The sequence below is a fragment of the Brevibacillus sp. IT-7CA2 genome (assembly GCF_949767855.1).
Lineage (GTDB): Bacteria > Bacillota > Bacilli > Brevibacillales > Brevibacillaceae > Brevibacillus.
The window spans coordinates 1-204,270 of record NZ_CATKQT010000001.1 but is presented as its reverse complement, the minus strand read 5'-3'; the positions used below and the strand labels follow the sequence as shown (position 1 = coordinate 204,270).

Below are 204,270 nucleotides of genomic sequence, written 5' to 3'. Positions count from 1 at the left end.
AAAAATGGCTGGGGTACTAGGATTTGAACCTAGGAATGACGGAGTCAAAGTCCGTTGCCTTACCGCTTGGCTATACCCCAATAGCCATGAAGTAAAGATGGTGGGGAGAGACGGATTCGAACCGCCGAACCCGGAGGGAGCAGATTTACAGTCTGCCGTGTTTAGCCACTTCACTATCTCCCCAAGCTTGTCCTTCAAAAGCAAGCGTTATTCAACTTTCAAAGAAAAAGTGGTGCCGGCAATAGGACTTGAACCCACAACCCCCTGATTACAAGTCAGGTGCTCTACCAATTGAGCTATACCGGCATGTTTTGTATAAATGGTGGCTCGGGACGGAATCGAACCGCCGACACGAGGATTTTCAGTCCTCTGCTCTACCGACTGAGCTACCGAGCCTCAAGCGTAATTGTTTCGCCATCGCTTGAGAAAAATGGCGGAGCTGACGGGACTCGAACCCGCGACCTCCGGTGTGACAGACCGGCGTGAACTCCAACTTCACCACAGCTCCATGTAAAACATTCAATTGTTAAAAATGGTGGAGGCTGACGGGATCGAACCGCCGACCCTCTGCTTGTAAGGCAGATGCTCTCCCAGCTGAGCTAAGCCTCCAGGACCCCCGCGCTTGCAGGGCGTTTTGCTAGGTGACCCGTAGGGGATTCGAACCCCTGTATGACAGCGTGAAAGGCTGCTGTGTTAAACCGCTTCACCAACGGGCCATTTCAATGGCTCCTCGGGACGGACTCGAACCGCCGACCGATCGGTTAACAGCCGATTGCTCTACCAACTGAGCTACCGAGGAATAATCGTATTTTAGAATGGTGGAGCTGAACGGGATCGAACCGATGACCTCCTGCTTGCAAGGCAGGCGCTCTCCCAACTGAGCTACAGCCCCATTCTAGCGCTTTCATGACACAGGTTGTCATATCAGCTATGTAAGTGGTGGGCCTAGGCTGACTCGAACAGCCGACCTCACGCTTATCAGGCGTGCGCTCTAACCAACTGAGCTATAGGCCCATAATTATTTCCGGAACTTAAATCTAGCATACTTTTTAATTCATTGCAATAGAATTTTTGTATTTTTTTATTGCGTGGGTGAACTTTTTCTGTGAAACGAACTTAACAAAAGCACAATCTATTATAAGTCATGTCCATACTATATTTCAAATGTGTTTTTATATTTTCATTAAGAAAAAAGCTTGCCCGGTAAAGGACAAGCTTTTCTTCGTTCCAACTTAAATATCAAGATCGCGTACGTTTGCCGCGTATTGCTCAATAAACTCCCTGCGAGGCTCTACTTCGTCTCCCATCAGTGTCTCAAACACCATATCGGCATCCATAGCATCCTCGAGATCTACCTGAAGCAGTGTTCGAACTTCTGGGTCCATCGTAGTCTCCCACAATTGATCTGCGTTCATCTCACCTAGTCCTTTATAGCGTTGGACGTTAGGCTTCGGTTGAGCCTTCAAGGTAGCGAGTACCTGATCACGCTGCTTGTCGGTATAAGCATAATGCAACGTCTTCCCTTGCTTGATGCTGAAAAGAGGCGGCTGCGCAATATAAATATACCCCGCTTCAATCAACTGTTTCATGTAGCGGAAGAAGAACGTCAGCAGAAGCGTACGAATATGCGATCCGTCAACGTCGGCGTCCGTCATAATGACGACTTTGTGGTAGCGTGCCTTTGAAATATCAAAGTCTTCGCCAACACCCGTTCCCAAAGCCGTAATAATGGCACGGATCTCGTTATTCCCGAGAATTTTGTCCAGACGTGCTTTTTCTACGTTCAATACCTTCCCGCGAAGAGGAAGAATGGCTTGGAAATGACGATCGCGTCCCATCTTCGCAGAACCGCCCGCAGAGTCACCCTCTACAATGAACAGTTCAGATTCGGATGCGTCCTTGGAAGAGCAGTCCGCCAGTTTACCCGGCAAAGCACTTACTTCCAGCGCACTCTTGCGACGAGTCATTTCACGTGCTTTACGAGCTGCCTCACGGGCACGAGATGCCATGAGCGCTTTTTCCACAACTTTTTTGGCTACACCCGGGTTTTCTTCCATGAAGGTGTTAAAACGATCACCGAAGACAGACTCGGTAATGCTACGCGCTTCCGAGTTGCCCAGCTTGGTTTTTGTTTGTCCTTCGAACTGAGGCTCTTGAATTTTTACGGAGATAATCGCAGTAATGCCTTCGCGCACATCGTCCCCGGAAAGATTCGGATCCTTTTCCTTCAGGAAGTTAAACTTGCGGCTATAGTCGTTGATAACACGTGTAAGAGCTGTTTTAAATCCGGTTTCGTGGGTACCACCCTCATGCGTGTTGATGTTATTGGCAAAAGAGTAGATGTTGCTCACATAGCTGTCGTTGTACTGAAGGGCAACCTCCACGACAAGACCTTCTTTTTCTCCTTCGCAATAAATCACATCGTCATGCAGGGCTTCCCGGTTTTTATTCAAGTATTCTACGAACTGGATGATACCGCCCTCGTAGTGGAAGGATTCTTCCTTCTCATGATCTGGACGCGCATCTTTCAGCGTGATGCGCAATCCTTTGTTCAGGAACGCCAGCTCGCGAATACGTTTTTGCAAAATCTCGTATTCAAATACCGTTGTTTCGGTAAAAATAGTCGGGTCGGGCTTGAAGGTAACTTTTGTTCCCGTCTCTTCGGTCTCGCCCACAACAGCAAGATCGGCATCCGGTGCGCCTACTTTAAAGCGCATGTAGTATACCTGATTATTTTGTTTAACCTCGACTTCCATCCATTCGGATAGCGCGTTCACTACCGAGCTACCTACCCCGTGAAGACCGCCGGACACTTTGTATCCGCCACCGCCGAATTTACCACCGGCGTGCAATACAGTCAAAACGGTTTCAACAGTAGATTTTCCGGTCTTTTCATGAATGCCAGTCGGGATTCCTCGACCGTTATCGGTTACAGATACGGAGTTGTCTGGATGAATGACCACCAAGATCTCGTCGCAATAACCAGCCAGCGCCTCGTCAATGGCATTGTCGACAATTTCCCATACCAGGTGATGCAAACCTCGGCTGCTGGTCGACCCGATGTACATGCCGGGACGTTTCCGAACTGCCTCTAACCCTTCCAGTACCTGAATCTGACTCGCATCGTAGTTTGTATCTTTCGTCGTCACTTGATCCACTACTCTGTCAACTCCTCCACTTCAGCTTGTACAAAGGGAAACTGATCCAAGCTGTCCACGAACTGAGCGCGTCGCTTCAGCGTCAGAGAAGAAATAGGTGAACAGTAAATGGCGTTCTGGGTGATTACATAAGACTTCGTTTCTTCCTCGCTATGGTCAACAACCGTCTTACTTTTTTCGAGTAAGAACGCTTTATTGATTTTTGAGGATTTCACAGTCTGATGGTCAAGAATGGAAATGACTTCCTTTGTGCTCACCACAGTATCTCCACCAATGTGAATAAACATCCCTGTACCCCCTACCTTTCTCCGGAGATTTTCCCTTCCCTCACGTAAAAACGAGAGGCTTGCTGGAGAACCTGATGCTTTAAGCCTTCCACACCTGTGGTACTTACAAACGTCTGTACTCGATCCTGAATGGTTTCGAGCAGCAATGTTTGCCGATGTTCATCCAACTCTGACAAGACATCATCCAACAACAGAACGGGATATTCTCCCACCTCTTCTTTAATCAGCTCAATTTCGGCTAATTTAATGGACAGCGCACTGGTACGTTGCTGTCCCTGGGAACCATACGTTTGCACGTCCATGTTGTTCACTTTAAGTGAAAAATCATCACGGTGTGGCCCAATAAGGGTGCTCCCCCGCATGATTTCCCGGTCGCGAACCTCTTCGTAGGCAGCAAGCATTTTATCTACAGCCTGATCTATCGTCATCTCTTCTGTAACGGGAGATGAGTTAACGTAATGCAAAGAAAGTCTTTCCCTGCCATCGGTAATGCCGGTGTGGATTTCCTGTGCCCACGTCTCCAGCTTCCGAATGAACTCAAAACGCTTCCGTAACAATTTTACCGCTAAATCGGCTAATTGGGTATTCCAAATTGCCAGCATTTCCAGCGAGTTACTTTTTTTCATGGCCAAATCCTTTAAAAGCTGATTTCGCTGGGCCAGCACTTTGTTGTAATTGCTCAAATAATAAAGATACGTAGGTGAAACCTGACCGATTTCCATATCGATGAAGCGTCTGCGCTGGGCAGGTGCGCCTTTGACAATGGAAAGATCCTCGGGTGCAAACATGACGACATTCAATGCCCCCACATAGGCGCTCAGCTTCTGCTGTTCCATTCCGTTGATTTTGGCCCGCTTTCCCTTGGTTGTCAACTGCAGCTCTAAACGAACAGAACCGTAGCGACGAAGAACATCGCTACGGATCGTGGCATAATCGGCATCCCAGGAAATAAGCTCCTTGTCGCGGGGCGTTCGGTGGGATTTGGCGAGTGCCAAAACATAGATCGATTCGAGAGCATTCGTTTTCCCTTGAGCGTTGTTGCCAATAAACAACTGGATGGGACCGTCAAACGACAGGGACATCGTATCGTAGTTGCGATAATTGGTTAGCGACAGGTTCTTGAGAAACAAGAATCACGCTCTCCTCTCAGGGGCGTACCACTTGATAGCGACCATAGCCTTCAATCGCCACTTCATCGCCAGGATATAGCTTGCGTCCACGTCTGTTGTCCAGCTCTCCATTGATCTGGATCGGAACCTCAGCCAAAAAAGCTTTGGCCATTCCCCCCGTGTCAATGATTTCAGCCAACTTCAAAAATTGGCCGAGAGCAATATAGTCTGTGCTAATGGAAACCTCACGCATGGCTTGGCTCCTTTCTTTTACGTAAAAACATTTTAGTACGTACGAACCGGCAAAATCAGATGGAGCATCCAGTCATGATCGGTCGGACGAATCACAAATGGACTCATCGGGCCGCTGAAGCTCGCTTTGATTTCCGCGCTATCGATTGCACGCAGCGCATCGATCATGTATTTGGCGTTGAAGGAAATTTTCAATTCTTCGCCATTCATTGCTTTTGGCATCAAAATGTCCGTTACTTTCCCGATCTCAGGTGCATTAGACGTAATTTCGACGGTTCCATCAGGCAATGTAACGAGCTTGACTACGTTCGATTTGCCTTCGCGGCTCAACAAGGAAGCACGCTCGATGGATTGCAAAAACTCCTTGGTGCTAACGGTGATCTCCGTTTTGCTTCCTTGTGGAATAATTCTGGTCGTGTCCGGATAGGTTCCTTCCAAGAGACGGGAATAGAACAGGATATGCTTGGACTTCACCAAAATTTGATTGTCCGCAACAACGATATCCGCGAGATTTTGGTCGTCATCTAATATTTTTACCAATTCATTGCAGCTTTTACCCGGAACAACCACGTTATGGAAAGAAAGATCCTCTGGGCATTCGACCATTGCGGTACGGCTAGCCAAGCGATGGCTGTCAGTTGCCACAAAACGCAATTTGCCTTGATCAAGCGACCACATCAAACCGGTCAAGATCGGACGCATTTCGGAAGTAGAGACACCAAAAACAGTCTGGCGAATCATTGCCTTCAGTAAATCACAGGGAACACTGAAGACTTTATCTTCTTCCAGATGCGGTAGCTGTGGATATTCATTGGCATCCATTCCGTTAATGGTGAACTCAGCTTGTCCGGAGCGAATTTGGGTTACGAGACGATCATCAACTTGAATATCGATTTCATTGCTTGGCAGCTTGCGCACGATTTCGCTGAAAATACGTGCAGTCAACACAATGCTACCAGGCTGATGTACGGTTACTCCCCATTCTCCGGCTTCTTCCAGCGGGATCTGAACTTCAATAGACACATCAGAATCGCTTGCTGTCAGTGTCAAACCTTCATCATCAGTTTTGATTTTAATCCCGGTCAAAATTGGAATCGTAGTTCTACTAGAAACAGCTTTGCTAACATGCGATACGGCGTTCGACAGCTTTTCACGCTGAACGGTAATATGCATCGACGTGAGCCTCCCTCTCCGGCGCCATTATTTTTGGTTGGAATGTGCATAATGGCTGCGCCTTTATCATAACTTATTAGGATAAATCTTTTTAACAGAAGTAGTAATAGGGCCTGTGGATTTGTGGATATGTGGACTCAACACGTAAAAGAGAGCCTATACACATGTGGGTAAGTTGTGTATAGGCTTTTTGCGTTATGCACAGGTTTAATGGTTTGCTTTTAACTTTTCAATGAGCGACTGAATGGTTGTTTGCATATGAGGGTCATTTGCCAGTGCACGAGAGATTTTCTCATGGGCATGGATGACTGTCGTATGGTCACGGCCGCCAAATTCATCACCGATTTTCGGCAAGGAGGCATCCGTCAGCTCTCTGGAGAGATACATCGCAATCTGACGTGGGAAAGCGACGGTTTTTGTCCGTTTTTTCGCCTTGAAATCTTCTAGTTTCAGGCTGAACGCTTCTCCGACCGTTCGTTGGATGTCGATAATGGTAATCACGCGCGGGCGGGAGGAAGGAATAATGTCTTTCAATGCTTCCGCTGCCAGCTGCGTGTCGATATCGCGATTAATCAAGGAGGAGTAGGCAACGACACGAATCAATGCGCCTTCCAGCTCGCGGATGTTGCTGTCGATCTGGTTGGCGATGTACGCCATTACCTCATTAGGGATATCGAGATTTTCTGCTTTCGCCTTTTTACGCAAAATCGCAATCCGCGTTTCGAGGTCTGGCGGCTGAATATCAGTAATCAGTCCCCATTCGAAGCGTGAGCGGAGGCGATCCTCCAGTGTCGGGATCTCCTTAGGAGGTCGATCGGAGGAGATGATGATTTGTTTGCTTTCTTCATGCAAGGCATTGAACGTATGGAAAAACTCTTCTTGTGTCGATTCTTTGCCTGCCAAAAACTGAATGTCATCAATTAAAAGAACGTCAACACTCCGGTATTTATTGCGGAATTCGACGGCTTTGTTGTCACGAATAGAGTTGATGAATTCATTGGTGAATTTCTCAGATGACAAATAGACCACTTTCGCCGATGGGTTGTGTTGAATGACATAATGGCCAATTGCATGCATTAAGTGAGTTTTGCCAAGTCCGACTCCTCCATAAATGAAGAGGGGATTGTAAGCTTTCGCAGGAGCTTCAGCAACCGCAAGCGATGCGGCGTGAGCGAATCGATTCCCTGAGCCGATGACAAACGTGTCAAAGGTGTATTTGGGATTTAAGATACTGGGTGGCTGGTCATCCGCGACTGTTGGCGGTTCGCTCATTTTCACCCGTGGGGCAGGTTGTTCGTCGGCAAAAGCCCCATCAGGATTTTGCATCGCGACGAACTTTACTTTCATATTGATACCCGTCACTTCATATAGTGTATCGGTAATCAGTTGTGCGTACCTGGTTTCTAGCCAATCACGAGCAAAGTCGTTTGGTGCGACGACGATCAGTGCATCCTCTTCTAATGTAGTTGCCTTTGTCGCCTTCAGCCAGGTATCAAAACTGGGTTTGCTTAGCGATTTTTCTATCTTGGCAAGTACTTTGCGCCATAGTTCGCTAATCGCTGCATCCAACCAGAATCCCTCCCTCTGGACCATCCGAAAAATTGATGAAGCACCGATCCATAATGATCGAGAAAAAGTGCAAAAACCTGCTATGTTGTGACCTAATTGTCAACACAGCCGTTTGAAGCGACTGTGGATAAAAAAAGTCGAAATATAGGGATTCCGCTCGTAGAAGTGAAAAAAAGCAGACGGTTATCCTCAATCCTGTGAGTAACGACATACACATAGGAAAGAATCTGTCCACAAACTTATCCACACCCTGTGGAAAAACCGATTTACGTATCGGAGTTATTCACGCTTCAAAACAAAAACATAATAACAGATATAAAGCGTGGTATCAATGGTTTTTTCATACTTATCCACAAACACAACTTCTGGTACTCGCCACATATTCACATCCCTATATTTTGTGTACAAGCTGTAGATAAACTTGTCGAAACTTGTTTTTGTGGATAAAATGATATCCACAGGTCTGGGAAATAGTTTTATGGGGATATTTGCCTTGGTAATGAAATTCCACTGTCACTTGACTTTTTAGGCATATGTTCTTATAATGCAAAAGAATGTCTTTGCAAGACGGAGGTGTATACGTAATGAAACCATCTTTCAATCCTAACAACCGCAAGCGCAAAAAGGATCATGGATTCCGTAAGCGCATGAGCACGAAAAATGGCCGTAAAATTTTGGCTGCTCGTCGTCAAAGAGGTAGAAAAGTTCTTTCCGCTTAGGCCACACTTTCAGTGGCCTTTTTGTTTGTCTATATGTGTCTGAAAATTCTTTGTTCTTATAAAAAGAGGAAGGCTTTCTCCGATGTGGAAACCTTTTGAGGAATAATCGTTACTTAGCTACCGAAAATCCTACTATTTATTGAAGAGACAGGAGGAGGCCGATGGAGCAAAGCAAGGAGGTAACCGACTTTTTTGTATCGTTGGCACGCGAGTTCCTTGATGAATGGCCTCTAGCCAGCTTGGTATGTGCCTATGCTGGTGGATCTGTCGGGAGGGGAGAAGCGGACGCATACAGCGACCTCGATTTACACATCTTTGTGGAGGGAGAAAGAGATCCTTCCTGCGAAAATCGTCTGTTTAAAGGGCATGTGATACAACTGCAGGTCCAATCTGCTCCTACAGATGAAGAAGTATACGAGAATCCGTGGGCTTGGCGTTACTTAAAGGAAGCAAAGGTTGTTCTGGACCCAGAGGATCGTTTCACTTCCTGGATGTATGACATGTGTGCCTATATGGATTCCCCGGCTGGAAAAGCGAAAATGTTCGCACAGGCAAAAGCGGAGGTAGATTCGTTCCACAAAGAGGCGCAGGCTGCCTTAATGGAAGGCTTTCCATACTCCGCTTATTTGGCTGCATGGGCAGGATGGATCGGGGCGCTGCAAATGAGTGCCGTTTTCCAGGGGCATTCATTGAGTGATGCACAGTTGTATCAGTTGGTTCAGAAAGCAAGACGTTTGGATGGTATGGATGGCTTTTTTCAGGAGACATACCGGAGTAATCAAGATGTACAGGATACACTCATGCTATTGGCGGACTATCGAGCTCATCTACGGTTAATAAATGAGGGGATCGAGTTTGCGCTGGCCGCTGAAAATGATTGGTTAGTTAAGAGGAAGGTTCAGAGATTGCAGGAGAGAAATCAGCTTGATATGGCCAGGTTTTTATTATTTTCAGAGGCAATCTGGTTATATCATAGCGTCGATTCTGATGAATGGCTGGAGAATCATTGGGCGGATCTGCCTGCCAAGATTTCCTTGTCCCTTCCAAAATTGGGATTTTTCCAAGCGGATGATCAATTGCTCTCTGACTTGCGCCATGCCAGTGCAGAAATCATCGCAGAAGTTGGCTGATAGCCTATATTTTTTCGCTGAATTTTTGATTTTGTTCTAAACCGAGTATACTTAGGGGAAAAAAGTGGACGAAACAAGGATATACTGGTAGATGCTGTGTACGTTTTCTACTATAATTGTGATGTTAGGGGTTGTTTACCTTTGCATCGTTCACACCGGCTCAAAAAAAATGAGCAATTCCAAGCTGTGTTTCAACGAGGAAGTTCTGCTGCTAATAAGCAGTTTGTCTTGTATTCAGCAAAGCAAGAGGGACAAGCGGCTTTTCGCGCTGGAATTTCCGTCAGTAAAAAAATTGGCAATGCTGTTGTCCGCAATAGAGTCAAGCGGCTTATACGCGAAGCAGTAGCTCGAATGGAGTCTGATATTCCAGTCGGTCTCGATCTCGTCATCATCGCCCGTCCGGGTGTGGAAGCGATGACGCTTGAAGCCATTGAGCAATCTCTGTTACATGTGATGAAGCGAGCCAAAGTGATCAAACAGGCACCCGTACATAATGGAAAAAGAGATGGAAAAAGAGGGTGAAACGATGATGGTGAAGATCATGGTTTGGTTGATTCGGGGATACCAACTGATGATTTCTCCGTATAAACCACCTTCATGCAGATTTGCGCCCACCTGTTCTCACTACGCCATCGAGTCGATTCGTCGATTTGGAGCGTGGAGGGGAGGCTGGTTGGCCCTTCGTCGCATCTTGAAATGCCATCCGTTCCACCCGGGCGGGTATGATCCAGTCCCGGATCAGCACAAATAAGATTACCTCAATTGAAGCGGGGAAAAGGAGGATCACCCTTGAGTAGACGTACACTCAGCATTCTTATGCTGACTATGCTGGTTCTAGTTTTGTCGGGCTGTAACCCCCAAGCTGCTGCACCAATTGGCCCTGACGCAACCGGCATTTGGGACAAGTATTTTGTCTATCCACTGTCCTGGCTAATTAAAGAGAGCGCATTGATACTCGGAAACAACTACGGTCTGGGTATCCTGGTTGCAACGATCATCATTCGAATCATTGTGCTTCCATTGATGGTCAAGCAAATCAAGAGCTCCAAGAAAATGCAAGAGATTCAACCGGAGATGCAAAAGATCCGTGACAAGTACAAAAATGATCCACAAAAGGCGCAAGCGGAAACAATGGCTATGTTCCAGAAGAGCGGTGTCAATCCGTTGGCTGGATGCTTGCCAATGTTGGTACAAATGCCGATTTTGATCGCTTTCTACCATGCGATCATCCGTACGACCGAAATTAACTCACAAACATTCTTGTGGTTGACGTTGGGAGAAAAAGACCCGTACTACATCTTGCCAATCATTGCTGCGATTACGACGTACCTGCAGTCCAAGATGATGGGTCAAGCAAATCAAGGAAATCCACAAATGCAAATGATGATCATCATGATGCCGCTGATGATTTTGGCGATTGCCGTCACATTGCCATCAGCGCTGTCTCTGTACTGGGTATACGGTAACCTGTTTACCATTGTACAAACTTACTTCCTGTATCGTGATAAAGGTAATATGCCTACTCCTAAGGGGGGAGCCTCCAAGTGAAAAAGGTGGTAGCTACGGCAAAAACGATCGACGATGCTGTGCAAAAAGCTTTGCTGGAATTGGGAGTGCCGCGTGAGCGGGCAACGATCCAAGTTCTAGAGGAACCAAGCAGAGGATTGTTTGGACTGATTGGGGCAAAGGACGCTAAAGTGCAAGTAGAATTTCACTTTGATCCGGTTGCACAGGGACGTGACTTTCTTCAAGACGTTTTGTCGAACATGAAGGTGAATGCCAAAGTGGAGACGCGTACAAATGAAGAGGGCATGCTGTTTGACATCCAGGGAACCAATCTGGGAATCATTATTGGCCGCAGGGGGCAAACTCTTGATTCATTACAGTATCTCGTAAACGTCGTAGCGAACCGTCATGCGGACAAACATGTACGTATCACTCTGGATGCCGAAAATTACAGGCTGCGTCGCAAGGAAACATTGGAGCAGCTCGCAGATCGTGTGGCGAAAAAAGCGTTATCGACCAAACGGGATGTACGTCTGGAACCAATGTCTGCTGCTGAACGGAAAGTAATCCACGCCTTCTTGCAAAAGAGAGCGGATGTGGTTACCTTCAGTGAAGGAGACGAGCCAAATCGTTATATCGTGATTGCACCGAAAGAAGCCTCTCGTTAGGCTTCTTTTTTTTGCCTGAATTTAAGTGAGCAAGCGACGACATTTTGAACAATCTCTTCAAAAAGTTGTCCACTGTGGATAATTGACCAAATGGTTGAGGATTTGCGAAAATGATTATACTGTGGATAACCAAAATGGACAGCAACCTTGGAGAAAGGGTTGCTATTTCCTATTGGGTGTTTAGCCAGATGGATTGGCTGCACTTTCTTTTGGAATTTTTCTAGACGATCTGTTATGCTAGTAAGTTAGTGGCTGACTTGTAAGAGTGGAAAGCTTGAGGTGAACAGCATGAAATTCGATACAATAGCGGCGGTCGCAACACCGATGGGTGAAGGCGGTATTGCCGTGATCCGAGTAAGCGGTACGGAAGCGATCGAAGTTGTGGATAAGATATATAAAGGAAAGCAGCGGTTGTCCACTGTGGACAGCCATACGATCCATTATGGGCATTTGTATGAGCCAAACACAGGTGAACGAGTGGAAGAGGTACTGGTTTCCGTAATGAAGGCTCCCCGTACATTTACGAGGGAGGATGTAGTTGAGGTAAACTGTCACGGAGGAATCGTTTCCGTTGAAAAGGTTCTGGAGTTAATCTTGGATAACGGAGCAAGATTGGCGGAGCCAGGGGAGTTCACAAAGCGTGCGTTCTTAAACGGACGTGTCGATTTGTCTCAGGCTGAGGCCGTCATTGATTTGATCCGGGCGAAAACAGACAGAGCGATGAAGGTCGCATTGAATCAAGTAGAAGGGAAGCTGTCCAGGCTCATTCGGCAGCTGCGCCAAAACTTGATTGAAGCGATGGCCCATATAGAAGTAACACTGGACTATCCAGAGCATGACGTTGAGGAGTTTACGCAAAATTTCTTGCGAGGAAAGTGCCTGGAGGTTAAAAGTGAAATACAACGCCTGTTGCAGACCGCACAGCAAGGGAAAATTTTGCGTGAAGGCTTGTCGACTGCGATCATTGGACGTCCGAATGTAGGGAAATCCTCTCTATTAAATAGTCTGGTCCAAGAGGAAAAGGCAATTGTGACTGACGTTGCGGGAACGACACGCGATGTCATCGAAGAGTATGTCAATGTGCGCGGGGTTCCTTTGCGCCTCATCGATACCGCAGGAATTCGCGATACAGAGGACATCGTGGAGAAAATCGGGGTAGAGAAGTCCAGACAGTTGCTGCAAAAGGCTGACCTCGTGTTGCTCGTGATCAACTACAACGAGCCTCTCTCCGCTGATGATTACGCGATTTTTGAAGCGGCAAAAGGGTTCCATGTTATTGTGATTATTAATAAATTCGACCTGCCGCAAAAAGTGGATTTGGAAGAGATCAAGCGTCATTTCCCTCAGCAGCCGTTGATTATGACGTCTGCGCGTGAGGAGACGGGGATCGATCTTCTGGAGCAGGCTATTGGGGAGATTTTCTTCAGTGGCCGTGTGCAGCAGGATGACCTGACCTACGTGAGTAACGCCAGACATATTCAACTGCTTCGTCAGGCAGAACGAGCCATAGATGAAGCGCTGGGTGGAATCGATGATTTGATGCCAGTAGACATGATTCAGATCGACATTAAAAAGTCGTGGGAGCTGCTTGGAGAAGTCATCGGAGAAAGCGTCGGCGAAGATTTGATTGATCAGATTTTCTCCCAGTTCTGTCTGGGTAAGTGATAGAGGAGGACAAAAAATGAACGTTGTACCTGCATATGAAGCGGGCTCGTTTGACGTAATTGTCATTGGTGCGGGTCATGCCGGTGCGGAAGCGGCTTTGGCGGCTGCACGCATGGGCTGCAGTACATTGCTGTTGACGATCAACCTGGATGCTGTGGCGTACATGCCATGTAATCCTTCCGTAGGTGGTCCGGCAAAAGGCCACGTCGTACGCGAATTGGACGCACTTGGTGGAGAAATGGGACGCAATACCGATAAAACCCATATCCAAATGCGGATGCTGAATACAGGTAAAGGACCTGCTGTGCATGCCTTGCGCGCGCAAGCAGACAAATTTGCGTATCAGCATGAAATGAAGAAAACGATTGAAAATACCCCGAATTTGATCCTGCGTCAAGCGATGGTGGAAGAGCTGATCGTGAACGATGGAGTCTGTGAAGGGGTTATCACGCAAACTGGGGCGCGATACATGGCCAAATCCGTTGTATTGACGACCGGAACCTATTTGCGCGGAAAGATCATCCTCGGAGATCTCCAATACGAAAGTGGACCGAACAACATGCGTCCGTCCATTCGTCTGGCACATCATTTGAAGGAACTCGGTTTTGAAATGACACGATTCAAGACGGGGACCCCTCCACGTGTTCATAGCAGCAGTGTGGATTTCTCCAAAATGGAGATTCAGCCTGGTGATCCGATACCGCGCGCTTTTTCTTATGAAACAACGGAATTTATTATGGACCAGCTTCCTTGCTGGCTGACATATACAAATGAAGAAACACATGGACTCATCAATAGCAATCTGCATCGTGCACCTATGTATTCGGGAATGATCGAAGGAACAGGCCCGCGTTATTGCCCTTCAATTGAAGATAAGGTAGTTCGTTTTAACGATAAACCGCGTCACCAAATTTTCTTGGAGCCAGAAGGACGCAATACCGAAGAAATGTATGTACAGGGCTTGTCGACCAGCTTGCCGGAGGATGTTCAGCTTTCCATGCTGCGCTCCATGGCTGGAATGGAAGAAGTCAAAATGATGCGCCCTGGCTATGCGATTGAGTATGATTCGATCGTGCCGACGCAGCTCTGGCCTTCTTTGGAAACCAAAACCTTGCCTGGCTTGTTCACAGCAGGACAAATTAATGGTACCTCTGGCTATGAAGAAGCAGCGGGTCAAGGTCTCATGGCAGGGATTAACGCAGCACGCCGCGTTCAAGAGAAACCACCAGTTATTTTGGGGCGAGAAGAGGCGTACATCGGTGTCTTGATTGACGACCTTGTTACTAAAGGAACGCATGAGCCTTATCGTTTGCTTACTTCTCGTGCAGAATATCGCTTATTGTTGCGTCATGACAATGCGGACTTGCGCCTGACGGATATCGGCCGCGAAATTGGTCTGATTAGCGAAGAGCGCTACAATCGATTTAATCAAAAACGCGAGCTGATCGAGCAAGAAAAAGAACGTGTGGCAAACACGCGCGTACGTCCTGAAATGGCACATGTCCAAGAGGTTTTGCGCAACGCAGGCTCTCCTGAGCTGACAGATGTCATCGAGCTGGCTCAATTGCTGCGTCGTCCGGAAATCAACTACAGCCACATTGCTCAAATGGTCCCTGCACCAGAAGCACTGCCAGAGGATGTGACCGAACAGGTTGAAATCCAGATTAAATACGATGGCTACATCAAAAAGTCATTGCAACAAGTAGAGCGGATGAAAAAAATGGAGGAGCGCCGCATCCCAACGAATATTGACTACCACCAAATCTCCGGTTTGTCCAAGGAATCCCGTGACAATATGACCAAAATTCGTCCGTTGAATATCGGGCAGGCGGCTCGTATCGCAGGAGTTACTCCAGCAGACATTTCCGTGTTGATGGTATATCTGGAGTACAAACGCGTGGGAGTAGCCGAGTAAGGAGAAGAGCTATGACGAAAGAACAGTTTGCCGAGGTACTTGCAGCCCAGGGGATTTCTTTGACGGATCGTCAGAAGGAGCAGTTTGATCATTTTTTCCGCCTGCTGGTGGAATGGAATGAGAAGATGAACCTGACCGGGATTACCGAAGAGGGGCAAGTGTACAACAAGCATTTTTATGATTCGATTACGCCGGCTTTTTACTTCCCATTTGACCAGGTGCAATCAGTGGTAGATATCGGTGGGGGAGCTGGCTTTCCGAGCATTCCTTTGAAAATTTGCTTCCCACATCTGAAAATGACGATCATTGATTCCTTGAACAAGCGTATGAGCTTTTTACAGCATGTAGCACAGGAACTGGGTCTGGAGAACGTGAATCCGGTACATGGGCGTGCTGAGGATCGTGGGCAAGAAGCGGTTTATCGGGAGAAATTTGATCTCGTAGTGGCACGTGCTGTTGCGAGACTCAATCTGTTATCGGAGTTCTGCCTTCCTTTTGCCAAAGTCGGAGGACACTTCGTCGCTCTCAAGGGAGCAGAGATTACTCCAGAGCTTGCTGAAGCGAAAAAGGCAATCAAGACGCTCGGTGGAAAGACGAGAAAGGTCGAGACATTTCAGCTTCTAGAGGAAGCGGGAGAGCGTAACATCGTCATCATGGAAAAAACAGAAGCGACACCGAAAAGCTATCCGCGCAAGGCAGGAGTTCCTGCGAAAAAGCCGTTAGTGTAGGAGTCAGTCATAAGAGAGGGTCGTAGCTATGTGCTGCGGCCTTTTTTTCGTATTGAAAGTTTAAGTGAAACTGTCCGTTCCTGATGAAATGGAAAGTATGCCTCAAATTAGTCTCTCAGGTTTGCTTCTTGGATCATGGAGTCTACAACTCGGCATATACATAGTACTAGCTCCTTCGAAAGAGTGACATCGTGTGAGAGGGTGATTAGACTATGCAAGCAGCAGTACTTTCCTCCTTTTTCCCGCCAGAACTCCCGACCATATTGCTTCGGCTTTTTCTTGCTTTTCTAGCAGGTGCCATCATGGGATGGGAGCGAGAGAGATTTATAAAGGATGTGAGTAGGCAAAGAGGCGCTGGTTTTCGAACGTATAGTCTCGTTTGCTTTGATTCATGTCTTTTTGGACTAGCTTCCATTTACGGTTTTTCTTCGAGCGGCATAAATCATGATCCGGGGAGGGTAGCTGCACAAGTCGTGACGGGCATGGGATTTTTGGGAGCCGGAGCCATTATTAAATTCAATGGTTCGGTGAAAGGCTTGACGACGGCAGCAGGGATGTGGGTTGCTTCAGCCATTGGTCTGATGTTCAGTGCAGGGATGTATGTCGCTGCGATTGTTGCCGCAATTTTTTCGTACCTGACGTTAGACTTTCATAGACTTTTTCCTCGATTGTTTTCTGTCACCAAGATTTCACATCCTACTGATGAGAGCATTGGAAGTGATGAGAGGCCAAAGCACCGTGACGATCACGATCTTTATGCCGAAGATCACGATTGATGTTTCACGTGAAACGTTTTTCGTTAGCAGGAATTGGACGAATCTTGCAGAATTACATATATATAAATGAACCTGAAGAAAGCGTGTAGGGAAAGAAGATTAGGTCAAAGGCAATTTTACAAACCGACCGGATGGGCAAGAAGAGTCTGTTAAGCAGTATGTACTATAGGGCTTGTGAAGCTTTTTTTTAGTAGATGCATGCTGATCTTTAACGATGTAAGAGGAGGACCTATGTAAAAAGAGTAGGACTGGACTCACTTACGACGCCTATATGCCATTTTTCCTTAGCAGCAACAATCAAAGAACATATTCATCTGTCATATCCGGACAATGGATGGGCGAGGGATACAAAATGTTTCGAGGGAGATTCTGTCGTTGATTGGACAGGACCTTTTTCAGTTTCTAGGACGTATTCAAAAAGTTGTCTTTTCAGCACCAAGAAGGCGGCGAGGAGCTGAAGAAGGAAGAGCTGAATGTAGGGGAGCTACATGAGCACCGGGATTTCGAAGGTGAACGCTTGTTTCGTTGTTGCGCAATCTTTCAGGATTACTTCGTGATCAAAAATGACTTTTTGAACACCTCTTCAAAGACTTTAAAATAGCACGGATGGAACGGGTAGAAGTGGGGGATTTTTCTATGGCAGTTAAAGATTCATTTTCTCGGATTTTTGGCTTGACGGACAAGACAGATAACGAAGAAATCAAACAAATACCAGTTGAGGACATTGTACCGAATCCATATCAACCTCGTACTGTATTTGATGACGAGAAAATTGATGAGTTGTGTCAAACGATACGAACTCATGGGCTCATTCAACCGATTGTCGTGCGGGTTCGCGATGGTCGTTATGAATTGATTGCTGGGGAACGACGTTTGCGTGCAACTAAAAAATTGGGCATGGAGAGGATTCCTGCGATTGTCAAAGAGTTTAATGACTCGCAAACAGCCTCTATCGCATTGATTGAGAATTTGCAACGAGAAGGTTTGACAGCCATTGAAGAGGCAGTCGCATATCAAAAGCTGATTGATTTGCACAATTTGACGCAAGAGAGTCTTGCTCAACGTTTGGGCAAAGGACAATCGACAATCGCAAACAAATTGCGCTTGCTCCATTTACCGCGAGAAATTCAAGATGCATTGTTGTCCAGACAAGTAACAGAGCGTCATGCAAGGGCTCTGATTCCGTTAAAAGATCCAGAATTACAAAATAAGGTCCTGCTGGAGATCTTGGAGCGGGAATGGAATGTGAAACAGACGGAAGTGCGCGTGAAGCAGCTTCTAGAATTGGCTGAGAACCCTAAATCGGAAAAAGATGCGAAGCCTCGCTGGAAAGCATTTTCAAGAGATACGCGGATTGCAATTAATACAGTTCGACAATCGATCGATATGGTGATCCAGACAGGCCTACCTGTAGAGACAGCGGAAGAAGATCATGATGAATTCTATCAATTCACCATTCGTATTCCGAAAAACAAGGAAACAGGGAAATAAATGTGATGGTAACAAAAATGGCGACAAGGTCGCCTTTCTTTTTGGGCAAATGCTGATTATTTATAGGAAAATGAGACTTTCGGCAGTATTTAATTTCCAGAAATATGCATTTTCCGTAAAAAAGCTAGGAAAATCGGCATTTTCGGGACAAAAATCAGGCTTTTGTGTCTCACTCTCTAAAAAAAACAGCGTACGACTAAGCTGCAAATCTGATAACATGGAGAGTACCAACCTGTGCATACTTGCAGGTTTACTCGATAATAAATGAGGATAACTTTGCAGAGATTTTTTCGTCTTATCATGTACAGGCCATGTAAAGGTTACTGAATGGCAGCGAACGAAGGAAATTGTATAAAAGATCATCGTTTTACAAGAATACGAGCAAATCGTAAATAGACTCGAATGACTAACTAGATGAGGATACAGAAGATGATTTTGAAAGACGTACTGGAGAGTGTACTGGTCAAGCCACAAGCTTTCCTACACGACAAAAAAGAGGTGGAGAAGTTGGGAAAAATCATTGCGGTTGCGAACCAGAAAGGCGGCGTCGGGAAAACGACTACGTCCGTCAATCTAAGTGCATGTTTGGCCGCATTGGGGAAAAAGGTGCTACTGGTTGATATTGATCCACAAGGAAATGCAACCAGTGGGATCGGGGTAAATAAGGCAGATGTTAAGTACTGCATTTATGATGTCCTGATCAATGATATCAACCCCGTCGATGCGACTTTGCCAACTGAAATTGAAGGATTAATGATCATTCCTGCCACCATTCAATTGGCAGGTGCGGAAATCGAGTTGGTTCCTACGATTTCTCGTGAGGTTCGTCTGAAAAAGGCGCTGGAAGTAGTCAAAGACAAGTACGATTACGTCATCATCGATTGCCCGCCATCCTTAGGAATTTTGACCGTTAATTCCTTAACAGCATCTGATTCCGTCTTAATTCCAATCCAGTGTGAATACTATGCGTTAGAGGGATTAAGCCAACTGTTGAACACCATTCGTTTGGTCCAAAAACATTTGAATTCACAGCTTGCTATCGAAGGTGTCGTGCTGACGATGCTCGATGCACGTACGAATCTCGGTTTACAAGTGATTGAAGAAGTGAAAAAGTATTTTCAGGACAAAGTATACAAGACAATTATTCCTCGAAATGTTCGCTTGAGTGAAGCACCGTCACACGGACAAGCCATCATTACGTACGATCCACGCTCACGAGGAGCGGAAGTCTATACTGATTTGGCGAAGGAAGTGGTAGGGGTATGAGTAGAGGATTGGGAAAAGGGCTGAATGCGCTTATTACTTCCAATCTCATCGAAGAAGGGGAACAGGTAAAAGAGGTTTCCATCAATGAGATTCGTCCTAACCCTTATCAGCCCCGGAAAGAATTCGAACAATCAGCTATCGAGGAACTAGCACAGTCGATCAAAGAGCATGGGATCATCCAACCGCTCATTGTTCGGAAAAGCATCAAAGGCTATGAGCTGGTAGCTGGGGAAAGACGATTGCGTGCTGCAAAAGTAGCGGGGTTAAAAGAGGTTCCGGTAGTAGTAAAGGCGTACACAGATCAGCAATTAATGGAGATTGCCCTGATTGAAAACTTGCAACGGGAAAATCTGAATCCACTCGAAGAGGCTGAGGCTTATGACAAGCTGATTTCTCACCATGATTATACGCAAGAACAGCTTGCACAAAAGATAGGGAAGAGTCGACCGCATGTAGCCAACATGCTGCGTTTGCTGCAACTGCCAGAGAAGATCCGAAAAATGGTCTCGGCAGCCGAACTATCCATGGGACATTCGCGTGCTTTGCTTGGGGTAACGGATAAGAAAGTACAACAACAGCTTGCAAATGACGTGGTGGAAAAAGGATTGAGTGTTCGTCAGCTGGAAGAGCTTGTGAAGCAGCTCAATGTTTCACGTGAAACAAAAAAGAAAAAGCTAGCGAAAAATGAGCCAGTTTTGATCGAGATGGAGGAACGGCTACGCAGTCGTTTTGGAACATCGGTCAAGATTAAAAAAGGATCGAAGCGCGGCAAGATCGAAATTGACTTCTATTCACAGGAAGACTTGGAACGAATCATCGAAATGTTGAATATAGAGAAGTAAGTCCAGGAGGTAGTCATGGCGATCATCTATTTGGATAACGCAGCTTCTACATGGCCGAAGCCACCAGCAGTCAAAGAAATGATGGCGGAGGTCATCGAGGATTTTGCTGCAAATCCTGGCCGAGGTGGACATGCACTGGCGATGAAAGCGAGTAAAGCTGTGTTTCGGACACGGGTGCAAGTGTCGCGGTTGTTTGGGATTCAAAACCCGAATAACCTCTTTTTTTATCTCAATGCTACTCAAGCGCTTAATCAGGCCATAAAAGGATTCTTACAAGCAGGCGATCATGTTATTTCTTCGTCTGTTGAGCATAATTCGGTAAGACGTCCCATTGAGTACATGCGCAAAAACAACCAAGTAGAAGCTACTTTTGTCGAGCCGAGAGAAGACCATCAATTCTATGTAGAGGATTTTGCCAAGGCAATTACGCCCGCGACGCGGTTAATCGTTGTGAGTCATGCCTCCAATCTGACAGGTGTCATCCTGCCTGTAGCCGAACTGGGGAAACTGACAAAAGAGCACGGAATTACGTTTTTGGTGGATGCTTCTCAGTCTGCTGGTGTTTTGCCTATCGATGTAGAGGCAATGAATATTGATATGCTTGCTTTTCCTGGGCACAAAGGGCTGTATGGTCCACAAGGTACAGGTGGTTTGTACGTGAGTAGTGATATTGATCTTGAGCCCTTGATTCATGGGGGGACAGGCAGTCAGTCTGAAGCGATCGATCAACCGACAACTCGTCCAGACAGATACGAAAGCGGGACACTCAATACGGTTGGTTTGGCAGGTCTGCAAGCAGGCGTTGATTTTGTCATGGAAAAAGGTGTGGATAACATTCGTCAGCACGAATGGGAACTGGTGAAGCAAACGATCCTTGGATTGCAGCAGATCGAGGGGGTACATGTCTACGGACCGGGGGTTGAGACCGAACGTGTAGGCGTGGTTGCTTTTAATATCGGAGAGGTAGATGCAGCGGAGGTGTCGTTTATCCTAGATCAACAATACGGGATTGCGACCAGATCGGGTTTTCATTGCACGCCACTGGGTCACCAGACTGCCGGTACCGAACAACGTGGAGCGGTTCGAGCCAGCTTTGGAATTTTCAACTCAGAGAAAGATGTAGAAGCGCTTCATAACGCTGTTCGGGAAATAGCAGCAGCGTTTGTGTAAGGGTAAGGCATCTGTAGGGGGACAGCGCAAGTGATCTTGCTGGGAACATTGGTCAACGCCGGAGCAATCATCTTAGGGGCATTGTTAGGCAGAATGTTGAAGCGAATTCCGGAGTCGATGCGACAAACCGTCATGCAAGGAATTGCTCTGGCCGTATTCGTATTGGGCATTAAAATGTGCCTGGGTTCGGATAACTTTTTACTCGTGATTATCAGTATTGTGCTAGGAACAGTACTAGGTGAATGGATTGGGATTGAAAAAGGCCTAAACAATCTGGGGCACTGGCTGGAGAGAAAAGTTGGGGGTAGCCAAGGCAGTATCGCCACTGGTTTTATCACGACGACGCTGGTGTACTGTATTGGAGCTATGGCTGTACTGGGTGCGTTGGACAGTGGTTTGCGTAACAACCATGAAGTACTATTTATGAAAGCATTGCTAGACGGATTCTCTGCGATCATTTTCACATCGACGCTAGGAATTGGTGTCATCTTTTCGGCAGTGCCCGTGTTTTTATATCAAGGCATGATTGCGTTATTATCTACGAGTATTTACAGTGTGGTGAGCGAAACGATGCTGGATGCGATCCTGGTAGAAGTAACAGCGGTAGGTGGCTTGATGATTATTGCTATTGGGTTAAACATTTTGGAGATCAAACAGATAAGGGTAGCCAACATGATGCCAGCATTAGTGATCGCAGCAGTCGGAGTTCCCTTTATAGATTGGATTTCAAAGCTGTTTTCATAGTTAGCACAGAGGCTCTTCCTTCGGGAGGAGTCTCTTTTTATGAAAAATCAACTATCATCGATAAAAATAGCATGCGATAATATGATACAAAAACTTGATTTGCGAGCAAGTATGGATAAGTGGGACGGGACAGTACAGAACGACAGCATGTTGGGGAGAGAATGATTATGTTGGGTGTAATCGTCAATCCTGTATCGGGCAATGGCACAGGGTTGAAAGTATGGAGGCAAATTGAGCCGACGCTACGACGTCTAGGAGCGCCTTTTCATGTCAGGTTGACATCAGGAGAGGGGGACGCCGAAAAATTATCAAAAGAGCTGATCCAAAAAGAGGGAGTAAATAAAATCATTGCTGTCGGAGGGGATGGAACTGTCCGAGGCGTGATAAACGGGATATACGAATCGAATCAAGATTGTCGATTTGGAATGGTACCGGCTGGTTCCGGGAATGATTTCGCTCGCGGACATGGAATTCCGATGAAACCGTTACAGGCATTAGAGCGAATTCTGTCGGAAAAAGGGGAAAAGCGAATCGATCTGATTTTATTGAATGGAAAAGTAGCTGTGAATTCAATCGGGGCCGGATTCGATGCACAGGTAGCAAAGATAACGGATCAAGCTGTGTACAAAGCTTGGCTGAATCGGTACCAGCTAGGAGCACTCGCCTACATTATATCGGTGATTCGCGTCGTATGTACGTATCAGCCACGTGACATCGTACTGAATGTTGATGGTCATGAGGTTCGTTTAGAGGCTGTCTGGCTAGTTGTCGCTGCCAATATTCCGAATTACGGAGGCGGAATGCTAATCTGTCCCGATGCTATACCGGACGATGGCATTGCGGACATTTGCGTAGTAAGTGGTATGAGTCGACTCGGATTGTTAGCTGCTTTTCCGAAAATATTCACAGGAGCTCACCGTCATCATCCGGGAGTCCGTTTTTATAGGGGCAAACAGGTAACGTTACAAGCAGCAGGACATCTGCCTGTCCATGCAGATGGAGAAAGCGTAGCGCCAACGCCGATCAGTGCTCAAGTGATCGAAAAGCGCCTGACGATTTTTGTATAAAAAAAATAGACCTGTCATCCGTTGAGGGAGAGAACAGATCGAAAAACAAGTTTTCCAAAGAGGGATGGAACCTTTTGCAGGGAAAAACGGTCAATCATATAAGACACTATCGAATCGACTAGGCGTAGAAGCCAGTGTTACGGCTTTTGCCAGTCCGGAAGCTATGATATCTGCCATGTTCATGACGATGGAGAGGCGGGTATTTTGAAGGACAAAATACTCCATGAATCCTCCTACGTTGACAATCCCGGTAATGTGGAAGGAACCAACAGGAGGCAGCTCTTTTTTTACACCAGCTCCTGGTTTTAGTGGACCATTAATTACATTGATGTTTCCGACGTGGCTAAATTGACCTAAACAGGCATCGACTGCAATGAGTGTAGCTGTCGGATGATTCGCATGGATGAGTTCTAATTTTTCCTTAAGATTCATGGCGTGTACAGGGTCCTCAAGCGTTCCGTACACTTGCAAAAAACGAGGTGACTGTGCGATGAGCTTGGTTCCTACTAATGGGCCTAGAGCATCACCAGTAGAACGGTCTGTCCCAATACATACAATGACAAGGTCGTCATCGAACCGATTTAAGCGAAAGCGCTGTGCAAGGTGACCGGCGAGATTCTCGTCTGCGTTTTCACTGCGGTATTCCACTTTAAAAGGTGGCAAAGAATAATCCTTGCGATTATCGGATGTACTCATGGAAACCCCCACTCTTGCCGACTTGGCTTAAACCAACCTGTAAAAGGTTATATAAAAGTATTCACAGTATCGTACCTATATGACATTTTTATACCTGCTAATGGGAAAGTTACGTAGGTTTTGAAAACTCAGCGAGGCTGGCATGCATGAAAACGAACAGGTAAAATAAGAGGAGCCTATGGTAGTTTGTGTGAAAAAGATGAGGGGGAGTGAAATGGGAGGAGAGACGGTGCTGATCGCGTTTGATTCCACGCAGCAAGCCTTGCGGGCAGAAATGCTGCTGGAGTACGAAGATATTGAGATCGATACAAGACCAACGCCGAAAGAAATAACGGCAGGCTGTGCACTTTCCATTGAGTTCCCACTGTCGGATTACTCACGAGCGAAAACAATCATGATGGAACAACAAGTGGTAATACGAGGATACTTCCGTCAGTTTTTTGGTCAGTATAGCGAGGTCGACGAAAACGGGGAGCAGAAGGAGCGGGAGGAATGAAGCAAGCTGGTTTTTTTGAGAGAATTTATGCCCAAGTATATGCGTATGTGGCAGATGCAGATATGTGGGTAAATATAGGGATGGCTGTACTGAAAATCGTAGCGATCATCCTGCTATCTCGAATTGTCGTTTCCGTTGTGCAATCAGGCGTAAATAAAGTGTTCCAGCACCGCCATGGAAGCAAGATTCAAATGGATCAACGCCGTGTGGACACGATGCGGGTGCTCGTCAACAATGTCGTTCAGTACAGCATTTACTTTTTGGCGATTCTCATGATCTTGCAGCTGTTGGGCATTGATTTGAGACCTGTTTTGGTAAGCGCAGGGGTACTGGGGCTGGCGGTTGGTTTTGGGGCGCAGAGTCTCGTTCGTGATATCATTACGGGATTCTTCATTATTTTTGAGGACCAATTTGCTGTCGGAGACGTCGTAACGATTAACAATTTGACGGGCACGGTACAGGAGATTGGTCTGCGCATTACAAAGGTGCGAAGCTGGACGGGTGAAGTACACATCTTTCCAAACGGCACGATTAATCAAGTGACCAACTTTTCTTTGCAAAATACGTTAGCGGTTGTCGACGTATCTGTAGCGTATGAAGAAGATCTGAACCAAGTTGAGTCTGTGCTAAAAGAAGTATTGGCATCGGCTCAAACAGAATTGACGGATATCGTAGCTGAGCCACAGATTTTGGGAGTACATGCACTGGGACCTTCCGAAGTCATCATCCGGGTTACGGCTGAGTGCAAGCCGAACACGCATCACGGGGTCAATCGAAATTTGCGTGCGAAGATCAGAACGGAATTAACCAACCGAGGCATTCAAATTCCGTATCCAAAAATCGTCGCGGTGTCTGGAAAGGGAACAGTGTAGAGAGGAGAAAGAGAAATGGAACGCAAGCAATTTGGGCTGGGGGATGTCGTACAGATGAAAAAGCCACATCCATGTGGCACGAATGCGTGGAAGGTCATACGCATGGGCATGGATGTGCGAATCAAATGTACGGGTTGCGATCATAGTGTGATGATTGGACGACTAGAATTTGAACGCAAGCTGAAAAAGATACTGATTCGCGCGGAGGAAGAACCGCAAGCATAGACCATATTTCTTTGATCAACCCATCTGTCTTTTTCTACAATGCCTGTAAACGATGAAACGACGCGCTTATATGCTTCAGGGAGCGGCTTTGTCGTTTTAGACGGGAGGGGTTCGATGATAAAGATGAGTGTTCGGTGGTTGCAATGGGTAGTAGTGCTTGCGATTTTCCTACTTCCATCACAGGGAGTGTGGGCAAAGTCGGCAAACGAATGGGGAGTGAGAATAACCCCGGCTGACAAATCGGCGGAAATAGACCCGGATCAAATCATTACACTGACATTTTCGGGGCCGGTTTCGTTAAAAAATGGGCAAGAGCTCTCCGACAAGTCTGGTCTCTCGATCATTTCGCTCACGGATGCGAAAAAAAAGAAAGTTCGTTTTACGGCAAAATGGAACAAAACAGATCGAAGCATGACGATTGATCCAGTAGGAAATCTGGAAGCAGGGGCGTCTTATCGAGTAAGCTTGCTGGCGAAAAAAGTGAAGGATCAGCGAGGCAATTTGAATCCAGAGCTGACCAGTTCATTTCAAACGAAAAAACCTGTGGATAATATCGCTCCACAAACAGTCATATTGCCAGGTCACGGAGCTAAAAATGTAAAGCTCCAGGATAAAGTGACACTCCAGTTTGCAGAAGAGATTGCTTTGGTTGGTGGTGGAGTCCTCTCCAGCAAAACGGCCGGGCCGTTAGTTCGTGTGACGGATGAAAAAGGGGCAATCGTTCCGCATACGATTACGTGGAATAAAAGCAAACGGATGTTGTCTGTGAAGCCAAAAGGAAAATGGCAGCCATATACGAGATATCAGGTAAGTCTCATTGCGGGTTTGGTTAAGGACACAGCAGGTAATGTAAATCAAGCGCAGTGGATAACTTTTCAGACCGGGTCGAAATAGTCCAAGTATGTGGGTAAAAAAAAGGATGCAGCCAATAGAGGCGCATCCTTTTTCCTTTTGTACGATCAAATGTATCTCCCGGTGATGGTACTTAGGTTATGACTGATCATTATCCCTAGGCTGCATTGCCTTGGCTATGATCTATGTGGAAATGGAGAAGGTAAGGCTGCTGAGGATGCAAGCTTACCTTCAGATAGGCTGGATGGCAGCGGAGTAGGTTAGTCGCAGTCGCAACCTACGATAACGAGAAGGATGAACAGAACCAAGATCAGCGCGAAATCGTCGAAGCCGTTAAAGATACCCACTTGCTAACACCTCCTACCGTAGTTTCAATACTCATGCTATGTAGGAACCCACAACGAGGTATAGGCGGATGCCCCAGTTCCAAGAAAATAAGTTATACACAGCATATCCACAGAAAATGTGGACAACTTTTTACGAAGAAAAGGAGTGTCTGCAAACGCTGAGGGGAATATAAAGTTGTTAGTAAATACTTATCCACAGACTTATCCACAAAAGGGGATTTTCTCTGGATAAATTGACGGTTGTTATTGAATATTCGAAAAATTTTTATTAGTAAGAAGGAATTTGACAGGTGAAAATATAATTACACACTTATAATTTTGGTAAAAATAGATAGAAGAAAAGGGGCGATTGAGATTTGAAGAAGCAAGTATTTGCATCAGTTACGGCTTTGGCCATTGCATTGTCGACAGTATCCGTACCATTCATTCCTTACAGCACGCAGGCGGTAGCTCTTGCTGCCGAAAAGCCTTCTTATCAAACTCGCACTGAGATCCCAGATGCGTACAAGTGGAAGCTGGATCATATTTATCCGACTGTTAAGGAATGGGAAAAGGATGTTGCTAAAGTTGAATCTTTGGCAAACGCTTTCACAAAGCACCAAGGCAAGCTGGGTACATCTTCTGCTGCGATGCAGGCGGCATTCGATGACTATGTTGAATTGATGCGCTTAAATGACAAAGCATACGTGTACGCAAACATGTCTCTCGATGTAAACTCCGCGAATCCTGATCTGCAAAAGCTGGGAGACCGCGCTGAGAAAATGTACACGCTTGTCACAGAAAAAACCTCGTGGGTACAGCCTGAAATCGTTGCGATTTCCGATGACAAAATAAAGAGCTTGCTGTCCGAAAAGGAGCTTGAGCCTTACAAGCTGTTTATCGAAGACATGCTGAGAACGAAGCCGTACGCACTCTCTGCGGAAATGGAGCAGCTCTTGGCGAAATCGTCTCCGTTGGGCGGTGCACCGACTAACATTTACAGCATGCTGTCCAAAGACGTGAGGTTCCCTAAAATCAAAGATCAGACAGGCAAGGAAGTTCAGTTGACGCGTGCTAATTTCATTTCCTATTTGGAAAGCAAGGATCAAAATGTGCGCAGAGAAGCGTTCAAGGCGTACTATAGTGCACTGATCAATTTCCAAGACTCGTTTGCATCGACGTTGGCTGCCAAAGTAAAGGGCGATAATTTCTACGCAGCTGTACGCAATTACGATTCTGCGCTGGAAGCAAGCCTGACACCGAACAACGTACCGACGAAGGTATATGATGAGCTGATTGATACGGTGAATGACAATCTGCCATTGCTGCATCGCTACATTTCTTTGAAAAAGAAAATGCTTGGCGTGAAGGAATTGCACATGTACGACATTTACGTGCCGATCGTTCCATCTGATGACAAATATATTTCCTTCGACGAAGGAAAGAAAATCGTCGTTGATGGGTTACAGGTAATGGGTGATGACTATGTGAAGGCAATGTCTGACGGCCTGGATGGTGGCTGGGTAGATGTCTATTCCACCGATGACAAGCGCACAGGTGCTTACCAATGGGGTGCTTATGATACACATCCTTACGTACTGTTGAATCACCAAGGTACGCTCGATGATGTGTATACCATCGCCCATGAGATGGGACATGCTATGCAGTCGTATTACACGAACAAAAACCAGCCGTACATTTCTTCCAACTATCCAATCTTCACGGCAGAAGTGGCTTCTACCATGAATGAAACCCTGCTGTTCAAGAGCATGTACGCGAAGGCGAAGACGAAGGAAGAGAAGATGTATCTCTTGAATCACTATCTGGAAAACTTCCGTTCCACGCTGTTCCGTCAGACGCAGTTCGCGGAGTTTGAGAGAGCGATTCACGAGAAGGAGCAAGCGGGGGAATCTCTGAATGCGGAAGCGATCAAGAAGATCTACCTCGACATCAATAAAAAGTACTACGGAAAAGACATGGTTTCCGATGAGGAAATCGGTATGGAATGGGCACGTGTGAGCCATTTCTACAACTATAAATACTATGTCTATCAATACTCGACGAGCTTTGCTGCTGCACAGGCATTAGCGAAGCAAATCATGGATGAAGGTCAGCCAGCAGTGGATCGAGTTCGCAAAAACTTCCTCGAAGCGGGTAACTCTGCTCCGCCTATCGAGGTGCTGAAAGCAGCGGGTGTGGACATGTCCACGTCCCAGCCAATCGAGCAAGCAATGGAAATCTTTGAAGAGACATTGAATGAGCTGGAAAAGCTGGTAAACGAGAAATAAAGACACAACAGAAGTAAAGCAGGCTCCCTTCCATTAAGGATAGGAGCCTGTTTTTGTCCTGTATGTATCAATAAGCAATGCCAACTCGTGCTCGTATGTATTCGGAAGTAGAAAGCTGCTGATACGTAAACTCCGCCGTATCCGGCACGGAGATTTGCATCCCCTCTACAGGCAGCTGGTGAGCCTCGACCCGGTAAGTGCCTGTATACTCACCATCAGGCAAATAAGTCGGACATACAATGGTCCAATCGAGCTCGGACTGTTCCAAGAGCGAGTATGCCTTGTGATGTTCCTCGGCAGCACGCGTCAATTTTTGTCTGGACTCACTGGATTGATAGCGGAGCAGGTCAGGAGAAACTCTGCTTTGCAAGATGCCAGCGGTGCCCACCGTAATAATGCGTGAAACGCCTTCTCGCTTCATTGCTTCAATAATATAGGGTGTTCCCTCGGATAACGTCGTTGCCTTGTCTGTCCCGAGTGCGCTAATGACCGCGTCAACTCCACGCATGGCGGATGCAACATGCTTTTGATCGAGAACATTTCCTGTCAGGACACGGACATTTTCATCAATCAGATGAGGGAGCTTGTCTGCTGAGCGAACGAGAATGGTTATTTCATGATCATCTTTTAATGCATAGTCGAGGATATGGCTTCCTACACGACCAGTGGCACCGAGAAGTAAGAGCTTCAATTTTGTAGTCACCTCATTACCTTTCCTTTTACCGTAGCAAATAGATTCTGTTTGTCTAGTCTAGCATTTCTTTTTTTGTCCCACCAGCTGAAGCTATGATGAGCACAGGAGGAGAAAGTAAAAAAAGCTTCCACAAGGAGACAATTGTAATCTGAAAACCAAATCTATATACTTAAAAGGATATCAGGATGATGATAAGGGAGTGTATATAGATGGGTGCATCATGCGGGATTGTAGGTCTTCCTAACGTAGGAAAATCGACATTGTTTAATGCTATTACACAAGCGGGCGCTGAATCGGCTAACTACCCGTTCTGTACGATTGACCCGAACGTAGGGATCGTGGAGGTGCCAGACGAGCGTCTGGAAAAGCTGACACAAATCGTTGTACCGAACAAGGTAGTTCCGACAGCGTTTGAGTTTGTGGACATTGCTGGCTTGGTAAAAGGCGCGAGCAGAGGCGAAGGACTTGGCAACCAGTTCCTCGGACACATCCGTGAAGTGGACGCGATTGCACATGTTGTACGTTGCTTTGAAGATGAGAACATCACGCACGTAGCAGGTCGTGTCGATCCTTTGAGCGATATCGAGACAATCAACCTGGAGCTGATTTTTGCTGACCTGGACTCTGTTGATCGTCGTATTGACCGCATTGCACGCAAAGTGAAATCCGGCGACAAGGAATCCAAGCAAGAGCTGGACGTGCTGGAGAAATTGAAAGCAGCATTTGAAGAGGGTCAATCTGCTCGCAGTGTTGAACTCGATGACGAAGAGCGCAAATGGATTCGTGATTTGCATCTGCTGACAATCAAGCCAATGCTGTACGTGTGCAACGTAGCAGAAGACGGCATTAACGATGCAGACAGCAACCCGCATGTGCAGACGGTTCGTCAGCATGCAGCGGATGAAGGCGCAGAAGTAGTTGTGATCAGCGCCAAGGTTGAAGCAGAAATCGCTGAGCTCGAGGGCGAGGACAAAGAAATGTTCTTGGAAGAGCTGGGACTTACTGAGTCTGGTCTCGATCGCTTGATTCGTGCTGCTTACAAACTGTTGGGATTAGTAACTTATTTCACTGCAGGTGTACAAGAAGTACGCGCTTGGACCATCCGTCAGGGTACAAAGGCTCCAGGAGCAGCAGGCGTGATTCATACTGATTTCGAGCGCGGATTCATTCGTGCCGAAGTGATTGCTTATGATCATCTGGTAGATGCTGGTTCTGTAGCAGTAGCCAGAGAACGTGGGAAGTACCGTCTTGAAGGGAAAGAGTACGTAGTGGCAGATGGAGATGTTATGCATTTCCGTTTTAACGTTTAGTACGAAATTCTTGATTCATTATAGGCGTTTTGCTATAATACGATAATGCGAGTATTTATGGAGTGCATGTTTTGTGCGTTTCGTTTTAGCACTCGCTCCTTGCCCGAACAGGGCCGCTAAAGTCCATAAGGAGGTGAAAAGGTATGCGCCAATACGAAGTAATGTATGTATTGCGTCCAGACCTTGAAGAAGAGAAAGTAAAATCCAATGTAGCTCGTTACAGCGATGTTGTAACTAACTATGGTGGCGAAATCTCTAAGCTTCAAGAAATGGGTAAACGTCGTCTTGCGTACGAGATCAACAAGTTCCGTGAAGGTTACTACGTTTTGATGAACTTCAAAGCGAACTCCGATGCTGTTGCGGAAGCTGAGCGTCTGATGAAAATCAATGACGACGTAATCCGCTTTATGTTTGTTCGTGATGAGAAGTAATCATTGTCGCGATCAGAGGGGGAACCAAGATGAATAAAGTCATTCTCATCGGCAACCTGACGAAAGATCCTGAACTTCGCTACACGCCAAATGGCGTTGCCGTTGCTACTTTTACTGTGGCCGTTAATCGTCCCCGCACCAATCAAGCGGGAGAGAAAGAAACGGACTTCATTAACATTGTCGCTTGGCAAAAACTTGCCGACTTGTGCGCAAGCTATTTGCGTAAAGGTAGACAAGCAGCCATCGAAGGACGTATGCAAACACGTTCCTATGATAATAAAGAAGGTAAAAAGGTATACGTGACGGAAGTCGTTGCGGAGAACGTTCAATTTTTGGGCGGTCGAGGCAATGAATCCGGCGGAGACAATTCAGGATACGATCCAGGACCAGGCATGGGTGGCGGTAACAAACCATCCGGTCAACGAAATAATGACTATGATCCGTTTGGTGATCCTTTCGCGAGTGCAGGCAAGCCGATCAACATTTCAGATGATGACTTGCCGTTCTAGTATCGTATAACTTTCACATTCCTAAGAGGGAGGGACTATCATGGCACGCAAAGGACGTCCTAATAAGCGTCGTAAAGTATGCTTCTTTAAAGTGAACAAAATCAAGCACATCGATTATAAAGATATTGATTTGCTGAAAAAGTTCATCAGCGAACGCGGCAAAATCTTGCCACGTCGTGTAACTGGTACTTCTGCGAAGTATCAACGTGCACTGACAATCGCGATCAAGCGATCCCGTCAAGTAGCACTGTTGCCTTACACTGCTGAATAAGTTGCAAAAGCTATAAAAAGGGGGGCACAATTGCGTGGCCCTCTTTTTTCCATAGTTTTCTATGGGAAGTGTACATGAGACATGAATAATGAGGTGCTGACATGCCGTCCAAAACGAAACACTTGGCTGAAAATGCCCTTATGCTGGGTATCGCACTGGTGCTGCTGTTTCTCAGTACATATACCATACTGGGAGGACTTGTCAGTTTCCTGATACCTCTGCCTTTTATCCTTTTGGCAGTAAATCGAACAGTTCCTAACATGGTTTGGATCACCCTTGCCTTTACGTTTCTGGGCTGGATCGTTACTGGTCCGTTTGCGGCAACACTTGCTTTTTCGAGTGCGGTTTGGGGTTCAGCTATGGGGATTTTTTATGCGAGAAAAGGAGCGGCTCTTCCGGCGATTGTGGCAGGGGCAGGCGTTGCCTTTTTAAGTGTCGTTTCCATGCTGGCATTCGCAGCATTCGGAATGAACGTTGATTTTAATGCCATCACGCAAGAAGTTGCTAAGCTACGTCCAGCAATGGTGCCAAAAGAGCAGTTTGATCAGCTCCTTGAACTGGGGAAAATCGTCTTGCCTACGAGTCTTGTCATGTTCAGCTTTTTATCGACCGCCATTATTCATGGATTGGCGAGTTTGATTGGACGACGTTTGCGCAGACCGATTCCAGCATTGAAGCCAATTCGGGAATGGAGCTTCCCGCGATCATTGCTTTATTACTACTTTATTGCGATGATCAGTCTTTTGTTGTTTGCCGAAAGCATGCAAGGTACATTCTGGGAAATCGCCCTGATGAACCTGAAAGTCATGCTGGATGCGATTTTTGTTTTGCAGGGCTTGAGTTTTTGTCTATTTGCTGCCTTTTTGTACGGCTGGAAGAGATTGACTCCTGTGCTCATTGTCTGTCTATTTATTTTTCCACCCCTAAGTACTATACTTAGTCTAGTAGGGATATTTGACCTAGGAATTCGTTTGCGTGAAAAACTGGAAACAAGAGTGAAGAGGGGCTGAGGAAATGCCCAAGTTCCTGTTAAAGCGTTGGTACGGGATGCACATGGTCCTGGCACTCAGCTTTAGCTTGCTGTTGTTGGGGATTTTGACCTTGTTCCATTGGATGTACGGGGCGATCGGCATGATTTGCTTGATTGGCTTGGTTCTTTACGCTCTTCAAGCAGAAAAGGGGTTCCAACGAGACTTGCGCCTGTATTTGGCGACGGTCACCCATCGCGTGAAGAAGGCGGGAGAAGGCGTTATCCAGGAACTGCCGATCGGAATTCTTTTATACAACGAGGAAAAGGCAATTGAGTGGGTAAACCCGTATATGACGCATATGTCCGGGGATGAATCCATGATCGGGAAAAGCCTCCAAGAGGTATTCCCCCAACTGGTTTGGAAGCCGGAGCAAAAACGGCTGGAGTTTACTTATAACGAGCGGGTATACGAGGTCATTGTGCGGTCCGATGAGCGCCTTTTGTATTTCAAGGACATTACGGACTTCAAAGAATTGACGACTCGTTACCATCGAGAAAAGGCTGCACTTGCCATCATTCACCTCGACAATTTGGACGAGGTCGGACAAGTCATGGATGATCAGAGCCGTACGCTGCTCTCTACAAGCGTGGCTGGTGTGATTACAGAGTGGGCCAACAAACATGGCATATATCTTCGCCGAATCACGGCCGACAAGTTTTTGGCTCTGATGGAACGGGAAGCACTTGATAAATTGGAAGAATCGCGATTTGACATTCTCGATGTAGTACGGGAGATGACGGCTGACAACAAAATTCCGATTACGCTTAGTATCGGGGTTGGAGCGGCCGCTACCACTTACATTGAGCTGGGACAAATGGCGCAATCAAGCTTGGATATCGCATTGGGGCGCGGTGGCGACCAGTGCGCTGTCAAGATTGGCAACAAGCTCACTTTCTACGGTGGGAAATCGAATGCGGTGGAAAAGCGGACACGTGTCCGGGCTCGTGTTATTGCACATGCTTTGCGTGATCTCATCCATGAGGCGGAGCACGTCATCGTCATGGGGCATAAACAGCCTGACATGGATTCCATCGGGGCATCACTTGGTGTATTGAAGGCTGTGCAGCTGCACAACAAAACGGCTTATATCGTCATGGACGAGGGCAATCATTCTGTCGAGCGTCTGATGAAAGAGATTTATGCCAATGAAGAGTTGGCTGAGACCTTTATCACGCCAGAACAGGCGATCCGACTCATCTCCGGCCGCACATTGCTGGTAGTCGTCGATACACATCGACCATCGCTGGTGATTGAGCCGAAGCTGTTGACGGAAACAAGCCGAATTGTGGTGATCGACCACCATCGACGTTCGGAGGAGTTCATTGAGCCAGTACTCTTGTATCTGGAACCGTATGCTTCTTCGACGGCGGAGCTTGTCACGGAGCTCTTGCAATACCAGAGCGAGCGATTGAATATCGACAATCTGATTGCAACGGCACTGTTAGCAGGGATTGTGGTGGATACCAAAAGCTTTGCCTTCCGCACAGGTTCACGTACCTTTGAAGCGGCGTCGTTCCTTCGTCGTAACGGGGCCGATACCGCGGCTGTCCAGCGCCTGTTGAAGGAAGATCTGGGGCAGTATGTGAAGCGGGCAAAAATCATCATGAATACGGAAACGTACCGTGACAACATGGCGATTGCCATAGGCGATCCGTCTGAGGATTACACGCAGGTACAGGTGGCGCAAGCTGCTGAGCAGCTACTCACTTTGTCAGGAATCCAGGCGTCGTTTGTTGTTGCAGAGCGATCCGACGATACGATCTTGATCAGTGGACGTTCTCTGGGCGACATCAATGTTCAGTCCATTATGGAACTGCTGGGTGGAGGCGGTCACCTCACTGGTGCTGCGACACAAATTCAAGGCATATCAATTAAAGAAGCTACACGTCGTTTGAAAGAAGCGATTGACTCGGTCGTATAGGCCAAAATATAAAGGGGGAAACGATGATGAAAGTCATTTTTCTTCAAGATGTAAAAGGCCAAGGGAAAAAAGGCGAAGTTAAGGATTTGTCAGAGGGCTATGTACGCAACTTCTTGTTGCCAAAGAAACTGGTAAAAGAAGCGACAGATAGCAACGTGAAAACGCTCGACGCTCAAAAGCGCAGCGAAGATAAGCGCAAGGAGCAAGAAAAGCTGGATGCTCAGGAGCTGGGCAAAAAGCTGGAAGAGCTGACAGTGAAAGTAGCAGGAAAAGCAGGCGAAGGTGGTCGCTTGTTTGGGGCAATTTCTAGCAAACAAGTAGCGCAAGCGCTGGAAGATCAGTTTAAAATCAAAGTAGACAAGCGTAAGCTCGAAATGGATGCAATCCGTGCTTTGGGCGTGACGCAAATCAAAGTAAAACTGCACAACGAAGTAACCGTGACTCTGAAAGTACACGTTGTGGAAGAATAATGTCTCAATTGTGGGGGGTGTGACGTGAGCGACCTGTTTTTGGATCGTGTGCCGCCACAGAACAAGGAAGCGGAACAATCGGTACTGGGTGCCGTGTTCTTGTCTAAGGAAGCTTTAATCACGGCCATTGAGATTCTCCGTCCGGAGGATTTTTACAAGACAGCGCATCAGCGCATCTTTCAAACGATGGTGGACTTGTATGAAAAAGGCGAACCTGTCGATCTGGTTACGGTTACAGCGGATCTACAGGATCACAAGCTGCTGGATGAAGTCGGCGGGGTTACGTATATCACGGAAATCGCCAGCTCAGTTCCAACGGCTGCCAACATCGAATACTACGCAAAAATTGTAGAAGAGAAATCGCTGCTACGGCGATTGATTCATACAGCGACCAAGATTGCCAATGACGGATACTCCCGTGAGGATGATGTCACGCAGATCATCGCGGATGCAGAGAAGTACATCATGGAGATCGGTCAAAATCGCAACAGTGGCGGTTTTACACCGATTCGTGATGCCCTTCTGGAAACATACGAGCGGATTGAGTTTTTGAGTCAGCGACGCGGTGATATTACGGGGATTTCTACGGGATATACAGATTTGGACAAGATGACAGCAGGATTGCAGCGCAGTGACCTGATTATCTTGGCAGCTCGTCCTTCCGTAGGGAAAACGGCTTTTGCCTTGAATCTCGCGCAAAACGTAGCGGCCCGTGCTGGTGAGACTGTAGCCATCTTCTCCTTGGAGATGGGTGCTCCTCAGCTGGTACAGCGTATGATTTGTGCGGAGGGCAATCTGGATGCGTCCCGGATGCGTTCAGGGTCACTGGAGGAAGATGATTGGCAAAAGCTGACGATGGCAATCGGTACGCTGGCGAAAGCGCCGATTTACATCGACGATTCACCTGGGGTTACTGTACAGGACATCCGGGCGAAATGCCGTCGCCTTCAAACAGAGAAGGGCTTGGGCTTGATCCTGATCGATTACCTTCAGCTGATTCATGGACGAGGCAAAGGAGATAACCGTCAGCAGGAAGTATCTGAGATCTCTCGTACGCTAAAAGGGATCGCGCGTGAGCTGAACGTGCCGGTTATCGCCCTGTCGCAGTTGAGCCGTGGTGTAGAGCAACGGCAGGACAAGCGACCGATGATGTCCGATATCCGTGAGTCGGGGTCGATTGAGCAGGACGCCGATATCGTTGCCTTCTTGTACCGTGATGACTACTATGACAAGGAATCAGAAAACAAGAATGTCATCGAAGTCATTATCGCCAAACAGCGTAACGGCCCGACCGGAACGGTGGAGTTGGCGTTCCTGAAAGAATTCAACAAATTCGTTAACTTGGATCATCGCTTTCGAAATCAAGCAGGTTAATAGTTGGAATGAACGAAAAGCCGGAGAAATTCCGGCTTTTTTTTCTATATTGAATTGCCGAACATATTAAGAACTAACTATATGAATGTTCGTATTTAGCGTTGACATGGGGAGTCTCGTTTAGTAAACTTAGATTGTTTCAGGCCCGAAAAGACATGATAATATCAGGAGGTGTTTTTCGATGTCAACAGTCGTTGTCGTCGGAACCCAGTGGGGCGATGAAGGTAAAGGTAAAATTACAGACTATCTAGCTGAAAGTGCAGAGGTAGTGGCTCGTTATCAAGGCGGTAACAACGCAGGCCATACCATTATTTTTGATGGTAACAAGTATAAGCTGCATTTGATTCCATCCGGAATTTTTTATAGTGACAAGACCTGCGTAATCGGAAACGGTATGGTAATCGATCCGAAAGCATTGGTAAAAGAGCTGGATTATATTCACAGCTTCGGTTTTTCTACAAGCAATTTGAAAATCAGTGATCGCGCGCATGTGATTCTGCCGTACCACATCAAGCTGGATGGCGTAGAGGAAGATAGCCGCGGTGCCAACAAAATTGGTACGACCCGTAAAGGTATCGGACCTGCTTACATGGATAAAGCTGCGCGTATCGGTATTCGTATTGCTGATTTGTTGGATCGCGATGAGTTTGCTCGCAAGCTCGAGCGCAACCTGGCAGAGAAGAACTTGCTGCTGGAGAAGCTGTACAACACAACTGGCTTTGAGCTTCAAGAAATTCTGGATGAATACTTGGCTCTGGCAGAAATCATTCGTCCTTACGTAACCGATACATCTGTTGTCCTCAATGATTCCATTGATGGCGGCAACCGCGTATTGTTTGAAGGCGCACAAGGCGTTTTGCTCGATATTGACCAAGGTACGTATCCTTACGTAACGTCCTCCAACCCAATTGCGGGTGGTGTGACTATCGGTTCTGGTGTTGGACCAACTAAGATCCACCAAGTAATCGGGGTTGCAAAAGCTTACACGACGCGTGTAGGTGACGGTCCGTTCCTGACTGAGTTGACTGATGCAACTGGCGACCATATTCGTGAGGTTGGTTTCGAATATGGTACAACAACAGGTCGTCCACGCCGCGTAGGCTGGTTCGACAGTGTAGTTGTTCGTCATGCTCGTCGTGTCAGCGGTATCACCGGTTTGGCGATCACCAAGCTGGATACATTGTCTGGCATTGAGACACTGCGTATTTGCACAGCGTACAAATACAATGGAGAAGTCATCGAGTCGTTCCCGGCGAACCTCAACCTGCTGGCGAAATGCGAACCAGTTTATGAGGAACTGCCAGGTTGGACAGAGGATATCACAGGCGTTCGCAATCTGAACGATTTGCCTGAAAACGCTCGTCACTACATTGAGCGCATCACGCAACTGACTGGTATTCCAATGTCAATCTTCTCCGTAGGACCAGATCGTGAACAAACGGTCATTGTTCGTGGCATTTACGGATAAGCTATCGTCTATATAATAGAAGAAAGCTGTCGAGCATTCGGCAGCTTTCTTTTTTTTGCAAGGGACAGACACGAAACGACACCCTCTGGGCATATGGATAGACATAGGGAGAAATGGAGAGGTGAAAAGTGATGATGGGTTTTGGATTTGACCAAAAGGCCATGAAGCTGCTGGGCAAAAATGTACAGGTAAAGATGATCAATGGCGTCGTCATCAAGGGAACCATGACTCATTTCAACAATGGCTACCTATGCTTTATCACCACATACAAACAACCAAATGACGCCGAGAAAACGAAAATACGCAGACTTGCGTTAAAAGACGTTACCTCGATGCAAGAGGTGTGAGTCACAGATGTCCATAACGAAATAAGCCATCTTTCCTAGTCAGTTAAGGGAAGATGGCTATATTTATTTTAGATCATGCCTCCATACGATCGGATGATCTCAGTCGCAAGATCACCTTGTTCCTCTGGTACCACTGCCGTTAACAAGACACTGCGATTCAAATTGTCATCGCCCCGATCGGCCATGCCGCTGGCGTCTGGATTTACTGCGGCCATGATGCTTGCATCCCTGCCGCTTGGGAAGTCAGCTGCCAGTGTAAGGTTGCCCAAGCTGGAAAAATCTCCGGATATGGGATTCAGAATATGTTCATTCCCATCACCAGGGAATTGTCCGATTCTGTCGATCTGAATGATGGAAAAACCAGCTTGTCGAAGTGCTTTTTCTGCCTTTTGCGCACCATCTTCGGTGTGAAATCCTGCAAGAATGTTACGTTCCTTCACGTATATCAGCCTCCAGATATGATAAATACTACCAATTGTTTGTACATATAGTGACTCTACGTCTATTTTTTTATTCGACAGCAATTTACACTTGATGTTGTCGTTAATCTTATGGTAAAGTCGACATAGTTGGTTTCTTTAGGCAATTTGGCAGATAAATGGAAACTAAATTATGGGATTTACGACCTAGTCAATAAATTAAAAATTTTCAGGAAATGGAACGAGCAAGTTGTATCTGTTTTCAGGAGGGACAAGTTATGCATTGGTCAGAATGGAAGGCCAAGCTGCAGGAACGGTCATCACGAATCGTTCGGGATTGCAGTGATCTGGCGAAACGTACTATGAAACGTACAAGCTCTTACATCCAGTCGCATAAAAAACAATCGCTTTCAATTGCGGCAGGTCTAGTATTGACGATTGCTGCTGGAGCATCGGCACAATACTATTACACAAGCAATGTCAATTCTGTCTACCATGTCAGTGTGAACGGCAAAGAGATTGGCGTGGTAAATGATCCAAATGTGATACATAACTGGACAGCATCCAAGCTGGAAGAGGAAAAGGCAAAAACAGGCCTCAACTTGCAATTGGCTGACTATATCACATTCGAAGAAGAGCGTGAATTCAAGGCACCGTTCAATAATGATGCCGCTGTACAAGCTCTGGCATCCGTAGCGGATATCAAGGTTCAGGGCGTTAAGCTGACGATTGACGGCAAAGTGGTAGGTTACCTGCCAGACCAGCAATCGGCTGATCAAGTACTGGCTGAAGTGAAACAAAAATATTCCGGAGTTCCTGCAACGACAGGGAAAAAGGCTCTTGTAGCAGCAGCGTCCACAGTCCCAGTCAAACCAAATCCGGTAAAAGAAGTCGCATTTAAAGAAAATGTAGAGATGCAAACCGAAACAATCGATGCATCTCAAATTTTGTCTGCCGATAAACTCGAGGAGTTGCTGGTAAAAGGCACCTTCAAGGATATGAAGCACACGGTCGTAGAAGGCGATTGCATCGGTTGCATCGCGAAGAAATACGGCATTACATCAAAAGATATTTACGCGAACAACCCAGGTGTTACGGAAAATACCGTCCTTAAATTGGGACAAGAAATCAATGTAACCGCAGTGCGTCCACTGGTTACTGTACAAGTCAAAGAAGAAGTAGATCAGCAAGAGGTTATTGCTTTTAATACCCAAATTAAAAATAATGACAAGGTTCCTAAAGGCGAAACGAAGGTCGTACAAGAAGGTAAAAACGGCAGTAAAACAGTTAAGTACGAAGTTGTGAAAGAAAATGGACAAGTAGTTAATCGCAAAGTCATCAAACAAGATGTAACTGTGCAGCCTGTAACCAAAATTATGGAGCGCGGTACAAAAGTAATTCCATCGCGCGGGACAGGCCGTTTGAGCTGGCCTGCTAGCGGGTATATCAGCAGCGGCTTCGGTAAACGCTGGGGCAGCATGCATAAAGGAATTGATATTGCCGGTTCTGGTTCTGTCATGGCGGCAGACAATGGACGTGTCACATTCGCTGGTTGGAATGGTGACTATGGAAAATCGGTTATCATCGACCACGGCAATGGAATGAAGACATTGTACGGTCACATGAGCAGCATTAATGTGAAAGTCGGCGATGTTGTTAGCCAAGGAAAGAAAATCGGCGTAAAGGGTTCTACTGGACAATCGACCGGCGTCCACCTGCATTTTGAGGTTCTACAAAATGGACGAAATCAAAACCCGATTCGTTACTTAAAATAGACAAGTAATTTCTGGATAAGAAAGGGCAACTCTTAGGAGGGGCCCTTTTTTTGTTGGCAGGGATTGAATGCCAAGCCCTTCTTTACACGGCGTACATGGTGTATTGTAGAGGAATAGTGACAGTCGAAGTGGAATCCTTGGAGAGGCAGTTTGCGAGGAAACAGGCGACTGTTGGAACACGTACTTATAGAAAAAGGAGGGCGCAGGATGGCAAAACTCCTCGTAGTTGACGATGAAAAACCGATTGCAGATATTTTGAAATTCACGTTTGAAAAAGAAGGATATCAGGTCGTGTGCGCCTACGATGGTGATGAGGCACTTGTCGTGGTCAAGGATGAACGACCAGATCTGATTTTACTGGATGTTATGCTTCCAGGCAGAGACGGTATGGACGTATGCCGAACCGTTCGCCAAACGTATGATGTTCCGATCATCATGCTGACTGCCAAAGACTCTGAACTGGATAAAGTACTCGGGCTGGAATTGGGCGCGGATGATTACGTGACGAAGCCATTTAGTACGCGTGAGCTGGTAGCCCGTGTAAAGGCCCATTTACGCCGTAACCGCTCGAAAGTGGAAGAGAAGGATAGCCAGCATGTACTGCGCGTGCATGAGCTGGAAATCGATTTGAACTCGTATACCGTCGAAAAGGTGGGAGAAGCGTTAGAGCTGACGCACCGTGAGTTTGAGCTGCTGGTGTACCTCGCTCGCCATCAAGGACAAGTATTGACGCGAGAGCATCTCCTGCAGTCGGTCTGGGGATTCGACTATTTTGGCGATGTGCGGACGGTAGATGTGACCATCCGACGTTTGCGGGAAAAAATCGAGGATGATCCGAGCCAGCCGAAGTACATTATCACGCGGCGTGGTTTGGGCTATACATTACGCAATCCCGGCATGGGAGGCCAGCCTGGATGAGGCGGCTGTTCAAAACCGTCCAGTGGAAAATGGTCATCATTTACATGCTGTTGATTTTGCTTGCGATGCAATTTATTAGCGCCTATTTTGCCCGGGAAGTCGAGAGCTACTACATCAACAACTTTTCCGAGGCCTTGAATGGACAAGCTAGTTTGTTAGCGAGTTTGCTGGAAAGCGATTTGCGCCCGCATGACGGGAAGGAATCCAACGCCGAACAAAACCGACAGTACATCGACAACCTGATCAACAACCTGGTAAAAATTAATGGAGCGAATGTGCAGGTCATTGATCAGACAAGAACGGTGGTTGCGACGACAGAGGACAAAAGTACAATTGGACAGCGGACCTCGCAGCCTGAAGTAACGGTTGCCTTGCTCGGGACGCGCAGTGAATCGATGCGGATCGATCCGAAGACAGGGGCGCGGGTGAAAGTATTGGCACTACCTGTTAAGGGCGATCAGATCGTATACGGAGCGGTCTACATGATCGCTTCGATGGAAGGCACTTATGCGACGATTGGTAAAATGAACGGCATCTTGGGGACAGGTACGATGATCGCCATGGTCATTACGGCGGTGCTCGGGGTCGTGTTGGCCCGCACCATCACCAAGCCTGTGAAGGAGATGACCCGTCAGGCACGATTGGTGGCAGACGGGGATTTTAACAGTAGTGTACGTGTCTATAGCGATGATGAAATTGGCCAGCTCGGTATGGCCTTTAATCATATGACCTTGCGATTGCAGGAAGCCATCTTGCAGCAAGAGGAAGAGCGTGAGAAGCTCGCAGGAATTTTGAGCAACATGACGGACGGTGTTATTGCCGCTAACCGGAATGGACAGATCATCCTGTTTAATCGAGCTGCAGAAGATATGTTACAGGTGACGATGGCTGACGTCCTTCTCAAGAGACGCACCTTGTATGATCTGTTGGGTCTGCCGCCAGAAGATGAGATGTCGCTCTATGCGCAGGAAGAGCCCCTTTTCATTGAGATGACGCTGCCGAATAAGGAAGAAGTGATCCTGCGTGTGACGTTTACGCCCTTGCAGCACGATAGCAAAAAAATGGGCGGGATCATCGCTGTCGTAGCCGATGTGACGGAGCAGCAGCGACTGGAGCAGCAGCGCCGCGAATTCGTGGCGAATGTGTCGCATGAGCTGCGGACACCACTGACGACCATTAAAAGCTATGTGGAAGCGCTGCTGGATGGCGCAGTGGAAGAGCCAGAGCTGTCCCAACGGTTCTTGAAGGTTACGTCGTCGGAGACAGAGCGCATGATTCGCTTGGTAAACGATTTGTTGCAGCTATCGCGCTTTGATTCGCAGGGGGTTCGCCTGCATTGCAAGGAAGCGGACATCAATCGATTGCTTCGCTATGCTGCTGATCGCTTTTCCATGTTCAGTGAGCAACAGGAGGTTCAGCTCAGTCTGGATATGCCGAGCAAGCTTCCGCCGGTTTATATTGATTTGGATGCGATTAATCAAGTATTGGATAATCTTTTGTCTAATGCGATCAAGTATACGCCTCAAGGAGGCACCGTGGTTCTCATGGCAAAAGAGAACCACAAGCAAAAGCGGGTACAAGTCTCCATCACCGACACAGGAATCGGTATTCCCAGCCGCGATTTGAAGCGAATCTTTGAGCGCTTCTACCGCGTAGACAAGGCGCGTTCGCGCGGTCAGGGTGGAACGGGTCTGGGATTGGCGATTGCCCGCGAATTAGTACAGGCACACGGTGCAGATATCGAGATTACGAGCGAATGGAACGTGGGAACGACAGTCACGTTCTGGGTGCCATTTGCCCAAGGGGGAAAAACGGGATGAAGCGGATGCTAGAGCCTGCCAAGACCGTCTTACTCAATCTGCTAGTGCTAGCCAGCTTTGTTTTGACAGCGATGTTGTGGTCGAATCAACCTAACCTTCAATTTATTGAGCCGGCAGAGTACACGCAGTCAAAGCCAGTTCAGGAAAAACAACTCGAACAGCTCGTTACGCCGGAATCCGTTGTTTTTCACTATGGGGAAGATCGCCATACGAAAGCATCCGCAACCGATGCTCCTTACAGTTTGATCGTGCGAGAAATGTCGAAATGGATCTTCCTCGATTTTTCTCCGCTCACCATCTCCAATGAGAAATGGGAAGATATTGCCCGGGAAAAGATGGGTTTGGAAGTTCGCTTTCGGAGCACGGTTCCCTTGTCAATTGTAGGTCGGCTGGTAACCTTTCGGGATGAGTTTGACAACCGAATGAAAGGGATTGACCGATTGTGGTTGTACTACGAGAAGGACGAGGATGTCGTCTACGCGTTATTTTTGTCGACTGAGGAAGGTCGAATGATGCGTTCTCGAACATCGATCAGCCCTAAGGATTTGCGAGAATCGTATTTGGCTTCTGGTGATTTAATGCCTGAGCAAATCATGAAAATCGTCAAACCAGAGCGAAGCTTCGTAGATTTGGAAGGAACTGCGCTGATGTGGAGCACTTACTATTTGCCCAAGAATCAGATGCGCATGCAGCAATTCCGCTACAGCTACGTACCTGTTACGAATGAAAGATTGATCGAGTCCTACTTTATCGATCAGTCGCTCGTCAGACAGATCATGGAGCGGGACAAAACGGTTATTTTTACAGATGGCAGCAGATCGATTCAATTGAGATCGGAGCAGCAGGCGTTCACGTTTACTGATCCGGCGTACCAACAGCGGGATCAGGAGCTGTCTGATGAAGAAAAAGTGCAGAGTGCGGTTACCTTCATGAATAAGCACTTAGGCTGGCTTGATGAGTATCATTTTGAACGAATCAAGAAGAGCTACAATGAAAAAGACTTGATCACGTTCCGCCAGTACTTGGGGGCGTATCCCTTGATCAGCGAAGGGGAGGCCAAGCAAATCGATACGATCCAAATTACTTCAGAAGCAGGCCAGGTTGTGACGATGAGCCGATCGCTGCTGGATTTGGACAAGTATATCGATAACAAAGAGTGGACGGTTATGTCTGGTCCGGAGCTGTATCAATATATCCGCGACAAAAAGCTGGCGGACACAGAAAAAATCACCAACGCTTATTTGGCTTACCATACCAAAGTAGGTGAAGGATACGTAGACCTGATGCCAATCTGGGTTGTGGAATTGGCGAATCAGGCTAACCTGTATATTTCTGCGTACACCAAGCAGGGAGGAGGGAAGGCGCATGGATTGGAGTAGGACGAAGACGATTCTGATCTGGGCCTTTCTTCTCCTCGATTTGTTTCTCCTGTACCAGGTGTATGTGACGCGCGTTAGCCTGTGGAATGACAAGGAAGTCGCGCAGAGCGAGAAATGGAATACAGAGCTGTACTTGAATCAGCAAAATATCACATTGGATACAGAAGTGCCGCAGGATACACCGGAAATGTCCAATTTGGATGCGGAGTATATCGGAATTAATCCGATCTCCTTGCATGAGATATCAGGACTTCAGGCGACGGTAGAAAAGATGGCGCTGGCTGCCAAGCTGGACCCCCCGATGCAGATTCGTGGTCAACTGAATCCTCAGGAGCTCTTGCGTCAAATTGGTCCAAGACTGATTTATTCCGATCAATACGTAGCCGATCCGTATCAATCGAATCAAGCGCGGCTCTTGTATTGGCAGGTCTATGATAAAATGCCAGTATTCGTCGCGCCGTTGGAAATGTATTTGGACAACGGAACGATACTCGGATACAGGCAGACCTTTTTCCACCTTCGCAAGCAGCAGGGGGAACGACAGGTGATCTCTGGTTATGCGGCACTACGCTCTCTGGTAGACAAGCAAATCATTTCACCAGGGGAACGGATTGAGAATGTGAGCCTGGGTTATTACGGTTCTTACGATGCGGATATTCAGACGCTGGTGCCTGTATGGCGCGTAGTTCACGATGGCAAATGGCATTTTGTCAACGCGATTACAGGGGCTCTGGAGCGTCCGATGGTCACGCAGCGCTGAATAGATAGACAACCTGGGAAAGATACGGGAAGAGGGATGTTCGGTGAGATTTAGTGTGTTGGCAAGCGGGAGTACGGGCAATGCCATTTACGTGGCAACAGACCGTATTTCCGTATTGATCGATGTAGGCATTACAGGAAAGCAGGCAGAAGCGGCACTGGAGACCATTGGTGTCAATCCAGCAGAGCTCAGCGCCATTCTCGTCACCCACGAGCACGTCGACCATATAAAAGGAGTCGGCGTCATGGCACGGCGATACGGATTGCCGATTTACGCCAATGATAAGACGTGGTCGGAGCTGGATGGGCAAATCGGGACGATCAAGGAAGATCAGCGACGCTTCTTTTCTGTGGGGGAAAAGAAAGAGTTAGAGGATTTGGGCATCGAGTCATTCGGAATCTCGCACGATGCCGCCGAGCCGATGGGCTTCTGTTTTTATCATGGCAAGAAAAAGCTCAGTGTCGCGACTGACCTGGGGTATGTCAGCGATCGGATCAAGGAGACGATTCGTGGAGCAGATGCGTATGTGTTTGAGTCCAATCATGACGTTGAGCTGCTGCGCATGTCCCAGTATCCTTGGAGCATCAAGCGACGTATCTTGAGTGATGTCGGGCACTTGTCCAATGAAGCGGCGGGCGATGCTTTGCTCGATTGTCTAACAGGTGGGGCAGAACGTGTATACCTCGCCCACTTGAGTAAGGAAAACAACATGATTGATTTGGCCCGACTGACGGTCAAAAACATCTTGGAGGAGCGGGGGCTGTCTGTTGGTAACGATGTGCATCTGCGCGATACGTACCCGGATCGACCTACCAAGCTGGAAGAGCTATAAGATCGGTTTGATCCCCGCTTGACGACTGGCGATGCGCTCTGTGAGGTTCGTGTACGTATCGATATGGAAAGTTAATTGTGTATCGAGCTCATTCACTTTGGCAGTCAGCTCGTCATGTGTCAGCAGTCCTTTGGCTACTAGCAGCTCGATAAGGGCATGCAGGACAAGCGTATTGTGGTAGTCTACTTCCTGAAGGTCAGCCAGCTTGGCGATGAGATGGACTTCTTTCAAGTCTATCAATCCTTTCTATTTGGTCTGGCAGGAAAAAGCTTTTAATCTATCATATCCGTGCTCTCGGAGAAATATTCCGGGAGCTTTTTTCTATTCCACAACCTTTCCATAATTCTCACGCCATTTTGCCGAAAGCGGGTCGTATACTAAGGGTGTCAAAAGGAAACAGACATCAACGAAATCAATCATGCAAACCAATTAAGGCGCATGTCATTGTGTATACGAGCATGAAAAATCTGCAAAGCTAGTAATGGTAGAAGATAGAAAGGAGAGTATGAATCATGGGTTTTTATGATGATTTAACTCACGTGGAGCGAAAGAAACAACGCGGTTCTGGCATTGGACGTATGGTCGTGACGTCGGTAACGTCCGCGGTGATTGGGGGGATGGTCGTCCTGCTCACGCTGCCGACTCTCTCCAATGCGGGATATATTAATATGGTTAAGCCTGGAACAGAAAATGCGATAAGCAGTAATTCCTCCGCTTCTAGCCTGTTTGCTAAGCCAGTATCTGTAAGTGTGGGATCGGGTACAGTAGATGCGGTGAAAAAAGTGGAAAATGCGATCGTTGGGGTAATCAACATCGGTCAGCGTAGAAACAGTTGGATGCAGAACTCGATGGATGTAGAGCAGGGCCAAGGCTCTGGTGTCATCTTTGAGAAAAAAGGCGGAAAAGCCTACATTGTTACCAACTACCACGTAATCGATAAGGCGCAAAAGCTGGAAATCGCCCTGCCAACAGGTGAAAAAGTATCGGCAAAAGTGGTCGGCGCCGATGGTTACACCGATCTGGCTGTATTGGAAATCGACGGATCCAAAGTTACCGACGTTGCTGAGTTTGGTGATTCTTCTACCTTACAGGTGGGTGAACCGGCCATTGCTATCGGGAACCCACTGGGCATGCAGTTCTCTCGGACCGTCACACAAGGCATCATCAGTTCCAAGGAACGCTCCATGCCAATGGACTTTAACGAAGATGGGCAGGATGACTGGGAGCTGGACGTCATTCAAACAGACGCAGCGATCAACCCTGGTAACAGCGGTGGTGCCCTCGTGAACATCGAGGGTCAGGTCATCGGGATTAACACCTTGAAAATTTCCAAGGCAGGTGTCGAAGGGTTAGGTTTTGCCCTCCCGATCAATGATGTCAAAGTGATCGTGGATCAGCTGATGGAAAAAGGTACGCTGGAACGTTCTTACCTCGGCGTGCAGCCACTCGACTTGGCTAATGTGCCGCGCTATGAATGGAAAGAAACCTTGAATCTGCCTGATAATGTGAATGCTGGCGTCGTGGTGCAAACTGAGGTAGGCAAATTCTCTCCTGCGGGTGAAGCAGGCTTGAGACAGTTCGATGTCATCGTCAAGCTGGACAATAAGGACATTTCCAACAGTGCTCAGCTGCGCAAGTATTTGACGATGAGCAAAAAGCCGGGCGATACGATGGACGTTACGTACTATCGTGACGGTATCCAGAAGACTGCCAAAGTGAAGCTGACCGCTCCGCCTCAGCAGTAAGAATCACTGACCAAGCGATTTTTCGGGCAGGCATATGATGGAAACAAATTTTAACGGGCAATTCCGGGATGCATTTTGTCCCGTTTGCATATATGCAGTTTCTGAAGTTCCCCCCTCTATCTATTTTTTAATAGATCCCTTCTTAAGAGCGCCGAGCTGATACGGCGCTCTCTTTTTTTCGTTTGACGGGCTTTCGGTGGAGGAGAGAAAAAAGAAGAAAACGCTCAAGTTCTTGGGCTACCTGCCGGGAGGCGGTTCTGCCCAGCTTCATGTAAAAAATGAAACCCGCGTCCAAAGTCGCGCAGCTACGCAGTGTCTCAGAGGTGGACGCTAAAGGCAGGTTTCATTTTTTCCATTACGCTTCGGTTGTTATCCCAAAGACTTTCGCTTTTTTCTTCTTTTTTCTCTCTACAGTTTTTAATGTCCGCCGGAAGTTAAAGATGACTTTTTGCCTGATTCATTTGTTTTGCTGCGGTTCTGGGGTAGAATAGGAAGCGACATTATTGAACGGAAAAGAGGCATTTGATATGGACATGAAAATGAAAAGCTTACAAATAGAAGGCAAAGAAGTTGAGTTGTTGGTGGAATATCCGGTGCGGTTTGCTTGCATGGAGCATTTGGAGCAGGAGTTGGATGATTACGTAAATGATTTTGAGGCGGCGCCGGATACGTATGCAGCACAGGCGATTGAGGGTGATGGGGTAGACAAGCGTTGTCGGGAATGTGGAGAGCCTGGGCAGATTGCGCTTTTGAAAGAGAAGGGAATGTAAGATCATGCAAATTTCGATTATTACGGTAGGGAAGCTGAAGGAGAAATATTTGCGTGAGGGCATTGATGAATACAGCAAACGTCTGTCTGCTTACTGCAAGCTGCAAGTGATCGAGGTCAATGATGAAAAGGCGCCGGAAGAGATGAGTGCGGCGGAGATGGAGCAGGTGAAGCGCAAGGAAGGCGAGCGCATCCTGGCGCAGATCAAGCAGGATCATTACGTGATTGCGCTGGCGATTGATGGGCAAATGTGGTCATCGGAGAAGCTGTCTGCAGAGATGGACAAGCTGGCTTTGCATGGGCGCAGTCAGGTGGCGTTTGTGATTGGCGGGTCGTTGGGGTTGGCCGACCAGGTGTTGAAGCGCGCGGATGCGTTGCTGTCGTTTTCGAAGATGACGTTTCCGCATCAGTTGGTGCGGTTAATACTACTTGAGCAGGTTTATCGGGCGTTTCGGATTAGTCGGGGGGAGCCTTATCATAAGTGAGGGATAATTTTTTCGCTGGGTAAGAGCATCGAAGCGGTAAGTAGTAGAGATTGTTCATCAGGTTCATGGGAGAACTAGGAAACTAGAAGTGCAACTATAAAGCACTACTTAGCTCGGCTAAGCAATATCAACGTCAATGTGATTCACTCTCGCCGTGGGGACATCATGATAACACCTTTATCAAATAGCTCTATTACGTTTATAGCAGAATCCATTTATTTGAGTAAAGGACATATCGGTTCGCTGAAAGATGCCCAAAACATTATTTTAAGCTACATGGGTTATATTTTCATCAGCGTTTTCAAGACATATTAAAGGTCTTTTTCGGTAGAATTAGAAACGAACATATTTCCTTTTATTTACTTTTCGCTTCGTGTGTCACACCAAAATAATAATATACGCAAATTGCCCGGATTCCATTTTACAAGAGTCTTGGGTCATTTTTTTATTATCTTTTACAGGAATTGGATCGTAAATTGTCGAATTAAATCACTATTCACTACAAAATGGTCCCATAAAAAGTTTGGGGGTAGTTCGTTTGTATTTTTCGATCAATTCTCGTGTTTTGGAGCATCTAGGAAAAGATTTGATTACCAGTGATGAGATAGCTATTTCTGAGCTAGTAAAAAATGCATACGATGCAGGAGCTAAACAAGTAAATTTACATTTAATTGATAATGTATATGGATGTAATTTTCAGAATCATATCGCACCTGTATCTCCAGAGATGTTATCGATTATTAAAGAATCTCTTTGCAATGATGGCCGTATCATTATCATGGAAGATAATGGTGAAGGAATGACATACGAGGAGCTTGAAAAAGGTTTTTTTACAATTGGAACCGATGTAAAGAAAAAACAAAAATCTGCTAGGGAAGCTGTTGGTGAACGTCTCCCACTAGGGGAAAAGGGAATAGGACGCCTTGCTGCCCAGCGATTAAGTAAGATTCTTTTTATTGAAACAACTAGCATTAATTCTCAAACAACAAATATTGTCAGAATTAATTGGGAAGACTTTATAGGTAAAAGCGCAAAGCTTGAGCACATTGAGCTGGTAGATTATGAATTACCAAAGATATCTGAGAAGTTCACAAGGCTATGGTTTATCGACCTGAATGTAGATTTCGATTCATTGGTAAATGATAAACGCTTGTCTCAAATCAGTATTTTTGAAGATGAGGAAGACATCCTAGAGCCCCTCACGGTTAAGGAAAACCTTCAGTCATCTTTGAGTTTTCTCCTGTCTCCTTTTGATAATGAATTGGAAGACTTTAATATCGAGATATATTTGAATGAAGAAAAGGTAAATTCTCAATTTAAGAACGAAGCAATCAAAGTTGCAGAAACAGAACATTCATTTTTTCTGCGGGATGTCGATGGAAAGCTACAGTTGGAATTGAGCATGTCTTTGAACCCTTGGTACTTGGAAAGAATTCACCGACTCTTAGTGGATAAAGATTTATTTAATGACTGGCGCAAAACACCAAATGAGTACAAACAGCTTCTTGAAAAGTATCATGACAAGTACAAAAAAAGCCTTTGCGCTAAGTTGAATCAGTCTGAGATAGCAAAAGAGTTCAAAGATGTTTTACTTAAACCCCTTCAAGACATTGCTCCTCTTGAAGGTAAGGTTTTTTCTTTCAAACGAGAATCTAGGTTGTCTAAGATGGCAATTGATGCTGCTAAGGAGATTGGTCATCTCAAGCGTGATTACAACGCAAAGAGTGTTCCTAAATTCCTCGAAGCAAACAATGGAATCAAGCTTTATCGTGGCAACTTCCGTATTGCGACATTAGGAGATAAGGACAGTGATTGGCTCCAATTACAACAAGCCCGAACAAAAGGCCAGCAGTTTTTTCGGTTTGAGCTTGGGAACGTAATCGGTTATATCAAGATTAACGATCCTTATCAAGATTTCATTAAGGAAACAAGTTCACGGTTAAATTTGGCAGATAATCAACACTCTAAGTCTTTGTTTTCGTTCCTTCAAAGTGTTTTTTACCACCAGTTCTACGAATTTAGCCGATCAGCCTATTATATTTCACGGGACATACTTAACGATGAGGGAATGGTCCCAACTAATTCTCTTGACAAGTTGAAGGAAAAAGTAGAGGACGCAGATAAAACGACTAGATCTACTAAGCAACACCTCGAAGAGTTTCAGTCTATGTTGGCAAGAGTCCAAACCATAATAGAAACTGATTCAAATTCTAAAATTCAGGAAGCTAAGCAAGTGCTCACCTCCTTGTCAGCTACTGGAGTAGTCTTCAAAGAAACTCTGGAAAGTACCCTCGCTCAACTTCAAGAATCGAAGGAGCTAGTAAAACACGTTGAGAACGAGAAAAAGCTCATTGCATTAGAGTCCTATAATAATTACAAACTCATGGCAAATGGATTAGTTACAGAGGTATTGACGCATGAACTACACTCAATTCTCACAAATATAAAAAGTAAAGAGCATGATGAAGCACATTTTAGAGCAATAGAAGAGTATATACTCGGTTTCAATAGATATGAGCTTATTTCAGAACATCTTGATCCCATTCGTGATCAAACTATCTTTCTTAATGAACGAGTTCGAGAATTGGGTCATTTTTATACATTTATGGAAAAAACATTTCTATACAACGGCAACTTAGACGATTTTGAAGAGGAAGACTTGAATGATTTTCTCAGAAGACTTGAGCAACGATTGGAAAATCGTTTGAAAAAAACGGCTGTTAGCATCGATTACTCAACCGTTGATATGAGATGGTTGGTTCCACGTGGAGTCTTAATCCACATTTTTTATAATTTGATTGATAACTCACTGTATTGGATCAAGGAACGTCGTCAGAAACAAAAGCATGATAAGAGCTACCAAAGAAGTGAAAAAGATAGTATTCGTTTGGAGAAAAAAGACGAGCAGGCCATTTACTATAGTGATACAGGTACAGGAGTTATCACTCGAATGGAAAATACACTTTTTCAACCGCTTCAATCAGGCAAGGAACGTAAGGGCCGAGGAATGGGGCTGTATATCGTAAGACAACTATTACAATCGTTTGGGGGAGACATTGAACTCTTACCAGATCGAAATGAATATGGCAATCGTTATATTTTCGCAATCTACTTAAATGCGGAGGAGAAGTATCATGGAGTTGATGGCGGAAATGGAGATTAGGTTTTCGCAACTTTTGGAGGGCCTGAATGTAGGCTTAATTGTTCTAATTGAAAACGATTTTTTTTTCACACATGAGATCCCAGAACGTGTTGTAAGTGACTTAGCCTGCTTGAATAACCAGGAGCTATGTTTGTTATTAGCAACACTTGAAAAATTAGGTTTTGAGTCCCTAGCACATCATATTAAAGAGACGATGGATGCATTCCATCGACTTCCGGTGAATAGAGATCATCTACCATCTCTTTACCAAATTAAGAGAATTGTTCATTACTTAGACAAGATTGAACATGACGAAACTAATAATGTGAAGCTGAAGGTACAGGGGTTGATTACCCTTGTGAAGGAAGAAGTTGATTCTCATCTAGAATTGCGGGATATATTTATGCGATACGGTGTCGGGATCGGTAATGTGAGTAGTTATAGCCAGCTATTTCGGCTTGCAAAAGATAGAGCCATTCGTGCTTATAAAAAGAAGCCTGATGTAGAAGAAATACTACAGGACATAAACGAGAGCTTAACGCCTTCACAGTTTTGTATTTGCATTGTAGACAAATTGTTAGAAGATGATGATGGAATTGATTTTATCAAGAAAGAATTGTTCCCGAATTGTGTTGATAAGAATCTAATCAGTATCATTTACACTAGTCAGCCAGAAACCAAAGAACCGTATATGCAAGTGGATTTAAGTGAGCTTAAAGATTACTACGTGGTTGAGGTTGAAAAGGGTAATGTGGATGCGTTAAAACAGTTAACAAATGGACTAGCTCTATGTGCATTTGTTGAACTGTTCAATCGATTAAGTATGATTCAATCGAAATCGATTGAGAAAACCTTAAATTTAGCCCTTTCTAGAAAAGACAACATGATATACTTGGCAAGTATGGCTCACGAAGAGGGAATTACGCCGTATGAGACGATTTCCAATTGGTTTCAGTTAGCTACTCAGTACCAAATAGTTAATGAAATGATGGGTCAAGATACCAAATCTTCCATATATCATTTTCTTCTTGGATTAACCCATTTTTTGCAAGAAGAGTTTTTGGGATCGGAAATAGGTGTTGAGCTCAACGAAGAAGCGCCAATTCAAAAGCTAAATACCTTCGAGATTTTCGACTATACAGTCAACATTCAGCATCAGCCTCCAGTGGCGGGGGATGTGTACGAAATGTCAGACGGGAAGTTTGCTGTTCTTGTTGGACAAGATTGCGACCTTATGGTTAGAGGAGCGCATATCAATAGGAATACGAGACATGCGGATCTGTTAAGAGCAGAGTTTGTTGCAACACGAAACTTCGAGAAAGTAACGAAAGAATCGAAAGCATTGGAGTTCAATTACTTTTGCAAAGAAGCGGAAGTGACTGATTATTATGGTGTTCTGAAAGTTAAATTCGAAAGTCCTTTCACTAGTGACTTTATTATTCTTGATCTGTGCACTTTCAATCAAAATGGTTTAAGTACCTTAGATTTGATTGCAGAACTCGATCCCATGGTGAAAAAGGTTCTTCCGTCCCCATGGCGCAACTATCATGGAAAATTAAAAAAATTGCTCAGCCAGTATAGGCAACACCGTGAGTTATGTGAAAGTGTTGACACAGAGATGGATATACTTCAAACTAATGACCTTGCTGCGATAGAATTCCATTTGACTGATCAAAAAATGAGTTACCCAGTTAGAAGAGTTTGCCGGATTAAACGAGAGTTTCGAGATATTCTATTAAATTCATATTGGGAATATCGGCGACGTGCCGCAACAAATACCATTGGACTTGTTGAAAGGGAAAAGATCCCTTATCTTGACATCCAGATTGGCTATCCAGGACAAAAGCATACTGCTCTGGATGCTATTGAAGTGGAAGCTTACATCCGTAAGAGCAACAATCGAAAAAACAACCGCGATTATAAAAAGATATCGTTATTTGTTGAGATTGACCCTATTAAAGAGGATTATTCTCAACTTGCAGAAATACAGGAGAAGGTAATTGAAATTGAAAAAAGTTCCTTTACACATAAAGAAACTGGAGTCGTTTTCAGGAAAGTGATCATAGATGACAAAATTGACTCTGTCATGATAACTATCCCCTACAAATTAGAACATAGTAATCAGTTCCTACCACAAGAGAAATTTGCAGTGACAGATCTTCTAGGACAAGAACAAAAAACAATTGCGAAACAGAAAGCTTCTTCACTATACTTTGTATTTGAAAATGCAATGAATCAACACTTTCCATTATATAATGTAGATAAAAAGAAATACGTACAATTGGAAGTAGAGCACCTGATAAAAGGAATTATTATCCCTGATTTGAATATTAAGATCGGGTTGAACAATGGGATCATTAAAGTCAATCAGATCGAGTCGGTGCTCGTAGGAAGCTAGAATAGGGGTTTTTGATTTGATATTTAATCATGTTAATCAGGATAAGGTCTTTTCTGTGCTTTCCTTGTTTTCAGGAGGAGGATTACTGGATTTAGGCTTTATGAACAAGGGCTTTCAAATTGAGAAAGCCCTTGAGATTAATGAACAATTCATCCAAGGATACAATTTTGCCCTGAGTAACTATGGAAATTTCACGAGCAATTCTTTTATAGCAAATGGTTTGGTTGTGCATAAAGAGATTAATGAACCTACAGACGTTTCTGACAAGAACTCTCAAACGAGAATCGGAAAAGAATTAAAAGGTATTACCGGTCTCATAGGTGGTCCACCTTGTCAAGACTATTCAGTAGGAGGGCAAAATAAAGGCTTGGAAGGCGAGCGTGGAAAGCTAATTTTTAGCTATTTACGATTGGTGCAGTTAACCCGACCGGGTTTTTTATTTTTTGAAAATGTAGAAGGACTCTATAAAACGAAGGCACATCGTAAGGGTTTTTTATACCTAATTGAACGACTGAAAGTACTTGGGTACGAGATATGGTATGATGTTGTAAATCCTCTCACTTATGGATTTCCACAGGATCGATCTAGGTTGATTGTGGTAGGATTTAGAAAAGAGATTGTACAAAAATTGAAAGATGAAGGTTACACGTTATCTCAGGACAATAATTTGCTTAAAACATCAGAAAAGGATGATTTTATTTTTAAATGGCCGAAAGTACTTTTTGAAAATCCCAAAAAAAGTATACCTTGGCCAACAAAATGGGATTTTCTTGGGCAAGAAAAAACGGAAGAGATAGATCGAATTCCATTAAGGTATAGAATGCTTCAAGTGAATACAGCATTTGAAGGCTTAACAAATGAGGTTCCAAACCAACTGGATCATTTTAATCCAAAATCAGACAAGTTTTTGTTCATTCCCGAAGGAGATACATTTCGAAAATCGTTCAAGCGTTTACATCGATTCAGATACAGTCCGACAGTGGCTTATGGAAATAATGAAGTACACCTTCATCCGACAGAAGCAAGAAGACTTTCTGTTCGGGAGGCGTTAAGACTGCAAACAGTCCCTGATGAGTATGTGCTGCCACCCACTCTGACATTGACAACAAAGTTTAAGATGGTCAGTAATGGTGTACCATCACTACAAGCAGAACTTATTGCTGGAGAAATTCGAAAAACTTTGCTTAGGTATTGTGTAGTAGTGGAAGATATGCTTTAAGGCAAGATCTCTATTACGCTACTTTTGGGTCTCTAGAAAAATCATTTATCATTGCTTTGAGCGAGTATTTTCGCACTTATAGAGTAATGATTTTTTAAACATACACAAGGCAGCCCTTTCTAGTGGCTGTTTTTTTGTGTATGTGAAGAAAATTGACCGTCCGGCCCATTATGGAGAACCTTATCACAAATAGTAGTAACACAGCGGATTGAGCTAGTAGTACAGTTGAATCAAATAATAAAGTAGTATTTACTTGAGAAAAGAACAAAATGACCGGAGGGGGCAGGGAAGACTTCTTTCGGTCTTGTAAAAAAGAATAAGAGAGGATACGTTGCATATCAACGTAATCTATATAAATGCGCGTAGATCGATTACTATCCATGTTACTCATTATCTCAAAAAAAGGTACGGTTACAGGCAAAGAGCTTGCGGAACATTTTGAGGTGTCCATACGAACAATTTACAGAGATATAGAAAAGTTAGGTGAAGCAGGTATCCCAATCGCATCCATTGGTGGTAAAGGTGGAGGCTATTACATTATGGAAGACTATAATGTGGACAATCTTTTTTTAAACAAAGATGAAGCCTCTACTTTCATGGCGATAATGAATAATCTAAGTTTTCTATTTGGGAAAAACACAACGTTTGATGATATTGTTTTAAAGATCGAGAATACGCTTAAACAAGAAAAGAATACAAGCAAGTTAGACATTAATCTGTCTCATTTCAGTATGGAAAATGAATTAAAGGAATACCTACTTCTATTAAATAATGCTATTGAAAAAAATAAGCGAGTGGTATTCGAATATATCAACAGAAGTATGGAATATTTCGAAAGAACAGTAGAACCGTTTCAAATTACATTTTCCGCCGGTCAATGGTATTTGGTGGGCTTTTGCAAAGAAAGAAATGACTACAGAAGGTTCAAGCTAGTACGGATCAAGAATTTGAAGATGGGTGAGGACTTCGAAAAAAAGGATATACCAAATGAAGAAATCCAGGAAATAATTAGGAATAGCTATCTTACGCGAGGCATAACCGTTACCTTAAAGTTTACTCATAAAATGGGAGAGCAATTAACGGAGTATTTTCAAAAAGAGAAAATAACTAATACACATAACAATCAATATATCGTTGTGGATCAATTTCCATATGAGGAGGGATTACTGAAATTTATTTTAAGCTTTGGTAAGGAATGCGAGATAGTGGAGCCCTGTTATTTGAGAAATGAATTACAAGAATATATAAAAACAATATTGCTACCATACAATGACTGACATACAGGTGTCAGTCATTTTGTTTTATAGTAGGGGTGTAAGTAGTCCGGAAATAGCGTATATTCAAGGGGATGAGACAGTGAGCAATACAAGGATGAAACTCATGATAGACCTGCAAAGAATTGAGAAGGAACATTACCAGCTTCGTGAAGGTGAGCGGACACAGGATTTTTTAATTCTAATGCTGCAATTTATCGGAGATCCTCAACCGGAATTACGGGATGAACTGATCTATCCGACACTGTATAAATGGATTTATGAAGACAATCGGTTTACGGAAACGGAATTGAGCACTCTTCTGGCAATTCTGACCGATGAGCATCATTTGTTCTATCATATTGGTAGCGAAGGTGATCAGTCTGTATTTACAAGGACGTTCTCTGTTCTACCAGTTGCTTTAATAGTACGGCTTCACAGCAAGAAGCCTTTTCTGGATTATGCTGAATTCCAGAATCTTAAGCATTCACTGCTCCGATATTATAAGGAGGAAAAGGATCTGCGCGGCTATTTGCCTGAAGGAGGCTGGGCTCATGGTGCGTCACACGGTGCGGATGCTTTGTTGGAGCTGGTCAAGTGTCCGGAGAGCGATACAACGGTACAGCTTGAAGTACTTGCTGCTATTAAGGGGATGCTCCATAACGGGAAACAAATTTTTAGCGATGAGGATGATGAGCGGATCGCCAGTATCGTGGATACCATGATTGAAGAGGGTTTGCTTCCACAGCAGGAGATTGCTGACTGGATAAGCGGTTTGACAAAATGCGTCGACTGGCCGAGAAGTTACGTTCAGACGATCGCCCGTGTGAATAGTAAAAATTTTCTGCGTAGTCTCTATTTCAGAAGAGGACAGGGCAGCCGCGGAAATGTTCTTACCGCTATCATACTTGCTGCAGAGACGAAATTGAACAAGTTTGCGACTGGAAGACATTGAATTCATCCTTTCCGAAAGCTGCTTTTTTGCAAAGTCTAACACAGCTTTTTCTGAGCGAATACAAGGCTTGGAAAATCGTAAAAGGGAGAACGGCCTCTATGGCGTTCTCCCTTTTGCTCTGCGGGGATGATAATGTGTTTTTTAAAAGCCCAATTCTTCTTATATAGCCCCACTTATCTTCCATTTGTGCATAAGCCTCACCCAAGCAAATTGATTCCACGGTCATATGAGCGGCATTGCGCTCTTACGTTTCTTCGCATATTCGTATAAATGAACGGACTAAGGCTTGAGCTTTGGTCGATCCCAGGCAGAGGCATATAATTCCAACAACCTTTCCCATTTCCATAGTATGATTATGTTAAGAAAAGATGGAAAACGTGAAAAGGCGGGAGACAATGAACGAATTACAGAAAGAAGCGCTGGAAGAGATGAAAACGGCGATTCATAAATGGTTTGACGAACAGGAGAGTCGAAAGGACGCAGAGGAAGTGGTCTTACGCACCACACTGCAAGTAGGCATCTTTAACTTTATCATGCTGGATTATCGGCCGGGCAGGACTAGGGTTGAAAGTTCGAAATCTGTGGGGAGTGCCGCAGGCAAAAAGTCGATGAAAGCTTCACCCTTTACGCAAGAGCAGATATTGTATGAGGTTCAGCCCCTGCTGGCGGAAATCGTAAGGGAGAGGCTGGACAAGCTGGAAACGTCGCCGTTGATCAACTACCGTTTTGCCTTCCAAGGAACCTTCGCAACGTTGGACGGGCTTGTGGAATTAACGGTGCTGGAAACTGTATATGAAGAGAAAAAGCAGCAGCTTCTGGAGCGAATTCAGTCCTATATGGAGGAAAAATTGGAGAAGGGCTCTAACCCAACCAACAGGCTGGAAACCTTCTTTTTGGCGCGTCATCTGCTTGATCCGCATTTGTTCCCCGAACCGGAAGCCGCAAAGACGATCGCTTTATTTGACCGGATTCAGGAGTTGAACAAAGAACGGGTTGAGGCTCTCGCGGAGCATCGGAGAGATATCATTAGAGCTTTGACCGACTGGGTCGAGAATGTATTTTTGCCACGTTACTATGACGTCACCCGTTCCGAATACAGGACCAATGAATATATGATCAAGCCGGATGCTGTTCTTGAGAATAAGGATGAGCCGAATCAGCCTATCGACCTTCTATTATACGGAGCGGTGATGATTATTCGTTACGAGCCGGACTTCAACAAAAACAAGGGCCAGATTTTTCTGGAGCTGGCGAAGCAGCTTGGCAACAGTAAAGCCGCGCGTATGCTGAAGGAGGGCAGCGACAGCTTCTCGCAAGAAGACGTCCATATGCGCCATGAATTGGTCGAATGCAAGGCCAACGATGTTTTTTCCCTCTTTACAATCGTTATTCGCAAGGAAGAAGCCGGGGCGTACGAGCGGGCGATTTCATTTATTCTCTCTCTGCTCCGAAAGGACTTCCCGAAAAGCTACAAAATCAAGTTAAAATCCAGCGTGAAGGAGTATTTGCCCATCAAGGGGTTAGCCAAATCGGACACGCACCGTTTTTTTGCGAATGCTCTGGCTTATTCTGAGCTGCATCCTTTATTGGAGGAATACGCTCGTGAGGCGATGGAAGAGTATGAATGGTACGAGGATACGGAAAGCGAAAGAAGCGTAATGCCGGGCAGTTATGCTGTGTTCGGGCTGGGGCTTTCGTCCGAGCGGTATTTTCCGCTTGTTGAAGCTTACATGGACCTAGTGGATGATGAGCATCAGCTGGTGCATGACAAGTTCACAGTCGTTTTTGCCGAAACCTATGGCATAACGGAACGCTCGACTCCGACCTTGATCGCCTGCCTGCTGCGCTCCCACGATTCGCTAAAGCTGAAGATTCAGCCGGAGCTGGAAAGCGAAGACAAGCTGTCGCTATTCGTACAGCAAATAGAGACTCTGTCGGATGACGAGGCCGAGCGGGTACTGTACCCGATCTGGGGCAAGGCGGAGAAGCTAGCTGCATTGGCTCGCAAGGCGCAGGGACCGCGCAAGGAGCTTATCATTCGTCTGCTAAAGGGGGCGGGTATAGCCTGACAGTGGCTCGGTGAAAGCGGCATTGATACGTATGCTTGATGGATCATTACAATGCTTAAAAGAAAGTGGGAAAAGAACATGTACATAAGCAAATGGTGGGGAGATTTAATTGGCGGTTCCGATGATTCGCTGGTATTAGTAGACTATTTGGAACAATTGGAGTCAACGGAAGTGACGCTCAATCAGATTTTAAAGGACTTGGGTCTGGATGTTCTGCTTTCCGAGGGAGACTTGAAAATCGGCGGAAGTATTGGATTTGATATAAAAAATGCTAACGGCACGTTTCGAGCAGAACTTGATATTGCCTGCTCAGTTCTAATCGATCTTTCAGCCATTGTGTTGGAATCTCATAAATCAGGCTATGTCGACTTGCATGATTTGGATGAGGATAGGCAGCCGTGCAAACTTTATATAGATGCCTCCGAAGAAAAAAGGAACCTGCTTCGGGATGAATTGTACAAGTTTTCCCGTGATCCGCTGGCTTACGAATTAGCCGAGCTTGTTCCGGTCGATGATATGAGAGAGCTTGCGGAAAAGGCAAAAATGATCGCAGATGAGCTGGCACCGTCAAGCTGAGCCGTATCACAAGTAAAAGCAAGTTTTTACAGAGTCTGGGGAGAATTTGTCTCGCCAGCACATACCGTTGTACTCAAAAAGGCCCCATAGTAGCAAGGGGCCTTAGAGTCGTCTATTCACATTATCACGTTTTGGAACCAACCATGCCTACTTCATCTTCATAGTATCAGAAGTTTTCTAAAACGATTTTTCCAATGGTCCGTCCAGATTCCAACTTCTCATGCGCAAAACGTAGGTTTGCTGCATTGATTGGCTCCAGTCGTTCAGTCAGCGTAGTTTTTATTTTTCCATCATCGATTAAGTTCGCCAGTTCATTCAACAATTCGTGTTGTTTGATCATGTCATTGGTTTGAAACAAGGACCGTGTAAACATGAACTCCCATACAAACGTTACACTTTTAGAAAACAGCAAGTCCATTTTCAAGCTCCCTGCCCAGGTAGTTTTATTTGCAGGAACGATAGAGCAAATTTTACCTTGGGGGACAATGACTTCCGCCATATTTTCTAGATGTTGAACCGTATCATTCAAGCAAAGGATATAATCTACGGCGTCAATACCAACTTCCTTGAGTTGAGGGAGAAAAGGGTTGTTGTGGTTTATGGTAAAATCCGCACCGAGACCTTTAACCCATTGAATTGACTCTGGACGTGAAGCAGTACCGATGACGGTCAAACCTGCTAATTTTGCAAGTTGAATGGCAATCGATCCTACTCCTCCAGCTGCACCGATAATCAGTATGCTTTTGTTTTCACCTGTATTTAAGCTAATTCCTAAACGATCAAAAAGGCCCTCCCATGCAGTTATCGAGGTAAGCGGTAATGCGGCCGCGGCAGCGAAATCCAAACTTCTCGGCATATTTCCCACAATTCGTTCATCAACTAAGTGAAATTCACTGTTACTGCCAGGTCGAGACACACTGCCCGCATAATAGATCTTGTCCCCAGGTTTAAACAATTGGCAGTCAGGACCAACTTGTTCTACGATTCCAGCGGCATCCCAACCAAGAATTTTCGGTGAATCGGCTTCGTAGTTATGACTTTCGCGGACGCCTACGTCTGCAGGGTTGACGGAGATTGCTTTTACACGTACAAGCAAATCGCGGCCTGTAGGTTCCGGTTTATCCAAGTGCAGATCAATAAGGCTTTCCGGATTGGATATAGGGAGGTATCGGTAAGCACCGACAGCTTTCATCTTTTTGTGCGTATTCATGGGTATCCATCCTCTCAAATAGGAAATGTTGTACAGTTGCATTGTAAATCGATTCAATTACTTTAAGTAAGTACGCATATTTTTATGGTATAGTATTAAAAATCAAACCATTGGGGGATAAGCTGATGGGAGACCGAAGAAAGAAATATGGAATGAGTCCAGATATGCAAGCATGTCCGGTTGAAACAACACTGGATGTAATTGGTGGAAAGTGGAAGGGGATCATTCTCTATCAGCTCCTGAACGGAACGAAAAGATTCAATGAATTCAGGCGCCTCAATCCGGGAATCACGCAGTTTATGCTCACATTGCAGTTAAGAGAGCTTGAACGGGATGGAATCATTCATCGCGAAATATATAAAGAGGTTCCTCCAAGAGTGGAATACTCCCTTACTGATTTCGGAAGGACTCTGGAACCGGTCATTATGTCAATGAAAGTATGGGGCGAGTCTTATAAAGTGCGGCTTAATGAAAATCCAACGATACAAGAGGAAGAGAGTTAAAGGCAAGTTGAGCAGTAACCTAAGTAGTGGAGCAGGAATGTTTGGGTAAATGATCAGGGAGGGAATAGTTTAGAGAATAGATAGAATATTAAAGTGGGGAACAGTATGAAAGCGATCTTAATCGACGATGAAGAGTTGGCATTAAATTATTTGGAGCATCAGTTATTACATATCGGCGATTTTGAAATTGTTGGAAAGTTTACGGATCCGATGATCGGCAAACGTGAGATTGAAAAAATGAGATTGATATTGTCTTTTTGGATATTCAAACACCAAAGCTAAACGGTATCGAGTTGGCCGAACAGCTTTTGGAAGTGAAACCTCAATTACAAATTGTCTTCGTCACCGCATATGAGAGATATGCAATTAAAGCATTTGAGCTAAACGCCCTAATTGCAAGAACAGCCTAATCCGGCTATGACAGAATGGTATCAACTTTGGAAGCAGAAAAATAAGGAATAAACCAAGTGGCCTATTCCTTATTTTGGGATTTTGAAAGTGACGATCGTACCTTGTTCAGGTGAGCTATCAATCGTTAATCCCTGGTTATATAGTTGTTTTAGTCGCCGTTCCATATTTCGCAGACCTACGCTTGCTCTTTTTTTGCCATGCCTTGTTTGGCTGAAAAGTTGATTCAGAACTTCCTCTGTTATCCCTTCCCCATCGTCTTGGATTGAAACTTCGAAATACTCCTCTTTGTCTTTGATGTGAATCCAGAGTGTTCCCCCACTTGTGCGTTGCATTAAGCCGTGTTTGATTGCATTTTCGACTAGCGGTTGTATGGATAAGGGCGGTAAGCAAAAATCGAGATCAGGGTCCAGATCCCATTCCACTTGCAATCGATCGCCAAATCGTTGCTTCTCGATATACAAATAAGATCGAACAAGATCAAGTTCATCGTGAAGCGAAATAACGGGTTCAGAATTATGAAAGTCGAAGCTCAAACGCAAATAGTTGCTAAACTCTTCAAGCAGTGCCTGCATTTTCGTGAAGTCCTGGAGTCCCAAGGCGGCAATTGAATTTAATGCGTTAAATAAAAAATGAGGTTCGATTTGTGATTGTAGCCATGCTCCTTCCATACGCAAACGTTCATCGAAGGATATTTTAAACTCTGTTAAAGCTTTTACTCTTGCCTTTAATTCCCAAGCATCGACGGGTTTCTTAACATAGTCGTTCGCCCCTGCTTGAAAGCCGGTTACAATATCCTGGGAACGACTGCGCCCGGTCAAGAGCAGGACAGGCAGTTCTAAAACAGAGAAACGTTCCCGGATGATGCGTGTTAGTTCATAGCCGGATACGTGAGGCATCATGACGTCTGAGATGACCAGATCCACTGATTTACGTTCCAGTATGGACAGGGCTTGCTGAGCGCTGGTTGCCGTGTTTACTTCATATTGATCTGATTCAAGCATTTTGCTAAGGATGTTCAGGTTAATACTGTCGTCATCCACAACGATAATTTTTGCTTTTCTATTACTAGAAGAAACCGGTTCTGTCGATGTAGTGATTCGATCAGTCGTTGCAGCGGCCATTTCTAGTGAAGTCTGCATCCATGTCTGAGCGCTGCTTTCTTCTATTGGAACGGAATCTGTAGCTAGTGGGAGTGTAAAAGTAAAGGCAGAGCCTTTTCCCAGGGTGGACTGAACCGATAGAGTACCGCCGTGCAGCTCAACCAACTGTTTGGAAATATGTAAGCCAAGCCCGAATCCGCCACTTGCTCTGATTGAATTCAGTTCCGCTTGTTCATAAGGTTGAAAAATGGTTTGCAGAGCCTTTTCCTCGATGCCAACCCCAGTATCCTCTACTTGGATATGCGCAAATCCGTTAGACGTTGTCGCGCGAATCGTGATGGTTCCTTCATCTGTAAATTTAATGGCGTTATGCACCAAATTAAAAAGAATTTGAATCAGCCGGTTTTCATCTCCCCGAACAGAAGGAAACGAATCGTCTATTTCCGCTTTTAAAGCAATCGGTTTTCCGTCCAGCATCAGTCTCGCCATATCGAAAACACCAGCGAAGATAGACTGCAGGTTTAATTTTTTCTCATGCAGGCGAATGGTGTTCTCCTTTAATCGGGTTACATCCAGCAAATCATCTAGCATGAGCGTCAGACGTCTGCTGACATGCAGGAGAATATCCAGACGCTTTTTGTGTTCTTCATGAAGGGGATTGTTTGTATCCTCGATAATCGCTTGTGTGATATTGATGATGCCATGTAATGGGTTTCTCAGTTCATGAGAAGTATTCACCAAAAATTCATCCTTGCGCTTATCCTCTTGCTGTAATTTCTCAGCAAGATGTTTCGTCTCAGTCGTTGCCCGGAAAAATCGTCTAAACCAATATGCCGCAAAAGCAAGTATGGCAAAGATCAGGTTGAAGGGGTAGTGAACAATTTCTAAGCCTAATATGGCATAAGCTATCGTCCATATCACATTAACCCCTACAAACAAGCAAGCTAGCAGGAGAAATATAATGTCTTCCTTGTCCCGAATGGCTTTCCAGAGTATGTAGGCAGAAATAATGACGGATAGGAGCATCACGATAGAGAGTATTCTGCTCATAGCTAAGATAGTTCCAGCAGGTACAAGGAGGATGAACATGGCGTATAAGCTGCACAAGCCACCGAAACCTTGTAAAATCCTTCTGTTTAGATAAGCAGGAAGTAGATGATGAAACAAGGGAGGTATGAAGGCGACCGCACCAACATAGACGAGATACGTCAACTTAACTGTCCAATCATAATCGAACTGTAACCAGACAAATAATAACTTGTCATCGGCTGTTACCACAGTCAATATTCCACAAATCATGACCAAAGAGAAATATACCAAACCTTTATTTCTGGCACCTAAGAAGTACAGGAGCAAGGCATATAAACTATGGATCAGAAACACGACGAGTAATAATAGTTGCAAACTGATGGAGAGGATCGTCCGCATCTGTACAGCTTCTATCGTACCGAAGCGAATAGGTTTTGTGATTCCACCTGCTCCGGCATCATTGGAAACATGGATAAGAAACTCTACTTGGCCTTGTTCTGGTGTCAGTTTGACGGTATAAGGAATATTGCGTGCTTGATGCTCTATGAAGCTTGTTGCCGGTTGCCCCACCTGGGAGACTAATTTCCCATTGGCATAGATGGCCGAGGCAGTTCGAAGCTCATTGATCCTGATCCCAAGTGTCTGTTCCTGTTCCGGATCAAGCAAGATGCGTAGTCGATACGTGCCGAAGTGGAAGGAGTCCGGTATACCCTGCTCATGAACAAATGCCTCATCCCACCGATTGGGTACTTGGAGGTATGTCTGTCCCTTAGGTTTCTTCAGGCCGTTTCCCTCTATGAACTGAGAGGGAAAGAACTCCCATTCCCCATCCAACCGTAATGTTTGGTATTCCGAGAATTGCCATCCACGCAAATCAAGCACGCCTTGTACAGCCACTGGTTTTTCAGCGTAGTCAAAGGTGGTGAGGAAACTCATCCAGAGTAAGCGAAAGGCTGTTACCACTAGTAGAGCAACAACGATCATTTTCGTCCATTTCCAGGCGACTGTTTTCATTTCATTTCGTACCCTCAATTCGTAATAGTAGCAACCTCTTAAGCCCCCAATTATGGATGTAAGTCAGTTATTAGCAAGTTGAAGAACAGGTTGGCAAAAAACAATACTTGTCTATGTTTGGGACAATTTCATTATTTTCATAAAGAATAGTTTTCGACAAGATATTCAGGACACCTCTTAAAAACAATTGATCGGGTATTTAGAGCGAATGAAGCAGGACTGATGAACGGTTATTCGAATGGCACGTTCAATCCGGGAGGCGGAATCACGCGCGCGGAAATGGCGACCATTGTATACAAATATCTGGGGTTAAATGGAGACGGCATGCCGAACAACTTCTACGATGTACCAGCAGATCACTGGGCAACTCAGATTATCGCGGCAGTAAGTAAAGAAGGCTACTTGGCTGGCTATCCAGATGGTACATTCCATCCCCAAAAGACATTGACTCGAGCAGAAACGGTCACCATCATCAATCGTTTGCTGAACCATTCGCAGTTAAGCACGGTAATAGGACAAAGCTGGCCGGATGTACCTCAAACCCATTGGGCGTACAAAGATATTGAAGCAGCAACCAAAAAGTAAAGGGAACTCTCTTTCCTAATCCAAGAAGACCGGAGTGCATATTTTATATGCTTCTCCGGTCTTTTTCGATTACTCTCATAATCGCTACTTATGAAGATTCATTCACATATACTGGAATTCGGGAATGTCCCTTGCAGGTAGGAATCCCACAGGTTATTGATAAATTCAATATTAATCTTGTTTTCAAACGCCTTGGAAATCAGACCAAAGTCGTCCGACGCATACCCTGCCAGCTCTGAATTCTGGGTTATCCGAAAAGTTTGTTTGAACACAAATTCCCTAATTTCTCTGATCACAGTATTTTCAGAGGGGGCAATTTCATCAACTTTTTTGTGACTAGAACTCCATGCCGTATCAAATTCATCAGCATCCCTAGCGTCTAATTCAGCGTCCCAATCAACATCTTTATTGAAGACATTCTCTAAAAAACTGTCATTACTGATTATCGAAAGTATCTCACTCGCTGTTTTCAACGGAACCCTACCCCCTTCCATCATATACTAATGGGAATCACTTTGAAGGACAATGGGATCTCGGTCTTCGTCATCAAATTGGCCAAGTGTCTGCGTTAAAACGATCCTGAATGAGGGAAAGGTTGTGCTTGACATCATGAAGAAAAGATAGAATAAACTATGGATATCTATTAAATCAATTCAGCGCGTGAAGCGGGAAATAGGTGATCACCAAATGAGAGCAAACCGGATGGAAGCGTTCAGCGATGGCGTGCTGGCAATTATCATTACGATTATGGTACTAGAATTCAAAGTACCAGAAGGCCACGACTGGCATTCGTTAATCGAACTAAGTCCAAAAGTTCTTAGCTACATCTTCAGTTTCGTTTATATCGGCATCTACTGGAACAACCATCATCATCTGCTGCACATGGTTCGCACAATGAACGGGCGACTCATGTGGCTGAATTTGATATTGCTCTTCTGGCTATCGCTTATTCCGTTCACGACCGCGTGGATGGGGGAAAGCCAGTTTGCGCCCACTCCGATGGCATTGTACGGGATCATTCTTCTGCTTGCAGCGATTTCTTACAGGCTGCTTCAGCTCGCAATCATTAGCCAGCATTCTGGCGATTCTGCATTCGTAAAGTCAATGGGCAGAGACTGGAAGGTGAAAATATCTCCTGTTCTCTATTTGCTCGCGATATTGACCGCGTATGTGGGTCCATGGGTATCCGGCTTCTTTTACGTACTCGTTGCCGCGATCTGGATCGTGCCGGAAAAGCGAATCGAGCACATTTTGAGAAGCGAATAATTGGACCTGAGAAAAGTATGGGAAACGAAAAGAAGTCTCCAAACCGGAGGCTTTTTTTCAAGAGCTTGTCGTTACAGACACGTTTCTCCAGCCCTGCAACAAATTCTCGACAGGATGGGGTTGAAACAAATGGAACAAGAGCTCGTTGCCTTAGCGTGCGGGGTATGCAAAGGCGTATCAGAGCGCATAAGGATGGAAAGTGAGCTGTTTGATATTGCTGGCTTCGAAAATGATATGATGGAATGGTCAGATTACGAAAACGAAGTTCCCCCGTTGGATGAGCGCCATTGGCTGCGTTCTAATCGCCCGCCTGAGCGAGGTCAGGTTAGAACGGTGAAGGTCTCCCATCCTTTCCATATGAGGATTGGAGAACCCTTTTGGATAATGCACACTCCGGTACTCTCCAGTTTTAATGGATGGGATTCGCATCCCGAAGAGATTGAACAATCTTCTTTTGTACAGTGTTCCATTGAACGTGTCATTGAGCGGAATGAGTTTAAAGCTTGGTTGTGCGTAAAGATTTTAGATGTATGGATGATTCAGGATTACAACAAGAGATTTCCGGAAAGAGATGGAAGACAAGGTTATTTAGAGGGTTTTGAGATGTTTGGAGATCCTTACATATTCAACTACCAGAACTGGCTATTTATCAGTGCTGGTTCACAGGGGAATATCGGCGTATGGGGACTCGTAAAGCGAATAGATAGTCAGTACCATATGTTCGTATATGGAGATTGGGATTTTCATACGAATAATGCTTATGGAGGAAACATCCTACTACCTAAGGAGCGGATCGATGGATGGCTCAAGCAGGCGATGGAGAATAATCGTTTTGAAACGATTAGTAGTATGGTGAGAGAGTGAAAGAGGCTTAGGGGGTAACGAAAATTCAGGCAAAAAGTAAGTAGACTCAGGAAAGACCAATACTAAAATGGAAATAACAACCATGCATGAGAAAGCGATTTGAGGAGGCCATCTCGTGGGAAGATCATTCGCAAATTTGCATATCAAGTCGAAAAACTTGGAGAAGACCATCGAAGCATTAAGAGAGCTAACCGAAAGGCACCCCGAAGTACTAGGCAAGCCAAAAGATAAGGATCAAGCGATCAAAGTTGTCATGTACGTAAGCAAAAGCAACGAGAACTGGATCAGTGTGCTCCACGATTATTTTGTATGGGGCACGGTGAAGAAGATCGGCAAAGCATTGTCCCAGCTTACCGAGGAACCAGTGATGACAGCCGGATACATGAATGAGGAAATATTCGAGTTGTCGTTTTTCGAGAATGGAGACATCCAAGCCGAAAGAATCTTTTGTGAACAGTGGACGAGGGATGAATATGGACTCAAAGAAGAGCGTCTTCATGATGACTACCTGCGAGAAGCGTTGGATATCCGTAATGAGGATTTTGACGACTTCAATAGCATGACGAGTCCCTATCAAGCCGTTGATAAGTTGTCGGAAATCGTAAGAATGTCTTTATGGAGTGATGCGGAGTGGATACCACACGAAGAATCTCTCAGAAAACGATTCGAGAAATATGAATTTTGAAACGACATGAGCGTCTCCTTGCTATAAATATATGAAAAGTGGTGGTGAACCAGGAATGGCGAAAGACATACATCTGGGACAGCATCTTAAAACATATCCAAACGATATCACACCCGATTTTTTCTACAGTTACCCCCCTGCCACAGCGGAAGAAATAAACCTCTTAGAAAGCACATTAAACGTACAACTACCCATTTATTTTCGCAACTATCTATCTACATGGAATGGACAACAAGAGCATGTGCCTTTTATCGGCTACAACTCCTTTTTATCTATTCCAGCTATCATCGAAACATGGTCCATGCTGAATGACTTGTTTGAGGACGAAGAACAGGTGGATTGGATTGAGGAAGATCGAATCAAGCCTTTGATTTGGAGTAAAAAATGGATTCCTTTTACTGATTTTGAAGCATCCTCTCATCTGATTCTGGATTTAGATCCGGGGAGAAACGGCATCTCAGGGCAAATTTTTAAATATCACTCCGGTATGAGTTATCAAGAGGTGATTGCAGACTCATTTGAGGAGTTCTCCATTGAAATTTTAAAGAGGTTTCAAGGCAACCAATTTTTATTTACAGACGGTGTTATTTCGTTTGAGGATCATTACTTTGTTTGATCAACGAAGGAGCTTGCCATAGGAGGATGTACGCGTGCGAAAAATATGGAAAAGAAGAATTCTGATCAATAATCCTGTTGGGCTGGACCGGGTTCAGATCGAGCAGGATTTGCGCGACGGCAACCAAGTGATTGTCCAGTTCTCTCACCCGGAGTTTTATGGCTCCATTTTGGAGGAAGTGGATGAGCTTTGCGCGCGTTTGGATGAAAACTTCGGAGTGCGTTTCTATGGGCACTATTCTCTCTCGTTCGATGGACATACTCTCTTGCGGATTCCCCATGTCAAAATGCTGTATCTCAATAGTCTTACTCAGGCGCATAACACCGAAGTATTGGCCACACTGAAACATTTGCACAGTTTACACCTGGGCATATACGAGTTGGAGAATTCAGAGGTTTTGGGAATAGAAACGCTGGGCTCTCTAAGAGAATTATCGATTATCTCTGAGAAAAAAACTCTTAACCTGCAATATTTGAAAGAGTTCTCTCATCTGGAACAATTACATGTCGGGGGAAAGGTAAAAAACCTAGATGCGGTAGGCGAATTTTATATGAATAGAACGAATCGATAGGAGAGAAAGCATCCATGCATGATAAGCAAATTACAGCGCCAGACCACACGGCGGTTCGGGTCGCGTTGTGGCGAGCATTGCACGCACAGATCGATTCACCACCGCATGTGCTAGAAGACGAGATCGGTCTGCGACTAGCGGCCCCGGAAGAAGGATGGCGCCAACGCCCCGACATGGAACCAGAGAGCACTAGCGGATTTCGAGCATCTATTGTGGCTCGTGCACGCTTTATTGAGGATTTGGTCACCGAACAGCTCAGCCAAGGCGTCACCCAGTACCTCACCAAGGATGCGATTGTGGCAACGTTGCGCCAAGCAGCGACGCTTGCTCCAGGCTCCACGCTGGCTATGACGTTTCTGCTCCCCTTTAACCTCACAGAAACCGAGGAGCGTCCTGAGGTTGAAGAGGCGGAAAAGGGAGCGCGAGCAAGCGGCACGCCTTTCATCAGCTTCTTCCAACCACCGGAGATGCTGGCACTGGCCCGCGAAGCTGGTTTTCGAGAAGTCCAGCATGTATCCTCGGCAGAACTAAACCAGCGCTACTTCACTGGCCGCACCGATGGACTTTCGCTGCCAAGCGGAGAAGAGTTCCTAATAGCCACTATATGACTTGGTAGGGGCGTATATGAGCCGGAATCGGTCGCTATTCATAGAAAAACTGCATTTGATAAGCTACGGTATTCCTAGATAACCGTAGCTTTTTCCATGGCAACTGTATTTCTCTGTCACACCCTATGTGGTAAATTGTGGATAGATTCTGTTTGAATGTCATAGAAGAAAATGACTAGGAGAGGAATACTTCTTGGCAAATCATACACCCAAATACCAAATGAAAAAGAGCCATATCCTACTATTACTCGGGCTATTAGTAATCATCTTATCCGGTGCGCGTATTTTGTGGATGGAATCGTTTCGTGATCAACAAGCGGACATTAAGAATGGGCAATTCGATTTGCGTGATTGGAATGCAGAAGATGGCGACACTCTCTTACTCGATGGAGAGTGGGAGTTTTATCCCTCCCAATGGTTGATGGATGGCAGACGGCAACAAGGAATAGACGAGAAGGAGCCAGCTCTTATTCAGGTTCCGGGAAGATGGAATGAAGCTTTGCATGCAGACAAGTCAACTCCCTATGGATTTGCTTCTTATCGCTTGCGTCTGTATGTAAATCCGGAAAAGGACCTGAATTATAGTATTCGTGTACCCAGCGTGCGCACGGCATCGGAATTATACGTAAACGGCCGTTTGCTTGCTAAATCGGGGCGGGTGGGCGAATCGGAGGATGAATATATTGCGAAGAATCTGCCTTATTCTTCAACCTTTACGGCAGACGAAAACGGTGTAATCGAAATCGTCATTCAGGCGGCAAATTATGTGGATGGTCGAAGCAGCGGCATTGTTCGATCCATTAAATTTGGTTCAGAAGAAGCCATTGCAAAGGAAATAAAAGTCTCCGTTTCTACGCAGCTTCTGGCAGCCATGATATTTTTAATACATTCTGTTTATGCGTTTATTTTATTTTTACTAGGAGATAAGAAAAAGAATCTGCTGTATTTTTCTTTGCTGACATTATGCATAGCGCTTACTAGCGTGTTAAGCAACGATGAGAAGTTGTTCCACCAATTATATTACATCGGCATTGATTGGGATTTCCGGTTAGCGAATATTGCCCTCGTCATTGGGGCCTACGCTTTGTTGGAGTGTATGAATCATCGCGAACTCCCTTATTGGAGCAGGATGTATCCTGTATACAAGGTGATGAATTTTGGGATTGCTGGCATTACGTTGTTTTTAGACCCTGATCAGGTGACGATGCTCTTTCCGGTTTATTTTCTAGTGGTCGGTATAGCCGCAGTGATCACGTTGATTTCCATCTTTAAAAAATTGATCAAAGACATCATGAGCAATCTTTTACTGCTTTTTTCTTTTCTTGCATTGCTTCACCATTTTATTTGGTCGTTAATTTGGCGGGAAAGCGGCTTGAGTCTTGTCTATTATCCATTTGATCTGATTATTTCGATGGGGTGCTTAGCCACTGTGTGGTTTAAGGGTTATTTCATCATGCATGCCAACACAAAAGAGATTGCTGCAACCTTGCAAAGAATGAATGATCATAAGGATCAATTTCTGGCCAACACTTCACATGAATTTAAAAATCCGCTACATAGCATTCTGAACATGTCCCAATCCGTTTTAAATAGGGAACGACATTTGTTGCAGGAAAGGAGTATCAAAGAGCTTGAAACAGTTTTATCTGTAGGACGACGGCTGACTTTGATATTAAATGATTTGATTGATGTGATGAGTTTACAGGAAGGCAACCCGCGCCTACAGAAAAAAGCCATATGGATTCAGCCCATCATGACCGGGGTACTTGATATGATGCAATTTAACGCAGAAGTAAAGTCTGTAGAAATCGTAAATCAAATCTCTGAAGATTTTCCTCCCGTACACGCGGATGAGAACCGGGTGATTCAAATCGTTTTCAATTTACTTCACAATGCTGTGAAATATACGAATGAAGGGATCATTTCCATTCAAGCTTTTACGAAGGACGGAAGAGCTTTTATTGTGATTCATGATACAGGGATTGGAATGGATGAGGACATGCAAAAGCGCCTGTTCCGTCCGTACGAGCAAGCCAGCTCGAGCGAGACCATGATTGAAGGTGGCTTTGGGTTAGGTCTGAGTATAAGCAAGCAGCTGGTTGAGCTCCATGGAGGTACGTTGGATGTGTCCTCAGCCTTAGGGAAAGGCTCAACATTTACATTTTCGTTAAAGCTGGCACATGGGGAAGCGGAGGAAGAGGTAGCTGTTTCTCGTTCATTCGAACCGGTAGTCGTACAATCTATCCCTTCGGCTACGAAACCAACAACTCTATTAGACGTGAATCGCGATCGTCCGCGCCTATTAATTGTGGATGATGACCCTGTTAACCTTCAGGTGCTGGAAGCTATACTACCTCCAGACGAATATGAAGTAACAATGGTGACGAGCGGAAAAGAAGCGTTGGCTATTCTGGATACAAAGGAATGGGATCTCGTTATTTCCGATATTATGATGCCGCAGATGTCCGGTTATGAGCTGACACGAATGATTCGCGAGCGGTTTACACTCACGGAGCTCCCTGTTTTGCTCCTTACTGCAAGAAGCCAACCAAAAGATATTCAAAGTGGTTTTTTAGCGGGAGCAAACGATTATGTGACCAAACCAGTGGAAGGAATGGAAATAAAACCGCGGATTGAGGCGCTAACTACGATTAAACAATCCGTTCGGGAACAACTGCGATTAGAAGCTGCGTGGCTGCAAGCGCAAATCCAGCCTCATTTTTTATTTAATGCGTTGAGTGCTGTAACGGCTTTAAGTGACATTAATTTGGATAAGATGCGTGATTTGCTTTACGAGTTTAGCAATTTTCTGAGGAATAAATTCAGATTTGAAGATATGGACGGGCTTGTTCCGATCGAAACGGAGCTAAGTCTGGTGCGCTCTTACCTATATATTGAAAAGGTCCGGTTTGAAGAAAGGCTACAGGTTGTTTGGGAGATAGATGACTGTGAGGATGTAAAAATTCCCTTTCTTACGATCCAGCCTCTCGTTGAAAATGCGATCAAACATGGTGTGATGAACCGCATTCGTGGGGGGGAAATTAAGATTCGAATTTCTGTCCAGGAAACTCATGCAGAAATAGCCGTTGAAGACGATGGGATCGGAATGGACGAAGATCAAGTCCAACAACTATTAGAAAGAAAAGCAGATAGCAGTTCAGGAGTCGGATTGATCAATACGGATCAGCGATTAAAACGACACTTCGGAACAGGATTGCTTATCGAAAGTACGGTAGGTACAGGGACAAAGGTAACTTTTCATGTACGTAACAAGTTGAATAGCAAGAATATGAGTCAAAAACACCCCGGTTCCTTATCTTAGGATCGGGGCTCTTTGTTGTTTTCCAATGATTAGTAAAACTTATGATGACAATAACGAATTCCAATTGCTCGGGTTCTACTCGCTGTGGTAGCTTAAAGTAAATAATCATATAAGATTACTCGGAATTAATTTTTTCTCGTGTGAGGTGTATATCGTTGGTACTTAAGGTGACAGACAGTCCTTTCAGTCAGGAACAAGTAGAGCTCCTAAATCGGTTGCTGCCCACGCTTTCGGAGGTGCAAAAGGTTTGGCTGAGCGGGTATCTTGCAGCTCTTCACAAAGTAGAAGCACCGATGGCCGCTGGGTTTCAAGCCATTTCAGCTGCGAATGGGGCAGTCATTTCCAAAGAGGTGACAGTGCTTTTCGGATCTCAGTCCGGGAATAGCCAAAAGTTGGCCAAGGAGCTGACCGGAAAGCTTCAGGAGCATGGCTTCCACGTAACTCTTTCCTCCATGAGCGACTTCAAGACGAATGCGTTGAAAAAGGTTGAAAACCTGCTTGTTGTGGTAAGCACACACGGGGATGGTGAACCACCGGACAACGCGATCTCCTTCCATGAATTCCTGCACAGCAAAAGAGCGCCGCAATTGGTTGGCCTGCGGTTTTCCGTACTGGCATTGGGCGACACCTCATATGAATTGTTCTGCCAAACCGGCAAAGAGTTCGACAAGCGGTTGGAAGAGCTCGGCGGCAAGCGCCTTACTCCCCGGGTGGATTGCGATGTGGATTACGACGAGCAAGCCTCTGAATGGATGGATCAGGTCTTGGCTTCTCTCAGTGAAACTTCGGCAACTCAGGTTGCTGCTGCAAGCGCAGTCGTGGGCGGTGCAGTGATCAGGACAGGGTCACAGACCGAATATTCACGGTCGAATCCGTTTCAGGCTGTGGTCTTGGAGAACTTGAATCTGAACGGACGGGGATCAGATAAGGAAACCCGCCACCTGGAAATCTCCCTTGAGGGTTCCAATCTCGAGTATGAACCGGGAGATTGTTTGGGGATCTATCCTAAAAATCATCCTGACCTTGTCCGTGAGTTGATTGACACGATGGGCTGGAAGACGGAAGAGCTCGTTCCTATTCATAAAAACGGGGAAGAGCGCACGTTGGAAGAGGCCTTGTCCAGTCATTTTGAAATCACTGTTCTCACCAAGCCTCTCTTGGAACAAGTAGTAAAGCTATCATCAGGAAACGGGTTGCAGGAATTGCTCGCGGAAGGGCAGGAGCAAAAGCTTCGCGATTATGTTCGAAATCGGGATTTGCTAGACCTGGTGGAGGACTACGATTTGAAGGGCGTGCCTGCCAAAGAATTTGTCTCCATCTTTAGAAAGCTGCCGCCGCGTCTCTATTCGATCTCAAGCAGCTTAAAGTCCTACCCAGACGAAGTTCATCTGACAATTCGCAATGTTCACTATCAGGCTCATGGGCGTGAGCGGTACGGCGTTTGTTCGAGCTATATCGCGGATCGTTTGGAGACGGGTGATACGCTGCCAGTATTTGTGCAGCATAACCCCAACTTTAAGCTTCCGGCTAACCCGGACACTCCGCTGATCATGATTGGTCCTGGCACGGGTGTCGCTCCATTCCGCGCTTTTTTGGGAGAGCGGGAGGAGCTTGGGGCGACGGGCAAGACATGGCTTTTCTTTGGCGATCAGCATTTCTCCACGGATTTTCTCTATCAGCTCGAATGGCAGCGTTGGCTCAAACAGGGCGTACTGACGCATATGGATGTCGCGTTCTCTCGAGATACAAGCGAAAAGGTGTATGTTCAGCACCGGATGCTTGAGAAGAGCAAGGAGCTTTACCAATGGCTACAGGCTGGGGCGCATGTATACGTATGCGGAGATGAGAAGAAGATGGCGCATGATGTTCAAGCAGCCTTGGTCACCATTCTCCAAAAAGAGGGCGGACTCGATTCAGAGGAAGCCGTTGCGTATATGAAACGGATGCAGCAGGAAAAACGCTATCAGCGAGATGTCTACTGATTTTCGAGAAAGAATGAGAGGGGAGATGAAACCATGTCAGAAAATCATTTACTTTCGCCAAACAGTGCTCCTCATAGCGATGTAGAGGACATTAAACGCAAAAGCGATTACTTGCGGGGAAGTCTGACGGAAACGCTGGAAGACAGGATTTCTGGGTCCATCCCTGAGGACGATAACCGCCTGATGAAATTTCATGGCAGCTACATGCAGGATGACCGGGATCTTCGCAACGAACGGAGCAAACAGAAGCTGGAGCCAGCCTATCAATTCATGGTGCGTGTGCGTGCCGCTGGTGGCGTTGTCACACCAGAGCAATGGCTCATGATGGACGATATCGCCCAGCAGTTTGCGAATGGAACGATTCGCCTGACGACTCGTCAGTCTTTTCAACTCCATGGTGTGATTAAGTGGAATATGAAGCAGGTGATTCAAGAAGTAAACGAAGCCTTGTTAAGTACACTGGCTGCCTGTGGGGACGTTAACCGCAACGTCATGTGCAATCCGAATCCGTACGAGTCGGAAGTTCATCAAGAGGTTTACGAATGGGCCAAAAAAATAAGCAATCATCTCGACCCCCGGACCCGCGCCTATCATGAAATCTGGCTGGATGAAGAAAAGGTTGTCGACAGTCGGGATGGGGTAGAACAAGAACCGATCTATGGGCCTGTCTATTTGCCTCGTAAGTTTAAGATCGGCATCGCCGTACCGCCAGCCAACGATGTTGACGTGTTTTCTCAGGATTTAGGCTTTATCGCTATTCATGAGGAAGGTCGACTGCTGGGCTTCAACGTTGCAGTCGGAGGCGGAATGGGAATGACCCACGGCGATCCCACAACGTATCCGCAGGTGGCGCGGGTGATCGGCTTCGTCACGCCGGAGCAAGTATTGGATGTCGCCGAGAAAACGGTCATGATCCAGAGAGACTATGGAGATCGCGCAGTGCGGAAGCACGCTCGGTTCAAATACACAATCGACGACCGCGGTATCGAATGGTTTATCCATGAACTGGAACAACGACTGGGCTGGGAGCTGGAGAAGGCACGTTTCTATCACTTCGAGCATAATGGCGATCGCTACGGCTGGGTGAAAGGGAGTGACGATAACTGGCATTTTACCCTTTTCATTCAGAATGGCCGTGTAAAAGACGAGGACAACTACCTCCTGAAGTCCGGCCTACGGGAGATTGCCAAGGTGCATACGGGGGATTTCCGCTTGACGCCGAATCAGAATCTCCTCATTGGGAATGTCACCAGCGAAAAGAAGCCGGAAATTGAGAAGATCATTCAAGCATACGGGCTCACCGATGGAACTTCCTATTCTGCGCTGCGGAAAAACTCCATGGCTTGTGTTTCGTTGCCGACTTGCGGACTCGCGATGGCTGAGGCAGAGCGTTATTTGCCTACACTGCTGGATAAGATCGAGCTGATCTTGGATGAGGCGGGTTTGCGCGATGAGGAGATCGTCATTCGCATGACAGGATGCCCAAATGGATGCGCAAGACCCGCACTCGCAGAAATCTCTTTTATTGGGAAGGCTGTCGGTAAATACAACATGTATTTGGGAGGCGGTTTTTCCGGCAATCGATTGAACAAGCTATATCGTGAAAACATCGGGGAAGCAGAAATACTGAATGAGCTGCGGCCGATCTTAAATCGGTATGCGAAGGAACGTGAGGAAGGCGAACATTTCGGAGATTTCGTCATTCGGGCAGGGTATGTGAAAGAAGTAAGGTCGGGCCTCGATTTTCATGAGTAGTACGACATAGCATTCAGGGATGCGCAAAGAGCCCGCGTCGACGTGGGCTCTTTGTTGCTTGCATGTATTTTAGGCTTCTCGTAGCTGGCGAATCACTTCCGCTGCGAACTGATCTGTAAACCGGATGTGTCCATTTTCCTGTACGATCTGACCTTCCTTCTTGCGACGGTCCAGCCATTCGCTAATCCATCCTGGGGCATAGCCACCTTGACCGAATTCTCCGCCAAAGGCAATCATTTTCTCATAGACAGCCAAATACTGTTCGCGACTGGTATCGGGATATGACTTTGTGTATAGCCAAAACTGCACATCGTACATCAGATACGAGAGTTCATCCGCATGAAAAGAAAAGAAGCCTTTTTCCTCTACAATCCGTGTACAAATGCTGCGTATTTTCTGATCGATTTGTTCCACTTCCGATACTGGCTTGCACAGCTCCTCCAGCAAGGAAGAAAACTTCCCGTGGGCTACTTTATAAAGAGCAGCTTCCTTGTCCTCCTCGGAGGTATCGTATTCTTCTTCGCTCACCAAGCCCCTGATAAATGCCTCGAAATTTTCAGCCAGGAAAGTAATTTCATAATCGCTTTCCTGATCGACGTGAATGACTTCGGGTTCACCATCTCTCCCGCATGCGCGGTAATCCAGCATGACTACGTCATGACCTGCTGAAGGACAATCGCAGATGACGACTCCAATGTCTGGATATCCCCAGTCTTCAATCATAAATGGACTGCCGAGATCTCCACAGAGCGAATAGCTTTTCTCTCGGCCAATGCCTAGAATGCCCGTAATGGCAATATGATCCTCCGCCCAAGAGGTCGGATCCTCTGTTGGAAAGCACGTGTTCTTCGGAATGCCACCATTCTGATGCTTCATTAGTGCAAGATAGGAGGCAGGGAGCTTGTATCCGAGCTCTTCCTCGATCGAGGCGATCAGTTCATCCGTGGGTGGCTCGGATAGATAGGACTTTCTCGCGTACTCGCTGTCGTCCCAAAAGTCATCAAGCGACATGTTCGAAAAAGGAATTTCCTCCGATGCTGAACCCTCAACAGCGGCTGCCTTTTTGGCTGCCATCCGAAGCTCTTGTCTTTGCTGCTTCTCCGTTTTTTGCAGGCTCCACTTTAACCATGATTCGGTATTCTGATTACCGGTTTCTAACTTGTCTGAGGTACGGAATGCCTGTGCTGCTTCTTCATATCTTTTCAAATGATAGAGGGCAAAACCTACCCGAAAGTGCCAGACTGGATCTTGTTGACCTGCTTCAGCAATTTTCTTCAATTGGTTAAGCGCTTCATCATAAAGCCCCAAGTTGTTATAAGCTCTGCCCAGTCGGCTGACCGCCTCATACTCTCGTTCCTCCTCCGGAACGGTTAGCAACAAGTCCACAATTCGCTGCTGTTCGTCTTCTTCATGCCAGCGATTCAATTGTTCGATAAGTACCTGATCCATTGCAACCTCCTAAATGATTCTTTTTCTTAGATGCCAGCCACGCGAAGCTACCGCCATCTACCAAACGATGATGTATTCATATAAGATTAATTTATTTCGTATCGTTTGTGCACATCTGATCTAGAAGTGGGTTAAACATTAAGGGGGCGTACAAGTTGAGTAAGATGGATATCCATGACGTATGGTTCGATTTTGCCGCAACCTTTGTGCAGAAAAAGAATGCTTCGGGCTGGAACACACTGACTTCACAGGAACAAGAGATTGCCGCCTTATGGCTGTTGGAAGCTGATGTATATAACGGTGGGTTTTTGCAGTTTTTTTGCAACTGGGGAGAAGAGGCATATATCTATGCGGTACGGGCCTTACAAGCCATCGGGGCAGTCCATGCACTCGAAATCGTCCAGTCCGGATATGCCTGCATCGAGCATTTATCGGAAGACAACCGCCTCACCCAACTCTGGGATATTCCACAGTTCCTTACCGAGGAAGAGGCAGAACGGCTGGATAAGCTTGATCAGAGCTTCTGGGAAGACCAGGATCGCATTGCAGTTGTTGCACATCGATATTACGTACAGCAGTTGGGAATACCCACCCCATCATAAGGTGACGGGGGTGGGTACTATCAAAGAGACTTCGATACCTATTCGACAGCACTTTCCCCTTCTGACTGGAGCATAAGCAGCAGCTCTTGAATAGCGGGAGCGAGCTTATCATTCTCTTCCATAATCGCAGTGAAAACGGGAATAGAATCTTTTAGCAGCAAATAACTGAAAGAAAAATAGCTGAAAAATGCTTCCTGCTCATAGCCCCGCGGCTCCTCTTCTTCCCACCATAATTCATCATCTTCCTCGTCCTCTGGCCACAAGTACTTTTCGTCCAATAGCTCGTTCATGGTCTCAACCGCATTTTGTGAATCCATTTCGTCCACGTTTATAGCAGAAGCTACAGCCAAGTACAACTGAATTTCCTGCAAAGAGACTTGCTCTGGTTTTTGTTTGGCAAGCTCCTGCAGGAGTATCAGCAGCACCCACGGCGTCGTTTGCCACAAGGTGCTTTGATGTTCGATTAGATTGGACAATTCCTCATATTGCCTGGTCTCTATAAGCTGCGGAATGTCCGTCCCTCTTCCATAGGCTGTCGTCAAGCGCTGCCACGGAATATTGTTTGTCATATGGGCCAAAGAGTTCATCTCCATCTCTCCTTAGATATGAGATTTTACCAAGTTTTACCATAAGTACAGCGAATTTTATATGGTAAGCGCCTCACTGGTAATAACAAACCAAATCCTTCACCTCTGCAAGAAACTGGGGTAAGACAATGGTTTTTACGTGTTCATCAGGCACTGTTTGCGGAATCCTCCCTTTTTTACCAACATTAAATAGTTATTAATCCTCTAATTATAATAGATAATTGAATCAATAAATAATTTCTATGATATAGTTATAGTTGTGAAAGGTAAGATGTTTTCGTAGCGTCTTGCAACGGGGCAAGGAGCTACTACTTCTTTTTTACAAAAACAGTAGATAAGGAAGGGTAATATGAGCTCCATACAGCAAAAAACAGACGTTATTTTGATTGGTGCAGGTGTCATGAGCGCAACTCTGGGAGCATTACTGAAAGAATTGGCACCGGAGTTGGAAATCAAGGTTTTTGAGAAACTCGCAAAAGCAGGCGAAGAAAGCTCTAACGAATGGAATAATGCGGGTACTGGCCACGCGGCACTCTGTGAGCTGAACTATACATCCGAGAAAGCTGACGGGTCTATAGATATTAGCAAAGCCATTAAAATCAATGAACATTTTCAGCTGTCCAGACAATTCTGGGCTTACCTTGTAAAAAACAATCTCATCCAAAATCCGCAAGACTTTATCATGCCAATACCTCATATGAGTATGGTGCAAGGCGAAAAGAATGTAAGCTTTTTGAAAAAACGTTTTGAAGCGCTGGCAAACAATCCTCTATTTCAAGGGATGGAATACTCCGATGACCATGAAAAACTGAAGGAATGGATTCCGCTCATCATGGAAGGCCGCGCATCGAATGAACCAATAGCTGCAACCAAAATCGACTCTGGTACGGATGTCAATTTTGGTGCTTTGACACGTATGTTGTTTGATTACCTGAAGACGAAAGACGTCGCGATTAACTACAATCATGCTGTTGAGGATATCAAACGTACGAGCGACGGCATGTGGAAATTGAAAGTGTACAATATGGCTACCGGTAACATCGAAGACCATATTGCCAAATTCGTCTTTATCGGCGGTGGGGGCGGAAGTCTGCATTTGCTCCAAAAAACCGGTATTCCAGAGTCCAAACATATCGGCGGTTTCCCGGTAAGCGGATTGTTCATGGTTTGTAAAAATCAGGAAGTGGTAGAGCAGCACCATGCAAAAGTGTACGGTAAAGCAAAGGTCGGCGCTCCTCCAATGTCGGTACCGCATCTGGATACCAGATATATCGACAACAAAAAATCCTTGCTGTTTGGACCTTTTGCGGGATTCTCGCCAAAGTTCTTAAAAACAGGTTCCAATATGGATTTGATCACTTCCGTAAAACCGAACAACGTCATCACGATGTTGGCGGCAGGCGTAAAAGAAATGGCATTGACCAAATACCTGATCGAGCAAGTTATGTTATCGCATGAAAAGCGCATGGAAGAACTACGGGAGTTCATTCCGAACGCGAAAAGCGAGGATTGGGGTATCGTGGTAGCCGGTCAACGCGTGCAAGTTATCAAGGATACACCAGCCGGAAAAGGTACCCTTCAATTTGGTACAGAAGTGGTTAGTGCCGCTGATGGCTCCGTAGCTGCACTGCTCGGCGCATCTCCAGGTGCTTCTACAGCTGTTCAGGTTATGCTTGAGGTATTAGAAAAATGCTTCCCACAACGTATGGCAGAGTGGGAACCGAAAATCAAAGAAATGATTCCTTCTTATGGCGTGTCACTCTTGCAAAACGAAGAGCTTCTCCAAGAGCTTCAACGTTCGACAGACGAGGTGCTTGGTCTCGTCGAAAAAGAACTGGCTTATAGTTAATTAGTTAATAGGAATCTTATAGTGAACCTTCGATCCGTTTTTGGATTGGAGGTTTTTTTCATAGGAGGCTAAAGGACAAAATTCAAAAGTTCGCAGCACTTTCTTTCATTCTGGCAAGCTGCTTGTTCCTTACCGGCTGCGGTGCTGGCCAGGAACAAACGTCTACTGCCAGTGACAATCAATCATCCGCACAGCGGGTCATTGAACACTATTCCGGCAAAACGACTATAAAAGGGGAGCCGAAGAAAATCGCAGTGCTTGATTATCGGCTGGCTGACTCTCTCTACGCTCTTGGCATCAAGCCCTATGCCATGACATCCTACCAGGGAGAAACGAACCTGGAGTACATGGAGGGAAATCCATTTGTAGGTGTGAAAAATCTGGGGGATGACCCGAATCTGAAAGCGATACAGGAGGCAGAACCTGACTTAATCATAGGCAGGGAAGTCCATGCTAAAATTTATGACGACGCATCGAAAATAGCTCCCACGATCATTTTACCAGACCAGGATGATTGGCGACTTGCTTTCCGTGAATTAGCAAGCATGCTTGGCAAGGAAAAAGAAGCTGACACATGGTTGGCGGGCTACGATCAAAAAGCCGAGGAAGCCAAGAAAAAGCTTGCGAAAAAGGTTGGCAAAGACGAAACCGTGTTCTACATGCGGGTCATGGCAAAAGAATATCGGGTTCACGGCCCGAATCAACTGTTTGGCTCGACAATTGCCCGCGATTTGGGATTGAAGCCGCTCCCGCAAGTTGCCTCTATCAAAAAAATTGAAGTTATTTCTATGGAAAAATTGCCGGAGTTGAATCCAGATCATATTTTCATTCAGGTCGGAAATCCAGCCAAGGGTCCAGACAAAGAATCCGAAAAGAGATTCGAAGAGTTGACTAACAGCGCTTTATGGCAGCAGTTAAAAGCGGTCAAAAACAATCAGGTATATGTCGTTCCTCACTGGATCATCAGTGATTTCCCCCACATCAAGGAGAAATCGATAGAGCTTGTCCTTGAAAAAATGAAAGCAGAGTAAGTCAGGGCCGCGTTCATTCGGCAAGCTAAGTTCATGCATAGATTCATATGGAAGCCACTCCGATGATTTGGGGTGGCTTTGTCTGTTGTCCGAAGGAGTGAACAATCCCTGATTGATTATGACTATTAATGATTGTTTTTGATTGGATTTGAATGTATAATCAAAATCAATCCTGGTGCAACTAGGAGAAGGGAGGATACGATGCTAACCCCTGAACGTCATCAACTAATAGTAGCTTTAGTGAAAGAAAAAGATATTGTGCGCATTCATGAGCTTGTGGAAGCGACTGGGGCATCGGAATCGACGATCCGGCGAGATTTAAGCGAATTGGAAGAACAGCGCTTGCTTAAACGCGTGCACGGCGGGGCGTCTGTACTACAGAGCAAAATCGAAGAGCCGACGATTCTGGAAAAATCGGTCAAACATGAGCGGGAGAAACTGGCGATCGCCAAATATGCCGCCAGTTTGATAAAGCCACACGACTCGATATTCATCGATGCGGGCACCACGACGTATCAGATGCTGCCCTATTTACCTTACGACAACATCATGGTCGTTACTAACGGGGTGGACATTGCCCTTCAGCTTATCAAGCGAAACATCAGAACGATTCTGCTGGGCGGAGAATTGAAAGCGGCTACACTGTCGATGGTAGGGCGTGATGCGATCACTGCCCTCAGTCAATACCGATTCGACAAATGCTTTCTCGGGATCAACGGCATTGACCAGCATCACGGTCTGACCACACCTGACCCGGATGAGGCGTACGTGAAGCAGCTGGCCTTGCAGTTTTCCGACGAGCGATTTGTCTTGACCGACTCTGACAAGTTTTCCAGGGTCACCTTTGCCAAAGTGGGAGATCTGGAAGGCATCACGGTAATCACAGATGACGGTTTGAGCCAAGAGGAACAACAAGTTTACGGCAGATTATCAACTCTTAAAGTGGTGAAAGTATGATTTACACAGTAACCCTGAACCCATCGATTGACTACCACCTGTGGATTACTGCTCTGTCGCAAGGAACCATTCACGAGGCGCAAAAAGAGTGGAAGGTCGCAGGCGGAAAAGGCATAAATGTATCAAAGGTTCTCCGCATACTCGGGGAAAACAGCACGTCGCTGGGGTTTGTCGGTGGGTTTACGGGAGCGTTTATTCAACAGCAGATCGAGCAAGCCGGCATCTCTCATGACTTGATCCAAATCGGACAGGATTCCAGAATCAATTTAAAAATAAAGGCGCAGATCGAAACGGATATCAGCGGAGTCTCACCGGACATCCCGGAAGAAGCGCTCCAAAGGCTGATGCAGCAGATCGACAGCTTGCAGAGCGGCGATTATCTGGTACTCGCGGGAAGCGTGCCGAAAAGCTTGCCGTCAGATATGTACCAGACGATCATGAAGCGGCTGTGTGGCAAGGGCGTCCGTATCTTCCTCGACGCAAAAGGGAAAGCGCTTGAAACCGGTTTGTCGGAAGAGCCGTTTCTCATCAAGCCCAATCATCATGAGCTGGGGGAACTGTTTGGGGTGACGATTGACACTCCAGCAGAGGCGATTGATTTGGCACGTAAGTCTTTGCAAATGGGCGCACAGAACGTCATCGTATCGATGGCGGGGCAGGGTGCAGTATTTGTCAATCAGCATTCCGCCTATGTCGCCCAGATTCCGCAGCGCAAACCAGTCAATTCGATCGGTGCCGGAGACTCAATGGTTGCCGGTTTCCTTTATGGCTATAGGCAGGGAATGGATACCGAAGCGGCGTTTCGCTTTGCCGTCGCCGCGGGGAGTACGACTGCCCTGTCGGAAGGCTTCTGCACACATGAAAAGATACAAGCATTTCTTCCGGAAATCACAATAACCGCCATTTGATAAAGGGGGTTCAACGATGAATAACGAGATTCGCATTGTCGATTTGTTAAAAGCTGACACAATTCTTTTCCCTCTGTCTGCTTCCTCCAAGGAAGCGGTATTAGATGAGTTGATTGAAAAATTGGACGAAGCTGGACGGCTCAACAGCAGGGAAGAGATGAAGCAGGCCATTCTCGCGCGGGAGGCACAAGGCTCCACCGGAATTGGAGAAGGAATCGCCATCCCGCATGCCAAGACAGCAGCGGTCAAAACGCCAAGCATTGCGTTCGGTTTTTCCAAAGAGGGCGTTGATTTCGACTCGTTGGACAACCAAAAAGCGCATCTGTTCTTCATGATTGCGGCTACTGAGGACGCCAACCAGGCCCATCTCGAAACACTGGCGTTGCTTTCTCAGATGCTCATGGATGAAGCATTTCGTCAGGAGCTGACGCGTGCAGAAACGAAGGAACAGGTGCTGGAGATTATCACGCGCAAAGAAAAAGAAATCCAGGGCGAAAATGAAATCGTTGTAGAGAGCAAGGAGCTAGAAAGATCGACAAAAGTAGTTGCGGTAACCGCTTGCCCGACCGGGATCGCCCATACGTACATGGCCGCCGATGCGCTGAAGAAAAAAGCAGCAGAGCTAGGGATTGCCATCAAGGTAGAGACAAACGGTTCCGGGGGTGTGAAAAACAAGCTTTCTTCGCAGGATATTGAGGAAGCGGCAGCGGTGATTGTAGCTGCTGACAAGCAAGTGGAGATGGATCGCTTTGCTGGCAAGATCGTCATTGAAGTGCCGGTAGCCGAAGGGATTCGCAATACCGAGGAACTGCTTCAGCGCGCAGTAGAGCAAAAGGGGAGCATCTACCGCGAAGGCGGGACCAGCTACCAGGACCATATCCAAGAAGCAAAGGCTGAGAAAAAAGCGAAGCAGCCGGCTTTTTACAAGCACCTGATGAACGGTGTGTCCAACATGCTTCCGTTTGTCGTTGGCGGCGGGATTATCATTGCGCTGAGCTTTATGTTTGGGATCAAGGCAGTTGATCCAAACGATCCGTCCTTCCATCCGCTGGCTAAAGTCCTGATGGATATCGGCGGAGGAACTGCGTTCCAGCTGATGATCCCGGTATTGGCCGGGTTTATCGCCAAGAGCATCGCTGACCGCCCTGGTTTTGCTCCCGGTATGGTGGGAGGCTTGCTGGCGGCTACTTCCGGCTCGGGTTTCCTCGGAGGAATCATCGCAGGGTTCCTGGCCGGATATATTGTGGTCGGATTGAAAAAAGTGTTGGCTGGACTGCCGGAATCGTTAGAAGGCATCAAGCCGATGCTGTTGTATCCGCTGCTTGGGATTTTGCTTACAGGTTTTGTCATGGTGTACGTAGTATCTGAACCGATCGCTGCCGCCAATACGGCGCTGGGTGACTGGCTGAAAAACATGGGCACTGGTAACGCCGTCATCCTTGGTGTGATTTTGGGTGCAATGATGGCCTTTGACATGGGTGGTCCTGTCAACAAAGCAGCATTTACGTTTGGGATTGCGATGATTGCTGACGGAAACTATACCCCTCACGCAGCCATTATGGCGGCAGGGATGACTCCGCCGCTCGGAATCGCTTTGGCGACTACGCTGTTCAAGAAGAAATTTACCACGGAAGAGCGGCAGGCGGGTAAAACCGCTTACCTCCTAGGGGCATCCTTCATTACGGAGGGGGCGATCCCGTTTGCGGCGGCTGATCCGACACGCGTCATTCCTTCGCTCGTAGTTGGCTCTGCCGTAGCTGGCGGGTTGTCGATGCTGTTTGGGTGCACATTGCCTGCCCCTCATGGCGGAATATTCGTTTTGCCGGTAATCGGCAACTGGCCGCTTTACCTTGTTTCCATTCTTGCCGGAACAATGGTTACGGCACTCATGCTAAAAGTTCTGAAAAAAGACGCGGTAGAGTAAAAAAGGAGCTGGAACCAGATGTTGACCAAGACTTTCATCATTCAAAATCCGACTGGACTGCACGCCCGTCCGGCAACATTATTCGTGCAAAAGGCTACTTCGTTTCCTTGTGAGGTAAATGTGATCAAGGGCACGAAAAAGATCAATGGCAAAAGCATCATGGGCTTGATGACACTGGGTGCGAAGATGGGGGAGCAAATCACCCTTGAAATCACTGGAGAACAGGCAGAGCAAGCAATGGAGGAGCTCGGCAAATTGCTCATGTCGGTTCACGGGTAACATGGCAGGAAGCCCCCTCTGGACACCAGGGGTGCGGCTTCGATAAGGAGCGATTGTAATGCTGCAAAAAGGGATCGCTGCAGCTCCCGGAATCGTGATCGGACGAGCTGTTGTACAAAAGGAAGAGATGGTTCGGTATGAACGACGCATCCTTGACCAAAATGAGGTGACCGCAGAGCTTGCGCGATTTCGGGAAAGTGTGAGAGCGGCAGATCTAGAGCTCGAGCAGGTCAAGAAGAAGGTCCGCCACGAGATGGGCGAAGAAGAAGCGAGAATCTTTGAAGCCCACCAGCTTTTTTTGCAGGATCCGGAGTTTATTGGTGCTATTAAGGAGAAGCTGGAATGCGAAAGAGTGAATGCGGAAGCAGCTCTGGAGGAGGTTCGTGACAGCTTTGTCGCCATTTTTGAAAGCATGGACGACGAGTACATGCGGGAGCGGGCGGCGGATTTGCGCGATGTCAGCCAGCGTCTGCTGAAGAATCTGCTGAAGAATCTGCTCGGCATACACGATCAGTTGCAAGCGGATTTCGCAGAGCCGGTGGTGCTGGTTGTACACGATCTGACGCCATCCGATACGGCACAGTTGGACAGGGAAAAGGTAAAAGGATTTGCAACGAATATAGGCGGCCGCACGTCTCACTCCGCCATCATGGCACGCACCATGGAAATCCCGGCGGTGGTAGGCATGTCGGACATTACAGAGCAGATGCAAACAGGGGATCTGGTCATTGTCGACGGCCTTGAGGGCGAGGTACACATTCGACCGGACGAAGCTGTCGTCGCAGCCTATGAAGCCAAACAGCAAGCCTACTGGAAACAAAAAGAGGACTGGGCTCGTCTGGTTCATGAAGAAAGTGTTACCGCAGATGGGCACCGCGTGGAATTGGCAGCCAACATCGGGAATCCGCAGGACGCCGTGCAGGCCGTTGAAAACGGCGCCGAGGGGATCGGACTGTTTCGTACCGAATTTCTCTATATGGGGCGGGAGCAGTTCCCCACGGAAGAAGAGCAGTTTGCGGCTTACAAAGCGGTTGCAGAGACCATGGGCAAGGATCGACCAGTTGTCATTCGAACATTGGACATCGGCGGGGACAAGGAGCTTTCCTACCTCGATCTGCCGAAAGAATTGAATCCGTTTCTAGGCTATCGAGCCATCCGGCTGTGCCTGGACCGCGTGGAACTGTTTAAGACGCAGTTACGCGCTTTGCTCCGGGCAAGTATATACGGCAATATCAAGATCATGTATCCAATGATCGCCACTATAGCCGAGCTGCGTCGAGCGAACCAGATCCTGGACGAAGTGAAGGCGGAGCTGCGCAACCAAAGCATTTTGTTTAACAATCATTTGGAAGTAGGAATCATGATCGAGGTGCCAGCTGCCGCGATGATCGCAGACCAGCTCGCTAAGGAAGCCGATTTCTTCAGCATCGGGACCAACGATTTGATTCAGTATGTGATGGCAGCGGACAGAATGAACGAGCAGGTCGCCTACTTGTACGATCCGTATCATCCCGCCATTTTACGGCTGGTGAATCAGGTAATCAAGGCGGCCCATCAGGAAGGCAAATGGGTCGGCATGTGCGGAGAAATGGCCGGGGAGGAATTGGCGATCCCAATTTTGCTCGGGTTGGGACTAGATGAATTCAGCATGAGTGCCACTTCCATTCTCCGGGCCCGCCATTTGCTGAAAAAGCTGGATTACAAGTCGCTACAGGAAACAGCACAACACGTCCTCACCCTGGAGAGCGGCGAAGAGATCAAAGCCTTTATCAAAGAAGAAATTTTGAACAAGCTGTAATGGCCGGTATAGTTGGCAAAATGATAAGGCTCCGCCATGATGTGTGGCGGAGCCTTCATACATCTAAAAACGTCAAACCAACACTACTCTACTACCGCTTCCAACGTCACTTTCACCTTCACAGTCTGCGTAACCGACTCATCTTCCTTAGAAGTAATCGTCACATACAGCGTAACGGTCTCTTCCCCTTCGGCAGGCAGCTCCTTCAAAATCCCCTCGTCATTGATAAACGCCTCATCAGAGCTCTTTGTCACCTGATAAGTCACATCATCGCTTTCTTCCGGCAGGGCAAGCACTGGCTGATCCAGCTCTGTGGTGTTCGCAATCTCAATCTCGAATTGCTCTATGGCTTCTTCAACTACCTTGGACAAGACCGCGTTTTTATTCGATGCCTTAATCATGAAGGATTTCCAAGCTTCGTACTCTTTTACAATCTGCTCACCCTTCGGTTTGCTTTGGTCAACGCTTCGACCGACGAGCTTCAGCTTGTATTTGCCTGGATCGAGCTTCTTCGCTACTTGGCCACCATCGTAGTAGGTACCATCGAGATTAGAGAAGGTGATAGGGCCAGGTGCAATCAGCGCGTAATTGTTGAACACGGATGCGAGCGTACCGACGTATTTATCGTCCATGTCCCATGCTTCAACAGAGATCTGGTTCACGTCTTTGGCTTGCAGCTCGGCTTCGAGTGTGAACGAATCCTCATTGCCATCGCCATCAGGCGTGATCGTCGTATCGGACAGCTTCAGGTTGTCGAAACCGAAGTTGGTATCCTCACGCTTGTCTCCCACGTGTACAGCAAACGGCAGGCGCAGGTCAGGGTTGCCTTTCTCGCCTTTCAGCAGGACTTCCCCTTCATACACGCCATCTTTTGCATCGGAGTCAACAGTGAGGTTGAGCTCAAATGTGGCCTCATCGCCTTTTTTAGCGGAGATGGAATCATCGGTGATTTCCACATCGATGTCATCGACATCTGGCGTTTTGGAGCCTGGTTTGTACGGGTCTGTCGTGACGGATGGATGCATGATCACTTTTGCATCGTAAGAAACATCCTTCTTGGACAGGTTTTTCAGCTGGAGCGTTTTCGTGACGGTATTGCTGCCAGCCTTCAGCAAGCCAAAGGAAACGTTATCCGCATAATACGGAATGGTCTTCGGCTCAAAATCTTCGCCCAAAATAGTGAGCTGCTCTACCGTTGTCAGAACAGCAGGTGTTTTCGATGCGGCGTAGCCGTTTACGCGGCCTGCACCTTGGGAGTACACATCGTACAATAAGCCGTCTGGGCTATACAGCGGTTTTGAGGTGTTCGCGAGCGCTGCTTTGATATCGGCAGGTGTCCAGTCCGGATGCGCCTGTTTCAACAGCAGGGCAAGACCGGAAACGTGCGGAGCCGCCATGCTTGTACCGTTTAGACGGGCGTATGCCTTGTCGTACTTGGCGTTAGGGATAAGCTTGCTCCAAGATGGATAGCTGGACAGAACGGCTACACCTGGTGCAGCCAGATTCGGCTTGATGCTGTAATCGTCGCCCATGATTGGACCACGTGAGCTAAATCCAGCGATGCGGTCGCCCGGATCATTTGTGCTTGGGTAGTTTCCTGAGAACGTAAACGTCAGTGTTTTTGCTTTTTCAGGGTCAGCCAGCAGCTCTTTTGCCAGTGTCCGGCCTTCCAGACCCTTCATGTCAAAGGTAGGAATCGCATCGATCTGGTCACCCAGGATCGTGTTGACGTAGCCCTCGCGATCACGGATATCCAGATCAGCTACGCCATCCCCATCGACGTCGTTACCGTTAAAGACCACGATAGCGACAGCACCAGCTTTTCGGGCGTTATCGATTTTTTCCGTGAAGCCGAGAGAACCACGGGAAACGAGAGCGACTTTGCCTTTTACATTTGCCTTTTCAAAATCGCTGCGAGAGCCAAGGTTGGCATAGACGACTGGCAGCGGTTTGGTTCCGATGATGGAGGCGAAGTTATCCTTTTTGACCTGCCATGCCATCACAGGGAATTCGTAATTGTCTCCGAAGGACGAGGTTGCTGAGCCGTCATATTGCACGGTAGGGGAGTCTACCGCTGCAACCGTGATCGGCAGCCTCGCTCCAGAAGGTGATCCCGCCGTGTAGAAATGTCTGCCGCGTTCATCGTCGGCTGAATTCCCACCTGATACAACAGTGATCACACCAGACAGTACCGCGTTATTCACAGCGATGGCATCTGGGGAGTCAGAGTTCTTCTCACTAGCGGCACCAAGCGACAGGTTAATGACGTCCATGCCGTCTTTCACCGCTTTTTCGATACCGTCGATGACCTGAGCGGAGCTACCGCCGCCTCGGCCCAATACGCGGTAGACGTAGAGGTCTGCACCGTAGGCAACCCCTTTTACCTGCACATCTGAGGTTCTGTTTTTGGCGCGTCCTACGATGGTGCCAGAGACGTGAGTTCCATGGCTGGAGCCTTCATATCCTTTTCCATCGCGGTCATCTTCCACAGGGATTGGTGCTTCTTCATAAGGGTCTTTGTCATTGTCGAAGGAGTCATATCCGCCTTTATAAGCATCCTTGAGATCAGGGTGCTTGTAATCGACACCTGTATCGATGACGCCGACCTTCAATCCTTTCCCTGTCAGACCTTCCTTCCACATATCGAGAACGCCGATTTGTTGGAGAGGGGCCTGATCCCATTTGGTGGACGATGCTTTCTCGCTGACGGCATCAATTTCGGGAAACTCATAATACGTATTTTGATAAATGCGTTTCACCTGTGGCAGTTCAGCCAGCTCTTCCAACTCGTCGGCTGACACTGTTACTTCCATCCCGTTGAATACATGCTCAAACTTGCGCTTTACCTTCAGTTTGACCTTGTTGTCTTTTGCCTCATCGAGGAAAGATTCTTGCTCCTCCTCTACTTTCGCTCGTAATGATCTAACGGAAGATTCTGAACCTTCACTGTGTTTAGCTGTGATCGAAGGCTCACTTTGCAGCTCAATAATGACACTGACGTTTTTGCTGGAACTGGTGTTCAGCAGGGGGGAGATTTTTGAGATTTCGGAGCCAATCTCTACTTCCGCGTTGGTATACTCGTTTACTTGCTCCCAATCCTGTTCGCTAAACTCCGCCGCTGCCAGTGCATTGTAAGGAAGGCCACTCAGCATGAGTGATGCTGCAAGCGTAAGGGAAGCGAGAGTACGCATCTTCTTCATCAGTCCACTCTCCTTAAAAATTATGTATAAGACGATGTGCATAAGTATTTCTCTTCTCGTAAGACTACTCCTTTTATTGGGAAAAAACTTTTTATCGAGCAAATTCGTCAAAAATAGACATAATTGACTGTATTTTCAATCAAATAAAAGAGAATAAGGTAGAAATTTGTTGTTTTTTGCCAATTTATTTTCTATATTTTTCATAAGACATAGGCTAGGAGAGGGTAATCGATGATCAAGTTGAAAGATATCGGGAGTTTCGAAGAGCTGCCAGAAATCGCGATGCATATTTATCAAGGAAATGTCCCGGCTTTGCAAGATGCTATTGCGGCAGGCTGGGATATAGAAGAAGGCATCGTGCTTAGTAAATATACGACGATAAGCCCGTTGGATCTGGCATTTGTATCGGAGAAGCTAGAAGTTGTTAAGCTGCTGGTAGAGCATGGCGTTAATCTGAATGTCAAAAATAAACCGGCTTTTTTGAAGGCCGTACGTTATGGCAAGGAAGAGATCGTTCGCTTTGTTGTAGCGCAAGGCGCCAAGCTGGACATGGTCAATCAGGTGCGCTCAGGCGCTTATTCGGAGGCTTACTATGGCAACAAAAAGAACATCCCGCTCATTCAAGAGCTGGGACTGGATATAAGACTGCATGGCGGCGATGTATTGCGTGAAGCCGTGTCGGATCATGACCTTACGACCACGGCCTATTTACTCGATCATGGGGTAGACATCAATTTTAACAAACCGAATATGGTGTATCCGTATCAAGCGACCCCATTAACAGTTGCTACGCGCTTGGGGAATGCCGCCATGGTCAAGTATTTGGTTGAACGCGGTGCGGACATTATGATAGCGGAAAAGGGTGGCGAGCGGCCTTATACCATCGCGGTCAGCAATAAAGATACGGAGTTGGCTGCGTATTTGAAATCGCTGGAACCTGCCGAGCTGCATGATGTGGAGAACAGAAAGTACGAGCTGCAAAAATATAAACTGACCGAAGAACTGATTGGCTTCCTTACCGGGGAAGAGCTGCGTCTTGGGCTGGCGGACAATGAGTATGGCATTGGGTACATCGACTTTTTCACATTGACCGATACAATTGAAATGAAATACGGTCGGCAAAAGCTGCTGCGTTTGTCTGCCGAGATCGACAATTACTCCCATTTGCACCTCGTGTGGAATCCGAAGAAAAAGGGTGTCATCGGCTGCTATGATGAGGAGCATCAGGAGTATGCGGATTTGTGCAGCTTTGCGGAGTTCCTTAAGCAGCCGGAAGTATATCTGATCAAGTTTATGGAAGGCTAGCCTTAGCTCGTCCGTCTATTCAATGCGCTTCCCCTGCCGTTCAAGCATTTCTTGCAGTTGCAAAGGGCACGTTCAGCACAGAAGAATATACTCGTTAAAATCCACGACAGCAGTATCATAACTGATGGTAAACATGATTAGACAGGAGAATATAGTGAATGAAAACGGGATAACTTGATAAACTTCCAAAGGCTTATTTCACTTGAACGTTGAGAGAAATGAGCTTTTTTTGCATGCCCATAATCAAAGGGAAAAAGGCCCTTTGATTTGACAGGGCCCAAATTTGGCGATCTCAAACTGTATGCTCCAGTGAGTATCTTTTCTTATTTTGATTTTGCTACAGATTCAAATAGAGCTTTTTTTCCACGTTCTTCAAATGAATGATGCTTTGTACTTTTGCAAGTTCTGGCTCTTCTGCTTCAATTGCAAGATAAATACTTTCGTGCTCTTTGTATAAAACCTGCCTTTTTCGCTTCAAGCCAATATTTTGTTTGAGTGTAATTGCTAGTGTTCTTCGATAAAGAGAAGCCAGGTTCTCCATCATATAAATCATGATCGGGTTTTGTGTTGCCTGGATAATCAAGCGATGAAATTCAAAATCTGCCTCTTGGCCGGTTCGATCATCTGAAACAAAGTCATCCTCCAACTGCTTGGTCACAACACGCATTTGTTCTAGATGCTCAGGTGTCCGCCTGAGCGCAGCCAGATAAGCAGCTTCCGGTTCCAGTATTTTCCGCATCTCAAACAAGTACTTCATGTTCTCTGCATCAGTTTGTTGAATATGAAATTGTTGCTTCAAGGAAGAAGGGACGAATTCTTCGACATAGCTGCCTCCTCCTTGCTGCGACGAGATAATTCCCATCGCGCGCAACACACTAAGCGCTTCGCGAATGGGTACCCGGCTAACACCGAAGTGTTGAACCAATTCCATTTCAGTCGGCAGTTTTGAGCTGGGGGGAAATTGCCCCGACTCAATCATTGCTAGTAATTCACGGGAAATTCGCTGTGAAATTTTCTCTTTTTCTGCCATGTAACCTCCTCGTTTTATCGAAGCAATCAAACAGGAAACTGTATTGAAGGTGTAGGTTCGGGAATCCGTTCAATGATAGCTTGTCCGATGGAAATCGAAGCCGTCGCTGCTGGGGACGGGGCATTAAGAATATGAATGGATCGATCATTGGAGACAATGAGAAAATCATCCACCAATTTACCATCTTTGGTAAGGGCTTGCGCACGAACTCCATTCTCAGACGAGACCAAATCCTTCTCACTGATTTCCGGGATAAGACGCTGCAAGCTGCGGACGAACAGTTTTTTGCTAAAGGAGCGAGCCATTTCTTTCCATCCCTCACCGATGTTTTGGACGGCAATTTTCCAGAAGGCAGGATATGTCATGACCTCGGAAAAGTCTCTTAGATCAAAATCTGTCTTGCGGTACCCTTCTCTCTTTAGACTGAGAACAGCATTTGGACCAGCGTGAACGTGCCCGTCGATCATGCGCGTAAAATGGACCCCCAAAAACGGAAAGTCAGGATTTGGTACTGGATAAATCAAATGATTAACCAAATGATGTTTCTCAGGGATTAATTCATAGTATTCGCCCCGAAACGGGATGATTTTCATATGGGTTTGCAAGCCTTGCATGGCAGCGATTCGATCACACTGTAGTCCTGCGCAGTTAATAAGATAGCGGGTACGGTATGTTCCATTGTTGCATTCTACTTCAATTCCTTCGTTTCCTTCTCGAATGTTTTCTACCTTGCTATTCAATATAACCTCGTTTCCCTGTTCACGAATGATTCTCGCAAACGTTTCGGCAACCTTCTTATAGTTGACAATCCCTGCTTCCTGTACATGAATGGCACGTAATCCAGCAGCATGGGGTTCAATTGCTTTCAATTCCTGATGATCAATTAGTGAAAGGGCAATCCCGTTCTCTAATCCCCGTGCATACAGGTTATCTAGTAATGGCAATTCTTCTGGTGAGGTTGCCACTATCACTTTTCCGCACATTTCATATGAGATATCGTATTGGTCACAGAACGTCTTAAGCTGCTCGCTACCCGCTCTTGAAAATTTTGCCTTAAGGCTATTAGGTTTATAGTAAATACCCGAATGAATAACCCCGCTATTATGGCCGGTCTGATGATAGGCAAGTCTGTTTTCTTTTTCAAGCAGAAGGATTTTCGCATGGGGATAACGTTGACACAATGCATAGCCAGTGGAGAGGCCAACGATCCCGCCCCCAATAATTATATAATCATACATGTTTATCACCTCAGAGAATAGTAAGTCGTCTTTACGATGTCTTCATTTTAATTTGTAATACAAATTTAATCAATAGGTTGGTTTTGAATTTTTGAAATTATCTATGTACAATCAAACAATCTTTTTGTATGCTAAATTCTAAGGTGATGATTCAAATGAATCTTGTTTCTTCCAATAAAACGGTATATTTGGAAGCGCTTTTATGTGAATTTGTAATACAATTCCATTGTGGATATTGTATTACAAATTAGTTTCTCGTACGATTTATAGCCTGCAATAAAAAGGGGGGGAAACTGGCTGAAACGTTCTGGTTTTGATAAGTGCTCATCATGATAGACGAGGGGGAACGTTAATGAGAAGATATGGTTTAGCTGTTCAGGTATTTACAGGACTGATATTGGGGATTATCGTCGGAGCTATCTTTTATAAAAATCCTGCAGTTGTGACTTATTTAAAGCCGTTAGGCGATATATTCATGCGTTTGATCAAAATGGTTGTGGTTCCAATCGTTATTTCCAGTATCGTTGTCGGTGTATCAGGTTTGGGCCATGCAAAAAAAGTTGGATCTCTCGGTTTTCGTACCATACTTTATTTTGAAATTGTAACCACGCTGGCAATCGTGATCGGGTTGCTGTTCGCAAACATCTTCCAACCTGGTACAGGTGTTGACCTGTCGGAACTGTCAAAAGGTGATATCTCCAAGTACGTGGAAACAACGCATCAGGTTGAGAGTAACGGTCACTTGGACATGATAATCAACATCGTTCCAACAAACATTTTTGATTCCATGGCTAAGGGTGACCTGCTTGCTATTATCTTTTTCTCGGTGCTGTTTGGATTGGGGTTAGCGTCGCTTGGTGAAAAAGGTGCACCGATGCAGGGATTTTTCAAGGGTGTTTCAGACACCATGTTCAAAGTGGTAGGATATGTGATGAAATTTGCTCCTATTGGGGTGTTTGGGCTAATCGGCGTAACCGTTTCCAAATTCGGTATCGGTTCTTTGGTTCCACTCGGCAAATTAATAATCGTAACTTACGGGGCAATGATATTCTTTGTTCTAGTATGTCTTGGATTGATATCCAAATTATTCAAAATTGACTTTTTTGGGATGCTGAAAATGCTGAAAGATGAGCTTATCCTCGTATTTTCTACAGCCAGCTCGGAAACCGTTCTGCCAAGATTGATGGAGAAGATGGAGAAATTTGGATGTCCAAAATCGATTACTTCATTCGTAATCCCTATCGGGTATACGTTTAATCTGGATGGATCTACCTTGTATCAGGCTCTTGCTGCGATTTTCGTAGCTCAACTATATGGAATTGACATGCCGTTGTCTGCTCAGATCTCGCTCCTGCTCATTTTAATGGTAACGTCAAAAGGGATCGCCGGTGTAGCAGGACTATCCTTCGTGGTACTGTTAGCCACTTTGGGGGCAGCTGGTCTTCCGATTGAAGGATTGGCATTTATTGCAGGAATCGATTTTCTCTTGAATATGGGACGAGCTACCGTTAACGTCATCGGAAACGCACTGGCAACCGTCGTGGTATCAAAGTGGGAAAAGGAATTTGATTATAAACAAAATGCAGATTGCTTATCCGGCTTAAAAAGAGCGGCTTAAAGGGCGCACGCAAGCGGGTGACTTTATATAGCAAAAAATCAACTAACAGATGAAGAAGTAGAGCGAAGTGCCACGAACTACGCAAAATAAATTTTGAATCCCAAAAATAGAAAGTTATAGAAACATAAACAAGGGCAGCCAAAAGGCTGTCCTTGTTTATGTTTCGTATCATTATGCATAGATTACATCTTTTAACAGGATTTGAGTATTCACGAAACAGATCCTAAGTCTATGGTAAGGCCGTAGAAAAGAATGGTTGGAAGGAATCTTGAGAGGAAATGCTCCCGTTTTGGACAAGGGAAGAAACGCAGGTATCGTCGTTGACCGAAGATTTTAATAATGGTTTTGTTCGATCTGAAGGTTATGACCAGCACGGTCCAGCATGATAAAACTTGTACGCGGGAAATCTTCTGCCCATTTTCATTGAAGGTTTTCGTCTGTTAAATCTAACATAAGGATTTTGCTAATAAGAATTGACAGTAAATTTTATCCAATGGTAAGATCGTGAGCAAGAAACGAAAGGAGGAGGATTCGAACATGTTCGCATACGTAGCCAAGCATGAAACAAAACAATGTAGCGATAAAATCCAACTCCATAGGTATGCCTTTTACGCAATTGCGTGTTTAAGGGTGAGCCAACTCCGTTTCCCATAGACTAGCGGATAACGCCCCTGTGTTAACCCAATAGCTCCAAGCGTAAAGGCTGCGATTCCATGCTGCATTTTTTCATCCAGGAATGAAGAAATGAGCATGAAAGCGGCTTTTTCTATCGATAAAAAAGAACGTATGTTCCTAAATGGTGATAAAGGTGGTTTTATATTGAGCAACACTCCGATTAAGTATTTCATCAATCCAGAAGTAAAAGTGGAAAACAATGCAGTAGAGGAGCTGCACCGGCTTTTAGAGGTGAATGAAACAATTGTAACGCTGCAAAAGCATTCACCCGATTATTTTGACGATCCCGATGCCGGAGTTTTGGAAGTAGCCATTACGCCCGATTTTCACAAAGGGAGCGGCATTCCTGTAGGCACGACGCTGTTTACGCGTGGGTTTGTGCTGCCGCAAGCGATTGGCAACGATATTAACTGCGGGATGCGTCTGTATGTCACGGATTTGTGCGAGGAACAGATTCGCACACATTTGGATGCCATTGAACGGAATGTACGCCATGTTTTTTTCGAAGGGGGCCGCAATATTCCCATGACGCGGCATATGCGAGAAAAAATGTTCAAGGAAGGCCTGATCGGAATACTTGACAGCCACAAGGAAGCGAAAGGCGAGGGAATTTGGCGTTATTACAACGAGAGGCAGCAGGAGCTCGATCTGAACCATGTTAATAAAATGGGGTCTTTTATCGCGGAAGCGACGATTGGACTCGATGATTTTCTCGGTCCTGCCGAGCTTTCCCGGGATGCACAAATCGGCTCGCTTGGCGGCGGGAATCATTTTTTTGAGATTCAGGTGGTCAAAAAAGTACATCAGGGCGCTATCGCCAGTCAGTGGGGGCTGAAAGAAGGGCAAGTCGTCCTCATGATTCATACCGGCTCTGTTTCCATTGGTTATAACAGCGGTGCATGGATCACAGAGATGCTGAAAAAGATGTACCCGACTTCCTTGAAGCATCCGGATAACGGCATGTATCCACTGCCTCTTTCAGAGCGTTTCGAACCGCAGTGGAAAATATTTTGGAGTCTCCTGCACAATGCGGCGAACTTTGCATTTGCCAATCGATTGATGCTGGGCCTGATGATGTACAAATCGATTTCCGATGTGTTGGGCGATTTTGAACACAGGCTGTTGTACGATGCGCCTCATAATTATTTGTGGGAAGAGCAGCTCGAGCATGTAGGTGGATTTTTGCATCGAAAAGGGTCGTGTACGGCGAAATCGGCCGAGCAAATGATGGGCACGCCGTTTCAGTATACGGGTGAACCTGTGTTTATTCCCGGTTCCATGGGCTCGCACAGCTTTATTTTGGCTGGGCTCGGCAATCGGGATAGCTTGTATAGCGCAAGCCATGGCGCAGGTCGTGCACTTTCTCGCGGAGATGCTGTGAAAGTGGACGATGACAGATTTCGCGAGTTTCTTGCCAACTTCCGCGTGATCAATCCGATTGACCCGAAGCGGGCGGACTTGCGTGGACGGAGCGATATTTTGAAGAAGTGGGAAGAAGAGCTGAAAAAAGAGGCGCCGTATGCCTATAAAGATATTACTCCGGTGATTCAGTCGCATGTGGATTATGGGATGGCTGAGATTGTGGCTGAGGTGGCTCCGATTGCTACGGTGAAAGGATAAGGAAATAGAAGTAGGGGCTCCCCCTTTTCCTATGCCTTGTTACTCACTTCTTAGGCAGTACTTTACATTCGTGACTGATAAAGAAAGCAAGTGCTGCTTGTTTCATGTAAGATCCTAAAATAGCGTTTGCTTTGTTATTGAAGTGTAATGGAATGAACAGTTGAAATTGTACAAAGAGAGTAAGTTTGTTTTATTATGGTTTTTATTGCCATTTATTTGAAACTTTTTCCGTTTTTTCGTCATAACAACTAGGTGGTTGCCTAATTGGTTACAAAAAAACTTACATTCTTACAACATGTCTTTATCAGGAGGGAAAATGATGAAAAGACTATTAATATTCTGTGTTAACGGCGTCATTGCTATCTGGTTCGGTATTCTTTGGCTCTATAAGATGCTACTTTCTAGTGATATGCCAATGTCTATTTCTTCAGATGAAATGCAATATATGATTCTAACATTATTCATCTCCACAATTGTAGCGCTGATTTATGTTAAATTTACTTCTAACACTAGACTGGTTTATTTTCTTGTTATCCCTTCTTTTCTTTGGGGCTTTTCCATGGTTCAATCTTTAATTAAAAGCTACCATGAATACAATACAATGATTACTCTTGCTGGATTTGTTGGCAGTATATTAATTGTTATAACTTCATCTTTAAATGCCAGACGATTATCAAAAACATCTTAAATGTTCCCTAAAATCAAAGAACGTTCACTCCAAACAGGAGTGAACGTTCTTGAGTTTGTTTACAATCCCGGAAATGGGACCGTCACCACAGAACTTAATGTATCAAAAAGTTTGGCAAGAAAATCCCAAAATGCTCGATTATCGTCTTCGCTTCCCTTATTATCCTCTCCGCAATCAATTACCTCTGTTCGACGAACCACTTTATCGATTTGCTTCGTAATCCAGTTAGGAAGATCGAATTCCTTCTTGATGAACTTGGCAAATTCACCTGGATATACGTGACCTAAAATTTCAATAGCAAGGGATTTCGTAGAAATATCAAGATTTTCACCATATACATCATAGTAAATATCTTTAATTTCTCTTGCGATTTCTTTCGCCGTCATAACCTCATTATTTAGCACAGTTCGAAGATAAGAGTCATTGTCAATATGAACGCTTCCTGGCTTCATTGTGAAGGTGATGTTTGTTCCTGGTACATAGTGAGTTACTCGTTTAGCCATTATACATTCTACTTTTAAAGTGTAATTTGATAAGCAACAGTATTTGACCGGTCATTGTCGCTTTCATCTATCTAGGAAAAAAACAGAGGTAAAACAGAACAGTTTACAAAAAATATTTTTTCACCCCCTGAGTTTCTCAATAAACTGCATCGTAATCTCTTGAATCCCCTCTTCTTTTGAAAGTTTAAGAAAGCTTACTAAGTTGTTAATTTCAGGTTCCATTTCTTCCAAGACCTTGAGTAACGCTTCGTTATCTCCACTTTTTGCTTGCTCGACCATTAAACTAAATGCGTGGTTAGATATTTGTGCAGCTTCTTTAGGCTCCGACTTTTGCATTGATTCACGCCTCTTTCTCCCATGTTTAATTCTTTTCCGACTTCTTTTGCTGTGAGACCGTCCAAGATAACCTTTCGGATGACATGCCTTTCCTTTGCACTAGGCAATTGTCCTAACAACTCTTCAACATAAAGATTGTCGCTGTGTTCGACCTTCCATTGTTGCTTGCCAAAATCGTCTAGGATTGGACATTCATTACATAACCTCTTTCTTTCTCTATAGTTTAGGTTCCAAGCAATACGTCGTAAAATTTTTCTACATTCCTCTTTTGTCAAATGCTCACCGACCTTCCAATAGACTTAATGTTAAAAAAACAAGATCATACGTTCTGTTTTATTAACAAAAAAATAAACGCACCAGATTCAAACTGGCACGTCTCAATTACTGAAATGATGACTCTTGCTGCACACTAAATTGTGAGAGGTTCTGTTATTACTTTTAATACTGAGAAATTTCGTATTTCATAGGGTTTCCTCCTTCTATAGATGTGTGTTTAACCAGCGAGAGACTCATGGAAATTACTGTAGTTAGCATGTTTTACTTCGAAGGACTGCAATACCCTTGCTGGCTGCTGGCGTACCCACTTCTGCTGTTGCCCGAGTGGATTAGTTCATGTTGTCTATTACTATTTTACCAAATCGTTGAATTTTACTAATGTAAATTCCTTTAATGTAAAGTTTTGTAATTAAATGTAATCAGGAGGTGATCCATAAACTAGAAAAAGGTCGCGGAATTTTTGGGAAAATAAAAAAGAGACCGTTCAAAATGATACGGTCTCCCCTTGTACTTCACTCACGAAGGCATGTGTATTCTCTTCTGTGTCTTTGAAGAAGGTCATCCATGTTTCTGTTTGCCCCATTTTGGCTACGAGATGTGGCTCGTCGATAAACATAACGTCCCTTTTTTTAAAATCTTCAAAAGCGGTTTGAATGTCATCCACTTGAAAGTAAAGGACGGAGCTGGCGTGTGCAAATTGCTCTTTTTCCGGTAGGCTCAGCATGAGGCGAAGTCCGTTACATTCAAAGAACGCCATATTGCCTGTCTGAAACAAAAGAGGGAGCGCGAGCTGCTCTTTGTAAAAATGGACGGCTTTTTCCAGGTTTTTGACAGGGATGCCGATTTGCCCTACTTTTTGAATCAGGTTCGTTTTCATGATAAATCCCCCTTTTGTTCGCGTTTCCTCATCAGCATAAACGAATCAATTGATTATTTCTTATCCAAAATCACTTTTTTTCTGAATCGCAGAGGAGAAATGCCGACATGCTGCTTAAACATTTTGCTAAAGGAAACGGGGTTACTGCAAAGCGTCCATTTCTTTTATTACATCGAAATGTCCGAGCAATATGGTCCGCATAATCTGGTGAAATTGTTCTTCATAACCGATGGAGTCCCGATCCAGGAAGGTGAGACTCTCTTTTAAAGTCGCTAACTGAAAAGCCAGTGTGTGGCTCGTATGATAGGTTTTTTCAAAAAAACCGATCGAAGCCATTTCCTTATAAGGATCACTGAGAAGGCGATCCGTTGAATCCACGAGCGCGCTCAAAATTTCCTCGCCAAAACCATGCCCGAAGAAAATACAAAACGATTCCACTTCCTCATCTTCCTCGATGGCAATGGTATACTCGCCTTCGTTTAGCAAGAGATACCTGCCCTCTTCCACAGCAAAAAAGCCTCTACTTGTCTTGTATTGTGCCCTTCCATTATGGAAGGTCTTAATGGAAAGCTGCCCATCCCCCTTCCCAGTAAAATTGCTTGCTTTTTGCGTGGAGAACAAAGTTCATGGAAGGTTTGGCGGTCATTTCAAAATATCCTGCAACGTCTTATCGATATGGGCAAAACGAAACTGGTACCCTTCACGCTCAAGCCTTTCTGGAATGACCCAGCGGCTTTTCAGCACCAGCTCTGTTTCCGTTCCGATCATCATGGCCCCCATTTCCAGCATCCATTTGGGAGAAGGCAGTCCGAAGCTCCGATTCATCACGCTGCGAAAATGCTGCATGAATTCACGGTTTGTGACGGGATGTGGAGAAGAACAATTGAATACGCCGCTTAAGTCAGTTCGCTCCTTTAAAAAGAGAATGATCTGGAAGATATCTTCGACATGAATCCAGCTAAAACGCTGATTGCCAGACCCTTGTACACCCCCAAGTCCAAAGCGAACGAGATTTTTGTATGGATCGATAACCCCGCCGTTTTCACCCAGCACGATTGCCATGCGTAAGGCTACTTGTCTCGTATGCGGCAAATCAAAGGAAAAGAAGGCAGATTCCCATTGCTTGGCGACATCAACGGAAAAGCCTGTTCCAATTTCCCCGCTTGCTTCTGTCATGGGACGATCCTCCGCATGCCTATAGATGGTGGCTGTGCTGGAATTGAGCCAGAGCAAAGGTGGGTTTTTGCAAGCCAAAACAGCATTGCCGAGTATGTGAGTGGTCTCTGTCCGGGATTTCAGGATTTTTTCCTTGTTCTTATCATGGTAACGACAGTTGACGGATTTGCCCGCCAGGTTGATGAGCAGCTCGGAATTTTCCAAAGCTTCCACGATTTTTGCATGATTGTCCCACGTTATATGAGGAGAAGTTCTTGCGATGATCCTTACTTCATAGCCAAGTTGATTGAATTTGTCTGCCAGATACTTGCCGATAAAGCCAGTGCCGCCGGCCAGGATCACTTTCTTTTTCATAAGATCAACTCGCTTTCTTTGCTTTGCGTATTTCTTACAATAATTGTAACATGGTTTTCTCTTTGTTACTGGAGATTGGAAAAGTCCTCATGGGAAAATAAAAAAGACGCAGACCTTCTTTCCTCGTGAGAAGAAGATCCGCGTCTTTTAATTATGATGGTTGTTGGACCGCAAGTTACTTAGCTGCCTGGCCTTCTTTAAACGCTCTTTGGAAGCTTTCGATGAGCAGGCCGTAGTTTGGCATTACTTCCGCATAGATTTCTGCGAACTCTAGGGCATCTGGGCGGTTCCATGTTTTTTGCAGTTCAGACATGACAGCGAGTGTATCAATAGGAACTGCTCCTGCTTGCACTACGCGAGCCAGTGTAATATCTGTCGCCATCTTGCTCCAGTTACCCGATGCGTCAATAACTGTGAAGACTTTGTAGCCTTCTGCCAGTGCAGACAAGGTAGGGAATGCCATGCAAACGCTGGTGAGTGTACCGGCAATAATCAGGGTCTTCTTGCCAGTGGCTTCAACCGCTTTTACGAAATTAGGGTTATCCCAAGCATTGATCTCACCGTTACGCGGTACATACACGTTATTTGGCAGGATTTCAGCGATTTCTGGGATCAATGGGCCATTCGGGCCAGTTGGTACAGAGTCAGTTGTGAGTGTCGGGATATTCAGCAGCTTTGCCACTTTTGCAAGGGCAATCACGTTTCGGCGGAGTGTTGGCACATCCATATCCCCTACTGTTTGGAACAAACCGCTTTGGTGGTCGATCAACAACAGAGCTGCATCGTTTACATCAATTACATTGTGGTTTTTCGTTGCCATGGATAATTACCTCCTAGAATTTTTGTTTTTGAATTAGATGGTGTCATGTATAGGCCTTCAGGTGTCTGCTACATGACAATCACCTCCTAACTCTTTTGGATGATGTCTTTGAATCAAGCTTCTTTAATTTGAGATAAATTTAATTCGATTAAAAATCGTACTCCTCATCTTTTTGCTCCCGAATCCTTGCATACGCATCGACGAGCAGTACGGTATCCTCGACGAGACGCTCCAGGCGGAAGTGAATATCGTCATTGATGATTTCTTTGCGGTTGAAGTCCTTCTCTTCGATAAAGACATAAGTGGGTACGATATGCGCCTTCATATAAGAGAGGATCGGCTTCAACTGTTGTTCTGCCATGAGATAGTGTTTGGAAGTTCCTGCTGTGACCAATACGCTGACCACTTTATCCCGGAATGCGTTGACGGGCAACAGGTCAAAAATGTTCTTCAATGTGGCTGGGATGGATGCTTGGAATGTGGGTGTTCCAATGATAAGCGCATCGGCTCCCATGATGGTTTCAGTCACGAACTTGGTGTCGCCTTCGTAATCCGTGTAATTTCGTCCGTCACTGAAGACGAGATTGTACTCGGCTAGGTCAAGCAGCGTAATTTCTGCCTCCGGGTATTTTTCCCGGGCCTTTTTGAGTGTCAAATCCATCGCTGTTCTTGTTTTCGAGCCTACATTAGAGCCTGCAATTCCGACGATTTTCATAGGTGCCACTCCTTTTATGGTTAGGATTTGGTTGTATGCTTTTTCACTTCTGGCAAGATTTTCGTTGCGATCAGTTCGATGTTTTTCGCGATTTTATCAAAAGGTACACCGCCAAAATCGATTTGCGCCATGAAGCGTTGTTGTCCGTACATTTCGTATTGGTAAAGCATTTTTTCGATGATGACGTCAGGGCTGCCTATCATTAACGCATCACGATAATCGACAGACTGTGCAAACTGTTGCTTCGGATAGCCACCGCCACGCAATGCGATAAACCCACCATTTAGATGCGGATAGAACTCACGAAGCGCATCCGAAGTCTTGTCGGCTGTATAAAACAAACTCGTTGTCGCTACTGGCAAGGTCGCTGGGTCAAAACCATTTTGCTTCGCTGCCTCCCGGTAAGCATCGACGGAGCCCTTGAAGTTGATGGCTGGACCTCCAAGTGTGGTCAGCATCATAGGTACGCCAGCTTGACCAGCTTTAATCGCGCTTGCAGGTGGTCCCCCTACTGCACGCCAGATGGGAAGACGTCCTTGTAAAGGCTGCGGCAGAATCGATGCGTTTTGTAGTGGTGCACGGAACTGCCCTTCCCACGTAACGCGATCCTCGTTATTTAGCTTGAGAAGAAGGTCCATTTTCTCTTCAAACAATTCCTCATAGTCGCGCACATCGTAGCCGAGGAGGCTATATGCTCCTACTCGGGAACCGCGTCCGGCAACAATTTCTGCCCGACCATTGGAGATCAGATCCAAGGTAGCGAAATCCTCATACACGCGGACCGGATCAGATGTGCTCAATACAGTGGCGGAGCTAGCGATTTTAATGTTTTTCGTAGCTTGTGCGATCGCACCCAGAATGACGGTATGTGCTTGCGTCGTAAAATGCGTCTGGTGGCTTTCGCCGACAGCGAATACATCAAGTCCTGCTTCATCTGCCAGCTTACTTGCTTCGATTAATTCCTTGATGCGTTGTTCAGAAGAAATCTTGGAGCCGATGTGTGGATTCGGGACATGGTCGCCAATCGAATATAAGCCGAATTCAAGTCCCTTTTTGGTGTCGATACGATATTGTTCCATGTTGATTCACTCCTTTTAGTCAATAGGTGTCAATGTCGCTTCAATTTCTGCTCGGCGTTCTTCGAGGAATGGAGGTAAGTCCAAAGCTTTTCCGAGCTCCTCGACGGTTGAATCTGCTGTGAAGCCAGGACCGTCTGTTGCAATTTCGAACAAAATGCCGTTTGACTCACGGAAATACAAGCTTTTGAAGTAGAATCGATCCACAATCCCTGTTGAACGGAAACCGCGTTTTCGAACGGCGTCATCCCAGTATTGCAGCTCTTCATCGTTTTTCACGCGAATTGCCAAGTGATGAACACTTCCTCGACCCGGTTTTTCAGGGGTTCCCTCTTCCTGCTTGATGACAATTTCACCGAAGGATTTACCAGCGACGGATTGATAAATGGCTTCTTGTTCTGAGCGTGATACCTCGGTATAACCGAATGTGTCTGTTAACAGACTAGCTAATTTGTCCAAGGAACGGACGGTAATCTCAACCGTGCCGATTCCCAAGATGCGATGCTTTTCTTCAACTACGGATTCGCCCCATGGAGCCCAATTCGATGGAACTCCTTCGCCGTTGTTATTGATCAGGATCATTCGCAGGCCTTCCGAGTCTTCGAAATGCAAGGCATCGCGGCCAGCGTACTTGGTAATCTCGCCATGGTGAACATTCAGTTGTTCAAAGCGCTTTTTCCAAAAGGTCAAGCTCTCCAGTGACGGAACGAGCAGTCCGATTCGAGTGATCGCGTTCGTGCCGCGTACGGTTTTTCCTACCATCGGCATTTCAAAAAACGACAACTCGGTTCCAGCGCTGCCTGTCAAATCTCCGTAAAACAGGTGATACATCGACGGATCGTCTTGGTTGACGGTTTTTTTCACTCTGCGCAGTCCCAATACGTTTTGATAAAAGTGATTATTTGATGGAGCATGTTTGGTTAACATAGATACATGGTGATGGCCTGGGATGGTGTACATGGTAGTCACTCCTTGTTTAACTTGACTAATCAAGTGATGGTGTAAAAAAAATTACACAGGCGGTAATTCTTTTTTTTGGCTATTTTTATGAATCCGTGTCATTAGGGTGTAAAGCGTTTTTTGTTCTTCTTCACTTAGAACCTCATCGAAGAATGACGACTGAAACGCTAGTTGTTCAGGAAAGGCTTGTTCCAGTACGGCTTCCCCTTTTTCGGTTAGGCTGATCGTTTTCGTTTTCCAATCCTGCTTGCGTACAATGTAGCCCTCTTTTTCAAGTCTGACGAGCATCCGAGAAATACCACCTTGTGTAACGGTTACTTTCTCAGCTAACTCCGACTGGGTGAGAGGCTGGTAGACGCTTATTTGCATCAGGACATCGAATTGAGCTGTTGTTAAATCGAAGCGTTTGAGAAACTCATTTGACAGCTGGTTGCTTTGGGTGGTAAACCGCATCAAGCGTAACCAGATTAATGAGCCTATGGTGTTATTACGCATGTTAGTTTGCCTCCCTTCGCTGAGCTTATTATCACTTTACTACTCAATTGATAAAAAGGCAATACCATAAATGATAGTCTAAAGGACCAAGTATTACATCAGTCGTATTAAAATATGGGAAACTATTTATAAAATAGGGGATCATTTATGGAGAAAAAATCAGGAGTATACTTTGGCAAAGAAATTGCCTTAAACAACTTGAGAGATATCCTATTTCACTATCATACTGAAGAAAATGCAGATTATGAAGTTACCGTTGATTGTAAAGAGTTCGATCCAAGAATTGAATTAGATGCTGAAATAATTGGGTCTTATGTAAGAAAAGAAGACATAGAAGAATTGAATTTGAAATTAAAAGGGCTACCAGGGAACTTCCGTTGGTGCACATACAAACACTGGCATACGACTGCAGAAATCAATGAAGTAAAATATGAAGCATATGGGAAGGAAACGCTAGATGGTGAACGGTTGCTTATATTAGAAGATTATACAGGAGAGTTGAATGATCTCAGATTAAAAATATGCAATCTCCCTCAGCATTTACAGTGGGTGACATTGAGGAAAAATATTGATGGAACATATCCAAATATGCAAGAAAATTTTAGATCCTGGATAAACGAGATGTTAAAACTTTAAACTGTTTGTAAGAATGTGCCGCTCCATTATTAGGAGCGGCATTATCTTTATCTATTGTTGTTTTCAACCGTCTTCTTCATCGTTTCAATTAATGCTTTCAAGAGGGGCAAATTCCGGTTCTTCATATGATACGCCAAGTACAAATCATTAAAAACAGTAAAGGACGGGTAAATAATCTTTACTTTGTTTCTGGACAAATGATCATTCAGCATGAACGTGGGCAACAGGCTGATTCCAGCGCCATGCTCGATAGCCTTCAGCACACTGTGCAAATCCGGTACGACGTGTGTCGGATGCGTTTGTGGACGCTTCTGAAAATGCTCGCGCCAAAAACGGCGGATGATCGGCAAATCCAAATCATAGCTGATCCATGGCTGTGAGCATAGCCAAGATTCAAAAGACTCCTTGTCGTCAAACGTTGGTTCACTGTAATCGGGAGGTGCCACCAAAGCAAATTCCTCTTGCATGTACGGAATATATTCGACGCCTGGCGCGGAAAGCTTCTGCGACATGACGATGAGGTCTACTTTTTCCTCCAGCAGGAATTCGAGTATCTTGGAAGCGACACCGAGATAGGCGATGACGCGCATTTGGTAGCTTCCGATGTGCGGAGCTAGCTTCTCACGGAAAAACTCATGCGCTGACCCGATTCGAATCACAGGTAAAGATGTGGCCGCTTTCGTCTTGAGGGTCTGCGTGGTTTCTTCCAAAGCTTCGATGAGCGGAACCACCTGAGTATAGAGCGCTTTGCCTCTCTCGGTAGGAATCATTTTTCGGGGAGCTCGTGTAAATAATGGCTCACCCACCTCTGCTTCCAGGGAGGCCAAATGTTGGCTCATGGCTGGTTGGGTCATCATCCTCGTTCTGGCAGCTTCCGATACGGAGCTATGCTTATAGATGCTGATAAAGCTTCGGTACCATTCAAAGTCCACCATGTTGGCTATCCTTTCTTAACTGAGACGTTTCTGGTGCTGTGCTCCCCATATCGTAAACAAAATTCCGATGACCGTCACGAGTGAAGCGACCCAAGGAACGGCAGAAAGACCGCCAGCAAAGTTAAGATCGATAACAACGCCCCCAATATAGGCACCAAGCGCATTTCCCAGGTTGAAGGCCGCGATGTTCAGTGTCGAAGCGAGCGTAGGTGCTTCCTTGGCCGTGTTCAGCATGTGGAGCTGCAAGCCAGGAACCGTACCAAATGCGGCAATCCCCAAAATGAATACCGTTATCAAAGTGAGTGGCTTATTTTGATCGGTTAAGCTGAACACAGCGAGAATGAGCGCCAGTACGACAAGTATCCCGAGCAAGGAAGGAAACAGCTTGCGGTCTGCCAATTTTCCTCCGTAAATATTCCCGATGGTAATCCCTACGCCGAACAAGACGAGGATGTACGAAACAGAGCTGGGGGAGAAGCCCGTGATGTCCACCAGGATTGGCGAAATGTACGTAAACGCGGTAAATACGCCTCCAAATCCGAATACAGTCATCATAAGCGCGATATGAACCGCTGGGCGCTTGAGCACGCGGAGCTCTTGCCGCAGACTGGATGTTGCGTTGGCGACCTTCGGAACGAGCATAACAATTCCGATCAAGGCAATGATCCCAATCATCGTGATCGCCCAGAAGGTAGAGCGCCAGCCGTACGCTTGCCCCAGAAACGTTCCAATCGGTACACCCAAAATATTGGCCAGTGTCAGTCCGGTAAACATGATCGCGATGGCACCCGCGCGTTTTTCCTTGGGAACCAGCTCAGCGGCAATGACCGAACCCACACCGAAGAACGATCCGTGGGTAAGAGCAGCCAGGATGCGAGCCAGCATCAAAACCGTATAGTTCGGTGCGAGAGCGGCTAGCGCATTTCCCGCGATAAATAGAATCATGAGAAACAGCAAAAGTGCTTTACGCGGCATTCTGTGCGTAGCCATCGTAATGATGGGAGCGCCGATAGCGACACCCAATGCATATCCGGTAATCAGGAATCCAGCCATCGGGATGGATACGTTCAAACTGGTGGCTACTTCAGAGAGCAGTCCCATAATGATGAACTCTGTCATCCCGATCGCAAATGCTCCGAGTGTCAGAGCGTACAAGGCGAGAGTCGATCCTTTGCGAGTGGCCTGATCTCGTTCATAGTGACGGGCCATATTTTCTGTTGCCATGGTAGTGAGTAGCCCTCCTTTTGTATAAAGAAAATGAAAAGATGAATAGGGGAGGAGGCTGATATTTTTCGTCTATCAGCCTCCCGTGTATTATTCGCCTAATTTGTTTACTACTGCTTCTGTGACAGCGAGTGTAGATTGAGGATTTTGTCCGGTAATCAGGTTGCCGTCGACTTCTACATGGGTGTTCCAGTTTGGTGCCGCTACAAAAATGGCACCGAGATCACGGATTTTGCTCTCCAGGAGGAAAGGCAGGTAGGACCCCAAGCCTGTCGCTGCTTCTTCTCTGTCTGTGAAAGCATTCACGCGCTTGCCTGCGACTAGCGGCTGACCATCGGACAAGGTCGCGCCAACCAGACCGGCAGGACCGTGGCAAACAGCCGCTACGATTTTTCCTGCTTCATAAAACTCTCGCAGTAATTGCTGAAGCTTTTGGTTATCTGGCAGGTCAAACATCGTACCATGACCACCTGGGAGGAAAATAGCCTCGAAGCCGTCTGCTGTTACGTCATCCAGCTTTTTGGTGTTTTCCAGATGCTTGGCGGCGTCCAAGATTTCTTGCGGTGTTTGCTCGTCCACGCTGCCAGGGTCAATCGGACCAGCTCCGCCCAGTGGGCTTGCTACTGTGATTTCATAGCCTTTGTTTTCGAAAGCCAGATAAGCCTCTGCGAACTCGGATAGCCAGATTCCTGTCTTTTTGCCTTCCTGCATATCTGTATGATTGGTGACTACCATCAAGATTTGTTTTGCCATCTATATTGCCTCCTATATTTTTTGATTGGGGGGTACAGTTGCTATTCTAAGGTCGGACTATCGATAAAACAAATTATGTTTTATGTAGTTATCTATAAAAAAATTTATGGATAAGGAATAAAAGATACAAAACCTTGGTCGTGAGTGGTTTTGTCGTTCTATTCTGGTGTATATTTTGTGGTAGTAATCTATCGGCAGTAAATACAGGAGTGACATGAATGGCAAGTGTGAAGGAAAAAATACTAAAAGCAACCTTTGATTGTATTGCGGAAAAAGGCAGCGCATCCGTATCCCTCCGAGATATTTCAAATAAAGCCCAAGTCTCTTTAAGTCAGATTCATTATTATTTTTCCGGCAAAGAGGGCTTACTGGTTGAAGCTACGGCTGAATTTATGAAAGAAGATATACAAGCCTTGCGAGCATACCTCGAGGACACCCGGGATCCCATAGAGAGAATCGAAAAAACAATCGATTACGTTTGGGAACAAAACAAGAATCAATTCCCGTTGTTCAAGGTGTATTTTGATTTGCTCTGCACAGCTATCTGGAACCCTATTTTGGCTGAACAAACCAAGCAATTGCAGGATCAGCTCGTTGAAGCGATCCTCGATGAAGAGATGAGCTTGGGTGTCGCGAACCCTACACTTGCCAGATTTATTTTGACGTTTACAGATGGATTTGGATTGCAATTATTACAAGGGGCTTCGCAAGACAAGCTGGAAGAAACCTTTCTCATGTTCAAAAAAATCGTAAAGCAGTATGTACAAGCCGCGGGAGATGAAGTCTCATAACATCGCCAAAAGTCCAAGTCAATTTGGGCTTTTTTATTTTAAGTGGCAGGCGTAAAAAGATGGGAGTTGCAAATTTGCAAGAGAGAACTATAATGAAATCGTAACGATTCGGACGGACGTCCGAACGAAAATCTCAACTAATCGGGAGGGTTTTATGATGAGATTAAAAGATAAAGTAGCCGTTATTACCGGTGGTGCAAGCGGAATTGGACGTACAACTTGCCTTAAATTTGTAGAAGAAGGAGCAAAGGTTGTTGTAGCGGATTTTAATGAAGAGTTAGGCAATGAAACAGTGGTGATGCTCAAGGATAAGGGCGGAGAGGCTGTATTTAAAAAGGTGGATGTAAGCGATTTCAATCAGGTGGAAGAATTGGTAAACTTCACAGTTGAAACGTATGGTCGGATTGATACGATTTTTAACAATGCTGGAATTGTGAAGGGAACACCTTTGCTTGAACTTGAGCCAGATATGTATGAAAAAATCATTAAAGTGAACCAGGACGGCGTTTATTACGGCATTTTGACGGCAGGGCGCAAAATGAAAGAGTTGGGGATTCAAGGAACCATTATCAATACATCCTCCATCTTTGGATTCTTAGCGAATGCAGGAACCTTTAGCTACAATGCGTCCAAGGCCGCGGTTAAATTGATGACACAAACGGCTGCATTGGAGCTTGCTCCTTATGGTATTCGTGTAGTCGGTGTGGCTCCTGGTGTAGTGGATACACCTATTTATAACCCGCTCAAGGAAGCAGGCAAGGCCCACATCATGACTGATAAACAGATGACAAAGCAATTCACTGCGCCAGAAGATATCGCAAACGTTGTGGCATTTTTGGCATCGGATGAAGCACGCGCGATTAACGGAAGCACCATTTTGGTCGAGGATGGGTATACTTCTTTCAAATAGTTCCGCATAAAAAGAGACCGGCATTCACCCTGAACAAGGAGAGTGATGCCGGTTTTTTTCTTAACGGCTAAATTCCTTTTCGAAGATGGCCATATTAACCTCGACAGGCTCTGGACCGACCGCATTAATGTTCGTCACCAAAATATGCTTCCCGTCAAGCGTACCACCCGCCAAATTCTCAAACCCATGGATGCCTCCGCCGTGCCCCCAATAGGTTTTCCCGTTCGGCAGTGTTACCTCATAAATGCCCAGTCCATATTTACCAAAAGGAGAATCCACACCGGTCGTCATCTGCTTCAGCATCTCGCCATTTAATAGTTTTCCACCGAGTAGTGCACTGAAAAAGATAGTCAGATCTTTCCCGGTAGAGATCATTTCTCCCGCCGCATTCGCCCATGAAGGATTATACTCTGTGAAATCATACAAATTACCTGACACATCCATGTTATAGCCTGTGGCATGCTGACCCGGAATTTTGGGATTACTGCCACTAAAGGATGTATCTGTCATCTGAAGCGGGTCGAGGATCCGTTTCTTAATCTGCACATCGTACGTTTCTCCTGTCACCTTCTGAATAATAAGACCAGCTAGCACGGTATTTGTATTGGAATAGTCCCAGCCTGATCCTGGTTGAAATACTGGCGGCTTAGCCAGTCCCATACGTACAAGGTCATCGACGGTATATTGGGGGAACGAGGTAGCGTGCCGCATTTCTACACTCGTGTAGCTCGCAATTCCGCTCGTTTGGTTCAATAACTGACGAATCGTGATTTTGTTGCCGTCATACCCATTGCCCTGTACCACACCGGGAAGCCATTTTTCTACCGAGTCATCCAGATTCAGTTTTTTCTCCTGGACCAACTGTAATACAACGGTAGCAACAAACGACTTTGTGACACTTCCAATACGGAATGTAAAGTTCGGTTCCATCGGACTCTTATCTTCTAGGTTAGCTACGCCCGCAGCATAAGACCAATATTCGCCGTCACTTAACCCTGCAGCGACTATGCCTGGGATTTTCTCGCTTTTTGTTTCCTGGTCAATGAACTGTTTCATTTCGTCCCGATGTTTTTGGGCCGCTTGATCCGGGGTGGAAGGTTGGGTGGCTTGTCCCGAGAATTCAGTCATTTGGATGTTCTCCATATGAGGAACAGCACCTTCTAATACGTTGATACTCATCGCGATCACATGCTCGCCGTCTTTTGTTCCACCTGCGAAGTTGGTGAATCCAGGAATGCCGCCTTGATGACCCCATATGGTAGTGCCATTCGGCAATGTTACTTCCTGAATACCGAGTCCGAATTTCCCGTGTGGAGTATCAACAGTGGTCACCATTTCTTTCTGCATTTCAGGTGGTAACAGTTTTCCACCCAATAAAGCACTGAAGAACGTAGTTAAATCTTGTGCAGTCGAGATCATACCTCCTGCCGCGTCTGCAAACGAAGGGTTAAGGTCAGTCATATCCATTAATGTACCGGCATTGTTAAAGTAGCCATTCGGACTCTTTTCAGGCAAGGAAGTAGAGCCCCCGGGCAATTGTGTGTCTTTTAATTGAAGCGGCTCAATAATTCGTTTCTGTATTTGCTCTGCATACGTTTCTCCAGTGACCTTTTGGATAATGAGTTTCATAAGCACAGTATTCGTATTCGAATAGCCGCCCGTGGTCGGTTTTTGTTTTAATGCACGAGAAATTAGCTGTTCGACTGTCAGCGTTTGAGTGGAGTTCGAAAGTAAACTTTGCTTGAGTTCACCATCTAAGTAGTCTGCAACTCCACTCGTATGATTTAATAACTGACGAATCGTAATTTTGTTACCATCATATCCATTGCCTTGCACGACACCTGGCAGCCATTTCTCCACCGAGTCATCGAGGCTTAGCTTCTTTTCCCCAGCTAGTTGCATGGCAACTACACCGACGAACGATTTCGTTATACTCCCGATTCGAAATGAATAGTCAGCCTCCATCGGTTTCTTACTTTCTACATTCGCTTCGCCGGAAGCATACGACCAGAAATCCGTCCCCTTCTTTACTGCAAAGATGACACCTGGAATGTTTTCGCTGGCAGCAGCTTTATCAATCGCTTCTTTTGTTTTGGTATGGTCCGTTTTCTGTTGTTGCGTGATTGTCTGGTTCACACCTGCTTCCGCACAACCGTAAGTAGGAAGTACCAGCGTCCCTATTAATAGTGCAGATAACGTAAGGGACGCTCCTTTGTGCATATGGAATGGTTTCATTTCTCATCGCTCCTCAAAAAGTTGAAATGTGTTGTCTCACACAGCCAGCTTATTCTCAAGGCTGTAAAATCACATAGTGACAATACCGTTCTATCTATGTATGACATCGTGCCAACCCATCATATTTGCGGCATGACAGAATGTCATAGGAGCTATATGACACGGCTATTCTGCTTGACGAATCTGGAAATGATGATGCATGATGAGTCAGAAACATTCGGGGATTTCCTTACTATTCAAATGAGCAGGAGTACATGACAAATGTTATCCATGATAAAAAAATGGTTCTGGTACAATTGGGTGGTTTTTGCCTTACGAACGATTTGGCTAGGCATTATCGTCATAGCAGATATTATGTATCCGGCAATGATAGCCGTTCCGTTCGGAGTCATCATCCTGATTGCCTTTTTGGTTTATGCCATTCCATTGATCGTTCAATATAGAAAAGAAAATTGGTATCTGGCTGTCGAAGTCGTAATGACAGGCTTTTTTTACCTATATGTGGCCTATGTAGCGCCGCAATTGATTTGGTCTTTCGTTTTACTGGTGATGATTATTGGTGTGGCCAGTAGTCGCAGAACGTATATGTGGACGGGAATCTCTAGTGGGATCATTTTCCCGGCTTTGAACGGGTTGATTGCGAATCATCCCCCGTACGAGTTCATGTTTAGTTGCAGCTTTGGTTTTGCTATGGGTATGGCGTTTAGTATATTAATTGAGTCTCATAAACAAGCCCGAATCATTCAGGAGCAGAAGCAACTGTTAGAGCAGCATATTAAGCAAATTGAAGAGCTTACCCTGATCGAAGAACGTAATCGGCTGTCACATGAGTTGCATGACACGATTGGTCATTCGTTAACCTCTTTGCTTGTCGGTGTTGAGTCACTCCGATCTTCGGTTCCTGATTCACAGATCGAACGGGTCGATACACTTGTCTCAATTGCACAAGGCAGCCTAAATGATATCAGGAAGCATTTCAATCAGCTTTCTGATGCTCGGTTGAACAAGTCGTTAAGTGAAGCGCTACTGGAATTAACAGAAGAATTTATGAAGTCAACAGGTGTAACGGTCAACTTCCGTGTGATCGGCAGTGAGACGCTCGTTATGCAAAAAATGAGCTTTTGTTTACATCGTTGCCTGCAAGAATCGCTCACAAATGCGGTTCGTCACGGCCAAGCAAGTGTGATATCTGTTGATCTGTATTTCGAAAGTCAGCAACTTCGTTTACAAATCGAAGATAATGGCAACGGAACAGAATCAATCCAGTTCGGCTTAGGTCTAAAGGGTATAAAGGAACGGCTTGAGCAACATCAAGGTATGCTGTCCGTTCATTCGCAACCAGGACAAGGTACTGTTGTCATTTGTAATGTTCCTTTACAGGTAGAACCTGGACTTGGCAGTATCCGCCTGCTTATTGTTGACGATCAGGTGATGATTGCCGACAGCTTACAGCAAATCTTAAGCCAGCAGGACAATTTTATCGTTGTTGGTACAGCTAGTGATGGGCAAGAAGCATTAGAACAGTGTGAGCGACACCAGCCGGATATCGTGTTAATGGACGTGCACATGCAAGGGATGAACGGACTGGAGGCCTTCCTTCAAATGAAACAACACTGGCCGAACATGAAGGTTGTGGTCATGACAACGTTTGAGGATTCGGTACAGGCAGCAACAGCATTGGAGCATGGGGCGGAAGGATATATGCTGAAGTCTACTCGTCCAAAAGAGATGATGGAAGCGATGAAGCTCATCTATAGCGGGGGAACGTGGCTTGATCAGTCGATCGCCACGCGCGTATTCGAAGAGATGAAGCGCCAACGTGAGCAGTTAGAGAAGTACAGCCCAAATGATCCGTACGGCTTGACGAAACGGGAGAGGGAGATTTTACAGCTGTTATCGGATGGGCTTCGCTACAAATCGATTGCCACCAAACTATATTTATCGGAGGGAACGATACGGAATTACTGTTCCACCCTTTACTCGAAGCTCGGTGTCAGCAACCGGGAAGAAGCAATTGAACTGGCGCGAACCGAGAGTATCCTATAGATGACAAAAAGACGGGAGAAATCCCGTCTTTACTCTTCCGGCGTTCGATCGAGGAACAGTCGCGTTACCTTTGTGTAATCCCCTTTTTCCACTTCTTCTTCCGTCGCCTTTTCTTCCAAAGGATCATGACCGTACATGCTTGGCGCAATTGTTGGATCGTGCTCAGAGGAACGCTTTTTATTATCCATGATTCACCACTCCTTTAGTAGGTAGGGTACGATGGATGGCCTATTCTTATCCCCGATCGCAGCATATGACATGGGAAATGCTATTCCAAAAGTACCGATCTTCAAGATCCGGTGCTTTTTTTGATGACAGATTGTCATATGGGGTAGGGAGAAACCGTTGGTAACAGGGCGTTTGAAATTTATGACATAACGTTACTTGTTGTACAGGAAGTGCTCGGGCCATACTTTGAGCAAACGAAGCTTTTAGGAGGAGAGAAATGAACTTTTACAGAAGTAGCATCGTCGCGGTATCGATTTGTGGTCTACTCTTAACAGGAGCCCATTCCACGTATGCAGCTCCATTAACCGAGATGGACAGCGAACAACAAGGGAAGAAGGCAAAGAATCTAAGTCCAAAAGAATGGCTAGAGCTGAAATCTTTTCACTTGAATAGCGCTGAGCCTGGGACTGATCTTGAAGATATTGAACCGCTGCGCAAAATGATCGGTTCTGCTTCAATCGTAGGTTTAGGTGAGGCAAATCATGGCAGTCATGAAGTTTTTACGATGAAATACCGGTTTGTTGAATTTCTCGTCATGGAAATGGGCTTTACCACCCTTGTATTAGAAGAAAACTGGGGCAACGCATTGCAACTCGATCATTACGTTCTCACAGGAGAAGGGAATCCGAGTGAATATCTAATGCCCCTATTTCAAACACAAGAAATCGTAGACATGCTGGAATGGATGCGTGAGTACAATGCCGATCCCGAGAACGAAGAGAAACTGCGGGTGGTCGGGATGGATGTACAAAATGTCAGCGAAAATGTATACGATGAGATCAGACAGTATGTAAAAAAATATAAGCCTGACCTGCTGCCCCGTCTGAATGAAAAAATGAAGGAACTTGCCGAAGCTACGAAGGACCTGGAAGCCTATACAGCTTTGCCAGAGGCCATTCAGGAAAAACATCATGAGCAAGCGAAAGAAATCACGAAAATATTGGAACAAAACAAAAAACGTCTGAACGGCCAATCCAAGGAGTTCGCAAGGATCAAGCAACACGCCAAGGTCATTGAGCAATTTACTGGCATATATATCAATTTCTCGGAGAATCCATCAGAAGTATTTTTGAGGCATGATATCGCGATGTTTGAGAATGCGAAGTGGGCTCATGAACAGCTGGGAAAAACAATCGTATGGGGACACAATGGGCACATCGCAAAGAACAATATGTTGCCGGATGTATACCCGAAGCTCGCCGGTCAGCATTTACTGGACCATTATGGTAAGAAATATGTAACGATTGGAACTTCATTCGGGAAAGGCGATTTCAACGCGTATAACCTTGAAAATAAAATTGTTCCAGTTACCATTGAATCGAATGATCCAAAAACATTCAATCACACCCTGGATCAAGTCTCAAAGGATCAATACTTTGTTGATTTACGGAATGCTACAGGTCGCACCAAAAAATGGTTAGAGGAAGAACGGCCGTTTTTGATCGGTTTCGGTTCTGCTAATCCAAGCAAACCAAACATGGTAACAACTTCGCTTGGGCAAGCATTCGATATTCTCATTCATATAGACACAGTGAGCGCTGGCAAGCTTGTTCGTTAAATAGCAGAAAGAAACCGGCATTTACCCAAGAGCAATGGGCAGAATGCCGGTTTTATTATACGAGAAACCCCATCAAGCGTTTCACATGGTCGGTATTTTCGCGGGATGTCAGCGACTCCAGAAGAGTAAACGCCACATCAAAAGCGGTCGAAGGATTGTACGAGGTGATGACATTGTTGTCGATCACGATGGATTGGTCAGGAATAACATTGGCACCCATCGCTGCCAGCTGTTTTTGTCTCAATTGGTTGTTCAGATTATAGGTCGTTGCGTTTCGTCCTTGCAAAATCCCGCTTTTCCCGAGGGGAAGTGCGCCGACACAGATGGAGGCAATCACTTTGCCTTGCTTTTCAAATTCACGTATGAAAGCGAGAACGTCCTCGCGATAAGCATCTTCATAAAAGCCTGCATGCTCAAAACCGCCAGGCAGTGCCAATGCATCGAAGTCATTTACATTCGCATCGTCGATCACCATTTCGGGAATCACAGTAAAATTCCACGTGCATTTCAACTCTTTGCGCGTTCCCACGGTCACCAGCTCCGTTGTTCCGTCGCCCTCTTCCTTGTTCCAGCCGATTACGTCTGTAAATACGCTAGCCTCTACTGCTTCAAAGCCGTTCGGTAATAACAAGCACACTTTTTTCATCGAAAATCAGCTCCTGTGTTCGAATCGTTCAAGCCGTACCGGTACTTACCAAGAATCATATGCTATCATTGGTTATTAGTAAAAATGAAAGTTCTGAAGATGATCTTTAGAAATTCTGATAACAAACGTGCGGGCAAGGGGGAGCGGGCATGGAGATTCGCCAATTTCAAACCTTCAAGGCAGTCGTCGATTTCAACAGCTTTACGAAGGCTGCGCAATCATTGCAATATTCACAGGCGACGATTACGTCCCATATTCAGCAGCTAGAAGAAGGAATGGGTGTCCCTCTGTTTGATCGACTGGGAAAGAAAATTCAGTTAACCGCCTATGGCCGCGAGCTGTACACGTATGTCGAGGAGCTGCTGGTTTCGTATGCGAAGATCAAGGATATATCAGCGAATGAGCAATCACTGCAAGGCGAGCTGCGTATCGGAGCCTCGGAGACGATTACGATCTATCGGTTGGGTGACATTTTGTCCAAGTACAGAGCGAGCTACCCAGGCGTAAATATTTCATTTGTGATGGACGACTGCATTCGTTTGCGGGAAAAGCTGCATGAGGGTCTATTGGATATCGTGATCACGCTGGAGCCAAAGCTCGATGATCCGAATCTGGTCGTGGAGCAGTTCTCTACCGAGCGGCTGGTTTTTATCGGGGGGCGCGATCATTCGTTTGAAAAAATAGAGGATGCTGGCGAGGAATGTATGATTTTCAGTGGAGAGCATTGTGCTCTGCGGCGGTTTTTTCAACGATTCTTGGAAAAAAGGGAGATCAAGCCGAAGCACCACCTGGAATTCTCCAGTATGGAAGCGATCAAGCAGAGTGTGGCGAACGGGCTAGGCGTGAGCTTGATGCCCTATATTAGCGTCGAAGCCTTGTTGAATGAGCAAAAAGTGAAAATGATAGCGTGCGAGGAAGAGCTGTTGTTCTATGCACAAATTGCCTACCATAAAAACAAGTGGCTTTCACGGGCGCATAAGAAGTTTATTGATTTCATGCTGGAAAGTCGGGATATTGGGTAAAGCGGCAACCAACCAGTCTGTTTTGGTCGAGAACCAGAGCAGGCTGGTTTTATTTTCGGAAAATTTCATAACTTGTTTGACATTCGTTTTTCTACAATGCTAAGATCTAAGTGAAAGAAAACGAAAGGAAAACAGAAACAAAACGAAACAATATATTTTATGATCGTAAGGAAGTGAAGTCGTATGCTGGCAGCCGAACGGCACAGCAAGATCCTCGAACAATTGAAGGCAGAACAGAGCGTAACCGTCAGCCAATTGAGTCTGGCGCTGGATGTGTCTGAAGTAACGATCCGAAAAGATTTGATCAAGCTCGAAAACGATGGCCTACTGACGCGCATTCACGGAGGCGCAACGATTACGAATTTCTTGCCATTGGAGCGGAGTTTCACGGAGAAGCTGGAAGAGAGAAGCGAAGAGAAGCAAGCGATTGCCCATCAAGCGCTGTCGCACATACAGCCGGGGGACACGGTTATTCTCGGGGCAGGGACAACGATGATGGAGCTCGCCAAGCTGCTGCGCGGATTGAACGATCTGACGGTCGTGACGAATGCGGTCAACATCGCGATGGAGCTGAACAGTCAAGGCAAGCATCACGTCATCTTGATCGGTGGAGAGATGCGCCACAAATCCTTTGCGCTCGTTGGTTCTGTCGCAGCGGACAATCTGCGAGGACTTTCTGTCTTCAAATGCTTTATCGGTGCAGATGGGGTTCATCCGGAAAATGGGCTGACAACACTCAATCTGGCCGAAGCGCAAATCAACCAAGTGATGATGGAACGCGCCAGAAAAGTTTACGTGCTGGCCGACCACAGCAAGTTCGGAGAGACGCATTTGGCGAAGTTCGCCGGGGTGTCCGATGTGGATCGGATTATTACGGATGCGGCGGCACAGCATCTTGTCAGTAAGTATGCGGAGCTGGGCATCAACCTGGAGCTGGCGAGCTTGCAGGTTGTGACCAGGTAAACTACCAGTTCAGAAAGGAAATGGGGGATCGATATGGCCTTGGTATCATCGACACAGATGCTGCGCACAGCAAGGGAGCAAGGATATTGTGTAGGAGCATTCAACGTACACACGATGGAAATGCTCCAAGCAGTAGTGGAGGCGGCTTGCGAAGCAAACGCACCGCTCATTTTACAGACCACTGTTGGAACGGTTCGGCATCTCGGACCTGAGTATGTAACAGCAATCGCCCGGGTAGCCTCAGAAGAGGCCCGGGTGCCGATTGCCCTGCATTTGGATCATTGTCATGAAGAGGAACTGATCGTGCGATGTATCGAAGCGGGTTATACATCGGTCATGATCGATGCGTCGATGCATCCCTTTGCGGAAAATGCGTCGATGACGCGGCGTATAGTGGAGCTGGCTAGGGAGCGCGGTGTCAATGTGGAGGCAGAGCTCGGCAAAGTCGGTGGCGTGGAGGACGATCTCGTTGTCGACGATGCAGATGCTGCTCTTGCTGACCCGAACGAGTGTGAAAGATTTATCGAGTTGACTGGCGTGGATACGTTGGCTCCGGCCATTGGTACGGCTCACGGGATTTATAAGGGGGAGCCGCGTATTGATTTTGCTCGCATCGAAGAGATTGCTCGTCGTGTTTCTGTACCGCTTGTGTTGCACGGCGGCTCTGGAATTCCCGAGGAGCAGGTGAAGCGGGCGGTTCAGCTCGGCATGGCAAAAATGAACGTAGCGACAGAGCTGCGTATCGCGTTTTCACAAGCGATCAAGGGCGTATTTGACAACAACCCGCAGGAAAACGACCCGCGAACCTATATGAAGCAGGCCAAGCAGGCGGTCAAAGAAGTGGCTCTCGCCAAGATGGAGATGTGCGGTTGTGTTGGAAAAGCAAGTGTACGTTAATCAAAAAGGACAGGAAGGGACGATTTTACATGCGTATAAATCTCGATGATGCAAAAGCGTTGCGCGAACTGGACACAATTTCTGCCCTACAAGATACGGAAAGCTACGATGAACAATTTAAAACAGGTCTACAATTATCTGATAGTTTAGATGTGTCTAATATTTCTGTTAAAATTGAAAGTATTGTGGTGCTTGGTACTGGTGGTGGTTCGGCTGCGAGCGTCAATTTGATCAAGTCGTATTTGTTTGATGAGTTGCAAGTGCCGCTTCAGTTAAATCAAGGCTATACCATTCCGGCTTTTGTGGATGCGAAGACGCTTGTCATCGTCGTTAGCCACTCCGGCAATACAGAAGAAGTCGTCAGCGGCTACGAAGCAGCTATCGCCAAAGGAGCACAGATCGCCGTCATTACGGCGGGCGGAAAAGTATTAGAGATGGCCCGTGAACACAATCATGCGTGTTTGCTCGTGCCGGGCGGAATGATGCCGCGGATCGTACTCGGCTACATTTTCTTGCCGATTCTCGCCATCCTGACGAAGCTCGGGCTGATTTCCGACAAGCGTGCGGAGGTCGAGGAGACGATTGCCCTGTTCGAGGAGTGGAAGCACATCTACGGAACAGACTCTCCGATCGAGAAAAATGAAGCCAAACAAATCGCTATCGAGATGGATGGACTGATACCTGTCGTGTACGGAACGCTACCGTTTTTCGATGCTCCTGCATGGCGTTGGAAAAACCAGCTCGGGGAAAACAGCAAGCTGATGGCATTTTGGAACGCCATTCCGAGCCTTCACCACGACGAAGCTGTGGGTTGGGATTCGCCGTCTGCACTGCTGAAGGGTGTTCATTTTACACTCATTCGCGATAAGGAGGACAGCGAGAAGACGACCCAACGTGTAGAGATCAGCGCTGATATTTTGCGTGAGCGCGCTGGTGGGGTAAGGGTGGTACATTCCCACGGAGTATCCCGAATGGCTCGGTTGTTTTCTATCGTGTACTTGGCTGACTTCGTGTCGCTGTACGCTGCTCTGATTCGCGGTGTCGATCCAACCCCTGTAGAAGTGATCAATTTGTTCAAACAAAAAATGGGGCAGCCGCTCGTTACTGTGCAGGTGAGATAGCATGCTCGTAACGGTAACACTGAACGCAGCCATCGATAAGACGTATCGCCTCTCGCATTTTCGTTCTGGAGAGCTGCATCGCACGGCAGATGTACTGAGCCTGCCTGGCGGAAAAGGGCTAAATGTGGCCCGTGTAGCAAAAGCATTGGGACAGGGTGTAGTCGCTAGCGGTTTTGTCGCCGGTCACAACGGGAGGTTCATCGTGGAAGGCTGCGAACGTGAGGGGATTACCTCCTCCTTTATTGAAACGAGCGGAGAATCTCGACTGTGTCTCGCTTTTCTCGACGAACAGGAAAAAACGGTGACAGAAGTGTTAGAGCAAGGACCTGCACCCAGTGAAGAAGAGATCAGTCAATTGCAAGAGCGTTTGATCGAGCTGGCGGCCAAGGCACAGTACATGGTTTTTTCCGGAAGCTTGCCAGGTGGCGTTCCAGCCGAAGCATACGCTGCGCTCATCCGAGGTGTCGCCGGGAAAGGAACCGCATGCGTACTCGATACGAGCGGCCAGGCCCTGCTGGAAGGAATAAAAGCAACACCCTCGCTCATCAAGCCCAATCGCCCGGAAGCAGAAGCGATTCTCGGATTTTCGCTGGATAGCGACGCGGCCCGATGCAGAGCGATACGCGAGCTGCGTGAGCGCGGTGCCCAGCGAGTCCTTCTCTCGTTAGGGGAGGAGGGCGCGTGGTTTGGCGATGGCCAGGAGACGTGGCGTATTTCGGCGATCCCGTTAGCGGATACCGAAGTGAAAAATACAGTGGGCTGCGGTGATTCCATGCTTGCGGGTGTCCTTGTCGGAAGGCTGCGAGACTTGGCTTGGCCAGATGCAATTTGGCTGGGGATGGCATGCGGCGCCGCGAATACACGGTCGTTTGGAGCGGGCATGATCGCGCCCGACGATGTGCAGAGGTTGAGAAGTCAGCCGATGCATGTGGAGCGAGTCGAGTAGAATAACTGGTTCAGAAGGGAGGAGTAGCATGCGCCATGTAATTGGCCTTGATGTCGGTGGTACGACAATGAAAGGGGCGGTCATGGACGAGAAGGGGCGAATTCTCCTCCGAGCTGTCAAGGAGACAAAAGTTCATAACAACTTGCCCATCTTGATCGAGCGAATGGCTGCCTTGATTAAAGAACTGCGGGATCAATTACCCGTTCAAATAGAGTCAGTAGGGATCGGATTTCCTGGTCCTTTTGATGCGGAAAATGGGATATCAGTTCACTCGCCCAACTTTCAATTGCATCAGGCAGACTTGCGGACACCACTCGCGAAGCTGGTGGAGCTGCCGCTTTTTTTTGAAAACGATTTACGGACAGCTGCGCTCGGAGAAGCCATATTCGGTGCGGGTCGCAAGGTAAGTCACCTCGTTTTCGTGCCGCTTGGTACGGGGGTGGGGGCAGGGATTGTAAACGAAGGAAAGCTCGTTCGCGGCAGCCATGGATTTGCGGGAGAGATTGGCCATGTGCGTTACCCAGGGCTGACTGCTCCATGCAATTGCGGCAAGCTCGGTTGTGTAGAGACAGTCGCATCTGCCACAGGTATTGCCAGATTGGCCCGTGAACGCTTGGACAAGGAGCTCGATGCAAATCCGCGGCAAGCAAAAGCCTCTCCTCTGTTTACTCTGTGCGATGGACAGATCGAGCAGATTACGGCTGAGCAGGTGGCTACGGCAGTGGAACAAGGTGATGCGGTGGCGACCTGCGCATGGAACGAAGCGTGTGAAGTAACTGGCTGGGCTTTGTCTGTGCTGGTGAACGTGTGCAACCCGCAACTCGTAGTGATTGGCGGTGGCGTTTGCCGAGCTGGGGAGCTATTGCTGGCCCCAGTACAAGCGAGTGTACAACGGCACGCCATGGATGTCGTTCATCAACAGACAAAGATCGTTTTGGCCGAGCTGGGTGCAGATGCAGGAATGCTCGGTGCTGGCGCCTTGGCCCTGCAAGCAATGAACAGGGAACAAGGAACCGTGAAATCGTAAAAAGAGGAGTGTACATCGATGCATCAACGGTATGACTGGGCGAATCATCAGCTGCTAGAACGAAATCGCTTGGCGGCGCGGGCTTACTTTTTGTCTTACCCGGAAGAATCGGGAGCACTGACATATGAAGGAGGCGCGACACCGTGGTTTCAATTGTTGAATGGGTATTGGCAGTTTGCATACGCAGAATCACCACTGCGTGTGCCGGAAAACTTTTTTGCCGCCGATTATGATGCGACGGAGTGGGCCCGAATTCAGGTACCGGGGCATTGGCAACTGCAAGGGTACGGAAAACCGCATTACACGGACTTGTACTATCCGTTTCCGGTCGATCCGCCGCATGTTCCGTCAGATAACCCGACAGGCTGCTATTTACGAGAGTTTACCGTAGCGTCTGCGTGGCAAAATCATCAGGTGATCCTGCGATTTGAAGGGGTCGACAGCGCTTTTCATGTGTGGCTGAACGGGAAGGAAGTCGGCTATAGCCAAGGAAGCCGCTTGCCATCTGAGTTTGATGTGACGGAGCTGTTGCAGGAAGGCAGTAATCGCTTGGCGGTTCAAGTGTACCAATGGTCGGACGGTACGTATGTCGAGGATCAGGATATGTGGTACTTGAGCGGGATTTTCCGGGATGTTTCCCTTATTGCCAGACCGAAGCTGCATGTGAGAGATCTGGCAGTCGTGACTGATCTGGATGATGATTTCCGCCATGGTGTGCTGCGTGTACGTGTCCATGTAGAAAACAGTTCCGCTGCTGCCTATGACGGAGTGCGCGTGACCGCACAGTTGTTAGATCAATCTTACACGCCTATCGCTTCGCTGACCGACACCGGAGCAGGTGATCTGGCAGCCGGACAGGAAAAGGTCGTGACCTTGGAGCTTCCGGTTCAGGAGCCGAAAAAATGGTCAGCGGAGGAGCCGAACCTGTATCACCTGCTGCTTGCGATTGAGCAGGAGTCGGGAATAAAGACAGAAGTCATCCCGATTCGCGTGGGCTTCCGACGGATCGAAGTAAAAGGAAACAACTTCTTCGTGAACGGTGTAGCGATTCGCCTTAACGGCGTGAACCGCCATGATCATCATCCTGATCTCGGGCGGGCAGTCCCGTATGAAACGATGCGTGAAGATGTGCTCATGATGAAGCGTCACAACATCAACGCCGTTCGTACCGCGCATTACCCGAACGATCCGCGCTTTTACGATTTGTGCGACCAATACGGATTGTATGTCATGGACGAAACCGATTTGGAGACACATGGCTTCCAGTTAACGGGCAACATTAGTCAGCTGAGCGATGATCCAGAGTGGGAGCAGACATACGTGGAGCGTATGGAGCGCATGGTGGAGCGGGACAAAAACCATCCGTCGATCATCATGTGGTCGCTTGGCAACGAATCCGGCTTCGGCTGCAATTTCCGGGCAATGGCCGCTTGGTGCCGACAAGCGGACCCGACTCGCCTCATCCACTACGAGGAGGATCGCGAAGCAGAAGTGTGCGACGTATTTTCCACCATGTACTCCTCGGTAGAAAAAATGATCCAGCACGGTGAAAATGAACATCTGCAAAAGCCGCATATCATGTGCGAGTATGCTCATGCCATGGGGAATGGACCCGGTGGCTTGCGCGACTACGCCAATGTGTTTGACAAATATCAACGCTTGCAGGGCGGTTTTGTGTGGGAATGGATTGATCACGGCTTGCGCCAATATACGCCGGATGAGCGAGAGTATTATGCCTACGGTGGAGACTTCGGGGACTACCCGACGAATGGCAACTTCGTCATCGACGGACTGATTCGTCCGGATCGCACCCCATCCCCTGGATTACTCGAATACAAAAAAGTGATAGAGCCGATCGTCGTAGAAGCGACTGATTTAGAAAGCGGGCTCGTCACCATTATGAACCGCTATGATTTCCGCACGCTTGCGCATGTAAGAATGGTTTGGAGTGTGACGGCAGACGGACAAGTGGTGCAGAGCGGAACGCTGTCGCTTCCACATACAGAAGCAGGAAGTCGCACCATTGTAGCTGTTCCGTATACCTTGCCTGTGCAGGTACAGGATCGAACCGACTACTGGCTGACACTCTCCTTTGTGCTAGACCAAGATGAGAGCTGGGTACAGGCTGGACATGAGCTGGCTTGGGCACAATTTGCCTTGCCAGTGACCGCTGCCCAACAGGTTGTCGCTCCCTATCAGCCTCTGTTCGGCAGAGTAGATACGAAAGAAACGAAAACGGACATCACCCTTACAGGAGCAGATTTTCAGTTCGTTTTTGACAAAGTGAGCGGTGTGCCGATGAGCTGGGTGTTTGCAGGCAAGGAACTGTTGGTGGCAGGACCTCGTCTCACGTTTTGGCGTGCTCCGATTGACAATGACATGTACGTAGTCGAAGAGTGGCGCAAGGTGTACCTCGATCGTTTGCAAAGCCGGGTGGAGCATGTAAGTATCCAGCAGGATCGAGAAGATCGTGTGGTTATTACCTGCGATGTACGGATTGCTCCGCCTGTATACGACTGGGGATTTGCGTGCCGTTACACGTATACCGTGTTCGGAAATGGCGAAGTGCAGGTAGATGCTCAAGGCACACCCAAAGGCACCCCGCCAGCGATGCTGCCACGAATCGGCTTGAAGCTATTGGTCGCCAAAGATATGGAGCGTGTCTCGTGGTATGGTCGTGGCCCGGGGGAGGCGTATATCGACAGCAAGGAAGCCAATCGCATCGGGGTGTATCACGCGAGCGTGGATGAGCTGTACACACCGTATGTGTTCCCACAGGAAAATGGCAATCGCACGGACGTCAAATGGATGTCGATCACGGATCAGCGAGGCATTGGACTTTTCGCGATGGGTCAACCGACCTTGGAATTTAGCGCACTTCGCTATGATACGGACGATCTGGAGCAAGCGAAGCACACGACAGATCTCGTAGAACGTGAGTATGTCACACTGCATCTCGATTATCGACAAAACGGGCTGGGTAGCAATAGCTGCGGACCTAAGCAATCGGAGCAGCATGCCTTGCGACCAAAGGAGTTTTTCTTCCAGATGAGGCTAACGCCTTTTTCGAAGGATACGATTTCTCCGGTTCAGTTGTATAAGCGGAATTTGAATTTGTGTAACTAACCGCTGATTGTTCTCGAAGGCATCGCCGAAACGTTGTACAATCTAGTTAAAGATTGAATAGTACAACTAATCAAAATACGGTGGTGGTTTGTCACATGAAGTCATGGTCGCTCTTCCCGCACAGAAGCATTCATGCCAAGCTGCTCGCTTTTATGCTGATTGCAGCCATTATTCCGCTGATAACTCTGGGGAGTATGGCGTATTGGAAATCGTCGATGGTCGTTCGCGAGCAATTTAGCAAGTCAGGTGAGTATATCGCGACACAGCTGCAAATCCAGATCGACAACTATCTGAGTCAAATGAGATACATGGCCTATGACATCAATACGTACGTGTCAGACCCGACGTTGGTCGTCATGCGGGAGGAACAGCCGAAGACGTACACAGGCTTCCTAGAACAAAAAAACTTCGAGCGATACCTGGGGGCTCACCGCAACCTTGATACAAAAGGCATTTTTATCGTGACCCCCTCCGGTTATTTTTTCGGGGAAAATGTGATCAATGGACAGGATTTGATGCGGGAATCGTGGTGGAAGGCACTGCCCGCCGAGCTGGATGAGGAGCGATGGATCGGCTTTTACACGCCCAGGCATTATGTCGGGTTTCAGGATGAGGCGGAGCTGCGAAATCAGGAGAAGGTGCTCGGTCTGGTCGTTCCCGTTCTCAGCGGGTATGGCGTGTTGAAGGACAGCCGGATTTTGATTGAGATGAAAGCAGGCAAGCTGTTTCAGTTGTTTTCGCAGCTGGAAGAGGATATGAGTGCGCATGTGACGATTACAGCCAAAAATGGCGGGCTGATTTACCAGACTGCGGGTACGTTTGTCCAGCAAGAGAGCGATATCGTCTGGAACAAGCCGCTGGAGTCCAACAACTGGATGATCCAGGTGCGCTTGCCGTACGAGCAAATGAACCGCTCTGCGGAAGTGATTCAATCCTTCTTTATCGCGGCGCTGATTCTTTCAGCAGTGCTGGCACTTCTTTTAGCGTATTTATTTTCCAGACGGATTACAGGCAAAATCAAACGACTTCAAGAAACGATGCGGCTGGTCGGAACAGGCGAGTTACAGACGCGCGCAGAGGTAGACACGGAAGACGAGCTGGGGCGATTAGGGGTGAGCTTCAACCAGATGGTGAGGCGGATTCAGACGCTAATCGCCGAGGTGAGTCGCACCGAGCAGTTGAAAAAGGAAGCAGAGCTGCGAGCCGTTCACTACCAGATCAATCCGCACCTGCTGTTTAATACACTCAATTCCATTCAGTGGAAAGCGAGATTATCAGGCGCCAATGAAATCGGCAATATGCTCTATCACCTCATTAAAGTGCTAGAGGGCAACCTCGACATCACGCAGGAGCTCGTCCCGTTGGAAAAGGAACTGCAAACCGTCGAGCATTTTCTGCAAATCCAAGAGCTGCGGTACGGGCCTGTTTTTCAATTTGAACAGACCGGAGTAGAGGCTTGCCGTCGCTATTTAATTCCACGAATGACTCTCCAGCCGCTTTTGGAAAATATTTTTTTCCACGCATTCGAAGACGGGCACGGAACGATCCGGATCAGTGTCAGTGAAAAAGAAGGGCTTGTGACGCTGTTGTTGCAAGATGACGGAGCAGGAATTGTGCCGGAGCGATTGGCCAAACTTCTCGATCCTGATCTGGAGCGTTCTAGCAAACGAGGACTCGGCGTGTACAACGTCGATCAGAAGTTCAAGCTTCATTTCCGTATGGAGCACGGCATGAAGATTTCATCTGTCAGAGGAGAAGGAACCACAATTCAAATCACATGGCCGAAAAGGGAGGAAATTCCTGATGAACATCAAGGTAATGATTGTGGATGACGAAGTGCTGGTGCGAAGAGGACTGAAGGCAATGGTGCCATGGAGTCGCTACGGAATGGAAGTGGTAGCGGATGCACCGAATGGTCGGAAAGGCTGGGAGGCTTTCCTGCAAATACAGCCCGAGTTGGTGATTACGGACATCGTTATGCCGGAAATGGATGGGTTGGAGCTGTGCAGGCGGGTGAAGGAGCAGGCTCCACAAACAAAGGTGCTTCTACTCAGTTGTCACCGCGATTTTTCTTTTGCCCAGCAGGGAATCTCTCTCGGGGTGTCCGGATATTTGCTGAAGACCGAGTTTCAGGATGAGGAATGGGGTACGTTGTTGGAAAAGCTGCGGACTGAGTTGGTAGGCGAGAGCGCGCGACCTGAAAACATCCGTGAACGCCCTGATGAATGGAAGCGGGAATTCGGTGCGTGGTTGACTGGTTTGAGTCGCGATTTCGAGCAAAGCTTGTCCTCCCTCCTGCAAACACACTGGTCGTGGATGAACGATTCCATGCGTGTGTGGCTCTTGGAAGGGATGGGTAGCAGCGTAAATGGCGAGGAGCAGGAGCGGGCATGGATTACACGGGAGCTGGACAGCCAATGGGAATGGATCGCATGTGGCGATATCCGTTTTTTGCTGACCCCCGCAAGTACCGGCAGGCAGGTAGAATCCTTGCTCGTGGAATGGAAGCTGGCTGGAAAGGTGACGAGCTGGGAGACAACAAGCCCGTTTGCTGGACTCGAACCATGGATTCAGACGGTACGGATGCTCTACCAGCGTACGGAGCGGGCGCGCAAGTACGGCGTCATTCAAGACCCGTGGCAGGAACCGATCAAGCAGGCTGTTCATTACGCGCTCGATCGTCTGGATACGCCATTGACGGTCAGTGAGGTAGCTTCACAGGTGGGACTGAGCCGCAGTCATTTTAGCGTGATGTTTAAAAAGGGAGTGGGCGAGAGCTTCGGAGAGTTTCTCGACAAACGCCGGGTAAAAATGGCCCGAGCAATGTTGGATGAAACAGCTCTGTCCATTCAGGATGTAGCTGAGCGAGTCGGTCTTCCTGACGCGAAATACTTCAGCAAATGGTTTAAAAAGTGGACAGGGATGACCCCGAGCCACTACCGTTTCAAACAAAAGGAGGAGTCCAGTCGAACAATCGTCCACTCCACCGCGCAAACCTGAACAAAGCGAAAAAAAGGAAACAAATTCACACACTATTGCGAACAGTTAGCGGTTTCACCATTTTTTCCCCTTCATTAAAATAAAGAAAAATGAGGGGTAAATCTAGGGGGGATCACAGATGAAAAAGGTTGCGTCAAAATGGATGGCAGCTGGCATGGCACTTCTTTTGGCCGTTGTAGCTGGTTGTTCACAAGCCCAGCCAGCAGGAACAGACGGCACGTCTAGTAACACAGGTACGACAACGCCAGCATCGTCTGATAAAAAGGAAACGGTTACATTGCGTTTCGCGACATGGGATACGGACCAAATGCTGAAGATCCAACAAGATATCGCGAAACAATTCGAACAGAAAAATCCGGGTGTGAAGGTACAAGTCGAGGCATATGCTGATGGTTTTGATCAGAAGCTGGTAGCGGCATTCGGAGCGAAAAACCCGCCGGATGTCATGTACATGTGGGATTTCCCCACGTATAACGCCTCGCTCGAGCCATTGGATGAGTACGTAAAGAAGGACACATCAGTGGCAATCGACGACTTTTACCAAGGCCTCTTAAACTATAATCGATTCGATGGAAAATTGTTCGGACTCCCAGCGGGCTTCTCGACGCGGGTCGTCTTCTATAACAAAAAGCTGTTTAACGAAGCAAATGTACCACTTCCGACAGATGACTGGACGTGGGAGGATTTCAAATCGGCAGCCAAACAGCTGACCGTTCGCGAAAAGAAGCAGTACGGCTTCGCTGTTCGTTCGGAGCCGGATACGTACGATTTGCAGCAGTTCGTGTGGAGCAACGGCAGCAGCTTCATCAGCCCCGATGGAAAAGCCATCGAAGGCTACATGAACAGTAAGGAAACAGCAGAGGCCCTGCAAATTTTCAGTGATTTGGCGAAGGACAAGAGCGCTTTGCTCGTCGGAGGCAAAAACCAGCAAAGCGGCAACGACTTGTTCAAAGCAAGCAAGCTCGCGATGTATGACAACGGCGTATGGTCGCTCGAGTCGTACAAGAAGGCGAATGTCGATTTTGGTACGGTCGTGATGCCGCAATTCCCTGGAAAGCCTGGCAAGGGAGTCATTGCAACCTCCTCAGTATCGATCGCCAAGGATTCCAAAAACAAAGAACTGGCTTGGGAGTTTTTGAAGTTCTTCGTTTCTAGCGATGCGATCAAGATGCGTACATCTGATTTGCCTGTACGTATTAGTGTCGTACAAGAGAAGAAGCTCGATCAGGACCCGCTCTACGCGCCGTTCTATAAGACATTGGAGCAATCGACTGACACGCCAGCCTTCCTGTTGAATCCGCATTGGAACGAAATCAACCGGAACCTTTCCGCAGCGGTCAATGCGATCATGATGGGACAAAACGCCGAGGAATTACTGAATAAGGCAGTCAAAGACTCCCAGAAATTCTTGAAATAACGGGAAGGGGTCAGGGAATTGAATACAGAGAGTGTTGTGACACATAAACAGCCTGCCATGACCGTTCAACCGAAAAAACTCAAGGGAAGGGCGTTTCTTACGCCCTATCTTTTTATCTTGCCTTGGATTCTCGGTTTTCTCGCTTTTACGCTGGGACCGATGCTGTTTTCGCTCGTCATGAGCTTTTTTGATTGGCCTGTCGTTGGTGAGGTTACGTTTGTCGGCTTGGACAACTACGTCAATATGTTTACGGACGATCCATTGTTTTGGCAATCGCTCTGGGTCACGATTAAATTTGCGCTGTTGTTTGTCCCGTTGAATTTGTTCATCGCGTTGTTCTTGGCGATGATGCTGAATCAGAAGGTAAAAGGCAGCGGCTTTTTCCGCACAGTGTTTTACTTGCCGAGCGTGATTTCCGGTGTGGCGCTGGCGATGATCTGGGCGTGGGTATATGACGGAGAATACGGTATTTTCAACTATTTGCTCAGTCTGGTTGGGATTACAGGTCCAGATTGGCTAAACGATACGTCGTGGGCACTCGTTGCCATGGTAATCGCCAGTTTGTGGGGGCAAGGCTCCATGGTATTGATTTTCCTGGCGGGGCTCAAAAGCATCCCGGAGAGCTTGTATGAAGCGGCTTCGATTGATGGGGCAGGGGCAGTGCAAAAGTTTTTCCGCATTACACTGCCGATGGTCAGCCCAACGATTTTGTTCAACCTGATTATGACGATCATTAGTGCGTTCCAGCAGCTGAGTCTAGCACTCTTGCTCACGGGAGGCGGACCGTTGCAATCAACGTATTTCTATGCCATGTACGCGTATGACAACGCCTTCAAATACTTCAAGATGGGATATGCTTCGGCGAACTCCTGGTTTATGTTTGCGATCATTTTGGTATTGACCTTTCTCGTATTTAAAACGTCCGGCAAATGGGTGTATTACGAGGGCGACAACCGCAGGGGAGGGGAAGAAGCTTGATACGCAAAACGATCGCTTATGCGAGCTTGATCTTTTTCTCTTTCCTGTTTCTCGCACCGTTTTACTGGATGATCTCTACTGCGCTCAAGTCGGATGCTGAGATTTTGCAGTATCCACCCAAATGGATTCCGGATGTGCTGCATTGGGAGAACTTCGGGAATGCGTGGATGTCGCAGCCGTTTAATTTGTATTTGGAAAACTCGTTGACGGTGACGATCCTGACTACGATTGGGCAGTTGATATCGTCTTCGCTGGTCGCGTACGGCTTTGCCCGGTTTACATTTAAAGGAAGAGACTTTCTGTTTATGGTTGTTCTGGCGACGATGATGATTCCGTGGGAAGTGACGATGATTCCACTGTACATGGAGTTCAACTATCTGGGCTGGATCAACACGCTCAAGCCGTTGATTGTGCCTTCGTTCTTTGGGTCAGCGTTTTATATTTTCCTCATGCGACAATTTATTTTGACCATTCCTCGTGAGCTGGATGAAGCGGCGCGTATTGATGGTGCCGGTTCGTTTCAGATTTATGCTCGGATTATTATGCCGTTGATGATGCCTGCTTTGATTTTGGTGAGTGTATTCAACATCTTGGGTACATGGAACGACTATTTGGGTCCACTCATTTTCTTGAATGACCAAAGCCAGTACACGCTGACGCTGGGACTGGCGCAATTTAAAGGGATGTATGAAGTAGAGGCTACCGGACTGATGGCGGTAACGCTCCTGATCTCGCTTCCGCCGTTACTCCTCTTTTTCCTCGCACAACGATATATCGTAGACAATTCAGCTGGCGTTGCTATCAAGTAAGGAGGGAGCTACAGTGGGGAATCGGGCGAAGTGGGAAGGCTGGGCATGGTCATTTCATCAATTTGGTGAGCGATTGTTACGGATGGCGGCAGCGCATCTCATGTGGGTGGCGTGCACGCTCATGGGAGGCATCGTCTTTGGAATCTTCCCAGCGACAGCCGCTCTACACGACGTACTTAGCGGCAAGTGGAATGACCGTGGGCTGCCGTCCGCCTTCTGGCATGCTTTTCGCTACTATTTCTGGAGAAGCCAATGGCTTGGCGCAGGGACGGTGCTAACGGGGGCAATCCTGTGGGTCGATGTGGTGTTTTTCCTTCGCATGGGCTCTCTGTGGGGGCTCTCGATCGCGGCTGTTTTTGCGGGGATTGGATTCTTGCATGCGGCTACCACTTGCCACGCTTTTTCCCTGCTTGTTCGGGAGGATGCAGACGTGAAGAGGACGCTCAAGCAATCGTTTTGGCTGGTCGCGGCCTTTCCATTGCATTCGCTCGTCACGATGGGAGGCTTGCTCCTTCTCTTGATTCTCTTGTTGGCGATTCCCGTTTTCCCGATCTTGTTGGGAGCGAGCCTGCCTGTCTGGTGGATGAACGCCAGAATGAGCCGTCTGCTGGAAAAGAGCGATCGTAAACGATCGACAAAGCAACCTCGAGGTGAGACATATGCAGTTTGATTTAGGAATCGTTCCTTTTAGCCGATACGGGTCATATCTCGTACTCTCGCGACTGGGTAACGCCAAGCGAGCAGAAGGGCTGTATTTGCGCAATATTCGTGGAGGAGACAACCACGATGGCGCGATTTTTCGAATAGAAATGGTAGCCGATGGTGTGGCGATTCCATTTGAGACCGAGGCTACGCCAACCTTGCTGCGTCTTTACGGGGATAAAGGCGAAGTGAAGCTGTGCATGAGCGAGCCACAGCTGGTGCAGATACGTGGTCAAGGCGTTGGTTTGCGACTGGTGCTGGAATCGACCGCAGCAGACTACGCGATTCAAGCAGGAGCTAGATGCTGGGAAATCAATCACTTTTCCACGGAAATTCGCTTGCTAGTGACTCCGCTTGCTGGAGCGATGGTGGTCAACCCTACGAAGGCATCGCGTGAACAGCAAGTGAGCGTAACCTTTCTTCCCGACGAGGAAACTGGTGTACTGGAAGGCGTATTGGAGGAATTCCACACGGTATGGAAGGAGCGTAGCTACCCTGCCTTTGCCGATGGATGGGCACAGGTAAAAAAAGAGTACGACGAGTGGCTGGAACGGACGCTCTCTGTATCTGAGGAGCATCGCGAAGGCTTGAATGAAGCACGAGAACTCGCGGCGTACATCACCTGGTCTTGTGTGGTGAGACCTGAAGGCTATCTGCCACGGTCCGCGATGTACATGTCCAAAAACTGGATGACGAATATCTGGAGCTGGGATCATTGCTTCAATGCGATGGCACTGACGCGAGCAAACTTGCCGCTGGCGTGGGATCAGCTCATGATTTTTATCGACAGGCAGGACGAAAGTGGTGTCTTCCCCGATTTTATCAATGATCGGTATGCGTTGTGGAACTGCTGCAAGCCTCCGATTCATGGCTGGACGCTGCGCTGGATGCTGGATCGGAACGACGCGATTACAAACGAGATGCTGGAAGAGGTGTACGAGCCGCTTTGTCGCTGGACCGATTGGTGGTTCCGTTACCGCGATGATGATCAGGACGGGATTCCGCAGTACAATCACGGCTATGATTGCGGATGGGACAACAGCACGATTTTCCTCGAGGGGGCGCCGATTGAAAGCCCGGATTTGCCTGCGTATTTGATTTTGCAAATGGATGTGCTGGCGGAATTGGCGAATAGGCTGGGTCGCCCCGAAGAGGCAGCGAGGTGGCAGGAAAAGGCCGAAATGACGCTGCAACGACTGCTGGAGAAGCACTGGAATGGCGATAACTTCTTCGCGACCCACTCCGGTAGCGACAAGCCTACACAAGGAGACAGCTTGATCCGTTATATGCCTCTCGTGCTAGGCGAAAAGCTGCCGCAGGACATCCGGGCCAAGTTGATTGCGGACTTGCAGGAGCGATTTTTGACAGAGAATGGACTGGCTACAGAGAGTCCAACCAGCTCCTTCTACCGCGCTGATGGCTACTGGTTAGGCCCGATCTGGGCGCCAGTGACGATGCTCTTGGTCGATGGATTGCGGCGAGCAGGTGAAGTCGCGTTTTCTCAGAAGATTGCCAGACGTTTTTGCCGAATGGCAGCGCGCAGTGGCATGGCGGAAAACTTCGATGCGCTGACAGGAGATGGACTAAGGGACCGGGCCTTTACGTGGACGTCCAGCGTGTTTTTGATGCTGGCGCATGAGTATGTGTAGGTGAACGAGTCTTTCATGTGGACGGTTGAAAAAGAATCTTATTTGCTCCTGAATTTTGTTCAGGAGCTATTTTTTGTACTTGTACAAGTCCTCTGCCTTGCATCGTACATGCAATTTACTGGCTAGGTTCACTAAAATGATTACATTCGGTTTTAACCGTATTCGTAAATATTGTTACTTTCTCATCTTTTAAGGATTGAAAGTTCAAGCTATTCTCATACCCATATTCAGTCCAGGAATACGGATGAAATAAAAATTGTATTTTTGAATCAGCTTGTATAGTCTTTTCATCAGGATAGCCATAATTCCATGTATGCCTTGAATCTGAAATATACTTAATTTGAAGGCTTTCAAACCCATCTTCTTCCTCACGAAATTCAAAAAAACGATCTTCGTAAGAGTTAATCAATCCTTCAAGCTTTACATTCATTTTTAATAATTCTTTTGGTGGACGGTGAAATGAAAATCGATCAATTGGTATTTGTAAAAAGCTTTCCATCACTTTACTATCATGAACGATATACTGATTTATTTCCGCTAAACTATCCAACATACCTAAATGAACATGAAGACCTATTTTATGCCCCATTCCATTTATTTCTCTAACCATTCTAATATTTTCATTTGAAAATAAATTATATGCGTTATTTCGAATTTGAAACATGTAACTTGTGTTGATTTGGAGCGTATTCTCTAATTTTGCCAGGTTATACGCTCTCTCAACAGAAAATTCGACATCATGACGAATGACTGCAAATCGTTTGGTATCCACATTAACTTCTGAATAATCAATTATATTATGTTGCTTTTTTATACAATGAATAATTTGTGAGTATTCGCTATACGAAAAAGGATTAGACATGTTTTTCACTACCAATATCTGTAGCGAAGGTGGCATGCACAGGATTCGCAGCTATATGGCTGTAATTCATCATGGTGATTCGGCTTGGTTTCATTAGGAACACCCCTTCAATCCGGAGATTTGAAAATTTCCGATAACGCTACTTATTTTATGTCAACTGGAAAAAGAGGTGCAAACCTGTATGGGGATATTCTTCTCAAGTTCGACAATTTGTGCTTCCGCTTGCATCTATTTTTAAAACAGTAGGGAACTCACCCAGTCCGTCAGAAAGCACCCTCCATAAACTATACTATTCGATATAACAGTAAGGGATGGGGAGGGAGGAGTTGCCTATGTTTGGGCACAACCATTTATTAGTATCGAGAAAAAAAGAGGTCTCATATGGAACATTATAAAGATACAATCATCGTACTTATCTATCATGATATCTCCCCTGATCCATTTATAAAGCCTCATTACACAGTCTCTCCTGAACAGTTTAAGAGTCATTTAGAAGCACTTGAAACATATGGATACAACATCATAAGTACAGAAGATTTGCTGAAATTCAGCCTTTATGACCATAAGGTTCCTTTCAACAGTGTTGTCATTACGTTTGACGATGGAAATGAGAGTTTTTATACGTATGCCTATCCTCTTTTGAAGCAATATGGATTCCCTGCTACGAATTTTATTAAAGTTGGTTTTGTTGGCAGACGGAATAAATTTACCTGGAATCAGATGAGAGAAATGAAGACATGCGGAATGAGCTTTTTTAGTCATACCTACGATCAACATCGTCTAAATGAAGATGGAACACCTATTTTAAAATGTCCTCTTTTTATGGAAGAACAAAACCGTTTTGAAACCCAGAGCGAATACCAGAATCGTATTAAAGCAGATCTTCAATTAGCCGAAAAGCGAATTCATGAAGAGCTAGGAGAGCAACCCAAACTACTTGCATTCCCTTTTAATGGGTATAACGATACGGTTTTGGAAATCGGAGAAGAAATCGGTATTGAGTTGTTTTTTACTTCTAAAAAGGGGACCAACAAAAGGAAACAAACAATCATTAATCGTCTCATAGTTGGAAGTGCTACTCATTCTGCTGAAAAATTAATGGAGCAACTCAAACAATATCATACAAAATAAACGTATTCGAATACAGGAGAGTACTGAAAGCCAGTTAAATGGTATTCGTGCTCTCTTTTTTCATTCTGTGTCTCAGCTAACAACTATTTTTTATGAGAGTAGGGAATGCATCCATTCCGCAAGAAAGCAAATTTCATAAATTATAAAATTCAACCTAAATAATAAGGGGGGAGAAAGGAATGAGTTTGGAAGAACAATCAAATACAGCAAGTAAAAAAGCAACTGTCGCCGTTATCGGATTAGGATATGTTGGTCTCCCTCTGGCTCTTAGTTTTGTCAATAAAGGTTTCGAAGTGATTGGAATTGATCTGGACCTACAAAAAATAAAACAACTCGAGCAAGGGATTAGCTATTTTCCTGATATACACGATTCTGTTATTCGATCGGCTGTTTCTTCCCAACGCTTTACCGTAACCGATAATTACAACGGGATAAAGTCTGCAGAAATCATCTTGCTTTGTATTCCTACTCCTTTAACCTCATATGGTACTCCCGATTTAAATTGTTTAACGCAAGCAGCCCAAGAGATAAGCCAGAGAATTAAGGTAGGGCAGTTGATCATATTGGAAAGCTCAACTTATCCCGGTACCACTAAGGAAGTATTGCAACCGATACTGGAGAAATCCGGTCTGAATGTAGAAAACGATTTTTTTCTCGGATATTCTCCCGAACGAATCGATCCCGGAAATAATCAATATTCCATTGAAGGAATAACTAAGGTCGTTAGCGGCGTATCAGAGACATGTTCCCGTAAAGTTTATGATTTTTATTCTCAAGTTTTTAGCCAAGTGATTGTCGTTTCCTCCACGGAAGTAGCAGAACTGACAAAGCTAGTTGAAAATTCATACCGATTTATCAATATTTCATTCGTGAATGAATTAGCAATAATCTGCGACTCTCTGAATATTAACGTGTGGGAAATTATCGATGCAGCCAGCACGAAACCTTTTGGATTTTCGGCATTTTATCCTGGTCCGGGAATTGGTGGACACTGCATACCGGTCGACCCGTTGTACTTAAATTGGAAAATAAAACAATACGGTCTGGATAGTCATTTTATTGACATATCCAACGAGATAAACCATAAAATCCCGAAATATATCGTAGAACAGATTAAATATCGTCTGGCTCCGTACCGACCAATTAAGCAGGCAGATATTTTACTATATGGGGTAGCTTACAAACAGAATGTCGGAGATGTGAGAGGATCAAGTGCGCTGGAAATTATAAAACTACTGCAATATGAAGGGGCGAATGTTTCTTATCACGATCCTTTCGTACCTTACGTCCAAATAGACGACTTGAAACTGAACAGTGTGGAACTGACCGATGAACTACTGCAAAAGTCCGATTGTACTGTAGTCATAACAGATCATGCGCATATCCCATTGCAACGTATTTTGGAGCATGCATCGCTTGTTTTCGATACTCGTAATGCTACGAAAGGAATGGAGGGCAAAGCAAGTGTCTATCGCTTTGGAGGAGGGCAATTAAAGTGAGCAAAGATATAAAAGTGATGGTAACCGGGGCAGGGTCCCCAGGAGCACCTGGAGTTATCAAATCCTTGAGAAAGGTATCCCATATGAACATTGAAATTATCGGGGTGGATACTTCTGCTTATGCGACAGGCTTCCCGCTATCAGATGACTTTTACACGATTCCGAAGGCTAATGATAGCAATTTTATCAGTGATGTGTTAACTATTTGCAAAAGCGAAAAAATAGACGTTATTCTTCCTATGGTAACAAAGGAACTGCTTGAATTTGCTATGAATAAGCAGCTCTTTTTAGATAGTGGAACAATCGTATCCGTATCGGACTATAACAATTTGGTGATTGCCAACGATAAAGGGAGGTTACTTCATAAGTTAGCTCTGATTGGGATCCCTACTCCGAAATCCGAAATTGTACAAACGGCTGAAACATTAAAAGAGGCGATTTATCGTCTCGGTTATCCCCAACATTCCGTATGTTTTAAACCAACCATCTCTAATGGAAGCAGAGGTTTCCGAATTTTAGATCCCAACATAAATAGGGCGTCTCTGCTTTTCAAAGAAAAGCCCAACTCAACTTACACGAGCATGAATGATTTATTTGATATTTTGGAGCAAACCGATGAAATACCGGAAATCATTGTTATGGAGTACTTGCCGGGTAAGGAGTACAGCGTTGATGTATTAGCTGACAACGGGAAAGTAGTAACAGCTATTCCAAGGCTTCGCGAAGCAATGGTTGGAGGAATAACAACAAGCGGTGTGGTGGTTAACGAAACTGACATCATTGAGTATGCTTCTAAAGTTGTTTCTGAACTTGGATTACATGGTAATATTGGTGTTCAAATCCGGCGGAATGCAGACAATGAGCCTCGAATTTTAGAAATCAACCCCAGGATGCAAGGGACCATCGTTCATTGTCTGGGGGCGGGAGTAAACTTGCCTTATTTGGCTATTAAGCTCGTGTTAGGCATTCCAATAGAACCGCATGAACTTTTGGTTAAATGGGGAACCAGAATGAACAGGTATTGGGAGGAGATATATTATGATTCTAATGGATCTCCATACTCACTCTAATTATTCAGACGGGAAAAATAGTATCGAACAGATGGTTGGCGTTGCTATCGAATTAGGGTATACCGCAATCGCAATCACCGATCATGTATGGAAGAGTAGTGATTGGATTGATGATTTTTCGGAACATATTTACAAAGTAAAAAAAATATTCGGGAATGATATTTATGTATTCAGCGGTTTGGAAGCAAAAGTAATAAATTTGGAAGGTGAAATAGACGCTGCTTCCAATGTTGAATCCAAGGTTGATTTTCTGTTGGGTTCCATTCATCGAATCCCCTTTTCAGGTGGGTATTACAGTATTTCAAAAGGCATATTGGATTCAGAACAGCGAATTTACGAAAATTGGATTACTTCCTTTGAAAATTTGTTAAAAAACCCAAGGGTGGATATCATAGCCCATCCATTAGCTGAACTTAAACGTTTTCATATCGAACTAAGCCAAAAACAAAAGGAAGAAATTGCCGAGTTATTGGATACGAGTGGAAAAATCGTGGAAATCAACGTCAAGCACAATGTACCAGATCAAGATATGATAGAACTTCTTAGAATACACAAGACAAAAGTAGTTGTTTCCTCAGACAGCCATTCAATTGAGGACTTAAAAAGGTTTTATCCTACATTGAAAAATTTATATACCCTGCCTTTGAATTTTGTTACGCTGTCTGAACTAACGAAGTAAACGGGCTTCAGACTCTGGATATATTACCGTTTCATCGTATCGGCTAACGGAATACGATGTAAAGAATAATCGATATCGAGGTGATCACCATGACATTTCAAATGCCGGACTTTAGCCATGCATTTGCGCAACGCAGTCGTGATCTCTACCATATTCGTTTTTTGGATGACGGATATCCAGGAAAAGCTATAGAGAACGAAATCGTACCACATCCGCTTTTTGGAACGTTTGTTATAAGAGATTACGTAACACAGTTTGAAGAAACAGGTGCCCCCCGATTGAAGGAAGCCATCATGCGAGTTGCCGATGCTGCGATTTCAAGAATGGAAGAATTCCATGATGCAATCGTATTTTGGTATCCGCTTGAAAGTTCGTACAATTATTCAAATCAACTCTACTACTCCGGTCTCACACAATCCCACTACATGCAGTTGCTATCAAAGGTATATGAATTGACAGGGGAAACGAAATATAAAATCGCGGCAGAAAAAATGTTCGCAAGCCTTAAAATTCCTGTGGATAGCGGCGGAGTGTACTATTTGAGCTCACATGGCTCGACGGTTCAGGAGACTCCCATGAGCCCGATCAGTCATATACTGAATGGGTGGCTCTCGGCGATTACCAATATTAAAAGATTTGCGGACACCTTTAAGCATAAAGAGGCGCACCAATTCTGGGAAGAGAACATGTCGACTCTAATGAAGATGCTCCCTCTCTACGATATACCCACGTTGGCTAACACTCGTTATCTCTTGAATGGTCCCGTAGCATTTAAGCTTGCTACGACGATCCAAAACGTAGAGATTCATAAAGTCAAGCTAAAAGTACCAAATGAAGGTGTTTATGACATCACGCTACCGCAAATAAAGAAATCCTGGTCTAATTTTATTGAACCTCGTTCCGTGAGAGTCGAAGGACAAAAGATCTTGTTTAACAATAAGAAAGCGAAAATAAATGCATTGGTGAGCAGGTATCCATATCCCACCGAAAATAAATTGATTTTAACACTCGCAAGTCCTGAATCCACTACATTATCTGTTGACATGCAGCATGGTGATTTTGTACCTACGAAGAATAGACAGCAAAATTGCCAGTTTACACAGATTGCTCAAGTACCTGTAGCCAAAGGTTTTAATCAGCTAGAGATTTCTATTCCTCGGGAATTATCTGAATGGGTAGGCTATCCCACTATATTTAAACAAATTGGAACTCGTTATTATAATAACTACCATTTTATTCATATTGTGAAAATGGAGGATTTTTATGAGGATACCGGGGAAAACATTTTTAAACATTATGCTGAAAAATGGAATGAATACGTAAAAATGTGGCCAACCATGGAGCTGTACAACGGAATGGAGGCAAGAACCTATGAATTTATCAGATTACGTTAACAGAGGTTTACTATGACGGATAAATTAAAGATTCTCATTTTAATCAGACCATTTGGGATCATGTATCCGAAACATAGAATTAAGTTCGATATGATTGAGGCCATAGGTGAATATGCTGAGGTAAAATATTGGTTTGAAGACGGCGATATTCGCGATATCTTGAAAAAAACGAAGTTCCAACCAGATTTTATCTTCCATTATGATTCTGCCTGGCGTTATAAAATGGCACCGCGAATAACTGGTCTTGATAAGATAGATATACCAAAAGGATGTTTTGTTTCTGATTTGCATTATCACCCCTCAGAAGAAAATAAGAAAAAGCATCATGAACAATCAAGAATCGATTATATAACAAAGAATCATATAGATCTGGTATTTTCAGTATCAAAGCATCCATTTTTACAAGTGTATCCTCAATTTAAGGATAAGCACAGATGGTTACCATGGTCGATGAATCCTAACGTAATCAAGGATTGGGAATGCAAGAAAGAAATAAAATTTCTACTAATGGGTCAATTATATGTTAATGATTCCCAAAACCCACCTAAAAGGATTCCACCCAAAGGAGATTACAAATTCAGAGAGGCCGTATTGGCAAATATGAACGGGGTTGAAGGCTTTGTGTTTCACCCCCATCCTGGACACTTAGTATCTGCGTCGGAAAATGCTTATGTAAATGAAAAATATGCGAAGGAAATAAATCGTTCCAACATATTTTTTACGTGCGGAGGACAATTTGATTTTGCAGTATTGAAGTTTTTTGAAGCTCCCGGATGCCGTACATTATTGTTGGCAGAGCCCAATAAAGATATGTTGGACTTAGGCTTTGAAGATGGGGTTAATTTTGTGGCTTGCACTGAGGATAATTTATATGAAAAAGCCATGTACTACGACCAGAACATGGAAGAGAGAAAGCGTATCACAGAAAATGGATATGCTTTTATTCATAAATATCATATAAACAGTGTTCGAGCACAACAATTTTTAACTTACGTAAAGAACTTTATTAATAATCGGCCTCTTTCGGAAGATCCGATCTTTGGAACCATATAAACGAGAAAGGCGACCCAAAGGCCGCCTGAAATTTCATTTCTCTACACTACAGCGGTTATGTTACAGCACTTTACTGAGAAATGCCTTGGTTCTCTCATGCTGGGGATTGTCAAAAATCTCGGCAGGCGTGCCTTCTTCGACGATGTATCCGCCATCCATGAAAATCACGCGATCAGCTACTTCACGGGCAAAGCCCATCTCATGTGTAACCACGACCATCGTCATTCCTTCTTTGGCCAAATCCTTCATCACCTGAAGAACTTCCCCTACCATTTCCGGGTCGAGTGCAGAGGTAGGTTCATCGAACAACATGATATGAGGGTCCATGGCGAGAGCACGGGTAATGGCAACGCGCTGCTGCTGACCACCAGACAACCGATCTGGATACACGTCTCGCTTGTCCGCCAAATCTACTTTTTTGAGGAGTTGCAGCGCCTTTTGTTCATTTTGCTGACGCTCTGAATTTTTGATGTGCTTGGGTGCGAGCATAATGTTTTCCAATACAGTGAGATGCGGGAATAGATTGAACCGCTGAAACACCATGCCGACACGCTCTCGCAGCTTGTTAATGTCCACTTTTGGGGAAGTAACCTCCACACCCTCAATGGTGATTTTGCCAGATGTCACCTCTTCCAACTGGTTCAGGCAGCGCAGAAACGTACTTTTTCCCGATCCGGAGGGACCGATGACACAGACAACTTCGCGCTCTTCAATGGTAGTCGAGATGTCTTTTAAGACTTCCAACGAGCCAAAGCTCTTTTTCAAATTCTCTACATGAATCATTTCGCGAACCTCCTCTCAAGGGAACGGGATAGCAGACTGAGGATGTATATCATCAGGAAATAGAAGACTGCTACTACAGCCCAAATTTCGAATGAGCGGAAGTTGCTAGAAATGATAATCTCACCACTGTTCATTAGTTCACGGATACCAATGACCGTTAAGAGCGAGGTGTCTTTTAGCGTCACGATGAATTGGTTGACGAAAGCAGGAATCATGCGGCGAACAGCCTGAGGCAAGATAACCAGGCGCATGGCTTTTCCGTGCGTGAGTCCGAGGGAGCGAGCAGCTTCCATCTGCCCTTTATCGATGGAGAGAATCCCTCCGCGGAAAATTTCAGCCAGGTACGCTCCGGCATTGAGACTGAGCGCAAGAATACCTGCGGTTGTCTCTGGAATTTTGATATCAAGGACAGGCGGCAATCCAAAATAAATAAAGAAGATTTGAACCAACAGCGGTGTCCCGCGGAGAAAGTCAACGTAAGCGGTTGCAATGCCGCGGAGTATTTTGGAGCGGCTGGTGCTCATTAAACCAAAAAGCAATCCGATTAAGAGAGCGAAAAACAGGGAAATGACCGTTATTTTTAACGTGACCACAGAGCCTTGGGCCAAGACAGGAAGTGCATCGACAATGACATCCCAACTACTGCTCATTTGGACAACTCCATTCTTTCTAAGGTGAAAAAAAAGGCGCGTCTTGCGCCTTTTATTTTTTGGTGCTCAAGTAGGTGTTGATGATTTCGTCGTATTTCCCGTTCTCTTTCAGCTTCTTCAGACCGGAGTTGAGTTTGTCCTGCAGCTCTTTGTTTCCTTTTAAAACCGCGATGCCGTAGTGGTCACCGTTGAGACGTTCGCCTACAATTTTTAGTTTGGAAGCAGGGTCTACCGCAATTTTATACGAGATAACCGGATAGTCCTCGATAGTCACATCAGCGTTGCCGTTCTGAACCTCTTGGAACATGGAAGGGCTATCGTCGAAGTATTTGACAGTGGCTCCGTATTTTTTCCCGAGCTCATCAGCAAAGGTTGCGCCAGTCGTGCCTTTTTTGATAGCAATCGTTTTGCCAGCCAAATCTGCCTCTCCATTGATCGTTGTGTTGTCCTCACGTACGACCAGGGAAAGACCTGCTTGATAGTAAGGTTCAGAGAAATCTAAAATTTCTTTGCGTTTATCCGTGATGCTGATCCCTGCAATGGCACCGTCCAATTGCTTCGCTTGAACAGCCGGTATGATTCCTTTGAAGTCCATCGGCTTAATTTCTACCTCAAAGCCTTCTTCTTTGGCGATCGCATTGATCAGGTCGATGTCAATTCCCACGTATTTTCCGTCTTTTTCAAACTCAAAGGGTGGGTATGTTGCATCTGTACCAATAACGTACTTTTTTGCACCGGATTGTCCAGATGTTGTGGAAGCTTGATCCGTGCCACTGCCACATGCACTTACCGTGAGTGCCAACAAACTAGAAACAACAGCAAACATTAGTTTTTTCATAAATTACCCCCAAGTATATTTATGATAGATATGATATGGACATGAATATATTAATATAGAAAAGTCTGCAAAGTCAAAACAAACTGAAAGTAATTATTATCCATAATTGTATGATCAAGCTCTACGTGCGATAACAGAAAAGTTTTTTATTACCTGCTATAATGGTAGCAAATGTATATAAGGGATGGGAAAAACGATGAAGCACGTCACCATATTGATCGCCGACGATGAAGCGGAGATTGCTGAGCTCGTTGCCTTGCATGTGAAAAAAGAAGGTTACCATACAATTATCGCAGAGGATGGAAAGGCAGCACTCCTAGCTGTACAGACCCATTCGATTGATTTGGCGATCCTTGATATTATGATGCCTGGGCTGGATGGCTATGAGGTCACCCGGCTGATTCGAGAACAGCACAATATGCCGATTATCTTTTTGAGTGCCAAGACGTCTGATCTGGATAAAATCTCGGGATTGGTGATGGGTGCAGATGATTATATGACCAAGCCATTCAATCCAATGGAATTGGTCGCTCGTGTGAATGCCCAGCTGCGGCGCTTTAAGCAGCTGAATCAGCCAGCAGTAGAAGTGCCGAGTAACAAGGTGGTAGAGTCAGGTGGACTTGTCATTTATCCAGAGCAGCGAACGGTGAGCCTGTACGGAGAAACAATTGAGTTAACACCGAAAGAATTTGATATTCTCTACCTGCTGGCCCGCTATCCAAAGAAGGTGTTTAGTGCGGACAATATTTTCCAGCAGATATGGGGCGAAGCGTACTATGAAGGGAGCAATACAGTCATGGTGCACATTCGCACCTTGCGAAAGAAGCTGGGAGAAGAAAAAACCAAGAACAAGTGGATTAAAACGGTCTGGGGCGTAGGGTATTCATTCCATGGATAACATGAAACGAAGCTTTCGGTTCCAAATGGTCAAGCTACTGGGCCTAAGTCTGCTTCTATCCGGTGCGGTTACCTATGTGATCTTTAAAGCGCTACAGTTTTACTATCGAACACAGGTAAAGTTTGAAAGCTTGTTAACGCCGATTCGCTATTTTATGCGAGAAATAGGGGACATTTACTTCTTTTTGATTTTTTTTGTTCCCCTAGCTATCTTGTTTTTCTTCTTGTTAACCAAACGGTATGCCGCCTACTTTCAGGAGATTTCCAGAGGAATTCATCATCTTGCAAACGGCGACTTTACCCATCATGTTCAAATACCGTCAAACGATGAGTTTGGAGATATTGCCAAGGACATCAATCTGGCGGGTGAAAAATTGCAAGAAGCCGTACAAAGAGGAGATTTTGCCGAAAGCAGCAAGGATCAGTTGGTTTTAAACCTGGCGCATGACCTGCGGACGCCACTGACTTCTGTTTTAGGGTATTTGGACATCATTTTGCGGGACGAGCAGTTAACGGTGGAACAAGCCCGACATTACACGAATATTGCTTTTACCAAGTCGCAGCGTTTGGAAAAGCTGATAGATGAGCTCTTCGAAATTACGAGAATGAACTACGGCATGCTCACCATCCAACAGAACCTGATTGACCTGAGTGAACTGCTCATGCAGTTAAACGAGGAGCTATATCCTTCCTTGGAGAAAAATCAGTTGAAAACGAGAATGAATGTGGCCTCACGATTGACGGTTTGCGGGGATGGCGAGCTCTTGGCACGCGTTTTCGAGAACATCATGACGAATGCCATTCGTTACGGGCACGATGGTCAGTTTGTTGATATCAACGGTTTTCTTGCGGGTGACGAGGTCGTTGTGCAGATTATCAATTACGGTCACGAGATTCCCCCGGAAGATCTGCCACATCTTTTCGAGGAGTTTTACACAGGTGACAAGGCCCGAAGCCTTCAAAACGGAAGCACAGGTCTCGGGCTATTTATCGCCAAAAATATCGTCGAGCGCCACGAAGGGACGATTTCTGCGCAAAGTAATTTGATCCGCACCGTTTTTGAAATACGCTTACCTTACGAACAGACTACCTCACTTTAAAAAAATTTAAGGATTACCCCACTTTTTCTTTTAAAAGTTTTTCTTATCCTGATCGGGTGACGAGCCAGGGTGGAAACTGCAAAGGAAGAAGTGGGGTTTTTGGATTGGCCAAAGATGACCGGAGCTTACAGTTTTTGGGGAGGTAAGGAAAGATGAAAAAGCGTTTGTGGATCTGGTTGGGGGTAGGCGTGCTTGTCGCTGGGCTTGGCGGCTATGCGGCTTCTTCGGGCGAAAAGAAGAGTGGTGTTCCTGTCACGTTATCAACGGTGGTAACGGCCGACTTGGAAAGCACGATTTTGACGTCGGGCATGGTCAGAGTAAGAAATGAACACACATTGTTCGCCAACTATGCAGGCGATCTGCGGAATTTCTCCATCAAGGAGGGAGACAAAGTGACGAAAGGGCAGGTGATCGGCAATATCGACATGTCCGATGTCAGCAATGAAATCATGGATATCGAGGCACAGATCACCATTCAGGAAGCGAATATCGCAAGGCTCTCCAAAGGTGTGGAGCCTGAAGAAGTCACGAAAATGCAGGAGCAGCTTGCCCAGCATGAACGTGAGTACCAAACAGCATTAAAAGATTACCAGCGAACGCAATCGCTGTTTACCGCAGGCGTGTCTACCCAACAGGCTGTAGAGGAGGCGAAGCAAAAGCTACAGACCACCGAATCAAGAGTAAGGGTCGCGAAGCAAGATTTACTTTTGAAGCAAAAAGGGCCAGACAAGGCAGAGGTTCGCTCCTACGAGGCGCAAATTCAAAAGTTGAATTTGGAAAAAGCAAAATATGAAAAGCAACGTGTGCAAAGCAGCATCGTGTCTCCGATTGACGGGACGGTGCTCTCCATGAAGGTGAAACAAGGGAAGTACCTAAGTAAAGGCGAGGAAATTCTCACGGTTGGAGATACCAATGATGTTATGGTCGAAGCAGGAGTCGGAGAAACTGACTTGCGTAAAATCAAAATCGGACAGGATGCGGTGGTCTCAGGCATTTCCTTAGGCGGAGAACAGTTGCAAGGTAAGGTGTCGCGCATATCTCCTATGGCTGTAACCAGCAAAGAGCGGGATGGAGAGAGTACGAGAGTGCCGGTCGCTGTCAATCTGAATGAGACGAGGGAGTATTTGAAGCCAGGTTTTCACGTGGATGTGAACATCGTCCTGCAAAAAGCAGCAAACGCCATGCAAGTCCCCATTGAGGCAGTCGTGACGGACCAAGATGGATCTTCTTTTGTCTGGGTAGCGGAAAATGGCAAGGCCAAGAAGAAAAAAGTGACGACTGGAATTGAAAGTGAATTGTTTATACAAATTGAAAGCGGATTGGATGGCAGTGAAGAATTGGTAGCGAATCCACCGGAAACCTTGCAAGAAAATGAAGTGATCTTCCAAGCATCTCCCGAAGAGTTTGCGGGGTAAAGGAGGATACATATGCTGAACATTGAGGGGTTAACCAAACAGTACAAGACGGATGAGCTGGAATTGTTTGCTTTGCAAAATATCAATATCCACGTGGCTCAAGGTGAATTCGTGGCGATCGTGGGACCTTCTGGTTCCGGAAAATCGACGTTTATGAACATGCTGGGTTGTCTGGATCGGCCAACCTCCGGATCGTATGTCTTGGATGGAATTGATGTTACGCAGTTGAAGGATAGTGGGCTGGCGCAGGTACGCAATCAAAAAATCGGCTTTGTCTTTCAATCGTTTCATCTGTTGCCACGTGCTACTTCGCTGCGAAACGTAGAGCTGCCGATGATGTATGCGGGCGTCGGCATGACAGAACGCAAAAAAAGAGCGAAAGTGGCGTTGCAGCGTGTCGGACTCGGCCAGCGGATGGAGCATAAACCAACGCAGCTGTCCGGCGGTCAAAGACAGCGGGTAGCCATTGCCAGAGCTTTGGTTAACCAACCAGCCATTTTACTTGCTGACGAGCCGACAGGGAATCTGGACAGTCGTTCCAGCATCGAGATCATGGCGATTTTTCAGGAGCTACATGCGCAAGGGGTAACGATTCTACTCGTCACGCACGAGGCTGATATCGCCCAGCATGCCGAGCGCGTCATTACGTTTCGAGATGGTCATATCATCCGAGATGAGCGAGTGGAGAAGCGCTTGTTTGCTACTGCGTCCGAGGAGGTGATCCTCACGTGAATTTACTCGAAAGCTTTCGTACGGCTCTGGAAGGGATTGGTACAAATAAGCTGCGTGCTACCTTGACGATGTCTGGGATCATCATCGGAATCATGTCTGTTATTGCTGTGATTACACTAGGAAACGGCAGTCAACAGGCCTATACCGATCAGTTGGAGAAGCTGGGTGCTACTAATTTCAACGTTTATTTTGGGTGGGACGCGAGGCAAGGAAGCAAGCTTACTGATTTAACAGTGGAGGATGCTTATGCACTTCCCCAACAATCGTCCTACATTGAAGCGGCCGTGCCGTTCGCCTCTTATTATGGAACGATTCGTGGCCCGAAAAAGGGGCAGGACGCAAATATACAAGGAACAAATGAGGATTTGTTAAAGGTTCAACCAAACTTGAAAATAGTTGCAGGCAGATATTTTACTGCGAGGGAAGTAAGAGAGGGGAAGCCCGTTATCGTTTTAACCGAAAAGTTAGCGGCAGGGCTTTTCGGACGTGAAGACCCGATTGGCAAGCGTTTGACTTACGAAGCAGCATCAGTCGTCGTTATTGGCGTGGTAAGGGAAGCCAAGCTGATGGTTGACAATGGTCGATCCGAGGGTGCCTATACGCCGATTACCTTTCTGCACAATAAAGACGGGTTGAAGATGGTTCATACGGTAACCGTAAAAGCCAAGTCAAAGGAAACGATGGAAGCAGCCAAGAGGCATACAGAGAAGTACTTAAACCGTAGGCACGATCGCGAAAACTACTACCAAATCGATAGTATCGAGAACGCACTGGGTGAGATGGATTCCTTTTCCGGCACGCTCACAACGATTTTTAGTGTCGCAGCCGGGATTGCGTTATTTGTTGGTGGGATTGGCGTCATGAACATCATGCTCGTATCCGTCACGGAGCGGACGCGGGAAATCGGCATTCGCAAAGCGTTAGGGGCGCGTTACGGAGATATTATGCTGCAGTTTTTGATCGAGTCGATGATCGTCTGCCTGATTGGTGGAACGATTGGGGTGTTGCTCGGCATCGGGACAGCCATGTTTGCCTCGCAATATGTCGATGTGCCGCCGCTATTATCGTGGGAAAGTATCGTAATCGCCTTCGGGTTCTCCAGTGCCATCGGTATTTTCTTTGGGCTCTACCCTGCTCACAAGGCGGCGAGGCTCAATCCGATTGATGCGTTGCGATATGAGTGAGGAACGAAAAAGAAATGACTAGCAGATGTCGCTGCTAGTCATTTTTCTAACGTATAGGAATTTATAAAATAAATTCCGGAGCGCATGGAAACTTTCCGCTAAAACGCGGTCGCTCCTCCTTGTAAAGGCCTCGATAGAGGTTTTCTTATTAGTCTCGAACTGATTTTAATGCCGTTGACCAACTTATCACCTGATTTAACATGTCGTTTACATGTGGGATGTGCAATTCGGATGGTTGAAAGACCGTGTAATTTTCAAAATCAGTAAATAGATTGAAGGCAGGTTGTGTACGAACGTCGGCAACCTGCAATTCACCCAGGATTCCACGTAAGTGCTCTGCTGCACGAGTTCCGCCTGATGAACCATAGCTGACGATACCCGCCGCTTTGTTGTACCATTCCTTGCGGGCGAGGTCGAGTGCGTTTTTTAATACCCCTGTGATGCTGTGGTTGTATTCGGCGGTAACGAATACGAATCCATCCAGGCTGGATAGCTTTGCCGCCCATGCGGCTACCTGTTGCTCACCACTCGGATCGCCAAAGAACGGTAAGTGAAAGTCCACAATATCAACGATTTCATACGCTGCATCTCCTCGTTGATCGGCTACTCCTTTGAGCCACGCACCTACTTGGGGACTGACTCGGCCTGGACGAGAGCTGCCCAGAATAATCCCGATTTTTAAACTTGAAGTACTCATTGTTCGTTCCTCCTTATGTGGCTTAGTTTAATGGTAGTTCCTTGGATCAAACATTATGCTTAAAAAAAGGCCGCAACTGTAAAGCTCAGCTGCGGCTCAGAGTCTTATGAGTAATGAATCGAAAGAAAGTTCCAGTAAAATAAATAGCCAGTATACAGGATGGAGAGTACCGCTGCTGCGCTATTCGCTACCTTCCAGCGATCGTGCTCCTTGGCTGTTCCAATCCGCAGGAGCAAATAAGCGGCGGCGGCAAACGAAACAATCGGTAGGGATGCGACAACGACTTGGTAGAAGGCCGGGTAGCCATAGACAAGCTCTGCGTTTGCATAGGTGAATTGGATGATAAAAAACAAGCTATGAAGCAGAGCCATAATCGGAACGATCTTCGAAATAGCGTGCGCTTGTTTGCGCCATTTGCGTAGCCCGAAACGAGCGATCCAGACGAGCGAAAGAAGGATGAACACGATTCCGGGAATCACATATAGAGCCAGGAGAACAGGCGGACTTTCTATGAAGGAGATACGAGGAAGCGAAAAGTTCATCGGTCCTGTCATATAAAATTTCCCTTGTTCCTCGTGAAAATATAGCTGTTCCTCGCCGTCGATCTCTTGAAAGAAATGATCGTCTACCTGCACAAACTTTTTCTCAAGGGATTGCTGTCCTTCATTCTGGAACATACCAGTCACGGATATCGTCTGCGCGTCCAATGCCTTCACTGTGTAAGGGTAGCTACTGAGTAGACGAAGCCCTTTGCCCCAGCCATTCTCGGGCGTCAGGGTAAGCAGATATTGACCTTCCAGTTTTTTCATTTCGTCTATGGTGCCATCAACAGGAGTTAGGGGCTTGCGGACTTGCTCTGTCAGTAGCTTGTCGGTAAAAGCGTTCACGACCTTGCCGTGCAGCTCCAAGCCCGGATGCGTGGCGTTCACCGTAACAAAGATGCCGATTGATTCTGAGGGAATCAGCACCATTTTCGAGATAAAGCCATCAATCCCACCGTTTGCCCATAGGGTAGGAATGCCGTTTTTCGTCTCTCCTTTAAAAAAGCCGTAGCCGATTCCGTACATGCGTTTATGGGCCGCGAATTGCTGGGCATGCATAAGCTGGGCAGTTTCTGGTTTGAGCAGAGATGTGCCGTTATAGTTGCCGCCTGAAAGATGGGCGATCATATAGGGAGCGAAGTCGACAGGTGTCATATTAGCGGCACCACTCCCTGGGAAAATAATCCCCGAGTAAGGAATAGTTTGATAGGCGTTTCCGTCGTAATAATAGCTTTTAGCCAGATTGCTCTTGTCCTCTGGGAGATACAATTCGGCGGAATCCATACCTAGCGGGCGGAAGATATTCTCCCGCATATAGTCATGCAAAGATTGACCGGAAGCTTGTTCGATTACACTCCCTAACAATCCGGTGCCCGCATTACTGTATTGAAATTTGCTGCCTGGCGTGAAAATCGTCTCCTGCATCTGAAGTGTTTCATTTACGGGCTCGGTCGAGAATTCCGGTATCACACTCTCGCGGTTGTCTCTTTTATAAATTTTTTCATCTATACCGGCTGTATGTGTGAGCAGGTGGTGGAGTGTGATCGGGCCGTAACGATTATTGGTAATTTTGTAGTCCTTTAGGACGGTATTCAAATCTTCGCGTAAGGAAAGCTTGTCTTTTTCCACGAGCTGCATCGCTGCAGTAGCAGTAAACGACTTGGTCACGGAACCGATTCGAAACACCGTACGCTCAGGATCAACGGGGATTTGTTTTTCGACGTCGGCAATACCATAGCCTTTTTTAAAAATGATGCGATCTCCCTGGGTAATGACAATGGCTGCGCCAGGGATATGCAAGTTGTTCATTTCATTTTTCATGACGGGATCAACTACTTGTTCGATGGAAAGAGCAGTAAGAGGTGAGCGAGCATTGACCACAGATAGGGGCTGTATCAGCATGAGGCAGGATACGAGCAGAACGGCAAACCATTTTCGTAGAGCAAATAATGTCATGTTTCATCACCTTTCGCGTTTTGCGTCAGTCAATTGTTGTAAGCCAGCGACAGGGATGAGTATAGGGCGATGAGTGTCACGATGAGAAGTAACAGAATGTCATTGTTTATCGTGATAGTAGCTTTTCGTCATCTGATAATATAATGGAGAGAAAGTTTGGGTGTAGATGAGGTGTGCCAAATTGCTTGCATTTGTTAAACGATGGTTATGGGTCGACTGGATGATCTTCACCATCCACTTTATGTGGGGATTGACGATTATTCTCGGCTTTGTTCGCCATCACGATCAATTGCCTTATCCGATAGTGATTACATTGATCGTTTTATTCTTCGTGCTTGTCGTCCCTATTTGTTTGCGTCGATACTCTCGTAACCTATATTTGTTCGCTGAGATTATTTTGAGTGGAGGCTTGTGTATTGCCTTGAACTTCTTTTTTGAAGGAGTAAGGTGGCAGTTTATCCCCATCGCTTTTCTCATCGGATATCACAGTGTGGAACGATCTTATCGCTGGACGGGACCATTGGCGATTTTGGCGATTCCGTTTCTTGTGGGGGAGGCAATCGGTGTGGATTTCGAGCCTATAGCCGTAAGCGATCTAATTGTGTACCATTTCGCGGCATATGCGCTTGGTTTTGCCTTTCAATTGCTTAGCCGTATGCACAAGCAAGGCCTGATTATTCAACATCAGAACCAAATATTGGAGCAATACACTTCCCAGGTGGAGGAAATCACGCTGCTGGAAGAACGGAACAAAATGTCCAGAGAGCTGCATGACACGATCGGACACACGATGACATCGCTTATTATGGGTATGGAGATGCTTCGGTCTAAAATACCAGATGCGGAGGCTAGTCGGCTGGACATGCTTTTGCAGATGGCCCGACAAGGTTTGGACGAGTCCAGAGGGATTTTCCACAAGTGGGCTCATAATGGCTATGAATCTGCTACGACCATGGAGTCCGCCTTTGTTGAATTGATCGAGCAATTTCAAGTGGCTACAGGGGTGTCCGTCAAGCTGCGTATGTACGGCGCTGAGTATGCGTTGAGCCGTTCCATGAAGCTGACTTTGTACCGCTGCTTGCAAGAAACACTGACCAATGCTGTACGACACGGAAAAGCATCACAAATTCAAGTGGGACTTTACTTTGAAGAAGCCCAGATCCGGTTGCAGGTCGAAGATAATGGGGAAGGAAATGGGACGATCGAATTTGGATTTGGTTTGCAATCGATGAAGGAAAGGCTGGAAGCACTTCAGGGACGATTATCGATCCATTGTATGGACGAAGGAGGTGTGACGGTCATTTGTAGTCTGCCAGCTATGCAGGCTGTACCAAGTGCAGGCATACGTATCCTGATCGTCGATGATCAGCCCGTTGTGAGGGAAAGTTTGCAGCTCGTTTTACAGAATCAGCAAGACTTGCAGGTGGTCGGGGTCGCAGAGAACGGCTTGATGGCACTGGACATTATTCCAAAAGAAAAGCCCGACGTCGTACTTTTGGACGTTCAAATGCCTGTCATGGACGGGGCGAAGACACTACAAGAGATACGTGAGCGGTGGCCGGATATGCGTGTCATTATGTTGACGACCTTCGAAGAAACAGCCCTTGCGGCAGAAACGCTAGGGAGAGGCGCGAATGGCTACTTGTTAAAATCGGTTAGTCCGATCGAGCTGGTAGAGGCGATACGAGTTGTTCATCAGGGTGAGGCGTTGATTAACCATAAGATTGCGGATGTTCTTTTCAAAGAAATGCGCTTGCAGCAAGAAGAGCTGAATGGACTTCGCCAAAAGCAAGGACGCGAGTGTCCCTATGGGTTGACGGAACGGGAAAGAGGCATATTGGCCTTGTTAGTAGAGGGGCTTCGCATGAAAACAATCGCGGAGAAAATCTTTCTTTCTGAAGGAACAGTACGCAATTGCACCACAGTGATTTATGCAAAACTGGGTGTAAAGAATCGCGAAGAGGCCGTTAAAAAAGCACGGGACGAAGGGCTTACTGGTTAGGTGGCCAGATTTTCTGACTAGTTATGATAGAATGGACAGTATCGAATGGAGGTTATATCAAAGATGAGTCAATTGCCAAATTGCCCAAAATGTCATTCAGAATACACGTACGAAGATGGAAGCACCTTGGTATGCCCGGAATGCAGCCATGAGTGGACGCTCCAAGCAGGCAACGATAATGGTGAAGATAACAAGGTCATCAAGGATGCGAATGGAAACGTCTTGAATGATGGCGACACGGTAACCGTCATTAAAGACCTCAAAGTAAAAGGGACTTCATTGGTCGTGAAAATCGGAACAAAAGTAAAAAACATTCGCTTGATTGATGGGGACCATGATATTGATTGTAAAATCGATGGTTTTGGCGCGATGAAGTTAAAATCGGAGTTTGTGAAAAAGGTGTAAGCTGGGGAATATGATGGACAAGAAAAAGCTGACTGCATGATAAAATGCAGTCAGCTTTTTTCGTAAGGAACGTGGTGTTAGGTGAGACGGTGAATGGACCAGACGATACCCTCGCCGCCGCCTCCTAAGTCGAGGTTAATAGTCAATCCATTGGCTACATAGAACAAACCGAGCGTATCTCCACCATTGAGTTGAACGTCACCAGCGAGTGTGACTGTTCCAGCCCCCAAAATAGCTCTTAATGTGAGTACGAGGTCAATGTTTACGTTGAGGACAGGGAAATCACCGATAATGAGACTTGTTACAACAGGGGTAAGTCTCCGTACTTCAAATGCAGGGGTGATTCCCGGGTCTAAATTAACGGTAATAGCTGCAGTCGTTTCATAGTTAATGGTTGCTTTTATGGCGTAAGTTCCAGTCGCTGGTACTGTATATACGCCAGTTAGCGGGTTGAAACTTGGACTGCCATAGTAGGGGCTGGCTGTTGACCAGTTAATTAATTGGGAAGATGCGTTAAGGGTCACAGTTGATAAGAAGCCAGAGAAGTTTTCAGCGATGAAAGCAGGTCCAGTCGCGCCTGTTGTCCCGGTAGCGCCAGTGGCTCCAGTAGCTCCAGTAGCTCCAGTAATACCAACGCCCGTGGCCCCTGTCGCGCCAGTATCCCCCGTAGTTCCTGTCACGCCAGTAGAACCTGTAGTACCAACGCCCGTCGGCCCTGTGGCCCCCGTAGCCCCCATAGCCCCTGTTATGCCACCTGTGCTGCTGGATGGAACAGACAGGATATTGTCCAGTTTCGATTGCAAGAGTATTTCTTTTTTCGCAACGTCTTGCAAGGTTTGGCGTACGCTTGCATTCACCAGAAGGAGATCGCTTACCGAAGCAGGAACAGTCAAGCCTGGTAGTGTACCAATGACATATTGCAATTTTTCTGCTTCTGCATTAATAATATGCCCGAGGCTGAGCTCTTCGATGGCGATGGAAGTAAGGAGGAGATTGATAGCATCGTCTCTCGTTACAGTAATGGTGGGAGTAATATTGGGAATATTGGCTTGAGACATTGGCATTCATCCTTCCTGTTACATTCAAAAACTTATCACTATCCTATGAGGCCTTATCTGTGCGCGTGCCTGGCTGTATAGAAACAGAAAAAAGCCAATTTGATTTCCAGATTGGCTTTTGTGTTAACCGGTAAGCACCGTGCTCATCAAAAAATAGACCACCATTGCTTATGGCATTTATACATTCACCCAACAGGGTGGGTAACTTTTTCATGATCACGAGGGGAGTCAGATCAGAGACTCAAAATACCTTTTGTTGTAGAGAATGCTAGGGTGAGTTGGGTTGTATGAGTAGGCAATATCATTGTGGTGACGGGATTTCTCGTTGTCCCCCATTTGAGAATAGCATAAGCAGAGTTGCAGATGAGGTAGCCAGGTCCAGGAAACGTGGTCGATGTGTGCGAGCTTTTCAGCAGGTCGCTCTACTTTTGTTGCGAGATCGTACCAAAAAATCGCCAGCAGCCAATTTTTATCTTCGACGTGAAAGGCTCCGATCTGGCAGCAAGCTTCTGCCCGTGGACGATCGTAGTTGAACGTACGATATAGCGACGACAGAACATTTTGTCTCTCATATAGGTGGGAATAGCAGCTAGCCAACTTCAAGCAAGCGTTAATGTTGTCTTCTACCCAGCCTTGTTGGGTGTTCAGGAACTTCGAGTAAAAAGTAATGGCTTCTTCATGATACTGATTGTCGCGTAATTCATTTGCATAATAGTACAAGTCGCGAGGAGAGAATTCTTCCCCTTTGGCATCCCTGCGTCGATAGATTTGCAGATTGCGGTCCGTGTATTCCTTCTGCTTGTTATGCGTGATGGATATGTCACTGTTGATGACGTTTCCGCTTACTTCCAAATACTCATGGACGGGTCCGATCCAGCGAAAACCGCGGTCGCGTTTTACGAGGCGATTACGGCGAATGCTGTATGCCACATTCCCGTTGCTGTCCACAGAAAGGTTGTAGTTCATCGTGACACTGTCGATGCTGTAATTCAACGTAAACTTCAACTCGCGGAAGAGCTGACGGTCTTTCTCCAGAAGGATATCGTCTGCATCCAGCCACAAAATATAGGGGCATGTTGCCTTGCTGAACGCATAGTTGCGTGCAGCTGAAAAATCATCAATCCACTCGAAATTATAAATGGTGCAGCCATAGTTGGACGCAATTTCTTTCGTGCGGTCTGTTGACCCCGTGTCGACGATAATGATTTCATCGACGAGATCCGCAACGGTGGAGAGGCAACGCTCCAGAGCGTCTTCCTCATTTTTGACGATCATGCATAAACTGATTGAAATCTGATTCGTTTTCCCCGCTGTCATGCCATTTTTTTTGCGATACTCGCTCACTCCTGCCAGATCCGACTGACGGTAGATGTGGTACCCAGGAAGATGCGTATCCACATGCAAAGAAAAGCCCATAGCTACAGCCCGAACGCAAAAATGCCGATCTTCTCCCCAGAACGACAAGTTAGCTATTCGTTTAAAGCTGACGCCTGCCTCCAAGACCTTTCGATGGATGAACGTGCATGCACCCAGGCCTCCTACCTCATACACACCAGGTTTACGCAGCATCTCTAAAAAGTTTTGGTTCTCCGCAGATTCGGACGCGCCTTCGCGTGTCAATGTGTATTGATCCATCAGCCAAACTTGAGGAAGCTCAATCGAATCAGGCTGCCAACGTGTCCAGTAAATGTTGGAGATAATATCTTTATTCGCTTGAAGCAATTGTTGCAGGGTATGAGGGTGTAAAACGAGATCGGAATCGATCAAAAACAAGTAATCGAAACCCTCTTTGAGCGCATAGGAGATAATCGTATCCTTCATTTGCGCTACTTTCCAAATATTTCGTTCCGTCCAATAATGAGTCATTTCATTTCGGACATACGTATCATCGTCTGTGTTTTTGAGGATGACGGTTCGTTTGTTCTCCTTTTCGAAATCAGCCAAGAGTGTACTGGATAGTGGGTCTTTGTTATCGTCAATGAACATGTAATGAACCAGTTCATTTTTGGTAGTCAGCTCCGAGAGGGATTGAAGGAATTCCTCCAAAATCATCGGGAATTGCTGAATGGGACTACCGATTAAAATACGTTTTTTACCCATAGTACACCCCCATATATAGCCTTTGTTCAAGTGGTTGCCGCAGGTTTGCTGAATAGCAGTAAACCATTGTCCACTTTTGCGACAATTCGGTTCTCTTGCTGTAGCTCTTTTAAATAAGAGCGGATAATCGAAGTGGTCAAACCGTAGCGGTGCAAGTCATCTTCAAACTCATACTTTTTCATGACTTTTTGGACGACTTGTTCGAGAGTGCTTGGCTGCTCATGAATCAATGCTTCAAGAAAAGAAGAGGTGTCTTTCATAAGGGTGAGATGCTTGTTAATTAAACCGGTGACTGTCTTATAGGGTCCGCCATGGTAGAGCACATACGCGTTCAATTTCATCATCGAGAGCTTCTTGAAGCTACTTCTGGCAGCCCTCAGATCGTTAAAAAAAAGGAGATTCTGCTTGTTCAATGTTTTGGGACCAAACAAGGCATCGCCGCAGTAAAGGACATGATCAGGGGTAATAATGCCGACCATTCCCGGCGAATGTCCAGGTAAGGAGACGATTTTGAATGGAATGGTGTGGACGTGAAAGATTCCATCGGTGGATGGCAGATAATCTGTTACGAGCGCACGTTCATTCCTTTTGTTTTGATCAGGCTTCGTATCAGACCCTCCACCTGCATCGAAAACCAAAGGCTCGAGATGCGGATTTTCAATGAGATAGGCTGCCAGATGTGTCGCATAGATACGAAAGTTGGGGAACCTCTGTTTCAAATAGAGATTGCCACCGTGATTAACAGCGTGACCATGTGTATGAACAACGGCAAGGATTTGATACCCTCGATCACTGATTTTCGTGCATACTTCCTCGATGACCATGGCATTCGGTCCGCTATCAATGCAAACGGCGGTTTTGCTGGACCTATCCAAATAGACACCGATCCCGTATTTACCGGAGACCACGTAACTGCTACCGGCCACTTCGATCAATTCCAAACGATCCATATACCTTACTCCTTCATTAAATTCAGGTTCATATGTGGATGACCTTGGTGACATTGCCGATACGTACCTTTACGGAGTTCGGTACAAAGGGAGGCTTTGTAGGTGCAGTAACTCGCTTAGCGAGCATTTTTTTCTGGCCACGCACTTTTGCCACGTTTGTTACAGGCTTGGGACGCTTGGACTTGCGTTTGTTTTTATCGGGAGTAGGGATGGAGGTAGCCTGTGCTAATAATGGGGGTTTTGGATGTACAGATTTCCGGTTGTTGGCTGTATCGATGCGTGCGTTGTTTGTGAGCAATGGAGGGGTTGGGGGAGGCATAGGTGGAACGTCAGTGGTTTTCGTTTGCTCACTCAGATCTAGCTGTACAGGTTCGTCATCTGGAAAATCTCCTTCCAGCTCCAATTGCATCGGCTCGTTGTTGGGGGAATCCTCTTCCCGTTCTATAGACTTTGTTTGATGATGGGAATGGTCTTCTATCGAGTAAAACGATTGTAATTGCCGCAGATGATTTTCAATCAAGGTTGCGAATTGTTTATGTGGAAACCTCCATGTCTTTACCAATTCCGATAACTGGGCAATCGCAGCAAGGACATGTGTGTACATTTCACTAGTGGGATGGAAAGGGTTACGCGATTCAAATAGAAAGCTGTGAGCAATCTGCTTGTTATGTATGTGGGTATGCAGTCTGACGAGCAGATTGAACATCGTTGATATTTGGTAGCCAAACAGCATAAGCTCGTAATCTTTGGCATGATGAAAGCGGGATTCCAATCCTTTGACCAACTGGACGATGGAATAGGTCAGCTTTAGAACGGTTTGGTCATCGATACCTTTGTTCTTCATGGCAATTGACCTCGAATTCCTGAAATGATCAATCGTTAATAGTCGATGGTGAAGTCGTCATCCAATTCATCCCCGAAATCGGCTTCTTTCATCTCAAAATTTGATTTAAGCGCCACAGGGTACATGTGAATGGCTGCATCCAGCTTTTTTAACAAAAGCCACTCAGCCATCAGCACCGAATCCAGAATCGAAATGACTGTACGATTAAAGGTAATGATCTCATCATTAGAGGGGGTGTTGGGGAAGTCCAGATTTTTGCCAACGAAAGCAAGGGCTTTGTCAGCTTCGGCGTTTAGCAATCTGGACAAGGCTTCTTCCTCTAGGGCAATCGATTGCAGCAAATGACTCAAAGCTTCTTCGCGCGTAGGCACATCATTTGATGGAACTTTATCCCGTAAGGTCATCATCATCCCTCTTCAATAAAATTATGATCCCATGAAAAGCAGTGTAAGTAGTGAGGGCTATTCTTCAAAGGCATGGAAGGTCGGGTAAGTCGGGTAAGTCAGGTAAGTCATCGTGCTGCTGATCATGATTATTATGCATCTGCTCCAGCTTGATAATATCCTCCAGCCTGAATTGTAGGAGCATCTCGGTCTTGATGACATTGCGCAGCATTCGTTCTACGCTGTTGTTTAAGGCAAGCGCATCATTGAGCGAGAGGCATTGCTCCTTCACGATCTTTTGGATCTTTTCCCCCTCTGTATTAATAATGTGAGAAAGTCCGATTTCCTCCAGCGCAATGGAGGTGAGAAGCAGATTTAATACTTCGTTTCGTTTCAATATGATTTCCGGTGTTATATTGGGGACCGTGGGCATTGACATCGTTATCTACATCCTTTATGTGTATGATTTTGTATACAAAATAAGACTTACCCAAAGAAGAAGGCGATCTGCTTCCCTTTATTTGACAGAACGCCTTCGGGCGAGTTTCTTGCAACAAAAACGATAGGATCGTCATAGGATCGCGTGATTGATAGTGAAGAAATGGAAACTTCCTCGCAGTACATGTTATGTAACCGCGATCTTAATATGACAACTTAATCGTATTGATTCGATAACGAAGTGGAGGTGCCCGGGAGAATGCTAACCACATTTTCCAACTTGAATTGCAAGAGCATTTCTTTTTTGATGACATCTTGCAGCGTTCTGCGAACACTGTTGTTAACGGCAAGAATGTCAGAAATGTTGGGGACGAACCCCGGCGTAATCCCCAATGTACCTACCACAAACTGGAGCTTTTCTGCCTCTGCATTCATAATATGCGCCAAAGCCAATTCTTCCAGAGCAATGGAAGCTAGCAGTAAAGATACGGATTGCCCAATCGTAACGGAAATCGTTGGGGTAATGTTAGGGATGGTAGGTTGAGACATGAGATCACCTCTTTGAAGTAATAGGTAACCAATTTAATCGCGCAAGCTATTCCCCCCTTCTTTTTAACTACGGTAAGTGTATGCATAGGTGTGTGTCCCACTGAACTGTTTATTTGTACACACGCGTAAGGAAGCGGGGAATGTGAAAAGCCCGGATCGATTGACCCGGACCAGTGATATGGTGATAGTTTCCATACGAATGAGGTCTATTAAGGCGAAGGAATCTAATGAAGGAAGCCAGTTAGCTTCGAGTGATCAGATTATCAACGATGTTCTCCAGCTTGAATTGCAGAAGCATTTCTTTTTTGATGACATCTTGTATCGTTTGACGAACGCTTGCATTGACGAGCAGGATGTCGGAGAGTGTTGCGGCTGGTTCGAGCCCTGGAGCAAGGGTACCTAAAACATATTGGATCTTTTCCGCCTCGGCGTTAAGGATGTGAGCCAAAGCCAGCTCTTCTAAAGCGATGGAGGTAAGCAATAGCGAAGTGGTTTGGCCAAGAGTAATCGAGATAACAGGCGTAATATTAGGGATCGATGCTTGAGACATGATTATCACCTCATAGATTTAGTAATCAAATGTTTCTTGGCCCTGGAGCCTTACCAATACCCAGCGACGATTTCCGGCAATCTCTCGAAAAAGTTCTTCATAGTGATAGATTTTTCCGAGATGAGCCAGAAAGGGATAGTGATCAAAATCATCTACGAGAATAAGCGCATCTGGTTTGAGCGTGGCAACAAATAGTGGATAGGCAAGAGAGCGGCCGTTGCCGTGCGGACCGTCCACAACCATGACATCTACTGAATGACCGGAAAGCGATAGTTGATCCAAATCGGCGTAAAAGGCATTTTGAATGGAAAAATGATCAAATTGATTCTCAGGAACACGCCGTCCGATGGCAGGCCACAAGCTCCTGCTCTCTGCTGGATTGTCGAAGATCTTGTTCCATTCCTCTTGGGATAGTTGCTTCAAAGAGCTGGTCACCAACGCGACATGCGGTACATCCCCTAGGCTCTCCTTGATTTCCTTTGCACGAATCGGATGATGCTCCACAATGGTTGCTTGGACCCGGAGCAGCTCAAGATCGCCAAGTGCTTTCCAAAACAGAGCGGAGTCACCTCCACCCAACTGAAGCACCTGGCACTCCTCATTTTCATGTTTGATATGACGACATGTATGTACGAGGGCCTGCTTGCTCAACGTGAGTGAGTTGTATCGCCAGTGATTACAATTGGACTGCTGCAAAGCCTTTTCGATATCGCGTATGATCATCTTCATTCCACCCATTCCAACAGATTGGGATGTTGATCCAAGATCGATTCATACTGTTCCTTCCAGCCATATCGGGCGTCGGGGTCGAGGAGCTGATAGCGGTTGTATTTGTTTTGTCTGTCTTCGAGTCGGGCCCAGCCAAAATGTTTCACGCGTGATGGATGGCACAGGTAAGGGAACTGGTTGATCGAGAGAGGGAATCTGCCGCAATGCTGTGGGGTTTCCCTCCATACATATGGGAAGTCAGGGCGGTATTTGACCATAAAAGGACGGTAGTGATGATGGGCTTTCCAATACACATCTTCGCGATAATGCGTCTCGCTCCACATATCGTACAAACGAAAGTAGATCGCCTCGTGTGTCTGTTGTTCCAAAATCTCGGAAACATTTGAGGGGAAGGAGTTATCCATGATTTCATCGGCGTCCAGATTCAAAATCCATCCCGGATTAGTCTGGATCGTTTCTTGCCATTGTTGTTTGCGCAGGGTGACCTCGTTGGAAAACTGAGAGGTAGCGTTTTGAACCAGATGAAGAGGAATGCCCTTGAGAACCTCTCTACAGAGATCCACGGTATGATCGATACTGCCATCATCGATGATGACGGCTGCGTCAATAAAGTCTTTATGTGCTTCCAACACTCGTCTCAAATACCGATTGCCTTCATTTTTCACAATCATGGAAAGAGTCAGTTTGGCTCTGGTCATCTACGTGCTGCACCTCCTGCCTATTCGAATTTTTATTACGGATGGCAGGTTAGGCTTGTCGTGTTGCAATGCAGAAGATTTCATGGCCTTGGAATGTCGACTGGAGGTTCGCGGCTAGCTTCATGATGTCCTGGATCGGTAGAGGTGTTTGCGTGGTCTTGCACAGATGGTTTTCCAAGCGGTTCGTTTCTTCTCGAGAAAAGATAGAGAGAACCTCCCAGCCACCTTGATGAAGCAGTGAGATCAGATTGTCACGGGAGTAATGGAAGAGGTGGTCATTCTCGGTATACAGCGGGGAATACACCCCAAACAATTTATTGGTGAACGAGTTTTTGTTCGGCACGCTAAAAAGGATCTTTCCTCCTGGTTTAAGAAACCCCTTCAATTCTTCAAGGTATTGCTTCGGATGCGAAATATGCTCAAAGACGTGACAAAAAACGATGGCATCAAACATACCAATGTGTTCGGGGGCGAGAACGGAGGAGTTCCATAACGAATGAACCAGTTGTAACCCATACCGGTCTTGGGCGTATGCGCATGATTGGTGCGACGGCTCTACCCCAATAACCTCCCACCCAGCCTCACGAGCAAGGAATAACAACTCTCCTGTTCCTGGACCAATTTCGAGAAGCTTCCCTTTTTCCGAAAACCACATATCGAGCAGCAATGTATGGAAGATCGCATGTTCCGTAAATGTATTTTTGGCGTATTGATCACGCATGGAAACCCAACTCGCATCATACATGTCTGCAACTAGCTGTGTCACGTTGACGTGATCGAGGTGAGGTTGAAAAACGAGATCACAATCTTTGCACGTAAGAAGCGAGAAGGTAGCGTACTGGTGGAAAAGCGCAACCTGAGCGCTGCTGCACAAAGGACATGAGTCATGCATGGATACGATCCCTGCTTTCTTTGTGATATCTGCCTACAACTACCTATGCGCTGTTCCAGCTAAAGGTTCGAAAACCAAGGAAATGGCGCCGTTCTGAAAGGAGCAGTCCGCTCATAGAGTAAAGGGGGGATAGACTACGATCTCATTGATGTGTGTAAAAGGAGATGAGTAGCATGTCTGAGGCGCCCAAAATTTCCTTATGTATGATTGTAAAAAACGAAGAAGAGTGCCTTCACAAGTGCTTGGAAAGCGTGAAAGATCTTGTGGATGAAATGATTATCGTAGACACGGGGAGTACCGACAAAACGGTAGAGATATGTAAGTCATTCGGAGCGGTCGTGTATTCGTATGAGTGGCAGGATAACTTCGCAGAAGCACGAAACTTTGGACTGGAAAAGGCAACGGGCGACTGGATTTTGTGGATGGATGCCGATGAGGAAATGAATAAAGAAGACAGCACGAAATTGAAAGAGCTGATTCGCGGTCAAGAAGATTCTCTATTTTATATCCATCTAATAAATTACATTGGAGATGAAATAAATGAAGACGATGCTTTTCATATCGCTCACTCACGTTTGTTTCGCAATGGCATCGGTTTTCGCTTCCATTTTCCCATCCATGAAACGCTCAACGTAGAAGAGGTCCTTCCCAATCTGACCGAAGATCTCCACATTCAAATCTTGCCTGTACGGATATACCATTACGGCTACATGAATGAATTTACTGGCAGAAAGAACAAATTCGAGCGCAATATTCAGCTACTCATGAAGGAATTGGAGAAAGAGGACCACTCTCCATGGATTGAGTATCATCTTGCCAGTGAATTCTCACGTATCCAGGAGCATGAGAAAACGTTCAAGTTCGTGAATCTGTCTATTATTGGGTTTCTCGAAAACCATATGATGCCTCCTTCGCTTCTTTATAAGCTCAAATACTCTACGTTGATCTCGATCGGCAGTGCTGAGGGAGCGTGGCCAGGAATTGAAAAGGCAATCGAGATTTATCCTGACTACGTTGATTTGCATTTGTACAAAGGGATCATTCAGTATTTGAAAAAGGACTACAAACGAGCATTGGTAACGTTCGATCACTGCTTGGAGCTAGGTGAGAGCAACATTCGTCATCTGACCTTGAAGGGATCGGGGAGTTTTCACGCCTGGTATTACAAAGGGCTTTGCTACGAAGGATTGGGTCAAGTGGAGGAGGCTGTGGCAGCTTATCAGACGGCGATGGCGATGGCGGAGAACCATGCGCCTGCAAAGGAAGCATTAGAGAAGCTGAGCTCGACGACTGAAGTAAGTCTTACGCCAAACAACAAATAGCATCGTGGCGAAAAGCCGTTACGTCGATGGTTCAGGCGTAACGGCTTTTTTTCGTAATTTCAGAGCGTGAACAAAATGACGTTAATCACCTTTATTACGGTAAAAGGTTTAATAAGCACAATGTTTCATTTGCGGCAGCAGATTGTTACAATAAAAAACGCATTTCATCGGTAATAATAATCATTATCAATTACATCAAGTGAGGGACAAAGATGAAGCGAACAAACAGAATGAAACGTCTCGGTCATATGCTTTGGACGCTTGCACTGGCAGGCACGGTATTACTGACCGGGTGCGGAAGCGCAGAGCAAAAACAGCCAGCAGCAGGTCAAGATAATGCGCAAACCGCACAAAAGCGCATCGTGAAACACGAGCTGGGCGAAACGGAAATTACCGGAGACCCGAAAAGAGTCGTCGCGTTGGAGTACTCCTTTGTAGATGGACTATGGGAGCTGGGAGTGACGCCTGTAGGAATCGCGCAGGAGAAGGATAAGGACGTAGAAGGACTGATCGGCAAAAAAATCGAGTATACCCCAGTTGGGACTCGCCAGCAGCCGAGCCTGGAAGTCATCAGCTCGTTGCAGCCGGATTTGATTATCGGTGATTTGAATCGCCACAAGGACATATACAAGGATTTGCAAAAAATCGCACCGACGATCATTTTGAAAAGCCGCAACTCGACGTATCAGGAAAACTTGAGCTCGTTTGCCACGATTGGGGAAGCGCTGAACAAACAAAAAGAAGCAGAACAACGCCTGATCAAGCACAAGGAGATCATCGCAGAGTTTAAGAAGAGGGTACCGGCTGGGGATTCCCGCAATGTCATGCTGGGTGTATTCCGCGCAGATTCGCTGTCTGCACATGGTGCGAAATCGTTTGATGGCGAATTGCTCGAAATGATTGGAATCAAAAATGCGATTCAGGATGCGGCAGAACCAACGGTAAAAATCAGTCTGGAGCAAATGGTGCAGTGGGACCCAGATGTGATTTTCCTGGCGGAAGCCGACGACGCGCTGTTGAACGAGTGGAAGCAAAATCCGCTTTGGAACAATATCACCGCAGTCAAAAATCAGGAAGTACACAAAGTAAATCGTGACCTCTGGACGCGCTATCGCGGACTGAAATCCGCAGAACGCATTGTGGAAGAGGCAGTGAATCTCTTATATAGCAAGGAAAAATAACATACGATGCAAATTCTGGAAAGACCGATCGCTGATCTGGTCTTTTCAGTGTTCCTGCACGTGGTAGTTGATCGAGGTGGCTTGTATTGCAGAAAACAACGACACGACAACACAAAAATACCTTTATCCTCATTGCGATCGGCTTGGCAATCCTCTTGTTCATTGGCTTTTTTCTGAGCTTGTTTACCGGAGTAGCTTCGCTGGAGATTCGATCATTAGTGACGCATTGGCTATCGGGTGAATACTCCAAGGAGCTCTTGATTTTCCAAACCATCCGCGTTCCGAGAGCCGTGCTGGGAGCCATCATTGGGGCGAATTTGGCTGTGGCAGGCGCCGTGATGCAGGCCGTTACCCGCAATCCGCTCGCATCCCCGCAAGTATTTGGCGTGAATGCGGGGGCTTGTCTGGTGGTCGTACTCGCGATTGTGATTTTACCGGATATCGGGAAAGCCAATCTCATCTATTTTGCATTCGCTGGAGCGATTCTCGGGGGACTTGTGGTCTTTGGATTTGCAGCTTCGCGCGGGATGACCAATTTCAAGATCGCTTTGGTAGGAATGGCCATCCACCTGCTGCTCACCTCCATTACGAAGGGAATTATCATCTTTAACGAACAAATCTCGAATGTATTGTATTGGTTGTCTGGCTCCATTAGCGGAGCGGCTTGGACGGATGTGCAATTGATTTTACCATGGTCGATGGCGGGACTCCTGCTGGCGATCTGGCTGTCCGCTTCTTTGTCTGTGTTTCGACTGGGGGAGGAAGTCGCGATGGGGTTGGGACAAAAAATCGCCCGCGTCCGACTGCTGTCTTATGTTGTGGTCGTTATTTTGGCAGGAGCTTCTGTTGCTGTCGCTGGAGCTGTCGGATTTGTCGGACTGATGGTTCCGCATATCGCAAGGAGGCTCGTGGGTACGGACTATCGGGTCGTTATTCCTGTGTCAGCGCTTGGTGGAGCTGTCTTGGTCACCTATTCCGATGTACTGGCTCGCTTGATTTCCTATCCGTTTGAGTCTCCTGTAGGGATTGTGACGGCTCTTCTGGGAACCCCGTTCTTTCTGTACTTGGCAAGAAAAAAGGGGAGGGAAATGATATGACTTCGCGAAAAAACACCCTGCTCCTGGTTGGCCTCGGCGCCTTAGTCTTAGCGGCAGCATTGCTTAGCATGGGGATCGGCCCGATCTTTATCGGCCCTGATCAAATCATTCGAGTGATTATGGGAGAATCTTCGTCGCTTACGTTTATGATTGAAAACTATCGATTGCCACGGGCGTTGCTCGCGATTCTTGCCGGAGCGGGCTTCGCGATCGCTGGTGTGATTTTGCAAGGAATGATCCGTAATCCGCTGGCATCTCCAGATGTTGTAGGGGTAACCAAAGGAGCGGGCTTGTTCGCGGTTGTTGTCATCATTCTGTTTCCGACCGCTTCACCGCTTCTTCTCCCGATTGTCGCGTTTTTGGGAGCACTGGCGGTAGCGATTGCCCTCATCTATTTCGCTCGGAAAAGCGGTGCACAGCCAACTACGTTTGCCTTGGTCGGCATGGGAGTAGGGGCGATCTGCCAAGCGTTGACGGAATTCATCATGGTGAAGTATCCGATGCAAGCCAATGACTCTCTTGTCTGGCTGGCAGGGAGCTTGTGGGGGAAAGGCTGGGATGAAATTTACGCTTTGCTGCCGTGGCTGCTCGTATTCATTCCCATTAGCTTTGCTCTGCATCGAAAGCTGGACATTATCAGTCTGGATGAAGGGAGCTCCACGGGGCTCGGACTGAATGTCGTCCGAACACGCTATGTACTCTTGCTGCTCGCCGTTGCATTGGCAGGCGCATGTGTAGCGGCGATTGGCTCGATCGGATTTGTGGGATTAATTGCACCACATATGGCGAGAAAGCTGTTCGGTCATCAGCATCGTTATCTATTGCCAGGTGCGGCGGTTTTGGGAGCGTTGATTCTCGTCATTGCGGATGCATTGGGGAGGGGACTGAATCCTCCGATCGAGATTCCCGCGGGTATTGTGACGGCGGTCATCGGTGTTCCATACTTCTTGTATTTGGTGCGTCAAGAGAAGAAAAAGTAAAAAGAAAAGCCATCTTTTCCTCTAGCTTTGGAGAGAAAGATGGCTTTTTTCTATTCGGGCTCTTCTTCGAAAAAATCACCTTGTTCCAAGGTATACACAAAATTTTGCAACCATTCGTAATACTTTTTTGCATGTCTGAGCTTGTGCAAATCTTGGAGGGCGAGCTTTCGTTCCTCATCAGAGGTACTTTCCAAAAGGATCAGCTCGGTTAATTCAGGCAGTGCCTGGTCGATGGCACCGGTCATCACATCGACTTCACGCTGCAGCTTGAATGTGAAGAAGTTTTGAAACGCTGTGAAGAAGTTGGTCTCCGCCGCATACAGCTCTTTTCGTTCCTGCTTTTCCTCGAGTTTTTTGACCATGCGGGATTCCATTAAGGATCTCACTGCATAGCTCATGTTGCTTTTGCTCATGTTCATCTGTGTTTTCATCTCGTCGAGCGTCATCGGACGATTCTCGAAGAACATGACACCGTAAAGCTGACCAGAGGAATGAGTAGCGCCATACAAGTCCATCGTTTCCGCTATGGCTTCGATCATTTGTTTACGAATATGGAGGCGTTTTTCTTCTCGTACATTTTCGTCGTTCAACGACATGCGAATATTCACTTCCCTCTCGTGCCACCGTCATCATCATTTCGTTCAATGCTTTTTGTATGATACTTCCATTATAGCAAAAAGTTATTCTACACAGTGATAAAGCTATTGTTATGAGCATTTACGTAATCTTAATGCTCAATTAACAGTGGTTTCATGGCCGAAACATAATGCGAGTGTACAATAATTTTTGAACGCAGATGGTTTTTATCCGATACTTTCTTTCAGAAAAGGAGAATCACCGTGAAAATCAAGTGGAATGTGATGGCAGCAACGTTGGTCGTTACGAGTTTGTTGGCAGGCTGTGGAGCACCGAAGACAGAGGGAACAGCATCGAACAGTGGTCAAACTGGCTCGGAGGCTGCAGTGTCTAACGCTTCTGGAGAAATCAATGTGTACACGGCAATTGAAGATGAACAGATCAAGACGTATCTGACTTCTTTCAAAGAGCAGTATCCGGATATCAAAGTAAACATCGTTCGTGACTCCACTGGCATCATGACAGCCAAGCTGATTGCCGAGAAGGACAACCCGCAGGCGGATGTGATCTGGGGACTGGCTGCCACGAGTCTCTTGGTGATGGACGATATGCAAATGCTTGCGCCATATGCTCCCAAAGGCGTAGATCGTGTACTGCCTGAATTCAAGGACAAGGCCAACCCGCCAAAATGGGTAGGCATGGATATTTGGGAGACAGCTATCATTGTCAACAAAGCAGAGATGGAAAAACGCAATCTGGCTATCCCACAGTCGTACGAAGATTTGGTCAAACCAGAATACAAAGGCTTGATCGCGATGCCTCACCCTGCTTCTTCTGGAACAGGCTACTTGACCGTCAACGCCCTGCATCAGTTGTACGGCAAGGACAAGGCTTGGGCTTACATGGACAAGCTGCATGAAAACATGATGATCTACACGCACTCTGGCTCCAAGCCGGCGAAGATGGCGTCCGCTGGTGAAGCGCCAATCGGTATCTCATATGGATACAGCGGCATTAACGAACAGAAAAAAGGAGCTCCAGTCGAAGTCGTGTTCCCGAAAGAGGGCTCGGGCTGGGATATGGAAGCGAGCGCGCTCGTAAAGAAAAAGGACATCAAGCCAGAAGCAAAATTGTTCCTCGACTGGGCGATCAGCGATGAGCCGATGAAGGAATACAACAAAAACTACGCGATTTTGAGCATCAAGCAAGAAGGAAGTCAAATTCCGGAAGGCTACAAACAAGACCCTGTATCGCAGTTGACCAAGCTGGACTTGTATCAAGCAGCAAGAGACCGCGAAGGCATTTTGAAAGAATGGGAGCAGAAGTACGGCTCCAAAGCTGAACCGAAAAAGTAAAAAATAAAGGGGCATTTGTAATGGAGCAAGGCTATTTGTCATTACACAATCTCGCCAAGCGATTCGGGAAGCACACAGCGCTTCAGGACATTCAACTGGACATTGCCAAGAATGAATTCATCTGTCTGCTCGGACCGAGCGGCTGCGGAAAAACAACGTTGTTGCGCATCCTCGCAGGACTGGAAAAAGCGGATCAAGGGAGCGTCGTCATTGCCGGGAAAGACATTACCTCGCTGCCAGCAGGGAAACGGAATTTTGGCATGATGTTTCAATCGTACGCTTTGTTTCCGAATTTGACGGTCAGTGAAAACATTGCTTACGGATTGCGTAATCGCTTCTCCAAGGCACAAATTGCTGATCGGGTAGAGGAAATGCTTCAACTGGTTGAGCTGGGAGAACACCGCAACAAAGTCCCGGCTCAATTATCAGGAGGGCAGCAGCAACGGGTAGCACTGGCGAGGGCCTTGGCGTTTTCTCCGGACTGCTTGCTCTTGGACGAGCCATTATCTGCGCTGGATGCCAAGGTTCGTGCCAAACTCAGGAACGAAATTCGTCGGCTCCATCATCAATTCGGGATGACGACGATTATGGTGACGCACGATCAGGAGGAAGCGTTGACGATGGCGGATCGCATTGTGGTTATGAACCAGTCGCACATCATTCAGGTCGGTACGCCAAAAGAGGTGTACGAGCGTCCCAAAACGCCATTTGTCGCTGATTTTATCGGAGCCATCAGCTTTATCCAGTCGGATAAGCACTCGGATCAGGCTATGCTCGCCATCCGTCCGGAGCATGTCCAGTTGCTGCGTGACGGTCATGAAAAAGGCAGACAAGGGATCGTGCGCGAGCTGGAATATCGCGGTACGCATTATCGGATTGTGGCAGAGTTGATCGGTCCACAAGGGACTTTGTTGCAACAGTTTGTCACGATTGATGTCCCGGCACATGCTATGGTGTCTCATCATGTTTGGCCGGATCAAAAAATTGCCTTCACCCTGCCGCCAGAGCATGTCATCCGTTTTGATGATACGGCAGACCTGGCTGTTGGCTAAGGAGCGCATACGATATGGACACCTGGTTAAAACGAATACGCCCTGATGCCAACCAATGGAGCCAAAACGCGATCATCGTTTGCATGACCATCGCGCTGTTGTTCGCCATCCTGCTGCCGCTTGGTGAGCTGGTGCTCAAGGCAGTTACAGATCAGGACGGAAACTTCATCGGGCTCATGCACTTTGCTAATTACTTCTCGACGCCGGCTCTCGTGATGTCATTGTGGAATTCCATTAAGGTGTCGACGGTCACGACGATCATTGCCGTTACGTTAGGCTTCGGATTTGCTTATGCACTGGAGAGAAGTGCGATTCGCGGCAAATGGTTTTATCGGTCTGTTGCACTCTTGCCGCTATTCGCACCCTCTATGCTGCACGGCTTGGCGCTGACCTACCTGTTTGGCAATCAAGGTCTGATTTCTACCGGATTTTTTGGTCTGTTGCCGGAATTCCGCATGGAGCTCTACGGGCCTATCGGGATTGTGATGGCGGAAGTACTCTATACGTTTCCGCAGGCGTTTCTGATGCTGTCGGTGGCACTCGCAAGTGCAGATTACCGGATGTATGAAGCGGCAGAGACGCTCGGGGCGTCCAAGTGGCGCAGATTTTGGACGGTCACGGTACCGGGTACGAGGTTTGCGCTGATCAGTGCCATTTTTGTCTGCTTCGTCTTGACCTTTACCGACTTCGGGGCTCCCAAAGTGGTCGGCGGGCAGTACAACGTGCTAGCGACAGATTTGTACAAGCAGGTTATCGGGCAACAAAACATGCAAATGGGTGCGGCCGTTGGGGTGCTGCTGTTGATACCAGCCGTCATTTCATTTGTGATCGATCGCATCTCCCAGCGCAAACAAAGCGGTTGGTTGAGCGCGAAGTCCATCCCTTACCGAATTGAACGCAACAAACTGCGGGACGGGTTGTTTTACGTGCTTTGCTCCGCCGTGTCCGCTGTGATTATTAGCATTATCCTGGTTGCTATTTACGGCTCCCTTGTAAAAGTGTGGCCGTACAATTTGTCCATTTCCTTTGCGCACTACGAAGACTTTTTGGATGGTGAAGGACCGTTTGTGACGAGCTTGCTTATCGCGTTTGCTACGGCATTGATTGGCACAGTCGCTACTTTTTTGTTCGCGTATCTCATCGAGAAGTCACGCGGGCATCGTCTGCTGCGTCAATCAGCGTATTTTCTGTCCATGCTGCCGCTTGCATTGCCAGGACTCGTGCTCGGTTTGATCTACGTATTCTTTTTCAACAATCCGAATCAACCGCTGCACGGCATTTATGGCACGATTTGGATCGTCATTTTGTGTAACATCGTTCACTTCTACTCGGTTTCTTTCCTGACGATGACGTCCGGTCTGAAGAAGCTGGATAGCGAGTTCGAGGCTGCATCAGAATCGATGAATGTGCCTTGGTATCGGACATTGCTGCGGGTTACGGTTCCGCTGTCATTGCCGACGATTTTGGAAGTGTTCCTCTACTATTTCATCAACAGCATGGTGACGGTCTCGGCCATTATTTTCTTGTATGCACCAGACCTGAAACCGGCTGCGGTTGCGATTGTGAATAAGGAGGACTCAGGCGATATCGCGCAAGCTGCTGCGATGTCTACGTTAATCATCGTGGCGAATCTGTTGGTACGTACCGCGATCATGTGGACTTCAGGCAAGATTCAGAAAAGAACGGATGCGCTTCTCGTCAGGACGAAAGAGTAAAGCCAAGTCCGATTCAAAATGGAATGCAGGTGAAAAAGATGCCCGACTTACTTGTTAACAACAAGAGATATACCGTCAAAGCGATTTTGTTCGATAAGGATGGTACTTTGCTGGAGTTTGTGAGGCTCTGGGGGTACTGGAGCGAATCCGTACATCGTCATTTTGCCAGTCAGCTTCCGCAGCCGACTGAGATCGCTCCTCTCGCAGAGCTGTGGGGGACTGTTCACGACGAAGAAGGGCACGTATGCGACTACAGCATCAATGGTCCGTTAGCGATGGGCTCAACTGGCGATTTGCTTGCGATTCTGGCATGGCAGGGATATCGTCAGGGACTATCGTGGGGAGAATCAATGCGACTCGCTAGAGAGTGCAAAGAGCGAGCTTATCAGGATATGGATCAGACTCGTCCTGCCTATCCCATCCCGGGGCTGATTCCGTTCCTCGAACAATGTCGCGACCACGGAATGTTTATGGGGATTGTAACCGCAGATGAAACAGAGGAAGCGATCAAGCACATGGAATGGATGGGCATTCGCTCTTATTTTCCAGTCATTATCGGGAATGATCAGGTAGAGCGTGGCAAGCCTTATCCGGACATGGTGGTAAAAGCTTGTACCCAATTGGGCTTGAAGCCGAGAGAAGTCGCTGTCATCGGTGATACGAGCGGCGACATACGCATGGGGAAAAGTGCAGGGGTCTCCGTGACCATTGGCATTGTGAGCAAGGAAGACTCTTCTGATCGAATACAAATCCTGGAGGAAGCAGAAGCGGTGATTTCCTCCTATGCGCAACTGAAGGTGGAGGCATCACGGCATGAATGAGGGGATCGGGTGGGGATGGATTCTCCTCACATTCGCTATTCTGTTGGAGCTAGCAGGTACGACTTCGATGAAACTATCTGCGGGCTTTACCAAGCTGTGGCCATCCATTCTGATGTTTCTGTTGTACGGTGCGAGCTTTACTCTGCTTAATTTCGCACTCAGCTATATACAGGTCGGAGTCGCTTATGCGATCTGGTCTGGTGTCGGGATAGTTTTAATTACATTCGTCGGTATTTTCTTATTCAAAGAAATGATCAATCTTCAGCAAATGCTTTGGATGTCACTCATTGTGATTGGTGTCATTGGTCTGAAAGTCAGCAGCAAGGTCGTGTGAAAATCATCAGTCGGACTCTATCAATCTGATCGAAATGAGGTGCGCGTTTATTATGAAAGTGATAAACAAAACGATGTCAATGGTACTGGGTGTTACGGTTGCCTTCATGGGAATGACTCAACCTTTTATGATCCAAGGCGTTCAGGCAGCAGGAGAGCAAACCGTCACGATGGACAAGCAAACCTATTTGTATGGTCAACCGATGTCCTTGTCGTATACAGGAGCTTCCCTAAAGGATTGGATCGGACTGTATAAAGCAGGTGCCATTCCACAGGGCAGCAACCCTTCTCTTGCTTGGCAATATACGAGTGCAAACGGTCAGCCAAATGGTGCGATGAGCTTTACGAAGTCGTTGCCAGCAGGTGAGTATGAGGCGCTGTACATGCAAAATGACGGCTACAACATTTTTCAGCGTGCTCCTTTTTCGATCATTACCTTGAATCCTCCTACGGGCATTACTTTTGTCGATACGGATGACGATGCAGACCAGATCGCAGGCGATGTGAAAATCAAAATCCCTGCCGATCCTGCGAATGTGACCCATTACAATCTGTACTGGGGAAATGATGTAGGAAAGCTGCCAGGAGAGCCGATCATCGCACAAGTGCAGCCCCCGACTACGCCAGGTGAAACGTATGCTACCTATACAATCCCAGCTAACACGGTCATTCCAAAGGGCGCGACGAAGCTCTTCGCTTACTCGGATTCAACTGCGGGTGAAACGACAGCGAGCGCAGAGTTTACGATCCCAGGGATGGTGAAAGAGCAGCCATTGGTCAGTTTCGAAGTCATCACTGACATGCATGTGCAAACCAGCAAGGATCACGTTCATAATAAAAACCTCGAGGATGCCTTCAAAGATATGATTGCGCTGAATCCGGACAGTGACGGACTCATGACCATCGGGGACAATACCGAGAACGGAACCGAAGCACAATACATGGAGCTGGCCCGGATTTTTAACATGTACAAGGACCAACTCCCGGAAACGTATTTTGTGCAAGGGAACCACGATGTTCGCTGGGGGGACTGGACGCAGTTTTCCGAGCTGTTCCACAAGTACACTAACATGAAGTCCAGCTACTACAATGTGTGGATTAACGGCTACCAGTTCATTTTCCTTGGTACGGAAAAAGGGTTAAAGGACTACTCGTACTTGTCAGAAGCACAGTTGAAATGGCTGGACGAAAAACTGTCCGAGTCTGGGGGCAAGCCGACCTTCATCTTCCACCATCAACCGTTGAAAAATACGGTAGCAGGTGCGAACGTGGGCTATCTCAAAAGCAATTACTGGTACGGTGTCAGACAGGATAAGGAATTGAAAACGATCTTGTCCAAGCATCAAGGGGCCTTCCTGTTCAGCGGACATACGCACTGGGAGCTGGGTGCAAAGGATACGATGTACAACGCCAAATACGCCACGATGTTTAATGCGGGCGCTACCTCTTATTTGTGGACAGACGCCAATACAGGCAAGGATGGAAGCCAAGGCTTTTTCGTGGAAGTTTACGATGATAAAGTCATGGTAAAAGGTAGAGATTTTAAAAACGACACATGGATCGCCAATGCGCAATTCGAAATCGATCTTTCCGACAAAATACCAGTGGTAGACCCGGCTACCGACCCTGATTTGACCATCAGCAATCCTACCGTTCACATGGTCAAAGAAAAATATCTGCCAACAGAAGCCGTTGAGGTTGCTTATACCAGCTCTGTACTAGAAGACTGGATCGGTATTTTCCCTGTAGGAACGAAGCTTGGAAAAAATGTAAAACCAATCGCGATGCAAAAAACGAAAAGCGTCAAGCAGCCGGATGGAACGATTACGTTCAAGGATTTGAATTTGGCTCCTGGCAAATACGATGCCGTTTATGTCGGGGAAGCAGAGTATCGCACAGATAACGACAATCTGGAGCTTGGCCGCGTCACCTTTACAATTATCGATGAGACGCAGGCACAAGCACCACAGGCGGTATCCTTTACCGATGCGGACACGAATAAGGGTGTGATTGGCGGGGATGTCACGATCACTCCTGCGGCAAATGAAACGAACATTGACGAGTATGTACTTTACTGGGGGAACGACGAAGGCAAACTGTCCGGGCAGTCTGCGATTGCATCTGTAGCCAAGACAGGCGATAAGGTCATCTACGCGATCCCGAATGGTACGGCGATCCCGAATGGCGCGACGAAAATTCTCGCTTTCTCCAAGCAAAAGGACACAGAGTCAGAGGACTTTGCCCAAACAGGTATGAAGGATGCGTTTACCGAAGTACCACCAGTCACACCACCAGTAGATCCGCCTGTACTCACGCCAGATGAGCAGTTGCGCCAAGCCAATCGCGCTGCTGCTGAGGTGATTAAGAACGCTACAGATGAGGATGTAATAGAAAAGCAAGCAGAGAATGCGATCAAGCAATTGTCCAAGCTGATCAAGGACGACAAGCTCAGTGATTCTACGCATCTTGCTTTGGTTTCCGATGCAACGGATACCGTTTTGGCAGCGATGGTTTCCAAATGGAAAGAGGATATCGTCGATGAGGATCAAGTGTTAGAACAGACCTACTCTCTGTTGAAGGACGCTTTCTTGCCAGTTGTTGATGAGATCGAGAAAAACGATCAAGAACAATGGGAGCAAGCAGTAAAAGTCATGGCTCATGTAGCAGAGACGACGATTGCCAAGCTGGATAAAGACGATCTCTCTGAAAAATGGGTGAAAAAGCTGAAAGAACCGATCGCGGAGCTTTTGACACAAGTCAGCACGATCGAAGCAGACGATAGCGAAAATACGGAGAAGGTAGTCGCTCAGATCGAACGCTTTGCCCAAGCAGTAGAGGCCATCGAGACAGCACTGGACAAGCAAGCATCGCTGTTTGACTTGGAGAAGACAATCGAGATTCGTATGGACGGCGCTCGTCATGAAGTGCGTGCAGCGAAAAAATCGAAGGAAGAAGAAAAATCTTCGATGACACTAAGTGGTGATATCGTAGATGCATTGGCACAAAAGCAAATCAATGTGGCCCTGGTGAACAAGGAAGACGCAGGTGTATGGCTGTCCAGCGAGCTTCTCGAAGAGCATGACGGTGCGGATATCCACGTCGAGCTCTCGAAGCCGGATGACATCAAAAAGCCTTCGAAATCGGGCAATGCCAGCGATATGTACGAAGTTCGCCTAGAAGCAGACAACAAGGAATTGAAACACTTTGACGGCGAGACTGTCCGCATGATTCTGCCTTACGAGAATAAGGATAAATATTTGACGGCTCATCATTATGATGAAGCGGAGAAAGAATGGAGTATCCTTAAGACTTCCAAAGAAAAAACAGTAGAGGTTATCAAAACGGGGGACCGCGCAAGCTTTGATATCGAAAAACCGGGCATCTACATGGTAGCAAGTGCAGGTCTGCAAAGCTTGAAAGTTACGCCAAGCAAAGCAACACTGTTGCCAGGAGAGAATCTCCAGCTTCAGGTAACAGGATCGTTCTCGAACCGCACCAAGCAGAATCTGACTGATGGCGAGAGCGGAACGGTTTATGAATCTGACAACAATAGCGTCACTGTTGATGAAAACGGCTTGATTGAGGTTTCTGAGGATGCAAAACCTGGCAAGAAATTTACAGTCAAGGTGACAAACGAAGCAAAATCGACCAAAGTGACCTTCTCGATTGCGGAAATCAAAAGTATCAATCTATCCACCAAAAAGAGTTCAGTGAAGCCAGGTGATACTGTTCAAATGATCGTGTGGGCTAACATGACAGACCGCAGTGGACGAGATATGACCAAGGAAAGCACAGGAACTACTTACCATGTTGTGGAGGAAGAATATGCGGTGATTAGCGAGGATGGTCTGGTAACAGTCCATGAGGATGCACCAGAAAAAACCACACTGACGATTGTAGCGGAAAACGACGGTCATACAAGCGAGTACAAGTTGAAAGTAAGAAAATAGTTTTACCGATTTACTAGGAAGAGCCTGACCAGTGATGGTTGGGCTTTTTTCATCATAATTTAGCGTGCAGCGGCTCATGCTACTAGTGGCAGACTCATTCCCGATCATTTCCTTCCATGGTAAACTGTCATGTGAGTGTAAAAGATTCATCCATTCTTTCTTACTAGGTGGTACATACATGCGGTCTATATGGAAGATTTACAAAACGGACTGGATTAACATTTTTAAGGTCCCGACTGGGATTTTTCTGATCATCGCCATCATTCTCCTTCCTTGTTTATACGATTGGATCAACATCAAATCAGTATGGGACCCTTACGCCAATACACAAGGGGTCAAGGTGGCGGTGACGAGCGAGGATCAGGGAGCCACGGTTGGCAATCAAAAGGTCAACATCGGAGACGAGCTCGTAAAGAGCTTGCATAACAACCAGAAACTAGGGTGGACCTTTGTGGACAAAGAAGAGGCCAGGCGAGGCGTGGAGCGGGGTGATTACTATGCCAGCATCCTGATCCCGGCTGACTTTTCCACAAAAATCACGGGAATTGTCCATGGCAACCTGAACAAGCCCGAAGTGATCTATACGGTCAATGAAAAAGTGAACGCCGTGGCACCCAAAATCACCTCGTCAGGTGTTTCAGCGATTGCCAAGCAGATCAACGAGAGTTTTACGGAAAGCGTCAGTGAAGCCTTGCTGACGAAGCTTACAGAGATCGGCATTAAAATTGAAGAGCAATTGCCGACCATCCGCAAAATCGAGAGTGGCGTTTTCCAACTGGAAAAAAGCCTCCCTGAGATTCGTGCCGCAGGGCAAAAAGTATTGGAGATTGAGAAGAAACTTCCCGAGATTCACGAGAAAGCGCAGATCATTCTGGAAGTGGAAAAAAGAATCCCCGAAATCAATCAAGCTGGGCAGGCCGTGCTCAAAATTCAGCAAAACTGGCCGAAAATCAATGAGGCGGCGTCTGTCATTATCGCAATGGAAGACAAGCTGCCGGTGATTGAGCAAGCCGTCGGACGAATTGAAGAGCTGGATCAAAATTTTGATAAAGTCGCAAACGCAGTGACTACGGCCACAGAAAAAGCGAGTCAGGCCATTGAGATCGTTTCGGCTGCTCAAGATGCGTTGCCGCGTATCGCTGATCTGACTGATAAGGGCGCGGCTGTTGCCGATCAGCTCAATGACTTTTTTACGAAGCATGACGGTGCCTTTGAAACGATTGCACCGCTGATCAAGCAAAATCTTATCTTAGCCCAGCAAGCATCGGATGCGCTCACACAACTCACAGATAGACTGTTGCAAATCAATCCGGATCGCCTGCCTACTGCGAGTGAGGTAAATGCCGTGAAAGACAGGTTATCCAGAGCCGTGAATGTTTTGGGGCATACCGCATCGCTTGTAGAGAAAGTAAACAGTTATATTCCTGGACAGCCATTGAGTCATTTCGCAGAGAGGCTGCGCACGATTGAGAACAGGATGAACCGGCAAATCGAGATTCTCGGTACGATTGCAAGCGCGCTGGAAAAAGGCAAGCAGCCTGCGAAAGATTTGGTGGAGAGCTTGAATCAGCTCTCGAAAAACACCAGCGCGGAATTGGGAGACATCCTGTCCCGCTACGATAGCGAAATCGTTCCGAAAATATCCGAGGGCATTGAAAGGCTGAAGGTGATCACAGGAGAATCTGCTGATCTACTGCATAAGGCCCAAGAAAAACTCCCGGATATCGAAGCGATTCTCCAAGAGACAAAGACGGGCTTGGAGCTGGGATTGGCCGAATTGAAGCGAATCCAGCAGGAGATGCCGCAAATACGGGCGCAAGTCCATGAGCTCGCGCAAACGCTCAGAAGCAAGTCGGATGCTTTTGCAAATGCCATTCGCGTAGCAGCTCCGTTCTTGAAAGGAAATCTTCCTACTATCGGGAAGAAGCTCGACGAGGCAGCGGCATTCGTCCAGAACGATCTGCCTAAAGCGGAGGCGAATTTGACCAAGCTGGCTGATTTTGTGCGCTACAAGCTCCCCGAGGTGGAGGCAGGAGTCCATAGAGTTGCTGCATTGGTTCGCGACGATCTGCCTAAGCTGGAGAGTGCCATTGGGCAGGCCGCCGACAAGCTGAGAGAAGTTGAAGCGAACAACAACTTCGCCGATCTTGCCAAGCTATTGCGCGGCGACATTAAAAAAGAGAGCGAATTCCTCGCAAGTCCCGTGCAGATCAAGGAAAACCGCCTCTACCCGATACCGAATTATGGTTCGGCCATGTCACCATTTTACGGTGTGTTGTCTCTGTGGGTAGGTGCTACCTTGTTGATTTCCCTGCTGAAGCCAAATGCGGAAAATCCGGGCGGAGTGTACAAGCCGTATCAGCTGTACCTGGGCCGCTTGGGGACGTTTGTGACAATTGGGCTGTTTCAGGCGTTGTTCGTCACGCTCGGTGATATTTACATCCTGGGGGCCTATGTAGCGGATAAAGCTCCGTTTGTGTTATTCGGTATGCTGGTCAGCCTGGTTTTTGTCACGATTACGTACACGCTGGTGTCCGTTTTTGGCAACGTGGGCAAAGGCATCGCGATCATCTTCATGGTGTTCCAATTCTCCAGCTCGGGCGGTACGTTCCCGATCAGTATGACTTCACCGTTTTTCCAAGCGCTGAACCCATACATGCCTTTTACGTATGCAATTAGCCTATTACGTGAAGGGGTGGGCGGCATCCTCTGGGAAACGGCGATCCGGGATATACTCGTATTATTCGGCTTTATTGGTATCAGCCTGTTTGTGGCGCTCGCGCTGAAGCGTCCGTTGAGCGGAATCATTGAAAAGTCGATGGAGAATGCGAAGAAGACCAAGATTATTGGGTAAAGGTTACACGGAAGTCGATTGGAATTAAAAAGGTGTCCTCACGTAGATATCACTACTGGAGGGCACCTTTTTTCAAGGACAAGTGCTTATATGGTTTGGTAAAATATGGTTGGTTTGTGAATTGTAAAGGGGAGTGAACCATGGGGAGATGGTTTGGATACATTCTACTGACGATTTTGATAGGCGGTGTGTGCTTTTTTATCATTACTCCAGAAATCACCTTGATATTGAGTATGTTCGTCATTATCGGAACTCTGTTTTATATTGTACACATTTTGAAAAATGAATTGCCCAGATTAGTCCAGGATCGGCTGGAAAGACGATTCCACAAGACAGACAAAAACCTCGAAGAATTACAAAACCTGTACAAGCAGGAGACTGAATAGGGATGTTTGGGGAGAGGACGCCTTCTTTCAAGGTGGGGTCCCCTCACGAAACGAAAATGAAAAAACTCGATTTCCTTAGCGTACAGGAAATCGAGTTTTTCATTACATCCAAGTCCTTTGACGTTACCCAAAAGAATACATGAGGGGTGTGGCCACGTTTGCACAAGAGGTACAATTGGTAACAAGCGATTTTGCTACTTCTGATTATCTTCAGGAAGTAGCGAATATTCTAAACCCATAAAACTAGCTACAGAGAGCTTTTCTTCGTTTATGACCTGAAATCGGTAATTAGCAGGAGACAATAGCGCCTGGTTATCAGCTTCTGTCAAAAATCCTTAGCGTACGATTTTTTCCATTTCGTGAGGTTATCCCAAGGTGTCGCTTTTTTCCTGAACAGGTACCGAACGTGTTGCCAGTCGGGCAGCAGATGCCAGCCCCAGTATGACGATGAACGTCTGAAGGAGCAGGGAAACGGTAATACCAACAGAAAGTGAAAACTCAAAGGTAGTCATCACAGACACGATGGCTCCTCCTACCCCAATGACAATCGCTGGTGTGAACGTATCGGCGATAGATATTTCAGCAGATACTTTTCCTTCTTCACCAGGTTTTGCAAGAGAAAACGCCATAGCGCCACTTGTCGGGTGAGCCAAACCGATTCCGAAGCCCATAATGATCTGGCTAAAAATCGCGACCACGATACCGAAAAGGTCTTGTTGAATCAATGTCAGGGGTACTGTGCCAGCTACTCCGATGAGCATAATAACGAGGCCTGTGATAATTCGTTTTTTTCGACCAGCCCCTTGGTCTTTCTTGTCCAGCTTTGCTTGTACATTGGCTGCCAGCGACCAACTGATTGCTGCGGAGGCAACAGCTAACCCAGCTTTGTCGGCGGTTAATCCTAAAATCGAAGTGAGTCCAAGGACGAGATACGTTTGTGTGCCGTAATAGGCAGCGACAAAAAGACCCCGAGACGCGATGACAGCAGGTAAGCCAGAGCGTGCGACGAGCGTTCCTTTAGGCATCAGCTTATATAATGGGACACTGAGGGTGAGCAAACCCCCGACGGATAGCAGGAAACCGTAGAGGGAGGGAATTTTGCCGAGTCCGAAAAGCAAGGCACCAGTCCCTAGGGCCAAGAAAAAAGGCAAAAGAAGACTACGATTGTTTGCCGCGCTTGCTTTTGTCGGCTGTAAGCCTCGGAAAGAGGGGGTGGTTAAGAGTGCAGACAGAAAGATAAAGGGAAGGATCAACCAGAAGACATATCTCCACGACAACTGTTCAGCAATAATCCCGGCGACATACGGTCCGAACAGGCCTGGAAGGATATAAGCGCTGGAGAAGACAGCAAGAATCTGAGGGCGAAGGGAATCGGGGTAACGCAAAGTAATCATGGTATACACGCAATTGATCAAAGCACCGGCTCCGAATCCTTGCATCACTCGCCCAAGCAGTAAAGTAAGCATATCTGGCGCAATTGCAGCCACTACAATGCCAACAGCAAAGAGTACGATAGTAACAATGAAAGGCTGGGCAGACCCTTTTCTATCGACAAATTGACCTGTGACCACGGTCCCAATCAGCTGAGCCAACAAATAAGCACTGAATACCCACCCATAAAGATCCTCACCCTGTAGCTCTCGGGAAAGACCGGGGGCGATTGTGGTGACAGCCAAGCCTTCAAATGCTGTAGCAGTCACCACAAGAATAATACCAATCGTCAACGCTCGGTAATGCGTGCTCCAAATCCCTTCTGTGCTCATCATTTTCACTCCTTTTTTGTATATATTCCGTCCTGAAAGTTGCTATAAAAACTGTTGCTACAACAACTAATTATATACAAAAAATGACATCCTGCAATATGTTTTGTTTTTACAAGTTTTTCACGTTCTCATAAATGATATTGAGTGTTCTTCGAAATTGGTTCACTTCTTCTTCGGTCAATCCTGCAATGGTTTTCTCGTACGCTTCAATGGAGGGTGGAAGGACCTCGTCTTTTAAAAGTCGCCCTTTTTCCGTCAGATAGACACGAAGGGAGCGGCGATCCTTTTTATCTGTCTCGCGATGAATAAACCCTCTTTCTTCCAGGAGAAAAAGCATCCGCGCGATATTCGTTTTGTCCTTGTAGGTACGATCTGCCAACTCGTTCTGGGTCAGACCTTCTTCTTCCCATAACACGACAAAAATCATCCACTGATCGATAGTGATGTTATACGGATTGCATACTTTTTGATAATAGTTGTTCAGTTTTAAATCCGTTCGTTTAACGATGACGCCGATATACTCATCCAATTTCATTGCGAAACCTCCTAGGTTAGGCAGTCAGGGCAACTGTTGATAAGACAACTATAAGGATGCTTCCGACAAGTGTCAATTTGCAGGGCTGATGTGTTGGACGCATGAAAAAGCCAAATTTGCTCAAAATAACAGCGGGATTCAATACTTATCAAAAAGGAGAAGGAATAGATGACTCCAATGCTCAGGAAAGTAACTGTGTTGATGATTTGCGCGGCATTACTTGGTGTGCCGGGTATGGCAGCAGCCAAGGAATCACAAGGAAATGTACAGCAGGCAGAATGTATAAAGCCGAAAGAAGTAAAGCTTCAGGGTGATATGCGCAGGCTCTGGATCGACCATTTGCTGTGGGACCACACCTATATGGTAAGCGCCTTGGCAGGGCTAGAAGACAAAGACGCGGTACAGGCACGACTCTTGAAAAACCAGGTGGATATCGGGAACGCAATCAAGCCGTATTACGGAGAGGAAGCAGGTAAAAAGCTTACCGAATTGCTGACGGCTCATATTACCATAGGCGGCAAAATCATTGACGCAGCCAAAAAAGGCGATCAGGCAACTGTGGCAAAGCTGGATAAGGACTGGCACCGGCATGCGGATGAGATCGCCAAGTTCTTGAGTAGTGCCAACCCCAATTGGAACGAGAAAGAACTAAAAGAGATGATGTACACGCATCTGAAGCTGCTCACTGATAATCTCCAGGCGAGATTGAAAAAAGACTGGGAAGCGGATATTGCTGCGTTTGATCAAGGTGAGGATCATATCATCTCATTCGCTGATGTGTTGACAGCAGGCATCATTAAGCAGTTCCCGAATCAGTTCTAACCAGAGGCGTGCAAGAAATGACCGGACACCAGCTAGAGGGGTGTCCTTACCAGATAAGGAGAAAACCAAAAATGACTCTAATACTCAGGAAAGCAACACTGTTGATGATGTGCCTTGCTTTGCTAAGCGTACCCGTGATGGCTGTAGCCAAGGAATCACAAGGAAACGGCCAGCAACAACAAGAATGCATAAAGCCAAAAGAAGTCAAATTGCAGGGCGATATGAGAAAGCTCTGGATCGACCCTATTTTATGGACGAGGAGTTATTTGGTCAGCGCTTTGGCGGGGCTGGAGGACAAAGATAAGGTGCTGGCACGGCTCTTGAAGAAACAGACGGATATCGGGAATGCGATTAAGCCTTACTATGGAGAGGAAGCAGGCAACAAGCTCGGCAAGCTTCTAACTGAGCATATCGTCCTTGCAGGCAAAATTATTGATGCTGCGAAAAATGGCGATCAGGCGAGTGTGGCAAAATTAAATAAAGATTGGTTCCGGAACGCGGATGATATCGCCAAGCTTTTAAGCAGCGCGAATCCTAACTGGACCGAAAAAGAACTAAAAGACTTGCTGTACAAGCATCTGGAGCTGCTCACCGGAAATCTCCAGGCGAGATTGAAAAAGGACTGGGAAGCAGACATTGTTACCTTTGACCGAGGTGAGGAACACATCATCTCATTGGCGGATGTACTGACAGCAGGCATCATTAAGCAGTTCCCGAATCAGTTCTAACAACAATCAAAAAAAGTACGCCAGCTCCTGTTGCATTCGGAGCTGGCGCTTTTATTATTTCAATAGCCGCTTGATAATCTCGTTCGTCACAGAGGGAACCACTTCTGTCGAATACGTAATCTCCATCCGTTCAAAACGGTTATGCGCATCGTACCCATACGGACCGATGTTGATGCAAGGTACATTGATGTCTCGAATGTCCTGATACTCGACGTAATGCTTGCTGCCCCAGCTCGGATTGTTCTCTTCGATAGCGAGAATGCCTTCCTCATCGTCTGATAGCGCTACGCAGCTCATATCGCAAACGTACGGGAAAAAGTTGCGCGTTACGATAGGGTGTGCATAATCAGGCTGGACAGCTGCAACGGCTTGTTCCAATGCTTCTATCAAGTTTTGCTCCCGTTCGTCCTTGCCAACGAGCTCGATGCGGGGAGAGTAGAGTGAGGAATAGAACAAGATGATGGCGGGACTTCTGTCCTTCATCCACTTGACCTCCTCCTCAACCACACGAGCCGAGAACATGCGTACATCCAAGGATTTGTCTTGCAAAAGCGCCTCTTTAAACTGCTTCATGTGCGAGAGGAAGGCGTCCCCATGCTCGGCGATGAGCTCTTTTTTCATATACTCGTAGATCAGCACTCGTGTCTTCCAAGGGAGTGGAGTCCAAGCTTGACCGCTCTTCTCACAGAAGCGGCGATGACGCTCACGCAACAGAGCCAGTGCGTTTTCAAAAGCGATCTCTGCTTGCTCCTTCAGTAGCGCCAAGACTTGCTTCGGAGACCAGGAATGGATGAAGAAATTGTAATAGACGTAGGACGACAGGGCGGTCTGGATCGTGTAAGTCGGCTTGAAGTCTGTCTGTTTCAATGATACAGGAGGTACAGGTGTCTCGCCGTATGCTTCGTCGCACAGGTCAGGATTGTAGCTGATCTGACGGGTCAGCTCTGCGGCGATAAAGTTGGGATCAAGTCCCTCGAAAGCAGAGCCCGCATGTGTCTCGTAGCCCGTGATAAAAAAGGAAGGCAGCAGCTTGCCGACAGTTCCCTTGTAGATATAGCGATTCGGGTCCCCATCGTAGCGCGGGGCGACGAAGTCGGAGTTGATCAGCGCGATATAGTCAAAACCGTGCTCCTCTCGCCATTTTTTCAAGTCCTTCAAGGAAGAGAGGACGCCATGCGAGCTGTCTTCTTCGTCACATTCGGCAAGCAGCATAAGATTGCCCGCCAGCTCTTCTGGGTGCTCGGAATAGTACTTCAGCAAGTAGACATGGCTCGCTACGCCGCTTTTCATATCGAGCACGCCACGCCCAAAATGCCAATCACCTGACTCCAGCTGCTCACTCACTAGTGCAGGCAGTGGCTCATTTTTCAAGGCTTCCATGAGTGCAGTCGGATGACAAGCTGTGTCCTTCAGATGGTTGTAATCCTCAATGCCGACTGTATCCGTGTGCCCCATCAAAATAACGGTTTTGGCGCTCGGCTCCTTGGTTCCCCTGACAAAAGCAAGGACGTTGTAGCGCTCCGCCTCATCATTGAACGTGCGGGAGAGAATCAACTGATCTGGATGCTTTTGAAAATAGGGGAAAGACTTCAGATGCTCGTATAGATGGGTAGCAACGGCGATTTCTCCTGTCGTGTTCACGATACTTTCAATGCTGACTAGTTCATCGGTCAATTGCAGGATCGAGTCACGGCTTTGTAGCATGGGTTCCACCTCGTCTTTAGCTTACAAAATTTGTTGTAAAAATCGCTTGGTACGTTCATGCTTTGGATTCGTGAAAAGCTCATGGGGATGAGCTTCTTCGACCATTTCTCCGTCCGCTAGCATAATGACTCGGTCAGCTACCTCGCGGGCAAAGCCCATTTCGTGCGTTACGACGACCATTGTCATGCCATCGCGAGCGAGGTCTTTCATCGTAGCGAGCACTTCGCCTACGAGCTCAGGGTCCAAGGCAGAAGTAGGCTCATCAAACAGCATGACATCCGGCTCCATCGCTAGGGCACGGGCAATCGCGACACGCTGCTTCTGCCCGCCAGAGAGCTGCTCGGGATAGGCGTTTGCTTTGTCTGTCAGTCCGACGCGGCTTAATAGCTCCATGGCTTTTGTGGTCGATTCCGTCTTGGTTTTCCTTTTGACGTAGATTGGTGCTTCGATCACGTTTTCCAGCACGGTCATATGCGGGAACAGATTGAAATGCTGAAAAACCATTCCGACATGCTCGCGTACTTTGTTCAAATCACTGTTTTTGACATCGATGACCTGATTGTTGATCTCGATATCGCCTTTGTCTTTTATTTCCAGAAAGTTCAGACATCTCAAGAGTGTGCTTTTTCCTGACCCGCTCGCTCCGATTAACACAACCACTTCTGATTTTTGAATCGACAACGTGATGTTTTTGAGCACATGCAGGTTCCCGAATGACTTGGCCAGATTGCGTACCTTGATCATGCTGCCACCTCTTTTGGTTTCGGAGTGCTGACGGGCGCTCTGCCAGTATCGAGACGTTTTTCCACACGGTTTAAAATAAAGGAGAAGATGGCGACGAGTGCGAGGTAATACAGTCCGACGACGAAATACGTTTCAAAAGGCATGAAGTTCTCTGCTTGTGCAGACAAGGCACGGTTAAACAGCTCTGTAACGGCAATGTAAGCGACGAGTGAAGAGTCTTTCAATCCGATGATGAACTGATTGCCAAGCGGCGGAATCGCACGTTTGAAGGCTTGTGGCAAAACAATTCGGCGCATTGCTAGGCTGTACGGCATCCCGAGCGAACGGGCAGCTTCCATCTGTCCGCGGTCAATCGATTGGATGGCTCCCCGAAAAATCTCGGCAATGTAGGCGCCAGAGTGGATTCCAAGCGCGAGTGCACCTGCCGTAAAGTCAGAGAGCACGATGACACTGGATATCCCGTAGTAGAGGAACATGAGCTGGACGATCAACGGCATGCCGCGCACGATGAAGATATAGGTGTCGGCCAGCTTTTGCAGGACGAAAATCCCGGATACTTTGAAAAAGGCGAAGACGAGTCCGATCACAGAGGCCATGGCCAAGGATACTGCTGTGAGCGAAACGGTAATCCAAGCGGCCTCCAAAAAAGCTTTTCCATGAATCGCAAAAATATCAAGGATACTGGTCACAAAACCCATGGCTGCTCAACCTCCCACGTTATTTCAACAGGTTCGACCCAAACCATTTCACGCTGATTTGCTCGTAGGTACCGTCTTCAACCATGGCTTTGATGGCTTCATTGATTTTTTTGGTCAGCTCCGGGTTGTCTTTGGTTACAGCGATCGCGATGTTTTCCTTGTTCAGAACCTCGCCTGTCGCTTTGATTTTCAGACCTTGATTCTTGATCGCAGAGGTACCGACGACACGGTCGGTGATCACAGCGTCTACCCGACCCGGAATGAGATCCTGCAAGGCGTAAATATCTGAGGGATAGCCTTTAACTTTTGTCTTGTCAGTCAAGGTTTCCGCGGCGTCTTTGTGCGTGCTTGCCTGAACGACACCTATGATTTTGCCTTTTAGATCATCCTTGGTTTTGATGCTTTCATTTGTTTCCGCAATAAAAATCTGCCCGCCAGAAATGTAGTAGGGGTTGGTGAAGTCTACTTGCTTGGCACGTTCTTCTGTGTGCGTCATGCTGCCAATAATGGCGTCGTATTTGCCGCCCTTCAGCCCTTGCAGAATGGTTTCCCACGGATTGGTCACTGGATTGGCTTCGAGTCCGATCCGTTTGGCGATCTCATTGCCGATTTCCACGTCGAATCCGGTCAGTACGCCGTTTGTGTCCTTGTAATTAAGTGGTTTGATCAGGCCACTCATGGCAAAAGTCAGTTTACCTTCATGGACGAGTTTGAGTTTCACTTCGGAAGCAGGCTGAGTAGGTGTGGTGGAGGGAGTAGAAGAATTTGTGGGAGCGCTTGCATTTGTTTGTGCAGGTGGTGGTGTTGCATTGGACCCGCATCCTCCCAAAATAGAGAACACGAGCGAGCTTACCAAAAGAACGACAGGAAACAAACTTTTCTTCCTCATACGAGAATCCCCCTAATGGATATGGTGTGCAATACGTCTTGCCGACCAAGCTGGGAAACGAAAAAGTGTGCTGCCTCTATATGAAAAGGGAGAGGGCGTACTGCCGCCCCGTCCCTACGTGAACTAATTTTGTGCTGTCTTTTTCAAATAAGCTCTCCAAGTGATGCACCATTGATCAGGATCATCGAGCACGGACTCCAGGACACGGTGACCTGTACTATTGTGCGGTGCTGTTTTGACGATCTCCGGATTCTCATAGGCTTCCTGCGAAATATGGGTCAGTGCTGCGACGTATTCGTCGAGCTCTGCCATGGAGTAGGACTCCGTCGGTTCCAGCGTAAACGGCTCCGGCACGACGTATGGGTGGTGACTGGTCCAGTAATGGTGGGCAAAGTCGACCATGCGGCGTTGAACATCGTACGTTGTGACGCCCGTGTCTTCTTTTAGCTGCTGCCAGCTATAGCGAACCTGCTCCAGGCGTCGGCCTTGTATATAGGGCGCGCTCGCACCGCGGATTTGCAGGATTTTGTGATAGAGATAGTTGTTGTTGAGGCAAGCGATTTCGGCAACTTCTTTCAGGCCGTCAGCACCAAGTGCACGGACCCAAGCGTAGGAGCGCAGGACAGCAGGGGGTACGCCGTAAAAGCTGCGGACTTTCCCGATGCTGTTTTTCAAATCACGTTTATAGAAGTAACGCTCTCCGTCGAAGTCTACGATCGGTCCTGGCAGGAATTGCGCAAGCTCAGCAGTGACACCAATGGCACCTGTTGCAGGTCCGCCGCAAGCGTGTGGGACGGAGAAGGTTTTGTGCAGGTTGAAGAAGCACATGTCAAAGCCAGCTTCCAGCGCGCGGGTAATGCCGAGCAAGCCGTTGGCGTTTGCCTGGTCGTAGCAGCACAGCCCCCCTGCGGCGTGGACGACATCTGTGAACTCCTTGATGCGGGAGTTGTAAATGCCTGTATCCTCTGGGTTCGCTACGGCAAAGGCAGCGGTTCGCTCCGAGACGAGGCCTTTTAGCGCTTCCAGATCAGGGTAGCCGTTTTCGTCGGCAGGTACATAAATGATTTTGAAGCCTTTGACTGCGGCCGTTGCGGCTTGGGACGGGTGGGAAAAATGGGTGGTAATAAACTCGTTACGCTGCTCTCCTTCGCCGCGAGACTCGTGATATTTGCGCACGATAGAGGCTTGGGTAAACAATGCCTGTGTGCCGCTGCCTGGTTGAAACGAGAATTTGTCCATTCCCGAAATCTCGCGCAGGTACAGATCGAGCTGATACGTCATCTCCAGCATCCCTTGGACAGTGGACTCGTCTTGCAGCGGATGCAGCTCCGCCATTTTCGGCGAGCGCACGAAGCGTTCATTGATTTTCGGGGAGTATTTCATCGTGCAGGTGCCTTGCCCGATCTCTACGTTGAAATCCGACCCCAGAACCTCCTGCGAAATGCGGGAGTAATGACGGATCACGCGGTACTGACTGATCTCGGGAAGATTCGGCCGTTTTTTCCGGCGAAGGCTGTCTGGCAGATGAGAGATGCCATCGCCAATGGTCTCCACGATTTGTGGCTCGACGGGTGGTACCTCGACGCCACGCTCGCCGGGCTGGCTCAGCTCGAAAATGACAGGCTCATCCCATTTTGCTTGGTGGAAGCGGCGTACCTTATGGTCTCTCGGAATCCGTTTCATTTTGTCGATTGTTCCTTCGGATGTTTTCATGGTCGGTTTCCTCCTTTTCCGTTTTTACAAAATGCTTGTGATGGCAGCGACGAGCGTATCGATATCCTCCTGGGTATGAACCTCCGTGACGCAGTAGAGCGCACATTGACCCAATTCCGGGTAGTGTTCAGTCAAATCAACTCCGCCGAAAATTCCTTTGCCGAGAAGCGCAGCGTTAATGTCTTTGACGGTTTTGCCCGTTTGCGAGAAGTCGATCACGAACTCCTTGAAGAAAGGTGCGGCGAATTTGGCCTCGACGCCGGGAATGGAAGAGAGCTGTTTGGCGGCGTATTGGGAGCGCTGCATGATGCCTTGCCCGACCTCTTCCATGCCCACGGGTCCCATCGTCGCCAAGTACACACCTGCGGTAATGCCCCATAGCGCTGTTTGTGTTCCGACGGACTCCTTGCCTTTTTCGCGTTTGGCAAAAGAGGTGCGGTCGTACGCGACGTCTCCGAAGCCGTATTCGCCTTCGACCTCTGTCGGTGCGATTCCGAACAAGCGGGACGGATATTCCATGACGAAGCTCGGATCGTCATGCGTAGCGATAAAGCCGGATTGCCCGCCGCCGTAATGCATGTGTACGCCAAGCGGCTGCAAATCTCCGCACACGATGTCCGCGCCGTAATTCGCCGGAGCTTCCATCACGCCGAGAGAGATGGGATCGACGCCGACTACGCAAATGGCACCGGCTGCATGAGCCAAGTCCGCAATCATCTGTCCGTTTACTTCCACGGAGCCGAGGAAGGTCGGGTTTTCGAAGTAAACCGCTGCTGTATCTACACTGAGCTTTGCTTTTAGATCATTGAGGTCAAGTCTGCCTGTTTCGTTCTCAAAATCGATCAAGGTGACAGTAAGATCAGGAGACGTATAGTTTTTGATGATCAAGAGCTTGTCGGGATGGATATTTTTCGAGACCAGGAGCTCTGTGCGTTTGGTGATACGTGCTGCCATGCGCAGAGCAGTAGAAGCAGCCTGTGCCCAGTCAAAGGTCGGAACGTTCACGACATCCATATCGACCAGCTCAGCTACGAGGCTTTGGTACTCGAACAACGCCTGAAAGCGCCCCTTGTCTTCGTAAGGATCACCAGCATACGCCGTCAAAAACTCCGCGCGGGAGTTGATTTCATCACAGACAGCCGGAACAAAATGCGGCCAGCAGCCTGCGCCGAGGAAGCTGATGTTTTCTTTCGTCGTTTTGTTTTTGTTCATCAGCTGGTTGACGTGGCGCTCCAGCTCGTATTCAGTCAAAGCTTTCGGGATGTTCATTTTTTCTTTTAGGCGCAGCTCTTGAGGAATGTCCACATAGATATCCTCGATGCTGGAAAAGCCGATTTCAGTAAGCATTTTCTCTTTGACTTCAGGTGCAGAATTCGGAATATACGGGTGGGCATAACGCTGTACGCTCATCTCATGGTTCCTCCATCTCTTCGTTGGAATATTCAGTCGGGGTAACGATCAATTAAGCCAAACCGCCGCCGTCGACGACCAGTACGGAACCCGTCACCCAGGATGACAGATCGCTGGCAAAGAACAGGACAGCATTGGCAATATCTTGCGGAGAACCGAGACGCTCCAGCGGACGCCCTTGGGCGGAGGAGACGAGGAATGCTCCTTCTTCCTTGTCCAGCTGGCGCGCTTCTTCACGCAACAGAGGTGTGTCGGTATCGCCGGGTGACACGCAATTTACACGGATGTTTTCCGGACCGTGGTCAATCGCCATTGCCCGCGTCAGGTTAACGACGCCTGCTTTTGCCGCGCAGTAGGCCGCCGCCTTGTCACCGCCCTTGATGCCCCAGCCAGAGCCAGTGTTAATGATGCTGCCTCCGCCTGTTTTCGCCATGACCGGAATGACGAACTTGGAGAGATTGTAAGCACCCTTCAAGGAGACGTCGACGACCAGATCCCAATCGTCCTCTTCCAGCTCGACTACCGTCTTTCTTCTGATCACGCCTGCATTGTTGAATAAAATATCGATGCGACCGTACGCTTCCTCGATCGCTTGCGTTACTTCACGACAATCCTGTTGGGAAACTACATTGCATGTAAAATAACGGGCTGACCCGCCCTCCGCTACGATTTCTTGTGCCGCCTTTTCCCCGAGCTCCTCGTTGATATCAAGCAGCATGACGTTTACTCCGAATTGGGCCAGTCGTTTCGCTGTTGCAAGTCCGATACCGGAAGCAGCACCTGTCACCAAGGCTACCTTTCCTTGCAAATTGAATACCTCGTTCGTGTTTACCATGGTTGATCACTCCCCCTAGTTGAAAAGTTTATATTGCAATCACTGTGCCAAGTGCGGAGTGAACCCCGCTGGGTAACATGTTCCTTGCTAGGTCGCAAAAAAAGCTGATTTTACGAGGTTCCGACTGTGTTTCGTACCGTCATGGCGGTGACAAAAGTGGCAATGAGTTGTCATTATTGGCAAACATCAGTGGTAAAATGTTTGTGAACTATCTAAATATTTCATAAAATAGAGAACAAGGACAATAAGCAGGGAGGATATCCATGGTTTCGTTGGATCTGTGCAAACCAGCCATCGAAAAGGTCATTACAAGCATTTCAGATATATTGAACGTGGATGCTGCGGTGATTAACGAGCACGGTCTATTGGTCGTGAGTACGGAGCGCTACTTGAAACAAAAAGGCGAAAATGTGCATGTGCCCTCGATTGAATTCGTGTTGGCAAAAGGACAGTATGTGGTAGACAAACCTGGCTCCATGGAAATGTGCAAAGGATGCCGTTTTCTCGACAGCTGCCCCGCCAAAGTCGAGCTTCTCTCTTCTATTAAGGTAGCCAATCATGCAATCGGGGTCGTTTCCCTCACATCCTTTACGAAGGAAGGTCAAAATCGCCTATCCAAGCATACAGAGAGATACCAGCAAATCCTGACAGAAGTCAGCGAGATGATTACGGCGATTGTACAGTCCCATGCGACGAGACAGATCGAATCGTCTGATGACTCTATGCGGCTGTTGGAGGGAGCGCTGGATACCGTTGCCGATGCGTACTTCACATTTGACCGAAGTGGCAATGTCATTCACACGAATGCCAGCGCGCGTAGACTGCTGTCCCAGCATGAGCTGCTGCCAGCGGAGGTTTCACGGATGCTGCTGCCGTCATTATCCGGGATGGCCGCGCATTCCTTGCCGATCGCCAATTGTCTCGTTGACAAGCTGGATGCTCCGACTGAGGCCACGCCGATCATCGTCAACAATCAGCTCATTGGCGGCGTGCTTCGCGTGCAGAGGGGATCGCTAACCGTTCCGCGTTTGATGGATCATCAAGGGAGCCGCTCGTCTGGCAAAGCGGATAGCCTTGCTCAAATCGTGGGAAACAGCCTAGCCATCAAACAGGTCAAAGAAATGGCGATGAAAATCGGTAACAGCAGCTCCACGGTACTGATTACTGGTGAAACAGGGACAGGCAAAGGACATCTGGCAAAAGCGATTCACGAGGCAAGCACGCGCGCTTACTACCCGTTTGTCGCGATCAATTGTGCCAGCATTCCGGAAAATCTGTTCGAAAGCGAATTGTTCGGTTACGAGGACGGCGCGTTTACTGGAGCCAAAAAGGGAGGAAAGCCAGGGCGGTTCGAAATGGCAGAGGGAGGTACGCTTTTTCTGGATGAAATCGGCGATATGCCAATCTCGTTGCAGGCAAAGCTACTTCGCGTCTTGCAGGAAAAGGTCGTGGAACGCATCGGCGGCACGCGGTCGTTTCCCATCAATGTACGAATCATCGCGGCGACGAACCAGAACCTGGAAGAGCTCGTGGAGAAAAAAGCGTTTCGTGCCGACTTGTACTATCGGTTGAACGTCATTCCAATGCACGTCCCGTCTCTCGCAGAGCGCAAGGAAGACATTGAGCTCTTGGCCGTTTCATTTATGGAGAAGTACGGAGAGCAAGCAGGACGCACCTACTTCGGAATAGCACGAGAGGCGATCAACCTGCTCACGCACTATCACTGGCCGGGCAATGTGCGGGAGCTGGAAAACGCCATCGAGTACGCCATGAACATGGAGCAAGACACGGTTCTGACTGCGGACAGCTTGCCTCCGCGCCTTCGTGCTCGTCCTCCAGTGGCTCCATCACATTCAGGTCCAGCTATCAAAGCGAGGGTCGCCGATGCACAAGCGGACGCGATTCGCGCTTCGCTGCAAAAGCACGGCAGTGATTTGAAAGGAAAGCAGCGGGTAGCAGAAGAACTCGGGATCGGGCTACGCACCTTGTATCGGAAGCTAAAGCTGCTCGGTATTTAAGGAATTCAGGCAGGAGCTTGGTGTAAACTTGTGGGAGAAACGATGTGGGGGGAAGAAGCATGAGTGAACTGAATGCCTTATTTCGGAAAAGAATCGGCATGCCAGAAAATGAAACGATTACCTTCGATACATTGGATCGTCTCCTTGATCTGACAGCATTGGCGATTCCTTTTGAAAACCTATGCATTGTGGAAGAGCGAACGAGCGTAATCTCCAGACAGTCCGTCATGGAGAAGATACTGGTCAGAAACGAAGGCGGTATTTGCTACGAACTCAATCCGATGCTGTATTTCTTCTTGCTGGAAAATGGCTTTAACGCCCATCTGATTCGCGGAGTTGTTTACAAGCATAACGTTGGCGATTATTACACGATTGGTCGAACACATGCCACGATTTTGCTTACATATGAGGGGCAAACGTATTTGCTCGATACGGGTTTTGGTTCGAATCTGCCGTTGAAGCCTGTTCCGTTAACCGGAGAGACCGTCTCTTCACGTAATGGTGAGTTTCGGATCAAGAAAGAGCAAACCGAGTATGGCGATTATGTACTCGAAATGAAGCTGCGGCACAAGGATACGGACTGGCGGATCGGCTATACGTTTGATTCACAGAAGCTGGTGACGGATGAAGCGGAATTAAACGAGATTCAGACGATTATCGCTGAGCATGAACAGTCTCCCTTCAACAAAAGCCCGTTGCTTACGCAGCTTACAGAGAGAGGCAATGTTACGTTGACGAATACGTCCTTTACGCAATGGGTGGATGGAGTCGTTACGAAAGAGGAAATAGACAATGCGAGATTCAAAGAGCTGGCGAAACAGCACTTTGGGTTGTAACAAACCATGAATAACGTATGGCTGCTTAGTTTCGTCAGTTTTTTCACAGACATGGGTACATACATGGTTACCCCGTTAATTCCGATCTTTCTTGCCTCCTCGGGTCCTATGATTATTGGCATCATCGATGGGGTTTCCGAGGCTTTGACCAGTCTGCTCAAGTTCGTTTCAGGTTATGTTTCCGATCGTTCCAAGAAACGAAAATCGTTAGCCATACTGGGGTATGGACTATCCGGGATCGGCAGGATATTCCTCGTAATAGCCAGTTCATGGGTAGGGGTTTTTGTCTGGAAGCTGATCGATCGTACCGGTAAGGGAATACGAACGGCTCCGCGCGATGCGATCATCTCGGAAGCAGGAGGAAAACGAAAGCAAGGACGCTCATTTGGCTTGCATCAAATGATGGATATGCTCGGGGCGGCGATTGGAATCGGCATCGCATATCTCCTATTAACGATGGATGGAAATAAAGATTTCCACAGTGTTTTCTTGTATTCATTGATTCCGGTCGGCATTGGCTTCTGCCTGCTCTTTGCCGTCAAGGAGAAGCGGGAAAATACGAAGGTGATTTCGCGTGAACCGAAAGCAAAACCGAGCTGGAAGAAGTTAAATCGTGACACCAAGCAATTGCTTCTGATCATTATGCTGTTTACAGTTGCCAATTCGTCCAATTCCTTTTTATTGCTGCGAGCAACTGATCTCGGGCTTTCTGCTACGAGTGTATTGTTGCTGTATTTAGTCCTTCATTTGGTTGCTTCGCTGTTTTCCTATACATCAGGTGCCATTTCCGATCGGTTCGGACACAAAGTCATTCTAACCGTTGGCTATATCTTATATGGATTCGTATATATTGGATTCGGAATGGTGAGTTCGATAACAGGCTTTTGGTTGCTATTCATTCTGTATGGTTTTTATATCGCGTTGACGAAGGGAATAGAAAAGTCATTGGTTGCGTCTTCCGCACCGAAAGATTTGAAAGCAACATCACTGGGCATGTACTCGATGGTTACAGGAATTGGTTTGTTGCCCGCATCCCTTCTTACTGGTTGGATATGGCAAGAGTTTGGCGCGGCGACCTCTTTTTATTTGAACGGTTGTATTGCTTTGGTGACTGCACTTATCCTGTACAAGGTGCTTTCAAGTAACAAACAAGATTTGTCTACGAATCAATAAGCGTAACAAGTTAGGCCACAGATATTTTTTCTGTGGCCTTTTGTCTTTATTCTTTAGCTTCTATGTCTACCAACAGCTTCATCGGATCAACGGGTATACCATTTTCGATAACCTGGAAAGCAAGATGCGGTCCCGTGCTGCGTCCCGTACTTCCCAACAGACCAATGAGCTGGCCTTGGGTCACAGTAGTGCCAGCGGTGACCTCCAGCTTTTCCAAATGAGAGTAAACGGTTTGATACCCGTCTTCATGCTCCAGAATGATCTGGTTGCCTTTCCCTGTTTTTGTATCGTACTCAGCCTTGACTACCTTTCCGGACGCGGCTGCCTGAACTGGCGTATTCAGGTCGTTTAAGATTCTCAAGCCTATTGTTTGATCAATAGGGCTTTTGATTGTTCCTTCTGCGGGGATGACGAAGCTCTGCTCGTTCCCTAGCACTTTTTTTGCATCGGTCAAAGTGAAGACGCCTAAAGCCAAGACGACCACGATACCAGATAGGGTCCACGTATACGCCCGTTTTTGAAAGTGACGAATCATTTCTATTCTCCTTTTCACCTGTTTTTTGGAGCTGGAGAACCCGGCTGTGAAGCGAATTTGTTTGGGACAGGCATACAGCTCGAGCATTTTGATCATGGTGTATCCATAGCGAGGTACCTCTGTCTCCTGTAAATAAGTCAAAGCCAAAGCATCACAAGCCATTTCCTGATCCTGACGCATACGGGAAGCAGCGTACCATAACAACGGGTTGAACCAGTTGAGGATCAGTAGCACGCTCATGATGCTGTTCACAGGAATATCTCGTCTTTTCCAATGCGCCAGCTCATGCAAAAAGATGTGGCGCAGCTCATGTTCGTTGAGCTTGTCCAAAAGATTTGCCGGCAGCCAGATTTGCGGTCGCCAGATTCCCATCAAGGTAGGGCTTGTCATCTGATGACTCATGAGCAGGGGAATGGATTTGGTGATGCCCATCTGTTTTTGGCATTGGGAAAAGACGCGCAAAATAGCTTCATCCTGTACGAACTCATCGTTTTTTAGCTGAGAGAGCAATCGGTATGTACTGCGAGTCATGGTGAGAGCGAAAATGGCGACACCGCCGATCCAGATGAGGGAAAGCAGGCTGATCCAGGAAAAGCTCGCTTCATTTGCTAGAGAGGCATCTGGGTGGAGGGCAGAATCATGCGGATGCAAAGCCTCTGTAGTGAGAACAATCGGTTCCATAGGCGGGTGCGCTTCCTGTATGGATGTCCAGGACGAAGTAGGCAGCCAGTTATACAAACTGATCGTGCTGTCTATCGACCAAGGAACCGCGAGCTTCCAGAGAAGCAGGAACCATACGGCGTGGTGCCAGCGGATGGGGAAATGCTTTTTGCCGAGCTGCTGGCAGAGCAAGATCAGGAGCACAAGAAGACTGGCCTCGATGGAGTTATACAGTGTCCACGTAAATGCTTGATTGAGGGTGAGTGTGAGCCATTGCCAATCCACCAGCTTATTTCTCCTTTTCGGAAAGGATTTTTTTCAGCTCATCAATCTCTTGAGAGGAGAGCTTTTCCTCTTTTAAAAAGTGAACCAGCATGGGCTTTAAGGCCCCGCCGTACACGCGCTGCAAAAAGGATTGGCGCTCTTGGCGCTTGCATTCTTCCTCAGTGAGCACAGGAGAGTAATAGTAGACTCGATTGACCTGCTCATAGGTGAGAATGCCCTTTTGCAAGAGGCGGCTGAGCAAGGTTTTGATTGTGTTGTCTTTCCACGTCTTGTTGTGTCGTAGGGCGTGGATGACATCGGCTGCTGTTGCGGGTGACTTTGCCCAGATGACCTTCATAATCTCCCACTCGGCATCCGAGATTCGCGGCTGCTCGTCCAAGTAAGACACCTCCCTTGACTACATTTGTAGTCGTTGATTCTGTTTTAAAGATTACGCTTGTAGTCTAAGGGTGTCAACTATCGTTTTTGTAAATCCGTTCCAGGCGAGCATCATTGGAAGATGACGAGCGAATTGGTACACTGAAGACAAATCGGATAAAGGCTGTGATAAAAATGAAGACGGTATGTGCTTTAAAAACCCAATCGAGGTCTTGGAACAAGTCAAGATTAATGAGAAATCTCTTGAAGAAATATTCGACACTAATGAATTTGAGCTAGAATTTCCAAATTCGGGTGTTTTTCGTCGTTTTCAGCGATTAGTGTTCGAGGGAGATGACGATTGAAACACTATTTCCAATTATTTCATTTGATAAGGTGAACAGCTCGTGTTATATTAGTGATCCGCCTTTGAAAAAGGGCGAAACAAAATTAAAACTATGATGCAATCCGATTATTACCACTTGACTCGAAACAATCATACATGGTATATTGTGAGTCCGGCACTTTTGAAGTGCTAGTGAAAATGT

The 204,270-nt window shown here is 46.6% G+C and carries 184 protein-coding genes, 10 tRNA genes and 1 pseudogene; 120 read left to right on the top strand and 75 right to left on the bottom strand.

Going from position 1 to position 204,270, the window contains the following annotated elements:
• Positions 1–5: 5 nt before the first annotated feature.
• The 16 genes from ACM6JA_RS00975 to dnaA form a co-directional block, all read right to left on the bottom strand.
• Positions 6–80: transfer RNA gene (locus ACM6JA_RS00975), tRNA-Gln, on the bottom strand.
• An 18-nt stretch (positions 81–98) separates the two neighbouring features.
• Positions 99–183: transfer RNA gene (locus ACM6JA_RS00970), tRNA-Tyr, on the bottom strand.
• A 47-nt stretch (positions 184–230) separates the two neighbouring features.
• Positions 231–306, bottom strand: a tRNA-Thr gene (locus ACM6JA_RS00965).
• Between the two features lie 14 nt (positions 307–320).
• Positions 321–396, bottom strand: a tRNA-Phe gene (locus ACM6JA_RS00960).
• Positions 397–431: 35 nt separating this feature from the next.
• Positions 432–508 (bottom strand) — tRNA-Asp (locus tag ACM6JA_RS00955).
• Between the two features lie 25 nt (positions 509–533).
• A tRNA-Val gene (locus ACM6JA_RS00950) sits at positions 534–609 on the bottom strand.
• A 33-nt stretch (positions 610–642) separates the two neighbouring features.
• A tRNA-Glu gene (locus tag ACM6JA_RS00945) sits at positions 643–716 on the bottom strand.
• Positions 717–723: 7 nt separating this feature from the next.
• Positions 724–799 (bottom strand) — tRNA-Asn (locus tag ACM6JA_RS00940).
• 17 nt (positions 800–816) lie between these two features.
• Positions 817–892: transfer RNA gene (locus tag ACM6JA_RS00935), tRNA-Ala, on the bottom strand.
• A 45-nt stretch (positions 893–937) separates the two neighbouring features.
• Positions 938–1,014, bottom strand: a tRNA-Ile gene (locus tag ACM6JA_RS00930).
• 218 nt (positions 1,015–1,232) lie between these two features.
• Positions 1,233–3,158, bottom strand: a complete 1,926-nt coding sequence (gene gyrB, locus ACM6JA_RS00925) for a DNA topoisomerase (ATP-hydrolyzing) subunit B (RefSeq protein WP_007720116.1) — start codon at positions 3,156–3,158, stop codon at positions 1,233–1,235.
• Positions 3,158–3,445, bottom strand: coding sequence for an extracellular matrix regulator RemB (gene remB, locus ACM6JA_RS00920; protein WP_007720118.1), 288 nt, complete (start codon positions 3,443–3,445; stop codon positions 3,158–3,160). The genes gyrB and remB overlap by 1 nt, the downstream gene beginning before the upstream one ends.
• 11 nt (positions 3,446–3,456) lie before the next feature.
• Positions 3,457–4,575 carry a DNA replication/repair protein RecF gene (gene recF / locus ACM6JA_RS00915; protein ID WP_414850776.1) on the bottom strand — a complete coding sequence of 373 codons (1,119 nt, stop codon included), beginning with the start codon at positions 4,573–4,575 and terminating at the stop codon, positions 3,457–3,459.
• Between the two features lie 16 nt (positions 4,576–4,591).
• Positions 4,592–4,807: a S4 domain-containing protein YaaA gene (yaaA, locus tag ACM6JA_RS00910; protein WP_012683786.1), complete on the bottom strand. Its 216-nt coding sequence runs from the start codon at positions 4,805–4,807 to the stop codon at positions 4,592–4,594.
• A 32-nt stretch (positions 4,808–4,839) separates the two neighbouring features.
• Positions 4,840–5,979, bottom strand: coding sequence for a DNA polymerase III subunit beta (dnaN, locus tag ACM6JA_RS00905; protein ID WP_414850775.1), 1,140 nt, complete (start codon positions 5,977–5,979; stop codon positions 4,840–4,842).
• Positions 5,980–6,186: 207 nt separating this feature from the next.
• On the bottom strand, positions 6,187–7,572 hold the full coding sequence (dnaA, locus tag ACM6JA_RS00900; protein ID WP_414850774.1) for a chromosomal replication initiator protein DnaA: 1,386 nt from the start codon (positions 7,570–7,572) through the stop codon (positions 6,187–6,189).
• A 560-nt stretch (positions 7,573–8,132) separates the two neighbouring features.
• Between dnaA and rpmH the strand changes: the two genes are divergently transcribed.
• The 16 genes from rpmH to ACM6JA_RS00820 all read left to right on the top strand — a co-directional run bounded on the left by rpmH (position 8,133) and on the right by ACM6JA_RS00820 (position 23,235).
• A complete protein-coding gene (rpmH, locus tag ACM6JA_RS00895) occupies positions 8,133–8,267 on the top strand; it encodes a 50S ribosomal protein L34 (protein WP_007720125.1) in 135 nt (44 codons plus the stop codon).
• Positions 8,268–8,428: 161 nt separating this feature from the next.
• On the top strand, positions 8,429–9,397 hold the full coding sequence (locus ACM6JA_RS00890; RefSeq protein ID WP_414850773.1) for a nucleotidyltransferase domain-containing protein: 969 nt from the start codon (positions 8,429–8,431) through the stop codon (positions 9,395–9,397).
• A 141-nt stretch (positions 9,398–9,538) separates the two neighbouring features.
• Positions 9,539–9,919 carry a ribonuclease P protein component gene (rnpA, locus tag ACM6JA_RS00885; RefSeq protein ID WP_015894104.1) on the top strand — a complete coding sequence of 127 codons (381 nt, stop codon included), beginning with the start codon at positions 9,539–9,541 and terminating at the stop codon, positions 9,917–9,919.
• Positions 9,891–10,148 carry a membrane protein insertion efficiency factor YidD gene (gene yidD, locus ACM6JA_RS00880; protein WP_235617586.1) on the top strand — a complete coding sequence of 86 codons (258 nt, stop codon included), beginning with the start codon at positions 9,891–9,893 and terminating at the stop codon, positions 10,146–10,148. Before rnpA ends, yidD begins: the two co-directional genes overlap by 29 nt.
• 38 nt (positions 10,149–10,186) lie before the next feature.
• Entirely contained in the window at positions 10,187–10,945 is a 759-nt protein-coding gene (gene yidC / locus ACM6JA_RS00875; RefSeq protein ID WP_007720130.1) for a membrane protein insertase YidC, read from the top strand.
• Complete coding sequence (gene jag, locus ACM6JA_RS00870; protein ID WP_007720132.1) at positions 10,942–11,571, top strand: RNA-binding cell elongation regulator Jag/EloR; 630 nt, start codon at positions 10,942–10,944, stop codon at positions 11,569–11,571. The genes yidC and jag overlap by 4 nt, the downstream gene beginning before the upstream one ends.
• Positions 11,572–11,859: 288 nt before the next feature.
• Positions 11,860–13,236 (top strand): tRNA uridine-5-carboxymethylaminomethyl(34) synthesis GTPase MnmE, encoded by a 1,377-nt coding sequence (gene mnmE / locus ACM6JA_RS00865; RefSeq protein ID WP_007720133.1) that lies wholly within the window; start codon positions 11,860–11,862, stop codon positions 13,234–13,236.
• Between the two features lie 16 nt (positions 13,237–13,252).
• Complete coding sequence (gene mnmG, locus ACM6JA_RS00860) at positions 13,253–15,151, top strand: tRNA uridine-5-carboxymethylaminomethyl(34) synthesis enzyme MnmG (RefSeq protein ID WP_414850772.1); 1,899 nt, start codon at positions 13,253–13,255, stop codon at positions 15,149–15,151.
• Between the two features lie 11 nt (positions 15,152–15,162).
• The gene (gene rsmG / locus ACM6JA_RS00855) at positions 15,163–15,879 is read left to right on the top strand and encodes a 16S rRNA (guanine(527)-N(7))-methyltransferase RsmG (protein ID WP_414850771.1); all 717 of its coding nucleotides are present in this window, start codon (positions 15,163–15,165) and stop codon (positions 15,877–15,879) included.
• 212 nt (positions 15,880–16,091) lie between these two features.
• On the top strand, positions 16,092–16,655 hold the full coding sequence (locus ACM6JA_RS00850; RefSeq protein WP_414850770.1) for an MgtC/SapB family protein: 564 nt from the start codon (positions 16,092–16,094) through the stop codon (positions 16,653–16,655).
• Between the two features lie 636 nt (positions 16,656–17,291).
• Complete coding sequence (gene noc, locus ACM6JA_RS00845; protein WP_414850769.1) at positions 17,292–18,146, top strand: nucleoid occlusion protein; 855 nt, start codon at positions 17,292–17,294, stop codon at positions 18,144–18,146.
• Between the two features lie 507 nt (positions 18,147–18,653).
• A complete protein-coding gene (locus ACM6JA_RS00840) occupies positions 18,654–19,412 on the top strand; it encodes a ParA family protein (RefSeq protein WP_015894094.1) in 759 nt (252 codons plus the stop codon).
• Positions 19,409–20,254, top strand: coding sequence for a ParB/RepB/Spo0J family partition protein (locus tag ACM6JA_RS00835; RefSeq protein ID WP_173620358.1), 846 nt, complete (start codon positions 19,409–19,411; stop codon positions 20,252–20,254). Before ACM6JA_RS00840 ends, ACM6JA_RS00835 begins: the two co-directional genes overlap by 4 nt.
• Positions 20,255–20,269: 15 nt before the next feature.
• The gene (locus ACM6JA_RS00830) at positions 20,270–21,424 is read left to right on the top strand and encodes an aminotransferase class V-fold PLP-dependent enzyme (protein WP_414850768.1); all 1,155 of its coding nucleotides are present in this window, start codon (positions 20,270–20,272) and stop codon (positions 21,422–21,424) included.
• Between the two features lie 30 nt (positions 21,425–21,454).
• Entirely contained in the window at positions 21,455–22,168 is a 714-nt protein-coding gene (locus tag ACM6JA_RS00825) for a DUF554 domain-containing protein (RefSeq protein WP_414850767.1), read from the top strand.
• Between the two features lie 167 nt (positions 22,169–22,335).
• Positions 22,336–23,235 (top strand): diacylglycerol/lipid kinase family protein, encoded by a 900-nt coding sequence (locus ACM6JA_RS00820; RefSeq protein WP_414850766.1) that lies wholly within the window; start codon positions 22,336–22,338, stop codon positions 23,233–23,235.
• A gap of 90 nt (positions 23,236–23,325) precedes the next feature.
• Here the strand turns inward: ACM6JA_RS00820 and yyaC are convergent, their stop codons facing one another.
• A complete protein-coding gene (gene yyaC, locus ACM6JA_RS00815; RefSeq protein WP_414850765.1) occupies positions 23,326–23,931 on the bottom strand; it encodes a spore protease YyaC in 606 nt (201 codons plus the stop codon).
• A gap of 214 nt (positions 23,932–24,145) precedes the next feature.
• On the opposite strand from yyaC, the gene ACM6JA_RS00810 reads away from it, so the two are divergent.
• The 4 genes from ACM6JA_RS00810 to ACM6JA_RS00795 all read left to right on the top strand — a co-directional run bounded on the left by ACM6JA_RS00810 (position 24,146) and on the right by ACM6JA_RS00795 (position 26,418).
• Positions 24,146–24,427 (top strand): DUF3343 domain-containing protein, encoded by a 282-nt coding sequence (locus tag ACM6JA_RS00810; RefSeq protein WP_007720168.1) that lies wholly within the window; start codon positions 24,146–24,148, stop codon positions 24,425–24,427.
• Positions 24,424–25,299, top strand: a complete 876-nt coding sequence (locus ACM6JA_RS00805) for a mechanosensitive ion channel family protein (RefSeq protein WP_007720170.1) — start codon at positions 24,424–24,426, stop codon at positions 25,297–25,299. Before ACM6JA_RS00810 ends, ACM6JA_RS00805 begins: the two co-directional genes overlap by 4 nt.
• Positions 25,300–25,314: 15 nt before the next feature.
• Positions 25,315–25,524: a DUF951 domain-containing protein gene (locus ACM6JA_RS00800; RefSeq protein WP_007720174.1), complete on the top strand. Its 210-nt coding sequence runs from the start codon at positions 25,315–25,317 to the stop codon at positions 25,522–25,524.
• Positions 25,525–25,638: 114 nt separating this feature from the next.
• On the top strand, positions 25,639–26,418 hold the full coding sequence (locus ACM6JA_RS00795; protein ID WP_414850764.1) for an Ig-like domain-containing protein: 780 nt from the start codon (positions 25,639–25,641) through the stop codon (positions 26,416–26,418).
• Positions 26,419–26,636: 218 nt separating this feature from the next.
• On the opposite strand, the gene ACM6JA_RS00790 is transcribed toward ACM6JA_RS00795, so the two are convergent.
• Complete coding sequence (locus ACM6JA_RS00790) at positions 26,637–26,723, bottom strand: YjcZ family sporulation protein (RefSeq protein ID WP_017246824.1); 87 nt, start codon at positions 26,721–26,723, stop codon at positions 26,637–26,639.
• Between the two features lie 356 nt (positions 26,724–27,079).
• On the opposite strand from ACM6JA_RS00790, the gene pepF reads away from it, so the two are divergent.
• Entirely contained in the window at positions 27,080–28,990 is a 1,911-nt protein-coding gene (pepF, locus tag ACM6JA_RS00785; RefSeq protein WP_414850763.1) for an oligoendopeptidase F, read from the top strand.
• Between the two features lie 67 nt (positions 28,991–29,057).
• On the opposite strand, the gene ACM6JA_RS00780 is transcribed toward pepF, so the two are convergent.
• The gene (locus ACM6JA_RS00780) at positions 29,058–29,681 is read right to left on the bottom strand and encodes an NAD(P)-dependent oxidoreductase (protein WP_414850781.1); all 624 of its coding nucleotides are present in this window, start codon (positions 29,679–29,681) and stop codon (positions 29,058–29,060) included.
• A gap of 212 nt (positions 29,682–29,893) precedes the next feature.
• Here ACM6JA_RS00780 and ychF point away from each other — a divergent pair, with 212 nt between their 5' ends.
• From ychF to ACM6JA_RS00730, 10 genes are all read left to right on the top strand, one after another.
• Complete coding sequence (gene ychF, locus ACM6JA_RS00775) at positions 29,894–30,994, top strand: redox-regulated ATPase YchF (RefSeq protein WP_414850762.1); 1,101 nt, start codon at positions 29,894–29,896, stop codon at positions 30,992–30,994.
• 143 nt (positions 30,995–31,137) lie between these two features.
• Complete coding sequence (gene rpsF / locus ACM6JA_RS00770; RefSeq protein ID WP_007720183.1) at positions 31,138–31,425, top strand: 30S ribosomal protein S6; 288 nt, start codon at positions 31,138–31,140, stop codon at positions 31,423–31,425.
• Positions 31,426–31,454: 29 nt separating this feature from the next.
• Positions 31,455–31,934 carry a single-stranded DNA-binding protein gene (locus ACM6JA_RS00765; RefSeq protein WP_007720185.1) on the top strand — a complete coding sequence of 160 codons (480 nt, stop codon included), beginning with the start codon at positions 31,455–31,457 and terminating at the stop codon, positions 31,932–31,934.
• Between the two features lie 40 nt (positions 31,935–31,974).
• Entirely contained in the window at positions 31,975–32,205 is a 231-nt protein-coding gene (rpsR, locus tag ACM6JA_RS00760; protein ID WP_007720187.1) for a 30S ribosomal protein S18, read from the top strand.
• 101 nt (positions 32,206–32,306) lie between these two features.
• Positions 32,307–33,215 (top strand): DUF2232 domain-containing protein, encoded by a 909-nt coding sequence (locus ACM6JA_RS00755; protein WP_414850761.1) that lies wholly within the window; start codon positions 32,307–32,309, stop codon positions 33,213–33,215.
• Between the two features lie 4 nt (positions 33,216–33,219).
• Positions 33,220–35,157, top strand: coding sequence for a DHH family phosphoesterase (locus ACM6JA_RS00750; protein ID WP_007720189.1), 1,938 nt, complete (start codon positions 33,220–33,222; stop codon positions 35,155–35,157).
• A gap of 26 nt (positions 35,158–35,183) precedes the next feature.
• Entirely contained in the window at positions 35,184–35,627 is a 444-nt protein-coding gene (gene rplI / locus ACM6JA_RS00745; protein ID WP_007720193.1) for a 50S ribosomal protein L9, read from the top strand.
• A 24-nt stretch (positions 35,628–35,651) separates the two neighbouring features.
• Positions 35,652–37,001, top strand: coding sequence for a replicative DNA helicase (dnaB, locus tag ACM6JA_RS00740; protein WP_106835577.1), 1,350 nt, complete (start codon positions 35,652–35,654; stop codon positions 36,999–37,001).
• A gap of 181 nt (positions 37,002–37,182) precedes the next feature.
• Entirely contained in the window at positions 37,183–38,469 is a 1,287-nt protein-coding gene (locus tag ACM6JA_RS00735; protein ID WP_414850760.1) for an adenylosuccinate synthase, read from the top strand.
• A gap of 131 nt (positions 38,470–38,600) precedes the next feature.
• Positions 38,601–38,816 (top strand): hypothetical protein, encoded by a 216-nt coding sequence (locus ACM6JA_RS00730; RefSeq protein ID WP_007720197.1) that lies wholly within the window; start codon positions 38,601–38,603, stop codon positions 38,814–38,816.
• A 68-nt stretch (positions 38,817–38,884) separates the two neighbouring features.
• Here ACM6JA_RS00730 and ACM6JA_RS00725 read toward each other — a convergent pair whose 3' ends face one another.
• Positions 38,885–39,340 carry a hypothetical protein gene (locus ACM6JA_RS00725; RefSeq protein ID WP_390240563.1) on the bottom strand — a complete coding sequence of 152 codons (456 nt, stop codon included), beginning with the start codon at positions 39,338–39,340 and terminating at the stop codon, positions 38,885–38,887.
• Between the two features lie 173 nt (positions 39,341–39,513).
• Between ACM6JA_RS00725 and ACM6JA_RS00720 the strand changes: the two genes are divergently transcribed.
• From ACM6JA_RS00720 to ACM6JA_RS00695, 6 genes are all read left to right on the top strand, one after another.
• Positions 39,514–41,010: a peptidoglycan DD-metalloendopeptidase family protein gene (locus ACM6JA_RS00720; protein WP_414850759.1), complete on the top strand. Its 1,497-nt coding sequence runs from the start codon at positions 39,514–39,516 to the stop codon at positions 41,008–41,010.
• Positions 41,011–41,217: 207 nt separating this feature from the next.
• Positions 41,218–41,928 (top strand): response regulator YycF, encoded by a 711-nt coding sequence (yycF, locus tag ACM6JA_RS00715; RefSeq protein ID WP_007720203.1) that lies wholly within the window; start codon positions 41,218–41,220, stop codon positions 41,926–41,928.
• Positions 41,925–43,748, top strand: coding sequence for a cell wall metabolism sensor histidine kinase WalK (gene walK, locus ACM6JA_RS00710; protein ID WP_007720204.1), 1,824 nt, complete (start codon positions 41,925–41,927; stop codon positions 43,746–43,748). The genes yycF and walK overlap by 4 nt, the downstream gene beginning before the upstream one ends.
• The gene (locus ACM6JA_RS00705; protein WP_414850758.1) at positions 43,745–45,127 is read left to right on the top strand and encodes a YycH family regulatory protein; all 1,383 of its coding nucleotides are present in this window, start codon (positions 43,745–43,747) and stop codon (positions 45,125–45,127) included. Before walK ends, ACM6JA_RS00705 begins: the two co-directional genes overlap by 4 nt.
• Positions 45,114–45,887, top strand: coding sequence for a two-component system regulatory protein YycI (locus ACM6JA_RS00700; protein ID WP_007720206.1), 774 nt, complete (start codon positions 45,114–45,116; stop codon positions 45,885–45,887). The genes ACM6JA_RS00705 and ACM6JA_RS00700 overlap by 14 nt, the downstream gene beginning before the upstream one ends.
• Positions 45,888–45,930: 43 nt before the next feature.
• The gene (locus ACM6JA_RS00695) at positions 45,931–46,719 is read left to right on the top strand and encodes an MBL fold metallo-hydrolase (RefSeq protein ID WP_414850757.1); all 789 of its coding nucleotides are present in this window, start codon (positions 45,931–45,933) and stop codon (positions 46,717–46,719) included.
• Here the strand turns inward: ACM6JA_RS00695 and ACM6JA_RS00690 are convergent.
• Positions 46,714–46,950, bottom strand: coding sequence for a hypothetical protein (locus ACM6JA_RS00690; RefSeq protein WP_414850756.1), 237 nt, complete (start codon positions 46,948–46,950; stop codon positions 46,714–46,716). The two genes, ACM6JA_RS00695 and ACM6JA_RS00690, sit on opposite strands and share 6 nt — an antisense overlap.
• 281 nt (positions 46,951–47,231) lie before the next feature.
• On the opposite strand from ACM6JA_RS00690, the gene ACM6JA_RS00685 reads away from it, so the two are divergent.
• From ACM6JA_RS00685 to ACM6JA_RS00640, 10 genes are all read left to right on the top strand, one after another.
• Positions 47,232–48,464 carry a S1C family serine protease gene (locus ACM6JA_RS00685; protein ID WP_414850755.1) on the top strand — a complete coding sequence of 411 codons (1,233 nt, stop codon included), beginning with the start codon at positions 47,232–47,234 and terminating at the stop codon, positions 48,462–48,464.
• A 503-nt stretch (positions 48,465–48,967) separates the two neighbouring features.
• The gene (locus ACM6JA_RS00680) at positions 48,968–49,234 is read left to right on the top strand and encodes a CxxH/CxxC protein (RefSeq protein WP_235617583.1); all 267 of its coding nucleotides are present in this window, start codon (positions 48,968–48,970) and stop codon (positions 49,232–49,234) included.
• Positions 49,235–49,238: 4 nt separating this feature from the next.
• A complete protein-coding gene (gene rlmH, locus ACM6JA_RS00675) occupies positions 49,239–49,718 on the top strand; it encodes a 23S rRNA (pseudouridine(1915)-N(3))-methyltransferase RlmH (protein WP_414850754.1) in 480 nt (159 codons plus the stop codon).
• A gap of 538 nt (positions 49,719–50,256) precedes the next feature.
• Complete coding sequence (locus ACM6JA_RS00670) at positions 50,257–52,881, top strand: ATP-binding protein (RefSeq protein WP_414850753.1); 2,625 nt, start codon at positions 50,257–50,259, stop codon at positions 52,879–52,881.
• Entirely contained in the window at positions 52,853–55,258 is a 2,406-nt protein-coding gene (locus ACM6JA_RS00665; RefSeq protein WP_414850752.1) for a hypothetical protein, read from the top strand. Before ACM6JA_RS00670 ends, ACM6JA_RS00665 begins: the two co-directional genes overlap by 29 nt.
• 16 nt (positions 55,259–55,274) lie before the next feature.
• The gene (locus ACM6JA_RS00660; RefSeq protein WP_414850751.1) at positions 55,275–56,477 is read left to right on the top strand and encodes a DNA cytosine methyltransferase; all 1,203 of its coding nucleotides are present in this window, start codon (positions 55,275–55,277) and stop codon (positions 56,475–56,477) included.
• A gap of 356 nt (positions 56,478–56,833) precedes the next feature.
• The gene (locus tag ACM6JA_RS00655; protein ID WP_414850750.1) at positions 56,834–57,754 is read left to right on the top strand and encodes a helix-turn-helix transcriptional regulator; all 921 of its coding nucleotides are present in this window, start codon (positions 56,834–56,836) and stop codon (positions 57,752–57,754) included.
• Positions 57,755–57,833: 79 nt separating this feature from the next.
• Positions 57,834–58,685, top strand: a complete 852-nt coding sequence (locus ACM6JA_RS00650; protein WP_414850749.1) for a DUF2785 domain-containing protein — start codon at positions 57,834–57,836, stop codon at positions 58,683–58,685.
• A 395-nt stretch (positions 58,686–59,080) separates the two neighbouring features.
• On the top strand, positions 59,081–60,754 hold the full coding sequence (locus ACM6JA_RS00645; RefSeq protein ID WP_414850748.1) for a DUF6138 family protein: 1,674 nt from the start codon (positions 59,081–59,083) through the stop codon (positions 60,752–60,754).
• 51 nt (positions 60,755–60,805) lie between these two features.
• A complete protein-coding gene (locus ACM6JA_RS00640) occupies positions 60,806–61,330 on the top strand; it encodes an imm68 putative immunity domain-containing protein (RefSeq protein ID WP_414850747.1) in 525 nt (174 codons plus the stop codon).
• Positions 61,331–61,496: 166 nt separating this feature from the next.
• Here the strand turns inward: ACM6JA_RS00640 and ACM6JA_RS00635 are convergent, their stop codons facing one another.
• Positions 61,497–62,540, bottom strand: a complete 1,044-nt coding sequence (locus tag ACM6JA_RS00635; protein ID WP_414850746.1) for a zinc-binding alcohol dehydrogenase family protein — start codon at positions 62,538–62,540, stop codon at positions 61,497–61,499.
• Positions 62,541–62,665: 125 nt separating this feature from the next.
• On the opposite strand from ACM6JA_RS00635, the gene ACM6JA_RS00630 reads away from it, so the two are divergent.
• Both ACM6JA_RS00630 and ACM6JA_RS00625 read left to right on the top strand, forming a co-directional pair.
• A complete protein-coding gene (locus tag ACM6JA_RS00630) occupies positions 62,666–63,043 on the top strand; it encodes a winged helix-turn-helix transcriptional regulator (RefSeq protein WP_414850745.1) in 378 nt (125 codons plus the stop codon).
• 257 nt (positions 63,044–63,300) lie between these two features.
• Complete coding sequence (locus ACM6JA_RS00625; protein WP_414850744.1) at positions 63,301–63,453, top strand: hypothetical protein; 153 nt, start codon at positions 63,301–63,303, stop codon at positions 63,451–63,453.
• A gap of 69 nt (positions 63,454–63,522) precedes the next feature.
• On the opposite strand, the gene ACM6JA_RS00620 is transcribed toward ACM6JA_RS00625, so the two are convergent.
• A complete protein-coding gene (locus tag ACM6JA_RS00620) occupies positions 63,523–66,597 on the bottom strand; it encodes an ATP-binding protein (protein ID WP_414850743.1) in 3,075 nt (1,024 codons plus the stop codon).
• Positions 66,598–66,783: 186 nt separating this feature from the next.
• Between ACM6JA_RS00620 and ACM6JA_RS00615 the strand changes: the two genes are divergently transcribed.
• The gene (locus tag ACM6JA_RS00615; RefSeq protein WP_414850780.1) at positions 66,784–67,182 is read left to right on the top strand and encodes an S-layer homology domain-containing protein; all 399 of its coding nucleotides are present in this window, start codon (positions 66,784–66,786) and stop codon (positions 67,180–67,182) included.
• A 98-nt stretch (positions 67,183–67,280) separates the two neighbouring features.
• Here ACM6JA_RS00615 and ACM6JA_RS00610 read toward each other — a convergent pair whose 3' ends face one another.
• Positions 67,281–67,655, bottom strand: coding sequence for a hypothetical protein (locus ACM6JA_RS00610; RefSeq protein ID WP_414850742.1), 375 nt, complete (start codon positions 67,653–67,655; stop codon positions 67,281–67,283).
• Positions 67,656–67,869: 214 nt separating this feature from the next.
• Here ACM6JA_RS00610 and ACM6JA_RS00605 point away from each other — a divergent pair, with 214 nt between their 5' ends.
• From ACM6JA_RS00605 to cysI, 9 genes are all read left to right on the top strand, one after another.
• Positions 67,870–68,448, top strand: a complete 579-nt coding sequence (locus ACM6JA_RS00605) for a TMEM175 family protein (RefSeq protein WP_414850741.1) — start codon at positions 67,870–67,872, stop codon at positions 68,446–68,448.
• Positions 68,449–68,577: 129 nt separating this feature from the next.
• Positions 68,578–69,312 (top strand): hypothetical protein, encoded by a 735-nt coding sequence (locus ACM6JA_RS00600; protein WP_414850740.1) that lies wholly within the window; start codon positions 68,578–68,580, stop codon positions 69,310–69,312.
• Positions 69,313–69,427: 115 nt separating this feature from the next.
• A complete protein-coding gene (locus ACM6JA_RS00595) occupies positions 69,428–69,997 on the top strand; it encodes a hypothetical protein (protein ID WP_414850739.1) in 570 nt (189 codons plus the stop codon).
• A gap of 55 nt (positions 69,998–70,052) precedes the next feature.
• Positions 70,053–70,613, top strand: a complete 561-nt coding sequence (locus ACM6JA_RS00590; protein WP_414850738.1) for an SMI1/KNR4 family protein — start codon at positions 70,053–70,055, stop codon at positions 70,611–70,613.
• 34 nt (positions 70,614–70,647) lie between these two features.
• Positions 70,648–71,184, top strand: a complete 537-nt coding sequence (locus ACM6JA_RS00585; RefSeq protein WP_414850737.1) for a hypothetical protein — start codon at positions 70,648–70,650, stop codon at positions 71,182–71,184.
• Between the two features lie 14 nt (positions 71,185–71,198).
• Positions 71,199–71,792 carry a class I SAM-dependent methyltransferase gene (locus tag ACM6JA_RS00580; protein ID WP_414850736.1) on the top strand — a complete coding sequence of 198 codons (594 nt, stop codon included), beginning with the start codon at positions 71,199–71,201 and terminating at the stop codon, positions 71,790–71,792.
• Positions 71,793–71,985: 193 nt separating this feature from the next.
• The gene (locus ACM6JA_RS00575) at positions 71,986–75,114 is read left to right on the top strand and encodes an ATP-binding protein (RefSeq protein ID WP_414850735.1); all 3,129 of its coding nucleotides are present in this window, start codon (positions 71,986–71,988) and stop codon (positions 75,112–75,114) included.
• A gap of 155 nt (positions 75,115–75,269) precedes the next feature.
• On the top strand, positions 75,270–77,096 hold the full coding sequence (locus ACM6JA_RS00570; RefSeq protein ID WP_414850734.1) for an assimilatory sulfite reductase (NADPH) flavoprotein subunit: 1,827 nt from the start codon (positions 75,270–75,272) through the stop codon (positions 77,094–77,096).
• A 33-nt stretch (positions 77,097–77,129) separates the two neighbouring features.
• Complete coding sequence (gene cysI / locus ACM6JA_RS00565) at positions 77,130–78,851, top strand: assimilatory sulfite reductase (NADPH) hemoprotein subunit (RefSeq protein ID WP_414850733.1); 1,722 nt, start codon at positions 77,130–77,132, stop codon at positions 78,849–78,851.
• Positions 78,852–78,920: 69 nt separating this feature from the next.
• On the opposite strand, the gene ACM6JA_RS00560 is transcribed toward cysI, so the two are convergent.
• On the bottom strand, positions 78,921–80,300 hold the full coding sequence (locus ACM6JA_RS00560) for an SMI1/KNR4 family protein (RefSeq protein WP_414850732.1): 1,380 nt from the start codon (positions 80,298–80,300) through the stop codon (positions 78,921–78,923).
• Positions 80,301–80,455: 155 nt separating this feature from the next.
• Between ACM6JA_RS00560 and ACM6JA_RS00555 the strand changes: the two genes are divergently transcribed.
• Positions 80,456–80,902, top strand: coding sequence for a DUF4375 domain-containing protein (locus ACM6JA_RS00555; RefSeq protein WP_414850731.1), 447 nt, complete (start codon positions 80,456–80,458; stop codon positions 80,900–80,902).
• A 38-nt stretch (positions 80,903–80,940) separates the two neighbouring features.
• Here ACM6JA_RS00555 and ACM6JA_RS00550 read toward each other — a convergent pair whose 3' ends face one another.
• A complete protein-coding gene (locus ACM6JA_RS00550) occupies positions 80,941–81,489 on the bottom strand; it encodes a hypothetical protein (RefSeq protein ID WP_414850730.1) in 549 nt (182 codons plus the stop codon).
• Between the two features lie 349 nt (positions 81,490–81,838).
• On the opposite strand from ACM6JA_RS00550, the gene ACM6JA_RS00545 reads away from it, so the two are divergent.
• The 7 genes from ACM6JA_RS00545 to ptsP all read left to right on the top strand — a co-directional run bounded on the left by ACM6JA_RS00545 (position 81,839) and on the right by ptsP (position 90,235).
• The gene (locus ACM6JA_RS00545) at positions 81,839–83,338 is read left to right on the top strand and encodes a malate:quinone oxidoreductase (protein WP_414850729.1); all 1,500 of its coding nucleotides are present in this window, start codon (positions 81,839–81,841) and stop codon (positions 83,336–83,338) included.
• A gap of 122 nt (positions 83,339–83,460) precedes the next feature.
• A complete protein-coding gene (locus ACM6JA_RS00540) occupies positions 83,461–84,369 on the top strand; it encodes an iron-siderophore ABC transporter substrate-binding protein (RefSeq protein WP_414850728.1) in 909 nt (302 codons plus the stop codon).
• A 201-nt stretch (positions 84,370–84,570) separates the two neighbouring features.
• Positions 84,571–85,326 carry a DeoR/GlpR family DNA-binding transcription regulator gene (locus ACM6JA_RS00535; RefSeq protein ID WP_414850727.1) on the top strand — a complete coding sequence of 252 codons (756 nt, stop codon included), beginning with the start codon at positions 84,571–84,573 and terminating at the stop codon, positions 85,324–85,326.
• Complete coding sequence (gene pfkB / locus ACM6JA_RS00530) at positions 85,323–86,234, top strand: 1-phosphofructokinase (RefSeq protein WP_414850726.1); 912 nt, start codon at positions 85,323–85,325, stop codon at positions 86,232–86,234. Before ACM6JA_RS00535 ends, pfkB begins: the two co-directional genes overlap by 4 nt.
• 16 nt (positions 86,235–86,250) lie before the next feature.
• Positions 86,251–88,158, top strand: coding sequence for a fructose-specific PTS transporter subunit EIIC (locus ACM6JA_RS00525; protein WP_414850725.1), 1,908 nt, complete (start codon positions 86,251–86,253; stop codon positions 88,156–88,158).
• 18 nt (positions 88,159–88,176) lie between these two features.
• Entirely contained in the window at positions 88,177–88,437 is a 261-nt protein-coding gene (locus tag ACM6JA_RS00520; protein WP_414850724.1) for an HPr family phosphocarrier protein, read from the top strand.
• A gap of 58 nt (positions 88,438–88,495) precedes the next feature.
• The gene (ptsP, locus tag ACM6JA_RS00515; RefSeq protein ID WP_414850723.1) at positions 88,496–90,235 is read left to right on the top strand and encodes a phosphoenolpyruvate--protein phosphotransferase; all 1,740 of its coding nucleotides are present in this window, start codon (positions 88,496–88,498) and stop codon (positions 90,233–90,235) included.
• 83 nt (positions 90,236–90,318) lie between these two features.
• Here ptsP and ACM6JA_RS00510 read toward each other — a convergent pair whose 3' ends face one another.
• Entirely contained in the window at positions 90,319–93,435 is a 3,117-nt protein-coding gene (locus ACM6JA_RS00510; protein WP_414850722.1) for a S8 family serine peptidase, read from the bottom strand.
• Positions 93,436–93,666: 231 nt separating this feature from the next.
• On the opposite strand from ACM6JA_RS00510, the gene ACM6JA_RS00505 reads away from it, so the two are divergent.
• The gene (locus tag ACM6JA_RS00505) at positions 93,667–94,740 is read left to right on the top strand and encodes an ankyrin repeat domain-containing protein (RefSeq protein WP_414850721.1); all 1,074 of its coding nucleotides are present in this window, start codon (positions 93,667–93,669) and stop codon (positions 94,738–94,740) included.
• Positions 94,741–95,077: 337 nt separating this feature from the next.
• Here ACM6JA_RS00505 and ACM6JA_RS00500 read toward each other — a convergent pair whose 3' ends face one another.
• Entirely contained in the window at positions 95,078–95,770 is a 693-nt protein-coding gene (locus ACM6JA_RS00500; RefSeq protein WP_087348614.1) for a FadR/GntR family transcriptional regulator, read from the bottom strand.
• A 26-nt stretch (positions 95,771–95,796) separates the two neighbouring features.
• On the bottom strand, positions 95,797–97,008 hold the full coding sequence (gene lhgO / locus ACM6JA_RS00495) for an L-2-hydroxyglutarate oxidase (RefSeq protein ID WP_087348612.1): 1,212 nt from the start codon (positions 97,006–97,008) through the stop codon (positions 95,797–95,799).
• Positions 97,009–97,360: 352 nt separating this feature from the next.
• On the opposite strand from lhgO, the gene ACM6JA_RS00490 reads away from it, so the two are divergent.
• The 3 genes from ACM6JA_RS00490 (at position 97,361) to ACM6JA_RS00480 (ending at position 101,609) form a co-directional block, all read left to right on the top strand.
• Positions 97,361–98,626, top strand: a complete 1,266-nt coding sequence (locus ACM6JA_RS00490; RefSeq protein WP_414850720.1) for a cation:dicarboxylate symporter family transporter — start codon at positions 97,361–97,363, stop codon at positions 98,624–98,626.
• Between the two features lie 819 nt (positions 98,627–99,445).
• Positions 99,446–100,921: an RtcB family protein gene (locus ACM6JA_RS00485; RefSeq protein ID WP_414850719.1), complete on the top strand. Its 1,476-nt coding sequence runs from the start codon at positions 99,446–99,448 to the stop codon at positions 100,919–100,921.
• A 319-nt stretch (positions 100,922–101,240) separates the two neighbouring features.
• A complete protein-coding gene (locus tag ACM6JA_RS00480) occupies positions 101,241–101,609 on the top strand; it encodes a hypothetical protein (RefSeq protein ID WP_414850718.1) in 369 nt (122 codons plus the stop codon).
• Positions 101,610–101,668: 59 nt separating this feature from the next.
• Here the strand turns inward: ACM6JA_RS00480 and ACM6JA_RS00475 are convergent, their stop codons facing one another.
• The 11 genes and pseudogenes from ACM6JA_RS00475 to ACM6JA_RS00425 form a co-directional block, all read right to left on the bottom strand.
• Positions 101,669–102,112 carry a hypothetical protein gene (locus tag ACM6JA_RS00475; protein ID WP_106784688.1) on the bottom strand — a complete coding sequence of 148 codons (444 nt, stop codon included), beginning with the start codon at positions 102,110–102,112 and terminating at the stop codon, positions 101,669–101,671.
• A 120-nt stretch (positions 102,113–102,232) separates the two neighbouring features.
• Positions 102,233–102,448 carry a hypothetical protein gene (locus tag ACM6JA_RS00470; protein WP_414850782.1) on the bottom strand — a complete coding sequence of 72 codons (216 nt, stop codon included), beginning with the start codon at positions 102,446–102,448 and terminating at the stop codon, positions 102,233–102,235.
• Positions 102,391–102,513 carry a hypothetical protein gene (locus ACM6JA_RS00465; RefSeq protein ID WP_409179233.1) on the bottom strand — a complete coding sequence of 41 codons (123 nt, stop codon included), beginning with the start codon at positions 102,511–102,513 and terminating at the stop codon, positions 102,391–102,393. Before ACM6JA_RS00465 ends, ACM6JA_RS00470 begins: the two co-directional genes overlap by 58 nt.
• A 695-nt stretch (positions 102,514–103,208) precedes the next feature.
• Complete coding sequence (locus tag ACM6JA_RS00460; RefSeq protein ID WP_414850717.1) at positions 103,209–103,601, bottom strand: VOC family protein; 393 nt, start codon at positions 103,599–103,601, stop codon at positions 103,209–103,211.
• A gap of 53 nt (positions 103,602–103,654) precedes the next feature.
• Positions 103,655–104,247, bottom strand: a pseudogene (locus tag ACM6JA_RS00455) (hypothetical protein).
• Positions 104,244–105,131, bottom strand: a complete 888-nt coding sequence (locus ACM6JA_RS00450) for a TIGR01777 family oxidoreductase (protein ID WP_414850716.1) — start codon at positions 105,129–105,131, stop codon at positions 104,244–104,246. Before ACM6JA_RS00450 ends, ACM6JA_RS00455 begins: the two are co-directional and overlap by 4 nt.
• Before the next feature lie 175 nt (positions 105,132–105,306).
• Complete coding sequence (locus ACM6JA_RS00445) at positions 105,307–105,951, bottom strand: hydrolase (protein WP_414850715.1); 645 nt, start codon at positions 105,949–105,951, stop codon at positions 105,307–105,309.
• Positions 105,952–106,099: 148 nt separating this feature from the next.
• Positions 106,100–106,666 (bottom strand): NADPH-dependent FMN reductase, encoded by a 567-nt coding sequence (locus ACM6JA_RS00440; RefSeq protein WP_414850714.1) that lies wholly within the window; start codon positions 106,664–106,666, stop codon positions 106,100–106,102.
• A gap of 20 nt (positions 106,667–106,686) precedes the next feature.
• Positions 106,687–107,745 (bottom strand): LLM class flavin-dependent oxidoreductase, encoded by a 1,059-nt coding sequence (locus ACM6JA_RS00435; protein ID WP_414850713.1) that lies wholly within the window; start codon positions 107,743–107,745, stop codon positions 106,687–106,689.
• Between the two features lie 15 nt (positions 107,746–107,760).
• Entirely contained in the window at positions 107,761–108,702 is a 942-nt protein-coding gene (locus ACM6JA_RS00430) for a ring-cleaving dioxygenase (protein ID WP_414850712.1), read from the bottom strand.
• 51 nt (positions 108,703–108,753) lie between these two features.
• Entirely contained in the window at positions 108,754–109,197 is a 444-nt protein-coding gene (locus ACM6JA_RS00425; RefSeq protein WP_007720281.1) for a MarR family winged helix-turn-helix transcriptional regulator, read from the bottom strand.
• Positions 109,198–109,344: 147 nt separating this feature from the next.
• On the opposite strand from ACM6JA_RS00425, the gene ACM6JA_RS00420 reads away from it, so the two are divergent.
• The gene (locus ACM6JA_RS00420; protein WP_414850711.1) at positions 109,345–109,833 is read left to right on the top strand and encodes a hypothetical protein; all 489 of its coding nucleotides are present in this window, start codon (positions 109,345–109,347) and stop codon (positions 109,831–109,833) included.
• Between the two features lie 47 nt (positions 109,834–109,880).
• Here the strand turns inward: ACM6JA_RS00420 and ACM6JA_RS00415 are convergent, their stop codons facing one another.
• The 3 genes from ACM6JA_RS00415 to ACM6JA_RS00405 form a co-directional block, all read right to left on the bottom strand.
• Positions 109,881–110,768, bottom strand: a complete 888-nt coding sequence (locus ACM6JA_RS00415; protein WP_414850710.1) for a LysR family transcriptional regulator — start codon at positions 110,766–110,768, stop codon at positions 109,881–109,883.
• 15 nt (positions 110,769–110,783) lie between these two features.
• Entirely contained in the window at positions 110,784–111,992 is a 1,209-nt protein-coding gene (locus tag ACM6JA_RS00410) for an MFS transporter (RefSeq protein WP_414850709.1), read from the bottom strand.
• Between the two features lie 90 nt (positions 111,993–112,082).
• Entirely contained in the window at positions 112,083–112,745 is a 663-nt protein-coding gene (locus ACM6JA_RS00405; RefSeq protein WP_414850708.1) for a type 1 glutamine amidotransferase domain-containing protein, read from the bottom strand.
• A gap of 218 nt (positions 112,746–112,963) precedes the next feature.
• On the opposite strand from ACM6JA_RS00405, the gene ACM6JA_RS00400 reads away from it, so the two are divergent.
• Positions 112,964–113,536: a TetR/AcrR family transcriptional regulator gene (locus ACM6JA_RS00400; protein ID WP_414850707.1), complete on the top strand. Its 573-nt coding sequence runs from the start codon at positions 112,964–112,966 to the stop codon at positions 113,534–113,536.
• 157 nt (positions 113,537–113,693) lie between these two features.
• Complete coding sequence (locus ACM6JA_RS00395; protein ID WP_414850779.1) at positions 113,694–114,446, top strand: SDR family NAD(P)-dependent oxidoreductase; 753 nt, start codon at positions 113,694–113,696, stop codon at positions 114,444–114,446.
• 60 nt (positions 114,447–114,506) lie between these two features.
• Here the strand turns inward: ACM6JA_RS00395 and ACM6JA_RS00390 are convergent, their stop codons facing one another.
• Complete coding sequence (locus ACM6JA_RS00390) at positions 114,507–116,681, bottom strand: serine hydrolase domain-containing protein (RefSeq protein WP_414850706.1); 2,175 nt, start codon at positions 116,679–116,681, stop codon at positions 114,507–114,509.
• Positions 116,682–116,942: 261 nt separating this feature from the next.
• Here ACM6JA_RS00390 and ACM6JA_RS00385 point away from each other — a divergent pair, with 261 nt between their 5' ends.
• Complete coding sequence (locus ACM6JA_RS00385) at positions 116,943–118,727, top strand: response regulator (RefSeq protein WP_414850705.1); 1,785 nt, start codon at positions 116,943–116,945, stop codon at positions 118,725–118,727.
• A 29-nt stretch (positions 118,728–118,756) separates the two neighbouring features.
• On the opposite strand, the gene ACM6JA_RS00380 is transcribed toward ACM6JA_RS00385, so the two are convergent.
• The gene (locus ACM6JA_RS00380) at positions 118,757–118,915 is read right to left on the bottom strand and encodes a hypothetical protein (RefSeq protein ID WP_007720288.1); all 159 of its coding nucleotides are present in this window, start codon (positions 118,913–118,915) and stop codon (positions 118,757–118,759) included.
• Positions 118,916–119,172: 257 nt separating this feature from the next.
• Between ACM6JA_RS00380 and ACM6JA_RS00375 the strand changes: the two genes are divergently transcribed.
• Positions 119,173–120,513, top strand: a complete 1,341-nt coding sequence (locus ACM6JA_RS00375; protein WP_414850704.1) for an erythromycin esterase family protein — start codon at positions 119,173–119,175, stop codon at positions 120,511–120,513.
• Positions 120,514–120,568: 55 nt separating this feature from the next.
• Here ACM6JA_RS00375 and ACM6JA_RS00370 read toward each other — a convergent pair whose 3' ends face one another.
• Complete coding sequence (locus ACM6JA_RS00370) at positions 120,569–121,159, bottom strand: DJ-1/PfpI family protein (RefSeq protein ID WP_414850703.1); 591 nt, start codon at positions 121,157–121,159, stop codon at positions 120,569–120,571.
• 149 nt (positions 121,160–121,308) lie between these two features.
• Between ACM6JA_RS00370 and ACM6JA_RS00365 the strand changes: the two genes are divergently transcribed.
• The 14 genes from ACM6JA_RS00365 (at position 121,309) to ACM6JA_RS00300 (ending at position 138,816) form a co-directional block, all read left to right on the top strand.
• Positions 121,309–122,181: a LysR family transcriptional regulator gene (locus tag ACM6JA_RS00365; protein ID WP_414850702.1), complete on the top strand. Its 873-nt coding sequence runs from the start codon at positions 121,309–121,311 to the stop codon at positions 122,179–122,181.
• Between the two features lie 183 nt (positions 122,182–122,364).
• Complete coding sequence (locus ACM6JA_RS00360) at positions 122,365–123,144, top strand: DeoR/GlpR family DNA-binding transcription regulator (protein ID WP_414850701.1); 780 nt, start codon at positions 122,365–122,367, stop codon at positions 123,142–123,144.
• Positions 123,145–123,177: 33 nt separating this feature from the next.
• Positions 123,178–124,041 (top strand): class II fructose-1,6-bisphosphate aldolase, encoded by an 864-nt coding sequence (gene fba / locus ACM6JA_RS00355; protein ID WP_414850700.1) that lies wholly within the window; start codon positions 123,178–123,180, stop codon positions 124,039–124,041.
• A 29-nt stretch (positions 124,042–124,070) separates the two neighbouring features.
• Complete coding sequence (locus tag ACM6JA_RS00350) at positions 124,071–125,162, top strand: bifunctional phosphoglucose/phosphomannose isomerase (RefSeq protein WP_414850699.1); 1,092 nt, start codon at positions 124,071–124,073, stop codon at positions 125,160–125,162.
• Between the two features lies 1 nt (position 125,163).
• A complete protein-coding gene (locus ACM6JA_RS00345; RefSeq protein WP_414850698.1) occupies positions 125,164–126,108 on the top strand; it encodes a 1-phosphofructokinase family hexose kinase in 945 nt (314 codons plus the stop codon).
• A 28-nt stretch (positions 126,109–126,136) separates the two neighbouring features.
• Positions 126,137–127,135: an ROK family protein gene (locus ACM6JA_RS00340; RefSeq protein ID WP_414850697.1), complete on the top strand. Its 999-nt coding sequence runs from the start codon at positions 126,137–126,139 to the stop codon at positions 127,133–127,135.
• An 18-nt stretch (positions 127,136–127,153) separates the two neighbouring features.
• On the top strand, positions 127,154–130,261 hold the full coding sequence (gene ebgA, locus ACM6JA_RS00335) for a beta-galactosidase subunit alpha (RefSeq protein ID WP_414850696.1): 3,108 nt from the start codon (positions 127,154–127,156) through the stop codon (positions 130,259–130,261).
• Between the two features lie 95 nt (positions 130,262–130,356).
• The gene (locus ACM6JA_RS00330; RefSeq protein WP_414850695.1) at positions 130,357–132,093 is read left to right on the top strand and encodes a cache domain-containing sensor histidine kinase; all 1,737 of its coding nucleotides are present in this window, start codon (positions 130,357–130,359) and stop codon (positions 132,091–132,093) included.
• Positions 132,065–133,261, top strand: coding sequence for a response regulator transcription factor (locus ACM6JA_RS00325; RefSeq protein ID WP_414850694.1), 1,197 nt, complete (start codon positions 132,065–132,067; stop codon positions 133,259–133,261). Before ACM6JA_RS00330 ends, ACM6JA_RS00325 begins: the two co-directional genes overlap by 29 nt.
• A gap of 118 nt (positions 133,262–133,379) precedes the next feature.
• Positions 133,380–134,678 carry an ABC transporter substrate-binding protein gene (locus tag ACM6JA_RS00320; protein ID WP_414850693.1) on the top strand — a complete coding sequence of 433 codons (1,299 nt, stop codon included), beginning with the start codon at positions 133,380–133,382 and terminating at the stop codon, positions 134,676–134,678.
• Between the two features lie 57 nt (positions 134,679–134,735).
• Positions 134,736–135,656: a carbohydrate ABC transporter permease gene (locus tag ACM6JA_RS00315; protein ID WP_414850778.1), complete on the top strand. Its 921-nt coding sequence runs from the start codon at positions 134,736–134,738 to the stop codon at positions 135,654–135,656.
• Positions 135,653–136,465 carry a carbohydrate ABC transporter permease gene (locus ACM6JA_RS00310; RefSeq protein WP_081437287.1) on the top strand — a complete coding sequence of 271 codons (813 nt, stop codon included), beginning with the start codon at positions 135,653–135,655 and terminating at the stop codon, positions 136,463–136,465. Before ACM6JA_RS00315 ends, ACM6JA_RS00310 begins: the two co-directional genes overlap by 4 nt.
• Positions 136,466–136,478: 13 nt before the next feature.
• The gene (locus ACM6JA_RS00305; RefSeq protein ID WP_414850692.1) at positions 136,479–137,135 is read left to right on the top strand and encodes a YesL family protein; all 657 of its coding nucleotides are present in this window, start codon (positions 136,479–136,481) and stop codon (positions 137,133–137,135) included.
• Positions 137,125–138,816, top strand: a complete 1,692-nt coding sequence (locus ACM6JA_RS00300; protein WP_414850777.1) for an amylo-alpha-1,6-glucosidase — start codon at positions 137,125–137,127, stop codon at positions 138,814–138,816. The genes ACM6JA_RS00305 and ACM6JA_RS00300 overlap by 11 nt, the downstream gene beginning before the upstream one ends.
• A gap of 115 nt (positions 138,817–138,931) precedes the next feature.
• Here the strand turns inward: ACM6JA_RS00300 and ACM6JA_RS00295 are convergent, their stop codons facing one another.
• Positions 138,932–139,588, bottom strand: a complete 657-nt coding sequence (locus ACM6JA_RS00295; RefSeq protein WP_414850691.1) for a hypothetical protein — start codon at positions 139,586–139,588, stop codon at positions 138,932–138,934.
• Between the two features lie 471 nt (positions 139,589–140,059).
• Between ACM6JA_RS00295 and ACM6JA_RS00290 the strand changes: the two genes are divergently transcribed.
• From ACM6JA_RS00290 to ACM6JA_RS00265, 6 genes are all read left to right on the top strand, one after another.
• Positions 140,060–140,809, top strand: a complete 750-nt coding sequence (locus tag ACM6JA_RS00290) for a polysaccharide deacetylase family protein (protein ID WP_414850690.1) — start codon at positions 140,060–140,062, stop codon at positions 140,807–140,809.
• A 179-nt stretch (positions 140,810–140,988) separates the two neighbouring features.
• Positions 140,989–142,308 carry a nucleotide sugar dehydrogenase gene (locus tag ACM6JA_RS00285; RefSeq protein WP_414850689.1) on the top strand — a complete coding sequence of 440 codons (1,320 nt, stop codon included), beginning with the start codon at positions 140,989–140,991 and terminating at the stop codon, positions 142,306–142,308.
• On the top strand, positions 142,305–143,378 hold the full coding sequence (locus ACM6JA_RS00280) for an ATP-grasp domain-containing protein (protein WP_414850688.1): 1,074 nt from the start codon (positions 142,305–142,307) through the stop codon (positions 143,376–143,378). The genes ACM6JA_RS00285 and ACM6JA_RS00280 overlap by 4 nt, the downstream gene beginning before the upstream one ends.
• On the top strand, positions 143,347–144,057 hold the full coding sequence (locus tag ACM6JA_RS00275; RefSeq protein WP_414850687.1) for a PHP domain-containing protein: 711 nt from the start codon (positions 143,347–143,349) through the stop codon (positions 144,055–144,057). The genes ACM6JA_RS00280 and ACM6JA_RS00275 overlap by 32 nt, the downstream gene beginning before the upstream one ends.
• A gap of 89 nt (positions 144,058–144,146) precedes the next feature.
• Positions 144,147–145,451 (top strand): D-glucuronyl C5-epimerase family protein, encoded by a 1,305-nt coding sequence (locus ACM6JA_RS00270; protein ID WP_144618468.1) that lies wholly within the window; start codon positions 144,147–144,149, stop codon positions 145,449–145,451.
• 12 nt (positions 145,452–145,463) lie between these two features.
• Positions 145,464–146,504, top strand: coding sequence for a glycosyltransferase (locus tag ACM6JA_RS00265; protein ID WP_414850686.1), 1,041 nt, complete (start codon positions 145,464–145,466; stop codon positions 146,502–146,504).
• 60 nt (positions 146,505–146,564) lie between these two features.
• Here ACM6JA_RS00265 and ACM6JA_RS00260 read toward each other — a convergent pair whose 3' ends face one another.
• The 3 genes from ACM6JA_RS00260 to ACM6JA_RS00250 are packed head-to-tail and all read right to left on the bottom strand — an operon-like array spanning position 146,565 to position 148,775.
• Positions 146,565–147,287 carry an amino acid ABC transporter ATP-binding protein gene (locus tag ACM6JA_RS00260; protein ID WP_414850685.1) on the bottom strand — a complete coding sequence of 241 codons (723 nt, stop codon included), beginning with the start codon at positions 147,285–147,287 and terminating at the stop codon, positions 146,565–146,567.
• Positions 147,284–147,937: an amino acid ABC transporter permease gene (locus ACM6JA_RS00255; protein ID WP_007720310.1), complete on the bottom strand. Its 654-nt coding sequence runs from the start codon at positions 147,935–147,937 to the stop codon at positions 147,284–147,286. Before ACM6JA_RS00255 ends, ACM6JA_RS00260 begins: the two co-directional genes overlap by 4 nt.
• A 52-nt stretch (positions 147,938–147,989) precedes the next feature.
• The gene (locus ACM6JA_RS00250) at positions 147,990–148,775 is read right to left on the bottom strand and encodes a transporter substrate-binding domain-containing protein (protein ID WP_414850684.1); all 786 of its coding nucleotides are present in this window, start codon (positions 148,773–148,775) and stop codon (positions 147,990–147,992) included.
• Positions 148,776–148,971: 196 nt separating this feature from the next.
• Here ACM6JA_RS00250 and ACM6JA_RS00245 point away from each other — a divergent pair, with 196 nt between their 5' ends.
• The 5 genes from ACM6JA_RS00245 to ACM6JA_RS00225 all read left to right on the top strand — a co-directional run bounded on the left by ACM6JA_RS00245 (position 148,972) and on the right by ACM6JA_RS00225 (position 154,103).
• Positions 148,972–149,673, top strand: coding sequence for a response regulator transcription factor (locus ACM6JA_RS00245; RefSeq protein WP_414850683.1), 702 nt, complete (start codon positions 148,972–148,974; stop codon positions 149,671–149,673).
• A complete protein-coding gene (locus ACM6JA_RS00240; RefSeq protein WP_414850682.1) occupies positions 149,666–150,772 on the top strand; it encodes an ATP-binding protein in 1,107 nt (368 codons plus the stop codon). Before ACM6JA_RS00245 ends, ACM6JA_RS00240 begins: the two co-directional genes overlap by 8 nt.
• A gap of 152 nt (positions 150,773–150,924) precedes the next feature.
• Entirely contained in the window at positions 150,925–152,187 is a 1,263-nt protein-coding gene (locus ACM6JA_RS00235) for an efflux RND transporter periplasmic adaptor subunit (RefSeq protein WP_414850681.1), read from the top strand.
• A 12-nt stretch (positions 152,188–152,199) separates the two neighbouring features.
• Entirely contained in the window at positions 152,200–152,919 is a 720-nt protein-coding gene (locus tag ACM6JA_RS00230) for an ABC transporter ATP-binding protein (protein ID WP_414850680.1), read from the top strand.
• A complete protein-coding gene (locus ACM6JA_RS00225) occupies positions 152,916–154,103 on the top strand; it encodes an ABC transporter permease (protein ID WP_414850679.1) in 1,188 nt (395 codons plus the stop codon). Before ACM6JA_RS00230 ends, ACM6JA_RS00225 begins: the two co-directional genes overlap by 4 nt.
• A 148-nt stretch (positions 154,104–154,251) precedes the next feature.
• On the opposite strand, the gene ACM6JA_RS00220 is transcribed toward ACM6JA_RS00225, so the two are convergent.
• Positions 154,252–154,800 (bottom strand): NADPH-dependent FMN reductase, encoded by a 549-nt coding sequence (locus ACM6JA_RS00220; protein WP_414850678.1) that lies wholly within the window; start codon positions 154,798–154,800, stop codon positions 154,252–154,254.
• A 104-nt stretch (positions 154,801–154,904) separates the two neighbouring features.
• A complete protein-coding gene (locus ACM6JA_RS00215; RefSeq protein ID WP_414850677.1) occupies positions 154,905–156,797 on the bottom strand; it encodes a serine hydrolase domain-containing protein in 1,893 nt (630 codons plus the stop codon).
• Positions 156,798–156,978: 181 nt separating this feature from the next.
• Here ACM6JA_RS00215 and ACM6JA_RS00210 point away from each other — a divergent pair, with 181 nt between their 5' ends.
• Together ACM6JA_RS00210 and ACM6JA_RS00205 are read left to right on the top strand one after the other, a co-directional pair.
• Positions 156,979–158,799, top strand: coding sequence for a response regulator (locus tag ACM6JA_RS00210; RefSeq protein WP_414850676.1), 1,821 nt, complete (start codon positions 156,979–156,981; stop codon positions 158,797–158,799).
• A gap of 63 nt (positions 158,800–158,862) precedes the next feature.
• Positions 158,863–159,204, top strand: a complete 342-nt coding sequence (locus tag ACM6JA_RS00205; RefSeq protein WP_414850675.1) for a zinc ribbon domain-containing protein YjdM — start codon at positions 158,863–158,865, stop codon at positions 159,202–159,204.
• A 77-nt stretch (positions 159,205–159,281) separates the two neighbouring features.
• On the opposite strand, the gene ACM6JA_RS00200 is transcribed toward ACM6JA_RS00205, so the two are convergent.
• The 11 genes from ACM6JA_RS00200 to ACM6JA_RS00150 form a co-directional block, all read right to left on the bottom strand.
• On the bottom strand, positions 159,282–160,262 hold the full coding sequence (locus ACM6JA_RS00200) for a hypothetical protein (RefSeq protein WP_414850674.1): 981 nt from the start codon (positions 160,260–160,262) through the stop codon (positions 159,282–159,284).
• A gap of 228 nt (positions 160,263–160,490) precedes the next feature.
• Entirely contained in the window at positions 160,491–162,362 is a 1,872-nt protein-coding gene (locus tag ACM6JA_RS00195; protein WP_414850673.1) for a glycosyltransferase, read from the bottom strand.
• Positions 162,363–162,388: 26 nt separating this feature from the next.
• A complete protein-coding gene (locus tag ACM6JA_RS00190) occupies positions 162,389–163,312 on the bottom strand; it encodes an MBL fold metallo-hydrolase (protein WP_414850672.1) in 924 nt (307 codons plus the stop codon).
• A gap of 28 nt (positions 163,313–163,340) precedes the next feature.
• Positions 163,341–164,156 (bottom strand): hypothetical protein, encoded by an 816-nt coding sequence (locus ACM6JA_RS00185; protein WP_414850671.1) that lies wholly within the window; start codon positions 164,154–164,156, stop codon positions 163,341–163,343.
• A 35-nt stretch (positions 164,157–164,191) separates the two neighbouring features.
• The gene (locus ACM6JA_RS00180; RefSeq protein ID WP_007720338.1) at positions 164,192–164,560 is read right to left on the bottom strand and encodes a hypothetical protein; all 369 of its coding nucleotides are present in this window, start codon (positions 164,558–164,560) and stop codon (positions 164,192–164,194) included.
• A 64-nt stretch (positions 164,561–164,624) separates the two neighbouring features.
• Entirely contained in the window at positions 164,625–164,978 is a 354-nt protein-coding gene (locus ACM6JA_RS00175; protein WP_414850670.1) for a hypothetical protein, read from the bottom strand.
• 215 nt (positions 164,979–165,193) lie between these two features.
• Complete coding sequence (locus ACM6JA_RS00170) at positions 165,194–165,526, bottom strand: hypothetical protein (protein ID WP_414850669.1); 333 nt, start codon at positions 165,524–165,526, stop codon at positions 165,194–165,196.
• Between the two features lie 241 nt (positions 165,527–165,767).
• On the bottom strand, positions 165,768–166,076 hold the full coding sequence (locus tag ACM6JA_RS00165; protein WP_414850668.1) for a hypothetical protein: 309 nt from the start codon (positions 166,074–166,076) through the stop codon (positions 165,768–165,770).
• An 18-nt stretch (positions 166,077–166,094) separates the two neighbouring features.
• Entirely contained in the window at positions 166,095–166,799 is a 705-nt protein-coding gene (locus ACM6JA_RS00160) for a hypothetical protein (protein WP_414850667.1), read from the bottom strand.
• A gap of 2 nt (positions 166,800–166,801) precedes the next feature.
• The gene (locus ACM6JA_RS00155; protein ID WP_414850666.1) at positions 166,802–167,503 is read right to left on the bottom strand and encodes a glycosyltransferase family 2 protein; all 702 of its coding nucleotides are present in this window, start codon (positions 167,501–167,503) and stop codon (positions 166,802–166,804) included.
• A 49-nt stretch (positions 167,504–167,552) separates the two neighbouring features.
• Complete coding sequence (locus tag ACM6JA_RS00150; protein WP_414850665.1) at positions 167,553–168,395, bottom strand: class I SAM-dependent methyltransferase; 843 nt, start codon at positions 168,393–168,395, stop codon at positions 167,553–167,555.
• Positions 168,396–168,568: 173 nt separating this feature from the next.
• Between ACM6JA_RS00150 and ACM6JA_RS00145 the strand changes: the two genes are divergently transcribed.
• From ACM6JA_RS00145 to ACM6JA_RS00130, 4 genes are all read left to right on the top strand, one after another.
• Entirely contained in the window at positions 168,569–169,717 is a 1,149-nt protein-coding gene (locus ACM6JA_RS00145; RefSeq protein WP_414850664.1) for a glycosyltransferase, read from the top strand.
• Positions 169,718–169,929: 212 nt separating this feature from the next.
• On the top strand, positions 169,930–170,898 hold the full coding sequence (locus ACM6JA_RS00140) for an ABC transporter substrate-binding protein (RefSeq protein ID WP_414850663.1): 969 nt from the start codon (positions 169,930–169,932) through the stop codon (positions 170,896–170,898).
• 86 nt (positions 170,899–170,984) lie between these two features.
• The gene (locus ACM6JA_RS00135) at positions 170,985–171,995 is read left to right on the top strand and encodes a FecCD family ABC transporter permease (protein ID WP_414850662.1); all 1,011 of its coding nucleotides are present in this window, start codon (positions 170,985–170,987) and stop codon (positions 171,993–171,995) included.
• Positions 171,992–172,975 (top strand): FecCD family ABC transporter permease, encoded by a 984-nt coding sequence (locus ACM6JA_RS00130; protein ID WP_414850661.1) that lies wholly within the window; start codon positions 171,992–171,994, stop codon positions 172,973–172,975. The genes ACM6JA_RS00135 and ACM6JA_RS00130 overlap by 4 nt, the downstream gene beginning before the upstream one ends.
• Positions 172,976–173,025: 50 nt before the next feature.
• On the opposite strand, the gene ACM6JA_RS00125 is transcribed toward ACM6JA_RS00130, so the two are convergent.
• Positions 173,026–173,571 carry a GbsR/MarR family transcriptional regulator gene (locus ACM6JA_RS00125; protein WP_390241173.1) on the bottom strand — a complete coding sequence of 182 codons (546 nt, stop codon included), beginning with the start codon at positions 173,569–173,571 and terminating at the stop codon, positions 173,026–173,028.
• Between the two features lie 243 nt (positions 173,572–173,814).
• Here ACM6JA_RS00125 and ACM6JA_RS00120 point away from each other — a divergent pair, with 243 nt between their 5' ends.
• From ACM6JA_RS00120 to ACM6JA_RS00085, 8 genes are all read left to right on the top strand, one after another.
• A complete protein-coding gene (locus ACM6JA_RS00120; protein ID WP_414850660.1) occupies positions 173,815–174,906 on the top strand; it encodes a putative 2-aminoethylphosphonate ABC transporter substrate-binding protein in 1,092 nt (363 codons plus the stop codon).
• A 20-nt stretch (positions 174,907–174,926) separates the two neighbouring features.
• Positions 174,927–175,958, top strand: coding sequence for an ABC transporter ATP-binding protein (locus ACM6JA_RS00115; protein ID WP_414850659.1), 1,032 nt, complete (start codon positions 174,927–174,929; stop codon positions 175,956–175,958).
• A 14-nt stretch (positions 175,959–175,972) separates the two neighbouring features.
• A complete protein-coding gene (locus tag ACM6JA_RS00110; RefSeq protein ID WP_414850658.1) occupies positions 175,973–177,673 on the top strand; it encodes a putative 2-aminoethylphosphonate ABC transporter permease subunit in 1,701 nt (566 codons plus the stop codon).
• Positions 177,674–177,711: 38 nt separating this feature from the next.
• On the top strand, positions 177,712–178,494 hold the full coding sequence (locus tag ACM6JA_RS00105) for an HAD family hydrolase (RefSeq protein WP_414850657.1): 783 nt from the start codon (positions 177,712–177,714) through the stop codon (positions 178,492–178,494).
• Entirely contained in the window at positions 178,487–178,828 is a 342-nt protein-coding gene (locus tag ACM6JA_RS00100) for a DMT family transporter (RefSeq protein ID WP_173620462.1), read from the top strand. The genes ACM6JA_RS00105 and ACM6JA_RS00100 overlap by 8 nt, the downstream gene beginning before the upstream one ends.
• A 73-nt stretch (positions 178,829–178,901) precedes the next feature.
• Positions 178,902–182,777: a metallophosphoesterase gene (locus ACM6JA_RS00095; protein ID WP_414850656.1), complete on the top strand. Its 3,876-nt coding sequence runs from the start codon at positions 178,902–178,904 to the stop codon at positions 182,775–182,777.
• Between the two features lie 178 nt (positions 182,778–182,955).
• The gene (locus ACM6JA_RS00090; RefSeq protein WP_414850655.1) at positions 182,956–185,631 is read left to right on the top strand and encodes a YhgE/Pip family protein; all 2,676 of its coding nucleotides are present in this window, start codon (positions 182,956–182,958) and stop codon (positions 185,629–185,631) included.
• Between the two features lie 140 nt (positions 185,632–185,771).
• Positions 185,772–186,017, top strand: a complete 246-nt coding sequence (locus ACM6JA_RS00085; protein WP_007720381.1) for a hypothetical protein — start codon at positions 185,772–185,774, stop codon at positions 186,015–186,017.
• A 365-nt stretch (positions 186,018–186,382) separates the two neighbouring features.
• Here the strand turns inward: ACM6JA_RS00085 and ACM6JA_RS00080 are convergent, their stop codons facing one another.
• Positions 186,383–187,780: an MFS transporter gene (locus tag ACM6JA_RS00080; protein WP_414850654.1), complete on the bottom strand. Its 1,398-nt coding sequence runs from the start codon at positions 187,778–187,780 to the stop codon at positions 186,383–186,385.
• Positions 187,781–187,889: 109 nt separating this feature from the next.
• Positions 187,890–188,315 carry a MarR family winged helix-turn-helix transcriptional regulator gene (locus ACM6JA_RS00075; RefSeq protein WP_007720387.1) on the bottom strand — a complete coding sequence of 142 codons (426 nt, stop codon included), beginning with the start codon at positions 188,313–188,315 and terminating at the stop codon, positions 187,890–187,892.
• 168 nt (positions 188,316–188,483) lie between these two features.
• Between ACM6JA_RS00075 and ACM6JA_RS00070 the strand changes: the two genes are divergently transcribed.
• Together ACM6JA_RS00070 and ACM6JA_RS00065 are read left to right on the top strand one after the other, a co-directional pair.
• Positions 188,484–189,137, top strand: a complete 654-nt coding sequence (locus ACM6JA_RS00070; protein WP_414850653.1) for a glycosyltransferase — start codon at positions 188,484–188,486, stop codon at positions 189,135–189,137.
• Positions 189,138–189,208: 71 nt separating this feature from the next.
• A complete protein-coding gene (locus ACM6JA_RS00065; RefSeq protein ID WP_414850652.1) occupies positions 189,209–189,865 on the top strand; it encodes a glycosyltransferase in 657 nt (218 codons plus the stop codon).
• Positions 189,866–189,919: 54 nt separating this feature from the next.
• Here the strand turns inward: ACM6JA_RS00065 and ACM6JA_RS00060 are convergent, their stop codons facing one another.
• From ACM6JA_RS00060 to ACM6JA_RS00030, 7 genes are all read right to left on the bottom strand, one after another.
• Positions 189,920–191,569: a M20/M25/M40 family metallo-hydrolase gene (locus ACM6JA_RS00060; protein ID WP_414850651.1), complete on the bottom strand. Its 1,650-nt coding sequence runs from the start codon at positions 191,567–191,569 to the stop codon at positions 189,920–189,922.
• Positions 191,570–191,590: 21 nt separating this feature from the next.
• Positions 191,591–192,313: an amino acid ABC transporter ATP-binding protein gene (locus tag ACM6JA_RS00055; protein WP_414850650.1), complete on the bottom strand. Its 723-nt coding sequence runs from the start codon at positions 192,311–192,313 to the stop codon at positions 191,591–191,593.
• Positions 192,310–193,011 carry an amino acid ABC transporter permease gene (locus ACM6JA_RS00050; RefSeq protein ID WP_414850649.1) on the bottom strand — a complete coding sequence of 234 codons (702 nt, stop codon included), beginning with the start codon at positions 193,009–193,011 and terminating at the stop codon, positions 192,310–192,312. Before ACM6JA_RS00050 ends, ACM6JA_RS00055 begins: the two co-directional genes overlap by 4 nt.
• A 19-nt stretch (positions 193,012–193,030) precedes the next feature.
• Complete coding sequence (locus tag ACM6JA_RS00045; RefSeq protein WP_414850648.1) at positions 193,031–193,900, bottom strand: ABC transporter substrate-binding protein; 870 nt, start codon at positions 193,898–193,900, stop codon at positions 193,031–193,033.
• Between the two features lie 123 nt (positions 193,901–194,023).
• The gene (gene gcvPB / locus ACM6JA_RS00040; protein WP_414850647.1) at positions 194,024–195,613 is read right to left on the bottom strand and encodes an aminomethyl-transferring glycine dehydrogenase subunit GcvPB; all 1,590 of its coding nucleotides are present in this window, start codon (positions 195,611–195,613) and stop codon (positions 194,024–194,026) included.
• 24 nt (positions 195,614–195,637) lie between these two features.
• The gene (gene gcvPA, locus ACM6JA_RS00035) at positions 195,638–197,023 is read right to left on the bottom strand and encodes an aminomethyl-transferring glycine dehydrogenase subunit GcvPA (RefSeq protein ID WP_414850646.1); all 1,386 of its coding nucleotides are present in this window, start codon (positions 197,021–197,023) and stop codon (positions 195,638–195,640) included.
• A 52-nt stretch (positions 197,024–197,075) separates the two neighbouring features.
• On the bottom strand, positions 197,076–197,858 hold the full coding sequence (locus tag ACM6JA_RS00030) for an SDR family NAD(P)-dependent oxidoreductase (RefSeq protein ID WP_414850645.1): 783 nt from the start codon (positions 197,856–197,858) through the stop codon (positions 197,076–197,078).
• 263 nt (positions 197,859–198,121) lie between these two features.
• Here ACM6JA_RS00030 and ACM6JA_RS00025 point away from each other — a divergent pair, with 263 nt between their 5' ends.
• From ACM6JA_RS00025 to ACM6JA_RS00015, 3 genes are read left to right on the top strand one after another with little or no spacing between them, the layout of a single operon-like run.
• Positions 198,122–199,876, top strand: coding sequence for a sigma-54 interaction domain-containing protein (locus ACM6JA_RS00025; protein WP_414850644.1), 1,755 nt, complete (start codon positions 198,122–198,124; stop codon positions 199,874–199,876).
• Positions 199,877–199,935: 59 nt separating this feature from the next.
• Complete coding sequence (locus ACM6JA_RS00020; protein WP_414850643.1) at positions 199,936–200,712, top strand: arylamine N-acetyltransferase family protein; 777 nt, start codon at positions 199,936–199,938, stop codon at positions 200,710–200,712.
• A 6-nt stretch (positions 200,713–200,718) separates the two neighbouring features.
• Positions 200,719–201,885 (top strand): MFS transporter, encoded by a 1,167-nt coding sequence (locus ACM6JA_RS00015; RefSeq protein WP_414850642.1) that lies wholly within the window; start codon positions 200,719–200,721, stop codon positions 201,883–201,885.
• Between the two features lie 46 nt (positions 201,886–201,931).
• Here ACM6JA_RS00015 and ACM6JA_RS00010 read toward each other — a convergent pair whose 3' ends face one another.
• Positions 201,932–203,365 (bottom strand): M56 family metallopeptidase, encoded by a 1,434-nt coding sequence (locus tag ACM6JA_RS00010; protein ID WP_414850641.1) that lies wholly within the window; start codon positions 203,363–203,365, stop codon positions 201,932–201,934.
• A gap of 4 nt (positions 203,366–203,369) precedes the next feature.
• Positions 203,370–203,744 carry a BlaI/MecI/CopY family transcriptional regulator gene (locus tag ACM6JA_RS00005; protein WP_173620474.1) on the bottom strand — a complete coding sequence of 125 codons (375 nt, stop codon included), beginning with the start codon at positions 203,742–203,744 and terminating at the stop codon, positions 203,370–203,372.
• Between the last annotated feature and the right edge of the window lie 526 nt (positions 203,745–204,270).

Coding starts and splice junctions, on each gene's coding strand:
- ACM6JA_RS00220 (WP_414850678.1), bottom strand. CDS start 154,800: ATGAGTACTTCAAGTTTAAAAATCGGGATTATTCTGGGCAGCTCTCGT.
- ACM6JA_RS00415 (WP_414850710.1), bottom strand. CDS start 110,768: ATGGTGGACTTTGAATGGTACCGAAGCTTTATCAGCATCTATAAGCAT.
- ACM6JA_RS00130 (WP_414850661.1), top strand. CDS start 171,992: ATGACTTCGCGAAAAAACACCCTGCTCCTGGTTGGCCTCGGCGCCTTA.
- ACM6JA_RS00795 (WP_414850764.1), top strand. CDS start 25,639: ATGATAAAGATGAGTGTTCGGTGGTTGCAATGGGTAGTAGTGCTTGCG.
- ACM6JA_RS00065 (WP_414850652.1), top strand. CDS start 189,209: ATGACTCTAATACTCAGGAAAGCAACACTGTTGATGATGTGCCTTGCT.
- ACM6JA_RS00600 (WP_414850740.1), top strand. CDS start 68,578: ATGGAACAAGAGCTCGTTGCCTTAGCGTGCGGGGTATGCAAAGGCGTA.
- ACM6JA_RS00330 (WP_414850695.1), top strand. CDS start 130,357: ATGAAGTCATGGTCGCTCTTCCCGCACAGAAGCATTCATGCCAAGCTG.
- ACM6JA_RS00630 (WP_414850745.1), top strand. CDS start 62,666: ATGGGAGACCGAAGAAAGAAATATGGAATGAGTCCAGATATGCAAGCA.
- noc (WP_414850769.1), top strand. CDS start 17,292: ATGGCAGTTAAAGATTCATTTTCTCGGATTTTTGGCTTGACGGACAAG.
- ACM6JA_RS00285 (WP_414850689.1), top strand. CDS start 140,989: ATGAGTTTGGAAGAACAATCAAATACAGCAAGTAAAAAAGCAACTGTC.
- ACM6JA_RS00410 (WP_414850709.1), bottom strand. CDS start 111,992: ATGGCAACAGAAAATATGGCCCGTCACTATGAACGAGATCAGGCCACT.
- ACM6JA_RS00055 (WP_414850650.1), bottom strand. CDS start 192,313: ATGATCAAGGTACGCAATCTGGCCAAGTCATTCGGGAACCTGCATGTG.
- ACM6JA_RS00525 (WP_414850725.1), top strand. CDS start 86,251: ATGAATAACGAGATTCGCATTGTCGATTTGTTAAAAGCTGACACAATT.
- ACM6JA_RS00115 (WP_414850659.1), top strand. CDS start 174,927: ATGGAGCAAGGCTATTTGTCATTACACAATCTCGCCAAGCGATTCGGG.
- ACM6JA_RS00475 (WP_106784688.1), bottom strand. CDS start 102,112: ATGGCTAAACGAGTAACTCACTATGTACCAGGAACAAACATCACCTTC.
- ACM6JA_RS00400 (WP_414850707.1), top strand. CDS start 112,964: ATGGCAAGTGTGAAGGAAAAAATACTAAAAGCAACCTTTGATTGTATT.
- ACM6JA_RS00505 (WP_414850721.1), top strand. CDS start 93,667: ATGATCAAGTTGAAAGATATCGGGAGTTTCGAAGAGCTGCCAGAAATC.
- ACM6JA_RS00235 (WP_414850681.1), top strand. CDS start 150,925: ATGAAAAAGCGTTTGTGGATCTGGTTGGGGGTAGGCGTGCTTGTCGCT.
- remB (WP_007720118.1), bottom strand. CDS start 3,445: ATGTTTATTCACATTGGTGGAGATACTGTGGTGAGCACAAAGGAAGTC.
- ACM6JA_RS00580 (WP_414850736.1), top strand. CDS start 71,199: ATGCATGATAAGCAAATTACAGCGCCAGACCACACGGCGGTTCGGGTC.
- rpmH (WP_007720125.1), top strand. CDS start 8,133: ATGAAACCATCTTTCAATCCTAACAACCGCAAGCGCAAAAAGGATCAT.
- ACM6JA_RS00430 (WP_414850712.1), bottom strand. CDS start 108,702: ATGTACACCATCCCAGGCCATCACCATGTATCTATGTTAACCAAACAT.
- ACM6JA_RS00730 (WP_007720197.1), top strand. CDS start 38,601: ATGATGGGTTTTGGATTTGACCAAAAGGCCATGAAGCTGCTGGGCAAA.
- ACM6JA_RS00805 (WP_007720170.1), top strand. CDS start 24,424: ATGAAGCAAGCTGGTTTTTTTGAGAGAATTTATGCCCAAGTATATGCG.
- ACM6JA_RS00100 (WP_173620462.1), top strand. CDS start 178,487: ATGAATGAGGGGATCGGGTGGGGATGGATTCTCCTCACATTCGCTATT.
- ACM6JA_RS00340 (WP_414850697.1), top strand. CDS start 126,137: ATGCGCCATGTAATTGGCCTTGATGTCGGTGGTACGACAATGAAAGGG.
- ACM6JA_RS00215 (WP_414850677.1), bottom strand. CDS start 156,797: ATGACATTATTTGCTCTACGAAAATGGTTTGCCGTTCTGCTCGTATCC.
- ACM6JA_RS00500 (WP_087348614.1), bottom strand. CDS start 95,770: ATGGCAGAAAAAGAGAAAATTTCACAGCGAATTTCCCGTGAATTACTA.
- fba (WP_414850700.1), top strand. CDS start 123,178: ATGGCCTTGGTATCATCGACACAGATGCTGCGCACAGCAAGGGAGCAA.
- ACM6JA_RS00490 (WP_414850720.1), top strand. CDS start 97,361: ATGAGAAGATATGGTTTAGCTGTTCAGGTATTTACAGGACTGATATTG.
- gcvPA (WP_414850646.1), bottom strand. CDS start 197,023: ATGAGCGTACAGCGTTATGCCCACCCGTATATTCCGAATTCTGCACCT.
- ACM6JA_RS00020 (WP_414850643.1), top strand. CDS start 199,936: ATGAGTGAACTGAATGCCTTATTTCGGAAAAGAATCGGCATGCCAGAA.
- ebgA (WP_414850696.1), top strand. CDS start 127,154: ATGCATCAACGGTATGACTGGGCGAATCATCAGCTGCTAGAACGAAAT.
- ACM6JA_RS00370 (WP_414850703.1), bottom strand. CDS start 121,159: ATGAAAAAAGTGTGCTTGTTATTACCGAACGGCTTTGAAGCAGTAGAG.
- yyaC (WP_414850765.1), bottom strand. CDS start 23,931: ATGAGTACATCCGATAATCGCAAGGATTATTCTTTGCCACCTTTTAAA.
- rlmH (WP_414850754.1), top strand. CDS start 49,239: ATGCAAATTTCGATTATTACGGTAGGGAAGCTGAAGGAGAAATATTTG.
- ACM6JA_RS00545 (WP_414850729.1), top strand. CDS start 81,839: ATGAGCTCCATACAGCAAAAAACAGACGTTATTTTGATTGGTGCAGGT.
- ACM6JA_RS00390 (WP_414850706.1), bottom strand. CDS start 116,681: ATGAAACCATTCCATATGCACAAAGGAGCGTCCCTTACGTTATCTGCA.
- dnaA (WP_414850774.1), bottom strand. CDS start 7,572: ATGGTCCAGAGGGAGGGATTCTGGTTGGATGCAGCGATTAGCGAACTA.
- ACM6JA_RS00720 (WP_414850759.1), top strand. CDS start 39,514: ATGCATTGGTCAGAATGGAAGGCCAAGCTGCAGGAACGGTCATCACGA.
- ACM6JA_RS00350 (WP_414850699.1), top strand. CDS start 124,071: ATGCGTATAAATCTCGATGATGCAAAAGCGTTGCGCGAACTGGACACA.
- ACM6JA_RS00375 (WP_414850704.1), top strand. CDS start 119,173: ATGAACTTTTACAGAAGTAGCATCGTCGCGGTATCGATTTGTGGTCTA.
- ACM6JA_RS00275 (WP_414850687.1), top strand. CDS start 143,347: ATGATTCTAATGGATCTCCATACTCACTCTAATTATTCAGACGGGAAA.
- ACM6JA_RS00470 (WP_414850782.1), bottom strand. CDS start 102,448: ATGCAAAAGTCGGAGCCTAAAGAAGCTGCACAAATATCTAACCACGCA.
- mnmE (WP_007720133.1), top strand. CDS start 11,860: ATGAAATTCGATACAATAGCGGCGGTCGCAACACCGATGGGTGAAGGC.
- ACM6JA_RS00395 (WP_414850779.1), top strand. CDS start 113,694: ATGAGATTAAAAGATAAAGTAGCCGTTATTACCGGTGGTGCAAGCGGA.
- ACM6JA_RS00890 (WP_414850773.1), top strand. CDS start 8,429: ATGGAGCAAAGCAAGGAGGTAACCGACTTTTTTGTATCGTTGGCACGC.
- dnaN (WP_414850775.1), bottom strand. CDS start 5,979: ATGCATATTACCGTTCAGCGTGAAAAGCTGTCGAACGCCGTATCGCAT.
- ACM6JA_RS00360 (WP_414850701.1), top strand. CDS start 122,365: ATGCTGGCAGCCGAACGGCACAGCAAGATCCTCGAACAATTGAAGGCA.
- ACM6JA_RS00425 (WP_007720281.1), bottom strand. CDS start 109,197: ATGCGTAATAACACCATAGGCTCATTAATCTGGTTACGCTTGATGCGG.
- ACM6JA_RS00440 (WP_414850714.1), bottom strand. CDS start 106,666: ATGAAAATCGTCGGAATTGCAGGCTCTAATGTAGGCTCGAAAACAAGA.
- rpsR (WP_007720187.1), top strand. CDS start 31,975: ATGGCACGCAAAGGACGTCCTAATAAGCGTCGTAAAGTATGCTTCTTT.
- ACM6JA_RS00085 (WP_007720381.1), top strand. CDS start 185,772: ATGGGGAGATGGTTTGGATACATTCTACTGACGATTTTGATAGGCGGT.
- ACM6JA_RS00620 (WP_414850743.1), bottom strand. CDS start 66,597: ATGAAAACAGTCGCCTGGAAATGGACGAAAATGATCGTTGTTGCTCTA.
- ACM6JA_RS00655 (WP_414850750.1), top strand. CDS start 56,834: ATGCGCGTAGATCGATTACTATCCATGTTACTCATTATCTCAAAAAAA.
- ACM6JA_RS00830 (WP_414850768.1), top strand. CDS start 20,270: ATGGCGATCATCTATTTGGATAACGCAGCTTCTACATGGCCGAAGCCA.
- rplI (WP_007720193.1), top strand. CDS start 35,184: ATGAAAGTCATTTTTCTTCAAGATGTAAAAGGCCAAGGGAAAAAAGGC.
- ACM6JA_RS00765 (WP_007720185.1), top strand. CDS start 31,455: ATGAATAAAGTCATTCTCATCGGCAACCTGACGAAAGATCCTGAACTT.
- ACM6JA_RS00175 (WP_414850670.1), bottom strand. CDS start 164,978: ATGTCAATGCCCACGGTCCCCAATATAACACCGGAAATCATATTGAAA.
- yaaA (WP_012683786.1), bottom strand. CDS start 4,807: ATGCGTGAGGTTTCCATTAGCACAGACTATATTGCTCTCGGCCAATTT.
- ACM6JA_RS00405 (WP_414850708.1), bottom strand. CDS start 112,745: ATGGCAAAACAAATCTTGATGGTAGTCACCAATCATACAGATATGCAG.
- ACM6JA_RS00255 (WP_007720310.1), bottom strand. CDS start 147,937: ATGAGCAGTAGTTGGGATGTCATTGTCGATGCACTTCCTGTCTTGGCC.
- walK (WP_007720204.1), top strand. CDS start 41,925: ATGAGGCGGCTGTTCAAAACCGTCCAGTGGAAAATGGTCATCATTTAC.
- rpsF (WP_007720183.1), top strand. CDS start 31,138: ATGCGCCAATACGAAGTAATGTATGTATTGCGTCCAGACCTTGAAGAA.
- ACM6JA_RS00145 (WP_414850664.1), top strand. CDS start 168,569: ATGTCTGAGGCGCCCAAAATTTCCTTATGTATGATTGTAAAAAACGAA.
- ACM6JA_RS00320 (WP_414850693.1), top strand. CDS start 133,380: ATGAAAAAGGTTGCGTCAAAATGGATGGCAGCTGGCATGGCACTTCTT.
- ACM6JA_RS00605 (WP_414850741.1), top strand. CDS start 67,870: ATGAGAGCAAACCGGATGGAAGCGTTCAGCGATGGCGTGCTGGCAATT.
- ACM6JA_RS00755 (WP_414850761.1), top strand. CDS start 32,307: ATGCCGTCCAAAACGAAACACTTGGCTGAAAATGCCCTTATGCTGGGT.
- ACM6JA_RS00205 (WP_414850675.1), top strand. CDS start 158,863: ATGAGTCAATTGCCAAATTGCCCAAAATGTCATTCAGAATACACGTAC.
- ACM6JA_RS00050 (WP_414850649.1), bottom strand. CDS start 193,011: ATGGGTTTTGTGACCAGTATCCTTGATATTTTTGCGATTCATGGAAAA.
- ACM6JA_RS00700 (WP_007720206.1), top strand. CDS start 45,114: ATGGATTGGAGTAGGACGAAGACGATTCTGATCTGGGCCTTTCTTCTC.
- rsmG (WP_414850771.1), top strand. CDS start 15,163: ATGACGAAAGAACAGTTTGCCGAGGTACTTGCAGCCCAGGGGATTTCT.
- ACM6JA_RS00230 (WP_414850680.1), top strand. CDS start 152,200: ATGCTGAACATTGAGGGGTTAACCAAACAGTACAAGACGGATGAGCTG.
- ACM6JA_RS00015 (WP_414850642.1), top strand. CDS start 200,719: ATGAATAACGTATGGCTGCTTAGTTTCGTCAGTTTTTTCACAGACATG.
- ACM6JA_RS00445 (WP_414850715.1), bottom strand. CDS start 105,951: ATGGCAACGAAAAACCACAATGTAATTGATGTAAACGATGCAGCTCTG.
- ACM6JA_RS00800 (WP_007720174.1), top strand. CDS start 25,315: ATGGAACGCAAGCAATTTGGGCTGGGGGATGTCGTACAGATGAAAAAG.
- ACM6JA_RS00105 (WP_414850657.1), top strand. CDS start 177,712: ATGCCCGACTTACTTGTTAACAACAAGAGATATACCGTCAAAGCGATT.
- ACM6JA_RS00645 (WP_414850748.1), top strand. CDS start 59,081: ATGAACGAATTACAGAAAGAAGCGCTGGAAGAGATGAAAACGGCGATT.
- ACM6JA_RS00705 (WP_414850758.1), top strand. CDS start 43,745: ATGAAGCGGATGCTAGAGCCTGCCAAGACCGTCTTACTCAATCTGCTA.
- ACM6JA_RS00250 (WP_414850684.1), bottom strand. CDS start 148,775: ATGAAAAAACTAATGTTTGCTGTTGTTTCTAGTTTGTTGGCACTCACG.
- ACM6JA_RS00850 (WP_414850770.1), top strand. CDS start 16,092: ATGCAAGCAGCAGTACTTTCCTCCTTTTTCCCGCCAGAACTCCCGACC.
- ACM6JA_RS00385 (WP_414850705.1), top strand. CDS start 116,943: ATGTTATCCATGATAAAAAAATGGTTCTGGTACAATTGGGTGGTTTTT.
- ACM6JA_RS00435 (WP_414850713.1), bottom strand. CDS start 107,745: ATGGAACAATATCGTATCGACACCAAAAAGGGACTTGAATTCGGCTTA.
- ACM6JA_RS00810 (WP_007720168.1), top strand. CDS start 24,146: ATGGGAGGAGAGACGGTGCTGATCGCGTTTGATTCCACGCAGCAAGCC.
- ACM6JA_RS00075 (WP_007720387.1), bottom strand. CDS start 188,315: ATGAAATTGGATGAGTATATCGGCGTCATCGTTAAACGAACGGATTTA.
- ACM6JA_RS00480 (WP_414850718.1), top strand. CDS start 101,241: ATGAAAAGACTATTAATATTCTGTGTTAACGGCGTCATTGCTATCTGG.
- ACM6JA_RS00060 (WP_414850651.1), bottom strand. CDS start 191,569: ATGCTACAAAGCCGTGACTCGATCCTGCAATTGACCGATGAACTAGTC.
- mnmG (WP_414850772.1), top strand. CDS start 13,253: ATGAACGTTGTACCTGCATATGAAGCGGGCTCGTTTGACGTAATTGTC.
- ACM6JA_RS00140 (WP_414850663.1), top strand. CDS start 169,930: ATGAAGCGAACAAACAGAATGAAACGTCTCGGTCATATGCTTTGGACG.
- ACM6JA_RS00190 (WP_414850672.1), bottom strand. CDS start 163,312: ATGGATCGTTTGGAATTGATCGAAGTGGCCGGTAGCAGTTACGTGGTC.
- ACM6JA_RS00345 (WP_414850698.1), top strand. CDS start 125,164: ATGCTCGTAACGGTAACACTGAACGCAGCCATCGATAAGACGTATCGC.
- ACM6JA_RS00380 (WP_007720288.1), bottom strand. CDS start 118,915: ATGGATAATAAAAAGCGTTCCTCTGAGCACGATCCAACAATTGCGCCA.
- ACM6JA_RS00820 (WP_414850766.1), top strand. CDS start 22,336: ATGTTGGGTGTAATCGTCAATCCTGTATCGGGCAATGGCACAGGGTTG.
- ACM6JA_RS00045 (WP_414850648.1), bottom strand. CDS start 193,900: ATGAGGAAGAAAAGTTTGTTTCCTGTCGTTCTTTTGGTAAGCTCGCTC.
- ACM6JA_RS00260 (WP_414850685.1), bottom strand. CDS start 147,287: ATGATTCATGTAGAGAATTTGAAAAAGAGCTTTGGCTCGTTGGAAGTC.
- ACM6JA_RS00665 (WP_414850752.1), top strand. CDS start 52,853: ATGGAGTTGATGGCGGAAATGGAGATTAGGTTTTCGCAACTTTTGGAG.
- ACM6JA_RS00270 (WP_144618468.1), top strand. CDS start 144,147: ATGACATTTCAAATGCCGGACTTTAGCCATGCATTTGCGCAACGCAGT.
- ACM6JA_RS00835 (WP_173620358.1), top strand. CDS start 19,409: ATGAGTAGAGGATTGGGAAAAGGGCTGAATGCGCTTATTACTTCCAAT.
- ACM6JA_RS00315 (WP_414850778.1), top strand. CDS start 134,736: ATGACCGTTCAACCGAAAAAACTCAAGGGAAGGGCGTTTCTTACGCCC.
- lhgO (WP_087348612.1), bottom strand. CDS start 97,008: ATGTATGATTATATAATTATTGGGGGCGGGATCGTTGGCCTCTCCACT.
- ACM6JA_RS00640 (WP_414850747.1), top strand. CDS start 60,806: ATGCTTAAAAGAAAGTGGGAAAAGAACATGTACATAAGCAAATGGTGG.
- ACM6JA_RS00195 (WP_414850673.1), bottom strand. CDS start 162,362: ATGGGTAAAAAACGTATTTTAATCGGTAGTCCCATTCAGCAATTCCCG.
- ACM6JA_RS00460 (WP_414850717.1), bottom strand. CDS start 103,601: ATGAAAACGAACCTGATTCAAAAAGTAGGGCAAATCGGCATCCCTGTC.
- ACM6JA_RS00125 (WP_390241173.1), bottom strand. CDS start 173,571: ATGTCGTTGAACGACGAAAATGTACGAGAAGAAAAACGCCTCCATATT.
- ACM6JA_RS00160 (WP_414850667.1), bottom strand. CDS start 166,799: ATGATCATACGCGATATCGAAAAGGCTTTGCAGCAGTCCAATTGTAAT.
- ACM6JA_RS00150 (WP_414850665.1), bottom strand. CDS start 168,395: ATGCATGACTCATGTCCTTTGTGCAGCAGCGCTCAGGTTGCGCTTTTC.
- ACM6JA_RS00030 (WP_414850645.1), bottom strand. CDS start 197,858: ATGGTAAACACGAACGAGGTATTCAATTTGCAAGGAAAGGTAGCCTTG.
- ACM6JA_RS00520 (WP_414850724.1), top strand. CDS start 88,177: ATGTTGACCAAGACTTTCATCATTCAAAATCCGACTGGACTGCACGCC.
- pfkB (WP_414850726.1), top strand. CDS start 85,323: ATGATTTACACAGTAACCCTGAACCCATCGATTGACTACCACCTGTGG.
- yidD (WP_235617586.1), top strand. CDS start 9,891: ATGGAAAAAGAGATGGAAAAAGAGGGTGAAACGATGATGGTGAAGATC.
- gcvPB (WP_414850647.1), bottom strand. CDS start 195,613: ATGAAAACATCCGAAGGAACAATCGACAAAATGAAACGGATTCCGAGA.
- ACM6JA_RS00165 (WP_414850668.1), bottom strand. CDS start 166,076: ATGTCTCAAGCATCGATCCCTAATATTACGCCTGTTATCTCGATTACT.
- ACM6JA_RS00240 (WP_414850682.1), top strand. CDS start 149,666: ATGGATAACATGAAACGAAGCTTTCGGTTCCAAATGGTCAAGCTACTG.
- ACM6JA_RS00070 (WP_414850653.1), top strand. CDS start 188,484: ATGACTCCAATGCTCAGGAAAGTAACTGTGTTGATGATTTGCGCGGCA.
- ACM6JA_RS00420 (WP_414850711.1), top strand. CDS start 109,345: ATGGAGAAAAAATCAGGAGTATACTTTGGCAAAGAAATTGCCTTAAAC.
- ACM6JA_RS00685 (WP_414850755.1), top strand. CDS start 47,232: ATGGGTTTTTATGATGATTTAACTCACGTGGAGCGAAAGAAACAACGC.
- cysI (WP_414850733.1), top strand. CDS start 77,130: ATGTCAGAAAATCATTTACTTTCGCCAAACAGTGCTCCTCATAGCGAT.
- ptsP (WP_414850723.1), top strand. CDS start 88,496: ATGCTGCAAAAAGGGATCGCTGCAGCTCCCGGAATCGTGATCGGACGA.
- ACM6JA_RS00365 (WP_414850702.1), top strand. CDS start 121,309: ATGGAGATTCGCCAATTTCAAACCTTCAAGGCAGTCGTCGATTTCAAC.
- ACM6JA_RS00180 (WP_007720338.1), bottom strand. CDS start 164,560: ATGACCTTACGGGATAAAGTTCCATCAAATGATGTGCCTACGCGCGAA.
- ACM6JA_RS00560 (WP_414850732.1), bottom strand. CDS start 80,300: ATGGATCAGGTACTTATCGAACAATTGAATCGCTGGCATGAAGAAGAC.
- ACM6JA_RS00185 (WP_414850671.1), bottom strand. CDS start 164,156: ATGAAGAACAAAGGTATCGATGACCAAACCGTTCTAAAGCTGACCTAT.
- ACM6JA_RS00550 (WP_414850730.1), bottom strand. CDS start 81,489: ATGAACTCTTTGGCCCATATGACAAACAATATTCCGTGGCAGCGCTTG.
- ACM6JA_RS00155 (WP_414850666.1), bottom strand. CDS start 167,503: ATGACCAGAGCCAAACTGACTCTTTCCATGATTGTGAAAAATGAAGGC.
- ACM6JA_RS00200 (WP_414850674.1), bottom strand. CDS start 160,262: ATGTCTCAAGCCAATATTCCCAATATTACTCCCACCATTACTGTAACG.
- ACM6JA_RS00735 (WP_414850760.1), top strand. CDS start 37,183: ATGTCAACAGTCGTTGTCGTCGGAACCCAGTGGGGCGATGAAGGTAAA.
- ACM6JA_RS00170 (WP_414850669.1), bottom strand. CDS start 165,526: ATGTCTCAACCTACCATCCCTAACATTACCCCAACGATTTCCGTTACG.
- ACM6JA_RS00750 (WP_007720189.1), top strand. CDS start 33,220: ATGCCCAAGTTCCTGTTAAAGCGTTGGTACGGGATGCACATGGTCCTG.
- ACM6JA_RS00080 (WP_414850654.1), bottom strand. CDS start 187,780: ATGAGCACAGAAGGGATTTGGAGCACGCATTACCGAGCGTTGACGATT.
- ACM6JA_RS00325 (WP_414850694.1), top strand. CDS start 132,065: ATGAACATCAAGGTAATGATTGTGGATGACGAAGTGCTGGTGCGAAGA.
- ACM6JA_RS00300 (WP_414850777.1), top strand. CDS start 137,125: ATGCAGTTTGATTTAGGAATCGTTCCTTTTAGCCGATACGGGTCATAT.
- ACM6JA_RS00110 (WP_414850658.1), top strand. CDS start 175,973: ATGGACACCTGGTTAAAACGAATACGCCCTGATGCCAACCAATGGAGC.
- ychF (WP_414850762.1), top strand. CDS start 29,894: ATGGGTGCATCATGCGGGATTGTAGGTCTTCCTAACGTAGGAAAATCG.
- ACM6JA_RS00535 (WP_414850727.1), top strand. CDS start 84,571: ATGCTAACCCCTGAACGTCATCAACTAATAGTAGCTTTAGTGAAAGAA.
- ACM6JA_RS00090 (WP_414850655.1), top strand. CDS start 182,956: ATGCGGTCTATATGGAAGATTTACAAAACGGACTGGATTAACATTTTT.
- ACM6JA_RS00590 (WP_414850738.1), top strand. CDS start 70,053: ATGGCGAAAGACATACATCTGGGACAGCATCTTAAAACATATCCAAAC.
- ACM6JA_RS00635 (WP_414850746.1), bottom strand. CDS start 62,540: ATGAATACGCACAAAAAGATGAAAGCTGTCGGTGCTTACCGATACCTC.
- ACM6JA_RS00450 (WP_414850716.1), bottom strand. CDS start 105,131: ATGAAAAAGAAAGTGATCCTGGCCGGCGGCACTGGCTTTATCGGCAAG.
- yycF (WP_007720203.1), top strand. CDS start 41,218: ATGGCAAAACTCCTCGTAGTTGACGATGAAAAACCGATTGCAGATATT.
- ACM6JA_RS00245 (WP_414850683.1), top strand. CDS start 148,972: ATGAAGCACGTCACCATATTGATCGCCGACGATGAAGCGGAGATTGCT.
- ACM6JA_RS00510 (WP_414850722.1), bottom strand. CDS start 93,435: ATGAAGAAGATGCGTACTCTCGCTTCCCTTACGCTTGCAGCATCACTC.
- ACM6JA_RS00025 (WP_414850644.1), top strand. CDS start 198,122: ATGGTTTCGTTGGATCTGTGCAAACCAGCCATCGAAAAGGTCATTACA.
- ACM6JA_RS00290 (WP_414850690.1), top strand. CDS start 140,060: ATGGAACATTATAAAGATACAATCATCGTACTTATCTATCATGATATC.
- ACM6JA_RS00095 (WP_414850656.1), top strand. CDS start 178,902: ATGTCAATGGTACTGGGTGTTACGGTTGCCTTCATGGGAATGACTCAA.
- ACM6JA_RS00265 (WP_414850686.1), top strand. CDS start 145,464: ATGACGGATAAATTAAAGATTCTCATTTTAATCAGACCATTTGGGATC.